Source organism: Pseudomonas putida (assembly GCF_001636055.1).
Classification (GTDB): Bacteria; Pseudomonadota; Gammaproteobacteria; order Pseudomonadales; family Pseudomonadaceae; genus Aquipseudomonas; species Aquipseudomonas machongensis.
Genome location: NZ_CP011789.1, coordinates 1,822,246 through 2,051,780, shown reverse-complemented (window position 1 = coordinate 2,051,780; position 229,535 = coordinate 1,822,246). Strand labels below are relative to the sequence as shown.

At 63.4% G+C, this 229,535-nt stretch carries 202 protein-coding genes, 2 tRNA genes, 3 rRNA genes and 3 pseudogenes (1 of these 210 running past the window's edge); 105 read left to right on the top strand and 105 right to left on the bottom strand.

The genetic code is table 11. From position 1 onward, the window contains the following. Positions 1-618: 618 nt before the first annotated feature. Positions 619-3,471: a winged helix-turn-helix domain-containing protein gene (locus AB688_RS09405; RefSeq protein ID WP_063543633.1), complete on the top strand. Its 2,853-nt coding sequence runs from the start codon at positions 619-621 to the stop codon at positions 3,469-3,471. A gap of 165 nt (positions 3,472-3,636) precedes the next feature. Then, positions 3,637-7,194: a hypothetical protein gene (locus AB688_RS09400; RefSeq protein ID WP_063543631.1), complete on the top strand. Its 3,558-nt coding sequence runs from the start codon at positions 3,637-3,639 to the stop codon at positions 7,192-7,194. A 206-nt stretch (positions 7,195-7,400) separates the two neighbouring features. Here AB688_RS09400 and AB688_RS09395 read toward each other — a convergent pair whose 3' ends face one another. The 13 genes from AB688_RS09395 to AB688_RS09335 are packed head-to-tail and all read right to left on the bottom strand — an operon-like array spanning position 7,401 to position 16,250. Next, entirely contained in the window at positions 7,401-8,447 is a 1,047-nt protein-coding gene (locus AB688_RS09395; protein ID WP_063543628.1) for an EscU/YscU/HrcU family type III secretion system export apparatus switch protein, read from the bottom strand. Next, positions 8,440-9,258, bottom strand: a complete 819-nt coding sequence (gene sctT, locus AB688_RS09390; RefSeq protein WP_063543626.1) for a type III secretion system export apparatus subunit SctT — start codon at positions 9,256-9,258, stop codon at positions 8,440-8,442. Before sctT ends, AB688_RS09395 begins: the two co-directional genes overlap by 8 nt. Positions 9,259-9,264: 6 nt before the next feature. Beyond that, positions 9,265-9,534, bottom strand: a complete 270-nt coding sequence (locus AB688_RS09385) for an EscS/YscS/HrcS family type III secretion system export apparatus protein (protein WP_054892864.1) — start codon at positions 9,532-9,534, stop codon at positions 9,265-9,267. Positions 9,535-9,538: 4 nt separating this feature from the next. Next, positions 9,539-10,195, bottom strand: coding sequence for a type III secretion system export apparatus subunit SctR (gene sctR / locus AB688_RS09380; RefSeq protein WP_063543624.1), 657 nt, complete (start codon positions 10,193-10,195; stop codon positions 9,539-9,541). Further along, positions 10,192-11,220: a FliM/FliN family flagellar motor switch protein gene (locus AB688_RS09375; RefSeq protein WP_155738194.1), complete on the bottom strand. Its 1,029-nt coding sequence runs from the start codon at positions 11,218-11,220 to the stop codon at positions 10,192-10,194. Before AB688_RS09375 ends, sctR begins: the two co-directional genes overlap by 4 nt. Then, a complete protein-coding gene (locus tag AB688_RS09370) occupies positions 11,217-11,690 on the bottom strand; it encodes a YscO family type III secretion system apparatus protein (RefSeq protein ID WP_063543622.1) in 474 nt (157 codons plus the stop codon). The genes AB688_RS09375 and AB688_RS09370 overlap by 4 nt, the downstream gene beginning before the upstream one ends. Positions 11,691-11,703: 13 nt before the next feature. Further along, positions 11,704-12,963: a FliI/YscN family ATPase gene (locus AB688_RS09365; protein WP_232233606.1), complete on the bottom strand. Its 1,260-nt coding sequence runs from the start codon at positions 12,961-12,963 to the stop codon at positions 11,704-11,706. A gap of 59 nt (positions 12,964-13,022) precedes the next feature. Continuing rightward, positions 13,023-13,613 (bottom strand): FliH/SctL family protein, encoded by a 591-nt coding sequence (locus AB688_RS09360; RefSeq protein WP_063543618.1) that lies wholly within the window; start codon positions 13,611-13,613, stop codon positions 13,023-13,025. After that, positions 13,610-14,236, bottom strand: coding sequence for a hypothetical protein (locus tag AB688_RS09355; protein WP_063543616.1), 627 nt, complete (start codon positions 14,234-14,236; stop codon positions 13,610-13,612). Before AB688_RS09355 ends, AB688_RS09360 begins: the two co-directional genes overlap by 4 nt. Beyond that, positions 14,233-15,015, bottom strand: coding sequence for a type III secretion system inner membrane ring lipoprotein SctJ (gene sctJ / locus AB688_RS09350; RefSeq protein WP_054892871.1), 783 nt, complete (start codon positions 15,013-15,015; stop codon positions 14,233-14,235). Before sctJ ends, AB688_RS09355 begins: the two co-directional genes overlap by 4 nt. Positions 15,016-15,019: 4 nt before the next feature. Further along, positions 15,020-15,454 (bottom strand): hypothetical protein, encoded by a 435-nt coding sequence (locus AB688_RS09345; RefSeq protein ID WP_063543614.1) that lies wholly within the window; start codon positions 15,452-15,454, stop codon positions 15,020-15,022. Positions 15,455-15,460: 6 nt separating this feature from the next. Continuing rightward, positions 15,461-15,676, bottom strand: coding sequence for a hypothetical protein (locus tag AB688_RS09340; protein WP_054892873.1), 216 nt, complete (start codon positions 15,674-15,676; stop codon positions 15,461-15,463). A gap of 22 nt (positions 15,677-15,698) precedes the next feature. After that, on the bottom strand, positions 15,699-16,250 hold the full coding sequence (locus AB688_RS09335; protein ID WP_419555266.1) for a type III secretion protein: 552 nt from the start codon (positions 16,248-16,250) through the stop codon (positions 15,699-15,701). Between the two features lie 139 nt (positions 16,251-16,389). On the opposite strand from AB688_RS09335, the gene AB688_RS09330 reads away from it, so the two are divergent. Beyond that, positions 16,390-17,175: a tetratricopeptide repeat protein gene (locus AB688_RS09330; RefSeq protein ID WP_063543610.1), complete on the top strand. Its 786-nt coding sequence runs from the start codon at positions 16,390-16,392 to the stop codon at positions 17,173-17,175. A 20-nt stretch (positions 17,176-17,195) separates the two neighbouring features. Here AB688_RS09330 and AB688_RS09325 read toward each other — a convergent pair whose 3' ends face one another. From AB688_RS09325 to AB688_RS09295, 8 genes are all read right to left on the bottom strand, one after another. Further along, on the bottom strand, positions 17,196-17,612 hold the full coding sequence (locus AB688_RS09325; RefSeq protein WP_063546675.1) for a hypothetical protein: 417 nt from the start codon (positions 17,610-17,612) through the stop codon (positions 17,196-17,198). A gap of 30 nt (positions 17,613-17,642) precedes the next feature. Then, positions 17,643-18,902, bottom strand: a complete 1,260-nt coding sequence (locus AB688_RS09320; protein WP_370671064.1) for a type II and III secretion system protein family protein — start codon at positions 18,900-18,902, stop codon at positions 17,643-17,645. Between the two features lie 59 nt (positions 18,903-18,961). Beyond that, entirely contained in the window at positions 18,962-21,103 is a 2,142-nt protein-coding gene (gene sctV / locus AB688_RS09315; protein WP_054892877.1) for a type III secretion system export apparatus subunit SctV, read from the bottom strand. Beyond that, on the bottom strand, positions 21,100-21,435 hold the full coding sequence (locus AB688_RS09310; protein ID WP_371105658.1) for a tetratricopeptide repeat protein: 336 nt from the start codon (positions 21,433-21,435) through the stop codon (positions 21,100-21,102). Before AB688_RS09310 ends, sctV begins: the two co-directional genes overlap by 4 nt. Further along, the gene (locus tag AB688_RS09305) at positions 21,435-21,797 is read right to left on the bottom strand and encodes a hypothetical protein (protein ID WP_063543608.1); all 363 of its coding nucleotides are present in this window, start codon (positions 21,795-21,797) and stop codon (positions 21,435-21,437) included. The genes AB688_RS09310 and AB688_RS09305 overlap by 1 nt, the downstream gene beginning before the upstream one ends. An 8-nt stretch (positions 21,798-21,805) precedes the next feature. After that, positions 21,806-22,735, bottom strand: coding sequence for an FHA domain-containing protein (locus AB688_RS09300; RefSeq protein ID WP_063543606.1), 930 nt, complete (start codon positions 22,733-22,735; stop codon positions 21,806-21,808). A gap of 111 nt (positions 22,736-22,846) precedes the next feature. Then, the gene (locus tag AB688_RS26990) at positions 22,847-23,011 is read right to left on the bottom strand and encodes a hypothetical protein (RefSeq protein ID WP_172964786.1); all 165 of its coding nucleotides are present in this window, start codon (positions 23,009-23,011) and stop codon (positions 22,847-22,849) included. A 414-nt stretch (positions 23,012-23,425) separates the two neighbouring features. Continuing rightward, positions 23,426-24,211 (bottom strand): helix-turn-helix transcriptional regulator, encoded by a 786-nt coding sequence (locus AB688_RS09295; protein WP_054892881.1) that lies wholly within the window; start codon positions 24,209-24,211, stop codon positions 23,426-23,428. Between the two features lie 177 nt (positions 24,212-24,388). Between AB688_RS09295 and AB688_RS09290 the strand changes: the two genes are divergently transcribed. Next, on the top strand, positions 24,389-25,213 hold the full coding sequence (locus tag AB688_RS09290) for a carbon-nitrogen hydrolase family protein (RefSeq protein ID WP_063543604.1): 825 nt from the start codon (positions 24,389-24,391) through the stop codon (positions 25,211-25,213). Positions 25,214-25,351: 138 nt separating this feature from the next. Continuing rightward, complete coding sequence (locus tag AB688_RS09285; protein ID WP_063543602.1) at positions 25,352-26,674, top strand: APC family permease; 1,323 nt, start codon at positions 25,352-25,354, stop codon at positions 26,672-26,674. A gap of 44 nt (positions 26,675-26,718) precedes the next feature. Here the strand turns inward: AB688_RS09285 and AB688_RS09280 are convergent, their stop codons facing one another. The 3 genes from AB688_RS09280 to AB688_RS09270 are packed head-to-tail and all read right to left on the bottom strand — an operon-like array spanning position 26,719 to position 30,792. Then, a complete protein-coding gene (locus AB688_RS09280) occupies positions 26,719-28,941 on the bottom strand; it encodes a GMC family oxidoreductase (RefSeq protein ID WP_063543600.1) in 2,223 nt (740 codons plus the stop codon). Next, positions 28,938-29,435 carry a hypothetical protein gene (locus tag AB688_RS09275; protein WP_063543598.1) on the bottom strand — a complete coding sequence of 166 codons (498 nt, stop codon included), beginning with the start codon at positions 29,433-29,435 and terminating at the stop codon, positions 28,938-28,940. The genes AB688_RS09280 and AB688_RS09275 overlap by 4 nt, the downstream gene beginning before the upstream one ends. A gap of 4 nt (positions 29,436-29,439) precedes the next feature. After that, positions 29,440-30,792: a hypothetical protein gene (locus AB688_RS09270; RefSeq protein ID WP_063543596.1), complete on the bottom strand. Its 1,353-nt coding sequence runs from the start codon at positions 30,790-30,792 to the stop codon at positions 29,440-29,442. 330 nt (positions 30,793-31,122) lie between these two features. Between AB688_RS09270 and AB688_RS09265 the strand changes: the two genes are divergently transcribed. Next, entirely contained in the window at positions 31,123-34,548 is a 3,426-nt protein-coding gene (locus AB688_RS09265; protein ID WP_063543594.1) for a hypothetical protein, read from the top strand. 228 nt (positions 34,549-34,776) lie between these two features. Here the strand turns inward: AB688_RS09265 and mqo are convergent, their stop codons facing one another. The 3 genes from mqo to AB688_RS09250 all read right to left on the bottom strand — a co-directional run bounded on the left by mqo (position 34,777) and on the right by AB688_RS09250 (position 38,834). Next, positions 34,777-36,420, bottom strand: coding sequence for a malate dehydrogenase (quinone) (gene mqo / locus AB688_RS09260; protein WP_063543592.1), 1,644 nt, complete (start codon positions 36,418-36,420; stop codon positions 34,777-34,779). Between the two features lie 263 nt (positions 36,421-36,683). Then, a complete protein-coding gene (locus tag AB688_RS09255) occupies positions 36,684-37,757 on the bottom strand; it encodes an AI-2E family transporter (protein ID WP_054892889.1) in 1,074 nt (357 codons plus the stop codon). A gap of 12 nt (positions 37,758-37,769) precedes the next feature. Further along, positions 37,770-38,834, bottom strand: coding sequence for a DUF2066 domain-containing protein (locus AB688_RS09250; protein ID WP_063543590.1), 1,065 nt, complete (start codon positions 38,832-38,834; stop codon positions 37,770-37,772). A gap of 271 nt (positions 38,835-39,105) precedes the next feature. Here AB688_RS09250 and purM point away from each other — a divergent pair, with 271 nt between their 5' ends. The 4 genes from purM (at position 39,106) to AB688_RS09230 (ending at position 41,927) form a co-directional block, all read left to right on the top strand. Then, a complete protein-coding gene (gene purM / locus AB688_RS09245) occupies positions 39,106-40,164 on the top strand; it encodes a phosphoribosylformylglycinamidine cyclo-ligase (protein WP_063543587.1) in 1,059 nt (352 codons plus the stop codon). Beyond that, complete coding sequence (purN, locus tag AB688_RS09240) at positions 40,164-40,817, top strand: phosphoribosylglycinamide formyltransferase (RefSeq protein WP_054892892.1); 654 nt, start codon at positions 40,164-40,166, stop codon at positions 40,815-40,817. Before purM ends, purN begins: the two co-directional genes overlap by 1 nt. Positions 40,818-40,825: 8 nt before the next feature. Beyond that, positions 40,826-41,536, top strand: a complete 711-nt coding sequence (locus tag AB688_RS09235; protein ID WP_054892893.1) for a DUF3108 domain-containing protein — start codon at positions 40,826-40,828, stop codon at positions 41,534-41,536. Between the two features lie 208 nt (positions 41,537-41,744). Beyond that, on the top strand, positions 41,745-41,927 hold the full coding sequence (locus tag AB688_RS09230) for a hypothetical protein (protein ID WP_054892894.1): 183 nt from the start codon (positions 41,745-41,747) through the stop codon (positions 41,925-41,927). A gap of 44 nt (positions 41,928-41,971) precedes the next feature. On the opposite strand, the gene AB688_RS09225 is transcribed toward AB688_RS09230, so the two are convergent. From AB688_RS09225 to AB688_RS09195, 7 genes are all read right to left on the bottom strand, one after another. Then, complete coding sequence (locus AB688_RS09225) at positions 41,972-42,511, bottom strand: DUF2058 domain-containing protein (protein WP_054892895.1); 540 nt, start codon at positions 42,509-42,511, stop codon at positions 41,972-41,974. Between the two features lie 26 nt (positions 42,512-42,537). Beyond that, positions 42,538-43,371: a nucleoside triphosphate pyrophosphohydrolase gene (gene mazG, locus AB688_RS09220; RefSeq protein WP_063543585.1), complete on the bottom strand. Its 834-nt coding sequence runs from the start codon at positions 43,369-43,371 to the stop codon at positions 42,538-42,540. 103 nt (positions 43,372-43,474) lie between these two features. After that, positions 43,475-45,715, bottom strand: a complete 2,241-nt coding sequence (gene relA, locus AB688_RS09215) for a GTP diphosphokinase (RefSeq protein WP_054892897.1) — start codon at positions 45,713-45,715, stop codon at positions 43,475-43,477. Positions 45,716-45,811: 96 nt separating this feature from the next. Beyond that, on the bottom strand, positions 45,812-47,176 hold the full coding sequence (rlmD, locus tag AB688_RS09210; RefSeq protein WP_063543583.1) for a 23S rRNA (uracil(1939)-C(5))-methyltransferase RlmD: 1,365 nt from the start codon (positions 47,174-47,176) through the stop codon (positions 45,812-45,814). Continuing rightward, positions 47,176-48,075, bottom strand: a complete 900-nt coding sequence (gene cysM / locus AB688_RS09205; protein ID WP_063543581.1) for a cysteine synthase CysM — start codon at positions 48,073-48,075, stop codon at positions 47,176-47,178. Before cysM ends, rlmD begins: the two co-directional genes overlap by 1 nt. Positions 48,076-48,170: 95 nt before the next feature. After that, positions 48,171-49,604, bottom strand: a complete 1,434-nt coding sequence (locus AB688_RS09200; RefSeq protein WP_081255210.1) for a sensor histidine kinase — start codon at positions 49,602-49,604, stop codon at positions 48,171-48,173. A gap of 2 nt (positions 49,605-49,606) precedes the next feature. After that, positions 49,607-50,323 carry a response regulator transcription factor gene (locus AB688_RS09195; RefSeq protein ID WP_054892900.1) on the bottom strand — a complete coding sequence of 239 codons (717 nt, stop codon included), beginning with the start codon at positions 50,321-50,323 and terminating at the stop codon, positions 49,607-49,609. 203 nt (positions 50,324-50,526) lie between these two features. Between AB688_RS09195 and AB688_RS09190 the strand changes: the two are divergent. From AB688_RS09190 to AB688_RS09175, 4 genes and pseudogenes are all read left to right on the top strand, one after another. Continuing rightward, positions 50,527-53,281 (top strand): annotated as a pseudogene (locus tag AB688_RS09190) (response regulator). A 31-nt stretch (positions 53,282-53,312) separates the two neighbouring features. Next, complete coding sequence (locus AB688_RS09185) at positions 53,313-54,302, top strand: 2-hydroxyacid dehydrogenase (RefSeq protein WP_063543579.1); 990 nt, start codon at positions 53,313-53,315, stop codon at positions 54,300-54,302. A 25-nt stretch (positions 54,303-54,327) separates the two neighbouring features. Next, a complete protein-coding gene (locus tag AB688_RS09180) occupies positions 54,328-54,765 on the top strand; it encodes a hypothetical protein (RefSeq protein ID WP_063543577.1) in 438 nt (145 codons plus the stop codon). Then, on the top strand, positions 54,762-55,166 hold the full coding sequence (locus AB688_RS09175) for an META domain-containing protein (RefSeq protein ID WP_063543575.1): 405 nt from the start codon (positions 54,762-54,764) through the stop codon (positions 55,164-55,166). The genes AB688_RS09180 and AB688_RS09175 overlap by 4 nt, the downstream gene beginning before the upstream one ends. A gap of 140 nt (positions 55,167-55,306) precedes the next feature. On the opposite strand, the gene AB688_RS09170 is transcribed toward AB688_RS09175, so the two are convergent. Beyond that, complete coding sequence (locus AB688_RS09170; RefSeq protein ID WP_063543573.1) at positions 55,307-55,774, bottom strand: TlpA disulfide reductase family protein; 468 nt, start codon at positions 55,772-55,774, stop codon at positions 55,307-55,309. Between the two features lie 87 nt (positions 55,775-55,861). Between AB688_RS09170 and arsC the strand changes: the two genes are divergently transcribed. From arsC to AB688_RS09155, 3 genes are read left to right on the top strand one after another with little or no spacing between them, the layout of a single operon-like run. Continuing rightward, positions 55,862-56,215: an arsenate reductase (glutaredoxin) gene (gene arsC / locus AB688_RS09165; RefSeq protein ID WP_063543571.1), complete on the top strand. Its 354-nt coding sequence runs from the start codon at positions 55,862-55,864 to the stop codon at positions 56,213-56,215. After that, on the top strand, positions 56,212-56,817 hold the full coding sequence (gene wrbA / locus AB688_RS09160; protein WP_063543569.1) for an NAD(P)H:quinone oxidoreductase: 606 nt from the start codon (positions 56,212-56,214) through the stop codon (positions 56,815-56,817). Before arsC ends, wrbA begins: the two co-directional genes overlap by 4 nt. Further along, on the top strand, positions 56,810-57,223 hold the full coding sequence (locus AB688_RS09155; protein ID WP_063546673.1) for a DUF2069 domain-containing protein: 414 nt from the start codon (positions 56,810-56,812) through the stop codon (positions 57,221-57,223). Before wrbA ends, AB688_RS09155 begins: the two co-directional genes overlap by 8 nt. 52 nt (positions 57,224-57,275) lie before the next feature. On the opposite strand, the gene AB688_RS09150 is transcribed toward AB688_RS09155, so the two are convergent. Together AB688_RS09150 and ttcA are read right to left on the bottom strand one after the other, a co-directional pair. Next, positions 57,276-57,947: a DNA-3-methyladenine glycosylase I gene (locus AB688_RS09150; RefSeq protein ID WP_063543567.1), complete on the bottom strand. Its 672-nt coding sequence runs from the start codon at positions 57,945-57,947 to the stop codon at positions 57,276-57,278. Positions 57,948-57,951: 4 nt separating this feature from the next. Then, on the bottom strand, positions 57,952-58,776 hold the full coding sequence (gene ttcA, locus AB688_RS09145; protein WP_054892909.1) for a tRNA 2-thiocytidine(32) synthetase TtcA: 825 nt from the start codon (positions 58,774-58,776) through the stop codon (positions 57,952-57,954). A 251-nt stretch (positions 58,777-59,027) separates the two neighbouring features. On the opposite strand from ttcA, the gene AB688_RS09140 reads away from it, so the two are divergent. Together AB688_RS09140 and AB688_RS09135 are read left to right on the top strand one after the other, a co-directional pair. Next, a complete protein-coding gene (locus tag AB688_RS09140) occupies positions 59,028-59,627 on the top strand; it encodes a Yip1 family protein (RefSeq protein ID WP_054892910.1) in 600 nt (199 codons plus the stop codon). A 127-nt stretch (positions 59,628-59,754) separates the two neighbouring features. After that, positions 59,755-60,249: a SprT family zinc-dependent metalloprotease gene (locus tag AB688_RS09135; protein ID WP_054892911.1), complete on the top strand. Its 495-nt coding sequence runs from the start codon at positions 59,755-59,757 to the stop codon at positions 60,247-60,249. Positions 60,250-60,344: 95 nt separating this feature from the next. Here AB688_RS09135 and AB688_RS09130 read toward each other — a convergent pair whose 3' ends face one another. The 4 genes from AB688_RS09130 to AB688_RS09115 form a co-directional block, all read right to left on the bottom strand. Continuing rightward, a complete protein-coding gene (locus AB688_RS09130) occupies positions 60,345-61,670 on the bottom strand; it encodes a dicarboxylate/amino acid:cation symporter (RefSeq protein WP_054892912.1) in 1,326 nt (441 codons plus the stop codon). 383 nt (positions 61,671-62,053) lie between these two features. Then, entirely contained in the window at positions 62,054-63,400 is a 1,347-nt protein-coding gene (locus AB688_RS09125; protein WP_054892913.1) for an ATP-binding protein, read from the bottom strand. Next, entirely contained in the window at positions 63,397-64,074 is a 678-nt protein-coding gene (locus AB688_RS09120; RefSeq protein WP_054892914.1) for a response regulator, read from the bottom strand. Before AB688_RS09120 ends, AB688_RS09125 begins: the two co-directional genes overlap by 4 nt. Before the next feature lie 108 nt (positions 64,075-64,182). Further along, positions 64,183-64,788 carry an outer membrane protein gene (locus AB688_RS09115; protein ID WP_054892915.1) on the bottom strand — a complete coding sequence of 202 codons (606 nt, stop codon included), beginning with the start codon at positions 64,786-64,788 and terminating at the stop codon, positions 64,183-64,185. Between the two features lie 136 nt (positions 64,789-64,924). Here AB688_RS09115 and AB688_RS09110 point away from each other — a divergent pair, with 136 nt between their 5' ends. Together AB688_RS09110 and AB688_RS09105 are read left to right on the top strand one after the other, a co-directional pair. Continuing rightward, positions 64,925-65,716: a dienelactone hydrolase family protein gene (locus AB688_RS09110; RefSeq protein ID WP_054892916.1), complete on the top strand. Its 792-nt coding sequence runs from the start codon at positions 64,925-64,927 to the stop codon at positions 65,714-65,716. An 83-nt stretch (positions 65,717-65,799) separates the two neighbouring features. Continuing rightward, the gene (locus tag AB688_RS09105; RefSeq protein WP_063543565.1) at positions 65,800-66,501 is read left to right on the top strand and encodes a 4'-phosphopantetheinyl transferase family protein; all 702 of its coding nucleotides are present in this window, start codon (positions 65,800-65,802) and stop codon (positions 66,499-66,501) included. A gap of 3 nt (positions 66,502-66,504) precedes the next feature. Here AB688_RS09105 and AB688_RS09100 read toward each other — a convergent pair whose 3' ends face one another. Continuing rightward, positions 66,505-68,109 carry an ATP-binding protein gene (locus AB688_RS09100; RefSeq protein WP_063543563.1) on the bottom strand — a complete coding sequence of 535 codons (1,605 nt, stop codon included), beginning with the start codon at positions 68,107-68,109 and terminating at the stop codon, positions 66,505-66,507. Beyond that, positions 68,106-68,807: a response regulator transcription factor gene (locus AB688_RS09095; protein WP_054892919.1), complete on the bottom strand. Its 702-nt coding sequence runs from the start codon at positions 68,805-68,807 to the stop codon at positions 68,106-68,108. Before AB688_RS09095 ends, AB688_RS09100 begins: the two co-directional genes overlap by 4 nt. Before the next feature lie 704 nt (positions 68,808-69,511). Here AB688_RS09095 and AB688_RS09090 point away from each other — a divergent pair. Together AB688_RS09090 and AB688_RS09085 are read left to right on the top strand one after the other, a co-directional pair. Next, positions 69,512-72,391 carry a ribonucleoside-diphosphate reductase subunit alpha gene (locus AB688_RS09090; protein WP_054892920.1) on the top strand — a complete coding sequence of 960 codons (2,880 nt, stop codon included), beginning with the start codon at positions 69,512-69,514 and terminating at the stop codon, positions 72,389-72,391. Positions 72,392-72,627: 236 nt separating this feature from the next. Continuing rightward, positions 72,628-73,878 carry a ribonucleotide-diphosphate reductase subunit beta gene (locus AB688_RS09085; RefSeq protein WP_054892954.1) on the top strand — a complete coding sequence of 417 codons (1,251 nt, stop codon included), beginning with the start codon at positions 72,628-72,630 and terminating at the stop codon, positions 73,876-73,878. A gap of 193 nt (positions 73,879-74,071) precedes the next feature. Here the strand turns inward: AB688_RS09085 and AB688_RS09080 are convergent, their stop codons facing one another. Then, positions 74,072-74,953 carry a LysR substrate-binding domain-containing protein gene (locus AB688_RS09080; RefSeq protein WP_063543561.1) on the bottom strand — a complete coding sequence of 294 codons (882 nt, stop codon included), beginning with the start codon at positions 74,951-74,953 and terminating at the stop codon, positions 74,072-74,074. A 101-nt stretch (positions 74,954-75,054) separates the two neighbouring features. Between AB688_RS09080 and AB688_RS09075 the strand changes: the two genes are divergently transcribed. Next, complete coding sequence (locus AB688_RS09075) at positions 75,055-76,086, top strand: D-cysteine desulfhydrase family protein (protein ID WP_063543559.1); 1,032 nt, start codon at positions 75,055-75,057, stop codon at positions 76,084-76,086. A gap of 123 nt (positions 76,087-76,209) precedes the next feature. Here AB688_RS09075 and AB688_RS09070 read toward each other — a convergent pair whose 3' ends face one another. Further along, positions 76,210-77,100: a LysR substrate-binding domain-containing protein gene (locus AB688_RS09070; protein ID WP_063543557.1), complete on the bottom strand. Its 891-nt coding sequence runs from the start codon at positions 77,098-77,100 to the stop codon at positions 76,210-76,212. 413 nt (positions 77,101-77,513) lie between these two features. On the opposite strand from AB688_RS09070, the gene AB688_RS09065 reads away from it, so the two are divergent. Next, on the top strand, positions 77,514-78,425 hold the full coding sequence (locus tag AB688_RS09065) for a LysR family transcriptional regulator (RefSeq protein WP_063543555.1): 912 nt from the start codon (positions 77,514-77,516) through the stop codon (positions 78,423-78,425). Here the strand turns inward: AB688_RS09065 and AB688_RS09060 are convergent. The 3 genes from AB688_RS09060 to AB688_RS09050 all read right to left on the bottom strand — a co-directional run bounded on the left by AB688_RS09060 (position 78,395) and on the right by AB688_RS09050 (position 80,464). Beyond that, complete coding sequence (locus AB688_RS09060) at positions 78,395-79,159, bottom strand: molybdopterin-dependent oxidoreductase (RefSeq protein WP_063543553.1); 765 nt, start codon at positions 79,157-79,159, stop codon at positions 78,395-78,397. The two genes, AB688_RS09065 and AB688_RS09060, sit on opposite strands and share 31 nt — an antisense overlap. Beyond that, entirely contained in the window at positions 79,156-79,776 is a 621-nt protein-coding gene (locus AB688_RS09055) for a cytochrome b/b6 domain-containing protein (RefSeq protein WP_063543548.1), read from the bottom strand. Before AB688_RS09055 ends, AB688_RS09060 begins: the two co-directional genes overlap by 4 nt. Positions 79,777-79,852: 76 nt before the next feature. Beyond that, on the bottom strand, positions 79,853-80,464 hold the full coding sequence (locus AB688_RS09050; RefSeq protein WP_063543546.1) for a hypothetical protein: 612 nt from the start codon (positions 80,462-80,464) through the stop codon (positions 79,853-79,855). Positions 80,465-80,659: 195 nt separating this feature from the next. Between AB688_RS09050 and AB688_RS09045 the strand changes: the two genes are divergently transcribed. From AB688_RS09045 to AB688_RS09035, 3 genes are all read left to right on the top strand, one after another. Then, positions 80,660-81,355, top strand: a complete 696-nt coding sequence (locus tag AB688_RS09045) for a heavy metal response regulator transcription factor (RefSeq protein WP_054892930.1) — start codon at positions 80,660-80,662, stop codon at positions 81,353-81,355. Further along, positions 81,328-82,725 (top strand): heavy metal sensor histidine kinase, encoded by a 1,398-nt coding sequence (locus AB688_RS09040; protein WP_063543545.1) that lies wholly within the window; start codon positions 81,328-81,330, stop codon positions 82,723-82,725. The genes AB688_RS09045 and AB688_RS09040 overlap by 28 nt, the downstream gene beginning before the upstream one ends. A gap of 104 nt (positions 82,726-82,829) precedes the next feature. Continuing rightward, positions 82,830-83,486 (top strand): hypothetical protein, encoded by a 657-nt coding sequence (locus AB688_RS09035; protein ID WP_063543543.1) that lies wholly within the window; start codon positions 82,830-82,832, stop codon positions 83,484-83,486. Here AB688_RS09035 and AB688_RS09030 read toward each other — a convergent pair whose 3' ends face one another. Next, a complete protein-coding gene (locus tag AB688_RS09030) occupies positions 83,487-84,119 on the bottom strand; it encodes a TetR/AcrR family transcriptional regulator (RefSeq protein ID WP_063543541.1) in 633 nt (210 codons plus the stop codon). Positions 84,120-84,301: 182 nt separating this feature from the next. On the opposite strand from AB688_RS09030, the gene AB688_RS09025 reads away from it, so the two are divergent. The 10 genes from AB688_RS09025 (at position 84,302) to AB688_RS08980 (ending at position 94,986) form a co-directional block, all read left to right on the top strand. Further along, on the top strand, positions 84,302-85,522 hold the full coding sequence (locus tag AB688_RS09025) for an MFS transporter (protein ID WP_063543539.1): 1,221 nt from the start codon (positions 84,302-84,304) through the stop codon (positions 85,520-85,522). A gap of 42 nt (positions 85,523-85,564) precedes the next feature. After that, entirely contained in the window at positions 85,565-86,515 is a 951-nt protein-coding gene (locus AB688_RS09020) for an alpha/beta fold hydrolase (protein WP_054892935.1), read from the top strand. Positions 86,516-87,045: 530 nt separating this feature from the next. Then, positions 87,046-88,284 (top strand): OprD family porin, encoded by a 1,239-nt coding sequence (locus AB688_RS09015; protein ID WP_054892936.1) that lies wholly within the window; start codon positions 87,046-87,048, stop codon positions 88,282-88,284. A 97-nt stretch (positions 88,285-88,381) separates the two neighbouring features. Further along, positions 88,382-89,188 carry an NAD-dependent epimerase/dehydratase family protein gene (locus AB688_RS09010; protein WP_063543537.1) on the top strand — a complete coding sequence of 269 codons (807 nt, stop codon included), beginning with the start codon at positions 88,382-88,384 and terminating at the stop codon, positions 89,186-89,188. A gap of 27 nt (positions 89,189-89,215) precedes the next feature. Continuing rightward, positions 89,216-90,097 carry a glucurono-1,5-lactonase gene (locus AB688_RS09005; protein WP_063543535.1) on the top strand — a complete coding sequence of 294 codons (882 nt, stop codon included), beginning with the start codon at positions 89,216-89,218 and terminating at the stop codon, positions 90,095-90,097. A 62-nt stretch (positions 90,098-90,159) separates the two neighbouring features. Continuing rightward, positions 90,160-91,131 carry a TRAP transporter substrate-binding protein gene (locus AB688_RS09000; RefSeq protein ID WP_054892939.1) on the top strand — a complete coding sequence of 324 codons (972 nt, stop codon included), beginning with the start codon at positions 90,160-90,162 and terminating at the stop codon, positions 91,129-91,131. A 63-nt stretch (positions 91,132-91,194) separates the two neighbouring features. Continuing rightward, positions 91,195-91,722, top strand: a complete 528-nt coding sequence (locus AB688_RS08995; protein ID WP_054892940.1) for a TRAP transporter small permease — start codon at positions 91,195-91,197, stop codon at positions 91,720-91,722. Then, positions 91,723-93,003 (top strand): TRAP transporter large permease, encoded by a 1,281-nt coding sequence (locus tag AB688_RS08990; protein ID WP_063543533.1) that lies wholly within the window; start codon positions 91,723-91,725, stop codon positions 93,001-93,003. It begins immediately after the preceding gene. Between the two features lie 163 nt (positions 93,004-93,166). Beyond that, the gene (locus AB688_RS08985; RefSeq protein ID WP_063543531.1) at positions 93,167-94,096 is read left to right on the top strand and encodes an EamA family transporter; all 930 of its coding nucleotides are present in this window, start codon (positions 93,167-93,169) and stop codon (positions 94,094-94,096) included. 26 nt (positions 94,097-94,122) lie between these two features. After that, a complete protein-coding gene (locus AB688_RS08980; protein WP_231100309.1) occupies positions 94,123-94,986 on the top strand; it encodes an aldose 1-epimerase in 864 nt (287 codons plus the stop codon). A 7-nt stretch (positions 94,987-94,993) separates the two neighbouring features. On the opposite strand, the gene AB688_RS08975 is transcribed toward AB688_RS08980, so the two are convergent. The 14 genes from AB688_RS08975 to AB688_RS08915 form a co-directional block, all read right to left on the bottom strand. Beyond that, positions 94,994-95,890, bottom strand: a complete 897-nt coding sequence (locus AB688_RS08975) for a LysR family transcriptional regulator (RefSeq protein ID WP_063543527.1) — start codon at positions 95,888-95,890, stop codon at positions 94,994-94,996. Positions 95,891-95,927: 37 nt separating this feature from the next. Continuing rightward, positions 95,928-96,098: a hypothetical protein gene (locus AB688_RS26740; RefSeq protein ID WP_153774363.1), complete on the bottom strand. Its 171-nt coding sequence runs from the start codon at positions 96,096-96,098 to the stop codon at positions 95,928-95,930. A gap of 22 nt (positions 96,099-96,120) precedes the next feature. Beyond that, a complete protein-coding gene (locus tag AB688_RS08970) occupies positions 96,121-96,750 on the bottom strand; it encodes a glutathione S-transferase family protein (RefSeq protein ID WP_063543525.1) in 630 nt (209 codons plus the stop codon). Positions 96,751-97,023: 273 nt separating this feature from the next. After that, the gene (locus AB688_RS08965) at positions 97,024-97,578 is read right to left on the bottom strand and encodes a UPF0149 family protein (protein ID WP_054892946.1); all 555 of its coding nucleotides are present in this window, start codon (positions 97,576-97,578) and stop codon (positions 97,024-97,026) included. A 151-nt stretch (positions 97,579-97,729) separates the two neighbouring features. Further along, positions 97,730-99,373 (bottom strand): acetolactate synthase large subunit, encoded by a 1,644-nt coding sequence (locus AB688_RS08960; RefSeq protein WP_054892947.1) that lies wholly within the window; start codon positions 99,371-99,373, stop codon positions 97,730-97,732. A gap of 48 nt (positions 99,374-99,421) precedes the next feature. Further along, positions 99,422-100,150 (bottom strand): transporter substrate-binding domain-containing protein, encoded by a 729-nt coding sequence (locus tag AB688_RS08955; RefSeq protein WP_063543523.1) that lies wholly within the window; start codon positions 100,148-100,150, stop codon positions 99,422-99,424. A gap of 99 nt (positions 100,151-100,249) precedes the next feature. Next, on the bottom strand, positions 100,250-101,302 hold the full coding sequence (locus AB688_RS08950; RefSeq protein ID WP_063543522.1) for a lactonase family protein: 1,053 nt from the start codon (positions 101,300-101,302) through the stop codon (positions 100,250-100,252). A gap of 113 nt (positions 101,303-101,415) precedes the next feature. After that, positions 101,416-104,073, bottom strand: a complete 2,658-nt coding sequence (gene acnA / locus AB688_RS08945) for an aconitate hydratase AcnA (RefSeq protein WP_063543521.1) — start codon at positions 104,071-104,073, stop codon at positions 101,416-101,418. A 145-nt stretch (positions 104,074-104,218) separates the two neighbouring features. Further along, positions 104,219-105,112: a LysR family transcriptional regulator gene (locus AB688_RS08940; RefSeq protein ID WP_063543520.1), complete on the bottom strand. Its 894-nt coding sequence runs from the start codon at positions 105,110-105,112 to the stop codon at positions 104,219-104,221. 161 nt (positions 105,113-105,273) lie between these two features. Then, positions 105,274-105,389 (bottom strand): 5S ribosomal RNA (gene rrf / locus AB688_RS08935). Between the two features lie 133 nt (positions 105,390-105,522). After that, positions 105,523-108,415 (bottom strand): 23S ribosomal RNA (locus AB688_RS08930). Positions 108,416-108,637: 222 nt separating this feature from the next. Next, positions 108,638-108,713: transfer RNA gene (locus AB688_RS08925), tRNA-Ala, on the bottom strand. 6 nt (positions 108,714-108,719) lie between these two features. After that, positions 108,720-108,796 (bottom strand) — tRNA-Ile (locus AB688_RS08920). A gap of 76 nt (positions 108,797-108,872) precedes the next feature. Beyond that, positions 108,873-110,409, bottom strand: a 16S ribosomal RNA gene (locus AB688_RS08915). The 16S, 23S and 5S rRNA genes sit together here with 2 tRNA genes alongside, the layout of an rRNA operon. 454 nt (positions 110,410-110,863) lie before the next feature. On the opposite strand from AB688_RS08915, the gene AB688_RS08910 reads away from it, so the two are divergent. Then, the gene (locus AB688_RS08910; protein ID WP_063543518.1) at positions 110,864-111,757 is read left to right on the top strand and encodes a formate/nitrite transporter family protein; all 894 of its coding nucleotides are present in this window, start codon (positions 110,864-110,866) and stop codon (positions 111,755-111,757) included. A 3-nt stretch (positions 111,758-111,760) separates the two neighbouring features. On the opposite strand, the pseudogene AB688_RS08905 reads toward AB688_RS08910, so the two are convergent. Then, a pseudogene (locus AB688_RS08905) lies at positions 111,761-112,855 on the bottom strand (MBL fold metallo-hydrolase). A 128-nt stretch (positions 112,856-112,983) separates the two neighbouring features. Here AB688_RS08905 and AB688_RS08900 point away from each other — a divergent pair. Next, positions 112,984-114,060 carry a diguanylate cyclase gene (locus tag AB688_RS08900; RefSeq protein ID WP_196759884.1) on the top strand — a complete coding sequence of 359 codons (1,077 nt, stop codon included), beginning with the start codon at positions 112,984-112,986 and terminating at the stop codon, positions 114,058-114,060. 10 nt (positions 114,061-114,070) lie between these two features. Here AB688_RS08900 and AB688_RS08895 read toward each other — a convergent pair whose 3' ends face one another. Next, positions 114,071-114,391, bottom strand: a complete 321-nt coding sequence (locus AB688_RS08895; protein ID WP_054891734.1) for a DUF2025 family protein — start codon at positions 114,389-114,391, stop codon at positions 114,071-114,073. Positions 114,392-114,556: 165 nt separating this feature from the next. On the opposite strand from AB688_RS08895, the pseudogene AB688_RS26115 reads away from it, so the two are divergent. Continuing rightward, positions 114,557-114,700 (top strand): annotated as a pseudogene (locus AB688_RS26115) (SDR family oxidoreductase); the annotation flags it as partial. Here the strand turns inward: AB688_RS26115 and AB688_RS08890 are convergent. Beyond that, on the bottom strand, positions 114,697-115,485 hold the full coding sequence (locus AB688_RS08890) for a LysR family transcriptional regulator (protein ID WP_063543516.1): 789 nt from the start codon (positions 115,483-115,485) through the stop codon (positions 114,697-114,699). The pseudogene AB688_RS26115 and the gene AB688_RS08890 overlap by 4 nt on opposite strands. 101 nt (positions 115,486-115,586) lie before the next feature. On the opposite strand from AB688_RS08890, the gene AB688_RS08885 reads away from it, so the two are divergent. After that, entirely contained in the window at positions 115,587-116,315 is a 729-nt protein-coding gene (locus AB688_RS08885; RefSeq protein WP_063546669.1) for an SDR family oxidoreductase, read from the top strand. 48 nt (positions 116,316-116,363) lie between these two features. Here AB688_RS08885 and AB688_RS08880 read toward each other — a convergent pair whose 3' ends face one another. The 7 genes from AB688_RS08880 to AB688_RS08860 all read right to left on the bottom strand — a co-directional run bounded on the left by AB688_RS08880 (position 116,364) and on the right by AB688_RS08860 (position 121,211). Then, positions 116,364-117,233 (bottom strand): HlyD family secretion protein, encoded by an 870-nt coding sequence (locus AB688_RS08880; RefSeq protein ID WP_063543514.1) that lies wholly within the window; start codon positions 117,231-117,233, stop codon positions 116,364-116,366. An 11-nt stretch (positions 117,234-117,244) separates the two neighbouring features. Continuing rightward, entirely contained in the window at positions 117,245-117,451 is a 207-nt protein-coding gene (locus tag AB688_RS08875) for a DUF1656 domain-containing protein (RefSeq protein WP_054891739.1), read from the bottom strand. Then, positions 117,438-119,426 (bottom strand): FUSC family protein, encoded by a 1,989-nt coding sequence (locus AB688_RS08870; RefSeq protein ID WP_063543512.1) that lies wholly within the window; start codon positions 119,424-119,426, stop codon positions 117,438-117,440. The genes AB688_RS08875 and AB688_RS08870 overlap by 14 nt, the downstream gene beginning before the upstream one ends. 161 nt (positions 119,427-119,587) lie before the next feature. Next, the gene (ccoM, locus tag AB688_RS27380) at positions 119,588-119,704 is read right to left on the bottom strand and encodes a cytochrome c oxidase subunit CcoM (RefSeq protein ID WP_054891741.1); all 117 of its coding nucleotides are present in this window, start codon (positions 119,702-119,704) and stop codon (positions 119,588-119,590) included. A gap of 133 nt (positions 119,705-119,837) precedes the next feature. Further along, positions 119,838-119,999, bottom strand: coding sequence for a hypothetical protein (locus AB688_RS26985; protein WP_196759883.1), 162 nt, complete (start codon positions 119,997-119,999; stop codon positions 119,838-119,840). 67 nt (positions 120,000-120,066) lie between these two features. Next, positions 120,067-120,405, bottom strand: a complete 339-nt coding sequence (locus AB688_RS08865; protein WP_054891742.1) for a hypothetical protein — start codon at positions 120,403-120,405, stop codon at positions 120,067-120,069. Between the two features lie 110 nt (positions 120,406-120,515). After that, positions 120,516-121,211 (bottom strand): M949_RS01915 family surface polysaccharide biosynthesis protein, encoded by a 696-nt coding sequence (locus tag AB688_RS08860; RefSeq protein WP_063543510.1) that lies wholly within the window; start codon positions 121,209-121,211, stop codon positions 120,516-120,518. 118 nt (positions 121,212-121,329) lie between these two features. On the opposite strand from AB688_RS08860, the gene rapA reads away from it, so the two are divergent. After that, positions 121,330-124,176: an RNA polymerase-associated protein RapA gene (rapA, locus tag AB688_RS08855; RefSeq protein ID WP_063543508.1), complete on the top strand. Its 2,847-nt coding sequence runs from the start codon at positions 121,330-121,332 to the stop codon at positions 124,174-124,176. A gap of 232 nt (positions 124,177-124,408) precedes the next feature. Continuing rightward, positions 124,409-126,673, top strand: coding sequence for a putative bifunctional diguanylate cyclase/phosphodiesterase (locus AB688_RS08850; protein ID WP_063543506.1), 2,265 nt, complete (start codon positions 124,409-124,411; stop codon positions 126,671-126,673). On the opposite strand, the gene AB688_RS08845 is transcribed toward AB688_RS08850, so the two are convergent. Then, positions 126,573-127,460, bottom strand: a complete 888-nt coding sequence (locus AB688_RS08845; RefSeq protein WP_063543504.1) for an NAD(P)-dependent oxidoreductase — start codon at positions 127,458-127,460, stop codon at positions 126,573-126,575. The genes AB688_RS08850 and AB688_RS08845 overlap by 101 nt on opposite strands. Positions 127,461-127,654: 194 nt before the next feature. Here AB688_RS08845 and AB688_RS08840 point away from each other — a divergent pair, with 194 nt between their 5' ends. After that, positions 127,655-129,826, top strand: a complete 2,172-nt coding sequence (locus AB688_RS08840) for a hypothetical protein (protein ID WP_063543502.1) — start codon at positions 127,655-127,657, stop codon at positions 129,824-129,826. 244 nt (positions 129,827-130,070) lie between these two features. Here AB688_RS08840 and AB688_RS08835 read toward each other — a convergent pair whose 3' ends face one another. Next, complete coding sequence (locus AB688_RS08835; RefSeq protein ID WP_063543500.1) at positions 130,071-130,376, bottom strand: DUF2288 domain-containing protein; 306 nt, start codon at positions 130,374-130,376, stop codon at positions 130,071-130,073. A gap of 360 nt (positions 130,377-130,736) precedes the next feature. Here AB688_RS08835 and AB688_RS08825 point away from each other — a divergent pair, with 360 nt between their 5' ends. The 7 genes from AB688_RS08825 (at position 130,737) to AB688_RS08795 (ending at position 138,244) form a co-directional block, all read left to right on the top strand. Then, positions 130,737-131,852, top strand: coding sequence for a branched-chain amino acid ABC transporter substrate-binding protein (locus AB688_RS08825; protein ID WP_063543496.1), 1,116 nt, complete (start codon positions 130,737-130,739; stop codon positions 131,850-131,852). A gap of 226 nt (positions 131,853-132,078) precedes the next feature. Beyond that, the gene (livH, locus tag AB688_RS08820; RefSeq protein WP_054891750.1) at positions 132,079-133,002 is read left to right on the top strand and encodes a high-affinity branched-chain amino acid ABC transporter permease LivH; all 924 of its coding nucleotides are present in this window, start codon (positions 132,079-132,081) and stop codon (positions 133,000-133,002) included. Next, on the top strand, positions 132,999-134,255 hold the full coding sequence (locus tag AB688_RS08815; RefSeq protein WP_063543494.1) for a high-affinity branched-chain amino acid ABC transporter permease LivM: 1,257 nt from the start codon (positions 132,999-133,001) through the stop codon (positions 134,253-134,255). Before livH ends, AB688_RS08815 begins: the two co-directional genes overlap by 4 nt. Beyond that, a complete protein-coding gene (livG, locus tag AB688_RS08810) occupies positions 134,252-135,019 on the top strand; it encodes a high-affinity branched-chain amino acid ABC transporter ATP-binding protein LivG (RefSeq protein WP_054891752.1) in 768 nt (255 codons plus the stop codon). The genes AB688_RS08815 and livG overlap by 4 nt, the downstream gene beginning before the upstream one ends. After that, complete coding sequence (locus tag AB688_RS08805; protein WP_054891753.1) at positions 135,020-135,721, top strand: ABC transporter ATP-binding protein; 702 nt, start codon at positions 135,020-135,022, stop codon at positions 135,719-135,721. A 131-nt stretch (positions 135,722-135,852) separates the two neighbouring features. Continuing rightward, positions 135,853-136,527, top strand: a complete 675-nt coding sequence (locus AB688_RS08800; protein ID WP_054891754.1) for a COG3650 family protein — start codon at positions 135,853-135,855, stop codon at positions 136,525-136,527. Between the two features lie 103 nt (positions 136,528-136,630). Further along, positions 136,631-138,244, top strand: coding sequence for an NAD(P)/FAD-dependent oxidoreductase (locus AB688_RS08795; RefSeq protein ID WP_063543492.1), 1,614 nt, complete (start codon positions 136,631-136,633; stop codon positions 138,242-138,244). A 27-nt stretch (positions 138,245-138,271) separates the two neighbouring features. Here AB688_RS08795 and AB688_RS08790 read toward each other — a convergent pair whose 3' ends face one another. Continuing rightward, on the bottom strand, positions 138,272-139,195 hold the full coding sequence (locus tag AB688_RS08790; RefSeq protein WP_063543490.1) for a ParB/Srx family N-terminal domain-containing protein: 924 nt from the start codon (positions 139,193-139,195) through the stop codon (positions 138,272-138,274). A gap of 62 nt (positions 139,196-139,257) precedes the next feature. Next, positions 139,258-140,529 (bottom strand): porin, encoded by a 1,272-nt coding sequence (locus AB688_RS08785; protein WP_081255209.1) that lies wholly within the window; start codon positions 140,527-140,529, stop codon positions 139,258-139,260. A gap of 475 nt (positions 140,530-141,004) precedes the next feature. Here AB688_RS08785 and nhaA point away from each other — a divergent pair, with 475 nt between their 5' ends. Further along, positions 141,005-142,195: a Na+/H+ antiporter NhaA gene (nhaA, locus tag AB688_RS08780; protein WP_063543485.1), complete on the top strand. Its 1,191-nt coding sequence runs from the start codon at positions 141,005-141,007 to the stop codon at positions 142,193-142,195. A 65-nt stretch (positions 142,196-142,260) separates the two neighbouring features. On the opposite strand, the gene AB688_RS08775 is transcribed toward nhaA, so the two are convergent. From AB688_RS08775 to dinG, 6 genes are all read right to left on the bottom strand, one after another. After that, entirely contained in the window at positions 142,261-142,725 is a 465-nt protein-coding gene (locus AB688_RS08775) for a glycine zipper 2TM domain-containing protein (RefSeq protein ID WP_054891758.1), read from the bottom strand. A gap of 265 nt (positions 142,726-142,990) precedes the next feature. Next, the gene (gene pdxH, locus AB688_RS08770; protein ID WP_063543483.1) at positions 142,991-143,638 is read right to left on the bottom strand and encodes a pyridoxamine 5'-phosphate oxidase; all 648 of its coding nucleotides are present in this window, start codon (positions 143,636-143,638) and stop codon (positions 142,991-142,993) included. Between the two features lie 20 nt (positions 143,639-143,658). Continuing rightward, positions 143,659-144,651, bottom strand: coding sequence for an OmpA family protein (locus tag AB688_RS08765; protein WP_063543481.1), 993 nt, complete (start codon positions 144,649-144,651; stop codon positions 143,659-143,661). A 99-nt stretch (positions 144,652-144,750) separates the two neighbouring features. After that, on the bottom strand, positions 144,751-145,896 hold the full coding sequence (locus AB688_RS08760) for a serine hydrolase domain-containing protein (RefSeq protein ID WP_063543479.1): 1,146 nt from the start codon (positions 145,894-145,896) through the stop codon (positions 144,751-144,753). Between the two features lie 145 nt (positions 145,897-146,041). Further along, positions 146,042-148,279, bottom strand: coding sequence for a beta-galactosidase (locus tag AB688_RS08755; protein ID WP_063543476.1), 2,238 nt, complete (start codon positions 148,277-148,279; stop codon positions 146,042-146,044). Between the two features lie 78 nt (positions 148,280-148,357). Further along, a complete protein-coding gene (gene dinG, locus AB688_RS08750; protein WP_063543474.1) occupies positions 148,358-150,502 on the bottom strand; it encodes an ATP-dependent DNA helicase DinG in 2,145 nt (714 codons plus the stop codon). Positions 150,503-150,600: 98 nt separating this feature from the next. On the opposite strand from dinG, the gene AB688_RS08745 reads away from it, so the two are divergent. Further along, positions 150,601-151,065, top strand: coding sequence for a CopD family protein (locus tag AB688_RS08745; RefSeq protein ID WP_054891764.1), 465 nt, complete (start codon positions 150,601-150,603; stop codon positions 151,063-151,065). 69 nt (positions 151,066-151,134) lie between these two features. Here the strand turns inward: AB688_RS08745 and AB688_RS08740 are convergent, their stop codons facing one another. The 4 genes from AB688_RS08740 to AB688_RS08725 form a co-directional block, all read right to left on the bottom strand. Further along, positions 151,135-151,893 carry a hypothetical protein gene (locus AB688_RS08740; RefSeq protein ID WP_054891765.1) on the bottom strand — a complete coding sequence of 253 codons (759 nt, stop codon included), beginning with the start codon at positions 151,891-151,893 and terminating at the stop codon, positions 151,135-151,137. After that, complete coding sequence (locus tag AB688_RS08735) at positions 151,886-152,161, bottom strand: DUF1145 domain-containing protein (protein WP_063543472.1); 276 nt, start codon at positions 152,159-152,161, stop codon at positions 151,886-151,888. Before AB688_RS08735 ends, AB688_RS08740 begins: the two co-directional genes overlap by 8 nt. 109 nt (positions 152,162-152,270) lie before the next feature. Beyond that, the gene (locus AB688_RS08730) at positions 152,271-152,993 is read right to left on the bottom strand and encodes an OmpA family protein (protein ID WP_054891767.1); all 723 of its coding nucleotides are present in this window, start codon (positions 152,991-152,993) and stop codon (positions 152,271-152,273) included. 57 nt (positions 152,994-153,050) lie between these two features. Beyond that, complete coding sequence (locus AB688_RS08725; RefSeq protein WP_054891768.1) at positions 153,051-153,746, bottom strand: OmpA family protein; 696 nt, start codon at positions 153,744-153,746, stop codon at positions 153,051-153,053. 160 nt (positions 153,747-153,906) lie between these two features. On the opposite strand from AB688_RS08725, the gene AB688_RS08720 reads away from it, so the two are divergent. From AB688_RS08720 to pdeM, 10 genes are all read left to right on the top strand, one after another. After that, on the top strand, positions 153,907-154,401 hold the full coding sequence (locus AB688_RS08720; protein ID WP_054891769.1) for a DUF6231 family protein: 495 nt from the start codon (positions 153,907-153,909) through the stop codon (positions 154,399-154,401). Between the two features lie 4 nt (positions 154,402-154,405). Next, positions 154,406-154,885 carry a YchJ family protein gene (locus AB688_RS08715; RefSeq protein ID WP_063543470.1) on the top strand — a complete coding sequence of 160 codons (480 nt, stop codon included), beginning with the start codon at positions 154,406-154,408 and terminating at the stop codon, positions 154,883-154,885. Beyond that, a complete protein-coding gene (locus AB688_RS08710; RefSeq protein WP_054891771.1) occupies positions 154,885-155,361 on the top strand; it encodes an LEA type 2 family protein in 477 nt (158 codons plus the stop codon). Before AB688_RS08715 ends, AB688_RS08710 begins: the two co-directional genes overlap by 1 nt. Before the next feature lie 6 nt (positions 155,362-155,367). Beyond that, a complete protein-coding gene (locus AB688_RS08705) occupies positions 155,368-155,571 on the top strand; it encodes an SEC-C metal-binding domain-containing protein (protein WP_063543468.1) in 204 nt (67 codons plus the stop codon). A 102-nt stretch (positions 155,572-155,673) separates the two neighbouring features. Next, positions 155,674-158,112, top strand: a complete 2,439-nt coding sequence (locus tag AB688_RS08700; RefSeq protein ID WP_063543466.1) for a penicillin acylase family protein — start codon at positions 155,674-155,676, stop codon at positions 158,110-158,112. 107 nt (positions 158,113-158,219) lie between these two features. Continuing rightward, a complete protein-coding gene (locus tag AB688_RS08695) occupies positions 158,220-159,236 on the top strand; it encodes a ligase-associated DNA damage response exonuclease (RefSeq protein ID WP_054891773.1) in 1,017 nt (338 codons plus the stop codon). Then, positions 159,233-160,897: an ATP-dependent DNA ligase gene (locus AB688_RS08690; protein WP_063543464.1), complete on the top strand. Its 1,665-nt coding sequence runs from the start codon at positions 159,233-159,235 to the stop codon at positions 160,895-160,897. Before AB688_RS08695 ends, AB688_RS08690 begins: the two co-directional genes overlap by 4 nt. Before the next feature lie 93 nt (positions 160,898-160,990). Beyond that, positions 160,991-162,106, top strand: coding sequence for a succinylglutamate desuccinylase/aspartoacylase family protein (locus AB688_RS08685; protein ID WP_063543462.1), 1,116 nt, complete (start codon positions 160,991-160,993; stop codon positions 162,104-162,106). Positions 162,107-162,174: 68 nt separating this feature from the next. Then, a complete protein-coding gene (locus AB688_RS08680) occupies positions 162,175-164,661 on the top strand; it encodes a ligase-associated DNA damage response DEXH box helicase (protein ID WP_063543460.1) in 2,487 nt (828 codons plus the stop codon). Between the two features lie 2 nt (positions 164,662-164,663). Then, positions 164,664-165,320 (top strand): ligase-associated DNA damage response endonuclease PdeM, encoded by a 657-nt coding sequence (pdeM, locus tag AB688_RS08675; RefSeq protein WP_063543458.1) that lies wholly within the window; start codon positions 164,664-164,666, stop codon positions 165,318-165,320. On the opposite strand, the gene AB688_RS08670 is transcribed toward pdeM, so the two are convergent. Further along, positions 165,321-165,557 carry a hypothetical protein gene (locus AB688_RS08670; protein WP_054891778.1) on the bottom strand — a complete coding sequence of 79 codons (237 nt, stop codon included), beginning with the start codon at positions 165,555-165,557 and terminating at the stop codon, positions 165,321-165,323. It lies immediately after the preceding gene. A gap of 96 nt (positions 165,558-165,653) precedes the next feature. After that, positions 165,654-166,220 carry a dCTP deaminase gene (gene dcd / locus AB688_RS08665; protein WP_003258001.1) on the bottom strand — a complete coding sequence of 189 codons (567 nt, stop codon included), beginning with the start codon at positions 166,218-166,220 and terminating at the stop codon, positions 165,654-165,656. Between the two features lie 325 nt (positions 166,221-166,545). Here dcd and AB688_RS08660 point away from each other — a divergent pair, with 325 nt between their 5' ends. Further along, the gene (locus AB688_RS08660) at positions 166,546-166,755 is read left to right on the top strand and encodes a cold-shock protein (RefSeq protein ID WP_003254922.1); all 210 of its coding nucleotides are present in this window, start codon (positions 166,546-166,548) and stop codon (positions 166,753-166,755) included. Between the two features lie 129 nt (positions 166,756-166,884). On the opposite strand, the gene apbC is transcribed toward AB688_RS08660, so the two are convergent. Next, the gene (gene apbC, locus AB688_RS08655) at positions 166,885-167,979 is read right to left on the bottom strand and encodes an iron-sulfur cluster carrier protein ApbC (RefSeq protein ID WP_063543456.1); all 1,095 of its coding nucleotides are present in this window, start codon (positions 167,977-167,979) and stop codon (positions 166,885-166,887) included. A gap of 160 nt (positions 167,980-168,139) precedes the next feature. Between apbC and metG the strand changes: the two genes are divergently transcribed. From metG to AB688_RS26980, 8 genes are all read left to right on the top strand, one after another. Continuing rightward, the gene (gene metG, locus AB688_RS08650; RefSeq protein WP_063543454.1) at positions 168,140-170,179 is read left to right on the top strand and encodes a methionine--tRNA ligase; all 2,040 of its coding nucleotides are present in this window, start codon (positions 168,140-168,142) and stop codon (positions 170,177-170,179) included. A gap of 114 nt (positions 170,180-170,293) precedes the next feature. Continuing rightward, entirely contained in the window at positions 170,294-170,827 is a 534-nt protein-coding gene (locus AB688_RS08645; RefSeq protein WP_063543452.1) for an Rnf-Nqr domain containing protein, read from the top strand. Then, positions 170,824-171,603 carry an RnfABCDGE type electron transport complex subunit B gene (locus AB688_RS08640; protein ID WP_063543450.1) on the top strand — a complete coding sequence of 260 codons (780 nt, stop codon included), beginning with the start codon at positions 170,824-170,826 and terminating at the stop codon, positions 171,601-171,603. Before AB688_RS08645 ends, AB688_RS08640 begins: the two co-directional genes overlap by 4 nt. Continuing rightward, positions 171,590-172,561 (top strand): RnfABCDGE type electron transport complex subunit D, encoded by a 972-nt coding sequence (locus tag AB688_RS08635; protein ID WP_063546667.1) that lies wholly within the window; start codon positions 171,590-171,592, stop codon positions 172,559-172,561. Before AB688_RS08640 ends, AB688_RS08635 begins: the two co-directional genes overlap by 14 nt. Further along, the gene (locus tag AB688_RS08630; RefSeq protein WP_063543448.1) at positions 172,558-173,160 is read left to right on the top strand and encodes an RnfABCDGE type electron transport complex subunit G; all 603 of its coding nucleotides are present in this window, start codon (positions 172,558-172,560) and stop codon (positions 173,158-173,160) included. Before AB688_RS08635 ends, AB688_RS08630 begins: the two co-directional genes overlap by 4 nt. Continuing rightward, on the top strand, positions 173,153-173,674 hold the full coding sequence (locus AB688_RS08625) for an Rnf-Nqr domain containing protein (protein ID WP_063543446.1): 522 nt from the start codon (positions 173,153-173,155) through the stop codon (positions 173,672-173,674). The genes AB688_RS08630 and AB688_RS08625 overlap by 8 nt, the downstream gene beginning before the upstream one ends. Positions 173,675-173,678: 4 nt before the next feature. Further along, positions 173,679-174,317, top strand: coding sequence for an endonuclease III (nth, locus tag AB688_RS08620; RefSeq protein WP_063543444.1), 639 nt, complete (start codon positions 173,679-173,681; stop codon positions 174,315-174,317). 104 nt (positions 174,318-174,421) lie between these two features. After that, entirely contained in the window at positions 174,422-174,592 is a 171-nt protein-coding gene (locus tag AB688_RS26980; RefSeq protein ID WP_196759882.1) for a PA3496 family putative envelope integrity protein, read from the top strand. A gap of 39 nt (positions 174,593-174,631) precedes the next feature. Here AB688_RS26980 and AB688_RS08615 read toward each other — a convergent pair whose 3' ends face one another. After that, positions 174,632-175,258, bottom strand: a complete 627-nt coding sequence (locus AB688_RS08615) for a response regulator transcription factor (RefSeq protein ID WP_063543442.1) — start codon at positions 175,256-175,258, stop codon at positions 174,632-174,634. A gap of 375 nt (positions 175,259-175,633) precedes the next feature. Between AB688_RS08615 and AB688_RS08610 the strand changes: the two genes are divergently transcribed. Next, positions 175,634-176,065 carry a hypothetical protein gene (locus AB688_RS08610; RefSeq protein ID WP_063543440.1) on the top strand — a complete coding sequence of 144 codons (432 nt, stop codon included), beginning with the start codon at positions 175,634-175,636 and terminating at the stop codon, positions 176,063-176,065. Positions 176,066-176,127: 62 nt separating this feature from the next. Here AB688_RS08610 and AB688_RS08605 read toward each other — a convergent pair whose 3' ends face one another. Then, on the bottom strand, positions 176,128-177,345 hold the full coding sequence (locus AB688_RS08605; RefSeq protein ID WP_054891789.1) for an argininosuccinate synthase: 1,218 nt from the start codon (positions 177,343-177,345) through the stop codon (positions 176,128-176,130). A 128-nt stretch (positions 177,346-177,473) separates the two neighbouring features. Next, on the bottom strand, positions 177,474-178,445 hold the full coding sequence (locus AB688_RS08600; protein WP_063543438.1) for a flagellar protein MotY: 972 nt from the start codon (positions 178,443-178,445) through the stop codon (positions 177,474-177,476). 130 nt (positions 178,446-178,575) lie between these two features. Between AB688_RS08600 and pyrC the strand changes: the two genes are divergently transcribed. Together pyrC and rnt are read left to right on the top strand one after the other, a co-directional pair. Then, positions 178,576-179,622: a dihydroorotase gene (gene pyrC / locus AB688_RS08595; protein WP_063543436.1), complete on the top strand. Its 1,047-nt coding sequence runs from the start codon at positions 178,576-178,578 to the stop codon at positions 179,620-179,622. Next, positions 179,619-180,293: a ribonuclease T gene (gene rnt, locus AB688_RS08590; protein WP_054891792.1), complete on the top strand. Its 675-nt coding sequence runs from the start codon at positions 179,619-179,621 to the stop codon at positions 180,291-180,293. Before pyrC ends, rnt begins: the two co-directional genes overlap by 4 nt. 84 nt (positions 180,294-180,377) lie before the next feature. Here rnt and AB688_RS08585 read toward each other — a convergent pair whose 3' ends face one another. Further along, positions 180,378-180,980, bottom strand: coding sequence for a peroxiredoxin (locus tag AB688_RS08585; RefSeq protein ID WP_063543434.1), 603 nt, complete (start codon positions 180,978-180,980; stop codon positions 180,378-180,380). Positions 180,981-181,194: 214 nt separating this feature from the next. Between AB688_RS08585 and AB688_RS08580 the strand changes: the two genes are divergently transcribed. Together AB688_RS08580 and bfr are read left to right on the top strand one after the other, a co-directional pair. Beyond that, complete coding sequence (locus tag AB688_RS08580) at positions 181,195-181,416, top strand: bacterioferritin-associated ferredoxin (RefSeq protein ID WP_063543432.1); 222 nt, start codon at positions 181,195-181,197, stop codon at positions 181,414-181,416. Between the two features lie 201 nt (positions 181,417-181,617). Further along, positions 181,618-182,091, top strand: a complete 474-nt coding sequence (gene bfr, locus AB688_RS08575; protein ID WP_054891795.1) for a bacterioferritin — start codon at positions 181,618-181,620, stop codon at positions 182,089-182,091. A 71-nt stretch (positions 182,092-182,162) separates the two neighbouring features. Here bfr and grxD read toward each other — a convergent pair whose 3' ends face one another. Beyond that, positions 182,163-182,498: a Grx4 family monothiol glutaredoxin gene (gene grxD / locus AB688_RS08570; protein ID WP_039575941.1), complete on the bottom strand. Its 336-nt coding sequence runs from the start codon at positions 182,496-182,498 to the stop codon at positions 182,163-182,165. A gap of 116 nt (positions 182,499-182,614) precedes the next feature. Beyond that, positions 182,615-184,723: a molybdopterin oxidoreductase family protein gene (locus AB688_RS08565; RefSeq protein ID WP_063543430.1), complete on the bottom strand. Its 2,109-nt coding sequence runs from the start codon at positions 184,721-184,723 to the stop codon at positions 182,615-182,617. Between the two features lie 366 nt (positions 184,724-185,089). Here AB688_RS08565 and argF point away from each other — a divergent pair, with 366 nt between their 5' ends. Both argF and AB688_RS08555 read left to right on the top strand, forming a co-directional pair. Further along, positions 185,090-186,010: an ornithine carbamoyltransferase gene (gene argF / locus AB688_RS08560; RefSeq protein ID WP_054891797.1), complete on the top strand. Its 921-nt coding sequence runs from the start codon at positions 185,090-185,092 to the stop codon at positions 186,008-186,010. Then, positions 186,007-187,116, top strand: coding sequence for an ABC transporter ATP-binding protein (locus AB688_RS08555; RefSeq protein WP_054891798.1), 1,110 nt, complete (start codon positions 186,007-186,009; stop codon positions 187,114-187,116). The genes argF and AB688_RS08555 overlap by 4 nt, the downstream gene beginning before the upstream one ends. Positions 187,117-187,136: 20 nt before the next feature. Here the strand turns inward: AB688_RS08555 and ybaK are convergent, their stop codons facing one another. Continuing rightward, complete coding sequence (ybaK, locus tag AB688_RS08550) at positions 187,137-187,607, bottom strand: Cys-tRNA(Pro) deacylase (protein ID WP_063543428.1); 471 nt, start codon at positions 187,605-187,607, stop codon at positions 187,137-187,139. A 305-nt stretch (positions 187,608-187,912) separates the two neighbouring features. On the opposite strand from ybaK, the gene AB688_RS08545 reads away from it, so the two are divergent. From AB688_RS08545 to AB688_RS08500, 10 genes are all read left to right on the top strand, one after another. Further along, entirely contained in the window at positions 187,913-188,764 is an 852-nt protein-coding gene (locus AB688_RS08545) for an MIP/aquaporin family protein (RefSeq protein ID WP_054891800.1), read from the top strand. 65 nt (positions 188,765-188,829) lie between these two features. Next, positions 188,830-190,329 (top strand): glycerol kinase GlpK, encoded by a 1,500-nt coding sequence (glpK, locus tag AB688_RS08540; protein WP_063543426.1) that lies wholly within the window; start codon positions 188,830-188,832, stop codon positions 190,327-190,329. 171 nt (positions 190,330-190,500) lie between these two features. Then, positions 190,501-191,256 carry a DNA-binding transcriptional repressor GlpR gene (gene glpR, locus AB688_RS08535; RefSeq protein ID WP_063543424.1) on the top strand — a complete coding sequence of 252 codons (756 nt, stop codon included), beginning with the start codon at positions 190,501-190,503 and terminating at the stop codon, positions 191,254-191,256. Between the two features lie 201 nt (positions 191,257-191,457). Then, the gene (glpD, locus tag AB688_RS08530; RefSeq protein WP_063546665.1) at positions 191,458-192,996 is read left to right on the top strand and encodes a glycerol-3-phosphate dehydrogenase; all 1,539 of its coding nucleotides are present in this window, start codon (positions 191,458-191,460) and stop codon (positions 192,994-192,996) included. Between the two features lie 501 nt (positions 192,997-193,497). After that, positions 193,498-194,415 carry a glutamate/aspartate ABC transporter substrate-binding protein gene (locus AB688_RS08525; protein WP_054891803.1) on the top strand — a complete coding sequence of 306 codons (918 nt, stop codon included), beginning with the start codon at positions 193,498-193,500 and terminating at the stop codon, positions 194,413-194,415. 148 nt (positions 194,416-194,563) lie between these two features. Continuing rightward, positions 194,564-195,310 carry an amino acid ABC transporter permease gene (locus AB688_RS08520; protein WP_054891804.1) on the top strand — a complete coding sequence of 249 codons (747 nt, stop codon included), beginning with the start codon at positions 194,564-194,566 and terminating at the stop codon, positions 195,308-195,310. Continuing rightward, on the top strand, positions 195,310-195,981 hold the full coding sequence (locus tag AB688_RS08515; protein WP_054891805.1) for an amino acid ABC transporter permease: 672 nt from the start codon (positions 195,310-195,312) through the stop codon (positions 195,979-195,981). The genes AB688_RS08520 and AB688_RS08515 overlap by 1 nt, the downstream gene beginning before the upstream one ends. After that, positions 195,978-196,712, top strand: coding sequence for an amino acid ABC transporter ATP-binding protein (locus AB688_RS08510; protein WP_054891806.1), 735 nt, complete (start codon positions 195,978-195,980; stop codon positions 196,710-196,712). The genes AB688_RS08515 and AB688_RS08510 overlap by 4 nt, the downstream gene beginning before the upstream one ends. A gap of 60 nt (positions 196,713-196,772) precedes the next feature. Continuing rightward, entirely contained in the window at positions 196,773-198,677 is a 1,905-nt protein-coding gene (locus tag AB688_RS08505) for a sensor histidine kinase (RefSeq protein ID WP_063543422.1), read from the top strand. A gap of 64 nt (positions 198,678-198,741) precedes the next feature. After that, on the top strand, positions 198,742-200,016 hold the full coding sequence (locus tag AB688_RS08500; RefSeq protein WP_231100321.1) for a sigma-54-dependent transcriptional regulator: 1,275 nt from the start codon (positions 198,742-198,744) through the stop codon (positions 200,014-200,016). Between the two features lie 21 nt (positions 200,017-200,037). Here AB688_RS08500 and AB688_RS08495 read toward each other — a convergent pair whose 3' ends face one another. Then, on the bottom strand, positions 200,038-201,033 hold the full coding sequence (locus AB688_RS08495) for an alpha/beta fold hydrolase (protein WP_054891809.1): 996 nt from the start codon (positions 201,031-201,033) through the stop codon (positions 200,038-200,040). Positions 201,034-201,230: 197 nt separating this feature from the next. On the opposite strand from AB688_RS08495, the gene metR reads away from it, so the two are divergent. After that, positions 201,231-202,148 carry a transcriptional regulator MetR gene (gene metR / locus AB688_RS08490; RefSeq protein ID WP_054891810.1) on the top strand — a complete coding sequence of 306 codons (918 nt, stop codon included), beginning with the start codon at positions 201,231-201,233 and terminating at the stop codon, positions 202,146-202,148. Here the strand turns inward: metR and AB688_RS08485 are convergent. Next, positions 202,132-202,545 carry an NUDIX hydrolase gene (locus AB688_RS08485; protein ID WP_063543420.1) on the bottom strand — a complete coding sequence of 138 codons (414 nt, stop codon included), beginning with the start codon at positions 202,543-202,545 and terminating at the stop codon, positions 202,132-202,134. The two genes, metR and AB688_RS08485, sit on opposite strands and share 17 nt — an antisense overlap. A 140-nt stretch (positions 202,546-202,685) precedes the next feature. Between AB688_RS08485 and AB688_RS08480 the strand changes: the two genes are divergently transcribed. Next, a complete protein-coding gene (locus AB688_RS08480; protein WP_063543418.1) occupies positions 202,686-206,969 on the top strand; it encodes a DEAD/DEAH box helicase in 4,284 nt (1,427 codons plus the stop codon). 6 nt (positions 206,970-206,975) lie between these two features. On the opposite strand, the gene AB688_RS08475 is transcribed toward AB688_RS08480, so the two are convergent. Continuing rightward, entirely contained in the window at positions 206,976-207,233 is a 258-nt protein-coding gene (locus AB688_RS08475; protein WP_063546663.1) for a type B 50S ribosomal protein L31, read from the bottom strand. A 184-nt stretch (positions 207,234-207,417) separates the two neighbouring features. On the opposite strand from AB688_RS08475, the gene AB688_RS08470 reads away from it, so the two are divergent. The 4 genes from AB688_RS08470 (at position 207,418) to AB688_RS08455 (ending at position 213,673) form a co-directional block, all read left to right on the top strand. After that, positions 207,418-209,037 carry an FMN-binding glutamate synthase family protein gene (locus AB688_RS08470; protein ID WP_063543416.1) on the top strand — a complete coding sequence of 540 codons (1,620 nt, stop codon included), beginning with the start codon at positions 207,418-207,420 and terminating at the stop codon, positions 209,035-209,037. Between the two features lie 102 nt (positions 209,038-209,139). Next, positions 209,140-212,256 (top strand): transglycosylase domain-containing protein, encoded by a 3,117-nt coding sequence (locus AB688_RS08465; RefSeq protein ID WP_063543414.1) that lies wholly within the window; start codon positions 209,140-209,142, stop codon positions 212,254-212,256. Positions 212,257-212,372: 116 nt separating this feature from the next. Then, the gene (locus AB688_RS08460; RefSeq protein WP_063543412.1) at positions 212,373-212,915 is read left to right on the top strand and encodes a PadR family transcriptional regulator; all 543 of its coding nucleotides are present in this window, start codon (positions 212,373-212,375) and stop codon (positions 212,913-212,915) included. Continuing rightward, a complete protein-coding gene (locus tag AB688_RS08455; protein ID WP_063543410.1) occupies positions 212,912-213,673 on the top strand; it encodes a siderophore-interacting protein in 762 nt (253 codons plus the stop codon). Before AB688_RS08460 ends, AB688_RS08455 begins: the two co-directional genes overlap by 4 nt. Positions 213,674-213,728: 55 nt before the next feature. Here AB688_RS08455 and AB688_RS08450 read toward each other — a convergent pair whose 3' ends face one another. Both AB688_RS08450 and AB688_RS08445 read right to left on the bottom strand, forming a co-directional pair. Next, the gene (locus AB688_RS08450) at positions 213,729-214,358 is read right to left on the bottom strand and encodes a Pr6Pr family membrane protein (RefSeq protein WP_063543408.1); all 630 of its coding nucleotides are present in this window, start codon (positions 214,356-214,358) and stop codon (positions 213,729-213,731) included. A gap of 2 nt (positions 214,359-214,360) precedes the next feature. Then, a complete protein-coding gene (locus tag AB688_RS08445; RefSeq protein ID WP_063543406.1) occupies positions 214,361-214,582 on the bottom strand; it encodes a VF530 family DNA-binding protein in 222 nt (73 codons plus the stop codon). 212 nt (positions 214,583-214,794) lie between these two features. Here AB688_RS08445 and AB688_RS08440 point away from each other — a divergent pair, with 212 nt between their 5' ends. From AB688_RS08440 to AB688_RS08420, 5 genes are all read left to right on the top strand, one after another. Beyond that, positions 214,795-216,840 carry a TonB-dependent receptor gene (locus AB688_RS08440; protein ID WP_063543404.1) on the top strand — a complete coding sequence of 682 codons (2,046 nt, stop codon included), beginning with the start codon at positions 214,795-214,797 and terminating at the stop codon, positions 216,838-216,840. Positions 216,841-217,172: 332 nt separating this feature from the next. Then, complete coding sequence (locus AB688_RS08435; protein ID WP_063543402.1) at positions 217,173-218,519, top strand: carbohydrate porin; 1,347 nt, start codon at positions 217,173-217,175, stop codon at positions 218,517-218,519. A gap of 30 nt (positions 218,520-218,549) precedes the next feature. Further along, on the top strand, positions 218,550-220,961 hold the full coding sequence (locus tag AB688_RS08430; protein ID WP_063543400.1) for a glucose/quinate/shikimate family membrane-bound PQQ-dependent dehydrogenase: 2,412 nt from the start codon (positions 218,550-218,552) through the stop codon (positions 220,959-220,961). A gap of 167 nt (positions 220,962-221,128) precedes the next feature. After that, positions 221,129-223,549 carry an endopeptidase La gene (gene lon / locus AB688_RS08425; protein ID WP_063543398.1) on the top strand — a complete coding sequence of 807 codons (2,421 nt, stop codon included), beginning with the start codon at positions 221,129-221,131 and terminating at the stop codon, positions 223,547-223,549. Between the two features lie 113 nt (positions 223,550-223,662). Continuing rightward, on the top strand, positions 223,663-224,055 hold the full coding sequence (locus tag AB688_RS08420; protein ID WP_054891823.1) for a protease inhibitor I42 family protein: 393 nt from the start codon (positions 223,663-223,665) through the stop codon (positions 224,053-224,055). A 21-nt stretch (positions 224,056-224,076) separates the two neighbouring features. Here AB688_RS08420 and AB688_RS08415 read toward each other — a convergent pair whose 3' ends face one another. Together AB688_RS08415 and AB688_RS08410 are read right to left on the bottom strand one after the other, a co-directional pair. After that, entirely contained in the window at positions 224,077-225,054 is a 978-nt protein-coding gene (locus AB688_RS08415; protein ID WP_063543396.1) for an alpha-xenorhabdolysin family binary toxin subunit B, read from the bottom strand. Position 225,055: 1 nt separating this feature from the next. Further along, on the bottom strand, positions 225,056-226,237 hold the full coding sequence (locus AB688_RS08410) for an alpha-xenorhabdolysin family binary toxin subunit A (RefSeq protein WP_063543394.1): 1,182 nt from the start codon (positions 226,235-226,237) through the stop codon (positions 225,056-225,058). 254 nt (positions 226,238-226,491) lie between these two features. Here AB688_RS08410 and cmoA point away from each other — a divergent pair, with 254 nt between their 5' ends. Together cmoA and cmoB are read left to right on the top strand one after the other, a co-directional pair. Continuing rightward, the gene (gene cmoA / locus AB688_RS08405; RefSeq protein ID WP_063543392.1) at positions 226,492-227,235 is read left to right on the top strand and encodes a carboxy-S-adenosyl-L-methionine synthase CmoA; all 744 of its coding nucleotides are present in this window, start codon (positions 226,492-226,494) and stop codon (positions 227,233-227,235) included. Further along, positions 227,232-228,188, top strand: a complete 957-nt coding sequence (gene cmoB, locus AB688_RS08400) for a tRNA 5-methoxyuridine(34)/uridine 5-oxyacetic acid(34) synthase CmoB (RefSeq protein ID WP_063543390.1) — start codon at positions 227,232-227,234, stop codon at positions 228,186-228,188. The genes cmoA and cmoB overlap by 4 nt, the downstream gene beginning before the upstream one ends. Positions 228,189-228,260: 72 nt before the next feature. On the opposite strand, the gene AB688_RS08395 is transcribed toward cmoB, so the two are convergent. Further along, positions 228,261-228,464: a hypothetical protein gene (locus AB688_RS08395; RefSeq protein WP_063543388.1), complete on the bottom strand. Its 204-nt coding sequence runs from the start codon at positions 228,462-228,464 to the stop codon at positions 228,261-228,263. Positions 228,465-228,733: 269 nt separating this feature from the next. Here AB688_RS08395 and AB688_RS08390 point away from each other — a divergent pair, with 269 nt between their 5' ends. Further along, complete coding sequence (locus AB688_RS08390; protein WP_054891829.1) at positions 228,734-229,408, top strand: heavy metal response regulator transcription factor; 675 nt, start codon at positions 228,734-228,736, stop codon at positions 229,406-229,408. Further along, a protein-coding gene (locus AB688_RS08385) for a heavy metal sensor histidine kinase (RefSeq protein WP_063543386.1) crosses the window boundary here: on the top strand, positions 229,405-229,535 show its start. The gene runs 1,255 nt beyond the window's last position; only the first 131 of its 1,386 coding nucleotides appear in the window; its start codon is at positions 229,405-229,407; its stop codon lies beyond the right edge, outside the window. Before AB688_RS08390 ends, AB688_RS08385 begins: the two co-directional genes overlap by 4 nt.

Below are 229,535 nucleotides of genomic sequence, written 5' to 3'. Positions count from 1 at the left end.
TGGCGGATTACCGCCAACTAATAAACGACACAAAAGGATGTTCTAAATAGTCTCCACAGGAGGGTCAGTTTATCCCCACCCAACAATGAATCGCGCCGCGGCCGTGCCTAGAGCACACACTTAATGTCCCTTGCCAGGTATGGCGGGGAACCGCCAGGCGCTGTTCGTTTTTTCTCAGCACACACCGTCATGAACCGTACAGCCCGCGATTTACAAAGCCTCCATGCGCCGTTTTCGTCCTGCAAAGCACGTCCACGGCCTCGCTCATTCGGCAACCCGAACGTCATACGAATGAAACATTCGGAATCCCGAATAAAACAACGACCGACCCCAGCAGTGCGCATCGTTTCGCGAAAGTTCAAGGACGCCCGTTACCTGATGATCATTGGATCCATGGCACGGTACTTGCCAGAATTTGATCCGCTGCGGAGTCCTTCCGCGACGTGCCTTGCGAAAGATGAGCGAACAATGACAAGCGAATGGCCATTGGCTGTCGAAGTTCGCCCGTGCCACCGAGACAGACCTTACGTCGGATCGTGCTGTTTATCCTGAACATGTGAAACAACAAAGGCGCCCTTCAAGACCGCCAATAACTAACTCATTCATAAAGGTTTAATCATGCCCCTGACCAAGACCAAGCCCGGAAAGATTGTCGCCCTGGACGCTCTGGATACCCCTGATCCGGAAAACGCCCTGTGCTTTGGGTCCTTCGTGCTCTACCCCCAGCAGCATCTGCTGTTCAAGGACGGGGAACTGGTGCAGTTGGGCAGCCGTGCGCTGCAACTGCTGGTCACGCTGGCGAGCCGAACCGGCGAGCTGTTGGAGAAGAACGAGCTGCTGGCGCTGGTCTGGCCCAAGGTCATCGTCGAGGAATGCAACCTGCGCGCGCAAATGACCACCCTGCGCCGAGTGCTTGGCGAAGAAGGAGACTTCACCTACATCGTCACCGTACCGGGCCGCGGGTACCGCTTCGTGGCTCCGGTGACCATCCGTGAAATGGCGCCGCAACCCCTGCTTGCGACCAAACCCGGCAACGACCTGCCGAGCCTTGGCAGCAGCGTCATCGGCCGCGACGACATTTGCCAGACCCTGGCCGAAACCCTGCGCAGCCGCCGCCTGCTCACCCTCACCGGCACCGGCGGCATCGGCAAGACCACCCTGGCGCTGACACTCGCCCACGCCATGGCCGAAGACTTCAGCGAGGGGCGCACCTTCGTCGACCTCACGGAGGCTGACCAGCCTGCCTGCGTCGCCGACCTGGTGGCGGCGGCGCTGGGCATCGACAGCACCGCACAAGACGCCGTGGCGCTGATCGCCGCCCTGTTCGACGAAGCCCGCCACCTGCTGATCCTGGACAACTGCGACCACGTGCTCGAAGCCACCGCGACCCTGGTCGAAGCCCTGCTGCAACAGGCGCCGGGCTGCCACATCCTGGTCACCAGCCGCGAAGCGCTGCACGCCGAAGGCGAATGCGTGCACGAGGTCGCGCCGCTGCCCTGCCCCGCAAACGATCACGTACTGTGCGCCGCCCAGGCCCTGCTCAGCCCGGCCGTCCAGTTGTTCGCCGAGCGCGCCGCTGCGCACGACACGGACTTTGCCTTCAGCGATACCGACGTGCCGGCGGCGCTCGCACTGTGCCGTACCCTCGACGGCAATCCCCTGGCCATCGAGATCGCCGCCAGCCACGTACGCGCCTTTGGCCTGGCCTACCTGGTCGAGCTGCTCGATGGCGACTTCCGCCTGCAGATGGCTGGCCGGCGTACCGCCCTGCCTCGCCACCGCACCCTGCAAGCCTCGCTGGAGTGGAGCCACGCGCTGCTGTGCCCCCAGGAGCAGGCGATGTTCCGTCAGTTGTCGGTGTTCACCGGCAGCTTCACCCTCGCCGCCGCCAAGGCGGTGGTCGAGGTCCAGCCAGGCCCTTTCCAGGACGCTGCCTGGCTGGTGGAAAGCCTGATGGACAAGTCGCTGCTGGTGGCCGCCGGGGCGCAACCGATCAAGCGCTACCGCCTGCACCACACGGCCCGCGTGTATGCGGCGCAGCAGCTGGCCCTGCATGACGAGACCGCCGCTATCGCCCAGCGCCACGCGCAGTACACCCTCCAGGAACAACGCCGCGCGGTGCAAGACCTTGAGCGCCTGGACAGCGACAGCTGGCTGGCCCTGCACAGCCCCGGCAGCGACAGCGTACGCAGCGCCTTGAGCTGGTGTTTCAGCGAACAGGGCGATGCCTGTCTCGGCGTCGAACTCACGCTGATGAGCGTGCCGCTGTGGCTGCGCCTGTCGCGGGTCGACGAATGCCACGCCTGGGTCGACCGCGGCCTGCGCTTCGAGGCCATCACACCCCGCCAGCGCATGCTCTTGCTGACCCTCTCGGCCAGCGTCATGGCCCTGACCCGCGGTGCCGGGCAGTCGATCCGTGACGCCTGGCAGCAGGTGATCGAAGACGCCCGCACCCTCGGCGACACCGAGCATGAACTGCGCGGCCTGTGGGGCCTCTGGCACGACCACTGCTGCAGCAACCAGCACGCCGAGGCGCTGGACCTGGCCAACCAGTACATCCAGCTCAGCGAACGCACCGGCATCCTCGAGCGGCGCATGCTCGGCCGGCGCATGCGGGCAACGCCGCTGTTCCAGATGGCCGACTTCGATGGCGCCCGCCAGGCGATCAGCGAAGCCCTGAGTTTCCCGATGATGCCCCGCGCCCACGTCATCGACAGCCACTTCGACCAAGGTATCGCCGCGCGCTCGCTCAAGGCCCAGGTGCAGTTGCTGCAAGGCCAGGTCGGGCAGGCCCTGTTGACCATCGAGGCCAACGTCGAAGCGGCGTTGACCCAGCACCACCCGGCCAGCCTCTGGTACACCCTGAGCCTGAGCGCCATCCCCATCACCCTGCTGGTCGGCCACGAAAAGCGCAGCCGCGAGTTTCTTGCCCGTCTCAAAGAGAGCCTGGGGGGCCACGAGATGCCGGTATGGCGCCTGTTCGTCCGGTGCTTCGAGCACATTCTGCTGATCCGCCAGGGCAGTGCTGAAGACGGCGTGCGCGGCCTGGGCGAAGCGCTCGACCAGCTCCATGCGATCGGCGACAGCCCGCTGTACAACCTGGTGCGCAGCGAGTACGCCCAAGGTCTGGCGCAGTTGGGGTTGGAACAGTTGGCCATCGAGATCCTCGACCAGACCCTGGCCGTGACCGCCGCTCGCCAGGAACGCTGGTTCCGCCCCGAGCTGTTGCGCATCAAGGCCCAACTGCTGGCCAGGCCCGATTCGCCCGAACGCCAGGCGCAAGCCCAGGAGCTGCTCAACCAGGCCATGCAGGAGGCCCAGGAACAGGGCGCGCGCTTCTGGGCCGGACGCATCACCGCCACCCTTTCGCAGTTGAACAGCCAACCGGAGGAAGCCCCCAGGCGCACCAGTCAGGCCTGGGATCAGCGTCGTCAGGAGCGCCAGCTCAACACCCAGTTTTCACACACGTGAAACCTTGCTGTAACTTGCCAAGGTTGTGCGTTTCAAAGGTCGAGGTCGCCTAGGATCAGACTTCCATGAACCTTTGATGTCGGTCGCGCAACCTGGTCGCCCAGCAACGGAATCGTCTCGGGCTGCGGGGCTGCGCTTGCCGCCGTCCTCGCCCCGGACCGTGCAATGATCAACAGACCCGAAGCCCCCTCCAGCAGCAGCCCTTCCTCCCCCTCCGACACCGCCGGCCTATTCGACAGCGTCCTCGACAAGGCCCGCCTGCTGCTCAGCGATCCGGGCGCGGACAAGACCTTCAAGCCCAAGGTCCTGGCGGCCAACGACGGCGGCGGCAGCGTGTCGCACGACAAGCCCGCCGATGCCGACAGCTACAAGGACATCACCGAGCTGCCGGAAACCCTCGATATCGGCAAGCTGAAGATCGTCGCGCAGGACAAGGACAACGGCGTCATCTACTTCGAGCACGGCGCCAACAAGTACCAGATCAGCGAGAAGGCCGCGCAGGACAGCCAGCCAGGCTACGAGACCTTCGAGAACCTGCGCTTCGGCCATGCCGTGCCGACCCGTGAAGACCGCGGCCCCGACCACGGCACCCAGCTCTACAACCTGCTCGACACCTTGGCCGACACCCAGGGCACACCAGCCCACGACCTGATCGTCGCCGGCCTCACCGACCCGAGCCAGTCGCTGCTGCGCAAGGACGACGGCGGCTTCCTGCTGGACAACATCCAGTCGGTGGAGCAAGCCACCGACGGCGTGCTCAAGGTCAAGCTCACCAACGGCCGCGAGGTCATCATCGCCGAGGGCATCACGCCGGAGGCCTATGCCGCCTACAGCGGCGCCGGCAAGACCCGTGTCGCACTGGACGACGCCAAGGCCGCCGGCTACGAGCAGGTCACCGGCCTGCCCGGCGGCCTGGACGTGGACAAGCTCAAGGTGGTTTCCGAAGACAAGGACGCCCACGTCATCCTGTTCGAGCACGACGGCCACAAGTACGCGATCAGCCGCGACGACGCCAAGGCCCACGACCGCGGCTACGACTCGCTCGACAGCGTCCCCTCCGCCGCCGCCAACCAGCCCGCCCCGGAGAACCGCGGCAGCCAGCTGTACGACTTCCTGCACGCGCTGGACACGACCAAGGGCACGCCCGCCTTCGACTACATCAAGAACGCCCACAAGCTGCCCGACCAGCACCTGCAGACCCGTGCCGAGGGCACCCTGGGGATGAACGACATCAGCAAGGTCGATGCGCCCACCGACGGCATCCTGGTGGTCACCAAGGCCGACGGCAAGCTGGTGGTGGTATCGCGCGACGTCTCCCCCGAAGCCTTCCTCGACTACAGCACCAAGGGCCAGACCCTCGCCGGTCTGGAAAAGGCCAAGGGCGACGGCTACACCAAGGCTGGCCCGGACGACTACCTGGCCTCGACCGAGGACATCATGAGCGTCGGCGGCATCGGCGACTACGGCCCGGGCCTGATCGCCTTCACCCAGCGCAAGCCCGGCGGCGAAGAGCAGAAGATCATCGTCTCGCAGTTCGACAACCCGCAGATGTTCGAACAGATCGCCGACTACCGCAGCAGCATTGCCGAGCAGGTCACCGACGTCGACAAGCTGCGCGCCGACCATGGCCTGCCGCCGCTCAAGGAGGTCTCGGTGGATGAGCTCGCCACCACCGAGAAGGACGATGACGGCCAGCCGTTGTCGGTACGCGACCTGGCCATCCGCGACCTGGTCGATGGCTACCGCGCCGGGATCAAGGACGGCAGCATTGCCAAGGACGACCCACGGGCCAAGCTGGTTCGGGCGCTGGAAGCCAAGAGCATGGCCGACCATGGCATGTCGATCATCCCTGAGCATGGCTTTGGCAACCATGGCAACGCCAGCGACCCGATCACCGTGACCTCGCGCGATGTGCGCGACGAGATCTTCGATGCCAAGGCCATCGATGCCCAGCTCGGCGAACTGCTCGGCGACCCGACCATCGTCGCCGACCTCAAGAGCAAGCACGACGCCGCCCTGGGCAAGGTCGAAGGCGGCTCGGCGAAAGTCGACGAAACCCGCCAGAAGCTGCTCGACAGCACCTCCTCGGAGAACTTCGTCAAGTACATCAACGACCTGCAGGCCAACGGCCAGACCGAGCTTGCCACCCGTGAAATCCGCAGCGCCTACGCAGGGCTCGCCGACATCGATCCGGCCAAGGCCGACCAGTTCCTGCAGAACCTGCAGATCGACGGCTACACTATGGAGCTGGACAAGCTGATCGCCGACCCCAGCAAGATCTCCGACGACAACACCGCGCTGGCCACCACCGACCAGACCCTGCTCATGCTCCAGGCCCTCAAGGCCGGCGGCGACGGCATCCCGCGCAGGTCGCTGGCGACCTACGAGAAGTTCGTCGAGATGCTGCTCAAGGACAAGGACATGGCCACCGATTTCGGCAAGGTCATGAGCAACCTGGGCGACACCTGGCAGGCCAACGGCAAGATCACCCTCGACGACATCAACAAGGCGGTCAGCACCGAGCTGATGCCGAACCTGAGCGCGGAAAACCGCGGCGCCTTCGTCAAGACCTTGTCCTTCCTCAGCGACAATGGCGTGCTCGGCTCGATGGGCGGTGCAATCTCTCTGGGGCGGGCGATCTACCAGCTGGCCGGCAAGGGCGGCACGCTGGCCGACACCCCACGCGAGCGGGCCGGCATCGCCAACGACTTCATCGGTTTCCTCAGCACCGGTTCGCACTTCGCCACCCTCGGCACCAAGGCCTTCGACAAGGCGTTCGGCACCAACGCCTACAAGCTGATGGGCCTGGACCGCTCGGTGCCGACCATCTGGAGCAAGCCAGGCACTGCGGGGCCCGAGATCCCGCGCAGCGTGCAGGATGTGCAGAATCAGTACTACAACATCATCGACGATGCCATGGCCGACGGTAAGGATGTCGGCAAGGCGCTCAACGGCCAGCCGTTCGACGAAGCCACGATGAACAAGCTGCACCAGGGCATCGAGAGTGGTATCGAAAAGCGTGGCGGCGTGGTCGGCGCAGGCAAGATCGCACGCTTCGCCGGCAGTGCGATCAAGGTCATCGGCGCTGGTGCCGACGTGGTCGGTGGGGTGATCGGCGTGGTCATGGGTGGCCTGACCATCCGCGACGGCGTGCGCGAGAAAGACCCGATCAAGATCGCTTCCGGTTCCTTGTCGGTCGCAGGTGGCGTCAGCAGCCTGTTCGGTGCAGCCGGCAGTGTCGCCGGGGTGTTCGGTGTCACCGGGCGCCTGGTGCCCTTGCTCGGGCCGGTGGGGTTCCTGTTCTCCGGGGTGTTCTCCTTCGTCGGTGCGATCCTCAACGACGTCAAGTCGCACAAGCTGCACAAGATCTCGCTGCAGAACTGGGATCAGATCCAGGACTTCAAGCAGGACGGCCTGCTCAAGCCCAACGGCGACGAGGCTTATGTGTGGCTGCAGACCTACCTTTCCGATTGGGGCCAGCGCGACGCGCCGGGCGATCGCAGCATCTTCGACTTCCGCAAGGAAGAGTGGGATGCACGCTCGAGCATCCGCGGCGACCATCGCGTCGATCATCCGGATTACATCGGCGACGGCAACAACCGCCGTTCGGAAGACTACAAGTACTCGCTCAAGCCCTCGGACTGGATCGACGACAACGGCAACATCATCTCGATGGTCGGTGATGGTTATGGCGGGCCGTACAAGCCGGTGGACAACGGCTGACAAACCCTTGCCTTGTGGAGCGGCGGTTCGCCGCTCCACAAGGGCCACACTGCCTCTGTAGGAGCGGGCTTGCCCGCGAACACCGGCATAGCCGGTGCCATGCATCGCGGTGTTCCTTTCGCGGGCAAGCCCGCTCCCACAGGGTGGCATGGCATCGGCGGCTCCGGTGTTCGCGGTGACAAGAGCCGAGCTATCTCTGCCGGGGCTTAGATCAACCGCGCAGCCACCAGCAGATCCGCTACCGCCTGGAAGGTGCTGTCCGGCACCGGATCCCCCGCCACGGTGCGCCGGGCAAGCTCGGCCGCCAGGCGGGCATCCATGGCATGGGCGATCCCCAGTTGCGCAGCTTCGCCAAGCATCCGCGCGCTCTCCTCAGGCTCGGCCTGGCACACCACCACCGGCACCGGCGTCTCCCCGCGCACATAGCGCAAACCCACCACCCAGCCACCGGCCACGCCCACCATCAACGACGCCCGGCCCAGTCCCAGCTTGGTCGCCATGGCCTGCATCTCCTGGCGCTGGCGGCGCAGCTCGCGCTTGATCAACGGATCGCCATCGATATCCTTGCGCTCGCGCTTCTGCTCGCTGCGGGTCATGCGCATGTCGCGGCCGAACAGCCAGCGCTGCATCAGCACATCCGCCGCCCCCAGCACCAGAAACGCCGCCAGCACAGTGAACACCAGCGGCTTGAGCACCAGCAGGAAGGTCGACTGCAGGCACTCGGGCCCACACCGCGACGACTCCATCAGCGCCTGCAGCGCATGGCGCCCGACCACGTAGAACGCCAGCCCCAGCAAGTGCACCTTGACCAGGCCCTTGAGGAACTCCACGACGTTGCGCATGGCGAAGATGCGCTTGAAACCCTCGGCCAGGTTGATGCGCTTGAAATCCGGCTTGAGCGGTTCGACCGAGAACACCAACCCGCGCATGGTCACCAGGTTGGTCAGCACCACGGCCGTCACCGTCACCGCCATCACCGGCAGGGTGATGCCGATCAGCAGTTGCTCGGCGGTATCGAGCAGGCGCGGCCACACCGTGGCGAAGGGTTCGATGTAGATCTGCGCAGTCAGGTCCACCAGCGCCGTGACCTGGGCCTTGGCTCGTGGCGCCAGGATGGCGATGCACAGGGTGCAGAGCAGGATCACCACCCCCGATACCAGGTCCTGGCTCTTGGCGACCTGCCCCTTCTTGCGTGCGTCCTTGAGTTTCTTGTCCGTTGCCGGCTGCGACTTCTCTTCGCTGGTGTCAGCCATTCCCCCCCTCCACCAGGCTCTGCAGCACCCCGACCGTGCCGCGGAACTCCGCAAGCTGATCAAGCATCAGCGGCACCAGGAAGCCGATGTAGATCACCATCAGAATGGTGAAGAACAGGTTCTTCACCGGCAGCGACAGGTCGAAGATGTGCAGGCTCGGCGCCATGCGCGAAAGGTAGGCGAGCATCAGGTCGGTGATCAGCAACGAAATCAGCAACGGCGACACCATCAGCACCCCGATGCGCATCACCTGGTCGAGTATCGACAGCACCGCCGTCAGCGCAGAACCGGCGAACAACGGCGTGAACTGGGTCACCGGCCATAACTGGTAACTGTGCAGGTAGCCATCGACCATGAGGATGAAGCCACCCGACATGAAGTACAGCGCGATCAGCATCACCGTGAGCAAGGTCGCCATCACCCCGGATTCACCCGACGACAGCGGATCCACCAGTTGCGCCATGGTCGAGCCACGCTGCAGGTCGATCAGTTCCCCCGCCACTTCCGCGGCCCAGAACGGGATGCCGAACAACAAACCGACCACCAATCCGACCAGGAACTCCTTGATCAACAAGCCCGCCAGCCAGAACCCGCCAAGCTCGGGGGTAGCGGTGAAGGCCGAGAACACCGGCAGGAACATCGGCACCGAGATCGCCACGGCGGCGCAGGTGCGGATCATCCCGGTCAGGCCCAGACGGTTGAAGGCCGGGGTGATCACCACTACGCCCATGGCGCGGGCCGTGGAGAGCGCGGCCGAACTGATCACCGGGTAGGCGATCTCCAGGAAGGCATTGACGAAACCTGCGTCCATGCCCGGTCAGCGCGTCCACAGCGCGAAGTTGTCCAGCACCTGGTTGCCCAGCCCCATCACCTGCCCGGCGAGCAGCGGGCCGACGAAGACGATCAGCAGCAGCACCGCCACCAGCTTGACCACCTGCGGCAAGGTCTGGTCCTGGATCTGCGTCAGCGCCTGCAACAGACCCACGCTCAGGCCGACGATGATCGCCACCCCCAGCGCTGGCGCCGACAGCAGCAACACCGTCATCAGCGCCTGCTTCATCAACGAAAGGAACACGTCCTGGCCCATCGGCTCAGCTCCCGTAGCTCAGAATCAGACCATGCATCAAGCGCGACCAGCCGCTCAGCGCAACGAAGAGGAACAGCTTCAGCGGTATCGATATCAAGGTCGGCGACACCATCGACATGCCCATCGCCATCAGCACGTTGGACACCAGCAGGTCGACCACCAAGAAGGGGATGTACAGCAGGAATCCGATCTCGAACGCCCGCGTCAGCTCGGAGCTGACGAACGCCGGGATCAGCACCACCAGGTCGTCGTCACGCAGCTCGGCGCGGGCCTCTTCGGACCACACGTTCTGCGTGGCCTGGACGAAGAAACCGCGCTCGCTCTCGTTGGCGAAGCGCGACAGGTGCGCCTGCAAGGGCGGCCTGATCGCCTCGCCCAGCTCTTTCAACTGCTCGGCATTCTCCAGTTGCAGGCCATGACTCTGCGCCGCGCGGTACATGTCGCCGATCACCGGCGTGGTGACGTACACCGACAGGATCAGCGCGATGCCATAGAGCACCAGGTTCGGCGGGGTCTGCTGCACACCCAGGGCGTTGCGGATCAGGAACAGCACCACGGAGATCTTCAGGAACCCGGTCAGAGTCACCACCGCCAGCGGAATCAAGCCGATGGAGGCGACGACCAGGATGATCTCGATCAGGTTTGGCTGGTAGCCACTCATGATGCAGCAAAGCTCAGCAGGCGCACGCCCAGGCCGTCGCCGATCTTCACCAGTTGACCCTGGCCGACGCGGCGGCCGTTGATCATCAGGTCGACGCCTTCGTGCATGCGCGGCGCCAGCTCCAGCACGCTGCCCACGCCCAGCTCGCGCAGTTGCGCGAGGCTCAACTCGACGCTGCCGAACTGGCAGACCAATTTCAGTTGCAGCTCGTCAAGGCTGCTGTCCAGGCTCGGCCCGGTGCCCTGTTCGCTCATGTGTCGCTCCTTCAAGGCAAGCGCGGTGATAGGGGGTTCGATTAGCTGCAGGCGTTGTCCGTCGCGCTGCACACGGGCTTGCCACTGGTCGTCCAGGTGCAGGCGCAGATGATCGTCCGGCCAGGGATCGAGCATGACCACATCGCCCGGCAGCAGGCTGCGCAACTCGACCAGGCTGAGCCAGGCCTCGCCGCCGTCGACGCCCAGCGTCAGCGCCAGGCCACCGAGGTCGTGGGGCATGGGCGCGGCATGCTGCTCCAGCAACACGGCAATCTCGGCCCAGGTCGCGGCATCGCAGCGCAATTGCATCGCCAGCGCGCTGTCACCCAGGCGTACCTCCAGGCCAAGGCTCAGTGGCGCCAATTCGACGCACTGCGTGAGCGCGCGATCGAGCACGTGGATCGGCTGCGCGAACAGGTGCTCCAGCGGCGCGATCAGCGTCAGCAGCGCCTGCTCCAGCAACAGCGCCGCGGGCAGGCTCGGCAATAACAGCCCCTCGGGCAAGCCGAGCAGGTCGAGGGCACGGGCTGGCACGCGCAGTTGCACGGGCGAGTCGCCCAGCGACAGCCACAACTCAAGCTGGGGTTCATCCATCGCCGCACCACTCGACGCCCAGGCGACACTCAGCGGCGCCCCGCCCAACTGTCCCTGCCAGGGCTGGCGCGGCCGATGCAGGCGCTGGTGCAGGGCCTGCCACTGCGGATCAAGGCGCTCCAGGCTGTGCTCGAAGGCCAGCGCGTCGGCGGGCACCTCGGTGGTCTGGAGGGTCAAGGCGTGAGATCCAGCAAGGGGGCAAACAGGTCTTCGCCCTCATCCTGCGCTTCCCCGATGCGGCGCTCACCCAGGGCGTGGTCTTCGACCAGGGAGTCCCAGGCATCGGCCTGGCGCTGACGAGCGACATGGGCCTGACGCAGGCTCTCCTGGGTCTGCTCCTGTTGCTGGTGGTAGTCGTGGGCCTCGTCCAGGTTGCCCAGCAGCGTCTCCTGTTCGTCCTCCAGCTCCGACAGGTGCACCTGCGCAGCGAGCCAGGCCTTGACCGACAGCCCCTCGCTGAAGCGACCGTAGAGTTTTTCTGCCTCAAGCGCGGAGGTTTCCCGCGCCAGGCACAGCCGCTGGCGGGCATCGTCGAGGGCAGCATGGGTTTCGCGGCAGAGCTGGCGCTGCGCGGCCAGTTGTGCGGACGCCCGTTGTTCACGCAATTGGCGCAGGGTCTGCAGGCTTTTCAATTCATGACTTTTCATGGGCGCTCCTCTCTCATGCCAGCACCTTGCGCATGTGTTCCAGGGTTTGTCGGGCGCCGCTCGGCTCCGCCGCCGACTGGCGCAGGAAAGCTTCGATAGCGGCGTGGCGGGCGATCGCTTCGTCCGCGAGTGGGTCGCTGCCGGCGGCGTATTCACCGATGCGGATCAGCATCTCGATATCGTTGCGCCGCGCCATCAGCTCACGCATGCGCATGGCCAGCTGGCGTTGCTCAGGGCTGGCGACCTGCTCCATCAGGCGGCTGCGGCTGCGCAGCACATCGATGGCGGGAAAATGGTTGCGCTGGGCCAGCTCGGCGCTGAGCACCACATGGCCGTCGAGAATCGAGCGCGCCTCCTCGGCCACCGGATCGGTCGCGGCGTCACCTTCGGTGAGCACCGTGTACAGCGCCGTGATGCTGCCCCGGGCAGCGGGGCCGGCACGCTCCAGCAGGCGCGGCAGGGCCGAGAAGAACGACGGCGGGTAACCGCGGCGGGTCGGCGGCTCGCCCACCGCCAGGCCGATCTCGCGCTGGGCGCGGGCAAAGCGGGTCAGGCTGTCCATCAGCAGCAGTACGTTGCGGCCCTGGTCGCGGTGATACTCGGCCAGCACCGTTGCCACGTAGGCAGCCCGGGCACGCTCGGCGGCTGGGCGATCGGAAGTGGCGACCACCGCCACGGTGCGCGCGCGGGCCTGGGCGTCGAGCTGCACATCGAGCAACTCGCGCACCTCGCGGCCACGCTCGCCGATCAGGCCGATCACCACCACGTCGGCATCGGTGTTGCGCACCATGCTGGCGAGCAGCGACGACTTGCCCACCCCCGGCTCGCCGAACAGGCCCATGCGCTGGCCGCGGCCCAGGGTCAGCAGCCCGTCAATGGCGCGAACCCCCACCGACAGCGGATCGACGATCACTTGTCGGGCGAAGGGTTCGGGGGGCTCGGCCTGCAGCGGATAGCGGCGCATCGGCCCCAGCGGCGGCTGGCGATCACCATCGAGGTAATCGCCCATGGGGCTGATGACCCGCCCCAACTGGCCATCGCCCACACTCACCCCCAGCGCCTCGCCAGTGGCGGTGATCTCGGTGCGCGTCGACAAGCCTTCGAGCGAGCCGATCGGCGAGAGAATCGCCTCGTCGCCATCGAAACCGATGACCTCTGCCGCCAGGGCGCGACCACTGGACGGGTCGTGCAGGCGGCACAGCTCGCCGATGCGCACCCCGGCGACGCTGGCGCGCAACAGCACACCACGAATGCTGCGAATGGTGCCCTTCATCGGCCGTGGCCGGGCATCGCCCAGGCGCGCGTGCAGGCGCGGCAACAACGCTTGCAGGCTCACGGCGTCACCTCGGCGAACGGCAACAGGCTGCGGCGCAGCGCCTGCAACTGGGCGTCCAGCCCCAGTTCCACCGAACCGACCGGGCTGCTCAGGCGAGCCTGACCGGGCTGCAATTGATCATCGGACTCCACGGCAATCGCCGCCAGGCCATCCGTTTCGCCGTGCATGCGGCGGCGCACGGCCTCCACTTCCAGGCGCGGCACGAACAGTGTCAGCGCCTGGTCCTGGCGAAACGCAACCAGCGCCTTGCGCGTGCACAGCACGGTACGCTCGGCGTCACCTAAGCTCTCCAGCACTTCTCGGGCGATGCCCAGGGCCAGGTCAGCCAGGCTGTTTTCCAACCCTGCCAGATAGGCCTCGACCTTGGCGGCAGTGTCGGCCAGCAACTCGCTGACCGCCTCGGCGCCCTTGGCACGGCCGAGCTCGAAACCGTCGGCACGGGCCTGCTCCAGCCAGCGTGCGCTGTCTTCTCGGATACGTTCGGCCTCATCGCGGGCGGCCTGCAGGTAATCGCGTCCATCGGTCCAGGCCTGGACCTCGGCGGCACGCAGGATGCGCGATGCCGGACGGCTGGGCAGCTGACTCATTGCACGCTCTCCCGGTTCTCGGACAACGGCATCAGCAAGGCGGCGACCCGACGCACGATGCCAGGGTCGGCCAACGATGCCGAACCTTCCGCCACAGGCAGCGGCAGGCGCAGTTGCAGCCAATCGCGCAGGTCGGCGGGCTGCTCGTCGAACCAGGCCTGCACGCAGCGCGCACCGTCGTGGTCGATGGCGGCCAGCAGATCGTCAGGCTGGCGCAACAGGTCCATTGCCCCGCCCCACTGGCGGTGAGCAATGGCCAGGCCGAAGACCTCATGCCCAAGCCCCTGGCGCAGGTGCTCGACCACCTCGCGACGGATTTCCCGGCCCAAGGTCGCACCGTGCCAGATGGCCCCACACAGCCGCGGCAAACGGGCGAAATCCTGCGGAGCCAGCAGCAACACCGGCAGGTCCTGTTCGGTCGGTTGCGACACCTGATCCAACGGCTGCAACTGGAAATGCGCCAGCATCAACGCCTGCAGGCGCGCCTGGAAACGCGGCGACTCGATCAATGCCTGGATCTGCGCACCGGCGACGTTCTCGGCGAAACAGCGGCGCAGGTGGCGCCGGTCGACAAAGGCCAGAGGCTGCCCCAGCAGGGCCTGCCATTGGGGCATCAGGCTCATGGCGCCTCCGACAGGCTGTACAGCGCACGACCACGACGCTGCTGCCAGTGCCGCCAGCCCAACAGCCCGGCCAGGGCCAGCACCACCAGCAGGCTGCCACCGAGCAGCAGACGCGCGCGGGACGCATCTTGTTCGAGCATCCAGATACCCATCACGCTGACCAGGCGCGGCTGCCCCTCGTCTTCGCTCCTGGGGGCAGCGGCCTTGATCGCGGTCACCGACACACCGTCATAGCTGAGCCCGGAAATGCCGTTGGCGACCAGGGTCTTGATCTGCGGGATCAGCGGATTGATGTCGGTGTTGGCGTCATAGCGCACCAGCACCGAGGCCGACGACGGGGAGATCACCCGCTTGAGCAAGTCGTTGTCCGGCAGCACCACATGCACCCGCGCCGACACGATGCCGTCGATCTGCGAGACGCTGTGCGACAGCTCTTCGCTCAGGGCGTAGACCATCTGCGCACGTTCCTGCACCGGCGAGGACACCAGGCCGTTGCTCTTGAACACTTCGCCCAGGTTGGAGAACGACTGCCCCGGCAGCCCGGCCTCGTCGAGACGGGCCATGGCGTCGGCAAAGCGACGCTCGTCCACCACGATCTTCATCTGGCCGTTGTCCTGGACCTTGCGCGAGGCCGGGATGCCGTCGCGCAGCAACACCGCGAGCATGGCATTGGCCTCGCGCTCGCTGAGGTTGCTGTACAAGTCCATGTCACAGGCCTGCAACAGGCTGGCCAGGGCGACGACGATCAGCACACGCAGGGCTCGCCAACGACGGGTCATCGATTCATTGTCCTTTGAGCAGGGTGTTGGCGGAGCCGGAAACCTGGGTCGCGCCACGTACCACCATCTGGGTTTCGATGGAGTAATCGAACATCCGCCCAAGCGACTGGACGATGTTCGCGACCTGGGTATCACCGACCTTGGGCGCGCCCTCGGCGCCGGTGGGCACGAACGGCGACGGGCCTGCGGCCGGGGTCGACGATGGCATCGCCGGGCTGCCGTGACTGAGTGACTCGGCCCGAGCGCTGAAGGTGCGCGAGCGGTCGATGAAGCCGTCCAGGCGCTGCATCAGGCTTTCACCGATCTGGTGAGGGCTGGCACCTTCAGGCATGCCCTTGGCACTGTTGGCCATGTTTTCGAAGAGGTTCTGGGAGGCACCGAGCCCCCCTTGTCCTCCTGACGGCGGCAGTGCCGCCGTGGTCGCGAGACTGGCTGTCATGGCCGTTTACTCGTCGTCGTCCGAAGACTGGGCTTCGTTCAGCATTTCCTGGGCCTTGGGCATGATGATGAACTGCCCGCCGATCAGCACGGCCTGGTTCACCAGCGCCTCCTGGAAGCTTGGATCGTCGGAGGCGTCCTGGGACTTGTCGAGCGCCGCATCGAAGCGCGCTTCGGCGCTGCTCGGGGTGCTGCCGGGGGTATCGATCGGGGTAACGGCCATGGGGCTTCTCCTGGGTGGTTTTTCAGTGATCGCTGACGCTGGCGCCGCGGAACACCCGGATACTCCGGGAGGCTGCGGACGTCGCGACGGGCTGGGGTCGGTTGTCGAGGTGCTGCTGGATCATGTTCAGGTAGGCGGGCGGTCCGGAAACCAGCAGTTCGTCGCGCTCGGCGCCAGGGCGCAGCGACAACTGGCGGCCGTACACATCGAGGCTTTGCAGGTAGTCGCGCAACTGCTCCAGGTCCAACCCGGGCTGGCGACGGAACAGGCGCGTGGCCACTTCATCGTTGCTATTGATGTAGAGCACGTTGCCGTCGTAGTACCAACCCAGCGCGTTGCTGTCGCACAGCTGGGTGAGGAAGTCGCCGGCAGTGCTGCTGCGCAACGGGCTGCGGGCCTTGCCGCGGACCTTGTCGGAGACCACCACGACCAGCTCCAGGTTCTGCCCGAACTCGCTCAGGGCGCCGCGCAGGTCCTGGTCGACCAGGGCATAGGCGTAGGGTTGGGCGAACCAGTCGGGCTCGCCCTTGCCCTCGTCGCTGCGCACCGGCAACGACAGCAGAACCAGCAGCATGCTGGTGAGCCAGAGCAGGCTACGCATGGGCGATTACCTCCCTGGCGCGGCTCACAGCTGTGAAATCGTATGAAGCGCAGTCGAAATCACACATCAAGTCGCTAGAATGGCCACTCAGTCGTCCGCTCGAGTCCTGTCCATGCCCAAGCGTTTGCCGTCCACCCTGCTTCTGATCGCCAGCACCTTGCTCGGCGCCTGCACCAGCCAGCCACACACTGCCGACGAGGGCTACGACCGCCTCATGCACCTGGCGGGCGATCTGCAGCAGCGCGGCGATGCCGCCTCGGCTGCGGCGCTCTACCAGAATGCCGCGCAGCAACCTGGGCGCCATCCCGAAGCCTGGCAGAAGCTGGGCGATACCACGCTGGCCGCAGGCGACGCGCGCGCTGCCGAGCGGGCCTACCAGCAGGCACTTGAACTGCAGCCGGACAACCTCGACGCCCTGCTGGGGCTGGGCAGCGCCCAACTGCGCCAGGGCAAGCTGGAGCGTGCGGTCACGTCCCTGACCCAGGCGGCCGAGCGTGGCAACAGCGCCGATGCCTGGAACCGCCTGGGCATTGCGCAGATCCTGCGCGGCCAGGCAGCGGCCGCTCAAGGGGCCTTCAGCAAGGGGTTGGCGCTGGCACCGGACAACCTCGATACCCGCTGCAACCTGGCCCTGGCCTACGCCCTCGGCGGTCAGGCGCAACGGGCCCTGGACACCGTGCGCGTGGTCGGCCAGTCGCCGCGTGCCCTGCCCCGGCACCAGCGCAACGAACTGCTGGTCACCGTACTGGCCGGCCGCGAGCAGGATGTCGCCGGCCTGCCCCTGGACGATCTCTCCGCCAGCGAACGCCAGACGCTGCTGAACGAAGCCCGGCGCATCAAGGCGATCCCGGATGCCCAGGCCCAGGCCCGCGAGCTGGGACTGGTGGACGGTCGCTAGCACCTGGACATGGGCGCGTTTCATTGCTTCTCCTGGCGATCGGCGCGTGCTTGCTGCTCATCCTGGCGTCGACGCAGCTCGGCGCGATCGTAACCCTCGATGTAGACCTGTGCGGCGCGCCCCACGGGCGCCGCCATGGTCGGGCCCGTCGGCCGCCCCTGGGCCAGGTCGTCCGGCTGCTCGACCATGCGCATCAGCGTGAGGTTGTTGGCGCAGCCCGGCGGCAGCAGTGGCACGAAGTCCTCGTCCAGCCCGAAGTCATCCTTGCTCGCCGGTTTCAGGCATTCCACCGGCAGGATCTCGGTGCTGCCGTTGGCCAGTGTCTTGTGCTGGAAATCAGGGGAGTAGGAGACCGGCTCCAGGTGTGTCTGGCAGCCAGCCAGCAGTGCCAATGGCAACAGCCAGCAGCGCCCTGCGGGGGCGCTGATCATCGACATGGAAAAGATCGATTTCATGGTCGCTCCCGGTCAGTTCATGTAGAAGCCGAACTTGCCGCCACTGCGTGGCCCCGCCGAAGCGGTCGCAGGGCCCGGCAGGGCATCGAGGGGCGTGGCCAGGTCGCGCTCGCGCGTCGGCTGCACCAGGTACGGGGTGATCAGGATCACCAGTTCAGTCTCGTTGCGCTGGAAACGCTTGGAGCGGAACAGGTTGCCCAGGATCGGCATGTCGCCGAGCATCGGCACCTTGTCCATGTCCTGGCTGCTTTCGCGCTGGAACAGGCCGGCAATGGCGAAGGTCTGGCCGCTGCCGACCTCGACCCGGGTATCGGCGCGTCGCACGCGGAACGACGGCACCCGGTAACCGTTGACGTCGGTGGTGTCCGAGCCCATCAGGCTGCTGACCTCGGGGCGCACCTGCAAGGCGATATGGCCGTTGGGCAGCAGCGTCGGGCTGAACAGCAGCGAGACACCGAAAGGCTTGTACTCGATGCCCACCAGATCACGGTTGACCGGCACCGGCACGGGGATCTCACCGCCCGCCAGGAAGCTTGCGGTCTGCCCGGTCATGGCGGTGATGTTCGGCTCGGCGAGGATCTGCAGCACGCCATTGCTCTGCAGGGCTTCAAGCATCGAGTCGATGTTGACGTTGCCCGAGCTGAGGCCGGCGCTGATGACATTCGATGCACCGCTGGCGGCGTCGGCGGCGAGGCGACCACCGGTGATCAAGCCAAAGGAAAAGGTGCCGTTGTTGAACAGTGCGTTCCAGCTCACCCCGTAGCGCAGCAGCTCGGAACGCGAGACTTCGGCAAAGCGCACACGGATGTTGACCTGGGCAGAACCGGCATAGGTCGCGGCGTTGACCGCTGGTACCGGGCTCTGGTTGTCGAGCAATGCATTGAGGTCACTGGCTTCGCCGACATCCCTGACCAAGCCCTTGGCCACCAGCTGGTTACCCACGGCGCTGACCTGGGCGCCGCTGGCCGGATGCAGGTCTTGCAGCGGACGGCTGACGCTCTGGGTCGCGTTGTTCACCGACAGGTTCAAGGCCGCCAGTTGCTTGCCCGCATCGTCCAGGGCGATCAGGCTGGTCTGCCCCGGCGCCTTGCCGAACACGTAAATCACCCCGTCGGACACCACTTGCAGGTCGGCGATGCCCGGCTCGGCAACCAGCACCGAGGCCACCGGCGCCTTGAAATGCAGCACCCTGCCCTCGCCCGATGCCAGGTCCAGGCGACCGTGGCTGCCCACTGCGATCTCGTCGGCGCAGGCCAGCAACGACAGCAGCATGCCGGCCAGACCCAGCCACAAACGGTAATGAAACACAGCGCCGATGCGTGATGAACCGATCATGAAGCACTCGCCAGAGAAGTGACCGAAGCGCCGCTGGTGGAGCGGCGTTGAGAGGTGTCGCCAAGTTCGAGGGTGCCCACGGCCTGCAGGTTGTATTCACCGGCCAGCTCGCGGAACGACAGCACGGCCAGCTCCATGTCGCCACGCAGCACCAAGCGGCGCAGGTGGCGGCGCAGTTCCGGGTGCACCAGCAGTACGCTGGTGCGGTCTTCGGGCAGGCGCTCGCAGGCCTGGCGCAGTTGCAGCATCAAGGCGCGGCTGACCTGCTCGGGAATCGCCTCGCGGCCACCGTCCTGACGGCGCATGCCCGTGCGCAACTGCTGCTCCAAAGCCGGCGCCAGCACCAGGGCGCTGATCACCCGGTTGCGGTCGGCATATTGGTGGCTGATCTGTCGGGCCAGGGCGGCGCGCAGGTGCTCGGCCAGGTGCGCGGCGTCGGCATCGCGTCCACCCCAGTCGACCATGGCCTCAAGCAAGGCGCGCTGGTTGCGGATCGACACCCCCTCTGCAACCAGGTAGCGCAGGGCTTCGGCCATGCGCTGCAACGACAGGTTGCGCAGCACTTCCTTGATCAGTTCGCCATAGCTGCCCTCGATGCTTTCCAGCAGCGCACGGGTCTCCTGGATGCCGAGAAAATCGGCCGCGTAGCGGCGCAGGGTGCGCTCGACCGTCGCCCGTAGCACTTCCTCGGGGAGCATGAAGCCGATGCCCGCCTGTTCCAGACGCTCCTGGTACTCACGAGCGATCCAGTGGGCGCTGCGCGCAGCCAGGGGCGAGTCGGCTTCGATCATCGGGATGTCGAGCAACTGCACATTGACCGGGTCGTCCCTGAGCAGCAGGCAATCGGCAGGCAGTTCACCTTCGCTCACCGGCACGCCTTCAAGTTCGATGACGAAGCGCTGGGCGGCGCTCTTCGCGTCCACATGCACGGCGGCCAAGGGCACATCGATGCCGAGCTCGCCACGGATCTCGTGGCACAGCGCCTCGAAGCGCTGGCGCAGCGGCTGCTCCGGCGCACTGGCCGCAAGGCCCGGCCCCATGACCAGGAGGATGCGGCAGTTGAGCGGCTTGCTCGCCGACACGCTGGGCTCCACCGCTGGCACCTGGGGTTCATCCTCGGCCTCCGGCGCTTGCACCGGCTCAGCCTGCTCGGCCGCCTGGCGACGCTTGAGGTAGAACGCCGAGCCAGCCAGCACTGCGGCAAGCACGAAGAACACCGCCGCCGGGAAGCCCGGCAGCAGGCCGATGCCCAGCAGGATCAATGCCGTGAGGAACAAGGCACGATGGCTGGCGCCCAACTGGCGAATGATCTCCGTCCCCAGGTCACCGCTGGCGCCGTCGCTGTTGACGCGGGTGACCACGGTGCCGGCCGCCACCGAAATCAGCAGCGCCGGAATCTGTGCGATCAGGCCATCACCGACGGTCAGCAGCGAATAGGTGTGCACTGCGGTGCCGAACGGCATGTCGCGCTCGACCATGCCGATCAGCATGCCGCCCAGCAGGTTCACCGCGAGGATCACCAGGCCGGCGATGGCGTCGCCCTTGACGAACTTCATCGCACCGTCCATGGCGCCGAACATCTGGCTTTCACGCTCCAGGCGCGAACGACGGCGACGGGCTTCGGCCTGGTCGATGTCGCCATTGCGCAGGTCGTTGTCGATGCTCATCTGCTTGCCGGGCATGGCATCAAGGGTGAAGCGCGCGGCCACCTCGGCAACCCGCTCGGCACCTTTGGTGATGACCACGAACTGCGCCACGGTGATGATCAGGAACACCACCAGGCCAACCACCACCTGGCCTGCGATGACGAAGTCACCGAACGCCTGGACGATATGGCCGGCATCGCCGTGCAGCAGGATCAACCGCGTGGTGGTGATCGACAGCGACAGGCGGAACAGGGTGCTCAGCAGGATCAGCGGCGGCAGCGCCGAGAACTCCACCGAGTGGTTGATATAGAAGGCGACGATCAGGATCAGCATGCTCAGGGCGATGTTCAGGCCGATCAGGCCGTCGACCAGGTAGGTCGGCAGCGGGATGATCATCATCGCGATGGCCATCAGCATGAACGACACGATGATCACGTCGGTGCGCTGGGACGCCGCCCGCGCCAGGCCGTTGAGGCGATCGAGCGGGCTCATCGGGCGGCCCTGCGTGCACTGAGGTAGCGCTTGAAGCACTGACGCGCCTCGTCCTTGCGCCCACCGCGCCACAGCGCATGGCTGCGCAGCAGCAACAGGCCGGGTGACTCGCCTTCCTGCTCGGTGAGGCGGTCGAGTGCGTTCAGGGCGCGGCTGGCGTTGCCGCTGTCGGTGAAGGCCATGGCCAGGTAGCGCAGCAGCGTGCCGTCCTGGGGGGCCATCTGCGCGGCGATCAACAGCATCACCAGCGCGCGCTGGGGCTGACCGCTGCGGCGGTAGAGGTCGCCCAGGCCCTTGAGCAGTTCGATGCTGTCGTGTCGTTCGCGGGACATCATGGTTCCTGCACCTCGGCGCGTTGCTGCTCCAGGGACTGGCGCAGGTGGATCTCTTCACGAAGCAGGTCTTCGGCCAGCTCGCGGATCTCCGGTTCGGCATCCAGCGACGGCATGACTTCGTCCAGCAGGTACTGCAACAGGTCCAGCGCGCGGGTGCCGCTGAACAGGTCCGGGTTGATCTCCTCGCCGGCACAGGCTTGCTCGAGCTCTGCGCGCAGCGAACGGCGGCCAGCCACTTCACGCTTGCCCAGCAGCGCATCGAAGCGGGCGTTGGGGCGTGCCTGTAGCGGGCGTACGGCCTCGACGGAGGGGGTCTTTTCGGTGGAAGACGGCAACAATGGCCGCGGTTCGATCCTCATGCTCGGTCCTATAAGGTCAGGGTGAAGCGTTCTTCACCCCTGGCCAGGATCACCTGGTCGCTGTCGATACGTTCCAGCATCCAGCCGTCGGCCAAGGCCGCGCCGGGATAGAGGCGCTTGCCGCTTTCGCTGATCACATAGGGGTTGTTGCCGAACCACACCGCCTGGAAGCGCACCCGTGGACGGGCGACATCGGCCTGGGCGGTGACCGTGCTGTGCAGCATCACCTGCTGGCCGTAGCGTTGGTCGTAGTCCTGGCGTACGGCGAGCCAGCGCGCCTTCTGCGTCAGGTCCAGGCGCCCCTCGGCCACCAGTTGCCCGCCTGCTTCGCTGAGCCGTACGCCTTCCAGGCCGTTGGCCAGCAACTGCTGCCCCAGCCATTGATGGGCCTGCGCCAGCGAAGGCAGCTGCGGCGCGCGCGGTACGGGGGTCACACTGGCGGCCAGGGGTTTGGGTGGCTCGCCACGCATGGCGTAGGCGAAGGCGCAGATCAGCATCAGGCCCAGCGCCAGCGCAACGTGGGTGCGGGTGAGTGCCGAGGCGTGCTGGGGCTGTGCGATTGCGGCAGCGGCGCGCGCGGGCTGTTCGTGCTCCAGGCTCAACTGCGCCTCGCCCAAGGCGATACGCAGCGGCAACTGAGCGCGATAACCGCTGCCGAGCGGAACGATGATCGCCCGCCCCTGCGGGTCTTCGACCCGCACTTCGCCGCCCACGGCCTCGACTGCGACCTTGCCGTCTGCCAGGCGCAATACCAGATGGCGGGGCTCGACGCCCGGGTCATTGAGAATGAAGTCGGCATCAGGTGTGCTGCCGAAGGTGTACTGGGTGCCGTCCAGACTGATCCGGCCACCCTGGTGCAGACCCTGGGTGACGCTGAGTACCGGCTTGGAGGCTGTCGCGCCACCGGTGACGGCGGCCAGAGCGGTAAGGGCTGTCATGGGCGGGGCACCACCGTGAATACCACGGGCAACGGCCATTCAGGCCCTTGCCGAAAAATGCATCGTTGCAAGACATGCGGGCGGAGCAACCCCCGCCCGCAAGGCACAACGTCAGTTCTGCGGACGCTGTTTGGTGGCGTCGAGCTCAGCCTTCTTGGCAGTGGTCAGCTCGGTGATCTGGGCCGACTTCTCGATAGCCATGTTGAAAGTGGCTTCCATCTTGGCGATTGCTGCGTCTGCGCCGCCACCGCTGCTTGCTGGAGGTACGTTGCTCATGGTGATACTCCTTCAGGATAGGGATTCGTAAGAAGCCGCTTTGAGGCGGGTAGAAGTCCGTGCAAGACAGCGACCGAAGGGGATGTAGGCAGTCGCTCTCTAACACGGGACCCATGTTAGGCAATGAATATTCGCCACTGCTGTGAAACGTTGTGAAAGGTTGGGAAAACTCTTGATACAAATCACCATGCAGCGTCTTTACACAGGCTACAAGCCAGGCACAGCAAGGCCTTCAGCTGGAGGACCGAATACCTTGGAATGTCTCGGATTGGGTAATACGCGCTGTTTTCCTGGTCGAAACAGCCGGCAGTGAAGTTCAGTTATCGAACAAACGTAGTCACCCAGGAGGCACTACAGGGCAAATATTACAAGGCGGCAGGATGAACGGATAAATAATGACTTCTGTGAACTCAATCAACTTTGCGCCTGCAGAAACAGCGAGAACAACTCGGACTGTGACTTGATGCCCAATTTGCTGTACATGTGCTTGCGGTGCACTTTCACGGTCTCGGCGGATATCGCCAGCTTGCGCGCTATTTCCTTGCTCGAACAACCACTGAGCATCAAGCGCCCCACTTCCAGTTCCCGTGCCGTCAGGGGTGTCTGCAGCGCCTCGACGGTTTCCTCCAGGCGACTCTGCCAGCGTGGCGCCGGTGGCGTTGCCTGCTCCAGTAATTCACGCTCGAACGTCATGCGCTGGCGCATCAGCCCGGCCACCCAGGGGCGCAGCAGGTCGAGCAGGGTGATCTGCTCGGCGCTGAAACGCCCCTTGGTCCCCAGCGACAGGCACAAGGTGCGCTCCTTCTCGAGCTGGACATTGAACTGCACCTCGTCGGCGACCACGTTCAGGCGAAAGTAGCGCTGGTAGTAGTCGGTCTGCTCGAAGCACTCCGGCGCCACGTCCGCCAGCTGGAACAGGCCGCTGCCCGGCGCCTCGCGGCTGGCGATGTAGAACGGGTCGAGCAGGTACAGGCCCTTGAGGTAGTCCTGGAACAGCGGGTCGGGCCCGCCATCCTCGCCTGGACACTCGGCGAACACTTGCGGTCTACCATTGCTGAAGAGCAAGGCCACCCAGCTGTCGAACGGCACATACTGATCGAGCAGGCGCACCAGGGCGAGCCAGAAGCCGGGCTTGTCGAGCGTCTCGACCAGGTGACCGACCGAGCGGTGCCAGGCCAAGTCCTGCAGCGTAAGGTTCATGCCTCTACCCCTGTTGGGTTACCACGTGGGCGTAATTACCCCTGATACGGTGCCCGACGCATACTCGGGCAAGCCTTGCCTCGGTCCGATGCGCATTCTGACCGTTTTTCACCGGGCGGTCATGTCACCGCCATGGCTCCGGCATTTCAATAAAAGATTGGGTCTATGAGAACAGCAATGAAGGTCGAACTCGTGCAACTGGTGGGCCGCGACGGTGACACCGCCTACAACCTGAGCCGCACCCTGGAGGCGATCCACGCCTGCCCTGCCGGCACCGACCTGGTGGTCTTCCCTGAAACCCAGCTGATGGGGTTCCCCAGCGAAGACAACATCGCAACCCTCGCCGAACCCCTTGACGGCCCAAGCGTACGCGCCGTGCAACAGGCAGCGCGCGAACGTGACGTCGGCGTGGTGGTCGGCATGGCCGAAGCGGGTGAAGACGGCCGCTTCTACAACACCACCCTGCTGATCACCGCTGAAGGCATCGCCCTGAAATACCGCAAGACCCACCTGTGGGCGTCGGACCGCGGCATCTTCACTCCGGGCGACCGCTACGCCACCACGCTGTTCAAGGGGGTGCGGGTCGGCTTGCTGATCTGTTTCGACATCGAGTTCCCTGAAAGCGCCCGCGCCCTCGGCCAACTGGGCGTCGAGCTGATCCTGGTGACCAACGGCAACATGGACCCCTACGGGCCGACCCACCGCACCGCGATCAGTGGCCGCGCCATGGAAAACCAGGCATTCGCGGTGATGGTCAACCGCGTCGGCGAGGGTGATGGCGCCCTGGTGTTCGCCGGCGGCAGCGCGGTGGTCGACCCGTACGGGCAGTTGCTCTGCGAAGCCGGGCGCGAGGAGTGCCGCATCGGGCTGGAACTGGACCTGGCGCAACTGGATGTTGCCCGTCGCGACTACAGCTACCTGGCCGAGCGCCGCTTCGTCCTGCCGGGCGAAGTGCGCGAGCACGATAACGGCCTGCGCGAGCTGATCATCGATAACCGCTGACACCACCGCATCTATAGGGAACTCAACAATCCTGAGGGTCACGCAGACTGCAAAGCGCTGACCCGCGACGGGCAAGGGATGCCATTTTTTGCGTCGATTTCGACTCTGCATAACAAACATAATCTGGAGTAAGCAGTAATGGCCCGACTCAAGCGAACCCTTTCGCTCAGTGCGGTGGTGCTGTTCGGCATCGCCTACATGACCCCGATCATCGTCCTCGGCACCTTCGGCATCCTCGCCGACACCACTGGCGGCGTGGTCCCCTCTGCGTACCTCGCTGCCTCCGTCGCCATGCTGTTCACCGCCCTGAGCTACGGGCGCATGGCCGCCGCTTTCCCGGTGGCGGGCTCGGCCTACACCTATGTGCGCAAGTCGATCAGCCCGAAACTGGGCTTCCTGGCCGGCTGGGGCGTGCTGCTCGACTACCTGTTCCTGCCCATGGCCATCTGGCTGATCGGCGCTGCCTACCTGCACTCGGCCTTCCCCGCCGTGCCACAGGCGCTGTGGGTGCTGGCGTTCATCGGCGTGACCACAGCGATCAACGTGGTCGGCCTGCGCCTGGCGAAGAACATCAACGGCGCGCTGATGCTGGTGCAATTCCTGGTGCTGGCGGCCTTCGTGGTGTTGGCGATCCACTATGTGCTGGGGGACGCGAGCAAACCGCTGTGGTCGCTCGAGCCGTTCTTCAAGGAAGGCGTGCAACTGCCGCTGATCATGAGCGGTGCAGCGATTGCCTGCTATTCGTTCCTGGGCTTCGATGCCGTGAGTACCCTGACCGAGGAAACCCACGAGCCGCGCAAGAACATCCCGCGGGCAATCCTGCTGATTACCCTGATCGGTGGCTTCCTGTTCATCGCCGCCAGCTACTTCGTGCAGCTTGCCCACCCCTCCACCCAGTTCGAAAACGCCGACTCGGCGGCCTACGAGATCGCCCGCAACATCGGTGGCGACCTGTTCGTCAGCCTGTTCCTGGTCGGCTTGATCGTCGGCCAGTTCACCTCGGGGCTGTCCGCCCAGGCCAGCGCCTCGCGCTTGCTGTTCGCCATGGGGCGTGACGGTGTACTGCCCAAGGCATTCTTCGGGCGCCTGAGCGAGCGCTTCGGCACCCCGGTCGGCAGCATCGTGCTGTGCGGCGTGGTGGCGCTGCTGGCGTTGCACATGGATGTCACCACTTCCACCTCGTTCATCAACTTCGGCGCCTTCCTGGCCTTCAGCCTGGTCAACCTGTCGGTGGTGTTCCACTACTGGATCGGCCGTGGCGAACCCGGGCCACGCGCGGTGCTGCTGTTCCTGGTGTTCCCGCTGATCGGTCTGGGGGCAGACCTGTGGCTGATGGTGAGCCTGGATCACCTGGCGATCTACCTGGGCCTGGCCTGGCTGGCGGCGGGCATCCTGTATCTGGCCGTGCTGACGGGTGGGTTCAGCAAGCAGCCGCCAGAGATGCATTTCGAAGAAGCGTGATCGGAGAGCACCGGCCACGCCGGTGCCCATCCTGCCATCGCGGACTACAAGGATCCGAAGCTCAGCTCGACGCTCAAGCTGCCCAGGTTGTCGCGCAGACCAACCCCGTAGCGCCCCTGCAGATCGTCATTGATGCACAACTGCAGCTCGCCCTTCTGACCGCGGGGCAACTGCACCTTGTCCCCCACCAGGAACGGCGTTCCGTTGCTGCCGATACGGCCGATCAGCGCACCTTCGTTCTGCCCGGGCAAGGTATAGCCGGACTTGGCGATCAAACCGGCATTACCCCTGGCGCCCACGAACCCGGTCGCCGGGTTGGCCGTCCACTGCCCGCCCTTGCACACCGCCAACTGCCAACTGTGGCCATTGACCTGCACCCCGGTCCCCTGCCAGGCCTGGTTGGCCTGGACCTCGACGGTGCGCGCAAGCAGGTCGCTGGCCACCACATCGGCAGCCTGGAAGGTCAGCGCGGTGATGGTCAGGGTCGGGTTGGCGGTGCCGGTGGTGGGGAACACGCCGTCGCCGACCAGGAACAGGTTCTTGTGGTCCCAACTGCGCTGCTGCTTGTCGACCACCGACTTGCCCGGGTCGCTACCCATGCGGTAGGTGCCCATCAGGTGCCCCGCGCCATAGAACGCATAGCGTTCGTTGCCATAATCGAACACCGTTTGCGGTCCGCCGTTCTTGTCTGGATGGAAGTTGGTCAGCTCGCTGGCGCCCATCAGCTCGGTGATGATGTGCGTTGCGGCCAAACGCGCCTGCCTGAACCCTTCCTTGGTGTAGTCGGAAAAATCATATTCGATCTCCGGTCGAGCCAGTCCGAGGCCATCGGTGAGGGTATCGCTGACCTTCACTCGACACAGCGCCTTGTCCGGGTCTTTTTCCAACTGCTCGACCAGAAAGCCCAGGCGGAACTGGCGAGTCAGCACGCTGTTGAGCTGCTGCACCAGCTCCTTGCCAGACAGCGCCGACGTCTTGGGGTTGGTCCCGCCTTCGTTGGTCCCGTCGATGTAGTCGCAAACGGCCTTGTACGGGTCCTCCTGCGACCAGTTCCAGCCCTCGTTGCCGATCTCGATACGCCAGGCCGCATGTTTCCTGCGAAAGTCGCCGTCACGCATTTCCTCGATGCCTGAAGTCGACAGCGGGCCACGGAACGGGAACAGCGGTTTACCCTCGGGCATCAGGCCCCAGGCCAGGTACACCGGGTGGTCCGACAAGCCACAGCCAAGCTGCTTGCTGCTGTTGGCAACCCCATCCGGCCAATCCTTGCTCTTGGAGTTGAGCAGCAGTTTCGGCGTCTCGATGGCATGGGCGGCGATGACGTAACGCTGGCCTTGGGCTACGCCATCATTGCGCTTGCCATCGGCCTGGTACTGGATGAACTCGATGCCACTGACTTGCTTGTCGGTCACCAGCACCTTGCTGGCCACGGTCTGGTAGAGGATGCGCACGTTGCCGGTGTCCAGCGCCTTGGCCATGGTCACGGTGGCATCGTACTTGGCCTGGATCGGGCAGATCGGCGTACAGCTGGTATTACCGGCACAGACCCGCCGCCCGTTGTCGTTCTGCGAGTTGCGTCCGGCCGGGGTCGGGCGCACCTTCAGCGTGATGCCGTTATAGCGCTTGCCGTCGATTGCCTTGGCCACGCCCTGGTCGACCAGCGAAGGCGGGATGCCGTGCATGCGGTACTGGTAGCCCTCGGGGAAGGTCACGCCGAGGTAGGACTGGGCCGCCACGTCGGCAGACACGCCCATCTCCTCCTCGGCGCGGCAGTACGCGGTCTGCAGGTCGGCATAGCTGATCGGCCAATCGACCCCGACGTTGTAGGCCGACTTCATGCGAAAGTCATTGGGCAACAGGCGCAGTGCGGTGCCCATCCAGTGCCACATGGTGCCGCCACCGACCCGCTCGTAGGTGCTGGCGAACAGCAGTGGCCCCTTTTGTACCAGGTAGCTTTTCTGCTCCTTGTGCGGGTCGCTGCCGCCGGCGGTGATCAGGTCCTGGATGGTGGCCCGGGGGGCGAACTGCTTGTCCGGGGTCTGCTCGCTCTGCTCAGGCGGATAGGGCGATTCAGGCGATTTGAGCACCGCGGTGTAGAAACGCTCCAGGTACTCGCTGCGGTTCGGCGGAATCGCCGGCCCCGACTCCAGCACCAGTACCTTGAGCCCGGCCAGGCCCAACTGGTAGGCCATCACGCTGCCGGCCATGCCGGCGCCCACGACGATCACATCGGCTTGCTCGATGTTCTTGGCTTGTACGAGGCTCATGGCTGCTGCCCTTCCTTGGCTTTGACACCGGTGAATTGCTCGAGGGTTGGTGGCTGCTCGGCCCAGTAGCCGAAGTGATACTGGCTGTAGCCCATGGGATGGGCCTGGGCGATCTTCCACGCCCAGCTTTCCTTGTAGGCCTGGTCGGAAACCACGTGGATATCACCTTGGGTTTTCTGCGCGTCCTTCAGGTCGTAGGGCTGGTACCAACTGCCCAGCAGCCAGAGCTTCATGATCGAACGCGCGCCTTGGGCGATCGGTGAATCCTTGCGGTCCAGAATGGCGGCGGCGATCTCTTTCTCGGGCCGACCCTTGAGGCTGACAAACAGCTCCAGCAGATGGCTGAAGGCTGCCGCGCCCATGCCGCTTTGCGCTGTGGCGAAAAACACCGGTGGCAGGTTGACCGGGTCGTCGGACGGAGCAAGGTGGTCGCTGGACAGGCCCGTCAGCAGTGCCGAAAGCTCGATGAAGTTCTGCAGGTTCTGGTCGTTCATGGCATCACTCCTTGGCGCCAGTGGATTGGGCACGTTCAAGCAGGAAGGTGAAGTCGGCGAAACTGGTGCGCGGCGACTCGGTCACCCGGGTGGTCGCGTTGTTGTGGCACTCCATGCAGCTCGAAGACGCCTGCGGCACGGTGCCCTGGTTGTAGGTTTCCAGCGTCGCGTTGGCCAGGAAGCTTGGCGCCGGAGAGCCCAAGGGATTGACCGGGTCCGGTACCTGGCACTTCGGATCCTTGGCGGGCTTGGTCGGCCATTGCGTACTGACCAGTTGGTAGTTGGCCCAGACCGTGCCGGCCAGCGCGCCTCGCCACTGCTGGTTGAGCGCCTGGGCGGCGGCAGTGATCGGAATCTCGCGCACGATCTGCGATGGCTCGGCCTTTTTCGACGGATCCCACGGCTGCGCCGGCGGCTCGTTGATCGGCCGATCGGCCTTGGCGTCATAGAACAGGTACGGCCCCTTGCGCTCACTCACCGGCGTGGTCTTTTCCGGCACGTTGCGCACGTGCTCGAACGTCGACCACACCCACTGCTGCGCGTCCTGGGTCTTGTGCACGATGTGCAGCCCGACCAGGCCGACCTTCTGCGCACTGCACGACTCGGGGATGAGCGCCCCTTTGTCCGGATCGTCATTGCCCGGGGTGTAGACCAGCGCATCGACGGCATGGAACTCATCGGCCTTGTCGCTTGCGTCGAGGACCTTCCAGGCCGACTTGACCATGATCGCGCCGACCCGCTTATCCTCGTTCGAACCGCAGGCAAAGGCGATGCGGTTGTCGCTCTTGCCGAGGAACGCCTGTTGCCCCTCCTTGCTGTAGAGGCCGTTGTTGACGATATCGTCGAACATCGGCTGGTTGACCATGATCGCGTTGCGCGTGTACTGCCCGCTCTGGTCGACCAGTGGCCCGGTCTTGAACGGCTGGATGAACTCATCGAGCACTCCGGCGACCTTGCCCATCTGCTGCAGCACAGGCAGGTTGCCCTTGCCCTCACAGGCCGCGGGAAGCGGGGCTTTCTCGTGCCAACCTACAGGTTTCTGCCCCTTGGGCAGGAAGATCTCGTAACTCTCCTTCCACGACTCCCACACCGTCGTTGTGTTCGGCTTGCCGATCGGTGCATCGGTGTCGGCACTGCCATCGGGCTTGGCCGGCCAGTTCAGGGCGACGAAGGTCTTCCACGACAACAGGTCGAAATCGTGCTGCAGGCTTTCAAGGGTAGGTGTGGGCGGTGCCACGACGGTGACATCGAAGGGAATCTGCGGCGACAGCACGGGGCTGTCTGCCACAGCGGCCATGGCCAGTACGCTGGTGAAGCCTGCGCCCAGGCAGGCCAGGTGTTTCGGTCGTTTTCTCATTATCGTCTCCTCAGCAGATAAAGCGTCGGGACGACACAAGAGGCGGGCCCTTCATGGTCCCAGTATTCAGCGTTATCCCTGACGCTGATTTGCAGGCTAGCTGGCCATTTGCCATAGGTAAAATAATCGGATTAACGGTAGGGTTATTGCCTCTGCCGTACCGATCAGGACCGCTGTTTCACAGACGTAAAACGTTGTGAATTCCCGCGCACTGAAATCTTTGCTTACATCTTGTTCTGCTACCGTCGAGCCGCCTCGAGGGTCGCCGAGCGTCCAGCAACACTGACACGCCTTGCGCCCTTTCTGCCCCGACGAAAGGAGTTTCACGGCATGTCGACCAGCCCCCTCACCCGCAGCGCCGACATCAAACTGTCAGAGCCACGCGACCACAAGCCCGCCGCCACCTTCCGCGTGCTGCTCGCCAACAGCGAGCGCAACGCCGACAGCTACCGCAGTGCCAAGCCCGACGAGCAGATGCCCGCATTGGGCGAGCTGGCCTCGATCGAAGCCCCTGGCGCCCAGGGGGCCGACACCGTGCGCTACGTGACGACCGCAGGCGATGCCGTGCTGGTCAGCAAGGCCACCAACCCCAAGCTCTACCAACAGATCGTCGAGGCCCGCCCGGCACTGGAGGCCATCGCCAAGAGCAAGCAGGACGGCTACGAACTGCTCGGCAAGGACGCCCAGGCCCCCGCTACCCTCGCTGACTACAAGGCCATCGGTGCCGCTGACGAAGTCGGCCCCGGCCTGATCCGCTACCAGACCGCCGACGGCAAGGCCTACATCGTCGCCGAGCAGGACAACCCTGACCTGTTCAAACAGGTCTCGCAGGACTACAAGGCACTCTCGGGCATCAACAGCAGCATCGCCGATGGCTACCAATGGGCCGGCGCCGACCAGCAGGTACCCGGCGCGCTTGGCGACTTCCGCGCCGTGGGCCCGGCCGAGGAAGTCGGCCCGGGCGTGATCCGCTATGAGACCCAGGATGGCAGCAAGTACGTGGTGTCCGAGCGCGACAATCCCGAGCTGTACAAGGCCGCCGCCAGTGCCTATGACAGCCTCTCGGGCCTGCAGGCCAGCGAAGCCGACGGCTACCGGCGTGCCACTGACAATGAAGTCTGGCCGCCCTTCGACGGCACGGCCATCGGTGCCCGCGACGAGGTCGGCCCGGACCTTATCCGCTACGAACACAATGGCGAGAAAGTGGTGGTCGCCCGCGACGACAACCCCAAGCTGTTCGATTACCTGGCCGGCCTGCACGAGGTCTACAGCGACCCGGCCAAGGCTGGCGACATCCGCACCGCACTGGACAACGGTGCCGTGCTGGCCGATGCCAACACCCAGGCCCCGGGCCTGAACGACTACAAGGGCTTCGGCTGGACCACCGGCCAGGAAGACAATGTCCTCACCTACGAAACCCACGACGGCACCAAGGTCGTGGTCTCGCGCGACATCTCGCCGGAGCTGTTCAAGCAGGTGGCGACCGCCAACGACACCTGGGGCAAGATCCACGACAGCGAGAAGGAGGGCTACAAGCTCGCCGGCCCCAACGATTTTCTCAAGAACAAGGACATGTCCTTCGGCTCGCCGGACGAGCTGGGCGATGGCCTGATCCGCTTCGAGACCGACGAGGGCAAGTTCATCGTCTCCAAGGAGCTGAGCCCACAGCTGTACGACGAAGTGGTCGGCAAGTGGGAAGGCTGGACCAAGGGCGAGGTCGATGAGACCCGCAGCAAGTACAACCTGCCACCGCGCGAGGAACTCGATGCGCTCAATCTCAAGACCGGGGTCAAGGCCGATGAGAAGGATGCGTCCTCGCCCGAACTGACCGTGGGCGAGTTGGCCACCAAAGAGTTGCTCGACAGCTACCGCAAGGGCGTGCAGGACGGCTCGATCGCCAAGGACGACCCGCGCGCCAAGCTGGTCCGCGCCCTCGAAGCGCAGGCTGCCTACCAGAACGGCCGCGGCATCACCGGCTACGAGGAAGAGCCCGGCGCCTTCGGCGGCACATGGCGGGTGTTCGACAAGGAGCAGACCGAGCTCACCTCCGCCGACATGCACGACATCATCGACGGCGGCAAGCTCAAGGAGCAGATCAGCACCCTGTTCGCCGACGAGACCATCCAGAAGGACTACAAGTCGAAGATGGACGATGCGCTCAACCGCATCCCCAACAAGGACGAGGTCAAGCAGAAGCTGCTCGACCTGACCAACAACCCCGACTACATCGCCTACCTCAAGGACCTGCAGAAGCAGGGCAAGGACCACGAGGCCAAGGAAGACCTCAACAATACGCTCTCGGCCTTGTCGTTGTTCGATCCGGAGGCGGCGACCAAGGCGGCCCAGTCGATCCAGGCCGACGGCCTGACCAGCGACCTCAATGACCTGGTCGGCGACCCGAGCAAGATTTCCGACGAGAACAAGGAGCTGGCCACCAAGGACCTGTTCGGCCTGCTCAAGAGTGTGCTCAAGGGCTCGCTGCTGGACATGCCGCGGCGCACCCAGGAGGTCATCGAGAAGTTTCTCGAAGAGGGGCTGCAGGGCAAGCAGAAGTCCTCGGTGGTCACCAAGGTGCTCGAAGAGCTGTCGCAGATCGACATGGCCAAGGGCAGCATCAGCGAGGCCGACCTGAAGACCGTGCTGTCCAAGCCCTATGTGCCGATTGCCGACCGCGGCACCCTCGGCGAGGTGTTCAGCGCCCTCAACAGCAAGGGCATCCTCGGCACGCTGGGTGCCGGGGTGAACCTGTTCTCGGGCATCTATCAACTGGTCGGCCAGGGCGGCAAGCTGGGCGAGACCTGGCAGCAACGCCTGTCGATCGCCAAGGACTTCGTCAGTTTTGCCGGCGCTGGCAGCCACTTCGCCAAGGTCGGCGATGCCATCGGCGGGCTGGTCGGCAAGAGCGGGTTGGTTGATTTCCTCGGCCTGGACAAGACCCTGCCGGAGATCTGGGGCAAGGGCGGGATCCAGGAGCCGAAGTTCGAATTCAAGCTCAGCGAGCTGCCGGCGAGCACCAAGGCCAAGATCGCCGAAGCGCTCGATACCCTGCCCGGCAGCAAGCTCGGGGACTTTTCCGACGTGCTCGGTGACGGCGCAGGCAACGCCAACGCCGCCAAGAACGCCTATGGCGGCATTACCCAGCGCCTGGAGGACGCCGTATCAGCCTCCGGCACGGTCAAGCTGCCACCGGGCAAGGCGGCGAAGATTGCGGGGTCGGTGATCAAGGTACTGGGTCCGGCCACCGACCTTGCCGGTGGTTTCGCCGACATCGTCCTGGGGGCCTTCACCATCAAGAACGCAATCAAGGATGGCGATCCGCTGGCCAAGGCCTCCGGTGGGCTGCAGATCGCCGGCGGTGCCTTCGGTGCCTCGGCCGGTGTACTCGGTGCTGCCAGCCTGTTCGGTGCAGGCACGGCCGCAGCGCTGACCGGGCCTTTCTTCCTGGTGGGCGTGGTGCTGGGGGTGATCGGCGGGATCATCGGTTACTTCGTCGATCACAACAAACGGCAGAAGGCCAGCGAGAAGGAAAACGACTGGTACCGGGACCTGGCGGCCGATGGATTGTTGCAGGGCGACTGGGCGGACAAGGTCGAGTATGCCCACTACTCGATCCACCATTACGGCGACCGCGAGGCGCCGGAGGATGACAGCCTGTTCCGCTTCCAGGAGGCCGAATGGAAGCATTTCGACGAGACGCCGCAGAAGAATGGCTCGTCGAGCAACCGCCTGGACGACAAGTTGCACGTGGATCATTGAACCACTGATTGCAATCCATCCCTGTGGGAGCGGGCTTGCCCGCGAAAAGAACGCCGCGGTGGATGGCACCGGCTTCGCCGGTGTTCGCGGGCAAGCCCCGCTCCCACAGGGACTCGCTGCCACAAAACACTGTAACCAGGCACAAAAAAGCCACGAGCCCGCCTGCGGCGATCCTCGTGGCTTTTCAGGCAACGGCCTGTCGGACGACAGGCCATCTCCTCAGGCAGCTTACAGCGCCATGTCGTTGGCAGCCTTGCTCTCGGCAGGTGCGGTCGACTCGACACCGGTGCTGGTCCCGACGCTCTGGTCGATGACCGGCGGCTTCTCCAGTTGCAGCACTTCAGCGGTGTAGTTCCACTCTTTCTGCACGGCAGCAGCGGAATCGTTCAGCTTGGTACCGTAGCTCGGCACGATTTCGCGGATGCGGGCCTGCCACTCAGGCGTGGCGACCTTCTCCTTGAACACGGTTTCCAGTACGTTGAGCATGATCGGCGCAGCGGTCGAGGCGCCTGGCGAAGCACCCAGCAGACCGGCGATGGTGCGGTCTTCGGACGCCACGACTTCGGTGCCCAGCTTCAGCACACCGCCCTTCTCTTCGTCACGCTTGATGATCTGCACGCGCTGACCGGCCTGCCACAGGCGCCAGTCTTCTTTCTTGGCGTTCGGGAAGTAGGTGCGCAGGGCTTCGAAGCGGTCGTCATCCGACAGCATCACCTGGCCAGCGAGGTACTCGACCAGCGGGTACTGCTCGATGCCCACTTTGGTCATCGGCCAGACGTTGTGCAGGGTGGTGCTGCTCAGCAGGTCCAGGTACGAGCCGTTCTTCAGGAACTTGGTCGAGAAGGTGGCGAATGGCCCGAACAGGATCACGCGCTTGCCGTCCAGCACGCGGGTGTCCAGGTGCGGAACCGACATGGGTGGCGCGCCGGTCGAGGCGATGCCGTAGGCCTTGGCCATGTGCTGCATGGCAACGGTCGGGTTCTCGGTCACCAGGAACGAGCCGCCAACCGGGAAGCCTGCGTATTCCTTGGCTTCAGGAATGCCCGACTTCTGCAGCAGCTTCAGGGCGCCGCCGCCGGCACCGATGAACAGGAACTTGGCGTCGGTGGCAGAGGTGCTGCCATCCTTCAGGTTCTTGTACTCGACGTGCCAGGAGCCGTCCTTGTTGCGGGTGATGTCCTGCACTTCGCTGGACAGCTTCAGCTTGAAGTTGTCGCGGGTCTGCAGGTGGCCGACGAACTGGCGGGTGATCTCGCCGAAGTTGACGTCGGTGCCGATCGGCGTCCAGGTCACGGCCAGCTTCTGGTTCGGGTCACGCCCTTCCATCATCAGCGGGACCCACTTGGCGATCTGCGCGTGGTCTTCGGAGAACTGCATCGGGCGGAACAGCGGGCTCGCCTGCAGTGCTTCGTAACGCTTCTTCAGGAAGGCGATGTTGTCGTCGCCCCAGACGAAGCTCATGTGCGGGGTGGTGTTGATGAACGATTTCGGGTTCTTCAGCACGCCCTGGCGAACCTGCCAGGACCAGAACTGGCGCGACACCTGGAAGGCTTCGTTGATCTCGATCGCCTTGGAGATGTTGACCTTGCCGTCCTTGTCCATCGGGGTGTAGTTCAGCTCAGCCAGCGCGGAGTGGCCGGTACCGGCGTTGTTCCAGCCGTTGGAGCTTTCCTCGGCGACGCCATCCAGGCGCTCGACCATTTCCATCGACCAGCTCGGCTCCAGTTCGCTGAGCCATACGCCCAGGGTCGAACTCATGATGCCGCCGCCAATCAGGAGCACATCGACTTTCTTGGCTTCGTCGGCGTGCGCTTGCATGAAGCTCGCCGCGACAGCCAGACCCAGCAAGGTCTTGCCAGCTTTTTTGAACATTGATCACTTCCAGTCAGTAGAACGGAGGGGGCCTGTGGCTGGCCCAGGTGTTTCTTGTTCTTCAGCGCAGGCTTTTTGTGATCATTGTTCAGCAGCCAGAGAACCCTTACACGCTTCAGCCATTGGTCTGATTGACCTGGGTCGGCTGAAACGATTGCGGATTGTAACCGAAACGCCAGCACAAACAAATTGGCGGCGGGAACGTCAAGGTGGCGGGTTGTCCCAGGGGCTCGCCCGGCACATGGGCCGGGCGATTGGGAGGTTCAAAGCTCGGGATCGATATCCCCGGCGTACATATCCGACTCTTTATACAGGTCGTGCACATGGCGCAGCAGCACCATGATCACCGCCGCCACCGGCAGCGCCAGGAGCACGCCGGTGAAGCCGAACAGCTCGCCGCCGGCCAGGATGGCGAAGATCACCGCCACCGGATGCAGGCCAATGCGGTCGCCCACCAGCAGCGGGGTCAGCACCATGCCCTCAAGGGCCTGGCCGACCATGAACACCGCGACGATGCCCAGCATCGGGTACAGGTCGCCGCCGAACTGGAACAACCCGGCGATCAGCGCTGCACCGATGCCGACGATGAAGCCCATGTACGGCACGATGGCCGCCAACCCCGCCAGCAGGCCGATCAGCAGCCCCAGCTCGAGGCCGATCAGCGACAGCCCGACCGCGTAGATCACGCCCAGCGCCAGCATGACCAGCAGTTGGCCGCGGACGAACGCCCCCAGCACCTCATGGCACTCACCCGCCAGCCCCACCACCTGGTCTTCACGCTGGCGTGGCAGCAGGCTGCGCAACTTGGCCATCATCAGGTCCCAGTCACGCAGCAGATAGAAGCCCACCACCGGGATCAGCACCAGGTTGGCCAGCCAGGCGATCAGCGCCAGGCTCGAGGCGGTGGCCTGGGACAGGACGATGCCGACGATGTCGGTGGTCTGGCCCATGTGCGCGCCGATGGCAGCCTTGATCTTGTCGAACTTCCAGAAGCCATCGGCCAGGCCCAGCCGGCTCTGCACCCACGGCAGGGCCACATGCTGCAGCCAGTCGAGCATCTGCGGCGCCAGCTCGTACAGGCGCAGCAACTGCTTGGCCAGCATCGGCACCAGTACCAGCAGCAAGGCGAGGAACACCAGCGTGAACAGGCTGAACACCACCACCACGCCCCAGGTGCGCGACAGGCCCAGGCGCTCCAGGCGATCGACCAGCGGGTCGGCCAGGTACGCCAGCAGGATGCCCACCAGGAACGGCGAGAGGATGTTGTGCAGCAGGTACAGCAGGACGGCGATCAGCAGGGCTATGCCCAACCATACCCAACGGCGTACATCAGTCATGTTCGCGGCTCCTTACCAGCGAAAACGCAGGCCATCGAACGGCTTTGGCGCAGCCGCCTGCGGGGCGACCGCCTGGCCGGGCGCTGCCTCTGCTACGGGAGCGGGAGCGGCGGCTGGCGCCGGTTCGACGGGCACCTCCTGCAGATGCGCCAGCCCCAGTTGCGCGCGCAGTTGTTCACGATTGCCGGTGACCGTATAGGTCAGCGTGTCGCCGTCGGCCATCTGCAGCCGCGGGCCATAGGGCTCGAGCACACGCAGCAGTTCGGCGTAGCGCTGCAGGTTCATGCCCTGCACCTGGACCTGCAGGTCGCTGCTCGCGCCCGGGCGGGTGACGTAACGGGGTGCCAGGCGCGTGCTGATCGCCAGCATCACCGCATCGGCCAGCGCGGCCTGGTCGGCCCCCTCTGCCGTGCCCTGCTCGCGCTGCTCGCCCAGCCACAGTTGCCATTTGCCTTGCCACTTGCCGTCGGCTTCGTGGGCGTGCACAGCCAGCAGGGCATCGGCGCCATAGCGCTCGGACGCCTCACGCAGCGGCGCCGGGTCGTTGCCTTCGAGCTGCTTGGCATTGGCCACCAGTTGTTCCTGCAGGTCGGCCAGCGGCAGGCGCAGCGGCAGGCCACGGTGCTGGGCTGCGCGACGCAGCGGCTCGGCGCTGCTCTGGCCATCTCCGACCAGGCTGCTGCCCTCGACACTGTCGTACAGCCACCAGCCAAGAATCGACGGCCGATTGCTGCCCCACAGGGCCAGGCCGCCCTGGCGCAGGGCGCGCTCGGTGCTGCCGGGGTCGAACTCCACCACCACCGCTTCAGGTGGGCCGGCGTCGCTGCCAACCTGATTGATGATCTGTTGCGGATCCTTGCGCAGGGCGACCACCGCCGGGTTCTGCGTCGCCTTGGCATCGCCGGTCAGGCGCAGCACCAGGGTGTCGAGTGCCTTGGCGGTGGCCTGGGTCCGCGCCTCGCTGCCCTGCCCATCGACAGGCTCGCGGACCTGGTAAAGGCCCGATACGGTCTCGGCCTGTGCCGTTGCACCGATCAGCCCTACCCAAACCACTGCCAGGTAATTGAGAAAACGCATGAAGGATTCCTGTCCAGATGACTTTCAGGGCAGAAGCTACAAGCTGCACGCTGTCAGCGGCAAGCAAAAGCGCGCGCCGGTGCTGTCTGTCTACTCTTATAGCCTACCGCTCGCCACTTGCCGTTCAATGGAGGATGGCCGCTGCCGGGCAACCCTGATAAAATCGCGCGCCTTCGCAGACCAGTCACGTACAGGCAGCCGCCGCTTCCCGAGCCGGCCTTGGCCGCGCTGGTCGTTTTCCTGAATCCCTCCCCCTTAAAGGCCTGGATCAATGAGCAAGCAACCCTCCCTGAGCTACAAAGACGCCGGTGTAGACATCGACGCCGGCGAAGCACTGGTCGAACGCATCAAGGGCGTCGCCAAGCGCACCGCACGCCCTGAAGTCATGGGTGGCCTGGGCGGCTTCGGCGCCCTCTGCGAGATCCCGGCCGGCTACAAGCAGCCGGTGCTGGTCTCCGGCACCGACGGCGTCGGCACCAAGCTGCGCCTGGCGCTGAACCTGAACAAGCACGACAGCATCGGCCAGGACCTGGTCGCCATGTGCGTCAACGACCTGGTGGTCTGCGGCGCCGAGCCACTGTTCTTCCTCGACTACTACGCCACCGGCAAGCTGAATGTCGACGTGGCCGCCACCGTGGTCACCGGCATCGGCGCCGGTTGCGAACTGGCCGGTTGCTCGCTGGTCGGTGGTGAAACCGCCGAGATGCCAGGCATGTACGAGGGCGAAGACTACGACCTGGCCGGTTTCTGCGTCGGCGTGGTGGAGAAGTCGGAAATCATCGACGGCTCGAAAGTGGTCACCGGCGACGCCCTGATCGCCCTGCCTTCCTCCGGCCCGCACTCCAACGGCTACTCGCTGATCCGCAAGATCCTCGAAGTGTCCGGCACCGACATCGAGAACACCCAGCTCGACGGCCAGCCGCTGACCGACCTGCTGATGGCGCCGACCCGCATCTACGTCAAGCCGCTGCTGGAGCTGATCAAGAAGACCGGCGCGGTCAAGGCCATGGCCCACATCACCGGTGGCGGCCTGCTGGACAACATCCCGCGCGTCCTGCCAAAAGGCGCCCAGGCCGTGGTCGACGTGGCCAGCTGGCAGCGTCCGGCGGTGTTCGACTTCCTGCAACAGAAAGGCAACGTCGACGAGCACGAGATGCACCGCGTACTGAACTGCGGCGTAGGCATGGTCATCTGCGTGGCCCAGGACCAGGTCGACAACGCCCTGAACGTCCTGCGCCAGGCCGGTGAGAAGCCTTGGGTGATCGGCCGCATCGACGTGGCCGCCGAAGGCGCTGCCCAGGTCGAGCTGCAGAACCTCAAGGCACACTGATGCCGAGCAAGACCTGCAATGTCGTCGTACTGCTGTCGGGCTCCGGCAGCAACCTGCAAGCCCTGATCGACAGCATCCACGCCGAACACGGTAGCGCGCGGATCCGCGCGGTGATTTCCAACCGCCCCGACGCCTTTGGCCTGCAACGGGCCAAAGCTGCCGGGATCGACACCGCCGTGCTCGAGCACGGTGGTTTCGACGGGCGCGAAGCATTCGACGCGGCGCTGATGCAACTGATCGATGGCTTCGCCCCCGACCTGGTGGTGCTGGCCGGCTTCATGCGCATCCTCAGTGGCGCCTTCGTGCGCCACTACCAGGGGCGCCTGCTCAACATCCACCCGTCGCTGTTGCCCAAGTACAAAGGGTTGCACACTCACCAGCGGGCTCTGGATGCCGGTGACGCCGAGCACGGCTGCAGTGTTCATTTCGTCACCGAGGAACTCGACGGCGGGCCCTTGGTCGTACAGGCTGTGGTAGCGGTCGCGCCAGGCGACGATGCGCAGAGCCTGGCACAACGGGTCCACCAACAGGAACACCAGATCTACCCGCTGGCGGTGCGCTGGTTCGCCGAAGGACGCTTGCGCCTGGGCGAACAAGGTGCATTACTGGATGGCCAGCCGCTGGCGGCCAGCGGTCACTTGATTCGACCCTAGGAGAATATATGCGTCGCGCCCTGCTATTGGCTCTCGCCGTGCTCGCCCTGCCCCTTCAGGCAGCTGATCTGAAGCCTTTCTCGGCCAGCTACACCGCCGACTGGAAACAGCTGCCCATGAGCGGCACCGCCGAACGCAGCCTGGTCAAGAACGCCAACGGTACCTGGGACCTCAACTTCAAAGCCTCCATGATGATCGCCAGCCTGACCGAACAGAGCACGGTGCGCATGGACAACGACACCCTGCTGCCGCAGAAGTATCACTTCGAGCGTGGCGGCCTGGGCAAGGCGAAGAAGGTCGACCTGGACTTCGACTGGAACAGCAAGAAAGTCACCGGTAGCGACCGTGGCGATGCGATCAGCCTGCCGCTCAACCGTGGGGTGCTGGACAAGTCGTCCTATCAACTGGCCCTGCAACATGACGTGGCAGCGGGCAAGAAGAGCATGACGTACCAGGTGGTCGACGGTGACGAGATCGACACCTACGACTTCCGCGTGCTGGGCACCGAGAAGGTTGCCACCAAGACCGGCCAGGTCGATGCGGTCAAGGTCGAGCGCGTGCGCGACCCAAGCCAGAGCAAGCGCATCACCGAGCTGTGGTTCGCCAAGGACTGGGACTACCTGCTGGTGCAACTGCGCCAGGTCGAGACCGATGGCAAGGAATACGTGATCGTGCTGCAGGATGGTACGGTCGATGGCAGGACGGTGAAGGGCAACTGATCCGTTCCCTGCGCTGTAACCTGCTGTAGCCCGAGCCCCGCCTGGTGCGGGGCTTTGTTTTGGCTTGCAGGAGCGCCGCGATGGGATCAAGCGCAGCGCGTTTCATGAACATAGTTTCATCGTCGTTTTATTTACTTAGCCTGCTAACAAACTCTATAAAGAAGGTGTGCGACACAGTGTCGCAGACCAACAGAAGTGGAGTTTACCGATGACTGTCCAAGTAACCGAACGCGACGAATCGAGAATGTCCCACGAAGGCCTGGCCGCTGGCGTGCGGATCTGGGACGTACACCAGCAGGGCCAACTGGTCGGCATGTTCCACAACGAGCATGAAGCCCACCAGTACCGCCAGGAGCTCGAGACCCTCGAGAGCCAACGCGGCACACAATAAGATCTCCCCCACGAAAAACCCCGCCTGAGCGGGGTTTTCGTCATTTACCACATCAGATCGTCAGGGATCTTGTAGGCCGCATATGGATCATCTTCATCGGCCTCCTCGACATGGGTGTTGAGCAGCAGGATGCGCTTGGGATCGCGTTCCTGGATCTTCACCGCCGCCTCGCGCGGGATCACTTCGTAGCCGCCGCCATGGGCGACGATCGCCAGCGAGCCGTTGCTCAGCTTGCTGCGCATCAGGGCGTTGACGGCAATGCGCTTGACCTTCTTGTCGTCGACGAAGTTGTAGTAGTCCTCGGTGGTCAGCTTGGGCAGGCGGGTCGCCTCGATCAATTGCTTGACCTGTGCGGCACGGGCCTTCTGCTCGGCCTTCTCCTGCACCTGGCGGTTCAGTTCCTGGTCCTTTTTGGCCTTGTCGGCCATGGCTTCCTTGGCCAGGCGCTGCTGGCTGTCGTCCACCTCGACCTGGCCCTTGTGTTCCAGGCGTTTCTGTTTCTTCTCGGCCTTGTTGGTCTGGGAGACCTGCTTCTGGTTGACCAGACCGGCCTTGAGCAATTGATCGCGAAGGGAAAGGCTCATCGGTGTTCACTCACTTATGCATCGGCTCAGCCGCAGCTGGGCAGGTTCTTTTCCTGACGTTTGGCTTCGCCCCAGAGGGCATCCAACTCGTCAAGGTTACAATCTTCGATCGGTCGGCCAGTGTCGCGCAATGCCTGCTCGATGAAGCGGAAACGTCGTTCGAACTTACGGTTGGCGCGGCGCAGGGCGTTTTCCGGATCCTGCTTGAGGTGACGGGCCAGGTTCACGGCGGCGAACAGCAGGTCGCCGACTTCGTCTTCCAGTGCCTGGTCATCGCCATCGGCCATGGCCTGCAATACCTCGTCGAGCTCCTCGCGGACCTTGTCCAGCACCGGCAACGCCTCGGGCCAGTCGAAACCGACGGTGGCCGCGCGCTTCTGCAGTTTGGTCGCACGCGACAGCGCCGGCAAGGCGCCGGGAACATCGTCGAGCAGCGAGAGCTGTTCGGGGGTGCTCTTCTCGGCGCGCTCCTCGGCCTTGATCTCTTCCCAGCGCGACTTGACCTGCGCCTCGCTCAAGCGCGGGATGTCGGGTGCGGCGTAGAGGTCACCGGTGGGGAACACGTGCGGATGGCGGCGGATCAGCTTGCGGGTGATTGAATCAACCACGCCGGCAAACTCGAAACGTCCCTCCTCCCGCGCCAGCTGGCTGTAGTAGACCACCTGGAACAGCAGGTCGCCGAGTTCGCCCTGCAACTGCGCGAAATCGCCTTGCTCGATGGCGTCGGCCACCTCGTAGGCTTCCTCGATGGTGTGCTTGACGATGCTGGTGTAGTCCTGCTCGAGATCCCAGGGGCAGCCGTATTGCGGATCGCGCAGGCGGGCCATGAGGTGGAGCAGGTCGTCTAGGGTGTAGGTCATTACAGGTCCTTCGGCAGTGCCTTCATCGCGGGCAAGCCCGCTCCTACAGGAATCACGCTGCACCTGCAGGAGCGGGCTTGCCCGCGATGGGGGCGACGCAGTCTCAAGGCGTACGATTACGCCGCGTCTCGATGATGTTCGGCAACTGCGAGATCCGTCCGAGCAAGCGCCCCAGCGCATCCAGGCCTGGAATCTCGATGGTCAGCGACATCAGCGCGGTGTTGTCTTCCTTGTTCGAGCGGGTATTGACCGCCAGCACGTTGATCTTCTCGTTGAGCAGCACCTGCGAAACGTCGCGCAGCAGGCCCGGGCGGTCGTAGGCGCGGATGACGATGTCGACCGGGTAGGTCTGCACCGGAATCGGCCCCCAACTCACCTGAATCATGCGCTCCGGCTCCTTGCCCGCCAACTGCAGCACCGAGGCGCAGTCCTGGCGGTGAATGCTCACGCCGCGGCCCTGGGTGATGTAGCCGACGATGGCGTCGCCCGGCAGCGGCTGGCAGCAACCGGCCATCTGCGTGAGCAGGTTGCCTACGCCCTGGATCTGGATGTCGTTGCGCTTGCCCGATCGGGTCCCGCGCGCCGGGCGCGGCACCAGCTCGACCGGCTCGATGCGCTCCGGCTCGAGCAACTGCTGGGCGGCGTTGACCATGTGCGCCAGGCGCAGATCACCGGCCCCCAGCGCAGCGAACATGTCCTCGGCGGTCTTGACGTTGGCCTTTTCCGCCAGGCGCTCGAAGTCCACCTGCGGCAGGCCCAGGCGGCTGAGTTCGCGCTCGATGAGGGTCTTGCCGGCAGCGACGTTCTGGTCGCGCGCCTGCAGCTTGAACCAATGGACGATCTTTGCCCGCGCACGCGAGGTGGTGACGTAGCCAAGGTTGGAGTTCAGCCAGTCGCGGCTCGGGTTGCCCTGCTTGCTGGTGATGATCTCCACCTGCTCGCCGGTCTGCAGGCTGTAGTTCAGCGGTACGATGCGACCGTTGATCTTGGCGCCACGGCAGTTGTGGCCGATCTCGGTGTGCACGCGGTAGGCGAAGTCCAGCGGCGTGGCGCCCTTGGGCAGGTCGATGGCGTGACCATCAGGGGTGAACACGTAGACCCGGTCCGGCTCGATGTCGACCCGCAGTTGTTCGGCCAGGCCGCCGATGTCGCCCAGTTCCTCGTGCCACTCCAGCACCTGGCGCAGCCAGGAAATCTTCTCTTCGTAGTGGTTGGAGCTGGACTTGACGTCGGTGCCCTTGTACTTCCAGTGCGCGCAGACACCAAGCTCGGCCTCCTCGTGCATGCCGTGGGTACGGATCTGCACCTCGAGCACCTTGCCCTCGGGGCCGATCACCGCGGTGTGCAGCGAGCGGTAGCCGTTTTCCTTGGGGTTGGCGACGTAGTCGTCGAACTCCTTGGGGATGTGGCGCCACAAGGTGTGGACGATACCCAGCGCGGTATAGCAGTCGCGGATTTCCGGCACCAGCACGCGCACCGCACGCACGTCGTAGATCTGGCTGAACTCCAGGCCCTTGCGCTGCATCTTGCGCCAGATCGAATAGATGTGTTTCGCCCGACCGCTGATGTCGGCCTTGACTCCGGTGGCCAGCAGCTCGTTCTGCAACTGGTTCATCACATCGCTGATGAAGCGCTCGCGGTCCAGCCGCCGCTCGTGCAAAAGCTTGGCGATCTGCTTGTACTGGTCGGGCTCCAGGTAGCGGAAGGACAGGTCTTCCAGCTCCCACTTGATATGGCCGATGCCCAGGCGGTGAGCGAGCGGTGCGTAGATGTCGAACACCTCGCGCGCCACGCGCAGGCGTTTTTCGTCATCGGCGGCCTTCACCGCGCGGATGGCGCAGGTCCGCTCGGCCAGCTTGATCAGGGCGACGCGTACGTCGTCGACCATGGCCACGAGCATCTTGCGCAGGTTCTCGACCTGCGCCTGCGAGCCCAGCACCAGCGACTGGCGCGGGCTGAGGCTGGCGCTGATGGCGGCCATGCGCAGCACGCCGTCGATCAGCTTGGAGACCACCGGGCCGAAACGCTGGCCGACCTCGGCCAGGGTGACCTTGCCTTCGCGGACCGAGCGATAGATCACGGCAGCGACCAGCGAGTCCTGGTCGAGCTTGAGGTCTGCGAGAATTTCAGCGATCTCGAGCCCCGCCTGGAAGCTCGACGTCCCGTCGGCCCAGGAATGCTTGGCCGGGTTGCCCTTCTTCTCGACTTCCTGGGCGAAATCGCAGGCCTCCTTGAGCGCCGTGCGATCCAGCGCCGAATCGACGCTCACCACATGATCCAGCCATGCTTCGAGATTGATACTGCCGTCGGTGTTGACCGGCTGGTGCACTCTCACCTGTACCATGTTTCGTTTACCTTTCCATACAGCGCACCTCGCGGGTGCACTGGCAATCAACCGTGCCGCTTCCCGTCCGTGGAAGCCGCACCAAGGGGCCAGCCGTTACTGGCCCACTTCGAATAACGCCATGGCCTCGACATGCGCCGTCTGAGGAAACATGTCGAGAATCCCGGCCCTTTTTAACCGGTACCCCTGGCCGACCAGCACCTGCGCGTCTCGCGCCAGCGTGGCGGGGTTGCACGATACATAGACCAGCCGCCTGGCCTTCAGGCGTGCGATGCTTTGCACCACCTCGTAGGCACCGTCGCGCGGTGGGTCCAAGAGTACCGCAGAAAAGCCCTCGGCGGCCCATTCGGCACCTGCCAAAGACTGCGATAAATCGGCCTGAAAAAACCGTGCGTTATGCACATTGTTGCTCGCGGCGTTGGCGGCGGCCCGATCGACCATCGCCTGCACACCTTCCACCGCCACCACTTCACGGGCCTGGCGAGCCAGCGGCAGGGCAAAATTGCCCAGGCCACAGAACAGGTCCAGTACCCGTTCGTCCGGTTGCGGCGCAAGCCACGCCAGCGCCTGTTGGATCATCAAGGTGTTGACCTGGGCATTGACCTGCACGAAGTCGCCCGGTCGCCACGCCAGCTCCAGCCCCCAAGGGGCAAGGTCAAACCCAAGTCTCGCGGCGCCATCATGTGGCGCCGGCTCACCCTCGCCCTGCAGCCACAGTTGCGCACCCGCCTGCTCGCAGAACGCCTGCAGGCGCGCCAGGTCGTCATCGGCCAGCGGCGCTACATGGCGTACCAGCACTGCCTCGGCGGTGCCGCTGAACAATTCCACATGCCCCAGCGCCTGAGGCCTGCTCAAGCTGCGCAGCACGGTCGGCAAATGTCGCAGGATGGTTTGCAAGGGTTGTACCAGCACCGGGCAATCGTCGATGGCGATGATGTCCTGGCTGGCTTCGGCGCGAAAACCGACCTGCAGCTCGCGCGCCTTCACATCCCAACGCACGGCGATGCGCGCGCGACGGCGGTAGCCGAATTCCGGCCCGGCCAGCGGTGCGGCCCACTCATCAGGCTGCACACCGGCTACGCGCTGCAACTGCTCGGCGAGCAGGCGCTGCTTGAGCGCCAGCTGGCCCTCGTGGGGCAGGTGCTGAAGGTTGCAACCGCCGCAGCGGGCGTAATGCCGGCACGGCGCCTCGCGCCGCTCGGGGCTGGCCTGCAGCACGCGCTCAAGGCGTGCTTCGACGATCTTGCCGCGGGCATTGAGCACCCGCGCCTCGACCGCCTCGCCCGCCAGGGCACCACTGACGAACCAGGTGCGCCCCTCGACAAAGGCGATGCCGCGTCCGTCACCGGCCAGGCGTTCGATGTCCAGGCGTTGTTTCTTGCCCACCGGCACCTGTGGGGTGCGGTCGCCGCCGGCTGGCTGGAAGCGCAGGCCGCTGCTGTTGCTTTTCTTTCTGGACATCAGGTCGCGTCGAACAGGCCGGTGGAGAGATAACGGTCGCCGCGGTCGCAGATGATCGCGACCATCACGGCATTTTCCACTTCACGGGACAGACGCAGCATCGCCGCGACCGCACCGCCGGAGGACACACCGCAGAAAATGCCCTCTTCGCGTGCAAGGCGACGGGTGGTGTCTTCGGCTTCCTGCTGGGACATGTCCACCACGCGATCGACGCGGGTGGCGTCGAAGATCTTCGGCAGGTATTCCTCCGGCCAGCGGCGAATACCGGGAATGGCCGAGCCTTCCATCGGTTGCAGGCCGACGATCTGCACCGCCGGGTTCTGTTCCTTGAGGTACTGCGAGCAGCCCATGATGGTGCCGGTGGTGCCCATGGAACTGACGAAGTGGGTGATGTTGCCCTGGGTCTGCTGCCAGATCTCGGGACCTGTGCTGGTGTAGTGGGCAATCGGGTTGTCGCCGTTGGCGAACTGGTCGAGCACCAGGCCGCGACCTTCGGCCTGCAGCTTTTCGGCCAGATCGCGCGCCCCTTCCATGCCTTCTTCCTTGGTCACCAGGATCAGCTCGGCGCCATAGGCGGTCATCGCCGCCTTGCGCTCGGCCGTGGAGTTGTCGGGCATGATCAGGATCATCTTGTAACCCTTGATCGCCGCCGCCATGGCCAGGGCGATGCCGGTGTTGCCGGAGGTTGCCTCGATCAGGGTGTCGCCAGGCTTGATCTGGTTGCGCAGTTCGGCGCGGGTGATCATCGACAACGCCGGACGGTCCTTGACCGAGCCGGCCGGGTTGTTGCCTTCGAGCTTGAGCAGGAGAGTATTGCTGGTCTGCCCGGCGATACGCTGCAGGCGGACCAGAGGGGTGTTGCCGACGCAATCGGCGATGGTTGGGTACTGCAAGGTCATGGGCGTGTTTCGCAATCAGGACGGCAGGGGCGCCTATCATACCGGCAAAGGACGCGCCGCCATATCACGCAATCGCTGGGAGATATAGCAGGTAGTTATATGGGTGCCGAACCCTGCGCGGGCAAACTCGCGCTCGCAAGAACAGTGAAAGCCTTTTCAGCAGCAGGCTTACCTGCCAAGCCCTCGGTGTCGACACAAGGCAGGCGCATGCACAGTCGCAACCCCCGTTGCCCATTCTCGGCCCACAGCCTGCCGCCCTGACGCTGGATCGCACTGCGGGCGATACTCAGCCCCAGCCCAAAGCCTCCATCCCCGGGGCGCGAGCCGTCGAGCCGGGAAAACGGCGCGAAGATCCTTTCCAGATCGTCGTCATCCACCCCGCCGCCTTCATCTTCCAGGAACAACTGCCAGTGATTGCCCTCGCGCTGGCCACTCAGGCGCACCACCCCGTCATGCGGTGAGTGGCGGATGGCATTGCGCAGCATGTTCTCCAGCGCCTGGGCCAGGTGGTTGAGATTACCCTCCACCCAACAGCTGGCCGGCAACGTGCACTGCAACCGCTGCGCTGCCCAACCGCTTTCGTAGCAGGCATTCTCCACCAGCAGGTCCCACAGGGCCTGAAGCTGGATGGGCTCAAGGTTCATCGGCGCACGCTCGGCATCCTGCCAGGCCAGTTGCAGGGTGTCCTCGACCAGTTGCTGCATGCAATCGAGTTCCCGTTCGAGGCGTTCGCGCAGGCGCGCGACGTCGGTCTCGCCCTCGCAGGCCACACGCAGGCGGCTCAGTGGCGTGCGCATCTCGTGGGACAAGTCGCGCAACAGTTGCTGCTGCAGGGCCACGGTGCCCTGCAGGCGCTCGGCCATCTGGTCGAAGGCACGCGCCAGCTCGCCCAACTCGTCGTCACGACCGATCGTGCGCGAATCGAGCCGCGCCGAAAGCTGGTCGGCACGCCAGGCATTGGCCTGCTCGCGCAACTGGTTCAGCGGCACGATCAGCATCCGGTAGAGGCCCACGCACAGCAGCAGGGTGAAAAGACCCGGCATCACACCGTTGGTGATGATCCGCCAGAGCAACCGGTACTGGCCGGGGGTCAGGCGCTGGGGCAACTCGATCACCAGCATGCCCTGCTCGGGAGCCTGGGGGAACGGCAAGCGCAACCAGGGCTGGTCGACGCTGCGCCTGCTCATCGGCCAGTCGACGCCGCGCAGGCGGGTCAGGCGCTGGATTTCCTCCGTGGACAAGCGAGCCCCGGCGAGCGGACGCAAGTTGCCATCGAGCACCGCGATCCAGCCCGACTCACGCTGGCGCATGTCCAGCAACCAGCGCTCGAGGCCTTCGCGGCCACCCTGGTTCCAGGCCTGCTCGGCCTCGGCGGCATAACCGCGCAACAGCTGCCGGGCAGGCTCGGACAAGAAGGCGTTCTGGGTTTCCATATGCCGGCCCCAGGTGTAGCTCAGGCCGATCATCAGCAGGCAGAAGCCCACCAGCAGCACCGCCAGCTTCCAGAACAGCGATCGACGATCGAGCATGCTCAGTCTGCCTCGCCGGCACAGAACACGTAGCCCTTGCCCCATACCGTGCGCACCTGGCGCTCGTGATAACCGATACCCTTGAGCTTGCGACGGATCTGGCTGACATGCATGTCCAGGCTGCGGTCATGGCGTGAATAGCCACGTTGCAGGACCTGCTGGTAAAGGAAGGGCTTGCTCAACACCTCCTCCTGGCTGCGATTGAGGGTGTCGAGCAGGCGATATTCACTGGGCGTGAGCCCCGCAGCCTGCCCGTCGAGCGTCACGTCGCAGGCCTGGTCGTCGAAATGCAGTTGCCCCGGCAAGACGTCACGCGGCGCTTGATGCCGGCGCTCCAGGGCGACCCGGCGCAGGATCGCCTCGATGCGCACGCGCAGCTCGGCCATGCTGAAGGGCTTGGGCAGGTAGTCGTCGGCACCGCGCTGGAAACCGCTGATACGGTCCGCCTCGGCCCCCAGCGCCGACATCAGGATGACCGGCGTGGCGCTGCGCCGGCGCAGTTGCGCCAGGGCGTCCAGACCGTTGAGCCCTGGCAGCAGGATGTCCAGCAACACCACATCGAAGGCCTCGCGGCCAGCAGTTTCCAAGCCTTCCAGGCCATTACGGCACCAGGTCACGCGGAAACCGCCGCGCTGCAGCTCCTCGTGCAGGTAGGCGCCGAGCACCGGATCGTCCTCGATGGCGAGGATGCTTGAGTCGTGAATGGATACGGTATGCATTGGCATCTGCCATGAATTCTCAGTTGCGCGATTATTGGCGAGGGACGCCGTTCTGGCAACCGAGTGTCGACCAATGCCCTTGCCAGCGCCGCGCGCCATAAAAAACCCGCACAAACAAAGTGCATTACCGGTGCGTGCGGAGTAACGTTCTGCGGGATCCCGTCCACTCGCGACGGCCCGCACGCACATGACAGGAGACAGGTGTGCTCGATCGTTTGGGAATCAGAAGCCGCGTCCTGCTGCTGGCCCTACTGCCCGCCGGGCTGATGGCGCTGGTGCTGGGCATTTATTTCACCTGGTTGCAGCAGAACGAACTGCGCACCCAACTGTTGCAACGCGGCAAGATGATCGCCGAGCAACTGGCACCGCTCGCAGCCCCCGCCCTGGCCCAGGAAGCGCCAGCGCAGCTCGAGCGCATCGCCGCCGAGGCTTTGGAGCAGACCGATGTGCGTGCCGTGGCTTTCCTGGCCCCGGACCGTTCGCGCCTGGCCCATGCCGGCCCCAGCATGCTCAACCAGCCGCCCAGTGGCGGCACCGGTACGCAACTGCTGCAACGCACCGGCAACGACGCCACGCGCTACCTGATGCCGGTTTTCGGCCATCACCGCGACCTGGCCACCGAAGCCGTGCCCAACGAATCCGAGCGCTTGCTTGGCTGGGTCGAGATCGAACTGTCCCACGACGGCACGCTCCTGCGCGGCTATCGCAACCTGTTCACCAGCCTGCTGCTGATCTTTGCCTGCCTGAGCCTCACGGTGCTGCTGGCATTGCGCATGAGCCGGGCGATCAACGGCCCGATCGGGCGCATCAAGCACGCGGTCACCCAGCTCAAGGAGGGCAATCTCGAAGAACGCCTGCCGCCCATGGGCAGCGTCGAGCTGGACGAGCTGGCGGCCGGCATCAACCGCATGGCCGAAACCCTGCACAACGCCCACGAAGAGCTGCAGCACAGCATCGACCAGGCCACCGAGGACGTGCGCCAGAACCTGGAGACCATCGAGATCCAGAACATCGAGCTGGACATGGCGCGCAAGGAGGCCCTGGAGGCCAGTCGGATCAAATCCGAATTCCTCGCCAACATGAGCCACGAGATCCGCACCCCGCTCAATGGCATCCTCGGCTTCACCCACCTGCTGCAAAAGAGCGAGCTCACGCCTCGCCAGCTCGACTATCTGGGCACCATCGAAAAGTCCGCCGACAACCTGCTGGGGATCATCAACGAGATTCTCGACTTCTCCAAGATCGAAGCCGGCAAGCTTGTGCTTGACAGCATCCCCTTCAACCTGCGCGACCTGATCCAGGACACCCTGACCATCCTCGCGCCGGCGGCCCACGCCAAGCAGCTGGAGCTGGTCAGCCTGGTGTACCGCGACACGCCCCTGTCGCTGGTTGGCGATCCGCTGCGGCTCAAGCAGATCCTCACCAACCTGGTGAGCAACGCCATCAAGTTCACCCGCGAAGGCACGATCGTCGTGCGCGCCATGGTCGAAGACGAGCACGAAGACACCGCGCAACTGCGCATCAGCGTGCAGGACACCGGCATCGGCCTGTCACCGGCGGACGTGCGCACCCTGTTCCAGGCCTTCAGCCAGGCCGACAACTCGCTGTCGCGCCAACCTGGCGGCACCGGCCTTGGGCTGGTGATCTCCAAGCGCCTGATCGAACAGATGGGCGGCGAGATCGGCGTCGACAGCACGCCGGGCGAAGGCTCGCAGTTCTGGATCAACCTGAGCCTGCCCAAGGCCCACGACGACGCCGAGGAAATGCCCCTGCAAGCGTTGCTGGGCCGCCGCGCAGCGATCGTCGACGGCCACGATGGCCCGTCAGGCCCTGGAACACCAGCTTGAAGACTGTGGCCTGAGCGTCAGCCTGTTCTCGTCGTTCGAGCAGTTGCTGCAAGGCGTACAGGCCGCCAGCCAGGCCGGCCACCCCTTCGAATTCGCCGTGCTTGGCGCCAACCTGGGCAACCTCTCGCCCGACCAGCTCGGCCAGTACCACCAACAACTCGAACGCCTGGGCTGCCAGTGCGTGGTGCTGTGCCCGACCACCGAGCAGGCGCTGTATCACCCGTTCCTGCCCAATGCCAATGGCCAATTGCTGTCCAAGCCCACCTGCACCCGCAAGTTGCGCCGCCTGCTGCTGGAACTGGTGCAACCGACCCGCCCCAGCAGCGAACCGCGGCACACTGCCGGCTCGCGGGTGCCAAGGATCCTCTGTGTCGACGACAACCCGGCCAACCTGCTGCTGGTGCAGACCCTGCTCGAAGGCATGGGCGCCGCAGTCGTGGCAGTAGACAGCGGCTTCGCGGCAGTCCAGGCCGTGCAGGACGAACCCTTCGACCTGGTGCTGATGGATGTGCAGATGCCCGGCATGGACGGCTGCGCCTGCACCGAGCAGATCCGTCGCTGGGAAGCCAGCCAGAGTGGCCCGCCCCTGCCTATCGTCGCCCTGACAGCCCACGCCATGGCCAACGAAAAGCGCGCCCTGCTGCACAGTGGCATGGATGACTACCTGACCAAGCCGATCAGCGAGCGCCAGCTGGCCCAAGTGGTGATGAAATGGACCGGCCTGAGCCTCGGTACGCCCTCACTGGACCGCGCCACTGAACGCTTGCCCGATAGCAACGAGCTCAAGGTGCTCGACCACGAAGAGGGTTTGCGCCTGGCGGCCGGCAAAGCGGACCTGGCCGCCGACATGCTGGCGATGCTGCTGGCCTCGTTGGAAGGTGATCGCCAGGCCATCCGCAGCGCGCGCGAACAAGGCGATCGTTCGGCGATGATCGAACGCGTTCACCGCCTCAACGGCGCTTCGCGCTATTGCGGCGTCCCACAGTTGCGGGCCGCCTGTCAGCGCAGCGAGACGCTGCTCAAGCAGGACAGCCCGCAGGCATTGCAGGCGCTGGATGACCTGGAGCGCGCCATCCACCGGCTGGCGGAGCAGGCGCACCTGCGTGCCTGATCGTCGACGACACACCGAAGGAATCTCCACCATGCGCGTCCTGTTGTTCAGCAGCCAGCACTACGACCAGGAAAGCTTCACCCAGGCCGCCGCCAGCCGCGCCCTGGAGCTGCATTTCCAATCCGCTCGCCTCACCCCGGACACCGCCCCACTGGCCCAGGGCTTCGAGGTGGTCTGCGCCTTCATCAACGATGATCTGGGCGCCGAAGTCCTGCAACGCCTGGCCAGCGGTGGTACACGGCTGATCGCCCTGCGTTCGGCGGGCTACAACCATGTCGACCTGGCGGCTGCTGCACACCTTGGGCTGACGGTGGTGCGCGTCCCAGCTTATTCGCCGCACGCCGTGGCCGAGCACGCGGTAGCGCTGATCCTGGCCCTCAACCGCCGCCTGCACCGCGCCTACAACCGCACCCGCGAAGGCGATTTCACCTTGCATGGCCTGACCGGCTTCGACCTGCACGGCAAGACCGTGGGCGTGGTCGGCACCGGGCAGATCGGTGCTGCGTTCGCCCGCATCATGGCCGGCTTCGGCTGCCAGTTGCTGGCCTACGACCCCTACCCCAACCCCGAGCTGCTGGCCCTCGGTGCCCGCTATCTGGAACTGCCCGAACTGCTTGGCCAGGCACGGATCATCAGCCTGCATTGCCCGCTGACCGAGCACACCCGTCATCTGATCAACGCCGAGAGCCTCGCGCGCCTGCAGCCCGGTGCCATGCTGATCAACACCGGGCGCGGTGCGCTGGTCGATACCCCGGCGCTGATCGACGCGCTCAAGAGCGGCCAGCTCGGCTACCTGGGCCTGGATGTCTATGAAGAAGAGGCGCAACTGTTCTTCGAGGACCGCTCCGACCTGCCGCTACAGGACGACGTGCTGGCCCGGCTGCTGACCTTCCCCAACGTGATCGTCACCGCGCACCAGGCGTTTCTGACCCGCGAAGCGCTGGAAGCGATTGCCGCGACCACCCAGGACAACATCGCCCGCTGGGCAGCAGGCGATGCGCAAAACACGGTCACAGGGTAGGATACGCGGCATTTCTGGAGGACCCATGGTCGAGCACGATTTCCGCTACACCCTTTTCAACCCGCAACACACCCTGATCGAATGCCGCGCGCTGGTGCCAGGCCGCTACCAGGTAACCGGCAACGGCGGATCGATGCACAAAGGCGACGTCCTGCTGGTGACGCTCAAAGGCAGCAAGGACCTGTCCATGCGCCTGACCGTCGAGAGCGTCCGTCACCTGATCAACCCGCGCGGCCAGTGGGTTGCCGTGGCCAGCGGCCCGGTGTTCAACGAACTGGAAATCCTCACCTGGCAGGTCAAGTGCGACAGCTGCGAGGCCGTGCTCGACTTCGAATTCGCCGTCGATGCAAAGCTCGGCAAGAAGGCCCGCCAGCCCGCCGCCAATGCACGCATCGCGGAGCTGGGCTGGAGCAGCCAGGGCGAGCGTCACCTGTGCCGCAACTGCCAGGGAAGCGCCCAGTGAAACACCTGTTGATCTGCGCCGCGCTGCTCGGCGGCCTGTTCGGCTGCGCGGCGCAGCCTTCCAAACTGCAGCAGGAGCGCAGCTATGTGCTGGAGTGGATCGGCGAACGCCCGCTGATCGACTACAGCCACCTGACCCTCACCCTGGCCGATGATGGCCGCGCCTATGGCAATGCGGGCTGCAACCATTGGTTCGCCAGCTATACCCTGGACGGCGATAAATTGAGCTTCGGTAAGGTCGGCAAGACCCGCAAGCTGTGTGCACCGGCATTGATGGAGCAGGAGCAGCGCTTCCTCCAGGCCCTGGAAACGGTGCAGCGCTGGGATGTGTCAGCGATCGAGCAGATCCGCTTCTGGCCGGCCGAAGGCAAGCCGCTGCGCTTCTGGCCTGAGGAAGGCTGAAGTGCATCGGGGCCGCTGCGCGGCCCATTCGCGGCGCGAGGCCGCTCCCACAAGTAACACCGCAGTATTCAGAAGTTGCGGAGCTCTTGTAGGAGCGGCCTCGCGCCGCGAATGGGCTGCGAAGCAGCCCCGACAACAGGTCAGGCGCCGCCCTTGAGCGCCTTGATCTTCGCCTGCAGCCCTTCGAGCGTCTGCTCACCGAGCAACTGCTCACGCACCTTGCCCTTGTCGTCGATGATGTAGGTCACCGGCAGTGCTTCGCTGCGAGGCAGCTCGTAACGTTCGGCCGGGTCCTGGGCCAGCACGGTGAAGTCGATGCCCAGCGCCTGCACGGCCTGCTTGAGGTCGTCGCCCTGCAGCCCGTCGAAGTTCACCCCTACCACCTTGATGCCCTGGGCAGACCATTGCTTGGCCGCCGTGTTCAGTTCGGGGATCTCGGTGCGGCAAGGTCCGCACCACTCGGCCCAGTAGTTGAGCACCAGCCAGTGCCCGTCGATCTGCTCGGCCTTCACCATATTGCCGTGCTGGTCCACGCCGTAGTCCGCACCGCAGCCGCCGAGCAAAAGGCTCGCGGTGATGGCCAGTGCAGCTGCCAAACGCCTTGCCATGGGTCAATCCTTCTCGAAGTTTTAAGGCATGAAATGTCGGTCGCTGCGGTTAGAATAGCCGCCACACCCAGCTGGATGCGACCCGTCATGACCGATCTGACCCTCTATCATAACCCGCGCTGCTCCAAATCCCGCGGCGCCCTTGAACTGCTGGAAGAACGCGGCCTGGCCCCGACCGTGGTGCGCTACCTCGATACCCCGCCCGACGCCGCCACGCTCAAGGCGCTGCTTGGCAAGCTCGGCATCGGCGCGCGCCAGTTGTTGCGCAGCGGCGAAGACGAATACAAGGCCCTGGACCTGGCCAACCCCGCGCTCACCGATGCGCAACTGATCGACGCCATGGTCCAGCATCCGAAACTGATCGAACGCCCGATCCTGGTCGCCGGCGACAAGGCCGTGATCGGTCGGCCCCCCGAGAAAGTCCTGGAGATCCTGCCGTGAACGATCCATTCATCCTGGTCCTGTACTACAGCCGCCACGGCTCCACCAGCGAGATGGCCCGGCACATCGCCCGCGGTGTCGAGATGGCGGGCCTGGAAGCGCGCCTGCGCACGGTGCCGGCGATTTCCACCGAGTGCGAAGCCGTGGCGCCGGACATCCCCGCCAGCGGCGCGCTCTACGCCACGCTCGACGACCTGCGCCACTGCGCGGGGCTTGCCTTGGGCAGCCCGACCCGCTTCGGCAACATGGCCGCGCCGCTCAAGTACTTCCTCGACGGCACCAGCAGCCTGTGGCTGGGCGGTGAACTGGTCGGCAAGCCTGCGGCGGTGTTCACCTCCACTGCCAGCCTGCACGGCGGCCAGGAAACCACCCTGCTGTCGATGCTGCTGCCGCTGATGCACCACGGCATGCTGGTCACCGGCCTGCCCTACAGCGAATCGGCCCTGCTCGAAACCCGTGGCGGCGGCACGCCCTACGGCGCAAGCCATCATGCCGGTGCCGATGGCAAGCGCGAGCTGGACCCACACGAGATCGCCCTGTGCAGGGCGCTCGGCCAACGCCTGGCCAACACGGCCAAGGCCCTGGGTGGCGAGCGTGGCTAGAAAGCTCAAGGTCCTGCCTGCACTCGACTGGCTGGCCCCGCGCCTGCGCCTGACCCGGGCGCTGAGCCTGGCCTGCTTCTTCGGCCTGATCGCCTTGCTGGTGGTGAACAACCTGTGGTTCGCCGACCTGCATGGGGCGCGGGTCGAAGTGATCCTGGCCATCGAGCTGATTCCGCTACTGCTGTTACTGCCAGGCATGCTCAGCGGCAGCGCCCGGGCGCATGCCTGGACCTGCTTTGTGGTGAACATCTATTTCATCAAGGGCGTGCTGGCAGCGTTCGACCCGGCCCGGGCGCTGTTTGGCTGGATCGAGGTACTGGTGAGCCTGGGGTTGTTCGTCAGCGGGTTGCTGTACGTGCGCTGGAAGTTTCAGTTCCAGCGGCGGATGGCCGGGGAAGGTAGCTGAGCTTGGCGTTTAAGCCATCGCGGGGCAAGCCCGCGATGGCTTAAACGAGGACTCAATGATTGACGGTATGCGCCAGCATCACCGACAACTGGCACAGCGGCCGGCCACTCTCTTCATGCCACTGGTTGAACGCCTGCTGCACCAGCGCCAGGTCGCGCTGGCTGGTGGGCTGCTTGTCGATCACCTTCTGTGCGATCAAGGCTGCTGCCATGTCCTCGGTGGGGATGAAGGTATCCTTGCCGACCATGCGCAGGAAGCGCGGCGCCGACAACCCACCCAACTGGTTGCCATGCCTGGCCAGGTACTTCCACAAGCCGACGATATCGGTCTCGGGCCAGTCGGCGATAAAGGCACCGACACTGCCCTTCTCCTTCGTCACGTCGAGGATCATCTGCGCATTGCGCGGCACGCTCTTGAGCTTGCCCAGGTGGCGGATGATGCGCTCGTCCTGCATCAGGCGCTCCAGATGCTCGGCGCCCATCAGTACAACCTTCTCCGGGTCGAAACCGAAGAACACCTGCTCGAACGCCGGCCACTTGGCGTCCACCAGGCTGTGCTTGAGCCCGGCGCGGAACACGCGCAGGGCCAGGGTCGACAGGTAGCGGTCGTCAGTGATGTCGCGCAACTGCGCCGGCGTGCGCGGTTGCGGCAGGAACGCTTCGAGCGCCTTGGCCGAGCCGAAGCGATTGATGCAGTACTCGTGCAGCCACTGATAGTCGCGCATGAGGTCAGATGTTCAGCACGTCGAGGAAACGCGGGGTGGCGCTCTCGTCGATCTTCAGGCTGGTGAAGTCGAACAGGTCGCGGTCGGCCAGTTGGGAAGGCGCGACGTTCTGCAGGGCGCGGAAGATGCTCTCGGTACGCCCCGGGTGCTTGCGCTCCCACTCCACCAGCATGTCCTTGACCACCTGGCGCTGCAGGTTCTCCTGCGAACCGCACAGGTTGCACGGGATGATCGGGAATTCCTTCATGTCCGAGTAAGCCTGGATATCCTTCTCGCTGCAGTAGGCCAGCGGACGGATCACCACGTTGCGACCATCGTCGGCGCGCAGCTTGGGCGGCATGCCCTTGAGCGCGCCGTTGAAGAACATGTTGAGGAAGAAGGTCTCGACGATGTCGTCGCGGTGGTGGCCCAGCGCCATCTTGGTCGCACCGATCTCGTCGGCGAAGGTGTACAGCGTGCCACGGCGCAGGCGAGAACACAGCGAGCAGGTGGTCTTGCCTTCGGGGATCAGTTCCTTGACCACCGAGTAAGTGTCCTTCTCGACGATGTGGTACTCGACGCCGAGGGTCTTGAGGTAGGCCGGCAGCACATGCTCGGGGAAGCCTGGCTGCTTCTGGTCCATGTTCACCGCGACGATCTGGAACGAAATCGGCGCCACCTTCTGCAGGTGCAGCAGAACATCGAGCATGGTGTAGCTGTCCTTGCCGCCGGACAGGCAGACCATGACCTTGTCGCCATCCTCGATCATGTTGTAGTCGGTGATGGCTTCGCCGGCGAGACGACGCAGGCGTTTTTGCAGTTTGTTCTGGTTGACCGAGAGGGTGCCCATAGCGCTTGGATCCGCGAGGTGTGACAAAAGCCGGCTATTTTACGCACAAACCGAGCACAGGCGTAGGCCATTCCGATAAAGAATCAACAGCGCCGCCGACAGCGCGATTTGCTCTAAAAAGCCGGGTTTGTGCCGGGTTCTGCTTCCTATACTGCGACATAAGGCCATATTACCGCTTGATCGGTTGCCTGGCCTCGGCCACAGGCGCTCCGCTTGGGGGGCGTTTGGCGACGACGATAGGAGTGACCGGCATGATCCATCACGTTCTGGGGCTGTTTACCCATCCCGACCAGGAATGGCGGGAGATTCGCGGTGAAGAAGAAAGCATCAGCCACATGTACCTGACCCACACCCTGATCCTGGCAGCGATTCCGGCGGTGTCCGCCTTTATCGGCACCACCCAGGTCGGCTGGGTGATCGGTGATCGACCACCGGTGATGCTGACCATGGAAAGCGCGCTGTGGATGAGCGTCATGTCCTACCTGGCGATGCTTGCCGGGGTGGCGGTGATGGGGGCCTTCATCCACTGGATGGCGCGCACCTACGATGCCAACCCCTCGATGGCACAGTGCATCGCCTTTGCAACCTACACCGCCACGCCACTGTTCCTCGGCGGCTTGGCGGCGCTCTACCCTCACCTGTGGCTGGGCATGCTGCTGGGCACAGCGGCCATCTGCTACACGGTCTACCTGCTGTATGTCGGGCTGCCGACCTTCATGAACATCCCCACCGACGAAGGCTTCCTGTTCTCCAGCTCCGTGCTGGCGGTGGGCCTGGTGGTGCTGGTGGCGATCATGGCCGCCACCGTGATCATCTGGGGGCTTGGCGTGGGGCCGGTCTACACCAATTAGAAACACCAACACTGGGGCGTCGGGCCAGAGGCCGCCGTTTTGGCGGCCTCTGGCTTCGTGCTGACCGGCGGCTCGGCAAGCGTGCAGGGCTTGCGGCATAATGGCGCGTCAGGAGAATCATCCCGCCATGCCCGAGCTACTCAAGCAACGCGTCGAAACCTGTTACCAGCAAGCCGAAACCTTCTTCAAACGCCCCTTCCCGCGCCCGGAAGTCAGCTTCAAGCTGCGCGGCCAGAAGGCCGGTGTCGCTCATCTGCACGAGAACCTGCTGCGCTTCAACCTGCAGCTGTACCGCGAGAACCAGGATGACTTCCTGCGCCAGACCGTGGCCCATGAAGTCGCCCACCTGATCGCCCATCAACTGTTCGGTGACCGCATCCAGGCCCATGGCGAGGAGTGGCAACTGATCATGCGCGGGGTCTACGAACTGCCGCCCAACCGCTGCCACAACTATGAGGTGCAGCGCCGCGTGGCGACCCGCTACATCTACCGCTGCCCCTGTGCAGACAGCGACTTTGCGTTCAGCGCCCAGCGGCACAAGCTGGTGCGCCAGGGACGTCGCTATCTGTGCCGGCGCTGCCGGGAGATCCTGGTGTACAGCGGCGAGACACGCGTCGAATGACCCAATGCATTCGCGGGCCTGTCTGATCACCGCAAAAACCGAGCATAAAAAAAGGCGACCCGAAGGTCGCCTTTCTCATATCGCTCCAACCGCTATCAGCGAGTAGCCGGGCCTTCAGCAACGCCCAGGTCGTCGGTCGGACGGGTTTCAACCAGCGGTGCACCGCCGGAAGCCAGTTCCGATTGCAGCTTGTCGGTGTCCAGCTCCTTCACCCACTTGGCCACGACCACGGTGGCAACGGCGTTGCCGATCAGGTTGGTCAGGGCACGGGCTTCGGACATGAAGCGGTCGATACCCAGGATCAGCGCCAGGCCGGCAACCGGCAGGTGGCCAACGGCGGACAGGGTGGCGGCCAGGACGATGAAGCCCGAACCGGTAACGCCAGCAGCACCCTTGGACGCAACCAGCAGCACCAGCAGCAGGGTGATCTGGTGAGTGATGTCCATGGTGGTGTCGGTGGCCTGGGCGATGAACACCGCAGCCATGGTCAGGTAGATCGAGGTGCCGTCCAGATTGAACGAGTAGCCGGTCGGGATCACCAGGCCAACGACGGATTTCTTCGCGCCCAGGCGCTCCATCTTGGTCAGCATGCGTGGCAGGGCCGATTCCGAGGAGGAAGTACCCAGTACGATCAGCAGTTCTTCACGGATGTAGCGGATCAGCTTGAGGACGCTGAAGCCGTGGGCGCGGCAGATACCGCCAAGGACGATCAGGATGAACGCCAGGCAGGTGATGTAGAAGCAGGCCATCAGGTAGCCCAGCTGCACCAGCGAACCCACGCCGTACTGGCCGATGGTGAAGGCCATGGCACCGAAGGCACCGACCGGAGCCAGCTTCATGATCATGTTGATGATGTTGAACATGACATGGGCGAAGCGGTCGATCAGCTCGAGCACTGGCTTGCCGTAGCTGCCCAGGCGGTGCAGGGCGAAGCCGAACAGCACCGAGAACATCAGCACCTGGAGGATGTCGCCGTTGGCGAAGGCGCCGACCACGGTGTTAGGGATGACGTTGAGCAGGAAGCCGACGGTGGTCTGCTGTGCACCGGCGGCGGCGTAGGCTGCGACGCTGCTGGCGTTCAGGGTGCTGACGTCGACGTGCATGCCAGCGCCAGGCTGAACCACGTTGACGACGACCAGACCGATGATCAGGGCGATGGTGGAGACGATCTCGAAGTACAGGAGTGCATAGCCGCCGGTCTTGCCGACCGACTTCATGCTCTGCATGCCGGCGATGCCGCTGACCACAGTACAGAAGATGATCGGGGCGATGACCATCTTGATCAGTTTGACGAAGCCGTCACCCAGGGGTTTGAGGGCGACACCGGTTTCGGGGTAGTAGTGGCCGAGCAGAATGCCGATGGTGATTGCAACGATCACCTGGACATACAGGGACTTGTACAGCGGCTGACGTTTCGTCATGGCTTAATTATCCTCAAGTGTGCCGTTTCACCCTTCCCAGGGCGAGGCACCTAAAGCGCGAACCCTCCTGCACCTGGAGGGATTTGTCGTTGTGTTCGAGCTGCCTGAGCAGGCCTCTGCCAGATCTTTAGCAAGGGTGATGCCAAAATGCCCGAATCAGGTGCAAGGCCCGTGTTTTCGGGAAATTTCTGCCCAAGGACAGGGCGGATCGACAGGGATGGATTGGCGGATTTCCGCCCGGTGGCGAGATTCGTACAAGGACGATGGCGGGAATCCGCCCGATACGAGCAAATGCTTGGGGCTTCGCGGGCAAGCCCCCAGGGGTTGGATTCATCGGCTATCCAGGAGCGGGCTTGCCCGCGATGAGGCCCCCGCCCGCAAGATCACTCCAGGTTGAACACGATCCTGAATGCCGCCCCGCCCAGGGGCGAATCATCCAGCGTAAGCCGGGCATCGAAGCTGTCGATGATGTCCTTGACCACCGCGAGCCCGATCCCCTGCCCCGGATGCTGCCTGTCCAGGCGCTCGCCGCGCTGCAGAATGCGCATGCGCTGGCCGGGCGGCACACCGGGGCCGTCATCTTCGACACACAAGACCTGCTGCCCAGGCAACTGCTCCAGGCTTACCCGCACCTGCCCCAGGCACAAGCGATAGGCGTTCTCCAGCAAGTTGCCGAGCAATTCGAGCAGGGCGCCCTCCTCGATCGGCACCCATGCCTGTTCGGGAATGCTCAAGGTCACGGTGACACGCTTGTCGCGATAGACCTTGTCCAGCGTGTTGCACAGGCTTTCGAGCACCGGCGCAAGGCGCACCTTGTGCCGCACCAGGCCACTCTTGCGCAGGCTGGCACGTTGCAGTTGGTAGTCGATCTGCTGGCTCATGCGCTCGATCTGGCTTTGCAGCACCCGCGCCTGCTCGCGCTCGTCGCTGCGCTGGCCCATGCTTTCGCCAACCCCCTGCAGTACCGCCAGCGGAGTCTTGAGGCTGTGCGCCAGGTCATCCAGCGAGTCGCGATAACGCTGACGTTGCTCGCGCTCGCTGTGCAGCAGGCGGTTCAACGAGCCGGTCAGGCGCAGCAGCTCGCGTGGGTGCTCACGGCTCAGCCCTTCACGGGCGCCACTTTCCACCTCGTCCAGCTCTCGGCTCAGGCGACGCAACGATCGCAGCCCCCAGGTCAGGCCGGCCCAGAGCAGCACCATCAACGCCAGCAAGGCCGCACCAAAGCCCAGGTAGAGCTTCTCGCGCAGGCCATCGAGGGTGTGCTGGTACTCGCGCACAGGTTGCAACGCGACGATGCTGAACGCCGCACTCTTGCCGCCGAGCAGCTTGACCTCGACGTCATAGACGAAGAACTCGTCGCCGTCGTCCTGGCGGATCCGCGCGAATTCGTTGCCGCGACCGTCATAGCGGGGTTGATAGTTGATGTGCTTGTCGGCGGTGGCGCGTGAACGCCAGACCAGCCGGCCCTCGCGGTCGAAGATGTAGCCAAGCAGGCCCATGTTGGGCAGGTTGTAGCGCTCGTCGGGCAGCAGCTCGGGCATCTGCAGATGCCCATGCTCGATGCGCGCCGCCGAGATCATGGTGGTGACATCCGAGGCCAGGCGCTGCTCGATCGACTCCTGCAGGGCCAGGCTGAAGGCCTTCTGCAGCGCCGGCAACAGCGCCAGCATGAACAGCAGGGCCAGCAGCGCTGCGGCCAGCATCAGGCGCAGGCGCAGCGAGCGGATCATCGGCAGCGCTCGGTGAACAGGTAGCCCAGGCCGCGCACGGTGTCGATGGGTTTGAAGCCGTTGTCGCCCTCGAGCTTGCGGCGCAGGCGGCCGACCAATACTTCGATGACGTTGGGGTCGCGCTCCTCGTCGTCTGGGTAGAGCTGCTCCATCAGACGGTCCTTGGCCACCACCTGCTGGTGATGGCGCATGAGGTATTCGAGAATCCGGTATTCATAGGCGGTGAGCGCCAGCGGCTGCTCGTCCAGCGTTGCCTGCTTGCGATTGAGGTCAAGCACCAGCGGGCCTGCAGCGATAGTGGACTGGGTAAAGCCGCTGGAACGACGCAGCAACGCGTTCAGGCGCGCCTCCAGCTCTTCGAACTGGAAAGGCTTGACCACATAGTCGTCGGCACCGGCGGCCAGGCCTTCGACCTTGTCCTGCCAGTTGCCGCGGGCGGTGAGAATCAGGATGGGAAAGGTCTTGTCCTGGCTACGCAACTGGCGGATCAGGTCCAGCCCGCTCATGCCTGGCAAGCCCAGGTCGATCACGGCGAGGTCATGGTTGTACTGCTCGGCCTGGTAAAGCGCCTCTTCGGCATCGCCCACCGCCTGCACCACATGCCCGGTCTCGCCAAGACGCGTATACAGGTGATGGCGCAGTAGCGCCTCGTCCTCGACCACCAGCAATTTCATGCCGCATCTCCTTTGTCTAAATCTCCCGAATCGCCGAGCGATCAGGGCCGGCACAGCATAACAGCGAACCGGCACGGGAAACCCCTGCCGGTTCGATGAGCCTCGACCTTAGAACTTGTAGCTGGCGGCGAGGTAGGTCTGGGCGCTGCTCTTCAGGCGCAGGGTGCCATCCTTCGGGCCACCGTGCGAAGACAGTTCGGTGGCGGCATTGCTGGTCAGGTAACGGTAGCCCAGTTCCACCGAGGTATTGTCGGTGACCTGTTGCAGAACACCGGCCTGCAGGCCGACTGCGTAGCCATAGTCGGTGTCGCGGCTATAACCGGAGGAAGTCTGGGTCAGCTTGGTGACGCCCACGCTGCCACCGCCGAACAGCTTGGTGGTGTCGGTGATCGGCAGGAACACATCGTAGCTGCCAAGCAGGTTTTCCTGACGCAGCTTGACGCCGCTGTGATCGCCGGAAACGTTGTCGTAGGTCAGGTAGTAACGGCCTTGATCGTTGATCTGGCCGACACGCAGGCCCCAGGTGCTGTCCTTGCCGATGATGCCGTCAGCGTTGAAGTTGTCGGTGTTGCGTTGCAGCAGGCCGGACTTGCGGACCTTGTCGCTGGTCTGGCCGTAGGTCAGGCTGGCGAAGGTGTCGTCGGCCTGGGCGGTGGCGGTAACGCCAGCTGCGCAAACAGCCATGGCAACCATCAGGGTGTTGAGTGCTTTCATGCTTTGTTACTCCAGTAGGTGCGCTGTTTCGGTCTGGGGGCTAGAGTAAGCAGGGCGCCCTGAACCGCTCCTGAACCCCGGCTGAACCTTGGCTGAACGAACCCGATACGGCTGCATCTTTCCTGGAGACCCCCTCATGCGTTCACTGCTTGCCCTGGCCCTGATGTGCAGCGCCGCCTTCGCCCAGGCGGCGGTACAGACCCGCGAGATCCGCTACCAGGACGCCGACGGCACTGCGCTGATCGGCTACTACGCCTATGACGACGCCATCGAGGGCAAGCGCCCCGGTGTGGTCGTGGTGCATGAATGGTGGGGGCTGAACGACTACGCCAAACGCCGCGCCCGCGACCTCGCGGCGCTGGGCTACAACGCGCTGGCCATCGACATGTATGGCGACGGCAAGCACACCGAGCACCCGCAGGACGCCCAGGCGTTCATGGCGGCAGCGCTCAAGGATCCAGCAGCAGCGGCGCGACGCTTCGACGCCGGGCTCGAACTGCTCAAGCTGCAACCCAACACCAACAAGCACCAGCTGGGCGCCGTCGGCTACTGCTTCGGCGGCAAGGTAGTGCTCGACGCTGCACGCCGGGGCGAGAAGCTCGATGGTGTGGTGAGTTTCCACGGCGCGCTGGTCACCCAGACACCGGCCAAACCGGGCGTGGTCAGGGCGAAGATCCTGGTCGAGCATGGCGAGGCCGACAGCATGGTCACGGCCGAGCAGGTCGAAGCCTTCAAGAAAGAAATGAAGGATGCCGGAGCAGACATGCAGTTCGTTGGCATTCCCGGGGCCAAGCATGGCTTTACCAACCCGGATGCGGACCGCTTGAGTCATGGCGCGCATGGCGGGCCGGACATCGGCTATGACAAGGCGGCAGATGAAAGCTCCTGGAAGGACATGCAGGCGTTCTTCAAGCAGGCGTTCAAGTAGGGGCCCAAGCCCCTACGAGTTCTTTGCGCACCTGCAGGAGCGGGCTTGCCCGCGAAAGGGCCGGAACTGGCACAATACCGCCCATGGACAGACTCCCCACCTGCTGCACCCCACTCCAGCACCACTGGCCCCTGCCCCAGCCCCTCCCCGGCGCGGTGCTGGTCAGTTGCGCCTTCGATCCCAAGCGCCTGGCCGCGGACGACTTCCAGCGCGCGGGCATTGCACAGAGCCCCAGCCTGCAGCGCTCGGTAGCCAAGCGCCAGGCCGAGTACCTGGCCGGCCGGGTCTGTGCCCGCGCGGCGCTGCAACGTCTGGATGGCCGCGACTATGTTCCGGGCAGCCACGAAGACCGCTCACCGATCTGGCCCGCCGGCATCCGAGGTTCGATCACCCATGGCCAGGGCTGGGCCGCTGCCGTGGTCGCCCATGAAGGCGCCTGCCAGGGCATCGGCCTGGACCAGGAAAACCTGCTCGACGACGAGCGCGCCGAGCGCCTGGCGGGCGAGATCCTCACCGCCGACGAGTTGCAGCGCCTGGACCGTTCAAGGATTGGCCTCGGTGTGACCCTGACCTTCTCGCTCAAGGAAAGCCTGTTCAAGGCCCTCTACCCCCTGACCCTCAAGCGCTTCTACTTCGAACACGCCGAAGTGCTGGAGTGGGACGCCGCGGGCCACGCACGCCTGCGCCTGCTCACCGACCTGTCGAGCGAGTGGCACCACGGCCGCGAACTGGATGGCCAGTTCTGCCTGCAGGACGGCCACCTGCTCAGCCTGATCAGCGCCTGAGCCTCACCCCGGCGCCTGCTGTCGTGGCCAGTTCAGACTGAAGCAGGCGCCACCCAGCGCCTCGCTGCGCCCCACCTGCGCCCGTCCACCGTGCCAATAGATGATCCGCCGCACGATCGACAGGCCCAGGCCATGCCCTCCCGAGGCACGGGTACGGCTGTCATCCAGGCGCGTGAAGGGCGTGAAGATGCGGTCCCAGACGCCTTCGGGAATCCCCGGACCGTCGTCCTCGACCTCGATGCGGCAACGTTGCTGGCCGAGCTGAAAGCTCAGGCGCACCTCGGACTCGGCGTGGCGCATGGCATTGCTCACCAGGTTCTGCAGCGCCCGATGCAGGTAGCGCGGTTCGGCCTCGACCCAGGCCAACTGGTCTTCGCCCAGCTCACACGCCCCGCGAGTCACCCGCACATCCGCGCGTAGCGGCGCCAGTTCATCGATCACCCGATCGAGCAGGCTGTCCAGGTCGATGCGCTGGAACTTCAGGGCCGGCGCGCCCTGCTCCAGGCGCGCGTAGGTGAGCATCTCGTCGACCAGCCGGTCCAGGTCCTGGATATCGCTGTCCATGCCCGCCAGGTGTTTGCTCCGCGCCTGCTCGGTGCTGGCGCTCTCGATCATCTCCAGGCCGAAGCGCAGGCGCGCCACCGGCGTGCGCAATTCGTGGGACACCGCCCGCACCAGCTCACGCTGCATGCTCAGCGAACGCTGCAAATGCTCGGCCATGCCATTGAACGCCGCCGCCAGACGCCCGACCGAGTCCGCATCGCCCGCCGGCACGCGGGTTTCGAGGCTGCCCTGGGCGATGCGCGAGGCCGCCATCTCCAACCCCGAGACACGGCGCTCGAGCTGGCGCACCAGCAGGTACACCACCAACCCGATCAGGCACAGGCCGAGAAAGGCGATCAGGATCAACAATTGCGGAGGATAAGGGTTGAGCTGGTACAGCGGGCCGATTTCCAGCACCCATGGCGAGCCGGACAAACCGGCGAATACGCGGATCGAGTCACCATCGCGCCCCAGCGCCATCACCGTGTCGCCTTCCTCTACCCGACGCCGCTGATCGTCGTCCAGCCCTACCCGCTCGATCCGCTGCAGGGCGATGTCGAAGCCGAACCCCTTGCTCTGCCTGATCTGCGCCAACCGCTGCTGCTGCTCGGTCACCGGGTAGCGCACCAGTTCGTCAGCCAGCAGATAAAGCGTGGCACGGGCCAACTGCTCGCTGACCTGCTTGACCTGCGCGACCAGCACAACGTCCTCGTGCGCCACCTGGCGCAAGACCTTGGCCGCATGCGGGCCGGTCTTCTCCACCACCACCAGGCCACGCGCCAGGCGGCTGCGCTGCCCGGCATCGAGGGTCTGCATCGACAGCGGCGCCAGGTCCAGCGGCACCCCGAGCAAGCGTTCCCAGATCACCAGCGACCGCTTGCGCTCCACTTCGTTCTGCATCGCCAGGTTGTCTGCCATCAGGCTGAAGGTGCCTTGCGCCAGGCCCTCGCGGTGCTGGCCTGCGCGCACCTCGTTGACCAGGTGCAGGCTCAGCACGCCAAGCACCGCGACCAGCACCAGCACCGCGAGCATGCCGCCATAGATGCGCAGGAAGATCGAATTCATGGGGTGGCATCGCCGACGAACAGGTAACCCTTACTGCGCAGGGTCTTGATCAGGCGCGGGTGGATGGGATCGTCACCGATCTTGGGGCGAATCTTGGAGATGCGCACATCGATGGAGCGATCCTGGCCGTCATAGCCCACCCCGCGCAGCGAGGTGGAGATCTGCTCGCGCGACAGCACCCGCCCGGCGTTGCTGGCCAGCAGCCAGAGCAGGTCGAACTCGGCACCGGTCAGATCGATCGGCTGCTCGCCCAGCCAGGCCTCGCGCAGGCGGTTGTCGATGCGCAGCCCTCCAAAGCTCAGATCATGCCCTTTGCCCTGCGGCGCATCGCTGCGACGCAACAGCGCATTGATGCGTGCCAGCAGCAGGCGCGGGCGCACCGGTTTGCAGATATAGTCGTCAGCCCCCAGGTCCAGCCCCTGGATCTGGTCGAGTTCATCGCTGCGCGCGGTGAGCATGAGGATGGGGTTGGGGAACTGCCCGCGCACCCGCCGGCAGATGCTCAGGCCATCCTCTCCGGGGAGCATCAGGTCGAGGATCACCAGATCAGGCTGGCTGTCGATGATGCGCCGCACCGCCCGCCCGCCATCGCCCTCCACCGCCACCTCGAAGCCATTGGCCTGCAGGTATTCGGCTGTGAGTTCGGCCAGGCGCTGGTCATCCTCGACGATCAGGATGCGGTTGTTGGGCTGGTCCATCGCCGGTCACCTCTGTTCAAGATTTTTGTTGTTGGTGCGCTACGGTGGGTGCAGGCTTGCCCCACGATGGGGCTGCTGCCGCCCTTCACCAAAGGGCAACATAGCCCCCGGATACTACGTCCCGCCCCAGGCACTGCCAACCACGCGAAAAATTCTGTCACAGGCCTGAAACGGGCAAAAACCTCTTGCGACAAGGCCTACAGCGAATACCCACCTTTCACACACAAAGTACTCACAAGTTATCCACAGCGGCTCGCCTTGCAAAGCCCCCAATACCGCATTATCTTGTATCCCCATTGCAGCGAACCACTACATGTTGTGGCTTCGCCCCAAATCACAAACACAAGTCCAGGCAGAAACTCAAGCGTTTTTTCAGCCGGAACTTACGGTGATTTCAGCAGCCAAACCGCTCCTGCGGAGGCGCGACCGAGGCAAGCCCGCCAGGGCCTTGTTCGGGTATGGGTGTTGCAGGCATCGCCTGGCACCCGACAGCAACAGTTTTTGGGCGTGACCCAGAATCTTTGACTTCGGCCAGGGAGCGGCAAGTGATTGCCCCTTATTCCTGAGTCTGTCCCGAAGTCGGTAAGCCCGAGCGGGCGGATGCACGTGCGCGTGGCATCCCCCGCCCGGGCCGGTCGAACTGATGGATGGAACGGTGGGCGCCCACAAGGCGCCTGAACAATATAGAAACTGTGGAGACACCCATGCAAACCGACACAACTCGCGAGAACCCGCAGGCCAAGGCGCCGCAGGCCGCTGATTCGAACCAGGATCTGGCTGCGACCGCTCCGGGCCAACTGCGTGTGATCAAGCGCAACGGCACTGTCGTCCCCTACACCGACGACAAGATCACCGTTGCCATCACCAAGGCGTTCCTTGCAGTTGAAGGTGGCACCGCCGCCGCCTCGTCGCGCATCCACGACACCGTCGCGCGCCTGACCGAGCAGGTCACTGCCACGTTCAAGCGCCGCATGCCATCGGGTGGCACCATCCACATCGAAGAAATTCAGGACCAGGTCGAACTGGCCCTGATGCGCGCCGGCGAGCAGAAAGTCGCCCGTGACTACGTGATCTACCGCGACCAGCGCGCAAAAGAGCGCGCCACCCGCGCCCACACCGACGCCGTGGTCGAGCCGCACCCAAGCATCCGCATCACCCTGGCCGACGGCAGCCTGGCGCCGCTGGACATGGCGCGCCTGAACACCATCATCAGCGAAGCCTGCGAAGGCCTGGCCGAAGTCGATGGCGACCTGATCCAGCGCGACACCCTGAAGAACCTCTACGACGGCGTGGCCATCAAGGACGTCAACACCGCCCTGGTGATGACCGCCCGTACCCTGGTCGAGCGCGAGCCGAACTACTCGTTCGTCACCGCCCGCCTGCTGATGGACACCCTGCGCGCCGAAGGCCTGGGCTTCCTGGGCGTGGCCGACAGCGCCACCCACCACGAAATGGCCGAGCTGTACGCCAAGGCCCTGCCGGCCTACGTCGAGAAAGGCGTCGAGTTCGAGCTGCTCGACCCCGCACTGAAGGGCTACGACCTGGAGCGCCTGGGAAAGGCCATCAATCACGAGCGTGACCAGCAGTTCACCTACCTGGGCCTGCAGACCCTCTACGACCGCTACTTCATCCACAAGGATGGCGTGCGCTTCGAGCTGCCGCAGGTGTTCTTCATGCGCGTCGCCATGGGCCTGGCGCTGCAGGAGAAAGACCGCGAAGCCCGTGCGATCGAGTTCTACAACCTGTTGTCGTCGTTCGACTACATGGCCTCGACCCCGACCCTGTTCAACGCCGGCACCCTGCGTCCGCAGCTGTCCAGCTGCTACCTGACCACCGTTCCGGACGACCTGTCGGGCATCTACAAGGCCATCCACGACAACGCCATGCTGTCCAAATTCGCTGGCGGCCTGGGCAACGACTGGACCCCGGTACGCGCCCTGGGCTCGTACATCAAGGGCACCAACGGCAAGTCGCAAGGCGTCGTGCCGTTCCTGAAAGTGGTCAACGACACCGCCGTTGCGGTCAACCAGGGCGGCAAGCGCAAGGGCGCGGTCTGTGCCTACCTGGAAACCTGGCACCTGGACATCGAGGAATTCCTCGAGCTGCGCAAGAACACCGGTGACGACCGTCGCCGTACCCACGACATGAACACCGCCAACTGGATCCCGGACCTGTTCATGAAGCGCGTCTTCGACGACGGCAAGTGGACCCTGTTCTCGCCAAGCGAAGTTCCTGATCTGCACGACCTGACCGGCAAGGCCTTCGAAGAGCGCTACGAGTACTACGAAGCCCTGACCGAGTACAACAAGATCAAGGTGTTCAAGACCATCCAGGCCAAAGACCTGTGGCGCAAGATGCTGTCGATGCTGTTCGAGACCGGCCACCCATGGCTGACCTTCAAGGACCCGTGCAACCTGCGTTCGCCGCAGCAGCACGTGGGCGTGGTCCACAGCTCGAACCTGTGCACCGAGATCACCTTGAACACCAACGCCGATGAAATCGCCGTGTGCAACCTGGGTTCGATCAACCTGCCGAACCACATCGTCGATGGCAAGCTGGACACCGCGAAACTGGCGCGTACCGTCAAGACCGCCGTGCGCATGCTCGACAACGTGATCGACATCAACTACTACTCGGTGCCGCAAGCACAGAACTCGAACTTCAAGCACCGCCCGGTCGGCCTGGGGATCATGGGCTTCCAGGACGCGCTGTACCTGCAGCACATCCCGTACGGCTCGGACGCTGCCGTCGAGTTCGCCGACAAGTCGATGGAAGCGGTCAGCTACTACGCCATCCAGGCCTCGTGCGACCTGGCCGATGAGCGCGGCTCCTACGAGACCTTCCAGGGTTCGCTGTGGTCCAAGGGCATCCTGCCGCTGGACTCGCAACAGATCCTGATCGAGGCCCGTGGCGCCAAGTACATCGACGTCAACCTGGAAGAGTCGCTGGACTGGGCTCCGGTCCGCGAGCGCGTACAGAAAGGCATCCGCAACTCGAACATCATGGCCATCGCGCCGACCGCAACCATCGCCAACATCACCGGCGTGTCGCAGTCGATCGAGCCGACGTACCAGAACCTGTACGTCAAATCGAACCTGTCGGGCGAGTTCACCGTGATCAACCCGTACCTGGTCCGCGACCTGAAGGCCCGTGGCCTGTGGGACTCGGTCATGATCAACGACCTGAAGTACTACGACGGTTCGGTGCAGCAGATCGAGCGTATCCCACAAGAGCTGAAGGACCTGTACGCCACTGCGTTCGAAGTCGACACCAAGTGGATCGTCGATGCCGCCTCGCGTCGCCAGAAGTGGATCGACCAGGCCCAGTCGCTGAACCTGTACATCGCCGGCGCTTCGGGCAAGAAGCTGGACGTCACCTACCGCATGGCCTGGTACCGTGGTCTGAAGACCACCTACTACCTCCGTGCCCTGGCCGCGACCAGCACCGAGAAGTCGACCATCAACACCGGCAAGCTCAACGCCGTTTCCAGCGGCGGCGACAGCGCCCCGGTCCAGGCCGCGGGCCCAGCCCCGGTACCGAAGGCCTGCGCCATCGACGAGCCGGATTGCGAAGCCTGCCAGTAAGGCTTGGCTGAGGCTTCCCCCGGGAAGCCTCAACTTTCTGTGCCACAGCACAGCACCCTGTAGGAGCGGGCTTGCCCGCGAAGAGGCCACCACCTCTCCTGCAGACAGACATAAAAAGCCGCTGCCCATTGCAGCGGCCAGCCCTCAAAGGGCGCTTCCGATTTGCGTGCACCGCACCGCAACCAAGATCCACCGGCCATACTCCATAGATGGCCCTCAAGCAGGAGAACCTCACCATGCTGAGCTGGGACGAATTCGATAAGGAAGACGGCGAAGTCGCCGCCAAAGGCAACACCCCTGCGCAGGCCAATGCCAGCGCCACCCTCGACAAGCTCGACAGCGCCGGCGGTGCCGCCGCCCTGGAAGCCCGCGCCGCCACCGCGACCGACTCCGACGCGGTCAAGCGCGCCAAGGCTGCCCTCGACGCCCTCGACGTCGCCGAAGGCCTGGCCGAGCTCGAAGGCTCCTCGGCCCGCGTCGCGGTCGACGAGAAGCGCATGATCAACTGCCGCGCCGACCTCAACCAGCTCGTGCCTTTCAAGTACGACTGGGCCTGGCAGAAGTACCTCGACGGCTGCGCCAACCACTGGATGCCGCAAGAGGTCAACATGACCGCCGACATCGCCCTGTGGAAGAGCATGGACGGCCTGACCGAAGACGAGCGCCGCATCGTGATGCGCAACCTCGGCTTCTTCTCCACCGCCGACTCGCTGGTTGCCAACAACCTGGCCCTGGCCGTGTACCGCCTGATCACCAACCCCGAGTGCCGCCAGTACATCCTGCGCCAGGCCTTCGAAGAGGCGATCCACACCCACGCCTACCAGTACTGCATCGAGTCGCTGGGCATGGATGAAGGCGAGATCTTCAACATGTACCACGAGATCCCATCGGTCGCGAAGAAAGCCGCCTGGGGCCTGAAGTACACCCGCGCCATCTCGGATCCGGAGTTCAACACCGGCACCGTCGAAACCGACAAAGAGCTGCTGCGTAACCTGATCGCCTACTACTGCGTACTGGAAGGCATCTTCTTCTACTGCGGCTTCACCCAGATCCTGTCGATGGGCCGCCGCAACAAGATGACCGGCGTTGCCGAGCAGTTCCAGTACATCCTGCGCGACGAGTCGATGCACCTGAACTTCGGTATCGACGTGATCAATCAGATCAAGATCGAGAACCCGCACCTGTGGGATGCGGCGATGAAGGAAGAAGCGACCCAGATGATCCTGCAAGGGACCCAGCTGGAGATCGAATACGCTCGCGACACCATGCCTCGCGGCGTGCTGGGGATGAACGCGGCGATGATGGAGGATTACCTCAAGTTCATCGCTAACCGTCGCCTGACCCAGATTGGTCTGAAGGAAGAGTATCCAGGGACGACCAACCCGTTCCCTTGGATGAGCGAGATCATGGACTTGAAGAAAGAGAAGAACTTCTTCGAGACGCGCGTGATCGAGTATCAGACTGGTGGGGCGTTGAGCTGGGATTGATCGCTTGGCGATTCGAAAAGGCTGCCTTTGGGCAGCCTTTTTTATTGCCCGAACTTCAGATCAGGACATCTCCTACACGCATCTCGCTAATTGCCCAACGGCAATCCAAGTAGTTTGTCTGCGATCTTGGCATAGTCGCGGCAGAAGCTAACTACCACAGCCCCGACAATGGAACGTTCAAAGCCAACTACAGCTAGCCAGCGCGCTGCATCACAAACCGCACGAAGGCGTCGAGTTTGGACAACGCGCTGCGCTGGCGCAGGTAGACCAGATTGACCGGGCGAGTCGCCGGCAGGAAGGGTTCGAGCAACGAGACCAACCGCCCCTCGCGCAGGTCATCGGCGACCAGGAATTCCGGCTGCATGAGGATGCCGTTGCCACTGATCGCAGCCAGGCGCAGCGCCTGGCCGTCGTTGCTCTTGAGCGTCCAGTGTTCCGGCCAGGAGTATTCACGCCCGGCGTCCTGCAGCGGCCAGCTAAAGCGATGGGTCCAACTGGAATGGACAAGCAAGCGGTGCTTGCCGAGATCGGCCGGCACCGTGGGCCAACCCTGTTCGTCCAGATAGGCCGGGGCCGCACAGATCACCATGCGATAGGGGCGCAGCGGCTTGGCGACCAGATCGACATCTCCCAGCTCGCCGATACGAAACGCCAGGTCGAAACCCTCGGCCATGAGGTCGACTACACTGTTGCTCAGGACCAGATCGACGCGCATCTGCGGATGCTCACGCAGAAACTGCGCCACGATCGGCGCCACCAGCGCCGAGCCCAAGGTCATCGGTGCACTGATTCGCAGCAGGCCGCTGGGTGCCTTCTGCAAGCTCTCGACTTGCTCGTAGGCCCGGCGCACCTGCTCCAGCGCTTGGCGAGACTCTTCATGGAACACCCTTCCCGCCTCGGTAACGCGCATGCGCCGGGTACTGCGCTGAATCAACTCCACCTGCAGCGCTTCTTCCAACCCCCGGATGTATTTGCTGACCATCACGGTCGACAGCCGCAGGTGCTCGGCAGCCGCGCTGAAGCTGCCTTGCTCCACCACGGTGACGAAGACTTCCATTGCGCGCAGACGATCCATATTTAACTCTCAGTTAAAATTAATTGAACAAAACCTTTATTTATTAACAAATAATTTTCCAATAACGTGTCGTCGTCAACTCACAACCACGGTGCTTCATCATGAGGACGCTCATCTCACAGCTCGAACAGTTCCCACGCACGTGCTTGATTGAACAGGCCACGCCCATTCAACGCCTCGTCGCGCTGGAACAGGTCTTGGGGCTCGAGGTGCGTGGTATCCGTCTGTTCGCCAAGCGGGACGACTTCATGGCGCTCGGTGGCGGTGGCAACAAGCTGAGGAAACTCGAGTTTCTGCTGGGCGCAGCACTGCATGACGGCATCGAGCATGTCATCACCGTCGGAGGCCTGCAGTCCAACCACGCGAGGTTGACCGCGGCGGCCTGCGCGTCACTGGGCCTGCCCTGCGAACTGGTGTTGTCGCGGGCAGTCGCCAAGGAGGGTGAAGAATACGAGCACAGCGGCAATGTGCTGCTGGACGAGCTCTTTGGCGCCAGGGTGCATATCAGCCCCGACGGAATCAGCGCGCTGCATTCGGCCGAACTGCGGGCAGCGCAGTTGGAGAAGGCGGGCCACAAGGTCAAGGTGATCCCTACCGGCGGCTCTACCGCCCTGGGCTGCCTGGGGTATGTCAGGGCCGCACAGGAAATCGCCGAGCAGGAGCAGGCCCTGGCCCTGCAGTTCACGCGGGTGTTCACGGCCAACGGAAGCTCCGGCACCCATGCCGGCCTTAGTGCAGGATTCGCCGCTCTCGGACGTGGCGCCAACCTGGTGAAGTCCTACGCGGTACTGGCAGACGCGAGCACTGCACAACGCCAGACCTTGGATTTGTCACACCATGTCCAAACCCTGCTCGGCCTGCCAGCCGACATCGAAGCGCACGACATCGAGGTGGATGGCAATTACCTTGGCAAAGGCTATGGGCTACCGACTCCCGAGATGCTCGATGCCCTGCGCCTGATGGCCCGCCATCAAGGCCTGCTGCTGGACCCGGTGTATTCCGGCAAGGCATTCGCCGGCTTGATCGCCGACCTGCAGAGCGACCGCTATGTGCGCGGCGACAACCTGCTGTTCGTCATGACCGGCGGAACACCTGGGTTGTTCGCCTATCGCGATGCCCTGCAAGACGCCTGATCGACTCGCTGACTACCTACCCGCACGTCCCCCATTCCAATAAGACATCTCACGCCCCGGCATCGCCGGGGGCGTGCTGATACCTCCCTCTGCACGCAACACGACGCCGGGCGATGATACGCGTCAGTCGCTGGCAAAGCGGCGCCTGCGCCCCACCTCGCGCACGGCATCGACCAGCGCGCGGGTCATCGGCGTGGGCTTGCCGGTGAAGGCGTGGAAACGTGCCGTCGCCAGTGGCGGCAAGCCTTCGCTTTCGTCCACCGCGCGCAGCCCGTGGCGCAACTGGCTCTGCGCCACAGGGCTGACGGCGAAGCCAGCCTGCGCCGCAGCCAGGCAACCGGCCATGCTGCGGCTCTCGAACGCCAAGCGCCAGTCGATATCCGCCGCCGCCAGAGCATTGATCGCCGACTCGCGATACACGCATGGCTCGGGAAACACCGACAGCGGCACAGGCTCATCGGACGGCAAGGCGGTGTGTTCGGCGAAGGCCCACACCAGAGGCTCTTCCCACAGCAGTTCACTGTCGTCTTCGATGCGTGCGCAGCGCTTGCCGAACACCACATCCAGTTCACCCTCCGCCTGTTGGCGCAGCAGTTCGGTAGTGATGCCCACCCGCAGCTCGATGGCGATGCCCGGATGCCCCCGGCGAAACACCTGCAGCACCTGCGCAAGCCAGGTGCCGGCGAAGTCTTCGGAAGCACCGATCACCAAACGCCCGGCGGACGACTCACCGCGCAGGCGCGCCCGCACCTCCTGCTCCAGGTCGAGGATATTGCGGGCGTAGGTGTAGAGCGTCTCTCCGGCTGGCGTCATGTCCAGCTGGCGGGTGGTGCGCTGCAACAGGCGCGTCCCCAGGCTCTCCTCCAGGCGCTTGATGTGGCCGCTGACCGCTGACGGCGTCAGCGCCAGACGATCGGCCGCAGCGGCGAAACCGCGCAGGTCGACCACCGCAAGGAAGGTACGCAACAGCACGATATCCAGCGCAAGTGCCGACGACGAAGGATGCGAAGACATGGGGATCTCAACTCATCACGAAAAATGATCAGTAAACATCAATTACTCACGAATCACAACGATCGCCAGCCGTAGCATTGAACGGTCATCAATACACTGGCCAGGACACATCATGAACACCCCATCCAGATCTTTGATAAAGACCACGGTATCGGCTGTCCGTCGACTGGCGGTGACACTGTCGCTGGTGTGCATCGGGATGCTTCGAAGCGGCACAGGCGCGGGGTTGACGCAGAGTATGCGCACAACGAGTACCCGAGGCTGAGCCGTTCGAAGTGATTGGGCCGCGCCCTGTGCGGCCACGGCGTGAAAAGCGAATTTCACGCCGTTTTTTTACCTAGGCACTTGGCACCCGGACCAACGGCCTTGTAGCGTGGCAGCACCCTTACGCGTCCCGGAGCCGACAAGCACCCATGGAGATCCGCCATTTCCGCTACTTCCTGAGCGTTGCCCAGCACGGTCACTTCACCCGTGCCGCTGAGCAGTTGGGCATCGCTCCGCCAACGCTGAGCCGGCAGATCCAGGACATGGAGAACGAACTGGGTGTGCGCCTGTTCCAGCGCAACCAGCGGGCCGTGCGTCTCACCGCCGCGGGTGAAGCGCTGCGGGTCGAGGCGTTGCAGGCGGTGCGCCAGTTCGATGCTGCGCAACTTGGCGCGCAGCGGGCCGGGCGGGGTGATGTGGGGCGTATCGAGCTGGGTTATGTGGCTTCTGCGGCGTACTCGGGGCTTTTGCAGCAGCAGGTGACGCACTTCAGTCAATCCTGCCCCGGCGTCCAGCTCAATATTCGCGAGGTCGGCATGATGGCCTCGCCCGAGCTGGTTCGTGACGGGCTGCTTGACCTCGCCTATGTACGAATGCCCATGGAGCTGCCAGAAGAACTGAACGCCATCACGCTGCTGGAAGAAGGCTTCGTCCTCGCCCTGCCCTCCAGCTCCCGCCTCAACGAACTGCCGCAGATCAACGCCGCACGGCTGGCCGGGGAAACCTTCATCCTGCCCGAGCAGATCTCCGGCACCTTGGCGGTCGCCGCACAGGGCGGCTTCACCCCCCACCTGGGGCCGCAGCCCGGCAGCCTGGTGGCAGTGGTGGCCCTGGTGTCGCTGGGCCAGGGCATCGCGGTGGTGCCGGAGTCGATGGTGCGCCGGGTCAGCCTGCCGCAGGTCAACTACCGGCCGATCGAAGATTGCCAACCGCGCTCGTGCCTGGCCCTGCTGCATCGCCGCTTCGAAAAGGCGCCGGCGGTGCAGCGCTACATCGAGATGCTGCGGGCGGACCAGCATCGAGGCCTGGATCAGATCCCGCTGAACCAGTTGTACCCCTGATCTTCCCAATACCCGCCAGGATTATCGTTGCTGACGTAGATCTCGACGATGTGCTTGGGGTTCTTGAACCCCAGCTTGGTCGGCACCCGCAGCCGCAGCGGATAGCCATACTCCGGCGGCAGTGCGACCTCACCATAATCCAGCGCCAGCAGGGTCTGGGGATGCAGCGCGGTGGCCATGTCCAGGCTGGAGTAATAGCGATCGGCACATTTGAAGCCGACGTACTTGGCCGTGGTGTCTGCCCCGATATGTTCGAGGAAGATGCGCAGCGGCACGCCGCCCCACTGCCCGATCGCGCTCCAGCCCTCCACGCAGACCAGCCGGGTGATGTCGGTGCGCTGGGGCAGCTTGCGCAGGCCGTCGAGGGTCCAGGGCGACTTGTCGCGCACGCGGCCCGAGACGCTCAGGGCGTAGTCGGACAGGTCCACTTCGGGAATGTCGTCCTGGCCGTAATAGGCGTTGAAAGGGAAAGGCTGGGTCATCTGTGCCTTGCTGAACGTCGGGGCGAGCCGCTGGCCGCTGAACAGCCAGGCCTGGACCCGATCGTTCCAGCGCGACATGGCCCACAGCACACGGTCGACCTGATCGCCATCCTGCAGATTGCAGCCACTGAGCATCGCCATCGCGCCGACCGTGAGCCCACCACGCAGGAAGTTGCGACGCTGGATGTTCTCCAGTTGCAGGCGTTGGGCAGGCTCGAGCTGGATGCGCGGGCCTTTTTTCGAAGCGCTCATACCTGGCGGTCTCCTATTCGAATCGGCCGCGTGCCGCCAGTGATCATCGGCAACAGGGTCTTGGGCACCAGCAACACCAGCACCAGATGCACCACGACGAAGGCACCGATGGCCGCCATCGCGGCGAAGTGAACGTAGCGCGCGGCATCGTAGCCGCCGAACAAGGCGGTCAATTGCTGGAGCTGAATCGGCTTCCAGATCGCCAGCCCCGACAGCACGATCAGCACACCGGCGGCCAGCACCAACCAGTACATCAGGCGCTGCACCGCGTTGTAGACGCCCTTTTCGTGTACCAGCTTCAGGCGCAACGCAGCGCTCATGTCACGCGCCACGGCACGGGGCGAAACCGGTAGCAGGTCGCGCTGGAAGTGCCGGCTGAGCAGGCCATGGAGCACATAGGCCAGGCCGTTGATCGCCAGCAGCCACATGAATGCGAAATGCCAGGCAAGCGAGCCGCCGAGCCAGCCGCCGACGGTCAGTTCGGCGGGAAACCTGAAACCGAACAGCGGCGAGGCGTTGTAGATCGCCCAGCCGCTCATGAACATGCACACCATGCACAGGGCATTGAGCCAGTGCATCAGGCGGATCGGCCAGGAATGAATACGGGTGTTCTTCATACTGCCCCCTTCGCGAAGGCCACGACAGCCGCCCAGCGACAGCGGTCGTGGCGCTGCCTCTGGGCGGCTGAGGTGGTTACATCGGCGGCTGGAAGCCGTCCTTGCCGATGGCGATGCCGCGTGCGTTCTTGCCGTCTTCAGCCGGGAACACCACGACCTTGGCGCCCTTGACCAGCTCGGCAGCGCTGCCTGGCTCGACGAAGGCGATCGGCACGTCATCCGGCACCACCAACTGTTTCTCGCCGCCCTTGTAATTGACGGTCAGCGTGCGGCCATTGGCGCTGGAGAGCTTGCCCACGGTGCCGTTGGTCATGGTGCCGGTGCTGCCGTCGGCGTTCTCCCAGCCGTAATGGCCTTCGCCGCTGCCCTTGAGCCTGGCGTCGAACACGGTCACTTCCAGGGCCTTGAGGGTGCCGTTGGCCTGGGGAATGGCGGCAGAACCGACAAAGCTGTCGGTCTTGATCGAGGCGAGGTCGGCCTTGGAGGCGCGGACTACGCCGGTCTTGTCGGTCAAGCCGATGGTCTGCTGCGCGCCGGTGCGGGTCTTGAAGGTCAGGGTGTTGCTGCTGACATCTTCGATCACGCCACGCAGTGGCTTGATCACAGGCATGTCGGCGGCGCTGGCAAGCACGGTGGCGCCGGCCATCAACAGGCCGAACGCGGTGGACAGGGCAGTCTTGGTCTTCATTGCGACACATCCTCAGCGGTTTGAAGTGCCGCTATCTTTGGTGTCGCCTCGGGACCTCAGAATGACCGGCCGATTACATTTCTGTCATTCGTCCTCGGCACCGCCAAATGACAGAAATGTAACCGACAGCAGCTTGCCGTGCTGGTTACACTGCCTCTTCGCCTGCCCGCCACCCGAGGCCCGAGCCCTGCCCCCATGCATATCCTGTTGATCGAAGACGACACCAAGACCGGCGAGTACCTGAAAAAGGGCCTCGGCGAATCCGGCTTCAACGTCGACTGGACCCAGCACGGGGCCGATGGCCTGCACCAGGCGCTGGAGACGCCCTACGACCTGATCGTGCTGGATGTGATGCTGCCAGGCATCGACGGCTTCCAGATCATCGAGCTGCTGCGCGCAAGGCAGGACGTGCCGGTGCTGTTTCTCACTGCGCGCGACCAGTTGCAGGACCGCATCCGTGGCCTGGAGCTGGGCGCCGACGACTATCTGGTCAAGCCGTTCTCCTTCACCGAACTGCTTCTGCGCATCCGCACCATCCTGCGCCGGGGCGTGGTGCGCGAGGCCGATCATTTCCACCTCGCCGACCTGGAACTGGACCTGATCCGCCGACGGGTCACGCGCCAGCAGCAGGTGATCGCGCTGACCAACAAGGAATTCGCCCTGCTGCACCTGTTCCTGCGCCGCGAAGGCGATGTGCTGTCGCGGGCGCAGATCGCCTCGGAGGTCTGGGACATGAATTTCGACAGCGACACCAATGTGGTCGACGTGGCGGTGAAGCGGCTGCGCAACAAGATCGACCTGCCCTATCCGCTGAAGCTGATCCATACCGTGCGCGGCATCGGCTATGTCTGCGAGGTACGGCCATGCGCCGACGACGCGCCCCGTCCCTGACCCTGCGCTCGACCCTGGCGTTTTCGCTGGTGGCAATGCTGGTAGTGGCCGGGGCCGGCCTGTACCTGTACGACTCGATGCGCGTCTCGGTGATGAAGAACACCGACTACTCGGTGCTCGGGCGCCTGGATCATTTTCGCAAGCTGCTGCGCTATGACCTGGAGCTGGACCGGTTGCGGGTCAACCCGCAGATCCTGGAGAACATGCTCAATAATGAAGAGGACATCTTCATCATCGAAGAGCCCGGGCAGGCACCGCTGATCAAGGTCAATCCGCTGAAGGCCGTGCTGCCGCAACTGGACGAGGTCGGCCCCGACACGCCGTTGAAGGTGAACGACCTGCGCGACGGCACCACCGCCGCTGGCGTGCCGTTGCGTGCAGCCAGCGTGATGACGATCTCCGGCGGTCGTGAGGTAAGGCTTACGGCGGCACATATCATGACCAAGGAAATGGCCATGCTAGAAGCCTTCCGCCAGCGCATCTACCTGGCCGCAGGCCTGGCGTTCCTGTTGACGGCACTGCTGGGGTACCTGTCGCTGTACCGTGGCCTGCGCCCGTTGCGCAAGATGGCCGCGCACGCGGCGAGGATCACCCCACAGCGGCTGGACAGCCGCATGGACAGCGACGACACGCCGGTCGAACTGCTGCGCCTGAGCCACGCGTACAACGCCATGCTCGACCGCCTCGCCGCCGGTTACCAGCGCCTGAATCAGTTCTCCGCCGACCTTGCCCACGAGATTCGCACCCCCGTGGGCTCGCTGATGGGCCATTGCCAGGTCGCCTTGCGCCAATCACGCAGTGAAGATGAATACCAGGCCCTGCTGGCATCCAACCTCGAGGAGCTGGAGCGTATCTCGCGGATGGTCGAGAGCATCCTGTTCCTCGCCCGCGCCGACGAAGCGCAGGCCGTGCTGGAGCGCCAGCAGCTGTCGCTGCACGATGAACTGCAGCGCGTGGCGGGATATTTCGAAGGGCTCGCCGAAGAGCGGCAACTGTCGATGCAGACCTCGGGCAACGGTACGGTGCTGGCCGACCCTCTGCTGCTGCGCCGGGCGTTGAGCAACCTGGTGGCCAACGCGATCCGCTATGCCGATGAGGGCAGCACCGTCCTGATGCAGGTGCGTGCCGTCGAGAACGGTATGCGCATCGAGGTGCAGAACCAGGGCCCGACGCTGGGCGAAGCCACCTTGGGCAAGCTGTTCGACCGTTTCTACCGCGGCGATGCCTCGCGCCATGAGCGTTCGGACTCCAATGGGCTGGGGCTGGCGATCGTCACCGCAATCATGCAGTTGCACGGAGGAACGGCTAGCGTGGAGCAGCCCCAGCCGGGCACCGTCTGCTTCATATTGTTTTTCCCGACCCGAGGCTGAGCGCACCTGTGCGTTAGCCTCGCTATGGATTGACCAGCCTACCATCTGGAAGGTAGGCTTTTTTTGCGCTGTCGCAATCTCTCTGTCCAAGACAAGGTGAACACATGCAAGAAAGGATCTGGCCAGACCTGCACGAGCTGCCCGAGAACACTGTCACCCCGGCGCAATACAGCTACCGTCAATTGGCGCGCAGCGATGTCGAGCGGCTGAGCCAATTGGTCAGGCGCTGGCACCCGGATGTGGGCGTGGGGATCGGTCGGGTCTTCAGCGACCCGCAGTACTACTTGCAGAACGTGTCGCTCGCCGGCGAAGCCGACAAGGACACCATCGTCTACGTCGGGGTCTACGAGGGCGAGATGATCTGCGTCATGTGCCTGGAGATCAATCTGGTCAACCGCACCCTGTTCAACAAGTTCGGTGCGTGTGCACCGCAACACAGGGGCACCGGCGCCACGCTCTTCGCAGGCTACGCCATCGATGCGCTGGCAGCGAAGCTGGACATCGCGATGGCCTGGGGTTACGTCACCACGAAGACCCGCGGCATGCAGCAGATGGTCGAGCGGGCCGGATTCAATCCGGTTGGCGTGGTGAAATTCTCGGATATCGAGCTCAACGCCGAGGGTGAGCAGAGGCCTGTGACTGAAGCCATCTACGCCAAGTACTACAAACAGCACGACGCTCTCGAGCCGATCCGGGAAGGCAACCTGACCCCAAAGTTACGTGCCCTGTGCCAGGCACTGGATGTTCAAGTGCTCGAATGATCACGACGCGGTGTTTTGCACACCCGTCGTGGAAAGGTCCCACAGCCGCATCACCTGGGTGATCGCACGCTCCATCGCTTCGATGCCGATGTTGTCCCGCGCCAGGGTCGAAAGCCCGACCAGAAAGCTGTCGAACATCACGCTGAGCCCCTGGGCATCAACGTCCTGGCGCAGCTCACCCGTTTCGAGCGCACGGCTGACGCAGCCGGCGATACCGGCGCGGGTGCGTGCCCGGGAGCGGTTCAAGGGTGCGGTGACCTGCGCCAGTTCCGCAGAGGGTGCGCTCATCACTGCCAGGCCGACCATGCAGCCCTTCGGGTGTCCGTCCTCGCACTGCATGCGGGCGGATTGGCGCAGTGCCTGCTCCAGCGCCTGACGCGGTGGCAGGTCCAGGTTCCACAAGCACTCGGTGACCTGCGCATAGGTCGCCAGGTAGCGCTGGGCACATTCCTGGAACAGCGCCTCTTTCGAACCAAAGGCTGCGTAGAAGCTGGGCGCGGAAATGCCTGGGCCAATCGCCGCCTTCAATTGCGCCAGCGATGTGGATTCGTAGCCGTGCTCCCAGAACAGGTGCATGGCCTGGTCGATCGCGTTATCGCGGTCGAAGGTTCTGGGTCTGCCCATCCGCGCCATCAACTGCTCCTCCAAATGACATAGATACTATTCGATACATAAGTCATTGACAACGACACGCGAGCACTCCTAACTTATATACCGATCGATATGTAAATCCGGGACGGCTCGATGCCGTCGGGTTGGTGCTGCCTCACTTATGTATCGATCGATATATTTAACCAGCGATCACAGGAGCTCTCGTGACCTCTTCTACCGCCACCACGCTCGACACGGCCGAGCCCTTGCCGGTCTCCGCCTTGCTGGCCCTGGCGATGACAGGCTTCATCTGCATCGTCACCGAAACCCTGCCCGCAGGCCTGCTGCCACAGATCAGCGACGGCCTGTCGATCACCTCGGCAATGGCCGGGCAGACCGTCACCGCCTATGCAGTGGGCTCGCTGGTCGCCGCCATCCCGCTGACCATCCTGACCCGAAGCTGGAAGCGTCGCAGCGTACTGCTGTCCACGATCATCGGCTTCCTGGTGTTCAATTCGCTCACCGCCCTTTCACCCGACATCTGGTTGACGCTGATCGCCCGATTCTTTGCCGGAGCTTCGGCGGGGTTGGCCTGGAGCCTGCTGGCGGGCTATGCCCGGCGGATGGTTCTGCCGCACCAGCAGGGCAAGGCCATGGCGATTGCCATGGTCGGCACGCCGATTGCGCTCTCGCTGGGCGTGCCGCTGGGCACCTGGCTCGGCAGTGCAGTGGGTTGGCGCAGCGCCTTTGCCATCATGTCGGCCCTCACCCTGGTGCTGATCGTCTGGGTGCTGGCGAAAGTGCCGGACTACCCAGGCCAGACCGACCGCCAGGCCATGCCGCTGCGTCGCGTGCTGAGCACGCCGGGCGTACGACCGGTCCTGGCCACGGTAATCACCTGGATGCTGGCGCACAACATCCTCTACACCTACGTCGCGCCATTTGCCGCCCAGGCCGGCCTGCTCGAGCGCGTCGACCTGGTGCTGCTGGTGTTCGGGGTTGCGGCGCTTGTCGGCATCGCCATCACCGGGCGCCTGGTCGATCGGCACCTGCGCAGCGCCGTGCTGGGCAGCCTTGGCGCATTTGCGCTGGTCGCACTGATGTTCGTCTGGCTGTCGAGCGCGCCCCTCGCCGTGCTCGTCGGCATTGCGGTGTGGGGCGTGTCGTTCGGCGGCGCCGCGACGCTGCTGCAGACCGCCCTTGCCGATAGCGCAGGCGACGGCGCGGATGTGGCGCTGTCGATGAATGTCGTCGCCTGGAATGGCGCCATCGCCGGCGCCGGGCTGCTGGGCGGCGCGCTGCTCGACGGCTGGGGCGCACGCGCCTTCGCACCTGCCGTACTCATCCTGCTGCTGATCGCCTTCGCCATTGCCTGGACTGCCCGCTCACACGGATTTCGCCCCGGCGCGCGCGCTGCCGGCGCCAGCGTGGCCAGCGGCCACTGAACGATCAAGCCACGATTTCCAACCACCCAGAGGTTCATCACCATGCTTCGCCAATTACTGCGCTCCCTGGCCTTGACTGCCGCCACCACGCTTGCCGTCGGCGCCCACGCCGCCGACGAGTTCCCCGTCCCCAAAGGCTTCACCAGCCACTACCAGACCGTCGATGGCGTGAAGCTGCACTACGTCAAGGGCGGCTCGGGGCCCCTGGTGTACCTGGTCCACGGCTTCGGCCAGACCTGGTACGAATGGCACCAACTGATGCCGGAACTCGCCAGGCACTTCACCGTTGTCGCGCCAGACCTGCCTGGCCTTGGCCAGTCGCAGACACCGCCGTCGTATCGCGCAACCGACGTGGCGCCGCTGCTGTACAAGCTCGCCGCACAGATGAGCAATGGCCAGAAGTTCGACCTGGTGGCCCACGACATCGGTATCTGGAACACCTTCCCGATGCTGGTACAAAACCAGGCGAACATCCGTCGGGTGATCTACATGGAAGCGCCAATTCCCGACGACAGTCTCTACCAGTTCCCCGCCTTCACGCCGCAGGGTGAGTCGCTGGTCTGGCATTTCAGCTTCTTCGCCGCCGAGCCCAACCTGGCCGAGACGCTGATCGCTGGCAAGGAGCGGGTGTTCTTCGAGCATTTCATCAAGCAGCACGCAACCAATACTTCGGTGTTCACACCGCAGTTGCTCGATCTCTATGCCAAGTCGTACGCCAAGCCGCATAGCCTCAACGCAGCGTTCGAGTACTACCGCGTGCTCAACCAGAATGCCCGCGACAACAAGCAACTGAGCAAGACCCGCATCAGCATTCCGGCGTTGGCCATCGGTGGTGGCGGCAACGGTGGCCTGGGTGAGTTCCAGGCCGAGCAGATGCGCCGCTACGGCACCGATGTGACCGGCAAAGTGCTGGAAGGCTGTGGGCACTGGCTGCCGGAGGAATGCAGCGGCGCCCTCAATGCCGAGGTGACAGGCTTCTTGCTGGCGCCATGACAGGGATTGATCAGCAGTAGGGCAATTGTGCTTTTCGCGGGTAAACCCGCCCCATAGGGATGGGGCCAGCTTGTACCGGGGGCAGGTGTTTACCCGCGAAAAAAGCAATGGGACTTCGGAAGACAAATCATAGTTATAGGATCTCTTTGCCGTAACCGATCTAGAGCCCTTCCTTTGCAATTTGGCAAAAAAAACCTCTGAAACACTCGGTATAGCCCATCAATTCCTTTGCGCAAAAGCGTTGACAGCATTTTCATCGGTTGTTAATAATCGCCACAGTTGTACGACAACACACAACAAAAACAACAACCAGTGAAGCCCATCATGTCGACATCCTACCCACGCTATTCGCCTCCCCCTCTTTCCAACATTCGCCGCCGCGCCACATCGCTGGCAGCGACGGGCACCTGAGCGCCCGATCCGCGCGCTGCACCTTGGCCCACGACCGGCCATCAACCCCACCGCCCCTGTCATCGGTCGCTTGCGCGCGCCTGGCAGGCGGCTGCCTCACTGCTGGGAGCACAACAATAATGAAAATCCGCCAGACCCTGCCCTTCGCCCTGTTCGGCGCCACCGCCCTGGGGACACTGCCCGACGCAGCACTGGCCGCCGGCTTCATCGAAGATTCCAAGGCGACCCTGAACCTGCGCAACTTCTACATCAACCGCAACTTCGTCGACCCGAGCAACCCGCAAAGCAAGGCCGAGGAATGGACCCAAAGCTTCATCCTCGACGCCCGCTCGGGATTCACCGAGGGGCCGATCGGCTTCGGTGTGGATGTGCTGGGGTTGTGGTCGGTCAAGCTCGACGGTGGTGGCGGCACTTATGGCACGGCCCTGCTGCCACGCCATGACGACGGCCGCCCGGCAGACGATTTCGGACGCCTGGCCGTGGCAGGTAAAGCGCGCATCTCCAAGACCGAGCTGAAGATCGGCGAGTGGATGCCGGTACTGCCGATCCTGCGCTCCGACGATGGCCGCTCGCTGCCGCAGACCTTCCGTGGGGGTCAGGTGACGTCCAGCGAGATCGCCGGTCTGACGCTCTACGGCGGGCAGTTCCGCGGCAACAGCCCGCGCAACGATGCGAGCATGGAGGACATGAGTTTCGGCCGTGGGGTGTCCGACCGCTTCAACTTCGTCGGCGGCGAGTACAGCTTCAACGACAAGCGCACCCTGGTCGGGCTCTGGAATGCCCAACTCAAGGATGTCTACCAGCAGCAGTACCTGCAACTGAGCCACAGCCAGCCACTGGGCGACTGGACCCTGGGCGCCAACCTCGGCTACTTCCAGGGCGAGGACGACGGCGCCGAACGCGCCGGCAAGCTGGACAACAAGACCTACTCGGGCATGTTCTCGGCGCGCTATGCCGGCCATACCTTCTGGGTCGGCCTGCAGAAGGTCAGCGGCGATACCTGGATGCGGGTCAACGGTACCAGCGGCGGCACCCTGGCCAACGACAGCTACAACGCCAGCTTCGACAACGCCAACGAACGCTCCTGGCAGGTGCGCCACGACTTCAACTTCGTCACCGTCGGCATCCCCGGCCTGAGCATGATGAACCGCTACATCAGCGGCCGCGATGTGCACAGCGGCGCGGTGAGCGATGGCAAGGAATGGGTGCGTGAATCGGAACTGGCCTACGTGATCCAGAGCGGCCCGTTCAAGGATCTCAGCGTGAAGTGGCGCAACTCCAATATCCGCCGCAGCTTCAGCAATAACGAGTTCGACGAGAACCGGCTGATCTTCAACTATCCGCTGTCGATCCTGTAAAGCGATGCCATCCATGCATTGACAAGCCGCGAATTCGCTGTCGATAATCGACCCATGTCGTACGACAACCTACAACAATCAACGACAAGAGCTGGCCATGACCACTACTCCCTTCAAACGCCTGCTGCTCACCGGAGCGGCAGGCGGCCTGGGCAAGGTGCTTCGCGAACGCCTCAAAGGCAGCGCCGAAGTCCTGCGCCTTTCCGATATCGCTCCAATGGCACCTGCTGCCGGTCCGTATGAAGAAGTGATCACCTGCGACCTGGCCGACAAGGCTGCGGTACACGCGCTGGTCGAAGGCGTCGATGCCATCCTGCATTTTGGCGGGGTGTCCACCGAGCACAGTTTCGAGGATATCCTCGGCCCCAATATCTGCGGGGTGTTCCACATCTACGAAGCGGCGCGCAAGCACGGGGTAAAACGCGTGGTCTTCGCCAGTTCCAACCACGTGATCGGTTTCTACCGTCAGGACGAGCGGCTCGATGCCCACTCCCCTCGCCGCCCCGATGGCTACTACGGCTTGTCCAAGAGCTACGGCGAGGACCTGGCCAGCTTCTACTTCGACCGCTACGGCATCGAGACCGTCAGCATCCGTATCGGCTCGTCCTTCCCGCAACCGCAGAACCCGCGAATGCTCTGCACCTGGCTGAGCTACGACGACCTGCTGCAACTCATCGAACGCAGCCTGCGCACCCCTGACGTCGGCCACACCGTGGTCTATGGCGCCTCCGACAACCGCACCGTCTGGTGGGACAACCGCCACGCCGAACACCTGGGCTACCAGCCCAAGGACAGTTCGGAGGTGTTCCGCGCCGACGTCGAATCAAGGCCCGCGCCTCCCGCCGACGATCCAAGCATGGTCTACCAGGGCGGCGCCTTCGTCGCTGCCGGCCCCTTCGACTGACCGCCACTGCGTGCAAGGAGCAGCACCATGCAGCACTGTGAACTGATCGTCGACGCGCGCAACGCCACCGGGGAAAGCCCGGTGTGGCATGCCGGCGAGCAGGCCCTGTACTGGGTCGATATTCCCGCCCGCCAACTGCACCGCTGGCGCCTGGCCGATGGCAACCACGACGTCTGGCAGGGCGATGAAATGCTGGCCTGCATCGCCCATGGCGCACAGGGCTGGGTCGGGGCGATGGAGAGCGGCCTGTTCACCCTCGACCCGACCGAGGATGGGCGCCTGCTCGGCACCCGCCTGGCCAGCGTCGAGCACGCCCGCGAAGGGATGCGCTTCAACGACGGGCGCTGCGACCGCCAGGGCCGTTTCTGGGCCGGCACCATGCTGATGGACATGCAGCAGGGCGCCCAGGTCGGCGCGCTGTACCGATACGACGGCCAGCGTCTGCACCGCCAACTCGAGGGCATGATCGTGCCCAACGGCCTGGCCTTCAGCCCGGACGGCACGCGCATGTACCTGTCCGACTCGCACCCGACGGTGCAGGCGATCTGGTCGTTCGACTACGACATCGACAGTGGCACGCCCCATAACCGGCAGCTGTTCGTCGACATGCGCGAGCATCCCGGCCGCCCCGATGGCGCGGCTGTCGATCAGGACGGCTGCTACTGGATCTGCGGCAACGACGAAGGCGTGATCCACCGCTTCACCCCGCACGGCCGCCTGGACCGCTCGCTGCGCGTGCCGGTGAAGAAGCCGGCAATGTGCGCCTTCGGTGGCACCCACCTCGATACCTTGTTCGTCACCTCGATCCGCCCCGGCGGCATCGACCTCGCCGACCAGCCCCTGGCCGGCGGCGTGTTCGCCCTGAACCCCGGCGTCACGGGCCTGGAGGAAACACCCTGGCAGGGCTGAGCGCCCACCTCACCAACACCTGCACGACCGAAACCAGATAATAAAAACCACGGAGTTTCATCATGACCTTCAAACGCACGTTGCTTCTTGCCGCCCTCCCCTTGGCCCTCGGTCTGTCCAGTGCCGCCAGCGCATTGGACATCAAGTTCGCCGAGATCCACCCAGCCGGCTACCCGACCGTGGTCGCCGAGCAGAACATGGGCAAGAAACTCGAACAGGCCAGCAATGGCGATATCACCTTCAAGATGTTCGCCGGCGGGGTGCTCGGCTCGGAAAAGGAAGTCATCGAGCAGGCGCAGATCGGCGCGGTGCAGATGACCCGCGTGAGCCTGGGCATCGTCGGCCCGGTGGTGCCGGATGTGAACGTGTTCAACATGCCATTCGTGTTCCGCGACCAGGCGCACATGCGCAAGATCATCGATGGCGAGATCGGCCAGGAGATTCTCGACAAGATCACCAACTCCGAATTCAACCTGGTGGCCCTGGCCTGGATGGATGGCGGCTCGCGCAGCATCTACACCAAGAAGCCGGTGCGCAGCATCGATGACCTCAAGGGCATGAAGATCCGCGTGCAGGGCAACCCGCTGTTCATCGACATGATCAACGCCATGGGTGGCAACGGCATCGCCATGGACACCGGCGAGATCTTCAGCGCCCTGCAGACCGGGGTGATCGACGGCGCCGAGAACAACCCGCCGACCTTGCTCGAGCACAACCACTACCAGAGCGCCAAGTACTTCACCCTGACCAACCACCTGATCCTGCCGGAGCCGGTGGTGATGTCCAAGACCACCTGGAACAAGCTCACGGCCGACCAGCAGGCGCTGGTGAAGAAGGTCGCACGTGAAGCACAGATGGAAGAGCGCGAACTGTGGGACGCCAAGTCTGCCGCCAGCGAACAGAAGCTCAAGGCCGCGGGTGTCGAGTTCATCGCCGTGGACACCAAGCCGTTCTATGACGCCACCGCCCCGGTGCGCGAAAAATACGGTGCGCAGTACGCCGACCTGATGAAGCGTATCGACGCGGTCGAGTAAGCCATTTCTTCCAGACGACCCCGGCAGCACGGTGCCCGCCGTGCCGCCGCCTTGGTGATGCCCATGAAAACGTTTTTCCTGCGCCTGAACGACAGGCTCTACAGCAGCTGCATCTGGATCGCTGGCCTGTCGATCCTGACCATGTCGCTGATCATTCCCTGGGGCATCTTCGCCCGTTACGTACTCGGCACCGGCTCCAGTTGGCCGGAGCCGGTCGCGATCCTGCTGATGGTGGTGTTCACCTTCGTCGGCGCCGCCGCCAGCTACCGCGCCGGCGCGCACATGGCGGTGGCGATGCTCACCGATCGCATGCCCGCGCCACTGCGCCAGCTGGTTGGCGTGCTGGTGCAGGTGCTGATGATCGTGGTGTGCCTGTTCATGACCTGGTACGGCACCAAGCTGTGCATCACGACGTGGAACCAGTTTCTGGCCTCGCTGCCGGGTGTGCGGGTGGGCATGACCTATGCGCCGATCCCGGTGGGCGGCGTGCTGACCTTGATCTTCGTGCTGGAAAAACTCGTGCTGGGCGATCAGAGCAACCGCAAGGTGGTGCGCTTCGACCTGGTGGAAGAAAGCGAAGGAGCGGCATAAATGGATGCGTTCATTCTGTTGGGCAGTTTCATCGCGCTCATCCTGCTGGGCATGCCGGTGGCTTATGCCCTGGGGCTCTCTGCACTGATCGGTGCCTGGTGGATCGACATTCCGCTGCAGGCGATGATGATCCAGGTGGCGAGCGGGGTTAACAAGTTCTCGCTGCTGGCCATTCCGTTCTTCGTGCTGGCCGGTGCGATCATGGCCGAGGGCGGCATGTCGCGGCGCCTGGTGGCCTTCGCCGGGGTGCTGGTGGGCTTCGTGCGTGGCGGGCTGTCGCTGGTCAACATCATGGCCTCGACCTTCTTCGGCGCGATTTCCGGCTCCTCGGTGGCCGACACGGCCTCGGTCGGCTCGGTGCTGATCCCGGAGATGGAGCGCAAGGGCTATCCGCGTGAATTCTCCACGGCGGTGACCGTCAGCGGCTCGGTGCAGGCACTGCTCACCCCACCAAGCCACAACTCGGTGCTCTATTCGCTGGCCGCAGGCGGCACGGTATCGATCGCCTCGCTGTTCATGGCCGGAGTGATGCCTGGCCTGCTGCTCAGCGCGGTGATGATGGGCCTGTGCCTGTTGTTCGCCAAGAAGCGCAACTACCCCAAGGGCGAAGTGATCCCGATGCGCCAGGCGCTGAAGATCGCCGGTGAAGCGCTTTGGGGTCTGATGGCCATGGTGATCATCCTCGGCGGGATTCTCTCGGGCGTGTTCACCGCCACCGAGTCGGCGGCCGTGGCGGTGGTATGGTCGTTCTTCGTGACCATGTTCATCTACCGCGACTACAAATGGCGCGACCTGCCCAAGCTGATGCATCGCACGGTGCGGACCATCTCCATCGTGATGATCCTGATCGGCTTCGCAGCCAGCTTCGGCTATGTGATGACGCTGATGCAGATCCCGTCGAAGATCACCACGGCATTCCTGACCCTGTCGGACAACCGCTACGTGATCCTGATGTGCATCAACTTCATGCTCCTGATGCTAGGCACGGTGATGGACATGGCGCCGCTGATCCTGATCCTCACCCCGATCCTGCTGCCGGTGATCACCGGCATCGGCGTGGACCCGGTGCACTTCGGCATGATCATGCTGGTCAACCTCGGTATCGGCCTGATCACCCCGCCGGTGGGGGCGGTACTGTTCGTCGGCTCGGCGATCGGCAAGGTCAGTATCGAGTCGACGGTCAAGGCGCTGCTGCCGTTCTACCTGGCGCTGTTCCTGGTGCTGATGGCGGTGACCTACATCCCTGCCATCTCGCTGTGGTTGCCAAGCGTGGTGCTGTAAGTTCGCGGACAGCCGCTCTATCCCGGTGTGAGCGGCGGTTCGGCGCCCCGACTTGTCCCGCGATCACCGGCAGAGCGGGTGCCATGCAGTGCGGTGTCCTTGGCGTAGGCCCCCGCTTCTGCAAGCCCCCACTGTCGACCTCTTTTGCAAATGGACCCTGCACATGGCTGTTCCCGCGTCACCTTCCCTCTTCCCACGCAAGCTGGCCATCGCCCTCCTGGCGCTGCTGGCCTGCTCGTTCGCCGGCAACCATATCGCCGCACGCATCGCCTTCGATGACGGCACCGGCGTGCTGCTGGCGATCCTCTGCCGCTCGGGCATCACCTTCCTGGCCCTGGCCAGCCTCGTGCTCTGGCAACGCCAGGCCCTGGGGCTGCCCAGCGGCACCCGGCGCTGGCAATTGCTGCTGGGGCTGCTGATCGCCACCCAGAGCCTGTGCCTGTACTCGGCGGTGGCGCGCATCCCGGTGGCGTTGGCACTGCTGGTGGGCAACACCTTCCCGATCCTGCTGGCACTGCTCAACTGGGCGCTCAACGGCGTACGTCCAACCGGGCGCACAGTGATGTTCATGGCCCTGATCCTCTGCGGCCTGGTGCTGGCCCTGGATGTGCCGGGACGCCTGGCCGACAGTGGCACGAGCAATCCGCACTGGACCCTCGGGGTCAGCCTCGCCTTCTGCGCCGCCTGCGTATTCGCCTGTGCGTTGTGGATCACCGACAACAAGCTGGCCGCTGTGCATGGCCCGGTCCGCAGCCTGCTGACCTTGCTGATCGTGTTCACCAGCATGCTGGTGGCAGGCGCTGGTGGTTGGGTGCCGGCGGGGCTGTCGTTGCCGGGCAGCGCAGGAGGATGGATGGCCCTGGCCAGCCTGGTGGTGCTGTACGGGGTGGCATTCACCCTGCTGTTCGTTTGCGTGCCACGGCTGAACATGGCGCAGAACGCGCCAGTGATGAACATCGAACCGATCGCCACCCTGCTGCTGGGATGGGCCCTGCTCGACCAACAGTTGAGCGGCCTGCAACTGCTCGGGGGGGCGGTGGTGGTCAGTGGCATCGTGCTGCTGACGTACCGCCGTCAGCCCGCGGCGAAATGATCACGGCCCTGCCGGAGAACAGCGCAATGACCGAACTGCACCTGCAAGACCGCCTGACCCGCCTCACCCTGGCCCCCGCGCTGGGCGCCAGCCTGGTCAACTGGCAGGTCAAGGCCACCGGCCAGGCGTTGTTGCGCCACAGCGACGCCGCAGCACGCGCCAGCGGCTCACCCCGGCGCCTGGCCTGCTATCCGCTGGTGCCCTGGTCCAATCGCATCGCCGCTGGCGGCTTCGCCCGCCCGGACGGCTGGCAGACCCTGACCGCGAACACCGACCACGATCCCTACCCGATCCACGGCAGCGCCTGGCAGCAACCGTGGCGCGTGGAGCACCACAGCCAGCGGCGAGCACGTCTGATCCTCGACAGTCAGCAGCCCTTCGCCTACCAGGCAATGCTGGATGTGCACTTGCACGAGGGGCGTCTTGACCTGGAGCTGCACGTCACTCACCTTGCCGCTCAGGCGACCTGGCACGGGCTGGGCCTGCATCCGTACTTTCCGCGGTATCCGGACACCCGCCTGCAGGCGTCCGCCAGCCAGGTGTGGCTTGGCGAGACCGGTGAGCTGCCATCACGGCTGGCGCCCATTCCGCAGGCCTGGCGCTTCGACAGCGCCAGCCACCTGCCACCGACTCAGATCGATCACGCCTTCGCAGGCTGGACAGGCACGTGCACCATCGAACAACCCGACGCGGGTTATCGCCTGGAATGCCAGGCCACCGGCGCCGAGCACTTTCTGTTGTTCTGTCCGCAGGATCGCGACTTCTTCTGCTTCGAGCCGGTCAGCCACCCGATCAACGCCCATCACCTGCCCGGGCGCCCGGGGCTGCGCTTGCTGCAACAGGGCGAGCAGACCAGCCTGGGGTTGCGCCTGCGTTATCTGCCAGGCTGACGGACAGTCAGTCCAGGCCCTTGGCGCGCACGTCGGCGGCGAGCATGTCGATGAACGCGCGCACCTTGGCCGAGCCGTACTTGCTCTCGCGGTGCAGGATATGGATGGGCCAGGGCGCCTCCTCGAAATCGGCGAGCACCACCTGCAGGCGACCGCTGGCGACCTCCTCGACCACTTGGTAAGACAGCAGCCGGGCGATACCCAGGCCTGCGCATGCTGCGGCAATGGCACCGTCGTTACTGGTCACGGTCAGGCGCGGCTTCATGCGCACCATGGTCGGCTCGTCGGTCAGCCCGAAGCGCCAGCCTGCACGTGGCGACAGGTTGGTGGTGGCGATCACCACATGCTCGTGCAGTTCGGAGGGGTGAGTCGGTACGCCGTGCCTGGCAAGGTAATCGGGCGAGGCGCAGAGCATGCGCCTGACCTTGCCCACACGCAGGGCCTTGAGCCCGGAGTCGGGCAACTGGCCGATGCGCACTGCCACATCCATGCCCTCCTCGACCATGTTCACCACCCGATCGAGGAAGTAGGCCGACACGTCAACCTCAGGGTACTGCTGCAGGTAACGCACGATGCTGGGCATGACGAACTTCTTGCCGAACAGGATCGGCGCGGTCACCGCCAGTTCGCCCTTGGGCGTGGCGTTGACACCGGCAGCCGCCTCGTTGGCCTCGGCGATACTGGCGAGGATGCTGCGGCAGTCTTCCAGATAACGGCCACCGGCCTCGGTAAGGCGCACGCTGCGGGTGGTGCGCAGCAGCAGCTTGACCCCCAGGCGCTCTTCGAGGGCGCTGACCGCACGGGTCACCGCAGCGGGCGACATGTCCAGCCGCCGTGCCGCGCCAGCGAAGCTTTCCAGCTCGCCGACGGCGACGAATACCTTCATCAGGTGGATGTGGTCCATGCCCTGCCCTTCTGCCTGGAAACGATGTGCGATTATTTCAGCAGCCGGGGCGAATGAGTAGGTCGGGATGAGTGATGACCTGCGGCAGCAGGTAACTGGCCTCACACTCTGCAGCACAGGGCAGCGCCGGGACATCGAGCGTGTCGATATCAGGGCAGCTGTCCCCAGGCCACGCGGCATACGGCTCGAGCGGTTCGACGACGTTCATCACTCATCTCCTGTCGCGTGGATCAGGCCTCGGCCTGCAGCCCTACCGCAGTGCGCGGCATCGCCACGAAACCGTCCAGTGCCTCGATCCGTGCCAGCCACGCTCGCACATTCGGGTAGGCCTCCAGCGACACGTTGCCTTCCGGCGCATGGGCGATATAGGAGTAGTTGGCGACGTCGGCGATGCTCGGCTCGCTGCCGGTGAGGAACGGCGTCTTGCCGAGCTCAGCGTCCAGCACCTTGAGCAGGTTGTGGGCACGACCGATGACTTCGTCGGCATTGAAGCCTGCACCGAACACGGTGATCAGCCGGGCAGCGGCAGGTCCGAAGGCGACGGGGCCGGCGGCGATGGACAGCCAGCGTTGTACACGGGCTTCACCGGCAGCGTCCTGGGGCAACCAGCGGCCCTGCCCATAGGTTTTGGCCAGGTAGACGAGGATGGCGTTGGAGTCGCCGATGACGGTGCCGTTGTCGTCGATCACAGGCACCTGCCCGAACGGGTTGAGGGCCAGGAACTCAGGCTTTTTCTGCTCGCCCTTGGCCAGGTCGACGAAGATGACTTCCGGCTGCACCTTGAGCAGCGACAGCATCAGCAGGGCGCGATGAGCGTGGCCGGACTTGGGGAAGTGATAGAGCTTGATAGGGTTGGACATGGTCTGGACTCCGGTTCAAAGGGTTGAGGTCTGAGCGCCGGTATCCAAGAGTGGCGCTGCTGGAGTGAATCCTGCACCTGTTCGCCGTTCAACAGAATCCGCGTGGCCAGCAATCCATAATTTCGCTGATCGGAATAATACAAGCTCTGCGCTGCCTAAAACCCGGTGGGAGCGGGCTTGCCCGCGAAGCAGCCGCGGCAATACATGTCAGCGGTAGCAGGTCGATGGCCACCGGTTGCGCTGAGTCTCGACTTCGCCATGAAGCGCCAGTGATCAGTTGCGTATCAGCTTCTGATAGCGATACAGACCGCGGGCCGCCTCGATCACGCCTGGCACGCAGGCCTGATGTTCGTCGAAGCTCATCGCATCGAGCAGCTCGAAATTGTCTTCCAGGCCATGCAGGGAAATGGCCTTGAGCAGGGCGTCCTGCTGCGCTGGCAACTCGCTCCACTCGGCAACCTGGGTGCCGCGCATGTAGCCGAAACACCACTCTTCGAGAATGATCGCTGGCCCTTCCTCGCCCTCGCTTTCCTCGAACAGCGGCTCGAAGCCGTCGAGGTTCTCGGCCAACTGCTCGGCGACCTGGTCGGCGTAGCGCAGCATCAGCGCAGTGTAGGCTTCCTCGTGGGCGGGCTTCTTGAACTTGGGCACCTTTCCGCCGGCAACGGCTGGCAGCCATTGCTCGGGATTTACGCTGACAGGGGAGCTGGCCAGCGCAGTAAAGAAACCGTTGAGCTCGGCGAGGTTGAGTACCGAGTAATCGTTGCCGTAGGTGATCAGGAGGTCTTCGAGGCGGTGGAGTTCTTTTTCGCTGAGCGGCGGGAGCATGGTGCGGGTGTCCTGTAAAGCGGATGTGCGTGCACCCTAGCACAGGGAAAAATAAGGTGAAGCGTTTGTTGCCCACCACAATGCAATCGCGGGCAAGCCCGCTTCCCCAACCTGCTGGGAAGCCGACTTGCCCGCGAAGACACCTCAGGCCTTACACCGCCAGCGCGCGCTCACGCAGCTCGCTGTTGAGGATGCGGTCGTTCTCGCTGTAGTCGACCGGGCAGTCGATCACATGCACGCCTGGGGTCTTGATGCAGTGCTCGAGCAGCGGCAGCAGGCCTTCGGCGCTTTCCACGCGGTGGCCATTGGCGCCGTAGGCTTCGGCGTACTTGACGAAGTCCGGGTTGCCGTAGTCCAGGCCGAAGTCGGTGAAGCCCATGTTGGCCTGCTTCCAGCGGATCATGCCGTAGCCGTCGTCACGCAGGATTACCACGGTGATGTGCATGCCCAGACGTACCGCGGTTTCCAGCTCCTGGCTGTTCATCATGAAGCCACCGTCGCCGCACACCGAGATCACCGGGCGTTCCGGGTACACCAGGTGCGAAGCCATGGCCGACGGCAGACCGGCGCCCATGGTCGCCAGGGCGTTGTCCAGCAGCACGGTGTTGGGCTTGTGCGCCTTGTAGTTGCGGGCGAACCAGATCTTGTAGATGCCGTTGTCCAGCGCGACGATGCCTTCGGAGGGCAGCACGCGACGGATGTCGGCAACCAGGCGCTGCGGGTAGACCGGGAAGCGGTCGTCGTCGGCACCTTCGGCGATCTGCGCCTCGTTGGCTTCACGGATCGCCATCAGGCGAGTGAAGTCCCAGTGCGAGGTGTCGGTCAGCGCTTCACTGATCTGCCACACGGCGTTGGCGATGTCGCCGATCACTTCGACCTGTGGGAAGTACACGGCATCGACTTCGGCGGAGCGGAAGCTGATGTGAATGACCTCGGTGCCGCCACGGACCATGAAGAACGGCGGCTTCTCGATCACGTCGTGGCCGATGTTGATGATCAGGTCAGCGGCTTCGACAGCGCGGTGTACGAAGTCACCGGACGACAGCGCCGCGTTGCCCAGGAAGCGCGGGTGGCGCTCGTCGACCACGCCTTTACCCATCTGCGTGGTGATGAACGGGATGCCGGTCTTGTCGATCAGTTGCTTGAGGACCTTGGCGGTCATCTTACGGTTGGCACCGGCACCGATTACCAGAATCGGGTTGCGGGCGTTCTGCAGTTTCTGCACGGCGGCTTCGATGGCCACGTGCTCGGCCAACGGGCGGCGGTGCAGGCTGCGCGGGATCGGCAGCGCGTCGGTCTGCTCGGCAGCGATGTCTTCAGGCAGTTCCAGGTGCACGGCACCGGGCTTTTCTTCCTCGGCCAGGCGGAAGGCTTCACGCATGCGCGCCGGGATGTTGTCGGCCGAGGCGAACTGGTGGGTGTACTTGGTGATGGGGTCCATCATGCCGCACACGTCGATGATCTGGAAGCGGCCCTGCTTGGACTTCTTGATCGGCTTCTGGCCGGTAATCATCATCATCGGCATGCCGCCCAGGTAGGCGTAGGCACTGGCGGTCACCAGGTTGGTCGCACCAGGGCCCAGGGTCGACAGGCTGACGCCGGTCTTGCCGGTCAGGCGACCATAGGTGGCGGCCATGAAGCCTGCGGATTGCTCGTGGCGGGTCAGTACCAGCTTGATCTTCGACTTGCGCAGGGATTCGAGCAGGTCGAGGTTCTCCTCGCCGGGAATGCCGAATACATACTCGACACCTTCGTTTTCCAGGCATTGCACAACGACATCGGCGGCCTTGGCCATCTTGCTTGTTACCTCAATTGATTGGACGTGGGTGGAGTCCAGGGACGGTCAGCGCGGTGCGCTGACATCGGTCTGTCCGGTGGCCAGCAAAGCCCCCCGAACAAAGCCTTGACGCAGGCAACGCTCGACAAAGTCACGTACGAATGCAGCCGAATTGTCGCAGCCCCTCGGAACAGCCATGGCCTGACGGATCGCGGTGAACGCACCGTCGAGCACACGGTAGCGTGAATCAGTGTCGGCGACCTTCTGCAAAGGCTGGCGCACACCCGCGGCGGCGTCGAGGTTTTCTTCGACAAACAGATCGACGGCTGCGGCGGAGGTGTCGGCGCGGCACAGTTCGGCATGCTGCAAGGTGCGGCTGAGGTAGAGGTCGTAGGCCGCGCCTTTGCCGACGGCCAGGCGCAAGCCGGTTTGGTCGAGTTCGTCGACGTGCTGGAAGGGGGCGTCTTTCCTGACCAGGTAGGTGCCCTCGATCAGCACGTAGGGCTCGCTGAAGGCGATCTGCGCCTCGCGCACCGGTTCGATGGCGAGGAAAGCCAAGGTCCAGGCGCCCTCCTCCAGCGCGGCGAATACCTTGCCCGCAGCGTCGAAGGTGCGCATCTCAAGGCACACGCCCAGTTCTTCAGCCAACTGCCTGGCCAGGGCGACCGAGACGCCCTGGGGCTCGCCATCAGGGCCGCGTTGGGCGAGGACCGGGTTGCCGTAGTTGATGGCAGCACGCAGGACGCCATCGGGGGCGAGTTCTTCGAGGACGGCCTTGGGGATAGTGAGAGTCATTGGAACTCCGCTGGGCTATGAATGGGACTGATGATTACAGCGACTGGCTGTGGGACCGGGCTTGCCCGCGAAAAGGCCCTCACCGATCCAGGAATCAGCTCAGGCAGAAAAGACCATGCACACCGGGCTGCCGGTGGACACCGAGAAACCGGTCTGGCGCAACCTCCCCTGCTCGGGATCGACGGCGAAAGCCACGATGCTGTCACTGTCTTCGTTGAGCGCGAAGAGGAACCGCTGATTGGGAGTGAGGGCGAAGAAGCGTGGGGTCTTGCCGCCACTGGGCTGCACTTCGATCAGGCTCAGCAGGCCGCTGGCGACATCGACCGCATACACGGCAAGGCTGTCATAGCCGCGGTTGGAGGCGTAGACGAAGCGACCGCTGCAATCGATCTCGATCTCCGAGGCACGGCTGTTGCCGGTGTAGCTCGACGGAAGCGACGGGAGTATCTGCAACGGCTGCAGTGCCCCGTTGTGGGGGTCGAAGCGGTAGGTGGTGACGGTCGAATCCAATTCATTGATCACATAGGCGAACGGCGCCTTCGGGTGCAGCGCGACATGACGCGGTCCGGCACCTTCGCGGGTAGTGACGAAAGGCTGCTCGGCGGGATGCAGCCGGCCGTTGTCGAAGCGAAAACTGAATATCCGATCCAGCCCCTTGTCCGGCACCAGGACGAACTGGCCCGAGGCATCGAAGAGGTTGAAGTGCGGCTTGGCAAAGGGCTGCTCGATACGATGCGGGCCGATCGGGCCCTCGAGCTCGAGCAACTGGTTGAGGGTGCCGAGGCGGCCGTCCTGTTCGACATTGAGCACGGCAAGCGTGCCCGTGATGTGGTTAGAGACCACCAGGAAGCGCTCGCTCGGGTCCAGTGCCAGGTGCACCGGATTCTTGCCTTCGCAGCGCTGCCGGTTGAGGAACGTGAGTCGACCAGTGGCCTTGTCGACGGTGAAGGCGCTGACCTCGTCGAGGTCGCCATGCACCGTATAGAGCCGGTCCCCAGCTCGATTCAGCGCCAGGAAGGACGGGTTGACCAGGTCGCCGACGACCTGGACCTGCTCCAGGCTGCCGTTGCCCTGATCGAGGCGGTACACGGTGATGCCATCGCCGCGGGCGTTGCGCTCCCGGGTGGTGCGCGAACCGACATAGGCGTACATAGGGGTCATTCTCCCAGTTGCGGATAGGTGGATCACCTGGCTGGCTGCCCATGGTCAGTGACGCGGAGCTGCCAGGCAAGTCCGCGCCCTGTTCAACCGTTCGTGCCGGGGCCTCAGCCGCGGGTGCGTTGCACCACCTTGCGGATGACGTAGGGCAGCACACCGCCATTGCTGAGGTAGCGGATCTCCTGCTGCGAGTCGAACCGTGCGATGAGCTCGGCCTCATCGACACCGCCATCGACGCGGCGCACCTGCAGGCGGATACGGTTGTCACCGACCCTCAGTTCGTCGAGGCCGATGAAGTCGAACTGCTCGCTGCCGTCGAGCTGCAGGTCTTCGACACCCCGCCCTGCCGGGAACAGCAACGGCAGCACACCCATGCCGATCAAGTTGCTGCGGTGGATACGCTCGATGCTGCGCGCCACCACGGCTCGCACGCCGAGCAATGCCTGGGCCTTGGCCGCCCAATCGCGACTGGAGCCCGCGCCGTAGTTGATACCGGCGAACACCACCATGGGGGTACCGGCATAGCTCTGCGCGGCTTCGTAAAGCGGCAGGCACTGACTGTGGTCGGCATTCCAGGCCCAGGCGCCGACGCCTGGGTGGGTGTCACCGAGCAGACGGTTTTTCACCGACGTGTTGGTGAAGGCACCGCGCAGCATGACTTCGTGGTTGCTGCGCCGGGTCGAATACTGATTGAGGTCCTGTGGTTGTTCGCCGCGAGCCAGCAGCCACTGGCCAGCCAGGCTACTGGCGGGAATGGCGCCGGCCGGAGAGATATGGTCGGTGGTGACGTTGTCCCCCAGCACTATCAACGTGCGGGCGTTCTCGATTGCCAGGCTCGCCTTGGGTTCGGCCTGGATATCGGCCAGGTACTGCGGGCGGCGCAGGTAGGTCGAGCGCGCATCCCAGGGGAACTGCACGCTGCCCTCGGCCGAAAGGGCCTGCCAATGATGGGTGCCGTCCCACACCGTGGCCAGGCGCTGCTGGAAGAACTCGGGCTTGACCACCTGGGCCACCAGCGCCTGCACTTCGTCATCGGGGGGCATCAGGTCGTGCAGGTGAACCGGGTTACCGGCGCTATCCTGACCGAGCGGTTCGCGGGTCAGGTCGATATCGATGCGCCCGGCAATGGCGAAGGCGATGCACAGTGCAGGCGACGCCAGGTAGCCTGCAGGTACCTTGGGGTTTACCCGACCTTCGAAGTTGCGGTTGCCCGAAAGCACCACCACCCCCTTCAGGCCTTGATCGGCAAAGGCCTCGACATGCGTCTCGAGCTTGCCGGAGTTGCCGATGCAGGTCATGCAGCCGAACCCGGCCAGGTCGAAGCCCAGGGCGGAGAAGTCCAGCAGCAAGTCGGCTTCGCTCAGGTAGTCAGCCACCACCTGCGAACCGGGCGACAGCGAGGTCTTCACCCAAGGCTTGCGCTTGAGCCCCAAGTGCCGCGCGCGACGGGCCAGCAGACCGGCCTGGATCATCTGCGCGGGGTTGGCGGTGTTGGTGCAACTGGTGATAGCCGAAAGCACCACCGCGCCATGGTCGATGGCCTCGCCGAAGCTGGGCTCGAGGTAGCGATTACCGATCAGCTCGCTTGCGCCCAGCACCTGTTCACGGAACGACTCACCGGCGCGCGACAGCGGCTGACGCTGGTGCGGCTGGTAGGGGCCTGCGACGCTGGGCTCGATGCTGGCAAGGTCGAGCTCGATCAGTTCGTCGAACTCAGGCTCCGGCAGGTCGTCGTGGCGATAGAGCCCCTGAACCTGCAGGTAGGTGGCGGCCTGCAGGCACAGCTCGGCGGAGCGACCGCTGAGCTTGAGGTAATCGAGGGTCTGGTCATCGAAGGGGAAGAACACCACGGTGGCACCATACTCGGGCGCCATGTTCGATACCGTGCCACGCGCAGCCCAGCCGAGGTTCGATAACCCCGGGCCAGTGAACTCGACGAACTTGCCCACCACCGAGCGCTGGCGCAGGATCTCGGCGACGTGCAGCGACAGGTCGGTGGCGGTCACCCCAGGGCGCAGGGCGTTGCTGACGCGAATACCGATAACCTGGGGGAAGTTGATCGGCACCGGCTCCCCCACCATCGCCGCCTGCCCTTCCAGGCCGCCGACACCCCAGCCGAGCACGCCGATGGCGTTGATCATCGGCGTGTGGCTGTCGGTGGCGACCATGTCGTCAGGGTGCAGCAAACGCTGCCCCTCGGCGGTGCGGGTTTCCCACACCACCTTGGCCAGGGCCTCCATGTTCATCTGGTGGATGATGCCTGTACCCGGTGGAATGACAGCGAAATTGTCCAGGCTCTTCTGCGCCCATTTGATGAAGCGATAGCGCTCGCTGTTGCGACGAAAATCGATCTCGAGGTTCTGCTCCACCGCATCGGCTTCTGCGTAGTGTTCGACGATCACCGAATGGTCGATGGTCAGCACCGCAGGAATCAGCGGGTTCATCGCCGCCGGGTCACCGCCGAGCTCGGCGACCACATCACGCATTCCAGCAAAATCGGCCAAGGCCGGCAGGCACGTGGTGTCGTGAAACATCAGGCGGTTGGGCTGAAATGGCACCTCGCAGTCAGGGCCATCGCCGATGGCGCGGGCAAGCACGGCGTCCAGCGCCTCGGGAGCGCAGCGCGCCACGTTCTCAAGAAGGATGCGGATGGCGTAGGGCAGGCGTTGCAATTGGGTGGGAGCCAGCAGTTTCTTGAGATCGAGGTAGGTGAAGTGATCCTGGTCGATCTGCAGGGGGCTCATCAGGTGGGCATTGTCGATCATGCGTGTCGCTCGGCTTCTTGTCGTTGTCATGTCGTCGTCCAGGCGACGACGCTGCAGGTCGGCCAATGCTAGGCGCTGGAGCGCGGAGTGAAAATTGATCGATTGCCACGTCAGCGTTCTCCATCGGAGAACGCTCGAAGGGATGTTATGGCTGGGTGGGTGCGCGCAGGTGATCGATGAAGGTCTTGAGCGTCGGCGAGGCGACCTCGTACTTCTTGAATACCAGCAGCAATGAACGATGGGCCCAGGGCTCCGACAAGGTCACACGCTTGAGGCGATGGCTGCGCACGTAGGGCTCAACCGCGCTACGCGGCAGAACGGTAATACCTAGGCCATTGGCGACCATGCGACACATGCAGTCGAAGCTGCTGATACGGATGCGTAGCTTGAGCGGTTGCCCCATTGTTTTGGCCTGTTCGGTGAGCAGGCCGTGCAGGGTACTGTCCAGGTGCGGGCCGACGAACTCATACGCCAGCACCTCGCTGAAGTGCACGGTGCGGCGCTTGGCCAGATCGTGTTCTGCCGGCACCACCAACACCAATTCATCGTGCCGGTAAGGCAGGGTTTCAAGCCCCAGAGGGGCGGTGTGCGAGGAGATGATACCGAGGTCGGCGTGATCGTCGGCGACAGCCCGGACGACCGCCGAGCCAATACCTTCCTCGATATCGAACTTGATCTGTGGGTAACGCTGGGCGAAGCCAGCCATGTCCTGGGGCAGGAACTGCGACAGCGCCGAAGTGATGGCGTGGATGCGGATATGACCCTTGACCCCTGCGGCGAACTCGCTGAGTTCGTTGTCCAGCTGTGCCATGGTCTGCTTGAGCTGACGGGCGTAATAGAGCAGGGACTGGCCGGCAGGCGTCAACTCGACACCGCGCGCGTTGCGAATCAGAAGCGGCGACCCGATCTGAGCCTCAAGTTCGCTGATGCGCTTGCTGATCGCCGAGACTGCCAGGTGCTTGATACCGGCAGCGCGCGTCAGATTACGCTCCTGGGCGACAGTGATGAACAGGTCCAGGCTGGTGAGGTCGTAGCGCATGCGGGCCGGGTCAGGGAGGAATAGAGGTGCACCATACCCTGTAGAGGCAGGCTTGTCCCGTGGCGTGCGCGGTGTCGGCGCGGGGGAGCGATGAGATCTGGCGAACGCCAGAAAGACAAAACCCCTACCTGCTCGCGCAGATAGGGGTTTTGCGAAATGAATCTTGACGATGACCTACTCTCACATGGGGAAACCCCACACTACCATCGGCGATGCATCGTTTCACTGCTGAGTTCGGGATGGGATCAGGTGGTTCCAATGCTCTATGGTCGTCAAGAAATTCGGTTGCCAGTGCGTCTTTGCAGACACGCCAGCCAATTCGGATATGTGATCTTTGTGGGTTGCTTCGAACTTTCGGTTCGTTTCGTCTTCACCACCACAATCTGCAAAGCAAATTGCTTGGGTGTTATATGGTCAAGCCTCACGGGCAATTAGTATTGGTTAGCTCAACGCCTCACAGCGCTTACACACCCAACCTATCAACGTCGTAGTCTTCGACGGCCCTTCAGGGGATTCAAGATCCCAGTGAGATCTCATCTTGAGGCAAGTTTCCCGCTTAGATGCTTTCAGCGGTTATCTCTTCCGAACATAGCTACCCGGCAATGCCACTGGCGTGACAACCGGAACACCAGAGGTTCGTCCACTCCGGTCCTCTCGTACTAGGAGCAGCCCCTCTCAAATCTCAAACGTCCACGGCAGATAGGGACCGAACTGTCTCACGACGTTCTAAACCCAGCTCGCGTACCACTTTAAATGGCGAACAGCCATACCCTTGGGACCGGCTTCAGCCCCAGGATGTGATGAGCCGACATCGAGGTGCCAAACACCGCCGTCGATATGAACTCTTGGGCGGTATCAGCCTGTTATCCCCGGAGTACCTTTTATCCGTTGAGCGATGGCCCTTCCATACAGAACCACCGGATCACTAAGACCTACTTTCGTACCTGCTCGACGTGTGTGTCTCGCAGTCAAGCGCGCTTTTGCCTTTATACTCTACGACCGATTTCCGACCGGTCTGAGCGCACCTTCGTACTCCTCCGTTACTCTTTGGGAGGAGACCGCCCCAGTCAAACTACCCACCATACACTGTCCTCGATCCGGATCACGGACCTGAGTTAGAACCTCAAGGTTGCCAGGGTGGTATTTCAAGGATGGCTCCATGAGAACTGGCGTCCCCACTTCAAAGCCTCCCACCTATCCTACACAAGCAAGCTCAAAGTCCAGTGCAAAGCTATAGTAAAGGTTCACGGGGTCTTTCCGTCTAGCCGCGGATACACTGCATCTTCACAGCGATTTCAATTTCACTGAGTCTCGGGTGGAGACAGCGCCGCCATCGTTACGCCATTCGTGCAGGTCGGAACTTACCCGACAAGGAATTTCGCTACCTTAGGACCGTTATAGTTACGGCCGCCGTTTACCGGGGCTTCGATCAAGAGCTTCGCTTGCGCTAACCCCATCAATTAACCTTCCGGCACCGGGCAGGCGTCACACCCTATACGTCCACTTTCGTGTTTGCAGAGTGCTGTGTTTTTAATAAACAGTCGCAGCGGCCTGGTATCTTCGACCGGCATGGGCTTACGGAGCAAGTCCTTCACCCTCGCCGGCGCACCTTCTCCCGAAGTTACGGTGCCATTTTGCCTAGTTCCTTCACCCGAGTTCTCTCAAGCGCCTTGGTATTCTCTACCTAACCACCTGTGTCGGTTTGGGGTACGGTTCCCAGTTATCTGAAGCTTAGGAGCTTTTCTTGGAAGCATGGTATCAACCACTTCGCACTCTAAAGAGCGCTCGTCATCAGCTCTCGGCCTTGAAATCCCGGATTTGCCTAAGATTTCAGCCTACCACCTTAAACCTGGACAACCAACGCCAGGCTGGCCTAACCTTCTCCGTCCCTCCATCGCAATAACTGGAAGTACAGGAATATTAACCTGTTTTCCATCGACTACGCTTTTCAGCCTCGCCTTAGGGACCGACTAACCCTGCGTCGATTAACGTTGCGCAGGAAACCTTGGTCTTTCGGCGTGCGAGTTTTTCACTCGCATTGTCGTTACTCATGTCAGCATTCGCACTTCTGATACCTCCAGCAAGCTTCTCAACTCACCTTCACAGGCTTACAGAACGCTCCTCTACCGCATCACCAGAGGTGATACCCGTAGCTTCGGTGCATGGTTTGAGCCCCGTTACATCTTCCGCGCAGGCCGACTCGACTAGTGAGCTATTACGCTTTCTTTAAAGGGTGGCTGCTTCTAAGCCAACCTCCTAGCTGTCTAAGCCTTCCCACATCGTTTCCCACTTAACCATGACTTTGGGACCTTAGCTGACGGTCTGGGTTGTTTCCCTTTTCACGACGGACGTTAGCACCCGCCGTGTGTCTCCCATGCTCGGCACTTGCTGGTATTCGGAGTTTGCATCGGTTTGGTAAGTCGGGATGACCCCCTAGCCGAAACAGTGCTCTACCCCCAGCAGTGATACATGAGGCGCTACCTAAATAGCTTTCGAGGAGAACCAGCTATCTCCGAGCTTGATTAGCCTTTCACTCCGATCCACAGGTCATCCGCTAACTTTTCAACGGTAGTCGGTTCGGTCCTCCAGTCAGTGTTACCTAACCTTCAACCTGCCCATGGATAGATCGCCCGGTTTCGGGTCTATACCCAGCGACTAAAGCGCCCTATTAAGACTCGCTTTCGCTACGCCTCCCCTATTCGGTTAAGCTCGCCACTGAATATAAGTCGCTGACCCATTATACAAAAGGTACGCAGTCACCTAACAAAGTAGGCTCCCACTGCTTGTACGCATACGGTTTCAGGTTCTATTTCACTCCCCTCTCCGGGGTTCTTTTCGCCTTTCCCTCACGGTACTGGTTCACTATCGGTCAGTCAGTAGTATTTAGCCTTGGAGGATGGTCCCCCCATGTTCAGACAAAGTTTCTCGTGCTCCGTCCTACTCGATTTCATTGAAAAGAGACTTTCGTGTACGGGGCTATCACCCACTATGGCCGCACTTTCCAGAGCGTTCCACTAATCTCAAATCAACTTAAGGGCTGGTCCCCGTTCGCTCGCCACTACTAAGGGAATCTCGGTTGATTTCTTTTCCTCAGGGTACTTAGATGTTTCAGTTCCCCTGGTTCGCCTCTTGCACCTATGTATTCAGTACAAGATACTCAGCTTATGCTGAGTGGGTTCCCCCATTCAGAGATCTCTGGATCACAGTCTGTTTGCCGACTCCCCAAAGCTTATCGCAGGCTACCACGTCTTTCATCGCCTCTGACTGCCAAGGCATCCACCGTATGCGCTTCTTCACTTGACCATATAACCCCAAGCAATCTGGTTATACTGTGAAGACGACATTCGCCGAAAATTCGTGAGAACTCACAAATTTTACCTTAGCCTGAACTACCAGCAGTGAAACTGGCATTCAGTCTATTTCTATCACATATCCGAATTTTTAAAGAACGATCTGACAAAAGCCAGAAATCAACATTCATCGACGAATGTTCATTTCTAGGTTCTGATCAAGGTACAGCGTAAGTGGTGGAGCCAAGCGGGATCGAACCGCTGACCTCCTGCGTGCAAGGCAGGCGCTCTCCCAGCTGAGCTATGGCCCCGCATATTGGTAGGTCTGGGCAGATTTGAACTGCCGACCTCACCCTTATCAGGGGTGCGCTCTAACCAACTGAGCTACAGACCTATATAGGGTCTTGATCGTCTTCACAATGAATCAAGCAATTCGTGTGGGAGCTCATCAGCAGGCTGATGTCTTCGATTAAGGAGGTGATCCAGCCGCAGGTTCCCCTACGGCTACCTTGTTACGACTTCACCCCAGTCATGAATCACACCGTGGTAACCGTCCTCCCGAAGGTTAGACTAGCTACTTCTGGTGCAACCCACTCCCATGGTGTGACGGGCGGTGTGTACAAGGCCCGGGAACGTATTCACCGCGACATTCTGATTCGCGATTACTAGCGATTCCGACTTCACGCAGTCGAGTTGCAGACTGCGATCCGGACTACGATCGGTTTTGTGAGATTAGCTCCACCTCGCGGCTTGGCAACCCTCTGTACCGACCATTGTAGCACGTGTGTAGCCCAGGCCGTAAGGGCCATGATGACTTGACGTCATCCCCACCTTCCTCCGGTTTGTCACCGGCAGTCTCCTTAGAGTGCCCACCATAACGTGCTGGTAACTAAGGACAAGGGTTGCGCTCGTTACGGGACTTAACCCAACATCTCACGACACGAGCTGACGACAGCCATGCAGCACCTGTGTCAGAGTTCCCGAAGGCACCAATCCATCTCTGGAAAGTTCTCTGCATGTCAAGGCCTGGTAAGGTTCTTCGCGTTGCTTCGAATTAAACCACATGCTCCACCGCTTGTGCGGGCCCCCGTCAATTCATTTGAGTTTTAACCTTGCGGCCGTACTCCCCAGGCGGTCAACTTAATGCGTTAGCTGCGCCACTAAAATCTCAAGGATTCCAACGGCTAGTTGACATCGTTTACGGCGTGGACTACCAGGGTATCTAATCCTGTTTGCTCCCCACGCTTTCGCACCTCAGTGTCAGTATCAGTCCAGGTGGTCGCCTTCGCCACTGGTGTTCCTTCCTATATCTACGCATTTCACCGCTACACAGGAAATTCCACCACCCTCTACCATACTCTAGCTCGCCAGTTTTGGATGCAGTTCCCAGGTTGAGCCCGGGGCTTTCACATCCAACTTAACGAACCACCTACGCGCGCTTTACGCCCAGTAATTCCGATTAACGCTTGCACCCTCTGTATTACCGCGGCTGCTGGCACAGAGTTAGCCGGTGCTTATTCTGTCGGTAACGTCAAAACAGCAAGGTATTAGCTTACTGCCCTTCCTCCCAACTTAAAGTGCTTTACAATCCGAAGACCTTCTTCACACACGCGGCATGGCTGGATCAGGCTTTCGCCCATTGTCCAATATTCCCCACTGCTGCCTCCCGTAGGAGTCTGGACCGTGTCTCAGTTCCAGTGTGACTGATCATCCTCTCAGACCAGTTACGGATCGTCGCCTTGGTGAGCCATTACCTCACCAACTAGCTAATCCGACCTAGGCTCATCTGATAGCGCAAGGCCCGAAGGTCCCCTGCTTTCTCCCGTAGGACGTATGCGGTATTAGCGTTCCTTTCGAAACGTTGTCCCCCACTACCAGGCAGATTCCTAGGCATTACTCACCCGTCCGCCGCTGAATCAAGGAGCAAGCTCCCGTCATCCGCTCGACTTGCATGTGTTAGGCCTGCCGCCAGCGTTCAATCTGAGCCATGATCAAACTCTTCAGTTCAATACTGCTTGGGTTTTTAAGAAACCCTAAACTTGGCTCAGCAATCTCAAATGACTATGTGATTTCTCGCATGGCCACTTGTGATGCTGATAATCTTGGCGACTATCAGTCCGTACTCACAAGCACCCACACGAATTGCTTGATTCGATTTGTTAAAGAGCGTTTGGTTAAGAGCCTTTCGTCTCAACCGAGGCGCGCATTCTACGCTTTCCTCATTTGCTGTCAAGCGTTTATTTTGAAGTTTTTTCAAACCGCTTTCTTTCAAAAGCCTTCAACGTCAACGACTTACCGACTGCCTCGCTGCGTTCATCGCTGCGAGGAGGCGAATAATACGTGGTTTGAAATCAGAGTCAACACTTTGATCCAAAAAAACTTTTATCCGCCTCCATGAGCTCACCGGCAACTAATCCGAGCGCAATCGATCTGTAGAGAAACATCCCAGGAGCGCGACACGATGAGCAAAGCGCAGAACGAGAAAACCCCAGGCCTGTCGGCAGATGAAGAGCAGGAAGTCAGCCATAACCAGCCACCCCGCGCAGCAGTACTGCACGAGATCATCCGCGCCCAGGGCGATCAGGAACTGGAACGCACCCTGGCAGCCCTGTGGTGGTCGGCACTGGCCGCCGGCCTGACCATGGGCCTGTCGCTGATGGCGATGGGACTGTTCTATGCACGCCTGCCAGACAACGACAGCAGCCAGGTGATTGCCAGCCTCGGCTACGCTGCCGGTTTTCTTGCCGTGATCCTCGCTCGCCAACAGTTGTTCACCGAAAACACCCTGACTGCCGTGTTGCCGGTAATGACCGCCCCTACCCTCGCCAACCTCGGCCGCCTGATACGCCTGTGGACAGTGGTGCTGATGGGCAATCTCGCCGGCACCTTGCTGGTGGCCTGGGTGATGCTCGAGCTGCCGATCTTCGACAGCAAGACCGATGTGGCCTTCCTCGAAATCGGGCGCAAGGTGATGCACAACGATCCGAGCCAGATGTTCGCCAAGGGCATCATCTCGGGCTGGATGATCGCGACCATGGTCTGGATGATCCCATCCATGGAGAACGCCAAGATCTGGATCATCCTGATGATCACCTACCTGATGGCTCTGGGCGACTTCACCCATATCGTCGTCGGCTCGGTAGAAGTGTCCTATCTGGTCTGGGCCGGAGAGCAGACCTGGCCCAGCTTCTGGCTGGAGTTCGCCCTGCCGACCCTGGCCGGCAACATCATCGGTGGCAGCTTCATCTTCGCCCTCATCAGCCACGCCCAGGTACGCAGCGACAGCGGCAAGCCGCCGTCGAAGCTGCTGGATGATGAACAGGAGTCGCCAATAAAGAAGGGCCGTGAAAGCTGATACTCAGCGCACCGCCACTGCACGCTCGGTGCTGTCGCCTCGCTGACGCAAAGGCCTGGGCTGCCACCAGTTCTGCCCTGCATGGGGCGAATCCAGACTGACGCGCTCGCCCATCTGTGGCGTGCTCAACGGTACCTGGGCCTGCGCCGCGAGCGCGACGATGCGCTCGAAAGGCTCCTGCCAGCTGTGCAGGGAGAGATCGAACGTTCCATTGTGGATCGGCAGCATCCAGCGTCCGCGCAGATCCAGGTGCGCTTGCAGGCTCTGCTCAGGCTGCATATGCACATTGGGCCAGGCCAGGTTGTAGGCACCGGTCTCCATCAATGTCAGATCGAAGGGTCCGAAGCGCTCGCCGATTTCGCGAAAGCCTTCGAAATATCCGGTATCACCACTGAAGAACAGGCGCAGCCCTTCATCGATCACCACCCACGACGCCCACAAGGTGCTGTTACTGTCGAACAGGCCGCGCCCAGAAAAGTGCTGCGCCGGTGTGGCGACGAAACGCACGCCTGCGACTTCGGTTTCCTGCCACCAGTCCAGCTGACGCACCTTGTCGCTCGGCACGCCCCACTCGACCAAACGATCGCCCACGCCCAGCGGTGCAAGAAACTGGCCGGTGCTTGGCGCCAGCTGGCGTATGGCCGACTCATCGAGATGATCGAAATGGTCGTGGGACAGAATCACCGCTGCCAGCGGCGGAAGCTGGTCGACTGCCAGCGGCGAAGCGTGGAAGCGCAGCGGGCCGGCCCATTACACGGGCGAGGCGCGTTCGGCAAATACCGGGTCTGTAATGAAGAAGTGCCCACGCAGTTTTAGCAGTACCGTGGAATGGCCCAGACGCCAGAGGCTGTGGTCCGGGGCATCGAGTACCTGCTGGCGGGTCATTGGCTGCAGGCTCGGGGGAATGGCAGGACGTGTTTCGGGAGGTTTGCGCAGCAGCAGATACTTGAGGCCGATGCGCAACTTCTTGAGCACGCCATCCTTGGGCAGCTCGGCCTGGTTGTGAAAACGCCCATCCCTGTAAGGTGCCGGCTCGCCGGCGGGGGAAGCCATGGGGGCCATGAGCAGGAGCACTCCGAGGAGGAACAAAGGCTTCATGCTACCTCACAATGATCGGATCAACCGTGAATTGGCTTGTAAGGTCATTTTTCCGCCGTGAATCATTGTTCAACAATATTCATGCAACTTATGCGATAAACGGCTTCTGCAGAAAAAGAACGATAGACATGATCGACAACAGAAGCGGCAAGGGGCTCTCCTTCGTCAGGCGCATCTATCTGCCGCGGACCATCGGCATGGGCATCGGCCTGTTCAGCGTCATGGCGGCACTTGCCCCGCTGCAACCACCCACCTGGGTGTGGCTGCTGATGCTATTCAACGGCCTGGCCTGGCCGCACCTGGCTTATCAATGGGCGATCCGCTCCCCTGCCCCCTACCGCGCCGAACAGCGCAACCTGTTGCTCGATTCGCTGAGCGGCGGTTTCTGGGCCGCGGCCATTCATTTCAATCCGTTGCCGACCGTGACCATCCTGTCGATGATGACCATGAACAACGTCGCTGCAGGCGGCAAGCGCATGGTACTGCGCGGGTTGCTCGCGCAGCTGACAGGCATGCTGCTGGCCATGGCGCTGTTCGGCCCCGGGCTGCAATTGCAAGCCTCGGCATTGCAGGTCTATGCCTGCCTGCCAATGTTGACGCTCTACCCGCTGGCGCTCGGTTGGGTCTGCTATCAATTGGCAATCAAACTGGCCGACCACAAGCGTCGACTGAGCGCCCTGAGCCGCACCGACAGCCTCACCGGGCTGCTCAACCATGGCTCATGGAAAGACTTGCTGCTGCTGAGGTTCCAGATCTGCCACCAGCAGCAGGCCCCGGCCGTGATCGCCCTGATCGACATCGACCATTTCAAGACCATCAATGACACCTTCGGCCACGTGGTCGGCGATTGCGTGCTCCGCCAGCTGAGCCACGAGCTCAAGCGCGTCCTGCGCGACGATGACCTGGCCGGGCGCTACGGCGGTGACGAGTTCTGTCTGATCCTGCCTGCCACCGATCAAGACCAGGCGGGCGTTGCGATGGAGCGCCTGCGTGAGCAGGTCAGCGCCTATCGCAACCCGCAACTGCCGGAATTGCGCATCAGCCTGAGCATAGGCCTCTCGGCCTATCACCCTGGGCTGAAAACGCCCGAGCAGTGGCTTGAAGACGCCGACAAGGCCCTCTACACCGCCAAGCATCAAGGCCGCAACCAGGTCAACGTCGCCCGCAGCGAGGCTGGCCCTCTCAAGCTGGCCTACCCCGACTGAACCTGCTGGCTCAGCGCAGGCTACGCTCGGCGACGATCTCCGGCAGGTCGGTGCGGCGCAGATAGATCCGCAGCGGCTCGCCAATGTTCAGGCGATCGTCCACATGCTGTCGCAGCAACAGTGCCAGACGCTCACGGCAGAGCGCCATGCGCCGCCCCGACTCGGGACGCCAGACGAACTCGCTGCAGGGCGTGATGCTCGCATCCGCGACATCCATACCGAATGCGTCCTCGGAAAAGCGCACGATATGCGTGCCACGCTTGCCGTGAAAACCGACGAAGCCGTTGAGCTGCTCGGCAGCTGTGCAGATATCCTGGGATGTAATGGCCATGACGTTACCTCGCAAAGAAATCGGAAGGAACGCACGCCAGGCGGGAACGGTTGCCTCTATCGGGCAACGCGCAGATCGTTTGTTGCGCAGCCTAACGCAACCTGCGCCGCCTTCGCCAAGGTTTTTCAGCGAGCGCCGGATAACGCCGGATCGAGCTGATCGGCCAACGCCTTCGTGGCCAGCAATACTGCCCTGGGCCGCGCCGGCCTGCCCGACGATATCGGCGCAGCCATCGCCCTGTTGCTTGAGGACAGTAATGGCTGGATTACCGGGCAGCGTCTGGAAGTCTCCGGCGGCATGTTCCTCTAACCCAGGCTGCTGCCGCTCAGCGCCTGCTGCAAGCTCGCCAGGGCAGGAATGTCCAGCGCCTGGGCGGCGTAGCACAACCCGACCCGACGCCTCAGCGCCGGGCCGGGCCCTGGTTGCCAGTAGACCCCTGGGTGGCGCTCGGCCAGCGACTGCGGCAACCAGGCCGCGCCCAGCCCGGCGGCGACCAACGCCAACGCCAGTTGCAATGATCCGGCCTGTGCCACCTGCTCACCCTCGCCATATAGCCCCATCAGGCGCTGGTGCGAAGGATGCTGCGGGCAGGTGATCCAGCGACCGTCGGGCTGGCTGCCGGTGGCCATGACCAGGACAAACGATTCTTCCCACAGCGCAAGGAAGAGCTCATCCTCACAGCGCTCGGCTTCATCGGCCAGCCGCGCATCGCCCTCGCAACCGTCCAGCAACGTCAATTGCAGCCCAGGCACGGCCTGAGCCGCAAGACGCACGCATGCTTCGACCTGGGCCGGGGCGATATCGGCCTCGATACCCAGCGCGAGCGGGACACGCTCCTGTTCCTGGCGAAAGCGCAGGCGCAGCGCCTCGGCTTCGGCAACCATGCGGCACGCCTGCGGATACAGCGCCCGCGCGTGCTCGCTGACGTCCACACCGCGGGCCTGGCGCAGGAACAGGCTGACGCCGAGGTCCTCCTCGAGTTGCCGGATGGTCACTGACAATGTCGGCTGAGCCACGCACAGGCGCTGCGCGGCCAAAGTGATGTTGCGCTCTTCGAACACAGCGATGAACGCCTTGAGATGACGAATATCCATAGATAAAACCGATGCCAGCCAGAGGAATAAGCCGTTTTTCATGGTCTGGATCGATGCTTACAATCCTGGCCATCGAAAACGATTATGCCTTGGAGGCGCTCATGAACAAACCTCTGATCATCATCACCGGCGCCAGCTCCGGTATCGGGGCCGCCACGGCCCAGCAATTCTCGGCCGCAGGTCACCCGCTGCTGCTGATCGCTCGTCGCCTGGAACGTCTCGAAGCATTGGCCCTGCCCAACTGCCTGTGTCGCGCCGTGGACATTCGCGACCGTGCCGCGCTGGTGGCGGCGGTGAACGAAGCCGAAGCCTTGTACGGCCCGGCCGACGCGCTGGTGAACAATGCCGGCGTGATGCTGCTGGGCCAGGTGCACGAGCAGGATCCTGAGCAGTGGGACCGGATGATCGACATCAACGTCAAAGGCCTGCTCAACGGCGTGCATGCACTGGCCAGCGGCATGGTCGCGCGTCGAGCCGGCACCCTGATCAACGTCAGCTCCGTCGCCGGGCGCAAGACCTTCCCCAACCATGTCGCCTACGTCGGCACCAAGTTCGCCGTGCATGGCCTGTCGGAAAACCTGCGCGAAGAGCTGGCGCCACACAACGTGCGTGTCGTCACCATCGCGCCGGGCGCAGTTGAGACCGAGCTGCTCGGCCACACCACCGACGAGGGCATCAAGCGCGACTACGAGTCGTGGAAAGCCAATGACATGGGCGGTGTAGTGCTCAAGGCCGAGGATGTGGCTGGGGCGATCGTCTGGGCGTACCAGCAGCCGCAACATGTGTGCATCCGCGAGATCGTCCTGGCAGCCACTGCCCAGCAACCCTGATCGGCAAGCGCCCCCACAGGCACGCTAGGTGCCTGTGGGGGCGCTTGCTCAGCGCTGTACTTCATCCTCCCGAACCTGCACGCTTGCGGTCATCCCGGCGCTGAGATTCACCCCTGCGGGGATCTCGTCCAGCCTGATCCTCACCGGTATCCGCTGCGCCAACCTGACCCAGTTGAAGGTCGGTTCCACCTCCGGCAACAACTGTCCGTCCGGGGTCGAGTTGCGGTCAGTGATGCCCCGGCTGATGCTCTCCACATGCCCATGCATGGCCTCCCCCGCCCCCATCAGCCAGACCTTCACCGGATCCCCGACACGAATGCGCGGCAGCTTGGTTTCCTCGAAATAGGCCTGGATATAGAAAGTCGAGTCGTCCACCAGCGCCATCATCGATTGCCCGGTATTGACGTAGTTGCCTTGGGCCAGTCGCAGGTTGGTGATGTGACCGTCGCGCGGTGCGCGCACTTCGCTACGGGCCAGGTTGATCTTGGCCACCTGCAGTTGCGCTTGCGCCTCGTGCAGTTCACCACGGGCGATGGCAGCATTGATCTGGGCGTTCTCGCGCAGCTCGGCGCTGATCGCCTCCGGCCCAAGGGCCGTGCGCCGAGCCGCTTCGCGCTCACGCAGGCGCAACTGCTGGGTGCGGGTTTCAGCCACGGCACTGGCCTGGTCGAAAGCCGCCTGGAAGCGCTCGTGATCGATGATCATCAAGACATCGCCGGCCTTCACCGGCTGGTTGTCGTGTACCCGCAGTTCGCGCACCCAGCCGGACACGTCCGGGGCGATCACCACCACATCGGCCCGCACCCGCGCATCGCGCGTCCAGGGGGTAAGCATGTAGTACTGCCAGAGGTGATATCCGGCAAACCCGGCAATGGCCACCACGCACAGGGTGACCAGGGTACGTACCGCTGTACGCATGGACTGACTCCTTACAAAGGTCCCAACAGATGTACCACCAACGACAGCACACAGACGAACAACGCCGCATCGAACAGCGCTTCATGCCAGATCCAGCGACCTAGTGGCGTCGCCTGCACCACCCAGCGCAACAGCCCAGTAAGCACCAACGCCATCAACACGTAGATCAGAAACGGGCTGAGCAATACGCCGCCCAGCGCCCACTCACGCAACCCCATGGACTTCCTCCTGCCAACGGCACCACTTGCCCCAGCTCTTCTGCAATTGCAGGACCGCGCCGATAGCCAGGCGCAGCGGGTCGCTCGACGGCTGGCGGCGCAGGGCCTCGATGAACTGCTCGCTGGCGGCATCCAGACGCTGGCCGCGCCCAGGCGCAGGGCCACTGGCCAGAACCGCCTCCAGTTGCTGCAGGTACTGGCGCTCGGCACCGGCCAACGGTACCTGGGCCACCGCCAGGCACATGCGCAGGTGCACCAGTTCGTCACCGATGTCCAAGCCATGCAGGCCATCGTCCCAACGCTTGCGCTCGGCCTCGGGCAACTCGCTGGCATGACGGGCCAACTGCATCAGGCGATCGGCCATGCGTCCACCGAACCAACTGTCGGCGCCCCGCAGGTCGCGATGGGTCAGGCGAACCAGGTCGCTCTGGGTGGCGGCCCTCAGGCGCCGACCCAGCCACTTCGGATGACGCAGCACGACCAACCGAAACGCCAGTACCGCCGCCCCCACACCGATGAGCATGGCCTGGGCGCTGTTGAGCATGCTGGCCACGTCGAAGTGCATGGCGTTCAGAGGCGCCACCAGCACGATGAAATGCAGGCAGTACGAGGTCGCCGTCGGCCCCGTGCGCGGATGGGCCATGCCCAGCGCACCGAAGAACAGCGGTACGCCCATGCCAAGACACAGCAAGGCGAAACTGCTCCATTGTGGCAACAGGATCTGCCCGACGAAAAACGCCACCGGAATCGCCAGCAAGATGCCACGCAGAAAGCTCAAGCCGATCTGCGCGCCGTTCTCGCGGCTGGCGAACAGGCTGCAGACCACGCAGGTCAGCACCAGGCCTCCGGGGGCCGAGGGCCAGGCCGTGGCCAGCCAGAAACTGCTCATGACCAGAAACGCCAACGCACTGCGCGAACCGAACAGCAGCGCCAGCGGCAGGTCGCGATGCGCCGCCAGGCCCAGCGATACGTCCTTGGGCGTTCGCCCTTCCTCCACATCGAGCAGCGCCTGGGTGGCGGCCATGGCGAAGTCCAGCAGCAGGGCCAGGCGCGCCAGGCAGAAATGCTCGGCGGGGCTGATCTGTTCGTCGTGGGCTGCGTCCCAGATACGTTGGCGCAATAACAGAAGGCTGGGCTGATCGGGGTTGGCCAACTGGGTCCGAACCTCCTCCAGCCAGGGCGCCAGGTGCGCCGCTTGCTGTTCGTCGAGCTGACGCCACTGACGACGCACCGAACGCGAAATGCGCAGCAGCACCATCAGCTTCTGGCTCAGGCCACGGATTGCGCGGGCCCGCTGGCGGCCACGACTGCCTTCGAACCAGGCATGTTCACGCTGAACGTCGATGGCGACGATGCGCCCAAGGATGTCCAGCAGCCCCTGGCGCGCCTCGTCTTCACCGCCGAGCATGGCACTGGCGGTCTGCATGCCGTTCTGCCAGGCCTGCCGCGCCTGGCCGCCGAGTTGCTGCTCGACGCGCATCGGCCAGATCAGCGCGCTGGTGGCTGTGGCGCAGACGATGCCCAGGCAGATTTCGGTGCAGCGCGCCACCGCCTGGTCGAACACCTGCAAAGGGTGGTCGATCGCCGGCAACGCGATGATCGCTGCGGTATAGCCCGCCAACACGAAGGCGTACGCCCAGGCACTGCGTAGCTGGGTTGATGCGGCGGTACAGAGCGCCAGCCACAAGGCGAGGGTCAGCAGGAACAACCACGGGGTCTGGGCGAACAGGCCGATGAACACCACCGACATGAACGTACCGACCAGGGTGCCGGCCAGTCGCGCCAGCCCCTTCTGCACTACCATGCCCGACAGCGGCTGTGCCACGATGAACGCAGTCATCAAGGCCCAGGCGGGTTGTTCCAACCCCCAGCGCAGCGCCAGCCACAGCGCCAGTCCACCGCCCAGCAGGGTCTTGATGGCGAACTTCAGAGCAGGGCTAGTGGGTGCGAACAGGGCCTGGAGGGTGATGGGCACGAAGCGGACCTTGCGGGGGGATATTGAATAGAACGATAGACAACGAACGGAAGAATAAAATGCCATCAACTAATTAGCTAGCTAATCATCTTTTAAAACGGCAAAAAAATAGGCGACCGAAGTCGCCCTAAATGCCTTGCGTGCTCGTATACCCGGAAGGATCAGCGCGATTTGCGCTTGTTCGCATCCTTCCAGATGAAAAGTCCCAGACCGGCAAAGAACGTCAACATCAACCCGACTGTCACCACACCGGCGATCACCACGTTGTCGAAGAACATGTCGGCCTCCCGATTCGTTGCCGTTGTCCGATGTGTGCAAGGTAACGAATGTGCGGGGAGGAGAAATTGACCAGGGTCAATAGGGCCCGGGACCGGGCACAAGAGGGGGCGCAGGTTTGACCTGCATCAGTTTTCAGCGCTTCTTGGGCTTGCTTTTGCCTTTCTTTTTATTGCTTTTGCTCAACGGCATGGCCTGTTCGAAGGCCTGGCGCATTTCATCCAGGCGCTTGTCCTTGATGTCGTGGATGCGTTTGGCGCGCTCGGCGCCGAAGTCGATCAGGTTGTCTTGGCTCATGGGCGGGCTCGACTGACAGCGGATGCGCTCATGATGAAGCCTGATGGCGACGCTGAACAGCCCCGCCTCAGACTTCGATGTCCACCAGCAACCCCTGGCGTGGCCGCTCACCCAGTGGCGCCACCGGCACGGTATTGTCGGCATTGAGTTCATCGCCGGGCATGGCGCTGTAGAGTTCTTCCTGCTCGTCCTGGCGGCGTTGCTGACGGCGCTGCTGCTGGCGGCGTTGTTCCTCACGCAGCCGATAGGCTTCATCCTGCGGGTCGCGCTGCTGCTTGAGGTCGATAGTGCCATCGCTGGAGGCAGGCTGGGCCGGAACCACCGGAGGAATATTGGGGCTCTGCTTGACGGGGTCTTGTTGCGAGGTCACGGGGACGGCACTGAGCGGAATGATCGGCGGCAGCATGAGTCGGTTCTCCTGTAGCCACTGTGTCGGCCAGCCAAGGTGCGCCTTGAGCACATGGGCAAGGGTTTGTGCGGCCGGTCACAATACCGTCTGCAAAGTATAGACCGCGATCATTCGCCTTCGTCGTCGGGATCGTCGTCAGCGGGCTGGCTGGTTTCGCTCCAGGGCCGCTTGTAGACCTGCTGCCAGACCGCGTCCATGTGTTCGCGCAACACCTGCGGCGCGTTCTTCAATGACGCACTGTCCTCGCGCTCGCCGCCGATGGGCTCCTCGCCCGCCGGGCTGATCTGCGACTGACCACTGATGCTGTAGATCGCCTCGCCTTCGCGCATTTCGATGCTGATGTCATGCGGGTCGATGCCGCCGCCACAGAAGGCGTGGCTGGCCACGGTGACTTCGGCGACACCATCCTTGTTCAGGTCGGTGACGTCGCTGACATCGGTGTAGAAGTCGACATCCAGGTCTAGCCCCGGGCACGTTGTCTCCTGATCGACCTGCCAGCGTGGCTTGAACGCCTCGCTTTCGCTCGCACGCCCATAGAGCGTGGCCTTGAGCACGACCTTGTCGACTTCCTGTTCGCTGTCGGCATCGGTCGCCTGACCGTCTACACGGCTGAGCACCAGCAGGCCTTCGCCTTCGCGGTCGTGGAAATGCACGCTCTTGAGCGGCGTCTGAACGCCCAGGACTTCCAGTTGCTCGGCCGGAATCGGCGCGAGGATCTCGAACTTCTTCTGGTCACAGGCTGCGAGCAGCGCCAGGCTGCCCACGGCCAGGGAGAGGTTCAACCAGCGGTGCGTGACAGGCATGTTGGCGCGAGGCCCTCGTTGACTAAAGGGTATTCGTCGATGAAGTGGCTGAACGCTTTGGTCCGCCGGGCCTATCCGTTAAGATAGTGCGCTTTTTCATCGCGGGAGTTCAGGCAGTATGGCGCAGCAGTATCAACCGGGGCAACGCTGGATCAGCGACAGCGAAGCCGAGCTCGGCCTGGGAACCATCCTGGCGCAGGATGGCCGCCTGCTGACCGTGCTCTATCCGGCCACTGGCGATACCCGCCAGTACTCGCTACGCAACGCGCCGCTGACCCGCGTGCGCTTCTCGCCGGGTGACCAGATCACTCACTTCGATGGCTGGAAGCTGACCGTGCGCGAGGTCGAGGATGTCGATGGCCTGCTGGTCTACCATGGCCTGGACGGGCAGAACCAGGCGCGTACCCTGCCTGAGACGCAACTGTCGAACTTCATCCAGTTCCGCCTGGCCAGCGACCGTCTGTTCGCCGGACAGATCGACCCGCTGTCGTGGTTCTCGCTGCGCTACAACACCCTGCAGCACAGCAGCAAGCAGATGCTCTCCTCGCTCTGGGGCCTGGGCGGCTGCCGCGCCCAGCCGATCGCCCACCAGTTGCACATTGCCCGTGAAGTCGCCGACCGTATCGCCCCGCGGGTATTGCTGGCCGACGAAGTAGGCTTGGGCAAGACCATCGAGGCGGGCCTGGTCATCCACCGCCAATTGCTGACGGGCCGTGCCAGTCGCGTGCTGATCCTGGTTCCGGAAAACCTTCAGCACCAGTGGCTGGTGGAAATGCGCCGGCGCTTCAACCTGCAGGTGGCATTGTTCGACGCCGAGCGTTTCATCGAGAGCGATGCCAGCAACCCGTTCGAAGATGCCCAACTGGCGCTGGTGGCGCTGGAGTGGCTGGTCGACGATGAAAAGGCCCAGGACGCCCTGTTCGCCGCCGGCTGGGACCTGATGGTGGTCGACGAAGCCCACCACCTGGTATGGCACGAGGAGCAGGCCAGTGCCGAATACGCGCTGGTCGAGCAGTTGGCCCAGGTCATTGCTGGCGTGCTGCTGCTCACTGCAACCCCCGAACAGCTTGGCCAGGACAGTCATTTCGCCCGCCTGCGCCTGCTGGACCCCAACCGTTTCCACGACCTGGCCGCCTTCCGCGCCGAGAGCGAGCACTATCGCCCAGTAGCCGAAGCCGTCCAGGAGTTGCTCGACGAAGGCCGCCTGTCGCCAAAGGCCCACGCCACCATTCACAGTTTCCTTGGCGCCGAAGGCGAGGCCCTGCTGGCCGCAGTCAGCGATGGCGACAGCCAGGCCAGCGCACGCCTGATTCGCGAATTGCTCGACCGCCATGGCACCGGCCGCGTGCTGTTCCGCAACACCCGCGCCGCGATCCAGGGCTTCCCCGAGCGTCAACTGCACCCCTACCCGCTCGCCAACCCCGAACCGTACAGCGCGCTGCCCGCCAGTGAGCGTGCCGAGCTGTATCCGGAAGTGGCCTTCCAGGCCCAAGGCGAAGGCAGCGACGACGAACGCTGGTGGCGCTTCGACCCACGGGTCGATTGGCTGATCGACACCCTGAAGATGCTCAAGCGCACCAAGGTTCTGGTGATCTGCGCCCATGCCGAGACCGCCATGGACCTGGAAGACGCCCTGCGTGTGCGCTCCGGCATCCCCGCGACGGTATTCCATGAAGGCATGAGCATCCTCGAGCGTGACCGCGCCGCCGCGTACTTTGCCGACGAAGAATTTGGCGCGCAGGTGCTGATCTGCTCGGAAATCGGCAGTGAAGGCCGCAACTTCCAGTTCGCCCACCACCTGGTGATGTTCGACCTGCCGGCGCACCCGGACCTGCTCGAGCAACGCATCGGTCGCCTCGACCGGATCGGTCAGAAACACACCATCCAGCTACACATCCCGTACCTGCAGGACAGCCCGCAAGAGCGCCTGTTCCAGTGGTACCACGAAGGCCTGAATGCCTTCCTCAACACCTGCCCGACCGGCAGCGCCCTGCAGCACCAGTTCGGCACGCGCCTGCTGGCGCAACTGGTCGGCGGCGACAATGCCGCCTGGAGCGCCTTGGTCGCTGAAGCCCGCGGCGAGCGCGAGCGCCTGGAGGCCGAGCTGCACAGCGGCCGCGACCGCCTGCTGGAGCTCAACTCCGGCGGCGCTGGCGAAGGTGAGGCACTGGTCGAGGCGATTCTCGAGCAAGATGACCAGTTCGCCCTGCCTATCTATATGGAAACCCTGTTCGACGCTTTTGGCATCGACAGCGAAGACCATTCGGAAAACGCGCTGGTGCTCAAACCCAGCGAGAAGATGCTCGACGCGAGCTTCCCGCTGGGCGACGACGAAGGCGTGACCATCACCTACGACCGTGGCCAGGCCCTGTCGCGCGAGGACATGCAGTTCCTGACCTGGGAACACCCGATGGTGCAGGGCGGCATGGACCTGGTGCTGTCCGGCTCGATGGGCAACACCGCCGTGGCGCTGATCAAGAACAAGGCGCTCAAGCCTGGCACCGTGCTGCTCGAACTGCTCTATGTCAGCGAGGTGGTGGCACCGCGTAGCCTGCAACTGGGTCGCTACCTGCCCTCGGCCGCCTTGCGCTGCCTGCTCGATACCAATGGCAACGACCTGGCGCCGCGGGTTGCCTTCGAAACCCTCAACGACCAGCTCGAAAGCGTCCCCAAGGCCAGCGCCAACAAGTTCATCCAGGCCCAGCGCGATGTCTTGGCCAAGCGCATCGCCGCTGGCGAGGCGAAGGTACTGCCGGTGCATGACGAGCGTGTCGCCGAGGCGCAGCGTCGCCTGGCCGCTGAAGCCGACGAGGAGCTGGCTCGCCTGACGGCGCTCAAGGCAGTCAATCCGAGCGTGCGTGACAGCGAGATCGATGCCCTGCGCAAGCAGCGCGAACAGGGCCTGGCGATGCTCGAAAAGGCCGCGCTGCGCCTGGAAGCGATTCGCGTGCTGGTGGCCGGCTGACAAAACGGCGAGCCCGCTCCCGCAGCGTTGTACATGCAGGAGCGGGCTTACCCGCGAAGCACGCGCCGCCTCATCTGTTTTTATAACCTTCCGCTATTGACCTCATGTCCAAATGGTAGAGATCAAACTGCCATTAATCAGGAAGGCCTAGCGCCCCTTTCCTATACTCCGGTTTCAACGGTCTCCACCACGCTGTTTGGGGACGAGTGCAAACTCGACGAAGAGACAGGCAATGGAGTGGCTGGGACTTCAATTGTTCGCCGAGCTTCCGGCGAGCGGACAAATCATCCTCGACTGCCGTCATAACCCTTTCCTGGTCATGCTCGCCTACCTGGTGGCCTGCGCTGCATGCTTCGCCACCCTGGACATGGCCGAACGGCAAAGTCACAGCGAGGCGCTCAACGCCCGCCGCCAATGGCGGATCCTCGGTGCCTGCTGCCTGGCCAGCGGTATCTGGGCCATGCACTTCATCAGCCTGCTGGCGTTCCAGGCGCCACTTGAAGTGCATTACGACATGCCGCTGACCGCCCTCTCGCTGATCATCGCCCTGCTCGCCGCGTGGCTGGCGATGAACAGCCTCGATCGCACTGTGATGCAGTGGCGTCATTACCTGCAGGCTGCGCTGGCGATCGGCCTCGGCATCATCGTGATGCATTACGTCGGCATGGCCGCCCTGCAGACCAGCGCCCTGCAGTACTACCAGACCCCACTGGTGCTCGCTTCGCTGGGCATCGCCGTAGTCACCAGCCTGGTGGCACTGCTGATGGCCCGGCACTTTCGCAGTGGCAGCGGCACCCAGCATCTGGTGATGAAGTACGGCGCCAGCCTGATGATGGCGGCGGGCATCGTCCTCACCCACTTCACGGGCATGGCGGCACTGTCGCTGGTCATTCCAGACAACATGCCTCTGCAACTGCCCTCGGCCAACAACAGCCTGCAGTTGGGGCTGACCATCGCGTTCATCACCCTGCTGATCAGTGGCAGCAGCATCAGCGCTGCACTGGCCGACAAGAAACTGCAAAGCAAGGAACATGACCTGCGGCGGGTCAATGTGCTGCTCAGCCAGCTCGACCAGGCCCGTGCCTCGCTGCAACAGGCCGCCCACTACGATGCCTTGACCAACCTGATCAATCGCCGCGGCTTCAACCAGGTCTTTGCCGAACGCCTGGCCGAGCAGACCGCAAGCGAAGGCATGCTGGCCGTGATGTTCCTCGACATCGACCATTTCAAGCGCATCAACGACAGCCTCGGGCATGCTGCTGGCGACGAACTGCTCAAGGTGATCGCCGGACACATCAAGGCGGCGACCCGCTCCCAGGACGTGGTGGCGCGCTTTGGCGGCGATGAGTTCTGCATCGTCACCAGCCTGCACAACCGCGACGAAGCCCGGCACCTGGCGCAACGCATCATGCAGCGCATGAAGGAGCCCATCAATCTCGGTGGGCGACGCATGGTCATGACCACCAGTATCGGTATCAGCATCTTTCCCGACGATGGACGCAGCGCCGAGGAGCTGCTGAAGAATGCCGACCTGGCGCTGTACCAGTCCAAGGGTGGCGGGCGCAACAACCTGAATTTCTTCAACAGCAGCCTGAAGACCCGCGCCACGCTCGAATTGCAACTGGAAGAGGAACTGCGCGTGGCACTGCTCGAAGAGCGCGGATTGTGCGTGCATTACCAGCCGATCTTCGACCTGCACAGCGCACGGGTCGCCAAGCTGGAAGCCCTGGTACGCTGGCAGCACCCGCAGCATGGCCTGCTCGGCCCCGACCGCTTCATCGGTATTGCCGAAGCCAATGGCATGATCGCCGAACTCGATCTCTGGGTACTGCGCCGCGCCTGCGAAGACGTGGCTGAGCTCAACCGCCTGGGCTACGGACACCTCAAGGTCACGGTCAATTGCTCCGCCGTGACACTGGGGCGCGAGGAACTGGCCAGCGAAGTGGAGATGGCCTTGTTCCAGGCCGGTGTGGCTGCTCGCCAACTGGAGCTGGAAGTCACCGAAAACGCCCTGATGGGCGATATCCACCGCACCATCAACCTGCTCAAACGCATCCGCGCCCAGGGCGTGGCCCTGTCGATCGACGACTTCGGCACCGGCTATTCATCGCTGGCCTACCTCAAGCGCCTTCCCCTGGACGTGCTGAAGATCGACCGCTCGTTCATCCAGGATGTGCCAGGCAGCCAGCAAGACCGAGAGATCGTCCAGGCCATCATCATCATGGCCCACACCCTGCACCTGCAGGTCGTCACCGAGGGCGTGGAAACCGACGAGCAACGCGCATTTCTCGCCGCCCAGGGCTGCGATTTCCTTCAAGGCTACCTGCTCAGCCGTCCGGTACCGTTGACCGACCTGCCGCCGGTGCTGGAGCGGCTCGACAATCTGGACAGCGACTTCAGTCCCGAGCGCGGAACAGCTCTACCAGGGTCGCCGGATCGTTTTGCAGATGCCCCTGGCTGCCGTGCAGGCGCATCAGTTGCGCGGCGAGGCCACTGATGGGTGTTGCCGAACCTTGCTCGCGGGAAAACTTCACTGCAGTGTCGAGGTCCTTGAGCAAGGTGCGCACATGCCATTTGACCGGGGTGTAGCGACTTTGCGCCATCTGTGGCGCGAGGATCTGCAGCGGCCGGGAGTCGGCGAATCCACCGCAAAGCGCTTCGGCGATCAGGCTGGCATCCACCCCTGAGCGTTCGGCCAGGGCCACAACCTCGGCAATCACCAGGGCATTGCAGGCAACGATCATCTGGTTGCAGGCCTTGGTCACCTGGCCGGCACCAACCGCCCCCATGTGCGTCACGCGCTGGCCGAGGGTCAGCAACACCGGGCGCACGCGCGCCAGGTCCGCAGCGTCACCGCCCACCATGATCGCCAGGGTACCCGCCTCGGCGCCTGGCGTACCGCCGGACACTGGCGCATCCAGCCAGGCCATGCCGCACAGGGCCGCAAGCTCCGCGGCCATGTCACGGGTAGCGGTTGGCTCGAGGCTGGAGAAATCCACCAGCAACTGGCCGCTGCGCCCGCCCTGGGCGATGCCTTGCTCGCCGAACACCACCTCGCGGACCACGCCCGTGTCGGCCAGGCACAGCAGCACGATGTCAGTGTCACGGCACAACGCCGCCGGGCTCTCGGCCAGGCGTGCGCCAGCGGCGACCAGCTCGGCGCACTTCTGCGGGCTGCGGTTCCACACGGTCAGCGGGTAGCCGGCAGCCAACAGACGACGGCACATCGGCAGGCCCATCAGGCCGATCCCGGCGAATCCCAGGGAAGGCAATGCAGTACTCATGAACGACTCCAGGCAAGGATTAAAGAAGCGCGACCTTCGGACGATGCAGTGCAGATGCCAGCGCAAACCCCTAACGACCATAGGGTAAACCCCTATCGCATAGGCAAAAGGCGCACTGCTACAGTCGCCGGATTTACGTAATGGCCAGATGACATATCTTCCGACCGTCCACCACTCCAGGCAAATGGCGCACTATGACCTCCAATAATACTTCTGCCAATGCAGTGCCCGAGCCCTCCACCAGCAGCACCTCGTTGACCCTCGGTGGCGGCCAGGCCACCCGCAACGTCCCCGCGCAATACCTGTACTTCACCGAGAGCGATATCCAGCGCATCCTCGACAACCTCGACGGCCTGCGTGACCTGGTATTCCCGCAGGGCCTGCACGCGGAAGACGAAAGCCAATTGCGTCTGGACCAGCAGTTCCCCTCGGTATGCCTGATCGGCCTGGGGCGCTGTGGTTCGAACATTGCCCTGGACGTGGCGGAACTGGTGTACAACGCGCGCACCTTCTTCCTCAACGAGTTCAACAACGAAGACCGTAACAGGAACGAAGGCGGCTACAGCCCTGCACGCTGGATCCGACAGAACCTGCGCCTGGTACAGAACAAGGGCGCCAAACCGGTATTTCTGGTCGAGCCACTGGTGATGCTCGGCGACCTGGACAAGGACATCGCCGGGCGCATCCGCTTCTCGCGCAAGGGTGAGCGCGGCGGGTTCCTGCGCGACTACAGCAAGATGAAGATCATGGACCTGTCCGAGGTGCACGCCGGCGGCGCCGGCAATGCGCCGATCCTCGGCCAGTACCTGGCCAAGATCATCCTGAACAAGGATACCCAGCGCTTCTCGAGCGCCGACTGGAAACTGATCCACTCCTACCTGATCGATTCCTGCGGCATCAAGGCCAACCAATCGCGCCTGTACTTCTACATCTTCAGCGCTGGCGGTGGCACCGGCTCAGGGATGGCATCGGAGTTCGGCCTGGCCCAGCAGTACTCGTACATGAACAAGACCTTCGACACCAAGCCGGCTGACGAGAACGACGGCAAGGGCGGGCATTCTTTCGTTTTCGAGCCGATCTTCACCAGCGGCATCTGTGTGCTGCCCAATGCCTCCGACCACCGCAGTGAAATGTCCGAGGCCTTGCACATCAATGCCGGGCGCCTGTTGTGCAAGTACTTGTCCGAAGAATGGGATTTCTCGTACAACTTCGATAACGAAGACAGCAGCGAAGCCAGCGTCATGGGGCGCATCCGCCCGTGGAACGCCATGATGCTGATCTCCAACGACATCATGCGCTACGCCGAAGAGAGCGATGACGGAACGATCCAGAACATCGACGTCAATGCCATGGAGAAGCACGCCAACCAGTACATCTCCCAGCAGATCTTCAACATCCTCACCGCTCAGGCCGTGACCACCGACTACGACCAGAACTACTTCCGCCGCGCCGGCATCGACATTGGCGAAACCATCCGTCTGGACGCCAACGACCTGTTCATGAGCCTCGCGGGCCCGGTAGCCATCGCCTATGCCGAATCGGTTGTGCCGGAGGCACCCGCGCAGGGCTCGGACAAGTTCAAGGTGTTCGAACGCGAATCGCCGCGCCTGGACATCGACGACCTGTTCTTGCGCTCCATCGACCTTCCCCATTTCAACAAACAGACCCAGGCCATCGAGGGCATCAGCCTGCTGCCCATCGAGTCGCGCCGCTATCGCGCGGCACTGGAGCAGTACCAGGCCTCGGGCTTCGACGCGGCGGCACTGCACGACCTGCATTTCTTCAAGAACTGCTCGTCGGTGGTATCGATCGTGTCGCTGCCCAAGGACTACAAGCTGTCGTACATGGACCTGAACCGGCTCAAGACCCACCTCAACAGCCTGTTCCCCAACACCACGCTCAAGCGCTACGCGTTGGTGATCGGCGCCTCGGCCAACCTGTCGCTGACCACCCTGATCGCCAAGAGCCCATGCCTGTCGGACGACTTCCTGACGCTGATCGTGGCCTTCATCAAGCGCTGCTTCGCGCGCACGCCCTACCGTTTCGACGACACGCTGGACAACGCGATCCTGGAATTCATCACCAGCGAGCATTTCGACGAAGACCGTATCGATGACCTGCTCAACGAGTTCGAGAACCCGGCGAAAATCCTCGATACCAACTGGTATGCGATCAAACCGATGTACGAGAAGAAGTACCGCGAGCTGATCAACGACAAGAGCCGCTTCGTCTCGATCAACGACATCCGCCTGTCGCGCGAATGCGTGAAGAAAGCGGTGAAGTACCTGCGCGAGATCTTCAGGCATCGGATCGGCAAGACCCGGGTGATTTCGCTCAACAGCCATACCGGGCGGGTGGATTACTGAGGGCTGGCATCTGACTCCTGTAGGAGTGGCGGTTCGCCGCTGCGACTTGCCCGCGAATGCGATAGTGACGGTACGGACGCATTCGCGGGCAAGCCCGCTCCTACAGAGATATTACGCATCCCGTAAACTGTTACCGCACTGGCGAACGCCCCGGCGACCTGTTACTTACTTCCACCTTACGTCAGCGTCAACACGCACCAACAAGGTGCGATCAACTGCTTTTTCGCACTAAAAAAGCCCGCGATTATTCCGCTTTCTTCGCCTGGATCACGATGAACGGCGAAACCACCACCGCCCAGATCTCAGGATCACGGGTTTGCAGGTCTAGCGCCTGCTCTGCAGTGAGCGGTCCGACAACGCCATCATTGCGCCACTTGGCGAAGATTTCGCTGCGATTCTCGGCCATCGCCTCGGCAACGGCGATCAGGTCAAGGCTGGGGTCGACCCAAATCAGGTCACCCTTGGCCCAGAAACGCTCCAAGGCTTTCCACTCGATAATCGCGGTCTCGCCAAGCAATTTGGCATAGAGGGTGCTTGTGTGATCAGTCATGGGGGTTCCTGCCGACAGAATGGCCATTTGAAAAGGCCGGCATTTTTGCAGAAAAACCCGGTTTCAAATACGTAATTTGATCGACGGGCCCCGGTTGTATGGGGTTGGGCCCGGGATAGAGGCAAAGTGATGGCGCTTTTCTGTATCTTTATGTCGATCATGCGACACCCCGGGAAACAGGCGCTTTTTGCCCGCTTTTCAAGCGCTCGGACAGCGCTCTACACTGTACCGGTACAGTTCCGGGACATGTTCCGGGGGAAGGTGGGCTTGCGACATGGCACGAGCGTGCCGCAAATCCCGCCCGGTCTGTAGCCCTGGCCGCCAGGACTATAAGAATTACAACAGAATGAGTGGAGCACTATGATCAAGATTTCCAAGCTGTTCGCCGCAATGGTCCTGGCCGGGGTAGCCAGCCATTCGTTTGCCGCCGATACCATCAAGATCGGCATCGCCGGTCCCAAGACCGGTCCGGTAACCCAGTACGGCGACATGCAGTTCATCGGCGCCAAACAGGCCATCAAAGACATCAACGCCAAGGGTGGCGTCGACGGCAAGATGCTTGAGGCCAAGGAATATGACGACGCGTGCGACCCGAAACAGGCCGTTGCAGTCGCCAACAAAGTGGTCAACGACGGCGTCAAGTTCGTCATCGGCCACCTGTGCTCCAGCTCCACCCAGCCTGCGTCCGACATCTACGAAGACGAAGGCGTGATCATGATCACCCCCGCCGCCACCTCCCCGGAAATCACCGCCCGTGGCTACAAGCTGATCTTCCGCACCATCGGTCTGGACAGCGCCCAGGGCCCGGCAGCCGGCAACTACATTGCCGACCACGTCAAGCCCAAGGTCGTTGCCGTCCTGCACGACAAGCAGCAGTACGGTGAAGGCATCGCCACCGCGGTCAAGCAGACCCTTGAGAAGAAAGGCACCAAGGTCGCCGTCTTCGAAGGCCTGAACGCCGGTGACAAGGACTTCTCCTCGATCATCCAGAAGCTCAAGCAGAACAACGTCGACTTCGTCTACTACGGTGGCTACCACCCAGAGCTGGGCCTGATCCTGCGCCAGGCGCAAGAGAAGGGCCTGAAAGCCAGGTTCATGGGTCCGGAAGGTGTCGGCAACGACTCCATCTCGCAGATCGCCCAGGGCGCTTCGGAAGGCCTGCTGGTCACCCTGCCGAAGTCGTTCGACGCTGACCCTGAGAACAAGGCCATCGTCGACGCCATCAAGGCTGACGGCAAGGATCCTAGCGGTCCGTTCGTGTTCCCGGCCTACTCCGCTGTCGAGCTGATCGCCAAGGGTATCGAAGCCGCCAAGTCCGAAGACACCGACAAGGTGGCAGCCGCCATCCACGCCGGCAAGTTCAAGACCCCGACCGGCGAGCTGTCCTACGACGAGAAAGGCGACCTGAAAGACTTCAAGTTCGTGGTCTACGAATGGCACTTCGGCAAGCCGAAGACCGAAGTCTCCCCTCAGTAACTGCGTGACTAATAGCTGACCGAGAAGCCCACTGTGCGAGCAGTGGGCTTTGTTTTACGAGGTTCATGGACCTGATTCCCGCGATCCGGGAGCCGGTTCACCTGAAAATCTTAAAACCGTCACCCGCGGTTTCCTGGCTGTGCCCACTGACTTGGCGAAGACCACGAAACGGGCCGGGCCCATCGCCCGCCAGCGAAATGCAAATCAGGTTTTTAGGAGCGCTGTAATGCCTGAGATCTACCATTTCTTCCAACAACTGGTTAATGGATTGACCATCGGCAGCACCTATGCCTTGATCGCCATCGGTTACACGATGGTGTACGGCATCATCGGGATGATCAACTTCGCCCATGGCGAGGTGTACATGATCGGATCCTATGTGGCCTTCATCGCCCTCGCGGGCCTGGCCATGATGGGTATCCACTCGCTGCCGATCCTCATGACCGTGGCCTTCGTCGCCACCATCTGCGTGACCAGTGCCTATGGCTACAGCATCGAACGGGTCGCCTACCGGCCGCTGCGTAACAGCAACCGCCTGATCCCGCTGATTTCCGCCATCGGCATGTCGATCTTCCTGCAGAACACTGTGCTCCTGTCGCAGGATTCCAAGGACAAATCCATCCCCAACCTGATTCCGGGCGCCTTCTCGTTCGGCCCGGGCGGTGCGGAGGAAGTGCTGGTGTCCTACATGCAGGTCCTGGTATTCGTCGTCACGCTGGTGGCCATGACCTGCCTGACCCTGTTCATCTCCCGTTCCCGTCTGGGCCGCGCCTGCCGCGCCTGCGCCGAGGACATCAAGATGGCCAACCTGCTGGGCATCAACACCAACAACATCATTGCCCTGACCTTCGTCATCGGCGCCGCCCTGGCAGCCGTGGCGGCCGTGCTGCTGAGCATGCAGTACGGGGTAATCAACCCCAACGCCGGCTTCCTGGTAGGCCTTAAAGCCTTCACCGCAGCGGTTCTGGGCGGCATCGGCAGCATCCCGGGCGCCATGCTCGGCGGGCTGGTGCTGGGTGTGGCCGAAGCCTTCGGCGCCGACATCTTCGGCGACCAGTACAAGGATGTGGTGGCGTTTGGCTTGTTGGTTCTCGTCTTGCTGTTCCGGCCGACCGGCATCCTGGGCCGTCCGGAGGTTGAAAAAGTATGAACAGAAATCTCAAACAGGCGTTCTTCAGCGCCTTGCTGGTCTGGGCCGTCGCCTTCCCGGTGCTGGGCCTGAAGCTGAGCATCGATGGCATCAGCCTGATCGTGCACAGCCAGGGCAGCTTCACCATCAGCATCATTGCCGTGTGTTCGATACTGATGTTCCTGCGTGTGCTGTTCGACAAGCAGTGGAGCTCAGTGATGGGCGGGCGTTCCGATCGCAAACTGATCCCGCCTTCGGTAAGCAACTTCCTGACCCTGCCCAAGACCCAGCGCTGGATCATCCTGGGCCTGATCGTGGCCGCCCTGATCTGGCCGTTCTTCGGCTCGCGCGGCGCGGTCGACATCGCCACCCTGATCCTGATCTACGTGTTGCTGGGCCTGGGCCTGAACATCGTGGTCGGCCTGGCCGGCCTGCTCGACCTGGGTTACGTCGGTTTCTACGCCGTCGGTGCCTACAGCTACGCCATGCTCTCGCACTACCTGGGCTGGAGCTTCTGGGTCTGCCTGCCGATCGCGGGCCTCATGGCCGCAACCTTCGGTTTCCTGCTCGGCTTCCCGGTACTGCGCCTGCGCGGCGACTACCTGGCGATCGTCACGCTCGGCTTCGGCGAAATCATTCGCCTGTTCCTGCGTAACCTCACCGACTGGACCGGCGGCCCCAACGGCATCAGCAACATCCCCAAACCCGAGTTCTTCGGGCTCACCTTCGAACGCCGTGCGACAGAGGGCATGCAGACCTTCCATGAGTTCTTTGGGCTGGAATACAACTCGATCAACAAGGTCATCTTCCTCTACCTGGTCGCCCTGCTGCTGGCATTGCTCGCGCTGTTCGTGATCAACCGCCTGCTGCGCATGCCGATCGGGCGTGCCTGGGAAGCGCTGCGCGAAGACGAGATCGCCTGCCGCGCGCTGGGCCTGAACCCTACCGTGATCAAGCTCTCGGCCTTCACCCTGGGCGCCTGCTTCGCAGGTTTCGCCGGCAGCTTCTTCGCCGCGCGCCAGGGCCTGGTGACGCCGGAGTCGTTCACCTTCATCGAGTCGGCGATCATCCTCGCCATCGTCGTGCTTGGCGGCATGGGCTCTCAGTTGGGCGTGATTCTCGCGGCCATCGTGATGATCCTGCTGCCTGAGCTGATGCGTGAGTTCAGCGAATACCGGATGCTGATGTTCGGTGCGCTGATGGTGTTGATGATGATCTGGCGTCCGCAAGGCCTGCTGCCTATGCAACGTCCACACATGGAGCTGCGTCGATGAGCCGCGAAATTCTGCAAGTCAGCGGCCTGAGCATGCGCTTCGGCGGCTTGTTGGCGGTCAACGGCGTGGGCCTGACCGTCAAGGAAAAACAGGTGGTAGCCCTGATCGGCCCGAACGGTGCCGGCAAGACCACGGTGTTCAACTGCCTGACCGGCTTCTACAAGCCAAGTGGCGGCACCATCCTGCTCGACGGCCAGCCGATCCAGGGCCTGGCCGGCCACCAGATCGCCCGCAAGGGCGTGGTGCGGACCTTCCAGAACGTACGCCTGTTCAAGGAAATGACCGCGCTAGAAAACCTGCTGATTGCCCAGCACCGCCACCTGAACACCAACTTCTTCGCAGGCCTGTTCAAGACCCCGGCGTTCCGCCGCAGCGAGAAGGAAGCCATGGAGCGGGCCCAGTACTGGCTGGAGAAGGTCAACCTGACCGAGTTCGCCAACCGTACCGCCGGCACCCTCGCCTACGGCCAGCAACGCCGGCTGGAAATCGCTCGCTGCATGATGACCCAGCCACGGATCATCATGCTCGACGAACCGGCAGCAGGCCTGAACCCCAAGGAAACCGAAGACCTCAAGGCCCTCATCGGCTACCTGCGCGAATCCCACAACGTGACCGTGCTGCTGATCGAGCACGACATGAAACTGGTGATGAGCATTTCCGACCACATCGTGGTGATCAACCAGGGCACGCCCCTGGCCGATGGCACGCCGGAGGAAATCCGCGGCAACCCTGATGTGATCAAGGCCTACCTGGGGGAAGCGTAAATGCTGAAGTTCGAGAACGTTTCCACTTTCTACGGCAAGATCCAGGCGCTGCACAGCGTCAACGTGGAAATCAACCAGGGCGAGATCGTCACGCTCATCGGCGCCAACGGCGCCGGCAAGTCGACCCTGCTGATGACCCTGTGCGGTTCGCCACAGGCACACAGCGGCAGCATCAAGTACCTGGGCGAAGAGCTGGTCGGCCAGCCCTCCTCGCACATCATGCGCAAGAGCATCGCGGTGGTGCCGGAAGGCCGCCGCGTGTTCGCCCGCCTGACCGTCGAGGAAAACCTGGCCATGGGCGGTTTCTTCACCGACAAGGGCGATTACCAGGAGCAGATGGACAAGGTCCTGCAACTGTTCCCGCGCCTGAAGGAGCGCTTCACCCAGCGCGGCGGCACCATGTCCGGCGGCGAGCAGCAGATGCTGGCCATCGGCCGGGCGCTGATGAGCAAACCCAAGCTGCTGCTGCTCGACGAGCCGTCGCTGGGCCTGGCGCCGATCATCATCCAGCAGATCTTCGACATCATCGAACAGCTGCGCCGTGATGGCGTGACGGTGTTCCTGGTAGAGCAGAACGCCAACCAGGCGCTGAAGATCGCCGACCGCGCCTATGTGCTGGAGAACGGCAAGGTGGTGATGCAAGGGACTGGTGAGGCATTGCTGACCGATCCGAAGGTGCGTGACGCGTACCTGGGTGGTTGAATGATCAAAGGGCCTGCGGGCCCTTTTTTCATGATCCCGCGAAATACGACACTGGGTGATGACCCTTGTGAAGCCAACGCTCGCTGGGTAACGTGACTCCCCTCGATACCCGCGACCCCGGAGTCTGCACGATGCGTCTCACCCCTCCCCTGCTGCTCGCCGCCCTGCTGCCCCTGTTCGCCGGCTGCCAGATGCTCGCCGAACAACCAAGCGACCCGAACGTCGGCACTACCCGCATGCAAGGCGAACTCAGTGCAGCCAATGGCCAGTTGCTGTTCAAGCCCTGCAGCGAGGCACGTCGCTTCGTGGTCAAGGATGCCGCTGGAACCGGCATCCTGCAGGAAGCCGCCAACCTCGCCAGTGGCCCCAAGACCACGCTGTTCGCCGATATCCGCGGGCGCCTGGCCGGCAGTCGCGAGGCCAACAGTGACGGCCAGCTGGACGTTACCCGGCTGTACCGAGTCGAAGCCTCCGCCAGTGCCTGCGAAGACCCCAACTTCAAGCAACTGACCCTGCGTGCTGGCGGGCACGCACCCGACTGGGACATCAAGGCCAGCGGCAAGGGCATGGTGATCAACCGTGAAGGCAAGGATCCGCTGCCGCTGCCCTTCCTCGAAGAGCAGATGCCCGGCGGCGGCCTGAGCCTGTCCAGCGAAGCCAACGGCCAGCGCGTCGAGCTGTGGGTCGCGCCGCAGCGTTGTGTCGAGCCTGGCACCGGTGCCGTGCGTCACTTGCGCGCCGAACTGCGCATCGATGGCCAGGCCCTGCAAGGCTGTGCCTACTACGGCGGTGCGCGCGACAACTGATCATCGGGTACTTTTATCCTGCCAGTCGGGGCGGCGAACAGCTTATACTTGGCGGTTTGAGTAAAGCCGCCGGCCGCCCATGGCCGGGATACTGGACCCTGCCATGCTACGAATCACCGAACTGAAGCTGCCCCTGGACCATCCCGACGAAGCCTTGCGCGAGGCTATCGTCCAGCGCCTGGGGATCCGCGACGAGCAACTGCTCGGCTTCAACCTGTTCAAGCGCAGCTACGACGCACGCAAGAAGAACAGCGAACTGCTGTTTATCTACACCATCGACCTTGAAGCCAGCAACGAAGCCGAGCTTCTGCACAGGTTCGCCGATGATCGCAATATCAGCGTGGCGCCGGACGTCAGCTACAAGTTCGTCGGGCATGCCCCGGCCGATCTTCAGCAACGTCCGATCGTGGTCGGCTTCGGCCCGTGCGGCATCTTTGCAGGCCTGCTGCTGGCGCAGATGGGCTTCAAGCCGATCGTGCTCGAGCGCGGCAAGGAAGTACGCCAGCGCACCAAGGATACCTGGGGCCTGTGGCGCAAGAGCGTGCTCAACCCCGAATCCAACGTGCAGTTCGGCGAAGGCGGCGCCGGCACCTTCTCCGACGGCAAGCTGTACAGCCAGATCAAGGACCCGCAGCACCATGGCCGCAAGGTGCTCGAAGAATTCGTCAAGGCAGGCGCACCGGAGGAAATCCTCTACATCAACAAGCCGCACATCGGTACCTTCCGCCTGACCAGCATGGTCGAGAAGATGCGCGAGGAGATCATTGCCCTGGGCGGTGAAATCCGCTTCCAGGAGAAGGTCACCGACCTGCTGCTCAATGGCGAACAGCTCACCGGCGTCGTTCTGGAAAGCGGCGAACAGCTGCACTCGCGCCATGTGGTGCTGGCCCTGGGGCACAGTGCCCGCGACACCTTCCGTATGCTCCACGCCAGGGGCGTGTTCATGGAGGCCAAGCCCTTCTCGGTGGGTTTCCGTATCGAGCATCCGCAATCGCTGATCGACAAGGCGCGCCTGGGCAAGTACGCCGGGCACCCCAAACTCGGCGCCGCCGACTACAAACTGGTCTACCACGCCAAGAACGGCCGCTCGGTCTACAGCTTCTGCATGTGCCCGGGCGGTACCGTGGTCGCCGCCACCAGCGAGCCGGGGCGGGTAGTCACCAACGGCATGAGCCAGTATTCGCGCAATGAGCGCAATGCCAACTCGGGCATCGTCGTGGGCATCGACCCTGAGCGTGACTACCCGGGCGGCCCGCTGGCCGGCATCGAGTTGCAGGAACGCCTGGAAGCCCACGCCTATGTCATGGGCGGCAGCAACTACCAGGCGCCGGCGCAACTGGTCGGCGATTTCGTCGCAGGTCGTGCGTCCACGGCGCTGGGCAGCGTCGAACCTTCCTACAAACCAGGCGTCACTCTCGGTGACCTGGCTCCCAGCCTGCCAGACTTCGCCATCGAGGCGATTCGCGAAGCGCTACCGGCCTTCGATCGCCAGATCAAGGGCTACAACCTGCACGATGCAGTGCTGACCGGCATCGAGACACGTACCTCGTCGCCACTGCGCATTACCCGTGGCGAGGACTACCAGAGCCTGAACCTCAAAGGGCTGTTCCCGGCCGGTGAAGGGGCAGGCTATGCCGGCGGCATCCTGTCGGCGGGCGTCGATGGCATTCGGATCGCCGAAGCGGTCGCGCGCGACATGCTGGGAATCGAGGCCTGACGCCCCGAGCCAGGCCAGTTGCACGGGCTATTGCCGAGTACTGCGGTTCTTGCGGTACTCGGCCACATAGCCCAGCTTGCGGCTCGCAGTCTTGTCCAGTTCCTTGCGGTCAACGCTGTGATAACCACCCAGTTGGCGCGCAGTGAAGCCGCTGTCGCCAACAACCTCGTCTGGGGCCAGCGTCACCATCAACCTGGCGGCTGCGGCAACCGCCTGCCGATAACCGCTGCGCTCATCAAGATCGAAAGCTGCCAGCGGCAACGTTCCCCGCAGCCAGTTGCCCCAGTAAAACTCGAGAAACTCAGGCGCCACGTCACCGGAGCGCGGTTTGTCGTAGCCAACCTTGCGGGCGAAGTACACCAGGGACCGATACGGGTCATCGGCCATATCACTCAAGCCAACATGGGCGGGTAGCTGGGCAGGTGTGATCGGCTTGCCGTCAGCATCGCGCAGCCAGGTCTTGCGGGCCTGCTGCATGCGCTGCCAGAACTGCGCAAGGTCGGTGCTGTCGCTGAAATCGTCGGTAACTCTCACCCAGACCTTCAAGCCACGACCGGCCCACTCGGCGAGGCTGGTGAAACCATGGTGACCATCGGTGAGATAAAGGCGCCCGCCCGGGCCGACGACGACCGTCTTCATGTCGGCCTTGCGAGTGCCTATGGGGGCCTCACAGGCAAAGCTGTCGGGATTGCTCAACTCGGCGCCTTTGCCCACCGCACGAGCCTCGCCCTGCCCGTTGACTTCACAATAGTCATCGAAGGCCCTTTTCGGCTCGGCGGCATAACGACCCAGCTTGTAATAGATCTGGTCGAATCCGATGACAGCCTGGGTTGGGTGCAACTGCTCGATGCTGACCTCCAGCAGCTGTCCGATGCGGGCAGGCTCGCCATCGGCTCGGACTTGGGCACAGAGCAGAAACAGCGCCAAAACGGTAGTGCAGAAGCGGATCATGGTATTCCTCGCGGTCAGGCAAGCCCCGGAGCACCGGGGCTGCTACATGTCTGGTGCAGGGCTCAGAAAACATACTGCAGGCGCATCGCCACGGCGTCGCCAGAGTCATCACCGACCTGGTTACTGATGCCATCGACGTTTGTTTTCACATAATTGGCCGAAACCTTGACCTGATCATTTACATACCAGTTGACGCCCAAGGTGTGCAGCTTCGCCCGGTTATCCAGGTAACCGCGCTCTTCGACTCGCGCGGCATCGAAGCGGTAGAAGACCTCCCAGGCCCCCAGTTGCTTGTCGGACGGCTTGACCTTGTCGAACTTGCCACCGTTGAGTTTGTAACCCCGAGGCTCGCCAGTGAGGGTGTAGGCCAACTGGCCGTAGTACCCCTCAGCTTTTCGATCATTGCGCCTGGTATCCGTTACTGCATCGAGATCCCGGCGCAGGTACTCGGCCTGCACCGAAAAAGCCCCCTGCGCCCAGGCGGCTTCCAGGCCCCAGACCGCATCACCGTCGTAGGCTCCGGCAACGCCAGGAGCGAGGTCCACGCGGTTACCGTTGACGGCGTCCTCGGAGGTTGCGCGCGCGCCCAGGCGTGAACGGATACGGCCGTTGCTGGCAACGTTGTCGATATCACTCATGGCGTAATTGACACCAAAGTGCAGCACATTGCCAGGCTCGGCCCAGGGAGCGACGACGGCGCGGAGGTTATAGGTGTTGGTGTTCTTGCCGTTCTTGTCTTCCTGCCCCTTGGGGCGATTGACACTGGCGACGCCATAGAACAGATCGGTGCTGGCGCTCAATTGCACGCCCATGCCGTCTGCATGGTCGGCTATCCACGGGGCCAGATCGCCGAGCAGGCTACGCTCCATGGCGGTTGTCCATTTGGAACTGGTAGCTTGCTCCAGCCCGAAGTCGGGATCAAAACGCCCCACCTTGATCGTCACCGGCTCCAGCGCCAGGTAGCTGACAGAGGCTTCCTTCCATGACGTCGCACCGTCGTCGGCGAAATCGATGGAGAACTCATAGGACCAATCACCATAGGCCTTGCCATTGAGCTCCAACCTGGCACGACGCAGGAAAGCCTCGTTCGCGCGCTTGCCGTTCTTGCTATAGAGACCGTCGAACTCACTGTAGTCAGCCTGCAACAGGCCACCTATCTGGAAAGCGAATTGCTTGTCGGTCGTGGCAACTTCAAGCCCCCCCTTGGTCTTGATGACGATATCAGCCCCATCGGTCGTGACGGTACCGGCTGCTGCCTGGGTGCTGATCATCAATCCCAGAACGCCCGCAGCACATCCGAAACGACAGCTTGCCAGGCGGTGAATAGCGTTCATGCAACTTCTCCCAAAGTAATGGTTTTCTACCGCCGGACCACAGCCGATCGGTGGCAGCAGAGCCTGTTGGGAGCGCATTACAATTAGGTTTCCTGGAAATAATTAGCTAATAAAATCAAACAATTAGTGGGATTTTTTGAAATTTCACCAGCCATATTCTTAAGAGGCAGACACCCAATTCTGTAGAGAGCGGGTGAACGATCCGAGCAGGATGTAGGCCAATGCGCATTCCCCAAGTCCCCCTCCGTGACGCTTGTTTGGAAGAAAAGCGTTCCAGCGCAGATTTCAACGGTGAAACGGCTCGGCAGTCGGCTGAATATTCGTAGAATCCAGAGGGATACCTCCGCCCAGGAGTCAGATAGCCAAAGCGCAATTATTTATAACAAAAAAGAATATAGTTTTTGTTTTAAAGAATATCGCCGCACGTTAGGGTGTACGCCCGTTCCGTTCAAATACGTACTGGAGACGCTCGCCCGTGCGCAGCCTTATCAATCGTTTCCTGCAGCTGGAGTCTGCCAGCGGCCTGCTGCTCATCATCGCGGCGGTCATTGCCCTGATCGTCAACAACTCACCCCTGTCGCACCTGTACATGGGCTTTCTCGACGTTCCTGTCGCGGTGCAGATCGGTGCCCTGCAGATCGCCAAACCGCTGCTGTTGTGGATCAACGATGGCCTGATGGCGCTGTTCTTCCTGCTGATCGGCCTGGAGGTCAAGCGCGAGGTACTTGAAGGCCAGCTGTCAAAGCCCTCGCAGATCATTCTTCCTGCCACTGCGGCGGTCGGCGGCATGCTGGTACCGGCGCTGATCTACTGGTTCATCAACCGTGACAACCCCGCCACACTGGCTGGCTGGGCCATCCCTACCGCCACCGACATCGCGTTCGCCCTTGGCGTGCTGGCGCTGCTCGGCAAGCGTGTGCCGGTATCGCTCAAATTGTTCCTGATGACCCTGGCGATCATCGACGACCTCGGCGCGATCATCATCATCGCCCTGTTCTATTCCGGCGAGCTTTCGAACATGGCATTGATGCTTGCCGGAGCTTGTCTGCTGGCACTGTTGGGCATGAACCGCCTCGGGGTGAAGAAGCTTGCACCCTACCTGATCGTCGGGCTGGTGCTTTGGGTCTGCGTGCTGAAGAGCGGCGTCCATGCCACCCTCGCCGGCGTGGCGCTGGCAATGTTCATTCCCCTGGGCACTGGCGACAAGAAAAATGCCTCTCCACTGCTCACCCTGGAGCACGCGCTACACCCCTGGGTGGCCTACGCGATCCTGCCGCTGTTCGCGTTCGCCAATGCTGGAGTATCGCTGACCAATGCCAGCGCGGAGAGCTTCACGCATTCGGTGCCCATGGGCATCGCCATCGGATTGCTGCTGGGTAAGACGGTTGGTGTGTTCGGCCTGACCTGGATGGCCATCAAGCTGCGCCTGGCCGCCCTGCCCGCGGGCGCCAACTGGGGCCAGGTGTTTGGCGTCGCGATTCTGTGCGGTATCGGTTTCACCATGAGCCTCTTCGTTGGCTCCCTGGCCTTCCCATCCGGTGTCAGCGAGTATGCCGGGGAGGACCGCATGGGTATCCTCACCGGCTCGCTCTTCGCGGCGTTGATCGGCTATGCCGTGACTGCGGCGGCCAGCCGCAAGCGACAAGTATCGGTTGCAACCAGCTGATAGCATCAGGCACAAAAAAACCCCGACCGGCCTCGCCGGATCGGGGTTTTCTTTGCGCTGCGAAATCAGTGAGTGACGCGGCTGGTGCCATCGACGGTCATGATGCGCACACGTTCACCAACGCGGAAGATCTCGTTCTGCTGCACTTGCTGCACATAGGCGCGCATGCTGCCGTCGTCTTCACGCACGGTAATTTCAACGCCTTGGGTGCGGGTCAGGCCTTCTTCAGCGGCCGAGCCTGCCAGGCCGCCGGCCACGGCACCGATCACCGCAGCAACGATACTGCCGCGACCACCCCCTACGGCGCTGCCCGCGACGCCACCGACAATGGCACCGGCACCACCACCGATCGGAGTCTTGGTACCCTCGATCTTGACCGGGCGCAGGGATTCGATCGTGCCCATGCGCACAGTCTGCACGCGACGGGCTTCATCTCGAGAGTAGCTGTCACCGGTCAGGCTGGACTGGCAGCCACCGAGCAACAGCGCCATGGTGGTGAAGCTTGCCACCATCAAAACGGATTTACGCATGGGGAATCTCCATAAGTCAGGTGTCCATTAGACTCCCCGTGTTGATGGGTGTCACGACACAAACGTTATTAAATTGTTTTCATTCAGCTCGAGTACAGGCGCCAAGCACCTTGCCGCCCACTTCACCAATGAGACCAAGAATAGTCGTGGATTACTTCATCGTCGCAATGACAGGGGGCGTTGGACTGTGTTTTCGCCGCTGAAGGCGGGATGAAGATCAAGCCTTACCGGGTAATGGCGAGGGCCGCAAGCGGCCCCCTGGCAATCACGGAGCCAACCGCTCGCGCTGCCACTGACCATCGATCAGCCGGTAATTGAGGCGATCGTGCAAGCGGCTGGAGCGCCCCTGCCAGAACTCGATCCGCTCAGGTAGCAAGCGGTAACCACCCCAATGGTCCGGGCAATGCGGCTGAGTGTCGGAGAACCGCGCCTCGGTAGCCTTGACCAAACCTTCGAGCGCTGCGCGATCGGCGATCACTCGGCTCTGTGGCGAGGCCCAGGCCCCCAGCCGACTGCCCAGAGGACGTACCTGGTAGTAGTCGTCCGACTCTTTTGCGCTGACTTTTTCCACTCGCCCTTCGATGCGCACCTGGCGCTCGAGCGCCGGCCAGAAGAACGTCATCGCAGCGAACGGATTGACCAGCAATTGCTGGCCCTTGGCGCTTTCATAGTTGGTGAAGAACGTGAATCCGCGCTCATCGAGCCCCTTGAGCAGCAGCACCCGACAATGCGGACGCCCTTCGCCGTCAACCGTGGCAAGGGTCATGGCATTGGCCTCGACGGGCGGCTGTTCAGTCTTCACCGCGTCGCCGAACCAATGGTGAAACAGCGCGAACGGCTCACCCGGTGCCTGGGCCTCGGCCAGGCCATCACGGGTGTAGTCGCGCCGCATGTCGGCCAGGGATTGAGTCATGGCTGCGTTTCCTTAGACGATCAATTGGTCTTCGCAGGGCTGTTGGCGGCGACTTTCTTGTCGGCAGCAGGCGCCGCTTTCTTGGCTGCGGGCTTGGTTGCCGGCTTTTTCGCGGCCGGCTTGGCTGCAGCCTTGGCGACAGGCTTTTTCGCGGCGGGCTTGGCTGCGGCCTTGGCGACAGTCTTCTTCGCGGCGGGCTTGGCATCAGCGGCCTTGGCGGGTGCCTTGGCATCCTGGGTGGCAACCATCGCCGCAGGCACCGGCGCCGGAGCTGCCTGCTGGTACTTGGCCAGCAAGGCGACCATGGTGTTCTGCGGGGTCAGCAGCATTTCCACACGGCGGTTCAGGGCTCGACCCTCGACGCTGTCATTGGCCGCGCGTGGCATCACGCCACCCATGCCCTTGAGAGTCAGGCGGTCACGCTGCAAGCCGCTCAAGCGGAAGATCGCCGAGACCGACGCGGCACGCTCGAGGCTGAGCTTCTGGTTGGCGACGGCGACACCGCTGGTATCGGCATGGCCAAGTACGAGCACGGCAGTCTTCGGGTCGCCTTCGACGATCTTGGCCACACGGGTGATCGGGCCCAGAGAAGACGGCAGCAGCATGTTCGGGCGGTCCGGGTTGTAGGAGCCGTCGACCGGCAGGGTCACCGCAAGCACGTTGTCACGACGTTCGATTTCAAGCTTGCTGTCTTTGGCGGCCTCGCGCAGCTTCGGTTCGTACTCGTCCAGCCAGGCCTGGGTGGCCTTCTGGTCGATCTTGGGCACTGCCGGCGCCTCGGCCTGCTTGTCGCTCGAGCCGAACGGCCACCACCAGCGGCTGCTGCTTTCAGACTTGGCATCGGCCTGGACGACCTTCTCGGTCACCGCGTCCTTCACGTCCTGTTCGGCAACCTTGTCCGAACCGAAGGGCCACCAGTTGAGGCCGCCGTCCTTCGAAGCGTCCTGGGAGTGGCTGGCGCAGCCGGTCATGGCCAGGCACAGGGCAAGTGCTAAGGTTTTTTGTGAAGACATCAGCGATACACCATGAATTAGAAAGAAATTTTGCCCACACACACGAGGCGTTGGCATTGAGGATAGTCAAAGGAATCGGGCATTACCCGCATTACCCGATCAAAGGCAATTACCCAGTACCCGCACCAGTTTCTGCGCACGGGGGTCCATCAATACGTAGGGGCCCAGGGTATTGGTGACGAAACCGAAGGCCACGTCGTGCTCGGGGTCGGCGAAACCGACCGATCCACCTGCCCCCGGATGACCGAAAGCCCGAGCACCCAGGCCGAAGGTGGCGTTGGCGACATCCGGCTGGTCGAGCATGCAGCCCAGGCCAAAACGGGTCTGGGTCAACAGGGTGCGATCCTGCCCAAGGCTATGCTCGCGGGTCAGTTCATCGAGCAGTTCGGACTCCAGCAGGCTGCCATCGAGCAGGCCGGCATAGAAGCCCGCCAGGCTGCGGGCATTGCCGTGGCCATTGGCAGCCGGTTGCTGCATGCGTCGCCACTCGGGTTTGTTGGTGCTGGTGAGGATCGCTGGCGGATTGGTGAAGGCGCGGGTCGACAACGCCTCGGGCTCGCGCATGGTGACCTGCAGCAAACGCTGGGCTGCGGCATCACCAGGATTACCCTTGCCACGGGCGATATGCGCCACGCGGTGGAACTCCTCATCGGCCAGCCCCACATGAAAATCCAGGCCCAACGGGCGTGCAGTGCGGGCGACGATCGAGTCACCCGGGCCACGGCCATCGGCGCGGCGGATCAGTTCGCCGATCAGCCAGCCATAGGTGATGGCGGCATAGCCATGCTCGCTGCCAGGGGTCCACCACGGCGTTTCGGCCGCTAGGGCGTCGACCATGACCTGCCAGTCGTAGAGGGCCTCGGCCGGCAACAACTCACGGATTGCCGGCAGGCCGGCGCGATGGCTCAGCAACTGGCGCAGGGTAATGCCGTCCTTGCCCGCCTGGCCAAACTCCGGCCAATAACGGGTCACCGGCACGTCCAGGGCCAGCTTGCCCTCGCCCACCAATTGCAGCGCAGTCACAGCAGTGAAGGTCTTGGTGCAGGAAAACAGGTTGGCGATGGTATCGCTGTGCCAGGCCTGCTGGCCGTCCTTGTCGGCGCTGCCCGCCCAAAGATCGATGACGGTTTCGCCACCAACCTGGATGCACAGCGCCGCGCCACGCTCCTGGGGATCATCGAACAATGCGGCAAACGCGTCGCGCACCGCTTCGAACTTCAGCTCATAGTGACCCTGGATCTGCACCCGCCTACTCTCCGTACGACCTGTCTCACAAAGTCGTGCATTGTTTCAGTAGTTGGCGGGTTTGCCTACTGAATGTGGCTGGAAGGTTGTAAGCAAAACCCCAGAGGTTAGGCGGCCAGTACTGGCCGGAACCCAACTGCTGTGCTCAGGGCGCCTTGACCTCGAGCCCCCTGCGCAATTGCTCCAATGCCTGCTGGTTGCTCCGCCTTACCGCCTCGACAAACCCCGGATAGGCCACGTCGGTGATACCGACCAGGCCCAGATGCCCATTCTCCCCGTCGAGCAAACGCCCGCTGGCTGGCTGGTCGAGGTATTGGAACCAGTGAGCACCCACGATCATCGGTTGAGCCAGGGCTGCCTTGAGGAAATTGCCGTAGGCAGGCCCACGGTCCTCTTCACGCGCGACCTCGAGCGGCCCTGGCCAGAACGGGCCACGGTCACGGGAGCCGAACTGGAACTCCGAGACCAGCACCGGCTTGTCCAGCTCGGCCAACCGGGCGAAGTCGTAGCCGTCCTCGGGCTTGAGGGTATAGAAGTTGAAGCTGAGCACATCGCAGAACTCGGCACAGGCCTTCACTGCCTCAGGTGTACTGATGGCGTAGCGTCCACCCAGCAACAAATGGTTGGGCGCATGCCATTTCAGCGCATCGGAGATGGTCTTGAAGTAGGTCTGTGCGAACACCTGCTGGAAGTACTGATAGTCACGCTCGATTTCCGGGTGCTCAGGGTTGGGCAGTGGCGCCTCGAAACCGGGGTCCTCCATGAGCTCCCAGGCTTTCAGTTCGATACCCCAAGCCTTCGACAGCCCCTCCTGGTTTCGGTACTTGTCACGCAACTGCTTGAGGAAGGCGCGCTTGGCCGGCACATCGGTGGTCAGGCGCAAGGTGCCATAAGCCAGGCCATACCGCGCCTTGGGATCATCGCCCGGCGCCGCCCAGGCCAGTTCGTTGTCAGCGAAATAACCGATCAGCCACGGGTCGTCGCGATGATCCCGCGCGGCAATGGCCACCGCACGTTCTGTAGCCATGGCAAATCGCGGGTCGAACGGGTCGGGCATGCGCCCCCACCAGTCCATGCCGGTGCTGATACTGGCATAGTCACCGACGATCGACAGCGGCAGGGTGTACGGCATGCGCCTGGCCTGGCTCAGGGCCGGATCGCTCCAGTTACCCAGGGTGTTGAACCCCCAGGCCTGCAAACGATCGAGGCTGTGCACCTGCCAGCGCTCGGCATCGACACCGGCGGCCGGGCAGTCCACCAGAGGCTGCCCCTCGGGCGCGGGGGCGCAGGGCTTGGCATAGGTGCGCTGCAGGTTCGCAGCATAGAAGTCATACCAACGCCCTTGCTTGAAGCCACGCCCTAGGGAAGACGCATTACCGTCGTTATTGTTGCCTTGGCCATAGAACGCCGCGAGCGGGTCGCCCTCCCCAGGCAACCCTTTGAACATCGATTCTCGGCCCGCGACGTAAGTGCGCCCGCCATCGGCGGCCACCGCGTTGACGCCCAGCGAGTAGAACGGGTGCCCCTGCGGGGTCACCAGGAACCAGCGGCCGTCGCGCTTTTCAGTGCGGAAGAAGCCGGTGGCTTCGAAGGTTGGTCCGGCCACCAGGCCGCCGTACGTGTCCAGTTTCTGCTTGTCGCGCTCGGCCAGCCAGGCCTTGAGCTGCTGGCGCTCACGGGCATCGGCGGCCTTGAGTTGCTCATCGTTGACGATTTTTTCCGGCCAGCGGCCTCGGGTGGACTGGCCATAGGCATCGATCAAATCGCCGTAGGCCGCCCGGTATGCCTGGTCATCATCCTGTATCCCGACCTTTTCGATCAGCAGGTTCTGCGCGACCTTGGGTCGGGGAATGCTCAGGCTGATCGAAACCACCTGTTTGAGATCTATCTCGCCCGCGCTGCTGGTCAACAGCACGCGTTGCCCTTCGTACGTCCAAGGCATCGGCGGACCGGCACGCATGCCCTGACTCAACGGAGAACTGGCCTTGAGCGGCACCATCACCGTCTGCGCCGGGCCCGCTGGCAGGTCGATGCGGCTGGTGAGCGTACGCCCATCGCTGCCCAGCAGCGTGACATCCACGGTCAAGGCCCAGTCCATCGCACTTTGCAGGCGTAGCGTCAGAAACTGCCCTGTCGACCAGTCCCAGGTCCCTGCCTGCGGGCTGAGGCGCAAGGTCGGACGCTCCACCGGGTTGAATACCACGCGCCGCAGCACTTCGCCTTCGGCTGTTTGCTCCGCGTTGTACTGCGGCATCCCCGTGTCTTCGGTGGTCACGGTGACGACCGAACTCGGGCGTACGAAGCTGAACAACGTCTGCTGGGCTGCCAGCAACGGGGTACTGAACAACAAGGTGAAAACGACGGGCAAGGTACGGCGGATCATGTGGACGTGGCTCTCCTTCAAGGCCCTCGTGGACCTGGTCGAGTCATGGACAACGGGCCAGGCATCATGCTCCGGCCGTTACTGGATCTCCCGCCGGAAGGGCGGCAGCGCATTGAGAATAGCCTTGCCGTAGCGTTGGGTGACCAGCCGTCGATCGAGCAAGGTGATGACACCCCGGTCCTGCTCGGTACGCAGCAGACGACCGCAGGCCTGGATCAGGCGCAGGGAGGCGTCGGGCACGGCGATTTCCATGAACGGGTTACCGCCACGCGCCTCGATCCACTCCGCCAGGGCCGCCTCGACAGGGTCGTCTGGCACGGCGAACGGAATCTTGGCGATGACCACGTGCTCGCAATAAGCACCTGGCAGGTCGACACCCTCGGCGAAACTGGCCAGGCCAAACAACACGCTGTGCTGACCGTCATCGACCCGGGCCTTGTGCTTGTTCAGCGTCTCCTGCTTGGACAGGTTGCCCTGGATCAGCACCAGCTTGCGCCAGTCGCGGTCCAGGCCATCGAACACGTCCTGCATCTGCTTGCGCGAAGAGAACAGCACCAGCGCGCCACGGGCGTCTTCGACGATGTTCGGCAATTCGCGGATGATCGCCGCAGTATGGCCCGCCGCATCGCGCGGGTCGGCACCCAGGTCGGGCACCCGCAGCAAGCCGGCATCGCCATGCACGAATGGGCTGGGCACGACGCAGGTCACCGCATCACGCGGCAGCCCGGAGCGCATGCGGAAGCGGTCGAACTTGCCCAGCGCAGTCAGGGTCGCCGAAGTGACCAGCGCACCATGGGCAACGCTCCACAGGCTGCGGCGCAGCATTTCGGCGGCGAGAATCGGGCTGGCGTTGACCTCGATGTCGAACAGCGCCCCACTTTCGGCCAGTGTCAGCCAACGCGCCATGGGCGGGCTGTCTTCAGGGTCTTCGGCGGTGAAGGCGGTCCACAGCTCCCAGTTGCCCTGGGCACGGGTGACCAGGCTGCCAAACAGCGGGTACCACTCTTCAGCCTGGTGGCTGGCGATGCCGATATTGACCTCACCGTCCATGCCTTCCTTTAACAGGTCGGCAAGCCGGGTGAACAGATCGTTGAGGCGGGCGAAGCCCTTTTTCAGCTCGATGCCGACCTCGCGGATCTGCTCCGGCACGACGCCCCCCTCGAAGCGGTAGCGCGGACGATCACGCCCTTCCATGTCTTCACCGGGCCGGAAATCGGCAACCTGTTCGCACAGGGTGAACATGAACTGCTGCTGGGTGCGGATTTCCCGCGCCAGCTCCGGCACCTGCTCGATCAGCTTGCCCAGGTCGCCTGGCAACGGGTGCTGGGCCAACAGCTTGGTGAGGTTCTTGGCCGTCTGCTCCAGCCAGTCGGCCGTGGAGCGCAGCCGCGAATAATGGGCGAAATGGCCGATGGCCTTGTCTGGCAGGTGATGGCCTTCGTCGAACACGTACATCGTGTCGCGCGGGTCGGGCAGTACCGCGCCACCGCCCAGGGCCAGGTCGGCCAGGACCATGTCGTGGTTGGTGACGATCACATCGACCTTGCCCATGCCTTCGCGCGCCTTGTAGAACACGCACTGCTGGAAGTTCGGGCAATGTCGGCCGGTGCACTGGCTGTGGTCGGTGGTCAGGCGCGCCCAGTCCTGGTCCTCGAGGGTTTCCGACCAACTGTCGCGGTCGCCGTCCCAGCGATTGCCGGCAAGTTTCTCGATCATGCTGTTGAACAGCTTCTGGCTGCGCTCGTCGACTTCGATGTGGAAGCCTTCTTCTTCGAACAGCTGGGCGGTCGCCGACTGGGCGTGGCCCTCCTGCAGCAGCACGTCGAGCTTGGACAGGCACAGGTAGCGCCCACGCCCTTTGGCCAGAGCGAAGCTGAAGTTCAGGCCGCTGTTGCGCATCAGGTCGGGCAGGTCCTTGAAGACGATCTGCTCCTGCAGGGCGACGGTGGCGGTGGCGATCACCAGGCGCTTGCCGGCGGCCTTGGCGGCGGGAATCGCGGCGAGGCTGTAGGCGACCGTCTTGCCGGTACCGGTGCCGGCCTCGACCGCAACCACGGCAGGTTCGCCGGCCCGGCGACCTTCATCATCGCAGGCGATGTCGCCGAGTACCTTGGCCACTTCGGCGATCATCAGGCGCTGGCCGTAACGCGGCTTGAGGCTCTTGGCTTCGAGAAACCGCGAATAGGCGCCCTGGATGGTGGCTTTGAGTTCGTTGCTGATCATGGTCTGCGGGCGCCCGAAGGGCTGGATATATTTTCAGTGTTTCGCATGGGGCGGCTATCATACCCCGCTATTGCCCTTTGTGCCGCATGGAGATCCGGATGCTTGCCTTTGCCCTGCCCTACACACTGCATGTCCTGGCCGCCCTTGTCTGGGTTGGCGGGATGTTCTTCGCCTGGCTGGTACTGCGCCCGGCAACGGTCGCAGCGCTGGAAGGGCCCGCGCGGCTGCGGCTGTGGGTGGAAGTATTCCGACGCTTCTTCGGATGGGTCTGGCTGGCGATAGCGGTGCTGGCGATAAGTGGTATCGGCATGTTGCACATGCGATTTTCCGGCTTCGAGACCGCGCCCCGCTATGTACAACTGATGATGGGCGGCGGGATCGTGATGTTTGCCTTGTTCCTGCGCGTGCAGGCGCTGCTGCTGCCGGAACTGCGCGCTGCGGTGCAGGCCGAGGACTGGCCGGCGGGTGCCGGGGTGCTGGGCAGGATCCGACGGATGGTGGGGATCAACCTGCTGCTGGGCATTGCCGTGGTGGCAGTGGCCAGCGCTCGCGTCATGTTCTGAAGTCATTGACTCGGGGCCGCAACGCGGCCCCTGGGATCGCAAACGCTTGAGAGCGCAACGCGCTCCCCGTCAAAGCCGCTGCAGAATCAACTCCCCCGCGGTACCGGCAAGCCCCGGTTGCCCTGGCAGGCCCGGACGACCGTTGGCACCGGCCTCGGTGCGATACACCAGGCACCCCTTGCTCGCACCACCCTGCCCGGCCTTGCCGGCAGCGCCCGGCTTGCCCGGTGCACCACCATCGAGGCGTACCTGGATACGCTCCTGCGGGAAGTCTGCCGGCAGGGCCAGGCGAATCCGGCCTCCGGCTGCGCCGTCATGCCCATTGCCCCCGTTGTCACCGTTCGCGCCACGGCTGGCGGTGCCCCAGGTACACCCTCCGGCCGTGCCATTGCCGCCATCGAGGCCGGCATAGCCCGGTGCCCCGGCGCCGCCACGGGCGTCGATCGACAGCTGCTCGGCCTCCAGCGTTTGCAGGCGCAAGTCGAGGTCACGACCGGGACGCGCCGCACGCTCGTAGCTGCCCGGTGCCCCAGGCGCGCTGATTTCACTGCCGACACCCAGCACGGCACTGCTCGCTTCAATGCTCAAGGCGCTTTGCGCCGGGGCGATGGCGATGCGCGCGTCACGGCCCAGTTCGAGGTGGTCGATCTTCAATGTGGTGAGCGTGGCGGGCAGCAGCAAGGTCGCCGAATCGGCCACCTGCACGCGCTCCAGGTGCACGCTGGACGCCTTGTTCGGCAGGCGCAGCATCGAATGGGCAGCGACTTCGAGACTCTCGGCCTGGGCCAGCGGGGTGGCCAGCGCGGCCAGCAACATCAACTTACGCATGGCGCGAAGCCTCCTGCGGACGGGGAATGGACATGACATGGAAGATGCCGGTCAGCAGGATCTGCAAGCGATCGAACCAGCGATGGCTGCGCCCGCGCAGGCTGGCGTTGAAGAACAACACCTCCAGCACATGCAAGCCCAGCAGCATGATGCCTGCCGCATTGATCAGCAGATTGAACGGCAGGGGTTGCGGCATCAACAGATTGACCAGCACCACCCACCAGAAAACCACCGTCAGGGCCTTGCCCAGGCCCAGGATGAACTTCATACCCCGCCCCCCGACTGTCTTGTACTGTCTTTGTTATGCGCGCGCGGCCCGTTCGAGCGGGCCGTGCGCACAACAGTACCGCCGCGCCAGGGCGCGCGCCAGAGGCGATTCAGTTCAGGTGCAGTTCCACCCGTCGGTTCTGCGCTCGCCCTTCGTCGGTGTCGTTGTCGGCCACCGGCTCGCTTTCACCGCGACCTTGACTGGTCACCTTGGCCGGCGATAGCCCTTGCCCGATCAAGTACTGCGCAACACTGGCCGCGCGGCGTTCGGACAGGCCCTGGTTGTAGTGGTCGGCGCCTACGCTATCGGTATGTCCGATCACCCTGATGGCCGTCACGCTGGGGTCGCCAAGTTTCGGCAACAGCGCTTGCAGGCGCTGTTGGGCTGGGGCCGACAGCTGTGCGGAGTCGAACGCAAACAGCACCTGGCCTTGATCGTCGAGGGTGATCACCTCAGGCGCAGGTGCTGGGGCCTCGGGTTTGGGCGTCGAAGGCGGATACTGCGGGAGCGGGCAGCCCATGTGGTCGACTGCCGTACCTTTGGGGGTGTCCGGGCAGCGATCACGACGGTCGAACACACCATCGCCATCTTCGTCACCATCCTGGGCGTAACAGATCAGGCCACCGGCGATGGCTCCGGCAACACCGGCACCGGTCGCCCAGCTGGAGCTTTCGATCGCGCCCAGACCGCCACCGACCAGCCCGCCGAGCAGGCTGCAGACCGGCCAGGTCCGTTGATTGAGGGGGGCGCTGCCATCACTGTGGGTGGCGCACCCGTTCAGCAGGCTGGAGGCCAGCAGCAGCGACACAGCCGTCTTCGACAAGGTATTCATGGGTCATATCCCCGGTGAATGCGCCCACGCCACGGCTAAAGACGTGGGCGCGGGCGGTCAGCGCTGGATCTTGATCTCGGTGCGGCGGTTCATGGCGCGGCCATCGGCCGTGGCGTTGTCAGCCACAGGCTGGGTCTCGCCCGCTCCCACTACCGAAACGAAGCTGCTGCGCGGTACGCCGCTGGTCACCAGATAGTCGGTCACCGAATGGGCACGACGCTCGGAGAGCTTCTGGTTGTAGCTGTCGGAGCCGACGCTGTCGGTATGGCCGGTCACGCTCAGGCGAGCGCTGGGTGCCTCCTGCTTAAGGCGCGTGGCGATGGTGTTCAGGCGTTCCTTGTCGGTTGCGGTCAGGCGCGCGGAATCGAACTCGAAGTGCACGTCACGGATGACGATGACTTCTTCCTTCTCGACCACGACGACTTCCTCGACCACAGCGACCGGTTCGGGCGGGCAGCCGTTGGCATCGACCTGCACGCCACGCGGGGTGCCTGGGCACTTGTCGCGGCTGTCGGGCACGCCATCGCCATCTTCGTCGCCATCGCCATGGGCCCAGCAGTAGCCCGCCGCCAGGCCACCGCCGAGCAACGCGCCCCAGCCGGCCCAGCTGGAGCTTTCGATGGCGCCCAGGGCTGCGCCACCCACGCCCCCGACGGCAGCACACTTCGGCCAGTCGGTTTTTTGCAAACCTGCACAACCAGTCAACACACTGGTGAGCAGAACCAGGGGTATCGCTGTGCGTACTATGCTCATTTTCGTTGCTTCTCCTAGGGGGATCGGTGCAGAACCGATGCTCTGGGAGTAAAGACCGCCTATTCCCTCTCTGCCAGCAATTAGCCACGACGCGATGCTGCGCCTCTTTGCCGTCAGGGCTGGGACCGCTAGTCTTGAGCGACCTGAACGAGGATTGGCAATGACCGACGGTTTTTCCCAGCGTACCCCCCAACAGGCCCTGGCGGCCCTTCTCGAGCGCTTCGCACCCGCGCGCCTGCTATTGGTCGGCACACGTTTCCCGGCCCTGGAGGCCTTCGCCGCAGCCCACCCGACAGCGCAACTGTCGGTGGCTGCGCCCGGTCCGTTGCCTGCCGACCTGGCGGCGCAACGCTTCGACCTCGCGGTGCTGGTCGATTGCCTCGAGCACTTGCCCAAGCGCAGCGGGCTGGAACTGCTCGGCGGCATTCGCAATCTGAATGCCAGCAAGGTCGCGGTTCTGGCCGACCTGGCCGCCTGTGGCTGGCAGGACACCGATTTCTTCGCCCTGGCGCTGTCGGCCAGCGAGAAATTCCGTCGCGACGAGCAGGTACTGAGCCTGTTCACCTATGATCTACATGACTACAAGCAAGTCCCGGACTGGCTCAATGCCAAGTTCTGGGCGAATCCGCAAAACTTTGGCAAGTACTGGTGGTGATTTCATGAGTGTCTCGGTCTGCCCCTGTGGCAGCGGCAATCTTCTCGACGCATGCTGCGGGCATTACCATGCCGGCACCCCGGCACCGGATGCCCAGACGCTGATGCGCTCGCGCTACAGCGCCTATGTGCTGGGGCTGGTGGATTACCTGGTAGCCACCACGCTTCCCGCCCAGCAGGCCGGGCTGGACCGCGCCGGCATTGCCGCCTGGAGTGCACAGAGCACCTGGCTGGGGTTGGAGGTGGAAAGTGCGCAGGTCCTGGGTGGGCAACCGGAACATGCGTTCGTCACCTTCACGGCACGCTGGCACGACCAGCAGGGCGACCACCAGCACCGCGAGCGCTCGGCTTTCGTGCAGAACGCCGGGCGCTGGTACTTCATCGATCCGACCGTCGAGCTCAAGGCGGGGCGCAACGACCCCTGCCCCTGCGCCAGCGGGCAGAAGTTCAAGAAATGCTGCGCCAGCTACCTCGGTAACCGATGATGAGCGCCCTGGCCCGACTGCTCCTGCTTGGCCTCACCCTGGCCTTGCTGGGTGGCTGTGCGGGATGGGGCGGCAACCACTGGCGCGAGCCTGAGGTGCACCTGGTCAGGGTGGAAACCGTCAAGGCGCGCCTGCATCAGCAGGAGTTCATCCTGCACCTGCGCATCGACAACCCCAACGACAGCCGCCTGTTCATCCGCAACCTGTCGTACGCAATCCGGCTCAACGACCTGCTGCTGGTGCAGGACGAGACCAGTGTCTGGCGCAGTGTCGGCGGACATGCCCGGCGTACCTTCAAGATCACCGCGCGCACCAACCTGTGGCAGCACCTCAAGCCCCTCGCCAAACTGCTGAAAAGCGGCGATCCGCTGCACTACACCCTGCAAGGCGAACTCAATACCGGCCTGATCAGTCGACGGGACCTGCACTTGTCGCGCAGTGGTGAGATAATCCCCGGCGATCTTCAACCGGAGTAACCCGCAATGACCCAGCAACCCCATGTCCATGGCCCCGACTGCAACCACGGTCACGATCATCACCATGGTCATGACCACGGCCATGTGCACGGCCCGCACTGCAACCACGGCCACCAGGAACCGGTGCGCAACGCCCTGAAGGACGTCGGACGCAACGATCCATGCCCGTGCGGCAGCGAGAAGAAATTCAAGAAGTGCCACGGCGCGTAACGCCGCTCCGGGTGGCGCTGCGTTTGCCGCTTGCAGCCCGGCGCGCGCCGCCCTACCTTTAGCGCCTTTCCGACCCCGCCACGCCCCCCAGGAGCCTTCGTCATGGCCGCCCCCGTGTTTCCTCCCTTCCGCCCTCGGTTCGGCACCAGCGCAGTGCTGCTCGGCATGCTCGGGCTCGCCGGCTGCCAGATGGGCGGCTACCAGGACAGCGTGCCACCGACCACCGGCGTCCAGCCACTCAAAGGCCTGGCGCAGAACGTCTCGGTACGACGCAACGCCATGGGCGCACCGTTGATCGAGAGCAGCAGTTTCCACGATGCGCTGTTCAGCCTCGGCTACGTCCATGCGGGCGACCGCATCGAACAGATGGTCGCCATGCGCCTGCTCGCCCAGGGGCGACTGGCCGAGATCGCTGGCTCCGAAGCCCTGGACATCGACCGCCTGATGCGCGCCGCCAACCTCAAGCAGAGCGCCGGCCAGCTGTATGCCGACGCCTCGCCGCGCCTGAAGCGCTTCTTCGAGGTCTATGCCCGCGGGGTCAACGCCTATCTGTTCCGCTACCGCGACAAGCTGCCGGCCGAACTCGCCCGCAGCGGCTATCGCCCCGAATACTGGAAGCCCGAAGACTCGGCGCTGATCTTCAGCCTCTACGCCTTCAGCCAATCGGTGAACCTGCAGGAGGAACTCTCGGCCCTGACCCTGGCGCAGAAGGTCGGCAGCGACAAGCTCGCCTGGCTGCTGCCAGGTGCACCCGACGAGCCTCTGGCCGAGGGCGAGACCGACAAGCTCAAGGGCATCAACCTGGCCAGCCAGATCCCCGGCCTGAACGACGTCGCCGCCGCCAGCCAGAAGCTCGCCGACCTCGACTTGCTGGGCAGCCCCGGTTCCTCGAACCTGGCCCTGGGCCCTCTGCGCAGCCGCAGCGGCAAGAGCCTGCTGGCCAGCGACAGCCGCGCCGCCTGGGCGCTGAGCCCGGTACAGATTCACACAGGCAAGTACCAGGTCGCCGGCCTGTCGCTGCCCGGCCTGCCGATCGTGCTGGCCGGCTACAACGGCAAGCTGGCCTGGAGCAGCAGCGCGGTGATGGCCGACAACCAGGACCTGTTCCTTGAGCAACTGCGCCGCCAGGGCAGCCAACTCACCTACCTGGCCGACGGCAAGTGGCAGCCGGCCCGCGCGCGTAACGAAACCTTCTTCGTGCGCGGCCAGCGCCCGGTGCGCGAAGTGCTGTACGACACCCGCCACGGCACCCTGCTCGGCCAACCCGGCAACGGCTATGGCCTGGCCCTGCACCTGCCGCAGCTCAAGGACGACAAGAGCCTCGATGCGCTGTTCGACCTGACCCGCGCCAGCAACCTCGAACGCGCCTTCGACAGCACCCGCGAAATCGGCGCCGCTGCGCTGAACTTCGTCTTCGCCGAGCCCGAGCACATTGGCTGGCAGGTCAGTGGCCGTTACCCCAATCGCCGCGAAGGCCAGGGCCTGCTGCCTTCGCCGGGCTGGGACGGACGCTTCGACTGGGACGGTTTCGCCGATGCGATGCTCCACCCCTACGACCAGGACCCGCCCAGCGGCTGGATCGGCCATGCCAACCAGCGCAGCCTGCCCAAGGGCTACGGCATGCAGCTGTCCAGCACCTGGTACTACCCCGAACGCGCGGAGCGCCTGGGCCAGTTGGCCGGTAACGGGCGTCATGACAGCCGTAGCCTGATGGCCCTGCAGAACGACCAGGTCACCCTGCTGGCCGACAAGCTCAAGCGCATGTTCGACGCCCCGGGCATGGCCCAGCCGCTCAAGCAGGCCATCGATGCCCTGCCCGCCGAGCAGCGCGACAAGGCTCGTGAAGCCCTGACCCGGCTCAAGGCTTTCGATGGCCGCCTGAGCCCAGTCTCGGCCGATGCGGCGCTGTACGAACTGTTCCTCCAGGCCGTCACCCGCCAGACCTTCCTCGACGAGCTTGGCCCCGAGTCCAGCCCGGCCTGGCAAGCGTTTGTCAGCAACGCCCGGCTGTCGTACTCGGCCCAGGCCGACCACCTGCTTGGTCGCGAAGACAGTCCGTTCTGGGATGACCGCAGCACGCCGCAGAAAGAAGACAAACCGACCATCCTCGCCCGCAGCCTGGCCGCCGCGGTGGATGCCGGTGTCGCACAGATGGGCGCCGACCGGCGTGCCTGGCAATGGGGCAAGCTGCACCAGTACCGCTGGCCAGCACCGAACTACCACGGGCTCGGCGACACCGTCAGCCGCGCGCCGATGGCCACCGGCGGTGACTTCAGCACCCTGGCCCTGACCCCTTACCCCTGGGGCAACGGTTTCGAAACCAGCCTGCCAGCCTCCGCACGCATGGTCGTCGACTTCGGCCAGGCCGAACCGCTGCAGATCCTGACCAGCAGCGGCCAGTCCGGCAACCCCGCCAGCCCTCACTACAGTGACGGCCTGGACGCCTGGTTCAAGGGGCGCTTCATGAGCCTGCCCGTGCAACCGCAGAACTTTGCCCGCGCCTATGGCAGCCAACGCCTGACGCTGGTGCCGGGCAAGTAGGCGGCTACCCCGAGCGGCTCGTCCGGGCCGCTCGTCAGCACCATGTCATCCGAACTTCCGGGCCAGCGCTGCGCTCCTAACTTGTAACCTCAGCCAGCGCGAACGCCATGGACCTCGTCATCGCCCGCCCCGAAGGCCTGTACTGCCCGCCCGGGGACTTCTACATCGACCCCTGGCGCCCGGTTGACCGTGCGGTGATCACCCATGGGCACGGCGACCATGCGCGCACCGGCAACGGCCATTACCTGTGTGCCGAACCCGGCGCCGGTATCCTGCGCAGCCGTCTTGGCCAGGACATCGACCTGCAAACCCTGCCTTATGGAGAACGCCTCCAGCATCACGGCATCACCTTGAGCTTCCACCCTGCCGGCCACGTGCTCGGCTCGGCCCAGGTGCGCCTTGAACACCAGGGCCAGGTGTGGGTCGCCTCGGGCGACTACAAAGTTGAGCCAGACGGCACCTGCGCGCCGTTCGAGCCGGTGCGCTGCCACACCTTCATCACCGAATCCACCTTCGGCCTGCCGATCTATCGCTGGCCCTCGCAGGCCGAGGTGTTCGAAGGCATCAACGCCTGGTGGCGTGCCAATCGGGACCAGGGCAAGGCCAGCGTGCTGTTCTGCTACGCCTTCGGCAAAGCCCAGCGCATTCTCCACGGGCTGGACGCAGGCATAGGGCCGATCGTGGTGCACGGCGCGGTCGAGCCGCTCAACCGCGTCTACCGCGAAGCCGGGATCGCCCTGCCCGAGACCCTGTACGCTGGCGATCTGCCACGCAACGATCCACGCCTGCGCCAAGCCCTGGTGCTGGCACCACCCTCTGCAGGCGGCAGTAGCTGGATGCGCCGTTTCGGCGACTACAGCGATGCCTTCGCCAGTGGCTGGATGCTGCTGCGTGGCACCCGACGCCGGCGTGGTGTCGATCGCGGCTTCGTACTCTCCGACCATGCCGACTGGCCTGGGCTGCTGTGGGCAATCGGCGAAACCGGTGCTGAACGGGTAATGGTCACCCATGGCTCGGTCAACGTGCTGGTGCGCTACCTGTGCGAACAGGGCCTGGACGCCCGCGCCTTCGCCACCGAGTACGGCGAGGAAGACGACACGCCCGCGCCGGAGAGCGCCACATGAAGGCCTTTGCCGAACTCTACCTGCGCCTGGACGCCACCACTTCGAGCAACGCCAAGCTGCAGGCCCTGCGCGACTATTTCGCCGAGGCTCCCGCCGCCGATGCGGCCTGGGCGGTGTACTTCCTGGCCGGAGGCCGCCCGCGCCAACTGGTGCCGACCCGTCTGCTACGCGAGCTGGCCACGCAGTTGGCAGACCTGCCCGACTGGCTGTTCGAAGAGAGCTACCAGGCTGTCGGCGACCTGGCCGAGACCATTTCCCTGCTGTTGCCCCAGCACCGACACGATACCGACGAGGGTCTGGCCGTGTGGGTCGAGCAGCACCTGCTGCCCTTGCGCGGGCAACCGGCGGATGAGGTGCGCCAGCGCTTGCCGACACTCTGGGAAAGGCTGGACCGCCCCAGCCTGATGCTCTGCCTGAAGTTGATCACCGGCAGCTTCCGTGTCGGCGTCTCCAAGCTGCTGGTCACCCGTGCGCTGGCGCAGTTGTCGGGGCTGGATGCCAAGCGTGTGGCCCAGCGCCTGGTCGGCTATACCGACCTGGCTCATCGCCCCGTTGCTGAAAGCTACCTGAAGCTGATCGCCCCCGAGTCCGACGACGAACACGCCCAGCGCGGCGGCCAGCCCTATCCGTTCTTTCTCGCCCACGCCCTGCAGGCGCCACTGGAACAGTTCGAGACACTGCTCGGCCCGGTCGATGACTGGCAGGCAGAATGGAAGTGGGATGGCATCCGCGCCCAGGTGGTCAAGCGCGAGGGCCAGCTGTGGATCTGGTCACGGGGCGAGGAACTGGTCACCGAGCGTTTTCCCGAGTTGCACAGCCTGATAGAGACATTGCCTGATGGCACCGTGCTCGATGGCGAGATTCTGGTATGGAAGCCCGGCGCCGGCGACGACAGTCTGGCAGTGCAGCCCTTTGCTCTGCTCCAGCAGCGGCTGGGCCGCAAGACCCTGGGCCGCAAACTGCTGGCCGATGCGCCGGTGGTGCTGCAAGCCTACGACCTGCTGGAATGGCACGGCGAGGACTGGCGCAGTCGCCCACAGCACGAGCGCCGGGGGCAACTGGAACGCGTGCTGGTCGAGTACCCCTTGGCCCCCGTGCTGCTTTCACCCCTGGTGCAGGCACCGAACTGGATAGCCCTGGCCGAGCAACGTGAGCAGTCGCGCAACCTGGGGGTGGAAGGGCTCATGCTGAAGCGGCGCGATGCCCTGTACGGCGTCGGCCGCACCAAGGACCTGGGCCTGTGGTGGAAATGGAAGGTCGACCCGTTCAGCGTGGACGCCGTGCTGATCTACGCCCAGCGCGGCCATGGCCGACGCGCCAGCCTCTATAGTGACTACACCTTCGCCGTCTGGGATGCCCCTGCAGGAACAGCGCAACGCAACCTGGTGCCATTCGCCAAAGCCTATTCAGGCTTGAGCGACGAAGAGATGCGCAAGGTCGATGCGATCATCCGCAAGACCACGGTGGAAACCTTCGGCCCGGTACGCAGCGTCACCCCGACGCTGGTCTTCGAGTTGGGTTTCGAAGGCATCGCCCTGTCCAAGCGACACAAGAGCGGCATCGCCGTACGCTTCCCGCGCATGCTGCGCTGGAGGCTCGACAAACCGGTCGAGGAGGCCGACGACCTGGCAACCCTGCAGAGCTTGCTGGGCCCTGCATAGCTGCTTGTACGCACACCAGCATGCACAAAGCCCCGGTTTGTGCTTCTATTTCCAGTCGCCCATGTTCACAGCCCAGCGCAGACCAGGACCCCCATGCATCACTCGACCCACGAACTGCTGTCCCCCGTCCCCGGCATCTGCCGTCAGTTGCACAGCTTTCACTTCGGCCCACGCGGTGGCGGCAAGGTGTACATCCAGGCCTCGCTGCACGCCGACGAATTGCCCGGCATGCTGGTGGCCTGGCACCTCAAGCAGCGCCTGAACGAACTGCACCAGCAAGATCTGCTGCGCCGCGAGGTGGTGCTGGTGCCGGTGGCCAACCCGGTGGGTCTAGAACAGGTGCTGCTGGACGCACCGCTGGGGCGCTTCGAACTGCAGAGCGGGGAAAACTTCAATCGCAACTTCGTCGACCTGTCCGACAGCATCGGCGACCAGATCGAAAGCCACCTCACGCAAGACACGGCACACAACCTCTCGCTGATCCGGGAATACCTGCGCCGCGGGCTCGACAGCCACCCCGCCGTCACCCCCCTGCAATCCCAGCGCCTGGCCTTGCAGCGCCTGGCCTGCGACGCCGACATGGTGCTGGACCTGCACTGCGACTTCGAAGCCGTCGAACACCTCTACACCACGCCCGAAGCCTGGCCCCAGGTCGAGCCGCTGGCGCGCTATCTCGGCGCCCAGGCCAGCCTGCTGGCCACCGACTCCGGCGGGCAGTCGTTCGACGAGTGCTTCAGCCTGGTGTGGTGGCAACTGCAGCAGCGTTTTGCCAAGCGTTTCCCGATCCCCATGGGCAGCTTCTCGGTGACCATCGAGCTGCGCGGCCAGGCCGATGTCAACCACGAGCTGGCAAGCCAGGACTGCCAGGCAATCCTCGACTTCCTCACCCACAGCGGGGTGATCGAAGGTCAGCCCGCGGCATTGCCGCCGCTGCGCCAGCCCGCCACCCCGCTGGCTGCCGTGGAGCCATTGATCGCGCCGCTGGGCGGCCTGCTGGTGTTCCACGCAAAACCGGGGCAGTACCTGGAGCCTGGGCAACTGATCGCCGAGGTCATCGATCCGCTCAGCGACCGGGTGACGCCGATCCGCAACGTCCAGGGCGGGCTGCTCTACGCTCGCAGCGTCCGGCGCATGGCCACCACCGGCATGGTGATCGCCCATGTCGCAGGGGAAAAGGTCTGCCGCAGCGGCTATCTGCTGGCCAACTGATCCCGATCAAACCAAAGCACCTTGCGGCCGGTCTGTAGAAGCACAGCCTTCGACGAGACCGGCCGCCGATGCCATCCCCTTCCGACCTCGCCAACACCTGGTTCGCCTCCCGCAACTGGAAGCCTTTCGCCTTCCAGCGCAGCGTCTGGGCGGCGATCCAGCGCGGCGAGTCGGGCCTGCTGCATGCCAGCACCGGCAGCGGCAAGACCTACGCCGTCTGGCTCGGCGCCCTGCGCGCTTTCGCACAGTTGCACGACGCACGCCGACCGGCGCCACTCCAAGTGCTGTGGGTCACACCGATGCGCGCCCTGGCCAGCGATACCGCGCGCGCGCTGCAAGCACCGCTGGACGAATTGGAGCTGAACTGGACCATCGGGGTACGCAGCGGTGACACTACCAGTGCCGAACGTGCACGCCAGGCCCGGCGCCTGCCCAGCACGCTGGTCACCACTCCCGAAAGCCTCACCCTGCTGCTGACCCGCGAACAGGCTGCCGCCGACTTCGCCAGCCTGCGCCTGGTGGTGGTCGATGAATGGCACGAACTGCTCGGCAACAAGCGCGGCGTGCAGTTGCAACTGGCCCTGGCCCGGCTGCGGCGCTGGCAGCCGCAACTGGTGGTGTGGGGGCTTTCGGCCACCCTCGGCAACCTGCCGCACGCCCTTGAGGTCTTGCTGCCTGCCGGCGGGCGACTGGTTCAGGGCCGTCAGGACAAGCGCATCCTGGTCGACACCCTGGTGCCGAGCGCGATCGAACGCTTCCCCTGGGCCGGGCACATGGGGCTGAAGATGCTCCCTCAGGTCAGCGCCGAGATCGAGGCCAGCGCCAGCAGCCTGGTGTTCACCAACACCCGCGCCCAGGCCGAGCTCTGGTACCAGGCCCTGCTCGAGGCGCATCCCGAGTGGGCGGGACTGATCGCCCTGCACCACGCATCGCTTGCCCGGCACGCCCGTGACTGGGTCGAGCGCAGCCTCAAGCAGGGCACGCTGAAGGCGGTGGTCTGCACCTCGAGCCTCGACCTGGGAGTGGATTTCCTGCCCGTCGAACGCGTCCTGCAGATCGGCTCGGCCAAAGGCATCGCCCGCCTGCTGCAACGTGCAGGCCGCTCTGGGCACGCACCTGGGCGTACCTCACGGGTGACCCTGGTACCAACCCACAGCCTTGAACTGGTGGAAGCGGCCGCGGCACGCCAGGCGCTGGCTGCCGGGCATATCGAGGCACGCTATTCGCCGCGCCTGAGCATGGACGTGCTGGTCCAGCATCTGGTCAGCATGGCGCTGGGCAGTGGTTTCCGACCGGCCGAACTGTTCGAGGAGGTTCGCAGCACCTGGGCCTTTCGCGATCTCGAAGAGAGCCAGTGGCAATGGGCACTGTCATTTGTGCGCAATGGCGGCAGCTCGCTCACCGCCTACCCGGACTACCAGCGCGTCGCAGCGTACCCCGACGGCATCTGGCGCGTGGCCAGCGAGCGCCTCGCCCGGCGTCATCGTCTGGGTATCGGCACCATCGTCAGCGACGCCAGCCTGCAGTTGAAGTACTGGAGCAAAGGGGGCGGCGGCAAGTCGCTGGGCAGTGTGGAGGAATCTTTCATTGCCCGTCTCAAGCCCGGTGACGCGCTGTTGTTCGGCGGACGTATCCTGGAGCTGGTAAGGGTCGAGAACATGACCGCCTACGTGCGCCGCAGCACCGCGCGCAAGGCGGCGGTAGCACGCTGGAATGGCGGACGCATGCCGCTGTCGAGCGAGCTGGCGCAGGCGCTGGTCGAGCGTCTGGATGCAGCAGCCCACGGCCGCTACGAAGGCGCGGAAATGCATGCCGTTCGCCCCCTGCTGACACTTCAGGCGAGCTGGTCGGCCCTGCCCACACAGCGCACATTGCTGGCCGAAACCCTGCACTCGCGCCAGGGCTGGCACCTGTTTCTCTATCCCTTTGCCGGGCGCATGGCCAATCTGGGCCTTGCCAACCTGATCGCCTGGCGGGTCAGCCGCGTGCAGCCGCTGTCGGTATCGATCGCGGTCAATGACTACGGCTTCGAACTGCTCGCAGCAAGCCCTGTGGACTGGGCCGCGCACTTGCCCGATGCACTGGCTGCGGACAATTTGCTGGAAGATGTGCTGGCCAGTCTGAATGCTGGCGAGATGGCGCTGCGGCGCTTTCGTGAAATTGCCCAGATCGCCGGGCTGGTATTCGGCGGCTATCCCGCCGCGCAGAAAAGCACGCGCCAGCTCCAGGCCTCCAGTGGTCTGTTCTACGAGGTGTTTCGCAAGCATGACGCTGGCAATCTGCTGCTGGGCCAGGCGCGTGACGAGGTGCTGCGTGAGGAGCTGGAGATCGAGCGCCTGCATCAGCAGTTGCAGAAAATGTCAGGATTGCGCCTCGATCTGCACGCCTTGCGCCGGCCCGGGCCGCTGGCCTTCGCCCTATTGGTCGAGGGCATGCGCGAAACCCTGAGCACGGAAAAACTGGCAGACCGCATCGCCCGGATGGTGGCGGATCTCGAAAAGGCGGCGAGCCGAACCATGAGCGACCTTGCGGGAACTGAACGGAGGAAATCCTGAACGTGCACCACCTGGCGATCGAACATTGCGGCGAAACGCTGTGGCTGTTACCTGAAAAAGCGCTCTACTGGCCAGCCCGGCGCGCCCTTCTGGTTGCCGACCTGCACATTGGCAAGGCCGCCAGCTACCGCGCCCTGCACCAACCGGTGCCACGCGGTACTACCCAGGCGACCCTGGATCGCCTGGACACGCTCTTGCAGCATTACGATTGCCAGCAGTTGATCGTGCTCGGCGACTTTCTCCACGCACGTAGTGCGCGAGCACCTGCCACCCTGGCCCGTGTAGCTGCATGGCGCGAACGGCACCCAGGGTTACGGGTGGTCCTGGTGCGAGGCAATCACGACCGTCATGCTGGCGATCCGCCGCAGGAGCTCGCCATTGACGTTGTCGACGAGCCTTTGCTACTGCCGCCATTCGCGCTACAGCACGAGACCGGCGCTCACCCCGAGCATCCGGTGATCGCAGGCCATGTCCATCCGGCGTGCGTCCTGCGTGGTCGTGGCCGCCAACGCCTGCGCCTGGCGTGCTTCATGTTCCACGCAAAGGTCAGCCTGCTGCCGGCGTTCGGCGAGTTCACCGGCGGTTGGACGGTGCAACCAGAGCCCGGCGCCCGCCTGTTCGTCGTGGGCGATCAACGGGTCTGGGCAGTGCCGGCCTGATCAGGCGACTGGCGCCGGAGGCGGCTCGTCGGGCAAGGTCGGCTCGCCCGGCTCCATCGGCGGGTGCTCGCCAGGCTCGGGGGGTTGCGGGGTATCGGGATCAGGCTGGTGCGGGACGCCACCGGCGTGCAGATCCGTCGGCGGATGCGGGTGCGCGAGCAGAGTCCAGGCCATCATGCCGATCTGGTTCGGCTGCAGGACGGCCAGCTTCGCGCTGATTGCAGGATCGAGTTTCATGGGCTGCTCCTGACGAGGGCCGGCGTACGTCATGCACGCCGGGGACTTACCTCGTTGGAGTGGCAAAAGGGGAACTAATTCCCCCAGCTCGTCGGCTCAGGTACGTGGCAGCGTGACGCCGCGCTGGCCCTGGTATTTGCCGCCGCGATCCTTGTACGACACCTCGCACTCTTCATCGGATTGCAGGAACAACATCTGGGCCACGCCTTCGTTGGCGTAGATCTTGGCCGGCAGTGTGGTGGTGTTGGAGAACTCGAGGGTGACGTGCCCCTCCCACTCCGGCTCCAGGGGGGTGACATTTACGATGATGCCGCAGCGGGCATAAGTGCTCTTGCCCAGGCAGATGGTCAGGACATCGCGCGGAATGCGGAAGTACTCGACAGTACGGGCCAGGGCGAAGGAGTTCGGCGGGATGATGCAGACGTCGCTCTTGATGTCGACGAAGCTGCCGGCATCGAAGTTCTTCGGATCGACGGTGGCCGAATTGATGTTGGTGAACACCTTGAATTCATCGGCGCAACGTACGTCGTAGCCGTAGCTGGAGACACCGAAGGAGATCACCCGGCTGTCCTGTTCGCCCCGCACCTGGCGCTCGACGAACGGCTCGATCATGCCGTGTTCCTGCGCCATGCGGCGAATCCACTTGTCCGATTTGATGCTCATGGCGGGATGTCCTGAAAGTACGAGGTGAAAAAACGAGATGCGCATCTTACCGGTCCTGGCGCGCGCGTTAAAGTTCCCTGCCCCTATCCCGCGCCGGACGGGGGCTGGCCGCCCGCCGATCCGAATTTCATCAAAGCCGCTGTTGGCCATTGGCAGCTTGCGGAAAGTGGGGTAAGGTGGCGCCACTGTGCTGCACGTGACACCGAGAATCTGTTTGATGCACGATCCTGATCGGCCCATCGCTGAATTTTCCGCTCTCTTTGCACTCAGTCCCGGCCAGGGCAATTCCTGAGCCGAAATCTACTTTGTCCAAGGAGACAGACACATGTCCAATCGCCAATCCGGTGTTGTTAAGTGGTTCAACGATGAGAAGGGCTACGGCTTCATCACTCCTCAGTCGGGTGACGACCTGTTCGTACACTTCAAAGCCATCCAGGCTGACGGCTTCAAAACCCTGAAAGAAGGCCAGGCTGTTACTTTCGTCGCTACCCGCGGCCAGAAAGGCATGCAGGCTGAAGAAGTTCAAATCGCCTAAGTCGATTTAGCTTCCTCGCTTTCAAAAAAAACCCGCCTTCCGGCGGGTTTTTTTGTGCCTGCGCAAAACGACGCAAGCCCAGCAGGAACGGCTTGTGCCGCTCCTGCTGAGCTTGCGTAAGCCGGCGGATCAATCTTCGCTGATGGTAATGCTCGGCATTGCCGGCGCCGCCGCTTCCTGTAGCACGATCCGAGCCCCCACCTGACGGGCCAGCTCTTGGTAGACCATGGCAATCTGGCTTTCCGGCTCGGCGATCGCTGTCGGCTTGCCGCTGTCTGCCTGCTCGCGAATCAGCATCGACAGCGGCAACGACGCCAGCAACTCGACGCCATACTGCGCCGCCAGCTTCTCACCGCCACCTTCACCGAACAGGTGCTCGGCATGACCGCAGTTCGAGCAGATGTGCACCGCCATGTTCTCCACCACACCGAGGACCGGGATGTTGACCTTGCGGAACATCTCGACACCCTTCTTCGCATCCAGCAGCGCCAGGTCCTGCGGGGTGGTGACGATCACGGAACCGGCTACCGGCACTTTCTGCGCCAGGGTCAGTTGAATGTCGCCAGTGCCCGGCGGCATGTCGATCACCAGGTAGTCGAGGTCGTCCCAGGCGGTCTGGGTCACCAGTTGCAGCAAGGCGCCGGAAACCATCGGGCCACGCCAGACCATCGGTGTGTTGTCGTCGGTCAGGAACGCCATCGACATCACCTCGACGCCATGGGCCTTGATCGGCACGAACCACTTCTGCTCGCGAATCTGCGGGCGGGTGCCTTCGGGGATCCCGAACATCACACCCTGGCTTGGGCCGTAGATGTCCGCATCGAGAATACCGACCCTCGCGCCCTCGCGAGCCAGGGCCAAGGCCAGGTTGGCGGCAGTGGTCGACTTGCCGACGCCGCCCTTGCCCGAAGCCACGGCGATGACATTCTTCACATTGGCCAGCGCAGGCACCTGGGCCTGGGCCTTGTGCGTGGCGATCAGCGTATCGATGCTCACCTGCGCAGACGTCACGCCTTCGAGGTTCTCGATCGCCGTTTGCAATACCTGAGCCCAGCCGTTGCGAAACAGTGCAGCGGCATAGCCCAGCTGCAACTGCACACTGACCTGCCCACCTTGAATGTCGATCGCCCGCACGCAACCGGCGCTGACCGGGTCCTGGTTCAGGTAGGGGTCGGTGTACTGGCGAAGCACGCCTTCAATGGCGGCACGTGTGACGGCACTCATGGAGACTCCCGTGGCATTCCGAAAAAAGTGAATCAGGCGCCTATGCTAACCCGTCAACCGTCAGCAGATGCGTGTGCGGGGTGAAATATATTTCCCAGCCCTTTATAGTGGCCGATCATCCTCAATTTTTACCCGTCGCCAGATAAGTAGCCGAGCCACCATGTCCGAGCCACGCCAGATTCTCGTCACCAGCGCCCTGCCCTATGCCAATGGATCCATCCATCTTGGCCATATGCTTGAGTACATCCAGACGGACATGTGGGTACGCTTCCAGAAACTGCGTGGCAACCAGTGCATCTATGTCTGCGCCGACGACGCCCACGGTTCGGCGATCATGCTGCGCGCAGAGAAAGAAGGCATCACGCCCGAGCAGTTGATCGCCAACGTCCAGGCCGAGCACAGCAGTGACTTCGCCGACTTCCTGGTCGAGTTCGATAACTTCCACTCCACCCACAGCGAAGAGAACCGCGAGCTGTCGAGCCTGATCTACACGCGCCTGCGTGAAGCCGGGCACATCGCCAATCGCTCCGTGACCCAGTACTACGACCCCGAGAAGGGCATGTTCCTGGCCGACCGCTTCATCAAGGGCACCTGCCCCAAGTGCGGGACCGAGGACCAGTATGGCGACAACTGCGAGAAGTGCGGTGCCACCTATGCCCCCACCGAGCTGAAGAACCCCAAGTCGGCGATTTCCGGTGCCACGCCAGTACTGCGCGACTCCCAGCACTTCTTCTTCAAGCTGCCCGATTTCCAGGCCATGCTGCAGCAGTGGACACGCAGTGGCACCTTGCAGGACGCGGTCGCCAACAAACTCGCCGAGTGGCTGGATTCCGGTCTGCAGGAGTGGGACATTTCCCGTGACGCACCGTACTTCGGCTTCGAGATTCCGGGCGAGCCGGGCAAGTACTTCTATGTCTGGCTGGATGCGCCGATCGGCTACATGGCGAGCTTCAAGAACCTCTGTGACCGCCGCCCGGAGCTGGACTTCGACGCGTTCTGGAACGCAGACTCCAAAGCCGAGCTGTATCACTTCATCGGCAAGGACATCGTCAACTTCCACGCGCTCTTCTGGCCCGCCATGCTCGAAGGTGCAGGTTTCCGCAAGCCGTCTGCCGTCAACGTGCACGGCTACCTGACGGTCAACGGCGCGAAGATGTCCAAGTCTCGCGGCACCTTCATCAAGGCCCGCACCTACCTCGACCACCTGCAGCCCGAGTACCTGCGTTACTACTACGCAGCCAAGCTGGGCCGTGGGGTCGACGATCTCGACTTGAACCTCGAGGACTTCGTGCAGAAGGTCAACTCCGACCTGGTGGGCAAGGTGGTCAACATTGCCAGCCGCTGCGCAGGCTTCATCCACAAGGGCAATGAAGGCGTAATGGTTGCTGGCGACGCCGCACCGGAGCTGACCGAAGCCTTCCTGACCGCCGCACCCTCGATCGCCGAAGCCTACGAGGCCCGTGACTTTGGCCGTGCCATGCGCGAAATCATGGCCCTGGCCGACCGCGCCAACGCCTGGATCGCCGACAAGGCACCGTGGTCGCTGGCCAAGCAGGAAGGCAAGCAGGATGAAGTCCAGGCCATCTGCGCCCAGGGCATCAACCTGTTCCGCCAGCTGGTGATCTTCCTCAAGCCGGTACTTCCAGTGCTGGCCGCCGACGCCGAGGCCTTCCTCAACGTCGCACCGCTTGAGTGGAACGACCTGCAGTCGCGCCTGGAAAACCACAAGCTGAACCCGTTCAAGGCCCTGATGAGCCGCATCGAGCCAGCCAAAGTCGAAGCCATGGTCGCCGCCAGCAAGGAAGACCTGCTGGCCGCCGAAGGCAAGGCGCCGGCCGGCAACGGCGAGCTGGAGAAGGACCCGCTGTCGGCCGAGATCGAGTTCGACACCTTCGCCGCCGTCGACCTGCGGGTGGCGCTGATCGTCAAGGCCGAGGCCGTTGCCGGTGCTGACAAGCTGCTGCAACTCACCCTCGACATCGGCGACGAGCGTCGCAACGTGTTCTCCGGCATCAAGTCGGCCTACCCGGACCCATCGAAGCTCGAAGGCCGACTGACCATGATGGTGGCCAACCTCAAACCCCGGAAAATGCGCTTTGGTGTGTCCGAAGGCATGGTCATGGCTGCCGGCCCTGGCGGTGAAGAGATCTACCTGCTGAGCCCGGACAGCGGCGCCAAGCCAGGTCAGCGTATCAAGTAAGACCTTCTTGCCCAGGGGATCGTCCTGCGATCCCCTGGCTTGCCTCCTCTTTGGGCATTTCCAATGCCTGCTCCCTGCCGGATAATCGTTCCATCCCCGGCCCTCGGCACCTCCATGAGCGATTTCGTCCTGGTTCTGGTCAGCGCCGCGCTGGTCAATCACCTGATCCTGCACAGCGGCACGCCCGACCGTGCACGCCTGCACCTGCTCGGCCTGTGCAGCGCACTGTCGATGCTGTTGATGGTGCCCGCAGCCCTGTTGCTTCGCCAGCCGCAGCTGGCAGGGCTGCAACTGTTGCTGGCGTTGCCATTGCTGGCGCTGCTGGCGTGGGGCATCCCGACGGCACTGGCGCGCCTGCGCCCTCATTGGCCGTTAGAGAACCTGGCCCCGCTGCTGCTGGGTAATGTCGCGGTGCTAGGCTTGCTGTTGCACTTGGCCACAGCGCAATCCAGCCCAGCCGCTACTGGCGCCTGGGCCCTGGCCCTGGGAATGGGGTTCTGGCTGGCACTGGCATTGTTCGACGACCTGCGCCAACGTCTCGATCATCCTGATGTGCCCCGCGCTTTTCGCGGCCTGCCGATCGAGCTGATAAGCGCCGGAGTCATGGCCATGGCCTTTTCTGGCTTCAACGGACTGTTCACACAATGAACCTGATTCACCGCATCGACGCCCTGCTACCGCAGACCCAGTGTGGCAAATGCGATCACGCAGGCTGTCGACCTTACGCAGAAGGCCTGGCGGCGGGCGAAGCGATCAACAAATGCCCGCCTGGCGGCAGCGAAACCATCGCCGCCCTGGCCCAGCTGCTGCAGGTGCCAGTGATCGCCCCGGACCCCGAGCGCCGTGCGGCGCCAGCGCAGGTCGCCTTCATCCGCGAAGCCGAGTGCATCGGCTGCACCAAGTGCATCCAGGCCTGCCCGGTAGATGCCATCGTTGGTGCCAGCAAGCTGATGCATACCGTGATCGCCAGCGAGTGCACCGGCTGCGACCTGTGCCTGGCGCCCTGCCCGGTCGACTGCATCGAGCTGCTGCCACTGCCGGACAACCTGGTGCCGATCGTCGGTGGACTGGCGCAGACCGCCGAGCATCTGGTCGCTCGCAGCCATCGTCGCAATCAGGCGCGACTGCGCCACGAACAACGAACTGTACGCCTGCAGCGCGAAGAAACGCGCCGCCAGGCCGAGCGCCAAGCCCGAGTTCAGCGCATCACCGGCACGCAAGGGGCTGATCAGGAGAGCGCGCTGAAACGGGCCAAGATCGCTGCGGCCATGAGCCGTGCCCAGTTGAACGCCGCGCGTGGCGCCCTGGGCGCGACAGCGGACCAGGCACAGCATGCACAGGTCCAGCGACTGGAGGCGGCAGCGCAGAAGGCGCAGCAACAGCTCGATGCGCTACTGGTCGGACCGGGCCATGCAGGCGCCTGACAGCCGCCAGCGCAATGCCATGGGCCAGGTGCTGCTGGCCTGTGTCCCTGGCCTGCTATGCCTGCTCTGGTTGCAGGGTTGGGGCGTGCTGTTCAACCTGCTGTTGTGCAGCGCAACGGCACTGACCTGCGAGGCGGTATCGCTGTATCTGCGTGGCCAGCCAATACGCCCTTTCCTCAGCGACGGCAGCGCGCTGGTCAGCGCCGTGCTGCTGGCGATCGCCCTGCCCACCCTGGCGCCCTGGTGGCTGCCGATGACCGCGGTGCTGGTGGCGATCCCCCTGGGCAAGCACGCATTCGGCGGCGTCGGCCGCAATCCGTTCAACCCGGCCATGCTGGGATACGCCTTCGTGCTGCTGAGCTTCCCGCTGCAAATGACCCACTGGCCGACGGGCAACCTCCAACTGGCAGACAGCCTGGGCCTGGTATTCGGCGACGGCACGCAGATCGATGCCTGGGCCGGCCCCACGGTACTCGACGTGCTGCGCCACAACCGCAGCCTGACCCTCGACGAGCTGTTCGCCAGCAACCCCGGCTTCGGTAACCTCGGTGGGCGCACCAGCGAATGGCTGAACCTGGCATTCCTGCTGGGCGGCATCTTTCTCCTGCAGCGCCGCGTGTTCAGCTGGCATGCCCCAGCGGGGCTACTGGGTGCGCTACTGGTCGTCAGCCTGCTGTTCTGGAACGGCTCGGGGTCGGACTCTCACGGCTCACCGTTGCTTCACCTGTTCAGCGGATCGACCATGCTGGCGGCGTTCTTCATAGCCACCGAACCGGTGTCCGGCCCTCGCCTGCCGCTAGCCCGCCTGTTGTTCGGCATCGGCTGCGGGCTGCTGATCTACTTGATACGCACCTGGGGCAGTTACCCCGACGGCACGGCTTTCGCGGTACTGCTGATGAACCTGGGAGTACCGGCGCTCGATCGCCTTGCAGCCCGGCGCCAGGCCCTCACATCATGAACGCGAGGCTGCGCGACCTGCTCTACCTTGCCTTGGTCGCCGTCCTGGCCGTCGCCGCCACCCTGGTCTGGCGGCAGTGGACGTCTGCGCCCATTGCCGATGCCGCACGAGAGCTGCAAGAACAACAATGGCTGGCGGTGCTGCCCCCACAGCGGTACGACAACGATCCACTGCAAGCGCCTCTACCTATCACCAACACCGAACTGCAGCACAGTCGGCTACTGGGCGGCTACCGCGCAACCCTGGCCAGCACTACCAGTGCCATCGTGCTACGCAGCCAGACCCAGGGATATGCTGGCCCCATCATGCTGTCGATCGCCATCGATCCCCATGGCCGCCTGATCGCGACACGGGTGCTGGCACAGGAAGAAAGCCCGGGGCTCGGCGGGCAACTAGGCGACCGTGCGAGCCACTGGATTGAGCAATTCGACCGGCAAGGCGCAGAGGCCAACTGGGCGGTGAAACGCGATCAAGGCGACTTCGACCAGTTGGCCGGCGCCACCGTCACCTCACGCGCAGTGATGGCGGCCTTGCAGGATGCCCTGCGCTACTTCGATGCACATCGCAGCAGTCTGTTGGAGCACACCACCGATGAATAGGTTCTGGCTGCTGGGCAGTGCCCTGGCCCCTTTGCTCGGCGCCACCCAGACCCTGGCGAACGCGCTGGTAATCGGATTGTCGACCCTGTTGCTGGTAGTCGGCCACCAAGCGCTGACGCGACCTCTGCGCCGCATGATCGGTGCCCCGCGGATCATCGCCAGCCTGATACTCGCCGCCGCCCTGGCGAGCTGCCTGCAATTGGGCCTGAACGCCTGGGCGCTCCCGCTGGCGCTGAGCCTGGGCCATTATCCTGCCCTGCTGAGCCTGCACTGCGTCGCTGTGGATGCCCTGGCATCGCACACTGGGCGCTGGCCGGCGCTCATCCGGCATCTGCTGGGCCTGATGGGCCTGTACCTGATATTGGGTGCCTGCCGCCAATGGCTGGGACAGAGTGCCGGCATCCACCTGGCGGTCCTGACACCCGGCGCATTGATACTGCTCGGCCTGCTCCTGGCCTTGTACAATCGCCTGCGTCCGGCCCCTGCCACCTCAAGCCGTCAAGGAACGCTTTGACCTCATGAATGCCGCCAAACGCCTGGAGATCTTCCGCAGGCTGCACGAAGACAATCCTGAACCAAAAACCGAATTGGCCTATACCACGCCCTTCGAACTGCTGATTGCCGTCATCCTTTCCGCGCAGGCGACGGATGTCGGCGTCAACAAGTCGACCGCGCGGCTCTACCCTATCGCCAATACGCCCGAGGCTATTTATGCCCTGGGGGTCGAGGGTTTGAGCGAATACATCAAGACCATCGGCCTTTACAACAGCAAGGCGAAGAACGTCATCGAGACCTGCCGCTTGCTGATAGAGCAACACGGCAGCGAAGTCCCGCAAACGCGCGAAGCACTAGAGGCATTGCCCGGCGTCGGTCGCAAGACTGCGAACGTGGTGCTCAATACCGCCTTTGGCCAACTGGCCATGGCGGTCGATACGCACATCTTCCGCGTCAGCAATCGCACCGGCATCGCGCCGGGCAAGACGGTACTGGACGTCGAGAAGAAGCTGATGAAATTCGTACCAAGGGATTACCTGCTCGACGCCCACCACTGGCTCATTCTCCACGGGCGCTACGTCTGCCAGGCACGCAAGCCACGCTGTGGCAGCTGCAGGATCGAAGACTTGTGCGAGTACAGGGACAAGACCTCTGACGATTGAGGCAATAGCGAAAAACCAACCAATTCGATTGAAAAAATCTTTTTTACCGACTCCGTGATTCTCGCTATAAGGACGGCCAATGGCCCTTTGGCTTGGAGTGACACATGAGCACCGATAAAGACGAGCTGATCGAAGATGATTTCGTTGCGCAGGACGAAGACGAACCCCAGGTAGAAACCGCGAAGACCAACCTCAGCAAACGCCGCACCATCGACAATCTGTTGGAAGAACGGCGCCTGCAAAGGCAGCTGGCTGATTTCGATTACGATCTGTAGCGCTGCGAAAAAGCCTCCCGCAAAGGAGGCTTTTCTGTTTCAGGCCAAGCCATGACGCTGGGCCAGCTCGATCAGATCGACCAAAGACCGGGCATTGAGCTTGAGTAGCAGTCGGGTCTTGTAGGTGCTGACAGTTTTGTTGCTGAGAAACATGCTGTCAGCGATTTCCTTGTTCGTGCGCCCCCTTGCCAACTGTTGCAATACCATCATTTCACGCCCTGAGAGGCGTTCGACCATCTCCGTCTCACTGCCGCCAGTGACACCGCTACGGGTCTTGTGCAACGCCTGGTTGGGAAAGTAGCTGTAACCCGACAGCACGGCCTTGATTGCACTGAGCAGCTCGGTCAATTCCTGCTGTTTGCACACATAACCTGCAGACCCGGCCTGCATGCAACGCATGGAGAAATGCCCCGGTGCCTGCGATGTCAGTACCAATACCTTGCTGCCCGGACTTGCAGCGGTCATCCGTGCGATCACTTCCAGACCGTCGAGTTTGGGTATACCGATATCGAGCACGACGATATCCGGCAGACACTCTCGGGTCAGTTGCAGCGCATCCACCCCATTGTCCGTTTCCGCCACCACTTCATATCCATGCCGCTCCATCAACATACGTACGGCCAAGCGAATGACCGGATGATCATCCACGATAAGTACTTTATTCATGGGATATCCATTGATCCATTATTCTAGTTTTGACACGCCAAGATAACCGAGCCAATAGCGTAATGGCGCAGCCATTCCCTGATAGAGAGCACTCAAAGATGAAACTTACATCGTTAATAGAAACTTCCTACACCCATTGCGCCGCACTAATCGATGTCTATCCATTCGGCAACATGCTCGTGAAAACTAGCATGAACAGGAAAAGCGACAGGTGGGGATAACGCCTCAAAGCGGTGGGACATTTCGATCTTCTGATAAAGAAAGATTTATTGCCCTGCCAGCAAAGCGGTGTTCTTTCCTGATGAGGAAAGAACAGACGTTTTCACAGGGAGCCAGAAGCGATACAGATGCGCTGACACCAGGAGATCGAATGCCATGAATAATCCCGCAAAGATCACCCCCTTGGGAATTATCGCCATCTTCGCCAGCGTCATCGAAGCATCGGCGATCGCCTCGCTACCGTTTCTGAACCCAGAGAGCCAGGTGATGTACACCTGGTTTCTAATAGGGTTTCCGTTCTTTCTGACAGTACTGTTCTTCCTGACCCTCAACTTCAACTACGAATCGCTCTACACGCCGGAACACAGAGCTGTACATCGGTCAGCCGACGATTATGGCGAGGGTGAAGCAGCCTCGGCCACGCTGTTCGGGTCGGATGTGCGCCAGACCATCGAAACCGAGATCCTGCCCGAACTGATTAAACCCCCACAGCACGAACGGCGCTGGACGCTCTATAACCTGAGCGCACACTCCTGCATCCAACTGTCGGTGCGTGCCATCAAGAAAGGAGAAAAGATTGCGCTGTAGGTACAGAAGGGCAAAAAAAAACCCGGCCAACAAGGGCCGGGTTTTTCACAACCTGCCAAAACTCAGAGCAACGAACGGCCCTTGTTGGCGGCAATGCGCATGCGCAGTGCGTTGAGCTTGATGAAGCCGGCAGCATCGGCCTGGTTGTAGGCGCCCCCATCTTCCTCGAAGGTCGCGATGTTGGCGTCGAACAGCGAGTCATCCGACTTGCGACCCACCACGGTGACATTGCCCTTGTACAGCTTCAGGCGCACGACACCGTTCACATTGGTCTGCGAAGCATCGATCATCTGCTGCAGCATCAGACGCTCGGGGCTCCACCAGTAGCCGGTGTAGATCAGGCTGGCGTACTTGGGCATCAGCTCATCTTTGAGGTGAGCGACTTCGCGGTCCAGGGTGATCGACTCGATGGCACGGTGAGCACGCAGCATGATGGTGCCGCCAGGCGTCTCGTAGCAGCCGCGCGACTTCATGCCGACGTAGCGGTTCTCGACGATGTCCAGACGACCGATGCCGTTGGCGCCGCCGATGCGGTTGAGGTCTGCGAGCACGGTGGCCGGGGTCTTCTCGACGCCGTCGATGGCGACGATGTCGCCATTGCGGTAGGTCAGCTCGATGTAGGTGGCCTGGTCAGGGGCGTTCTCCGGAGAGACGCTCCAACGCCACATGTCTTCCTCGTGCTCGGTCCAGGTATCTTCCAGGACACCGCCTTCGTAGGAGATGTGCAGCAGGTTGGCGTCCATCGAGTACGGCGACTTCTTCTTGCCGTGACGCTCGATCGGAATGCCGTGCTTCTCGGCATAGTCCATGAGTTTTTCGCGGGACAGCAGGTCCCACTCACGCCATGGTGCGATGACCTTGACACCTGGCTTGAGCGCGTAGGCCCCCAGCTCGAAACGCACTTGGTCGTTACCCTTGCCGGTGGCGCCGTGGGAAATGGCGTCAGCGCCGGTTTCGTTGGCGATTTCGATCAGGCGCTTGGCGATCAGCGGACGGGCGATGGAGGTACCCAGCAGGTACTCGCCTTCATACACGGTGTTGGCGCGGAACATCGGGAAGACGAAATCTCGCACGAACTCTTCGCGCAGGTCGTCGATGTAGATTTCCTTGACGCCCATTGCCTGTGCCTTGGCACGGGCCGGCTCGACCTCTTCACCCTGGCCAAGATCTGCGGTGAAGGTCACCACTTCACAGTTGTAGGTGTCTTGCAGCCACTTGAGAATCACCGAAGTATCAAGGCCGCCGGAATACGCCAGTACGACCTTTTTTACGTCCGCCATGCCATCACTCCACGGGGTTGTACGGAAAGCCGTCGATTCTACCGATCTCGCGGGGGAATTTACAGTGGCGCGACAGCTTGTGATGACAAAGCGACAGGAAATGTCGTGAGCGCGACCCGTGGTCGCAGTCAGACTTTCTTCGCACCCGCCGGCAATGCCGCAGGCACGCTGGCCGGCGTAGCGGCCGCCGGCTGCGCCGGGGCGACAGGTGTTGCATCGCGAGGCTTTTCAGTAGGTTTCTCGATCGGCGTGACACGGTCGAGCTGGATGTTGACCCGGCGATTGCGGGCGCGGTTGGCGGCTGTATTGTTCTTGGCCAGCGGGTAGCGCTCGCCATGGAAACGTACGGTGATCTGCTCTTCCGGCACACCGTGGGCCTTGAGGTATTCAGCCACCGCCAGCGCGCGACGGCGCGAAGCGTCGCGATTGGTCAGGCGGTTACCGCTGTTGTCGGAGTGCCCATCAAGCTCGATGTGATTGACCGATGGGTCGGCCTTCAGATAATCGAGTATCACGTCCAGGCGCGCGCGCGCTGCACTGTCCAGATCGAAGCCGGTGCCGGGGAACGGCACCTGCGTCTGGCGAATCTGGTCATAGTTCATCGGCAGGAGTTTGGCGGCACACAATTGGTAGTCGCTATAGGCCTTGGCGAAACTCACCGGAAGCACATGCACCTCCATCGGCCGGCCGCCCTCGCCGGCGTAGTTGCGCACCACGGTGCTGCGACCGTCCAGCAGACCATTGATCAAGCGGCTGGCCTGGCCCTGCGAAGTGCTGAACAGCACGCCATTGCGGCCCATGCGCACCGCCCCCAAGTTGATGTCGCCACGCCCGGGCTGCCAAGGGGCAGCGGCGGCCAGCAGCGTTGCCGAACCTGCGCCCAGTGCATTGCTGTCCGACCGCAGCTGGAAGACCGGCTGCTCACCTGCACGACGCACGAACTCACCGCTGCCGAAACCGTCGATCGGCTGGATCAGCCGGCACTCGAACTGGTCGCCCTCGACCTTCCAGGCAATGTTCTCCATGCGAGTCTGGAAGGTAAGTGCTCCGGCCGGCAGGCTGGCACACAGGCTGAACAGGAGTAGGTAACGCTGGCGCACGGGCGGCTCCACAGATTCTGACGGCTTACCTGCAGGCTATCGGACGCTCGTCGGAAAACTTGATAGCCGTGCTGCCCACTGGGTTTTCCGGTAGCATTGACGCCTGAGTTCGAACCGCCTGGAAACCCCAATGTCCGATCGCCTGACCCTCCTGCGTCCCGACGACTGGCACATCCATCTGCGCGATGGTGCTGTGCTGCAACATACCGTCGGCGACGTGGCGCGCACCTTTGCCCGCGCCATCATCATGCCCAACCTGGTTCCGCCGGTACGCAACGCCACCGAAGCCGACGCCTACCGCCAGCGCATCCTCGCCGCCCGTCCGACGGGCAGCCGCTTCGAGCCGCTGATGGTGCTGTACCTGACCGACCGTACCAGCCCCGAGGACATTCGTGCAGCCAAGGCCAGCGGCATCGTCTACGCCGCCAAGCTCTACCCGGCCGGTGCCACGACCAACTCCGACTCGGGCGTGACCAGCATCGACAATATTTTCCCGGCGATCGAAGCAATGGCCGAGGTCGGCCTGCCGCTGCTGGTCCACGGTGAAGTGACGCGCTCGGAGATCGACGTGTTCGATCGCGAAAAGCGCTTCATCGACGAGCACATGCGTCGCCTGGTCGAACGTTTCCCGACGCTCAAGGTAGTGTTCGAGCACATCACCACCAGCGATGCCGCGCAGTTCGTCACCGAGGCGCCCGCCAGCGTCGGCGCCACCATCACTGCCCAGCATTTGCTGTACAACCGCAACCACATGCTGGTCGGCGGTATCCGCCCACACTTCTATTGCCTGCCGATCCTCAAGCGCAACACCCACCAGGTGGCATTGCTTGACGCGGCCACCAGCGGCAACCCAAAATTTTTCCTCGGCACCGATTCGGCGCCACACGCCAAGCACGCCAAAGAAGCTGCCTGCGGCTGCGCCGGCTGCTACACCGCCTACGCGGCCATCGAGCTGTACGCCGAAGCCTTCGAGCAGCGTAATGCCCTGGACAAACTGGAAGGTTTCGCCAGCCTGCACGGCCCGGCGTTCTATGGCCTGCCGGCAAACACCGACACCATCACCCTGGTACGCGAGGACTGGACCGCCCCGGCGAGCCTGCCGTTCGGCGACACCACCGTGGTTCCGCTGCGCGCTGGCGAAACGCTGCGCTGGCGCCTGCTGGAGGACAACGCGTGAGCGAAGACCTTTACGATGACGACCAGGACGGTCAGGTAAGCAGCAGCTCGCGCCACCCGATGGCCGAGCGTTTCCGCGGCTACCTGCCCGTGGTAGTGGACGTCGAGACCGGCGGTTTCAACAGTGCCACCGACGCGCTGCTGGAAATCGCCGCCGTCACCATCGGTATGGACGAGAAGGGCTTCCTGTTCCCGGAACACACCTACTTCTACCGTGTCGAGCCTTTCGAAGGCGCGAATATCGAAGCGGCGGCGCTGGAGTTCACCGGCATCAAGCTGGACCACCCTCTACGCATGGCCGTGAGCGAAGAAAGCGCGCTCACCGATATCTTCCGCGGCGTGCGCAAAGCGTTGAAGGCCAATGGTTGCAAGCGGGCGATCCTGGTTGGCCACAACAGCAGCTTCGACCTGGGCTTCCTCAACGCAGCGGTGGCGCGCAACGATCTCAAGCGCAACCCCTTCCACCCGTTCTCCAGCTTCGACACCGCGACGCTGGCCGGCCTAGCCTATGGTCAGACCGTACTGGCTCGGGCCTGCCAGAGTGCCGACATCGACTTCGATGGGCGCGAGGCGCATTCGGCACGTTACGACACCGAGAAGACCGCCGAGCTGTTCTGCGGGATCGTCAACCGCTGGAAAGAGATGGGCGGCTGGCGCGACTTCAACGACTGAGTCGAAATCCGGGAGCGCTCAGCGCTCCTTGGATACCAGACACAAAAAAACCGGCCACATGGGCCGGTTTTTTACGCGTGGCGATTACAGCTTGCCAGCGTTCTCGCTCAGGTACGCCGCAACACCTTCTGGCGAAGCGTTCATGCCCTTGTCGCCTTTCTTCCAGTTGGCCGGGCAGACTTCGCCGTGCTCTTCGTGGAATTGCAGGGCGTCGACCAGACGCAGCAGCTCGTCCATGTTGCGGCCCAGTGGCAGGTCGTTGACGATCTGCGAACGGACAACACCGTTCTTGTCGATCAGGAAGGCGCCACGGAAAGCTACGCCGCCTTCGGACTCGACGTCGTAGGCCTTGCAGATTTCGTGGGTGATGTCGGCAGCCAGGGTGTACTTGACCTGACCGATACCGCCGTTGCTGACCGGGGTGTTACGCCAGGCGTTGTGGGTGAAGTGCGAGTCGATCGAAACGCCGATCACTTCCACGCCACGGGCTGCGAAGTCAGGAATGCGGTTGTCCAGGGCGATCAGCTCGGACGGGCAGACGAAGGTGAAGTCCAGCGGGTAGAAGAACACCAGGCCGTACTTGCCCTTGATGGCCGAAGCCAGGTTGAAGCTATCGACGATCTCGCCGTTGCCCAGCACGGCTGGAACGGTGAAGTCCGGGGCTTGTTTACCAACGAGCACGCTCATTCGTTATCTCCTGATGATGGTGAAAAACCGTTGCCCGGGCGAGGCTGGCACGCCCGGCATCCAACAAAGGCCGACCATCATACACGGCTTATCGTGACAGACCGAATCGAACCATCGGTCGCGGGAAGATGAAGCTTTCTTCAAGTGCTTTGACAAGCATTCTCATTACCATTAAGCTCCACTCCATCGACTCAACCAGCGATGGCCTGACCTTATGTATGTATGTCTCTGCGTCGGCGTGACCGATGGACAGATCCGTGATGCGATCTACGAAGGATGCTGCAGCTACAAGGAAGTCCGTGCCGCCACCAACGTCGCCAGCCAGTGCGGCAAGTGTGCGTGTCTCGCCAAGCAGGTGGTCCGCGAAACATTGACCGATCTCCAGCTCAGCCAACAGGCCGCCCTGCCTTACCCGGTAGAATTCAACGCCGCCTGAAACACCCGATTTCGAAGAACCGGACCTCGCGTCCGGTTTTTTTATGCCTGTAATTCAATAAGTTAGCCTTCGAACGCGGTTCACAAACATTCTTATTCCTATTAATTTTCACTTATTATTCAAGAACTTAGGTTTGACACGCGAAGTTGTCGGGCTCAAACTTCCTGCATTGGCACACTTCTACAGGGCAGGAACCCGATCATGAAAGGCGACGTAAGCGTCATCCAGCATCTCAACAAGATCCTCGGAAACGAGCTGGTCGCGATCAACCAGTACTTCCTGCACGCACGCATGTACGAAGATTGGGGCCTGAACAAGCTCGGCAAGCACGAGTACAAGGAATCCATCGACGAGATGAAACACGCTGACAAGCTGATCAAGCGTATTCTCTTCCTCGAAGGGATCCCCAACGTCCAGGACCTGGGCAAGCTGCTGATCGGCGAGCACACCAAGGAAATGCTCGAGTGCGACCTGAAGATCGAGCAGAAAGGCCTGGTTGACCTGAAAGCCGCCATCGCGCACTGCGAAACGGTCGGCGACTTCGGCTCGCGCGAATTGCTCGAAGACATCCTGGAGTCCGAGGAAGAGCACATCGACTGGCTGGAAACCCAGTTGGGCCTGATCGACAAGATCGGCATCGAGAACTACCTGCAGTCGCAGATGGGCGAAGAATAAGCCTCCCTGGATAGCACCCATGAAAAAGCCCCGCCTAGGCGGGGCTTTTTCATGCCGGCGAAAAACCTGGATCAGGCCTCGGATGCCTTGGCCTTGGCGGCTGCGTCCTTGATCAGGGTCTGCAGCTCACCCTTCTCGAACATCTCCAGCACGATGTCGCTGCCACCAACCAGCTCACCACCCACCCACAGCTGAGGGAAGGTTGGCCAGTTGGCATACTTGGGCAGGTTGGCGCGAATTTCCGGGTTCTGCAGGATGTCGACGTAGGCGAATTTCTCGCCACAACCCATCACAGCCTGCGAAGCACGGGCCGAGAAGCCGCACTGCGGGGCATTCGGCGAGCCTTTCATGTAAAGCAGAATGGTGTTGTTGGCAATCTGCTCTTTGATTGTTTCGATGATATCCATGGAGCACCTCGGCTGAACTTTCCGACACGGTCGTCGGCACGGTGAGGCATTGTATCGGAAAGCCGAGTGTCGTGCTTGGTAATGGACCTGGGGCGTTGAGCAGGTCCATTTCGCAATCAAGCCGCCTCCACCTGCACCGGCACACCATTGAGCGCGGCATTGCCCGACAACGCATCACGCAGCAATTCATCGGTCAGGTCATTGGCGCTCACTCCCGGTTGGGCGTGGGCGATCTGCAAACGTACCCCCTGGCGACCGTGCCCGTAGCCATGTGGCAGGCTGACCACTCCCGGCATTACCTCCTCACTGGCAAGCACCTGCACCTCCAGACTACCGGTACGCGAGCGAACCCTCACCCACTGCCCGTCCTCCAGCTGGCGCTGCTGCAAGTCCTGCGGATGCATCAGCAACTGGTGGCGGGGCTTGCCTTTGACCAGGCGATGGTAGTTGTGCATCCAGGAATTGTTGCTGCGCACATGCCGGCGCCCGATCAGCAGCAACTGGTCGGACTCCATCGGCACCTGCCGGGCCAGGCGCTGCAGATCGTCGAGCAGCACCTGCGGTGCGGCCTCCACCGCCTGGGCCGGAGTGCGCAAGCGGGTTGCGAGGTTTGGCTGCAACGGCCCCAGATCAAGACCATGGGGATGCTGTTCCAACACCTGCAGTGACAGCCCCCAGGACGACGCCTCACCACGTGGCCCCTTGCGCAGCGCCAGATCGATCATCTGCGCTGGAGGCAGGGTCGGCTTGAGCTCGAGCGCCGCACGCTCGGCGAACGCCCGGGCCAGCCCGACAAAGATCTCCCAATCATGCAGCGCCCCCTCAGGCTTGGCCAGGATAGCCCGATTGAAGCGGGTGACGTTACGCACTGCCAGCAGGTTGAAGGTGCTGTCGTAGTGATCGTTTTCCAGTGCCGACGTGGAGGGCAGGATCAGGTCCGCGTGGCGAGTGGTTTCATTGATGTACAGGTCGATGCTGAGCATGAACTCAAGGCCCGCAAGAGCCCCATCGAGCTGGCGACCATTGGGAGTGGACAACACCGGGTTGCCGGCGACGGTCACCAGCGCCCTCACCTGCCCTTCGCCGGGTGTCAGCACTTCCTCGGCCAACGCTGCAACCGGCAGCTCCCCGCCGTACTCCGGGAGGCCCGAAACCCGACTCTGCCACTGGTTGAAATGACCGCCCGAGGTGCTGGCGACCAGGTCAACCGCAGGCTCGGTGCACAGTGCACCACCTTGGCGGTCGAGGTTGCCGGTGACCAGGTTGATCAGTTGCACCAACCAATGGCAAAGCGTGCCGAAGGTCTGGGTGGAGACGCCCATGCGCCCGTAGCACACGGCACTGCCGGCCGCGGCGAAATCTCGCGCCAACTGGCGAATCTGCCCAGCTTCGATGCCGCAAAGCGGACTCATGGCCTGCGCCGTGAAGGGCGCGATCGCCTCGCGCACCTGCTCAAGCCCATTGACCGGCAGGTGCGAGCCACGCGCCAGGTTTTCGCTGAACAAGGTATTGAGCAGACCACACAGCAGCGCGGCATCACCGCCAGGACGGATGAACAGGTGCTGGTCGGCCATCGCCGCCGTTTCACTGCGTCGGGGGTCGATCACCACGAGTCGCCCGCCGCGCGCGCGCAGCGCCTTCAAGCGCTTTTCCACGTCCGGCACGGTCATGATGCTGCCGTTGGACGCCAATGGATTGCCGCCAAGGATGAGCATGAAATCGGTGTGGTCGATATCCGGGATCGGCAGCAGCAGGCCATGACCATACATCAGGTGGCTGGTCAGGTGCTGGGGCAACTGGTCGACGGAGGTGGCGGAAAACCGGTTGCGCGTCTTGAGCAGCCCCAAAAAGTAGTTGCTGTGAGTCATCAGGCCGTAATTGTGCACGCTGGGATTGCCCTGGTAGACCGCCACGGCATTGCGCCCGTGCGCCTGCTGGATGCTCCACAAGCGTTCCGCAGCCAGCGCGAAGGCCTCTTCCCAGGTGATCGGCTCCCAGCGCTCCCCCACGCGCCGATGAGGCTGGCGCAAGCGGTCAGGGTCTTCCTGGATGTCCTGCAGCGCCACCGCCTTCGGACAGATGTGCCCACGGCTGAACGGGTCCTGCGGATCGCCCTTGATCGCGCTGATCGAGGCCCGCCCGTCAGGCGCATGGCTGACTTCGATATTGAGCCCGCAGATTGCCTCGCACAGGTGACAAGCACGGTGATGCAGGGTCTTGGTCATGGCCGCCTCTGCCTTGTTGTTCTGGAAGCGCTGACTATGCCCCCGACCGCCCACCGATGCCACGCCGCTTAGTCACGTGAATCGGGCGTCATCAGGCACACGATTCGCGACACGGCGTTTGCCAAAGCCCCGCCAAGCCGTGTACAAACCCCTGTAGAAAATAAAAAACAGACCTTCCACAAGGGTTTACGACACCCTTTGAAACAGCCCCGCTGTTTCCCCTCTTGGTTTCAGGCGACATTTAATTATAGTATTGCGCCTTTCCCTATTCCGTCCGCCCCGTGCGGCTTACGCCGCAGGTCACTCCCGTTGTCAAAAAAAACCATACGGTCGACCTGCAAACCGTTGCAGATAAGGTAGTCAATCATGAGCACCAGGCACTTTCTCTCCCTGCTGGATTTCACCGCTGACGAATTGCTCGGCGTGATCCGTCGAGGCATCGAGCTGAAGGACCTGCGCAAGCGAGGCGTGCTCTTCGAACCCCTGAAGAACCGCGTGCTGGGGATGATCTTCGAGAAGTCCTCGACCCGCACCCGCGTATCGTTCGAAGCGGGCATGATCCAGCTCGGCGGCCAGGCGATCTTCCTGTCCCCGCGCGACACCCAGCTGGGTCGCGGCGAGCCGATCAGCGACAGCGCCATCGTGCTCTCGAGCATGGTCGACGCGGTAATGATCCGCACCCATGCCCACAGCACGCTGACCGAATTCGCTGCGCACTCGAAGGTGCCGTTGATCAACGGTCTGTCCGACGAATCGCACCCCTGCCAACTGCTGGCGGACATGCAGACCTTCGTCGAACACCGCGGCTCGATCCAGGGCAAGACCGTGGCCTGGATCGGTGATGGCTTCAATATGTGCAACTCCTACATCGAGGCTGCCCGCCAGTTCGATTTCCAGCTGCACATCGCTTGCCCGGAGGGCTACGAGCCCGATCCACGCTTCCTCGAGCTCGGTGGCGAGCACGTACGGATCATCCGTGATCCGAAGGAAGCGGTACGCGGCGCGCACCTGGTGACCACGGATGTCTGGACTTCCATGGGCCAGGAAGAGGAAACTGCACGGCGCCTGGCGCATTTCGCGCCTTACCAGGTCACCCGCGAGCTGCTCGACCTGGCGGCACCCGACGCCCTGTTCATGCACTGCCTGCCCGCTCACCGCGGTGAGGAGATCAGCCAGGACCTGCTAGACGACCCACGTTCGGTCGCCTGGGACCAGGCCGAGAACCGCCTGCATGCACAGAAGGCTCTTCTTGAATTCCTTGTAGAACCGGCTTACCACCACGCATGAGTCAACCCCTGCTGCTCAACCTGCGCAACCTCGCCTGCGGCTATGGCGAGCAGCGCATCGTCCAGAACCTCAATCTGCACCTGAACGCAGGCGACATCGGTTGCCTGCTGGGTTCATCGGGTTGCGGCAAAACCACCACCCTGCGCGCCATCGCCGGCTTCGAGCCGGTGCATGACGGCGAGATCCAGCTGGCCGGAGACGTCATCTCCCGTGCAGGCTTCACCCTCGCCCCGGAAAAACGCCGGATCGGCATGGTGTTCCAGGACTACGCGCTGTTCCCGCACCTGACCGTGGCACAGAACATCGCTTTCGGGATTGGCAAGCATCCACGCCAAGGCGAAGTGGTCAATGAAATGCTCGAGCTGGTCAAGCTCGGCGGCCTGGGCGCACGCTACCCCCATGAACTTTCCGGCGGCCAGCAGCAGCGTGTCGCCCTGGCCCGCGCGCTGGCGCCAGAGCCGCAGTTGCTGCTGCTCGACGAGCCGTTCTCCAACCTCGACGTGGAGCTGCGCCGACGCCTGAGCCACGAGGTCCGCGACATTCTCAAGAGCCGTGGCACCAGCGCAATCCTGGTCACCCACGACCAGGAAGAAGCCTTCGCCGTCAGCGATCATGTCGGCGTATTCAAGGAAGGTCGCCTGGAACAATGGGATACGCCCTACAACCTCTATCACGAGCCCCAGACGCCGTTCGTGGCCAGTTTCATCGGCCAGGGCTACTTCATCCGCGGCCAGATGAGCAGTCCGGAAGCAGTGAACACCGAGCTCGGGGAACTGCGCGGCAATCGCGCCTACTTGATGCCAGTAGGCAGTTCAGTGGACGTCCTCCTGCGCCCGGACGACATCGTGCACGCACCGGACAGCACGCTGCGCGCGCGCATCAATGGCAAGAGTTTCCTGGGCGCCTCGACGCTCTATCGTCTGGAACTGCCCACCGGTAGCCAACTGGAGGCGATTTTCCCCAGTCATGTCGATCACCAGATCGGCCAGGACGTAGGCATCGCCGTCGCGGCTGACCATCTGGTGCTGTTCGCCGTACCGGGCAGTGTCGCGGCGCAATTGCAGGCCCAGGAGAACGGCGTACGCCGCTACAGTTCGGCGACCTGAAGGCGCTCTGCTGCGCGCCCTCAGCCTCTGCCGATCCCGGCAAACCTGCCCTGGGTATGCTCGGCCAGCACTGCTGCTGCCAGCTCCACTTCCAGCCCGCGCCGTCCGGCGCTGACATGAATGCTGTCGAACTGCTGCGCCGACTCATCGATGAAGGTGCGCAGGCGTTTCTTCTGCCCCAGAGGGCTGATACCACCGACCAGATATCCCGTGGCCCGCTGGGCTGCGGCAGGGTCGGCCATCTCGCACTTCTTGACCCCGGCAGCCTGGGCGAGCGCCTTGAGGTCCAGCGTGCCGATCACCGGCACCACCGCCACCAGCAACTCACCTTTCTCGCTGCTGGCCAGCAGTGTCTTGAATACCCGCTGCGGATCGAGCCCGAGCTTCTCGGCGGCTTCCAGGCCATAGGAGGCGGATTTGGGATCGTGTTCGTAGCTGAGCACGCGATGTTCGGCGCGCGCCTTCTTCAGCAGGTCGAGTGCGGGGGTCATGTACAGCTCCAGTCGATGACGGCGTGCCGGCTACTTTAGGGGAAATCCCGGAGGCCAGCCAGCGCACGTCGGGGCGTGCACCGGACCTGTGCAGGCAGGATCCTGTTCGCGGGTCAGAATGTGGCCGATGGTTCACTTTCGACCTTTGACATCAGCGTTTCTTGTCTATATTTTTTCGTTTCTGAAGAAAACACGCACATAAACAGTGCACATTCGTACACTCGCCGGTCGTTCATGGGGATGGACAACCGGCGTCGACAGCCGGGCGTCCTGCGCCTCAGAACAACAAGAACCGAAGGTCCTACATGACGACAGCTCTACGACAACCAACACTTTCCGGCCAGTGCATGGCCGAGTTCCTGGGTACTGCGTTGCTCATCTTCTTCGGTACCGGTTGCGTGGCCGCGCTCAAGGTCGCGGGTGCCAGCTTCGGACTCTGGGAAATCAGCATCATCTGGGGCGTCGGCGTCAGCATGGCGATCTACCTCAGCGCCGGCGTTTCCGGCGCGCACCTGAACCCGGCAGTCAGCATCGCACTCACCCTGTTCGCCGGTTTCGACAGGCGCAAACTGCCTTTCTATATGCTCGCCCAGATCTGTGGCGCCTTCTGCGGTGCGGCACTGGTCTACACCCTGTACAGCACGCTTTTCTTCGATTTCGAACAGGCGCACGGCATGGTCAGGGGCAGCCAGGCCAGCCTCGAGCTGGCGTCGGTGTTCTCCACCTATGCGCATCCATCGCTATCCATCGGCCAGGCATTTCTGGTCGAAGTGGTGATCACAGCAATCCTCATGGCCGTGATCATGGCCCTCACCGATGACAATAACGGCCTGCCGCGTGGCGCCACCGCACCGCTGCTGATCGGCCTGCTGATTGCGGTGATCGGTAGCGCCATGGGGCCGCTCACCGGCTTTGCGATGAACCCGGCCCGGGATTTCGGGCCCAAACTCATGACATTCCTGGCGGGTTGGGGCGAAATTGCCTTCACTGGTGGACGGGACATTCCCTACTTCCTGGTTCCGGTGTTCGCACCGATCCTTGGCGCGTGCCTGGGGGCCGCGGGCTATCGCGTCCTGATCGCCCGCAACCTGCCGACGGCCGACGCCGCAAACCCGAAGACAGATGCTGCTACCCAGGGCGATACTCAAACTTCCTGAGACTGGCGCTGCGGGATCTCGCCCGCGCGCGCTGACTCACTCCCTTTTCGTGCAAGGCAACGACCATGACAGACACCCAGGATAAGAACTACATCATCGCCCTGGACCAGGGCACCACCAGTTCGCGGGCGATCATCTTCGACCGCGACGCCAATGTGGTCGGCACCTCCCAGCGCGAGTTCGCCCAACACTATCCGCAGGCCGGCTGGGTCGAACACGATCCGATGGAGATCTTCGCCACGCAGAGCGCGACCATGGTCGAGGCCCTGGCGCAGGCAGGTCTGAGCCACGCCCAGGTCGCGGCGATCGGTATCACCAACCAGCGTGAAACCACTGTGGTGTGGGACAAGGAAACCGGTCGCCCGGTATACAACGCCATCGTCTGGCAGTGCCGTCGCAGCACCGAGATCTGCGCCCAGCTCAAGCGTGACGGCCACGAACAGTACATCCGCGAAACCACCGGCCTGGTCACCGACCCGTACTTCTCCGGCACCAAGCTCAAGTGGATCCTCGACAACGTCGAAGGTGCCCGCGAGCGCGCCGAACGTGGCGAACTGTTGTTCGGCACCGTCGACAGCTGGCTGATCTGGAAATTCTCTGGCGGCAAGGTGCACGTCACTGACTACACCAACGCCTCACGCACGCTGATGTTCAACATTCACACCCTGCAATGGGATGACAAGCTGCTGGACATTCTCGGCATCCCGCGGCAGATGCTGCCCCAGGTGCGCCCGTCCTCGGAGGTCTACGGCCACACCAAGAGCGGTATCGCCATCGCCGGTATCGCCGGCGACCAGCAGTCGGCGCTGTTCGGCCAGATGTGCGTGGAGCCGGGCCAGGCCAAGAATACCTATGGCACCGGCTGCTTCCTGCTGATGAACACCGGCGACAAGGCCGTCACCTCGTCTCACGGCCTGCTCACCACCATCGCCTGCGGCCCTCGCGGCGAAGTGGCCTACGCCCTCGAAGGCGCAGTGTTCAACGGTGGTTCAACGGTCCAGTGGCTGCGCGACGAGCTGAAGATCGTCAACGACGCGCTCGACACCGAGTACTTCGCCAGCAAGGTGAAGGACAGCAATGGCGTCTACCTGGTACCGGCCTTCACCGGCCTCGGCGCACCCTACTGGGATCCGTACGCACGCGGCGCCCTGTTCGGCCTGACCCGTGGCGTCAAGGTCGACCACATCATCCGTGCCGCCCTGGAATCGATCGCCTACCAGACCCGCGATGTGCTCGACGCCATGCAGCACGACTGCGGCCAGCGACTCTCGGAGCTGCGGGTTGATGGCGGTGCGGTGGCCAACAACTTCCTCATGCAGTTCCAGGCCGACATTCTCGGCACCTGCGTGGAGCGTCCGAAAATGCGCGAAACCACCGCCCTCGGCGCCGCCTACCTGGCAGGCCTGGCCTGTGGTTTCTGGAGCAGCCTCGACGAGTTGCGTGACAAGGCGATCATCGAACGCGAGTTCAGCCCGCAACTGGATGACACGCAGAAAGAAAAGCTGTACGCGGGCTGGAAGAAAGCCATCGAGCGCACCCGCGATTGGGAAGATCACGAAGGCTGACATCATCAGCCCACCCAATCCCGTTCAGCAACGGCCTTGCGCGCCCGATCACGGCGCAAGGCCGCTTCCACAGAAGCACCGGTCTCAGGCTAGCGACGACAGTCTACTGGTCGTCATCCCCTTCCTACGGCATCATTGCAGCATTTGTCCGGCAGCCCCAAAGGACCGCCCATGAATCTGCCCCCTCGCCAACAACAAATCCTCGAACTGGTGCGCGAACGCGGCTACGTCAGTATCGAGGAAATGGCGCAGTTGTTCGTCGTCACGCCCCAGACCATCCGTCGTGACATCAACCAGCTCGCCGAGGTCAACCTGTTGCGCCGCTATCATGGTGGTGCCGCCTATGACTCGAGCGTCGAGAACACCGCCTACGCCATGCGCGCCGACCAGATGCGCGACGAGAAACAGCGCATCGCCGAGGCCGTCGCACGGCAGATCCCCGATCACGCCTCGCTGTTCATCAATATCGGTACCACCACCGAATCCATCGCCCGGGCCCTGCTCAACCACAGCCACCTGAAGGTCATCACCAACAACCTGCACGTGGCGTCGATCCTCAGTGCCAAGGATGACTTCGAAGTCCTGGTGGCAGGCGGTACGGTTCGCCGTGACGGCGGTGTCGTGGGGCAGGCCAGCGTCGACTTCATCAGCCAGTTCAAGGTCGATTTCGCCCTGGTCGGCATCAGTGGCATCGATGAAGACGGCAGCCTGTTGGACTTCGACTACCAGGAAGTACGGGTATCCCAGGCCATCATCGCCAATGCCCGACAGGTCATCCTCGCCGCAGACTCCAGCAAGTTCGGGCGCAACGCCATGGTGCGCCTGGGCTCGATCAACCTGATCGACTGTCTGGTGACCGACCAGCATCCCACCCCCACGCTCACGCAGCTGCTGAACCAGTACAAGATCCGCCTGGAAGTGGTCTGAGCGCGCAACGCTGATCATCACCGGTGGCGAGCCGCCGGTGAGACAGCGCCATAAAATGTTCAATAATGTTCACTTTATTGCCATCTGATCAGTATTTTCTATGATCAGCGACTGGCGATGGCCTTTTTGTTGCGCTACTATTTTCGGAAACGAACATAGATGTTCACATTCGCTGTGAACCGCCCTCAGGAGGCCTTGCCCGTGTCCCAGCCCATCCAGCCCCAGCCGCCCCTCGCCGACTGCTATGACCTCGCCGTGATCGGCGGTGGCATCAATGGCGTCGGTATCGCCGCCGATGCTGCCGGGCGTGGCCTGAAGGTCTTCCTGTGCGAGAAGGACGACCTTGCCCAGCACACCTCCTCGGCGAGCAGCAAACTGATCCATGGTGGCCTGCGCTACCTGGAACACTACGAATTCCGCCTGGTACGTGAAGCCCTGGCCGAGCGCGAAGTGCTGCTGGCCAAGGCGCCGCACATCGTCAAGCCCATGCGCTTCGTGTTGCCACATCGTCCCCACCTGCGTCCGGCCTGGATGATTCGCGCTGGCCTGTTCCTCTACAATCATCTGGGCAAGCGCAAGCGCCTGGGCGGCTCGCGCAGCCTGCGTTTCGGTGCGGGCTATCCGCTCAAGCCGACGATCACACGCGGCTTCGAATACGCCGATTGCGCAGTCGATGACGCTCGCCTGGTGGTGCTCAACGCCATGGCCGCACGTGAAAAAGGCGCCCACCTGCACACCCGTACCCGCTGCCTGCGCGCCGAGCGCGTCGATGGCCTGTGGCAGGTCGAACTGCAGCATGCCGACGGCAGCCTGCAGACCATTCGCGCCCGCGCCCTGGTCAATGCCGCCGGTCCTTGGGTGGCAAGCTTCATCAAGGACGACCTCAAGCTCGATGCGCCCTACGGCATTCGCCTGATCCAAGGCAGCCATCTCATCGTGCCGCGGCTGTACGAAGGCGAACACGCCTACATCCTGCAGAACGAAGACCAGCGCATCGTCTTCTGCATCCCTTATCTGGACCGCTTCACCCTGATCGGCACCACCGACCGTGAATACAGCGGCGACCCGGCCAAGGTGGCGATCACCGACGCGGAAACCGACTACCTGCTCAAGGTGGTCAACGAACATTTCAATCATCAATTGTCACGCGCCGACATCCAGCACACCTACTCCGGCGTACGCCCGCTGTGCAACGACGAGTCGGACAACCCTTCTGCCGTCACCCGCGACTACACCCTGGCGTTGTCCGCCAGCGAGGGGCAGGCGCCCCTGCTTTCGGTGTTCGGCGGCAAGCTGACCACCTACCGCAAGCTGGCAGAATCAGCGATGACCGAACTCAAGCCTTTCTTCTCCCAGATGCGCGGCAGCTGGACTGCCAGCGCGCCATTGCCAGGGGGCGAAGGCATGACCAGCGTGCAGGCCCTGGTCGATGCCGTTCTGGCGCGCCACGGCTGGCTGCCGGTGGACATCGCCAAGCGCTGGGTGCTGACTTACGGCAGTCGTGTCTGGCGCCTGCTTGAGGGTGTACAAGGGCCGGATGACCTTGGTCAGTCGATCGGTGGTGGTTTGTTCAGCCGCGAGGTGGATTACCTGTGCGCTGCAGAATGGGCCGTCAGCGTGGACGATATTCTCTGGCGCCGCACCAAACTGGGCCTGTTCACCAATGCTGCCGAGCAACAGGCCCTGGCCGACTACCTGCAGCAGGCCGCCTCGAACCGGGCCCGGGTCCGCGCGGCCTGAGCCATTGGACGGGCTGGCGCAACACCAGCCCGTCCCCTGCAAAACGCCTTTCAGGCCAGTCTGCAGCGCCGTTTACGTCCTTCAGGGCCCTGCTGCGCAGGTCGAGCGTCCACTCGTCGATCACCCCACGCCCTCTTCAATTCAACCTTCAGGTCGGCCAAGCGCGTATGAAAGCGCTCTTTTACCTCGCTGAACCTGTCGTTGTAATGGTGACGTGCACTTTCAGCATGACCACTATGGTCATGACACCCGGCGCCCACCCATTCGGATTTCCGAACGCCGCCAGACCAGTCATTCGGAAACCCGCACGCCCACCCTTGGAAATAATTCGTCAGAAAAGATTAATTCCCAGGAAATTCGCGGCGTTATGATGAATGTCGGAGCTTGGCACGAGTCATGCTCTACACTTGGTAGCCGAACGCACACCGCTTCTTGTTGTGTTCGTTGAACGAAGAGTCCGCCAACGGCTCCATAAAAAAAACAAACGTCGAGGAAAATTTGATGCGTATCGTTCGTCAATTGCTGGGCGCTGCAATCGCCGCCGCCGTCATCGCTTCGCCGGTAATGGCCGAAGAGCTGACCGGCACCCTGAAGAAGATCAAGGATTCCGGCACCATCACCCTGGGCCACCGTGACTCCTCCATTCCGTTTTCCTACCTGGCAGGCAGCACTACACCCGTGGGCTACTCCCACGACGTCCAGCTGGCTGTGGTCGAAGCCCTGAAGAAGCAACTGGGCACCGACATCAAGGTCAAGTACAACCTCGTCACCTCCCAGACCCGCATCCCGCTGGTGCAGAACGGCACCGTCGACCTGGAGTGCGGCTCCACCACCAACAACGTCGAGCGCCAGCAGCAAGTCGGCTTCTCGGTCGGCATCTTCGAAGTCGGCACCCGTCTGCTGACCAAGGTCAAGGACGGTCAGCCCTCCTACAAAGACTTCCCGGACCTGGCCGGCAAGAACGTCGTGACCACCGCCGGCACCACCTCCGAGCGCCTGCTCAAGGCGATGAACGCCGACAAGCAGATGAAGATGAACGTGATTTCCGCCAAGGACCACGGTGAAGCCTTCAACATGCTCGAAAGCGGCCGCGCCGTAGCCTTCATGATGGATGACGCCCTGCTGGCCGGCGAAATGGCCAAGGCCAAGAAGCCGACCGACTGGGTCATCACCGGCACCCCGCAATCGTACGAAATCTACGGCTGCATGGTGCGCAAGGACGATGCGCAGTTCAAGAAAGCGGTCGATGACGCCATCGTCGCCTACTACAAGTCGGGCGCCGTGCAGAAGAGCTACGACAAGTGGTTCCAGCAGCCAATCCCACCGAAAGGCCTGAACCTGCAGTTCCCGATGAGCGAAGAGCTGAAGAAGCTGATCGCAGAGCCTACCGACAAGGCTGCGGACGAAACCAAGTCCTGATCCCCTGCTGAAATGGCCCGTGTGCTCCACCAAGCACGAATCCAACCGACGGGCCACGCATAAGTGTCTAACCTTTACTTCCGAGGGCGCCCAGCGCTCTTGGAAGTTCAAAGGTGCCCGTGAAACAACCGTCTGAGGGGAAATCCCGATGAATTACAACTGGGACTGGGGCGTGTTCTTCAAGTCCACTGGCGTGGGCAGCGAAATCTATCTGGACTGGTACGTCACCGGTCTGGGCTGGACCATCGCCATCGCCATCTGCGCCTGGATCATCGCCTTGCTGCTGGGATCGCTGCTTGGCGTGATGCGCACCGTGCCGAACCGTCTGGTATCAGGCATCGCCACCGCCTACGTGGAACTGTTCCGCAACGTACCGCTGCTGGTGCAGCTGTTCATCTGGTACTTCCTGGTACCGGACCTGCTTCCGGAGGGCCTGCAGGAGTGGTTCAAGCAGGACCTCAACCCAACCACCTCGGCACTGATCAGCGTGATCATCTGCCTTGGCCTGTTCACCGCCGCGCGTGTCTGCGAACAAGTGCGCACCGGTATCCAGGCCCTGCCCCGCGGACAGGAGTCTGCCGGGCGCGCGATGGGCTTCAGCCTGCCGCAGATCTACATGAACGTGCTGCTGCCACAGGCCTACCGGATCATCATTCCGCCGCTCACCTCCGAATTCCTGAACGTGTTCAAGAACTCCTCGGTGGCGTCGCTGATCGGCTTGATGGAGCTGCTGGCCCAGACCAAGCAGACCGCCGAGTTCTCCGCCAACCTGTTCGAGGCCTTCACCCTGGCCACGCTGATCTACTTCACCCTGAACATGGGCCTGATGCTGCTGATGCGCATGGTCGAGAAGAAAGTTGCCGTACCTGGCCTGATTTCCGTGGGAGGTAAGTAATGGACATGGATTTCAGCGAAATCATCCCTGCCCTGCCCGCCCTGTGGGACGGCATGGTCATGACCTTGCAACTGATGGTCATGGGTGTGGTCGGTGGTATCGCGCTGGGGACCGTCCTGGCGCTGATGCGGTTGTCGTCGAGCAAGCTGCTGGCCAATATCGCCGGCGCCTACGTCAACTACTTCCGCTCCATCCCGCTGCTGCTGGTGATCACCTGGTTCTACCTGGCCGTGCCCTTCGTGCTGCGCTGGATTACCGGCGAAGACACCCCGATCGGCGCGTTCACCTCCTGCGTCGTGGCCTTCATGATGTTCGAGGCGGCCTACTTCTGCGAAATCGTGCGTGCCGGCGTGCAGTCGATCTCCAAGGGCCAGATGGGCGCCGCGCAGGCACTGGGCATGACCTACGGCCAGTGCATGCGCCTGATCATCCTGCCCCAGGCGTTCCGCAAGATGACCCCGCTGCTGCTGCAGCAGAGCATCATCCTGTTCCAGGACACCTCGCTGGTCTACACCGTGGGCCTGGTGGACTTCCTCAACTCGGCACGCTCCAACGGCGACATCATCGGGCGCTCCCACGAGTTCCTGATCTTTGCCGGCGTCGTGTACTTCCTCATCAGTTTCTCCGCTTCCTGGTTGGTCAAGCGTCTGCAAAAAAGGATCGCCGTATGATTTCCATCAAGAACGTCAACAAGTGGTACGGGGACTTCCAGGTGCTGACCGATTGCACCACCGAGGTCAAGAAAGGTGAAGTGGTGGTGGTCTGCGGCCCATCCGGCTCGGGCAAGTCCACCCTGATCAAGTGCGTCAACGCGCTGGAGCCATTCCAGAAGGGCGACATCGTGGTCGACGGCACTTCGATCGCCGATCCGAAGACCAACCTGCCCAAACTGCGTTCGCGGGTGGGCATGGTATTCCAGCACTTCGAGCTGTTCCCGCACCTGTCGATCACCGAAAACCTGACCATCGCCCAGCGCAAGGTGCTCGGCCGCAGCGAGGCGGAAGCCACCAAGAAAGGCCTGGCCTTGCTCGACCGCGTAGGCCTCGGCGCCCATGCCAAGAAGCACCCCGGCCAGCTCTCCGGCGGCCAGCAGCAGCGCGTGGCGATCGCCCGCGCCCTGTCGATGGACCCGATCGTCATGCTGTTCGACGAACCGACCTCGGCACTGGACCCGGAAATGGTCAACGAAGTACTGGACGTGATGGTAGAGCTCGCCCATGAGGGCATGACCATGATGTGCGTGACCCACGAAATGGGCTTCGCCCGCAAGGTCGCCAACCGGGTGATCTTCATGGACAAGGGCAACATCATCGAGGACTGCCAGAAGGAAGACTTCTTCGGCAAACCCGAAGGTCGCCACGAACGCACCCAGCACTTCCTCAGCAAGATCCTGCAGCACTGATGATCCCGGTGTCCGCTGCCTGCCAGGGCAGCGGACGCTGGTCGTGACAAGGCCACTGTGATGAAATGCGATCCTTCGCTACTTCGCCCTGCCAAGCCTGCCGTGAAATCCCGCCTGATCCGCCAACTGTTCCTCCCACCACTGATCGTCCTGCTGATGGTCGGTCTGGGCCTGGTCGGCTACATGATCAGCGAAAACAACGGCATCCGCGCCCTGAGCGAGAACGGCGAGCGCCAGCTCGAGCTGCACGCGCGCACGGTCGAAAGCGAAATCAGCAAGTACACCTACCTGCCGAGTCTGCTGGAGCTCGAAGACAGCGTCTCGCAACTGCTCGCCGAACCTGACGGCGGCTCGCGGCAGGTCGTCAACGAATACCTCGAAGGCCTGAACCGCCGCAGCCGAAGCCGGGCGATCTACGTCCTGGACACCAGCGGCCGGGTGCAGGCCACCAGCAACTGGCGCGACGCCGACTCCTTCCTGGGGGAAGACCTGGCCTTCCGCGCCTATTTCCAGGACGCCGTGCGCGGACAGCCTGGGCGTTTCTACGGCATCGGCAGCACCACCGGGGAAGCCGGCTACTATCTGGCCCATGGCCTGGAAGAGCACGGCAAGATCATCGGCGTCGCGGTGATCAAGGTCCGCCTGGACACCCTGGAAGAGCGCTGGCAACGCGCCCGCCTCGAAGCATTCGTCAGCGACGAGAACGGCATCATCATCCTTTCCAGCGATCCCGCCCGGCGGCTGAAGTCGGTGCGCCCGCTGACCCCGCAGATCAAGGAAGAGCTGGCGCGCAGCCTGCAGTACTACTGGTGGCCACTCAACGAACTGCAACCGCTGGCCCGCGAGACGCTGGGCGATGGTGTAGAAAAACTGACCTTCCCGGCCAACAGCGAAACCGCCCAGGGCAAAGTGCGTGAAGTCGCCTACCTGGCCCAGACCCGGCGCCTGGCTGACACCCCCTGGCACTTCACCCTGCTCACCCCGCTGCAGGATCTGCATCGCGAGTCGATGGTCCAGGGCATCCTGGTCGGCGTTGCCTTCGCCCTGCTGGCAATCCTCGGCATCGCCTGGAACGAGCGGCGCAAGGTGATCGCCACGCGCCTGGCTGCCCGCGAAGCCCTGGAAGAAGCCAATAGCCTGCTGGAGCGGCGGATCACCGAACGTACCGCCGACCTGCGTGCCAGCAACGAACGACTCAAGGGGCAGATCCGCGAACGACGTCACGCCGAGCAGACCCTGCGCCATGCCCAGGACGAGTTGGTCCAGGCCGGCAAGCTGGCGGCCATCGGGCAGATGTCGACCAGCATCGCCCATGAGCTGAACCAGCCGCTGGCGGCACTGCGTACCCTGTCGGGCAATACCGTGCGCTTCCTCGAACGCGGAGCCTTCGAGACCGCCAGCACCAACCTGCGCACCATGAACGACCTGATCGACCGCATGGGGCGCATCACCGCCAGCCTGCGCTCCTTCGCCCGGCGTGGCGAGGACAGCGGCCGCGCCTCGCTGGGCAAGGCGGTGGAGGCGTCCCTGCAGGTGCTCGGCAACCGCATCGGCGCGTGCAACCTGCAATTGCATCGCCAATTCGATGACCAGCCGCTGGCGATCGACCAGACGCGCCTGGAACAGATCCTGGTCAACCTGCTTGGCAACGCCCTCGACGCCATGACCGCCCAACCCCAACCACAGCTGTGGCTGGAGGGCGAACTGGCAGGCGACAGATACCGCCTGCGGGTTCGCGACAACGGCCACGGCATTGACATCGAGGCCCGCAAGCACCTGTTCGAACCGTTCTTCACCACCAAACCGGGCGAGCATGGCCTGGGCCTGGGCCTGACCTTGTCGGCCAGCCTCGCCACAGCCGCCAAGGGCACCTTGAGCGTCGAGCACCCCGCTGGCGGCGGTACAGCCTTCATCCTCACCCTGCCCCTGGTCACCTCCCCCACAGACTCGGCCGATGCCCCATGAACGAAGGGTCCCCATGAACCAAGCACCCTTGACTGTCCTGATCGTCGAAGACGACCCCCACGTGCTGCTCGGTTGCCAGCAGGCGCTGGCGCTCGAGGATATCGCTTGCGAAGGCGTCGGCAGCGCCGAACAGGCCCTGGAGCGGATCGGTGACGATTTCGCCGGGATCGTCGTCAGCGACATTCGCCTGCCGGGCATCGACGGCCTGGAGCTGCTCAATCGCCTCAAGGCCCGCGACCGCAGCCTGCCGGTGGTGCTGATCACCGGCCACGGCGACATCGACATGGCCGTCGGCGCCATGCGCAACGGCGCCTACGACTTCATGGAGAAGCCGTTCTCGCCAGAGCGACTGGTGGATGTGGTACGCCGGGCGCTGGAGCAACGCGGCCTGTCGCGTGAAGTGGTCGCCCTGCGCCGGCAACTGGCCGGTCACAGCTCGCTGGAAGGGCGGATCATCGGCCGCTCGCCTGCCATGCAGAACCTGCGCGAACTGATCGCCAACGTCGCCGACACCTCGGCCAACGTCCTGATCGAAGGCGAGACCGGCACGGGCAAGGAACTGGTCGCCCGTTGCCTGCACGATTTCAGCCGGCGCCAGACAGCCCCCTTCGTGGCCTTGAACTGCGGCGGCCTGCCGGAAAATCTGTTCGAGAGCGAAATCTTCGGCCATGAAGCCAACGCGTTCACCGGCGCGGGCAAACGGCGGATCGGCAAGATCGAGCATGCCAATGGCGGGACACTGTTCCTCGATGAAGTCGAGAGCATGCCGATCAACCTGCAGATCAAGCTGCTGCGCGTCTTGCAGGAGCGCACTCTCGAGCGCCTGGGCTCGAACCAGAGCATCCCGGTGGACTGCCGGGTGATCGCTGCCACCAAGTCGGACCTGGACGCCATGGGCCAGGCCGGGCAGTTCCGCAGCGACCTGTACTATCGCCTCAACGTGGTTACCCTCGAGTTGCCGCCGTTGCGCGAACGCCGCGAGGACGTACTGCAGTTGTTCGAGCATTTCCTGCAGCAATCGGCGCTGCGCTTCGACCGCGAAGTTCCCGAGCTGGACAGCCAGACATTGTCGCGGCTCATGGCTCATGACTGGCCGGGCAATGTGCGCGAGCTGCGCAACGTCGCCGAGCGCTATGCGCTGGGCTTGCCGGCCTTCAAGAAGGCCGGTGGCAGTGCGAGCCAGGGGCTGGGCTTTGCCGAGGCGGTGGAAGCGTTCGAACGCAACCTGCTCAGTGATGCCTTGCAGCGCACTGGCGGCAACCTCAGCCAGGCCAGCCAGGAGCTGGGCATGGCCAAGACGACGTTGTTCGACAAGGTGAAGAAGTACGGGTTGGGCTGACAGGGCTCAGCGCCACCCGACTCAAAGCCCTGCCAGGTGCGTCGCATCCTGACGATGCGCCTTCAGGTAGGGCAGCACCGCCGCCAGCAACGGCGCCTTGAAAGGCTCCTGGAAGCGGTGCGCCAACCCTGGAATCAAGCGTAACTGGCTGCCCTGGATGTGCGCCGCCAAGTGCACCCCATGCATCACCGGGAGCAGCGGGTCGGCCGTGCCATGCACGACCAGCGTAGGCACACGCAACTGGTTGAGCAGCGCCACCCGGCTCGGTTCCGCCAGGATCGCCATGATCTGGCGCTTGACCCCCTCCGGATTGAACGCCCGGTCATAGGCCAACGCCGCCTGCTGCAACAGCACCGCGCGATCATCGTGCACCGTCGGGCTGCCCAGAGCCGCCAGCAGGTCGGCCTGCTGCTCCAGCGCCACTTCACGGCTTGGTGCACTGCGCCGCGCCAGCAACTGCACCAACGCAGGATTCGGCGCCGGCAAGCCTTCGGCACCGGAGCTGGACATGACCAGCGTCAGGCTGCGCACACGCTGCGGCGCCATGGCTGCCAGGTGCTGGGCGATCATCCCGCCCATGCTGACCCCCAATACATGGAACTGCTCGATCCCGAGCTCATCCATCAGGTGCAGACCGTCACCGGCCATGTCAGTCAGGCTGTAGGGCGCCGCCACTGGCAGGCCAAGCTTGTAGCGCAGCAACTCGACGGTGAGGTTGGCCGAAGCCGGCGCCTGGTTCCAGCGCGACAGGCCAACATCGCGGTTGTCATACCGGATGACCCGAAAACCCTGGCGACACAAGGCCTCGACCACATCATCCGGCCAGTGGATCAATTGCCCGCCCAGGCCCATGACCAGCAGCAGTGCCGGATCCCCCGGCGCACCGACGCTCTGGTAGACCAGGCTCAACTCACCCAGCTCGGCTCGCTGCACCGGCACATGGGCATCGCACCGGCCGGCGGCGAAACCTGTCGGCGCCCCGCACAACAAAAGAAAGAAGATCAGAAAAACCCGCATGGAAGGAAACACCAGAATGCAAATCCCCAGTAGAGCGCGAGTCTGATGAAATCCCTTCGGTGGCGCTGCCACAGTTGCGTGACAGTTTGATTAATGTCGCCGAACGGTCATCTGCAGGGTGCTGTCGACAGACACACCAACATGAGAGAAACTCAACCCAATCGATCTTTTCCCAAGTGTTTCTCCCGGAGTTGCAAGTGCTGGAAATCCGTCACCTGAAAACCCTTCATGCCCTGCGCGAAGCCGACAGCCTAGTGGAGGCCGCCGAGCGCCTGCACCTGACCCAGTCGGCGCTGTCGCACCAGTTCAAGGAGCTGGAAGAGCGCCTGGGGATGCAACTGTTCGTGCGCAAGACCAAGCCGATCCGCTTCACCAGTGCCGGCCTGCGCCTGCTGCAACTGGCCGACGCCACCCTGCCGCTGCTGCGTGGCGCCGAACGCGACATCGCCCGCCTCGCCGGCGGCACCGCGGGCCGCCTGCACATGGCCATCGAGTGCCACAGCTGCTTCCAGTGGCTGATGCCAACCATCGACCAGTTCCGCGATGCCTGGCCAGAGGTCGAGCTGGACCTGGCCTCGGGCTTTGCCTTCGCTCCCTTGCCTGCGCTGGCCCGGGGCGATCTCGACCTGGTGGTGACCTCCGACCCGCTGGACCTGGCTGGCATCACCTACGTGCCGCTGTTCACCTACGAAGCCATGCTTGCGGTGGCCAACCAGCACGCGCTGGCGAGCAAGCCCTACATCGTTCCGGACGACCTGGCCGACCAGACCCTCATCACCTACCCGGTGGAGCGTGATCGCCTGGATATCTTCACCCGCTTCCTCGAGCCGGCCGATATCGAACCGGCTGCGGTGCGCACCTCGGAGCTGACAGTGATGATGATGCAGCTGGTCGCCAGCGGTCGCGGGGTGTGCGGCATGCCGCACTGGGCATTGCACGAGTACAGCTCGCGTGGCTACGTGAAGGGCAAGCGCCTGGGCGAGAAAGGCCTGTTCGCCACGCTCTATGCCGCAGTGCGCACCGACATGCTCGATGCGCCGTACATGCGTGATTTCCTGCTGACCGCCAAGGATACCTCGTTCGCCACCCTCGACGGTGTCAGCGCGGTGCGCTGATGCCTTCACGCCACAGCGGCAGGATCATGTCGCGGGTCAAGGGTGCCAGTGCCAGGGTTGGCGCCTGATCGGCCGCCAGCCAGTGCACTTCCTCGATTTCCGCGGCGGGGATCACCGCCTCGGCGCACTCGACGCGAAACAGCTCGGCCTGTACTTCAAAACCTGGCTCGTTGGCCGCCGGCGCGCTGAAACGGCCAAGGTGCACGGCCTGCTCGGGGTCGATGCGCACGCCCAGCTCTTCGTGCAGCTCGCGCACCAGCGCCTGGACCGGCGTTTCACCGGCATCGATCTTGCCACCCGGTTGCATGAAGGCCTGGGTCCCGCGCTTGCGTACCAGCAGGGTACGGCCCGCCGGGTCGATGAGCAGGGCGGCGGCGATGTGGATAGTCTTGGTCATGGGGTATTCCTGGACAGAGGCTGGCGAGGATACCTGATGCAGCGCACTCTGAGCGGGTTTACCGGGGTAAACGCCGACTCTGCCCGAAGCCGGACGAACGGCCCCTTGCCAACCCCCTCGCCAAACGCCATAAACACTGCATGAACCTGCCCGCACAGCAGCACCCGGTGCTCGACCTGTTCCACCCCGCCGTCGGCACCTGGTTCCGGCAACGCTTCGCCACCGTCACCGACGCCCAGGCCCGCGCCTGGCCGCTGATCCACGCCGGCCAGTCGATGCTGCTGGCCGCTCCGACCGGCTCGGGCAAGACCCTCAGCGCCTTTCTCGCAGTGCTCGACGAACTGTTTCGCCAAGGTCTGGAGCACGACGGCGAGCTGCCCGCGCAAACCCAGGTGATCTACGTTTCACCGCTCAAGGCGTTGTCCAACGACATTCGCCTCAATCTCCAGGCGCCTCTCGAAGGCATCGCCCAGGCACTTGCCGAGCAAGGCCTGAAAGCACCACACATCACCACCGCCGTGCGCACCGGCGATACACCGCAAAAAGACCGCGCAGCCATGCGCAAACGCGCACCGCACATCCTGGTGACAACGCCTGAATCGCTGTACGTACTGCTGGGTTCGGCCTCGGGTCGTGCCGGGCTGAACCAAGTGCACACGGTGATCGTCGACGAGATTCACGCCCTGGCCGGCAACAAGCGCGGCTGCCACCTGGCACTGACTCTGGAGCGCCTGCAAGCGCTGTGCGGCCGATCGTTGCGCCGCATCGGCCTGTCGGCCACGCAGCGCCCGGTCGAGCGCGTGGCGCAGTTCCTGGTCGGGCATCAGCGGCCCTGCGCCATCGTCGATGTCGGCCACAGCCGCGAGCGCGACCTGGCCATCGAGGTGCCGCCCGTGCCGCTGGGCGCGGTGATGGCCACGGATGTCTGGGAACTGCTCTACCACCGACTCGCCGCCCTGGCCCGCGAACACCGCACCACGCTGGTGTTCGTCAACACCCGGCGCCTGGCCGAACGCCTGACCCGGCACCTGAGCGAGCGCCTGGGCCAGGACGCTGTCGCCGCCCACCATGGCAGCCTGGCCAAGGAGCATCGCCTGTCAGCCGAACAGCGCCTGAAGGCTGGTGGTCTGCGGATGCTGGTAGCTACCGCGTCGTTGGAGCTGGGCATCGATATCGGCGACGTCGACCTGGTGTGCCAGATCGCCTCGCCCGGCTCCATTGCTGCCTTCCTGCAACGCGTCGGCCGCTCGGGGCACCAGGTCGATGGCATTCCCAAGGGCCGACTGTTCCCTACCTCGCGTGACGACCTGATCGAATGCGTGGCCTTGCTCGACTGCGTGCGCCGGGGCGAGCTGGACCTGCTGCACATCCCCAACGCGCCACTGGATGTACTGGCCCAGCAGATCATCGCCGAAGTCAGCAACCAACCTTGGCCAGAGCAGGCGTTGTTCGACTGCCTGCGCGCCGCGATGCCCTATGCAGGGCTTGACCAGGCGCATTACCAGGCCCTGCTGCAGATGCTCGCCGAGGGTTACAACGGCCGCCAGGGTGTACGCAGCGCCTACCTGCATCGCGACGCAGTGAATGCCACCCTGCGTGGACGCCGCGGCAGCCAGCTCACTGCCCTCACCAGCGGCGGTACCATCCCCGAGACTGCCGACTACAGCGTGCTGCTCGAACCCCAGGCATTGAACATCGGCAGCGTCAATGAAGACTTCGCGGTGGAAAGCATCGCCGGCGATATCTTCCAGCTGGGCAATGCTTCCTATCGCATCCTGCGGGTGGAGCCCGGGCGGGTACGGGTCGAGGATGCCCATGGCCTGCCGCCGACCATCCCCTTCTGGCTCGGTGAAGCGCCGGGGCGCAGTGACGAATTGTCCACCGCAGTCGCGCGCCTGCAGGCACGTCTCGATGAGCAATTGCAGCAGCATGCAGGCGACCAGTCCCGCGTGCTGCAGTGGCTGAAAGCCGACTATGTGCTGGACGACGACAGCGCCAGCCAGTTGCTCGACTACCTGGGTCGTACCCAGCAAGTGCTGGGCGCCCTGCCGTCGCAGCAGACACTGGTGATGGAGCGCTTTTTCGACGAGTCCGGCGGCACCCAACTGATCATCCACTCCCCCTACGGCAGCCGCATCAACCGCGCCTGGGGCCTGGCCCTGCGCAAACGCTTCTGTCGCACCTTCAATTTCGAATTGCAGGCGGCGGCCAGCGAAGATGCGATCGTGCTGTCGCTGTCCACCAGCCACAGCTTCGACCTCGATGAAGTGTGGCGCTACCTGTCGAGCCGCACCGCCGAGCAGGTGCTGGTCCAGGCACTGCTCGACGCCCCGCTGTTTGGCGTGCGTTGGCGCTGGAACGCGGCCGTGGCGATGGCTCTGCCGCGCTTCATCGGGGGGCGCAAGGTAGCGCCGCAGATCCAGCGGATGAAGAGCGAAGACCTGGTCGCCACAGTGTTCCCCGACCAGATCGCCTGCCTTGAAAACATCGTCGGCGAGCGCCAGATTCCCGACCATCCGCTGGTGCAACAGACCCTCGACGATTGTCTGCACGACGCCATGGACAGCGAGGGCTGGCTGGCACTGCTGCGGCGCATGGAAAGCGGCGAGGTGCGCCTGCTCAGCCGCGACCTGCCCGCCCCCTCACCGCTGGCCGCGGCCATCCTCAATGCTCGTCCCTATGCATTTCTCGACGATGCACCGCTGGAGGAGCGCCGTACCCAAGCGGTGCTCAACCGGCGCTGGAACGAGGTAAGCAGCGGCGACGACCTCGGCGCGCTGGATGCCGATGCGATCAGTGCGGTAGCGGATGAAGCCTGGCCAAGACCGCTCAACCTCGACGAAATGCACGAGGCGCTGATGAGCCTGGGCACGATCACGCAAGCCGAGGTGCAAGCCAACGATGGCTGGGCAGCCCTGCTCGGGCAGTTGGCAGACGCTGGCCGTGCCTGCCGTCTGGACACCTGCGGCCAGCCGCTGTGGCTGGCTCGCGAGCGCCTGAGGTCGATGACCACGCTGTACCCCGACGCTTCGCTCGCCCCTGCCCTGCAGCCCTTGCCCGGCTTCGACCAGGTCGTCGATGCGGATAGCGCCCTGAGCGATCTGCTGCGTGGCCGCCTGAGCGCCTTCGGCCCACTCACCCTGGCGCAGATCGCCACGCCATTGAGCCGCAGCGAGAGCGACGTCGAACAAGCGTTGGCGCGGCTGGAGCGCGAAGGCTATGTCTTGCGCGGACACTTCAGCCCAGGCCAGCCGCCGCTGCAATGGTGCGAGCGTCACCTGCTGGCACGCATTCACCGCTATACCGTCAAGCGCCTGCGCCGGGAGATCGAACCGGTCAGCCTGCAGGATTTCATGCGTTTTCAGTTCGACTGGCAGCACCTGAGCCAGGAGGAACGCCTGCGCGGGCCGCAGGCGGTAGCGCAGGTGCTCGGACAGCTCGAGGGCTTCCCCTGCGCCGCCGGGGCCTGGGAAGCGGAGCTGTTGCCTGCGCGGATCAAGGACTACAGCCCGCACTGGCTTGACGACGTCTGTCGCAGTGGTCAGTGGGCCTGGACGCGGCTGGCCGCCACGGTGTCGAGCAGTACCCTGTCGAGCACGCCGCTGGTGCTTCTGCCGCGCGAACACCTCGCCCTGTGGCGCAGCCTGGCCAGCATCCCGTCGCCCGAGGCGCTCGGCGCACGGGCACAGCGCGTGCACCAGGCTTTGCAGGCCCATGGCGCGCTGTTCTTCGACGAGCTGGCCGAGCAAGCCCGCCTGCTGCCCAGCGAGCTGGAAAACGCCCTGCAGGAACTGGTCGGCTCGGGGCTGGCGGGCGCCGACAGCTTCAGTGGTCTGCGCAGCCTGATAACGCCGGCGGCCAAACGTTCGTCACGCAATAGCCGCCGCGGTCATCCACCGCTGTCCAGCAGCATGGTGCAGGCCGGTCGCTGGGCGCTGCTGCGGCGCAGCACTGGCGAACAGGACAGCGACCAGCGCCTGGAACATATAGCCCGCAGCCTGTTGCGTCGTTATGGGGTGATCTGCTGGCGCCTGCTGGAGCGCGAAAGCGCAGCACTACCGCCATGGCGCGAACTCCTGCGCTGCTATCACCGGCTGGAGGCACGTGGGGAAATCCGTGGCGGGCGGTTCATTGCCGGGCTGGCCGGCGAACAGTTCGCCCTGCCCGAAGCCGTGGGGTTATTGCGCCAGGTGCGGCGGCGGGAAGTGGACGGGGCGCTGGTAGTGGTCAGCGCCAGCGATCCATTGAACCTGGTCGGCACCCTGCTGCCAGGTAGCAAGCTACCGGCTGTGGGGGGCAACCGCCTGCTGTATCGCGACGGCGTGCCGGTGGCCGTGCGGATCGCGGGCAGCTACCGGTTTCTGATCGAGGGACCGGCCGAGGAACAGCAAACCTGGCGCCAGCGCCTATTGCGCGACAACTGAGCGCACCTAAGCCTTCGCGGCAAACCCTGCAAAACGCTTGTTGAACCCGGCCACTCGCCCTTCGACAGTCGTTTTGCGCTGCTGCCCGGTGTAGACCGGGTGCGATGCACTGGACACATCCAGCGCCACGTAGGGATAGGTCTGGCCGTCGCTGTGAACCTGGGTGCGATCAGTTTCCACGGTCGATCCGATCAGAAAGAACACATCCGCCGCCGTGTCGTGGAACAGCACGGGACGATATTCGGGATGGATACCTGCTTTCATGAAAATCACCTCGGTCATAAATTGATACTTTATAACATACTACATTGAGAATGATTTTCGATACCCGAAATTTCATTTTCCCTCGCCTTTCGTCCGCTGGCCATTTGTCACCCGACCGGGCTATGGTCGGGGTTTGCCCAGGCCCCTGAGCCTGATTGACCGAAGCATTCGCAAGGATTTTCGCATGAGTCTGTCACTCCTCAGCCGTTACGCCGTGTTCGCCGCCTGCGTGCTGTTCACCTTGGCCAGCCTTCCCTTCCTGCACCACGAATGGCTGTGGCCCTTCACCCTGACCACCGCCGTGCTCAGCCTGATCGGCCTGTTCGACCTGCTGCAGAAACGCCATGCGGTACGCCGCAACTACCCGATTCTGGGCAATATTCGCTACCTGGTCGAAGGCATTCGCCCGGAGATCCGCCAGTACCTGCTCGAATCCGACAGCGATGCCCTGCCCTTCTCCCGCGCCCAGCGCTCGCTGGTGTACGCCCGCGCCAAGAACGAAGCCTCCGACAAACCCTTCGGCACCCTGATCGATGTGTATCAGTCGGGTTTCGAGTTCATCGGCCACTCCATGCGCCCCGCACCACTGGCCGACCCGACAGGTTTCCGCATCACCGTCGGCGGCCCGCAGTGCAGCCAGCCTTACTCGGCATCGATCTTCAACATCTCGGCCATGAGCTTCGGTTCGCTCAGTGCCAACGCCATCCGCGCCCTCAACGAAGGTGCCCGGCTCGGCAACTTCGCCCATGACACCGGCGAAGGCAGCATCAGCCCCTACCATCGCGAGCACGGTGGCGACCTGGTCTGGGAACTGGGCAGCGGCTACTTCGGCTGCCGTACCGCGGACGGACGCTTCGACCCCGCGCGCTTCGCCGAGCAGGCCGCCAACCCACAGGTGCGGATGATCGAAATCAAGATGAGCCAGGGCGCCAAGCCCGGCCACGGCGGCATCCTGCCCAAGCACAAGGTGACCCAGGAAATCGCCGACACCCGCGGCATCGTCATGGGCGAGGACTGCATCTCGCCGTCTCGCCACAGCGCGTTCTCCACGCCCATCGAGATGATGCAGTTCATCGCCCAGTTGCGTGAGCTGTCCGGCGGCAAGCCGGTGGGCTTCAAGTTCTGCCTGGGCCATCCGTGGGAATTCATGGGCATCGCCAAGGCCATGCTGGAAACCGGCATCCTGCCCGACTTCATCGTCGTCGACGGCAAGGAGGGCGGTACCGGCGCCGCGCCCGTGGAGTTCACCGACCACATCGGCGTACCCCTGCGCGAGGGCTTGCTGTTCGTGCACAACACCCTGGTTGGCCTGAACCTGCGCGACAAGATCAAGCTCGGCGCCAGTGGCAAGATCGTCAGTGCCTTCGACATCGCCAGCGTGCTGGCTATCGGCGCCGACTGGGCCAACTCTGCACGCGGCTTCATGTTCGCCATCGGTTGCATCCAGTCGCAGAGCTGCCACACCAATAAGTGCCCGACCGGCGTTGCCACCCAGGACGCCCTGCGCCAGCGCGCACTGGTGGTGCCCGACAAGGCCCAGCGGGTGCTCAACTTCCACCACAACACCCTGCGCGCCCTGGCCGAAATGCTGGCCGCTGCAGGCCTCGAGCATCCCGCGCAACTGGAGGCCAAGCACCTGGTGCGGCGTATTTCCGCCACCGAGATCAAGCTGTTCTCGCAGATGCACGTGTTCCTCAAGCCCGGCGAACTACTGACCGGCGAGGTGGACGGGCAGTTCTACTCGCGGATGTGGCAGTTGGCGCGCGCCGACAGTTTCGAGCCGCACAGCGAAGCCGCAGCCTGATCCGAATACACCGATCATCGCCCTCACAATTTTTTCACCAAGTCCGGCCAGCGTCTAAGCTTCAGACAAGCAAGACGAAAATACTTGGCCGGACTGAACTCTATGGGCGCACTGTGGCAATCGGAACAGACCAGAACGGAAGCACCCGAAGCACCTCTGGCCGAGCCACCACAGCCGAAGCCACCTCGTCAGCGTCGGTTGTGGTGGCGACTGATCATCCTGATCGTGCTGGTGGCCATGGTGGCGGTGGGCTTTGCCGTCTATGACGAGGTGCAGAGCTCGGACCTGCAATCGCGTGAATTCAGCCGCCTGGCCAGTACCCTCACCTACTCGCTGGAGCGCGGACCGAGCGACGCGATCGTCTACCCAGGCGACGGCCCCTTCGACAAACGCCTGGGCTACAGCGCCCTGGGCCAGTTCCTGCCGCGTCTGCTCAAGCGCGACTACCTGATCAGCGAGCAGGTGCGTTTCTCCCCGGCACTGATGCGCTATGTCGACCACGGCCTGTTCGTGCCCTACGTCGAGAAGATCCAGGCCGGCCTGTCGATCACCGACTGCCGCGGCGACACCCTCTACCAGTATCACTACCCCCAGCACCTGTACGACGACTTCGCCTCGATCCCACCGGTGATCGTCAACAGCCTGCTGTTCATCGAGAACCGCGACCTGCTCGACAGCAAGGACCCGCAGAACAACCCGGCGGTAGACTGGCCACGCTTCGCCAAGGCTGCCTACAGCCAGGTCGCCAAGTACCTGGCCCTGCCCGGCCAGTCGGCGGGCGGCAGCACCCTGGCCACACAACTGGAAAAATACCGGCACTCGCCGGACGGCCTGACGGTCAATGGCGCCGAGAAGATCCGCCAGATGATTTCTGCCAGCGTGCGCGCCTACCAGGGCGGGCCTGACACCACCGAGGCGCGCCAGCGCATCGTGCGCGACTATCTGAACAGCGTGCCGCTCTCGGCGGTACCCGGGCACGGTGAAGTGCACGGCATGGCCGAAGGGCTGCGGGTCTGGTACGGCGCCGACTTCGCCGAGGTGAACAAGGCGCTCACCTCGACGGAAACCGACGCCCAGAGCATGGCCGCTCGTGGCCTGGCCCTGCGTGAAGTGCTGTCATTGATAATTGCCCAGCGCCGACCTTCGCACTACCTGTCCAAAGGCCGCGTCGAGCTGGCCGAGCTCACCGACTCGCATATCCGCGTGCTCGCCGCCAACGGCATCATCGATCGCCCGCTGGCCGACGCCGCGCTGGCCAGCAAGGCGGTGTACCGCGACTGGGTGGCTCAGCCGACCATCGTGCCGATCATCACCAACAAGGGCATCAGCCTGGCCCGTAACCGCCTGGCAGCCATGCTCAACCGCCCGCTGTACGACCTCGATCGCCTCGACCTCTCCGCCACCAGCACCCTGCAAGCCGACTTGCAGACCCAGGTCAGCCAGTATCTGAAGAACCTCGCCGACCCCGAGTTCGCCGCGCAGATGGGCCTGATCGGCGAGCGCCTGCTGACCAGCAAGACCACCGACCAGGTCAGCTACAGCTTCACCCTGTTCGAGCGCACCGCCGACGGCTCGCGGGTTCGGGTGCAGACCGACAGCACCAACCAACCGTTCGACATCAACGAGGGCAGCAAGCTGGAACTGGGTTCGACCGCCAAGCTGCGAGTGCTGACCACCTACCTTGAAATCGTCGCCGAGCTGCACGACAAGTACGCCGGCAAGCCGGTAGCCGAGCTCAAGAAAGTGGAGGTAGCCGACCTGGACCGCATCACCCAGTGGTCACTGGAATGGCTGATGCTGAACAGCAAGAACCAGAACCTCGACGCCATGCTCGACGCCGCGCTGGAGCGCAAGTACTCGGCCAATACCGGCGAGGCATTTTTCACCGGTGGTGGCATGCACGTGTTCAACAACTTCCGCAAGGAGGACAACGGCCGCAACCCGACCCTCAAGGACGCATTGCGCGAGTCGATCAACCTGCCGTTCATCCGCCTGATGCGCGACCTGGTGCGCTACGTCACCTACCAGCAACCCTACAACCGCGAACCACTGCTCAAGGATGACGCCGACCCGCGCCGCCAGGAGTACCTGGCGCGCTTCGCCGACCGCGAGGGCACCAATTACCTGATGCGCTTCTGGCGCAAGTACCAGCGCAAGACCTCCCAGCAACGCCTGGACACCTTCCTCGACAGCATGCGCGTCACCCCCCAGCGCCTGGCGGCGGTGCACCGCTACCTGTTCCCCGAGGCCGGCCAGGAAACCTTCAACGCCTTCGTCCGCGCGCACAGCGCCAAGGACAAGGCCGCCATGGCCAAGCTCAACGACGGCCGCCTTTCTGAAATGTACGCCGCCTACGGTCCAGGCAAGTACGACTTGCCCGATCAGGGTTTCATCGCCAAGGTCCACCCTCTGGACCTGTGGCTGCTCGGCTACCTGCTGAAAAACCCTGGCGCCACCCCCACCGAGATGGTCAACGCCAGTCGCTTCGAGCGTCAGGAGGTGTACAGCTGGTTGTTCAAGAGCCGTCACCAGGGCGCCCGTGACAGCCGCATCCGTACCATGGTCGAAATCGAGGCGTTTCTCGACATCCACCAGCGCTGGAAGCGCGTCGGCTACCCCTTCGATCACCTGGTACCGTCACTGGCCACGGCCATTGGCAGCTCGGGCGACCGCCCTGCGGCGCTGTCCGAACTGGTAGGCATCATCCAGAACGATGGCGTACGCCTGCCGACCCTGCGCATCGACACCTTGCACTTCGCGGCCGGCACCCCCTATGAAACCAAGCTGATCAGCGACCCCGACCGCGGCCAACGAATCCTCAAGGTGGAAGTGGCGCGGGCCCTGAAAGGCGCGATGTCGCAGGTGGTCGATGCCGGTACCGCGCGGCGTATTTCCGGCAGCTTCAAGCTGCACGACGGTACCTTGCTGGTGATGGGTGGCAAGACCGGGACGGGTGACAACCGCCTGCAGAGCTACGGCGCCGGCGGACGGCTGATCGGCTCACGCTCGCTGAACCGCACTGCCACCTTCGTGTTCTTCCTCGGCGACAACCACTTCGGCACGCTCACCGCCTTCGTGCCGGGACGCACGGCGGAGTCGTTCAAGTTCACCTCGGCCCTGCCCGTGCAGGTACTCAAGGGTATGGCGCCGATTCTCATGCCATACCTGGAGCCGGGAAACCCCAATGAATGCAAGGCGCCGCAACTGGCGATGCATTGACAGGCAAGGCACCCATCAAAAAACCAGATGATAATCATCTGCATTTGAAGCCTTGTGTTTAGATATATCTTGAGTAATATCTTGCGATATATCGAAACACAAGGAGCCTGCACCTCATGCGTGACCACGCCCCCCATGATCCTTTCGAGCGCCGCCCCGGTCGCGGTGAGCGCGGCCCGCGGGTCTTCGCCCCTGGCGATCTGAAACTGCTGATGCTGTCGATGCTCGCCGAGCAACCCGGCCACGGCTATGACCTGATTCGTCAGATCGAAGGGCTATTCGATGGCAGCTACAGCCCCAGCCCCGGGGTGATCTACCCGACCCTCAACTTTCTTGAGGAAGCCGAGCTGATCAGTGGCCAGATTCAGGGCAGCAAGCGCCTCTATGTCATCACCGAAGTCGGTCGCCAATCACTCGCCGAACAAGCCGTCGCCCTCGACGGCGTACGCATGCGCATCGAGTTGAGCAAGCGCGCCTTGCGCGGACATGACCGTCCACCAGAGATCAACGAGGCAGTCGGCAATCTGCGCCATGCCCTGCACATGCACAGCGGTCGCTGGACACCCGAGGAAATCGAGCGGGTGCGCGGCCTGCTCAACGACACGGCCAGGGCCATCGCAGGCGGGCCGACCGATTCCGTTCAGGAGAAAACCCCATGAGCGACACCATTCATCGCGTCAACCACGAGATCCGCCAACGCCGTCTGCAGGTGCTGCGGGTCACCGACCTGACCCCGCGCATGCGCCGTATCACCCTGGGCGGTGCGGAACTGGCAGGCTTCACCAGCTTGGGCACGGACGACCACGTCAAGGTGCTGTTCGGCTGCACGCCCGAGGAGCAACAAGCGATCGACGCCCGCAACCTGGGCCGCGACGGCGGCGTACGGCCGACCATGCGCGAGTACACGCCGCGGCGCATCGACCTGGACGCCCTGGAGCTGGACATCGACTTCGTCCTGCATGGCGACGGCCCTGCCTCGACCTGGGCTGCCCAGGCCGCGCCGGGCCAGCACCTCGATATCGCCGGCCCACGCGCGTCGATGGTGGTGCCGGACATCTTCGACAGCTACCTGCTGATCGGCGACGAAACCGCCATCCCCGCGATTGCCCGACGGCTCGAGGAGATGCCGGCCGGACGCCAGGTGCTGGCGGTCATCCAGATTGAGGATGAACAGGAGCGCCAGCCGCTGCCGAGCAAGGCGCAGGTGGAGGTCATCTGGGTACGTCGGCAGGCAGAGGACCTGCTCGGCCTGGTGAAAAACCTGACGTTGCCGCAGGGCCGGCTGTACGGCTGGGTAGCGCTGGAGAAGGGCCTGACCCGGCAGGCCAAGGCTTTGCTGCTGGAAAAGGGCGTGGCCGAGGATGCGCTCAAGGCAGCGGCTTACTGGCGCGCAGAGGGCAGTGCGGATGATGAGTAGCCAGTAAGACCGATGCGGCCCTGTCGCGGGACGAGTCGCAGCGACTCGTCCCGACTCATCCCTTCACCCGCCCCCACCACCGATCCACCCCGATCACCAGCAACCCGATCCCCCAGAACCCCGCCAACACCGCCAGTGCATTGATCAGCACCCGCCCATACCCCAGGCTCGCCACATCGACGAAGGGATAGGGGTAGACCCCGATCTCATGCCCCCGCCACAAGGTAAACAGGAAATACACCAGCGGGTACAGGCTCCAGGCGACCAGGTGCCATAGCCGCAAGCGCCCCTTGGGCACCGCCAGGCACCAGTACAGCACGAACACCAGCGGCATCACGTCGTGCAACAGTTCGTCGGCCAGCCACTGCCAACCCTCGGGTTGCCACAGGTGCCGAAGCAGCAGGCTGTAGGCCACTGCCACCAGCACGATACTGACCAGCACACCGGAGCTCACCGCCGGCGTCAGGAACCAGCGCCGCGCCGCCGTCTCACGGCCGAACGCCGCATGGCTCAGTACCGTGGCCACCAGGGTGTTGCTCAGCACGGTGAAATAGCCGAACAGATTGACCATGCCACCGATCAAGCTGGCCTGCTCCTGCCAGCGCGCCAGCAGCACCAGATACAACTGCACCGCCAACCCCGTCCAGCCGAGCAGGGCGGCCAGGGTCAGCCAGGGACGCGGCACCCTCAAGCCTTGCGTGACAGCTTGATGTACAGCTGCTCGACCTTTTCCCGCGCCCAGGGCGTCTTGCGCAGGAAGGTCAGGCTCGACTTGATGCTCGGGTCGCTCTTGAAGCAGCGGATGTCGATGCGCTCGGCCAGCCCCTGCCATTGGTAGTGGGCCACCAGCTCGGTGAGGATCTGCTCCAGCGTCTTGCCGTGCAGTGCGTTGTGTTGGGCCGTGCTCATGCAGTGCTCCCGCGTTGAAAGATGCGCACCTTACACGAGTGTAGTGGGCCGGTGTGCAAGGATGCGGACCGCCTGCGCTCCCAGCCCGGGCCAGAGCCTTCCATAGCACAAACCCCTGGCCAGACAGGAAACCTCTGTGATGAAATAGCAATGTTATATTGTATCTATTCGTATCTTCACTATAAATATCTGCCAAGGAACGTCACACGCTCATGTTGTCCAAGTCCCTGCGCCTCTCTCCCCTCGCTGTCGCCTTGTGGTTGGCGTCATCGCCCAGCCAGGCGGTGGAGCTCGAACCCCAGGTGATCACCGCCAACCCGCTCGGCAACCGCCAGCTCGCCGCCCCAAGCACCGTGCTCGAAGGCGATGACCTGCTGCAACAGCAGCACGGCAGCCTCGGTGAAACCCTCAACAAACAGCCCGGTGTCGCCTCCACCTGGTTCGGTCCAGGCGCCAGTCGCCCGGTGATCCGCGGCCTGGATGGCGACCGCATCCGCATCCTGCGCAATGGCGTCGGTGCCCTGGATGCCTCGTCATTGTCCTATGACCACGCCGTGCCGCTGGACCCGGTCACCGTCGAACGCGTCGAGATCGTCCGTGGCCCGGCTGCGCTGCTCTACGGCGGCAACGCCATCGGTGGTGTAGTCAACACCTTCGACAACCGCATTCCCGACTCGCCTATCGAAGGCATCCATGGCGCAGGCGAGCTGCGCTATGGCGGCGCCGACACCACGCGCAGCAGCGCCGGCAAGCTCGAAGCCGGTGACGGCAATTTCGCCCTGCACCTGGACGCCAACAGCCGTCAGTTCAACGACCTGCGCATCCCCGGCTATGCACGCAGCGCGAAGGTGCGCGACGCCGACGAACCCGGCAGCAAGCATCGCCTGGAAAACAGCGACGGCCGCCAGGACGGCGGCGCCATCGGTGGTTCCTACCATTGGGACCATGGCTATGCAGGCCTGTCCTATAGCCGCTACGACAGCAACTACGGCTCGGTGGCCGAGCCCGGCGTGCGCCTGGACATGCAACAGGACCACTACGCCTTCGCCTCGGAACTGCGCGACCTCGAAGGACCGTTCAGTTCGGTCAAGGTCGACGCCGGCTACACCGACTACCAACACCGCGAGATCGAAGAGGGCGAGGTCCACACCACCTTCAAGAACAAAGGCTATGAGGCGCGCATCGAAGCCCGCCACCAGCCCATCGGCCCCGTCGAAGGGGTGATCGGCGCCCAGGTCAGTCGCAACGAGTTCTCGGCGTTGGGTGAAGAAGCCTTCGTGCCGCACACCGACACCGACAGCCTGGCGCTGTTCATGCTCGAGCAATGGCAGGCCACCGAACGCCTGAACCTGAGCCTCGGCGCCCGCCTGGAGCACACCCGCATCGACCCGGATGCCAAGGGCAACGAGAACTTCGTCGGTGCCGACAAATCGACCAGCTTCAATGCCGCAAGCCTGTCATCGGGCGCGGTGTACCAGCTCGATCCGGTCTGGGCACTGGCGGCGAGCCTGGCCTACACCGAGCGCGCACCGACCTTCTACGAGCTGTATGCCAACGGCGCACACGTCGCCACCGGCGCCTATGAAGTCGGCGATCCGAACCTGAACAAGGAGAAGGCAATTTCCGGCGACCTGGCACTGCGCTTCGACAACGGCACGCACAAGGGCAGTGTCGGCGTGTTCTACAGCCACTTTCGCAACTACATCGGCCTGATCGGCAGCGGTAATCTGCGTGAAGGGCATGACCATGGTGACGACGACCATGACCATGATCATGACCACGACGACGGCGGGATTCCTGAGTACCTTTATCAGGGCGTGCGTGCGCGCTTCTATGGTATCGAGGCCCAGGATCGCTGGAAGCTGCTGGAGAACCGCTACGGCAGCTTCGCCCTGGAGCTGTCCGGCGACTATACCCGCGCCAAGAACCTCGACACCGGCGAGCCACTGCCACGCATCGCCCCGCTGCGGGTGGGCACCGGCCTGCTGTGGGAGCTGGATCGCTGGCAGGCGCGCGTGGACGTGCAACACGCCGCCTCGCAGCACCGCAAGCCGGACAACGAACACGGGACCGACGGCTACACCACCCTCGGCGCCAGCGTCGGCTATCGCTTCGACATTGGCCAGAGCCAGTGGCTGGCGTTCGTACGTGGCGAGAACCTGACCGACCAGACCGTGCGCTACGCCAGTTCCATCCTGCGCGATATCGCGCCGGCACCGGGACGTAGTGTCGAAGTCGGGCTGCGCACCAGCTTCTGACCTGCGTGCAGGGGCAACTGTCTTGTTCAAAATCTGAAGGCCAGCCCAATCCGTGTAGGAGCGGGCTTGCCCGCGAACACGGGCGTAGCCCGTGCCAGGCAGCGCGGTGTTTTTTCGCGGGCCAGCCCGCTCCTGCACGAACTGCACCCACTATTACGTCTGCGACAACAATCCCCTGCGACATTTTGTCTTTTTTTCTTACAATTTCCCCTATATCCTCCGCACCGCAAGCTGAAACGCTTCACTCATAAATCCCTCAGCCGTTTCCATCGAAGCGTTCGCTCCTCGATGCGCTTGCGTTTTTCTCAATAATCAAAAGACAGCGCTATCTCATGCTTCAACTGCCGAAGAATCCATACCCGGGCCTCGCCCTCACCGCCCTGCTCAGCGGCTTTTCGCCCAGCGCCAGCGCCGACGCGCCCTTCGCCAATGACTCACCCTGGATGTTCGGTGACTGGGGCGGTACCCGCACCGCACTCCAGGCGCAGGGCTACGACTTTACCTTCGGCTACACCGGCGAAATGGGCAGTAACCTGCACGGCGGTTTCGATCACGATCGCACCGCACGCTACAGCGACCAGTTCACCCTGGGCGCCCATCTGGACCTGCAAAAGATCCTCGGCTGGCACGACAGCGAATTCCAGCTGACGGTCACCGAACGCCACGGCCAGAACATCAGCAACGACCGGATCAACGACCCGCGCGTGGGAGGTTTCACCTCCGCCCAGGAAGTCTGGGGCCGCGGCGAAACCTGGCGCCTGACACAAATGTGGATCAAGCAGAAATACTTCGATGGCGCACTGGACGTGAAGGTCGGCCGCTTCGGTGAAGGCGAGGACTTCAACAGCTTCCCCTGCGACTTCCAGAACCTGGCGTTCTGTGGCTCGCAGGTGGGCAACTGGGTGGGTGGCATCTGGTACAACTGGCCGGTCAGCCAGTGGGCGCTGCGGGTGAAGTACAACCTCGCTGACGACCTATACGCGCAGGTCGGCGTCTTCGAACAGAATCCCTCCAACCTTGAATCCGGCAATGGCTTCAAGCTCAGTGGCAGCGGTACGCAAGGTGCGCTGATGCCGATCGAACTGGTGTGGACCCCAAGGGTCAATGGTCTGAAAGGGGAATATCGCGCCGGCTACTACTACAGTAATGCCAAGGCACAGGATGTTTACAAGGACGGCAACGGCCAACCGGCGACCTTGAGCGGCCAGGCTTACCGCAGCAGCGCCAGCAAGCATGGTCTCTGGCTCGGCGCCCAGCAGCAGGTGACCTCTCGCGCCTCGGACGCCTCGCGCGGGCTGAGCCTGTTCGCCAATGCAACGATGCATGACAAGAAGACCAATGCCATCGACAACTATGTTCAGGCAGGTGTGGTGTACAAGGGGCCCTTCGATGCCCGCGCCAAGGACGACATCGGTTTCGCCCTCGCCCGCGTGCACGTCAACCCCGCCTACCGCAAGAACGCGCGCCTGGCCAACCAGGCCAACGCTGTCGTCGACTACGACAATCCCGGCTTCCTGCCCGTCCAGGACACCGAATACAGCGCCGAACTCTACTACGGCATTCACCTGGCGGACTGGCTCACCGTGCGTCCTAACCTGCAGTACATCCGCCATCCGGGCGGGGTGTCGCAGGTCGATGACGCGCTGATCGGCGGCCTGAAGATCCAGAGCAGTTTCTGAACCCAACCTTGAACGAACGGAGAACATGCGATGAGCACTGACGGTGCCAAGAATGGAACCCGCTGGCTACCGCGCCTCGTAGGCGTGCTGCTGTTGCTGATGGGCCTGGCCCTGATCGCAGGCGGTATCAAGCTGAGCCAGCTGGGCGGATCCCTGTACTACCTGATCGGCGGGATCGGCTTTGCCCTTTCGGGCATCCTCCTGATCGCCCTGCGCCGCATCGGCCTTGGCCTGTATGGCCTGGTGCTGCTGGCCAGCACCGCCTGGGCGCTGTGGGAAGTGGGCCTGGACTGGTGGCAACTGGTGCCACGCCTGGCCATCTGGTTCGCCCTTGGCGTGGTCCTGCTGCTGCCCTGGGCGCGCAGCCCGCTGCTTGGGCCTGCCTCGAAGGTCAACGGCGCCCTTCTGGCCGCCGCCGTAGTCGCCTCCGGCGCAACCGCGGTCGGTAGCCAGTTCACCCATCCCGGGGAGATCTTCGGCGAATTGGGGCGTGACAGCAGCGAAATGGCCAGTGCAGCGCCTTCCATGCCGGACGGCGAATGGCAGGCCTACGGGCGCACCGAACACGGCGACCGCTACTCGCCCCTGCGCCAGATCACTCCGCAGAACGCTTATCGCCTGGAAGAAGCCTGGCGCATTCGCACCGGCGACCTGCCGACCGAAAACGACCCGGTCGAACTGACCAACGAGAACACCCCACTCAAGGCCAACGGCATGATCTATGCCTGCACCGCGCACAGCAAGGTGCTGGCCCTGGACCCGGACACCGGTGCCGAAATCTGGCGCTTCGACCCGCAGGTCAAGAGCCCGGTCAAGACCTTCAAGGGCTTCGCCCACATGACCTGCCGCGGCGTTTCGTACTATGACGAGAACCGCTACGTCAGCCGTGACGGCAGCCCTGCGCCGAAGATCTCCGATGCCGGCCAGGTCGTTGCCCAGACCTGCCCACGACGCCTCTACCTGCCCACTGCCGATGCCCGCCTGATCGCGATCAACGCCGACAACGGCAAGGTCTGCGAAGGCTTCGCCAACCAGGGTGCGATCGACCTGACCACCGGCATCGGCCCATTCACCGCCGGCGGCTACTACTCCACCTCGCCAGCGGCGATCACCCGTGACCTGGTGATCATCGGAGGGCATGTCACCGACAACGAGTCGACCAACGAACCGTCCGGCGTGATCCGCGCCTACGACGTGCACGACGGCCGCCTGGTGTGGAACTGGGACAGCAATAACCCCGACGACACCAAGCCGCTGGCGCCGGGCAAGACCTACAGCCGCAACTCGGCGAACATGTGGTCGCTGGCCAGCGTCGATGAAGACCTGGGCATGATCTACCTGCCGTTGGGCAACCAGACCCCTGACCAATGGGGCGCCGACCGCACCCCAGGCGCCGAGAAGTACAGCGCTGGCGTGGTCGCCCTGGACCTGGCCACCGGCAAGGCACGCTGGAACTACCAGTTCACCCACCACGATCTGTGGGACATGGACGTGGGCAGCCAGCCCACCCTGGTGCACCTGAAGACCGACGATGGCGTGAAGCCTGCGGTCATCGTGCCGACCAAGCAGGGCAGCCTGTACGTGCTCGACCGTCGTGACGGCACCCCGATCGTGCCGATCCGCGAGATCCCGGTACCGCAAGGCGCGGTCAAGGGCGATCACACGGCGCCGACCCAGGCCCGCTCCGACCTCAACCTGCTCGGCCCCGAGCTGACCGAACAGGCCATGTGGGGCGCCACGCCATTCGACCAGATGCTGTGCCGCATCCAGTTCCGCGAGCTGCGCTACGAAGGCCAGTACACCCCGCCGTCCGAGCAGGGCTCACTGGTGTATCCCGGCAACGTCGGCGTGTTCAACTGGGGCAGCGTGTCGGTCGACCCGGTGCGTCAGTTGCTGTTCACCTCGCCGAACTACATGGCGTTCGTGTCGAAGATGATCCCGCGCGAGCAGGTAGCCGAAGGCAGCAAGCGCGAAAGCGAGACCAGCGGCGTGCAGCCGAACACCGGCGCCCCGTATGCCGTGACCATGCACCCGTTCATGTCGCCATTGGGCGTGCCGTGCCAGGCACCGGCCTGGGGTTATGTGGCCGCTATCGACCTGTTCACCAACAAGGTGGTGTGGAAACGCAAGAACGGCACCACCCGTGACAGCACCCCTGTACCGATCGGCTTGCCGGTGGGTGTACCAAGCATGGGTGGCTCGATCGTCACCGCCGGTGGCGTGGGCTTCCTCAGCGGCACCCTGGACCAGTACCTGCGCGCCTATGACGTGCACAACGGCAAGGAACTGTGGAGCGCTCGCCTGCCAGCCGGTGGCCAGGCCACGCCAATGACCTACACGGGCAAGGACGGCAAGCAGTATGTGCTGATCGTGGCCGGAGGACATGGCTCGCTAGGCACCAAGATGGGCGACTACATCATCGCTTACAAACTGGCTGAGTAAGCCTCGACTGCGGCGGTGGCCACACCGCCGCCTTCGCGGGCAGGCCCGCGAGCGGCACGGCACCGGCCGGCAAAGATGAAAGCCTCCCCCCTCCTGCCTTCGTCTACCATTGAAACCCATCCCTCCCCGCCCCATCTAAGCACCATAGTCATTCACGCAGGTGCCCCATGAGCGACCAGCAGGATTTCCCCGAACACCCCGACGCACACAGCGAAATCGAACACCTCGAGGCCAAGGCCGAGACCAGCCGCGCCCTTGCCCTGCCCGGCCAGCAACTGCCGGACAAGGTCTATGTGATCCCGATCCACAACCGCCCGTTCTTCCCCGCGCAAGTGCTGCCGGTGATTGTCAACGAGGAACCCTGGGCCGAAACCCTCGACCTGGTCGCCAAGACCGATCATCATTCCCTGGCCCTGTTCTTCATGGACACGCCGCCCGAAGACCACCGCCACTTCGACACCAAGGCGTTGCCGGAGTACGGCACCCTGGTCAAGGTGCACCATGCCAGCCGCGAGAACGGCAAGCTGCAGTTCGTCGCCCAGGGCCTGACCCGCGTACGCATCCGCACCTGGCTCAAGCACCATCGACCACCCTATCTGGTCGAAGTCGAGTACCCGCACCAGCCCGCGCAGCCCACCGACGAGGTCAAGGCCTACGGCATGGCCCTGATCAATGCGATCAAGGAACTGTTGCCGCTCAATCCGCTGTACAGCGAAGAGCTGAAGAACTATCTCAACCGCTTCAGCCCCAACGACCCCTCGCCCCTCACCGACTTCGCCGCTGCCCTGACCTCTGCCACCGGCAACCAGTTGCAGGAAGTGCTCGACTGCGTCCCCATGCTCAAGCGCATGGAGAAGGTCCTGCCGATGCTGCGCAAGGAAGTGGAGGTTGCGCGGTTGCAGAACGAGATTTCCGCCGAAGTGAACCGGCAGATCGGCGAGCATCAGCGCGAGTTCTTCCTCAAGGAACAGCTCAAGGTCATCCAGCAGGAGCTGGGCCTGACCAAGGACGACCGCAGCGCCGACCTCGAACAGTTCGAACAGCGCCTGCAAGGCAAGACCCTGCCCGAGCAGGCTAAAAAGCGCATCGACGAGGAAATGGGCAAGCTGGCGATCCTCGAAACCGGCTCGCCGGAATACGCTGTGACCCGCAACTACCTCGAATGGGCCACCGCGCTGCCCTGGGGGGTATACGGCCAGGACAAGCTCGACCTCAAGCACGCACGCAAAGTGCTCGACCAGCACCACGCCGGGCTTGACGATATCAAGGAGCGCATCCTCGAGTTCCTCGCCGTCGGTGCCTGGAAAGGCGAGATCAGCGGCTCGATCGTACTGCTGGTCGGCCCGCCGGGTGTTGGCAAGACCAGCATCGGCAAATCCATCGCCGAATCCCTGGGGCGCCCCTTCTACCGCTTCAGTGTCGGCGGCATGCGCGACGAAGCCGAGATCAAGGGTCACCGTCGTACCTACATCGGCGCCCAACCCGGCAAACTGGTACAGGCGCTGAAGGATGTCGAGGTGATGAACCCGGTGATCATGCTCGACGAGATCGACAAGATGGGCCAGAGCTACCAGGGCGACCCCGCCTCGGCACTGCTCGAAACCCTGGATCCGGAGCAGAACGTCGACTTCCTCGACCACTACCTGGACCTGCGTCTGGACCTGTCGAAGGTGCTGTTCGTCTGCACTGCCAACACCTTGGATTCGATCCCCGGCCCGCTGCTCGACCGCATGGAAGTGATTCGCCTGTCGGGCTATATCACCGAAGAGAAGCTGGCCATTGCCAAACGCCACCTGTGGCCCAAGCAGCTGGACAAGGCTGGCGTTGCCAAGACCAGCCTGAGCATCAGCGACAGCGCCCTGCGCCTGGTGATCGAAGGCTACGCCCGCGAGGCTGGCGTGCGTCAACTGGAGAAACAGCTCGGCAAGCTGGTGCGCAAGGCAGTGGTCAAGCTACTGGAGAACCCGGATGCCAAGCTCAAGATCGGCACCAAGGACCTCGAGGCAGCACTGGGCATGCCGGTGTTCCGCAGCGAGCAAGTGCTGGCGGGCAAGGGCGTGATCACAGGCCTTGCCTGGACCAGTATGGGTGGCGCCACCCTACCGATCGAGGCAACACGCATTCATACGCTCAACCGCGGCTTCAAGCTCACCGGCAAGCTGGGGGACGTGATGAAGGAGTCCGCAGAGATCGCCTACAGCTACGTCAGCGCAAACCTCAAGCAGTACGGCGGCGACCCAGGCTTCTTCAACGAAGCGTTCATCCACCTGCACGTACCCGAAGGCGCCACGCCCAAGGACGGCCCCAGCGCTGGCGTGACCATGGCCAGCGCCCTGCTGTCACTGGCGCGCGACCAGGCACCGAAAAAAGGCGTGGCGATGACGGGTGAACTGACGCTGACCGGGCAGGTGCTACCGATTGGCGGGGTACGCGAGAAGGTGATCGCCGCCAAGCGGCAGAAGATCTTCGAGCTGATCCTGCCGGAGGCGAACCGTGGGGACTTCGAGGAACTGCCCGACTACCTGCGCGAAGGGCTGACGGTGCATTTCGCCAAGCGCTTTGCCGACGTGGCGAAAGTGTTGTTCTGATAAACACAGGGCTCCGAGGGGCCATCGCAGGGCAAGCCCGCGATGGCCCCTCAGAGCCCACATACACAAGCGCATCGGTTATCCTCAGGCCATCGTCCGCCTCAGGAGCCACCATGACCCTCTCCCGCCTGCTGCTCCCCTTGAGTCTCAGCTTGCTCGCTGCCTGCGCGCAGCAACCGCGGCAAACCGTCGAGCTGGATGCCGACAGCGAATGTCCGAAGCGCCTGCAAGTCGGTCAGACTCTATCGCTGTCGCTGGCCAGCAACCCTTCCACCGGCTATCGCTGGACGCTCAAGGACCCAGCCTCAAGCGTACTACGCAGCCTGGGGCCAGAGGTCTACAGCACTCCGGAAGAGGCCGGTATCGTCGGCAGTGCAGGCCTGTCAAACTGGCGCTTCCAGGCCAAGGCCGAGGGTACTGCCACGCTGGCCCTGATCTACCAACAACCCTGGGCCCCTGAAGTCGCGCCCGTACAAACCTTCGAATGCCAGATAACCGTACGTTGAAACCTGGAGCGATGCATGCGCTCAGACGGTCTCGAAGTTGCGGCGAACCTCCGCCAGGTAGACGGACAACGCCATGAGGGCATTGCCGAGCGAGCCCAATTCAGTCGCCTGTTCTGCAGCAGCCTGATGACTCTGCCAAGTCGTCGTCAGCTTTTGGGCTTCCAGTACCCAGCGATCACGCCAACTGTCGACATTGCCAGCAGTGACCAGTTCGTCATGTTCTTGAACAGCCTGTTGCAACAAACTCTGCAACGACGACAATGCCTGTCGCTGTTCGGCAATCTGCCCGACACACGTCGCCCGGGCTGACACAAGATCCGAGAACTTGCGTCCTTCGCCTATGACATCCAGATTGGCCTCGAACTTCTTGACGGCTGCCTTCACCAGTTCAGGGCTCACCGTGGGGTTCTTGATGCTGCTCAACAACAGGTCCACTTCCTCCTCTGTCGGAATCATGCCCTTGATAATACTGAACAGCGTTGGCACTTCGAACGTCTTGATGATCTGGTCCAGCTCGTTCTTTTGACGCTCCATGCCTGCAACCACTTCCAGCAGGTGGTCGACACTGGCTTGTATACGTTCCTTGGTCCCTGCCAGCTGTGAACGGCGCTCCTCCAATTCCGACAGGCGATAAACCTGTATTGCGCTGACTCGTTGGTTCAACACCTGCAACGACGCCTTCAAGCGACCCCGCAGACGCACCAGCTCGTCTTCGATATCTTTCTTGATGCCTTGGTTCTGGCCATTTTGCGAACTCACGGCTGCGGCATTTATCTCCGACCAATTCTGGTGCGCAAGATTGAGCGTGGCACTCAATACCTGGTCTTTCATTTGAGCGTCGCACTCCCTGAGCAGCCTCAGCAAATCCGAGACGTTCTCCCGGATGGACGAGCTCAGATGTTTTGCCTTCATATTTACAAACTTGGAAATTTCACCTTGCATCAATCGCATTGCAGACACATCGGGGTACTTCACAAGTATCGGGCTGCTAATATCCATATCAATCCTCCTGATTAAAACTTTTCATGACGTCGTTAAAAATCAATGCCAACTCGTGCGAAATATTGCCAATCTTGTGCCACGGGCGAACCACACGATCGATCCGACGCGCAAATCGTTCCACGCTGACATGGGTATCGAGCAGGTCAAGTTCCTCAGTCGAGACTTTTGTATGGTCACTCAAGGTGCGGATAACGTAGCGCAAGTTCCAGGCGGCCGTATTGACCTCTTTGAGTCGGCCCTTGATGTCATTGAGCAGACCCGACAGTGTGGCCAGGTTCGCCAACTGCGGGGTAAACGATTGCATCTCCATCACCAACTCTTCGCGACGTTGCTGCAGGTTCTGCTTATTTTGTTTCGCACGCTTTGCCAGATCACCGAACAGCGAGTAAGTTAGCCCAACCCCCAGGGGGGAAAATGTCAGCCCAAACAGGGTAAAGCCCGTGAAGCCGGAAATGACCGAAGAGTGATACTCGATTTCCTCGTCCAATACTCGCAAGCTGTCTGCAAGCGCTGCTGCCCTCTCGCCGGCACCGGCAATGTCAAGCGTCGAATCCAGCCCTGCCAACTTTGGCAGCAAAGTATCTTCGACATCCTTATAGAAGCGATCTGCACGCGTTTGAACCTGATCAATATCCTTCGATATCCTGTCGATCAGCTCTTTGATATCCTCGATCGCGCCGTGGATGGATTCAGCCTTAAGCGTACGTTCGTTTTCATCAAGCGGTACTGTCTCCAGTTGCTCCAACACCGCATCCTCGATATCGGAGAGACTATTGCCGTGCATACTGCGGATTTCACTCACGAGCAGCGCGCCTTCGGTGGCGAACGTCTGCGCGAAATTTTCCAGTTTCACGCTAAGGGCTTGAGTTTCGCGCTCTAATGGCTCCCACCCTTCGGCATGCTGGTTCAAGTCGGAGATAAAACTACTAACCCCCTCGCCATCCACGCCCAGCTTCACGAAGTCGATCCACTCGCTGATTGGCTCCGATGCGCCCGGAAACGAATCCACGGCCTTGACGTAGCGTTTGATCACCAGCAGGTTTTCGCGGCTGAAGATCAACCCAGGTTGCTGCTCTGTTTTTATCGGATCACTGATCGTCTCGATGTATTGCAGAGGTATCAGCTCTGCTTTCTGCTGCGGGTCGAGAGTTGCTAACGACTCATTCTCTAGCACTTCCATAATGATCGTCCTTTGAGGGTCGGATGAGGTGCTCCGCCAGTACAGCGCAGAGCAGGCCTCACCATACGTCGCGCCCACCTCGTCTTCCGTGGCTCTAGGCTTGGCCCGGTGACATCCAATTCGCTTCCACTTGGCAGAAATACAGCACTTTCGAGTCACCACTTTCTTCCCAGACCCGCCGATCACTGGCCGCCGGTATGCAGCACCGCATGGCTTGGCTAGAATGTCGCCTTTGTCTGTTCCCCGAGCCCACTGTGAGCCAAGACCCCGACCGCCTTTTCGCCCAACCCCTGGAGCAGGTGCCCGACTTCGTCTTCAACGAGGACGTGGTGCGTGTGTTCCCGGACATGATCAAGCGCTCGGTACCCGGCTACCCGACCATCGTCGAGAACCTCGGCGTGCTCGCCGCACGCTTCGCTCAACCACACACCGCGCTGTACGATCTTGGCGCCTCGCTGGGCGCAGTGACCCAGTCGCTGCGCCGCCATGTGCGCCACGACGGTTGCCGGGTGATTGCGGTAGACAACTCAGCAGCCATGGTCGAACGCTGCCGCCAGTACCTCACCGCACAGGACTCGATGTTCCAGGAACTGCAGCCAGTGCAGGTGATCGAAGCCGACATCCTTGCCCTGCCCTTCGAGCCCGCCTCCGTGGTGGCGATGAACTTCACCCTGCAGTTCATTGCCCCTGAGCAGCGCCTGGCCCTGCTCGCGCGCATTCACCAAGCGCTGCTGCCAGGTGGCGCGCTGATCCTGTCCGAGAAACTGCGCTTCGACGACGTACAGGAACAGGACCTGCTCAACGACCTGCACCTGGACTTCAAGCGTGCCAATGGCTACAGCGATCTGGAAATCGCCCAGAAGCGCAGCGCCATCGAGCACGTGATGAAGCCCGACACCCTGCAAGCCCACCAGGAGCGCCTCCACTCCGCCGGCTTCTCGAAAGTCATACCCTGGTTCCAATGCCTCAATTTCGCCTCGCTGATAGCCCTGCCATGATTGATCTGTCTCCCCTCGTCCGCCGTCTTGCGGGCACGCCACTGGCTTCCTGGTCCCTGGGGCTGCAAGCACAACTCGACACCAAGCTGGAGAAGGGCCATGGCGACCTCGAGCGCTGGCGCGGCGCCCTGGATGCGCTGCCAGACCTCACACCCGAGAGAATCGACCTGCTCGACGGGTTGCGCCTGGACAGCAACTGCGATGACGCCACCCGTGCTCAGGTACACAAGGCGCTGATGGGGCTTTCGCCGTGGCGCAAGGGGCCGTTCGACCTGTTCGGTGTGCACGTGGACACCGAATGGCGCTCGGACTGGAAGTGGTCGCGGGTCGGTCCGCACCTGAACCTCAAGGGCAAACGCGTGCTCGATGTCGGCTGCGGCAACGGCTACTACCAGTGGCGCATGCTCGGCGCTGGTGCCGACATGGTGGTCGGTGTCGACCCGAACTGGCTGTTCTTCTGCCAGTTCCAGGCGGTGCAAAAATACCTGCCAGACCTGCCCGCCTGGCACCTGCCCTTCGCCCTGGAAGAATTGCCCGCCAACCTCGAAGGCTTCGACACCGTGTTCTCGATGGGCGTGTTCTATCACCGTCGATCCCCCATCGAGCATTTGCTGGCGCTCAAGGACTGCCTGGTCAAAGGCGGGGAGCTGGTGCTGGAAACCTTGGTGGTCGAGGGCGATGAGCAGCACGTGCTGGTGCCCGAGGACCGCTACGCACAGATGCGCAACGTCTGGTTCCTGCCGTCGGTACCCGCGCTGGAGCGCTGGCTGCGCCGCGCCGGCTTCAGCGATGTACGCTGCGTGGATGTGAGCGTCACCAGCGTCGAGGAGCAGCGCAGCACCGACTGGATGCGTTATCAGTCGCTGGCCGATTTCCTCGACCCGAACGACCACAGCAAGACCATCGAAGGCCTCCCGGCCCCCCGCCGCGCCACGCTGCTGGCACGCAAATAAAAAAAGCGCCCCGAGGGGCGCCCAAGTTCACCAGCAGCGAGGAGCTGTCGCAGAGCCGGTGCCTCACTACCGCTAGTCCTTGGCTACCTCACGGGCCGTCTCCTGCGCCTGGCGCTCACGTTTGACCAGCACTTGCTGCCGGTCGCCGAACAGGCGCTCCTGCTCCTTGAGAAAGGTCTCCACGAACTGCTGTGAACGCTCCGCGCCACCTTCGGCGAAAACGCTGGTGCTGCCCATGGCAAGGGTCGCCAGCAGCAGATATTTGATCAGGTTCATCGTGCTTGCCTCATGATCACCGTTCAGACAGCGCCATCCTAGCCAGCGGCAGCTAACGCCAAGGTGAGCCTGGCATTACAGTCTTGCAATGTGGTCCTGCGGGCTGTGTTCCCAAGCGAAGGGACCCGAACAGGCAGCCAGATGACGCCCGCATTACAAATCGGTTATCTGCGCCGACAACGCATTCTCATGCCGTAACATCCTGCAGCTTGACCCTAAAGCCCCTACAGGCTTGAGAATCGCGCCCTTTCCACCTCACAGAGCCCGCCATGCGCCTATTGATCATCGAGGACGAACCCCGTACCGCCGACTACCTGCAGCAGGGCCTACGCGAAAACGGCTACGTTGTCGATTGCGCATACACGGGCACCGACGGCCTGCACCTCGCGCGCAATCACAGCTACGACCTGGTAATCCTCGACGTCAATCTGCCCGAGCTCGATGGCTGGGGCGTGCTGCAGCGCCTGCGCGCCGAATCGTCGACTCGGATCATGATGCTCACCGCCCACGGTCGCCTGGCCGACCGGGTCAAGGGCCTGGACCTGGGCGCCGACGACTATCTGCTCAAGCCTTTCGAGTTTCCGGAACTGCTGGCGCGAATCCGCAGCCTGCTGCGGCGCAACGACCAGCATCTGCAACCAGACACCCTGAAGGTCGCCGACCTCGAACTCGATCCCGGCCGTCATCGCGCCTGGCGCGGCGGCCAGCGCATCGACCTGACCGCCAAGGAGTTCACCCTGCTGCATCTGCTGATGCGCCAGAGCGGCGAGGTGCTCTCACGCACGCAAATCATCTCGCTGGTGTGGGACATGAACTTCGATTGCGACACCAATGTGGTCGAGGTGTCGATCCGCCGTCTGCGGGCCAAGATCGACGACCCTTTCGAGCACAAGCTCATACACACCTTGCGCGGCGTGGGGTACGTACTCGAGGCACGCGCGTGAAGGGCCGTACCCTGTCGCTGCGCCTCGGGCTTTCGGTCACCCTGATGGGCGCCGCGCTGGTACTGCTGCTGGCCTGCCTGGCAGTGTTTGCCCTCGACCACGAGCTGGACAGCCGCGCCCGTCGCGA

What these genes read in the sequence shown, in the direction of transcription:
- AB688_RS09405 (WP_063543633.1), top strand. Translation starts at nt 619, where the DNA reads ATGCCCCTGACCAAGACCAAGCCCGGAAAGATTGTCGCCCTGGACGCT.
- AB688_RS09400 (WP_063543631.1), top strand. Translation starts at nt 3,637, where the DNA reads ATGATCAACAGACCCGAAGCCCCCTCCAGCAGCAGCCCTTCCTCCCCC.
- AB688_RS09395 (WP_063543628.1), bottom strand. Translation starts at nt 8,447, where the DNA reads ATGGCTGACACCAGCGAAGAGAAGTCGCAGCCGGCAACGGACAAGAAA.
- sctT (WP_063543626.1), bottom strand. Translation starts at nt 9,258, where the DNA reads ATGGACGCAGGTTTCGTCAATGCCTTCCTGGAGATCGCCTACCCGGTG.
- AB688_RS09385 (WP_054892864.1), bottom strand. Translation starts at nt 9,534, where the DNA reads ATGGGCCAGGACGTGTTCCTTTCGTTGATGAAGCAGGCGCTGATGACG.
- sctR (WP_063543624.1), bottom strand. Translation starts at nt 10,195, where the DNA reads ATGAGTGGCTACCAGCCAAACCTGATCGAGATCATCCTGGTCGTCGCC.
- AB688_RS09370 (WP_063543622.1), bottom strand. Translation starts at nt 11,690, where the DNA reads ATGAAAAGTCATGAATTGAAAAGCCTGCAGACCCTGCGCCAATTGCGT.
- AB688_RS09365 (WP_232233606.1), bottom strand. Translation starts at nt 12,963, where the DNA reads ATGAAGGGCACCATTCGCAGCATTCGTGGTGTGCTGTTGCGCGCCAGC.
- AB688_RS09360 (WP_063543618.1), bottom strand. Translation starts at nt 13,613, where the DNA reads ATGAGTCAGCTGCCCAGCCGTCCGGCATCGCGCATCCTGCGTGCCGCC.
- AB688_RS09355 (WP_063543616.1), bottom strand. Translation starts at nt 14,236, where the DNA reads ATGAGCCTGATGCCCCAATGGCAGGCCCTGCTGGGGCAGCCTCTGGCC.
- sctJ (WP_054892871.1), bottom strand. Translation starts at nt 15,015, where the DNA reads ATGACCCGTCGTTGGCGAGCCCTGCGTGTGCTGATCGTCGTCGCCCTG.
- AB688_RS09345 (WP_063543614.1), bottom strand. Translation starts at nt 15,454, where the DNA reads ATGACAGCCAGTCTCGCGACCACGGCGGCACTGCCGCCGTCAGGAGGA.
- AB688_RS09340 (WP_054892873.1), bottom strand. Translation starts at nt 15,676, where the DNA reads ATGGCCGTTACCCCGATCGATACCCCCGGCAGCACCCCGAGCAGCGCC.
- AB688_RS09335 (WP_419555266.1), bottom strand. Translation starts at nt 16,250, where the DNA reads ATGCTGCTGGTTCTGCTGTCGTTGCCGGTGCGCAGCGACGAGGGCAAG.
- AB688_RS09330 (WP_063543610.1), top strand. Translation starts at nt 16,390, where the DNA reads ATGCCCAAGCGTTTGCCGTCCACCCTGCTTCTGATCGCCAGCACCTTG.
- AB688_RS09325 (WP_063546675.1), bottom strand. Translation starts at nt 17,612, where the DNA reads ATGTCGATGATCAGCGCCCCCGCAGGGCGCTGCTGGCTGTTGCCATTG.
- AB688_RS09320 (WP_370671064.1), bottom strand. Translation starts at nt 18,902, where the DNA reads ATGCTGCTGTCGTTGCTGGCCTGCGCCGACGAGATCGCAGTGGGCAGC.
- sctV (WP_054892877.1), bottom strand. Translation starts at nt 21,103, where the DNA reads ATGAGCCCGCTCGATCGCCTCAACGGCCTGGCGCGGGCGGCGTCCCAG.
- AB688_RS09310 (WP_371105658.1), bottom strand. Translation starts at nt 21,435, where the DNA reads ATGTCCCGCGAACGACACGACAGCATCGAACTGCTCAAGGGCCTGGGC.
- AB688_RS09305 (WP_063543608.1), bottom strand. Translation starts at nt 21,797, where the DNA reads ATGAGGATCGAACCGCGGCCATTGTTGCCGTCTTCCACCGAAAAGACC.
- AB688_RS09300 (WP_063543606.1), bottom strand. Translation starts at nt 22,735, where the DNA reads ATGACAGCCCTTACCGCTCTGGCCGCCGTCACCGGTGGCGCGACAGCC.
- AB688_RS26990 (WP_172964786.1), bottom strand. Translation starts at nt 23,011, where the DNA reads ATGAGCAACGTACCTCCAGCAAGCAGCGGTGGCGGCGCAGACGCAGCA.
- AB688_RS09295 (WP_054892881.1), bottom strand. Translation starts at nt 24,211, where the DNA reads ATGAACCTTACGCTGCAGGACTTGGCCTGGCACCGCTCGGTCGGTCAC.
- AB688_RS09290 (WP_063543604.1), top strand. Translation starts at nt 24,389, where the DNA reads ATGAAGGTCGAACTCGTGCAACTGGTGGGCCGCGACGGTGACACCGCC.
- AB688_RS09285 (WP_063543602.1), top strand. Translation starts at nt 25,352, where the DNA reads ATGGCCCGACTCAAGCGAACCCTTTCGCTCAGTGCGGTGGTGCTGTTC.
- AB688_RS09280 (WP_063543600.1), bottom strand. Translation starts at nt 28,941, where the DNA reads ATGAGCCTCGTACAAGCCAAGAACATCGAGCAAGCCGATGTGATCGTC.
- AB688_RS09275 (WP_063543598.1), bottom strand. Translation starts at nt 29,435, where the DNA reads ATGAACGACCAGAACCTGCAGAACTTCATCGAGCTTTCGGCACTGCTG.
- AB688_RS09270 (WP_063543596.1), bottom strand. Translation starts at nt 30,792, where the DNA reads ATGAGAAAACGACCGAAACACCTGGCCTGCCTGGGCGCAGGCTTCACC.
- AB688_RS09265 (WP_063543594.1), top strand. Translation starts at nt 31,123, where the DNA reads ATGTCGACCAGCCCCCTCACCCGCAGCGCCGACATCAAACTGTCAGAG.
- mqo (WP_063543592.1), bottom strand. Translation starts at nt 36,420, where the DNA reads ATGTTCAAAAAAGCTGGCAAGACCTTGCTGGGTCTGGCTGTCGCGGCG.
- AB688_RS09255 (WP_054892889.1), bottom strand. Translation starts at nt 37,757, where the DNA reads ATGACTGATGTACGCCGTTGGGTATGGTTGGGCATAGCCCTGCTGATC.
- AB688_RS09250 (WP_063543590.1), bottom strand. Translation starts at nt 38,834, where the DNA reads ATGCGTTTTCTCAATTACCTGGCAGTGGTTTGGGTAGGGCTGATCGGT.
- purM (WP_063543587.1), top strand. Translation starts at nt 39,106, where the DNA reads ATGAGCAAGCAACCCTCCCTGAGCTACAAAGACGCCGGTGTAGACATC.
- purN (WP_054892892.1), top strand. Translation starts at nt 40,164, where the DNA reads ATGCCGAGCAAGACCTGCAATGTCGTCGTACTGCTGTCGGGCTCCGGC.
- AB688_RS09235 (WP_054892893.1), top strand. Translation starts at nt 40,826, where the DNA reads ATGCGTCGCGCCCTGCTATTGGCTCTCGCCGTGCTCGCCCTGCCCCTT.
- AB688_RS09230 (WP_054892894.1), top strand. Translation starts at nt 41,745, where the DNA reads ATGACTGTCCAAGTAACCGAACGCGACGAATCGAGAATGTCCCACGAA.
- AB688_RS09225 (WP_054892895.1), bottom strand. Translation starts at nt 42,511, where the DNA reads ATGAGCCTTTCCCTTCGCGATCAATTGCTCAAGGCCGGTCTGGTCAAC.
- mazG (WP_063543585.1), bottom strand. Translation starts at nt 43,371, where the DNA reads ATGACCTACACCCTAGACGACCTGCTCCACCTCATGGCCCGCCTGCGC.
- relA (WP_054892897.1), bottom strand. Translation starts at nt 45,715, where the DNA reads ATGGTACAGGTGAGAGTGCACCAGCCGGTCAACACCGACGGCAGTATC.
- rlmD (WP_063543583.1), bottom strand. Translation starts at nt 47,176, where the DNA reads ATGTCCAGAAAGAAAAGCAACAGCAGCGGCCTGCGCTTCCAGCCAGCC.
- cysM (WP_063543581.1), bottom strand. Translation starts at nt 48,075, where the DNA reads ATGACCTTGCAGTACCCAACCATCGCCGATTGCGTCGGCAACACCCCT.
- AB688_RS09200 (WP_081255210.1), bottom strand. Translation starts at nt 49,604, where the DNA reads ATGCTCGATCGTCGATCGCTGTTCTGGAAGCTGGCGGTGCTGCTGGTG.
- AB688_RS09195 (WP_054892900.1), bottom strand. Translation starts at nt 50,323, where the DNA reads ATGCATACCGTATCCATTCACGACTCAAGCATCCTCGCCATCGAGGAC.
- AB688_RS09185 (WP_063543579.1), top strand. Translation starts at nt 53,313, where the DNA reads ATGCGCGTCCTGTTGTTCAGCAGCCAGCACTACGACCAGGAAAGCTTC.
- AB688_RS09180 (WP_063543577.1), top strand. Translation starts at nt 54,328, where the DNA reads ATGGTCGAGCACGATTTCCGCTACACCCTTTTCAACCCGCAACACACC.
- AB688_RS09170 (WP_063543573.1), bottom strand. Translation starts at nt 55,774, where the DNA reads ATGGCAAGGCGTTTGGCAGCTGCACTGGCCATCACCGCGAGCCTTTTG.
- arsC (WP_063543571.1), top strand. Translation starts at nt 55,862, where the DNA reads ATGACCGATCTGACCCTCTATCATAACCCGCGCTGCTCCAAATCCCGC.
- AB688_RS09150 (WP_063543567.1), bottom strand. Translation starts at nt 57,947, where the DNA reads ATGCGCGACTATCAGTGGCTGCACGAGTACTGCATCAATCGCTTCGGC.
- ttcA (WP_054892909.1), bottom strand. Translation starts at nt 58,776, where the DNA reads ATGGGCACCCTCTCGGTCAACCAGAACAAACTGCAAAAACGCCTGCGT.
- AB688_RS09140 (WP_054892910.1), top strand. Translation starts at nt 59,028, where the DNA reads ATGATCCATCACGTTCTGGGGCTGTTTACCCATCCCGACCAGGAATGG.
- AB688_RS09135 (WP_054892911.1), top strand. Translation starts at nt 59,755, where the DNA reads ATGCCCGAGCTACTCAAGCAACGCGTCGAAACCTGTTACCAGCAAGCC.
- AB688_RS09130 (WP_054892912.1), bottom strand. Translation starts at nt 61,670, where the DNA reads ATGACGAAACGTCAGCCGCTGTACAAGTCCCTGTATGTCCAGGTGATC.
- AB688_RS09125 (WP_054892913.1), bottom strand. Translation starts at nt 63,400, where the DNA reads ATGATCCGCTCGCTGCGCCTGCGCCTGATGCTGGCCGCAGCGCTGCTG.
- AB688_RS09120 (WP_054892914.1), bottom strand. Translation starts at nt 64,074, where the DNA reads ATGAAATTGCTGGTGGTCGAGGACGAGGCGCTACTGCGCCATCACCTG.
- AB688_RS09115 (WP_054892915.1), bottom strand. Translation starts at nt 64,788, where the DNA reads ATGAAAGCACTCAACACCCTGATGGTTGCCATGGCTGTTTGCGCAGCT.
- AB688_RS09110 (WP_054892916.1), top strand. Translation starts at nt 64,925, where the DNA reads ATGCGTTCACTGCTTGCCCTGGCCCTGATGTGCAGCGCCGCCTTCGCC.
- AB688_RS09105 (WP_063543565.1), top strand. Translation starts at nt 65,800, where the DNA reads ATGGACAGACTCCCCACCTGCTGCACCCCACTCCAGCACCACTGGCCC.
- AB688_RS09100 (WP_063543563.1), bottom strand. Translation starts at nt 68,109, where the DNA reads ATGAATTCGATCTTCCTGCGCATCTATGGCGGCATGCTCGCGGTGCTG.
- AB688_RS09095 (WP_054892919.1), bottom strand. Translation starts at nt 68,807, where the DNA reads ATGGACCAGCCCAACAACCGCATCCTGATCGTCGAGGATGACCAGCGC.
- AB688_RS09090 (WP_054892920.1), top strand. Translation starts at nt 69,512, where the DNA reads ATGCAAACCGACACAACTCGCGAGAACCCGCAGGCCAAGGCGCCGCAG.
- AB688_RS09085 (WP_054892954.1), top strand. Translation starts at nt 72,628, where the DNA reads ATGCTGAGCTGGGACGAATTCGATAAGGAAGACGGCGAAGTCGCCGCC.
- AB688_RS09080 (WP_063543561.1), bottom strand. Translation starts at nt 74,953, where the DNA reads ATGGATCGTCTGCGCGCAATGGAAGTCTTCGTCACCGTGGTGGAGCAA.
- AB688_RS09075 (WP_063543559.1), top strand. Translation starts at nt 75,055, where the DNA reads ATGAGGACGCTCATCTCACAGCTCGAACAGTTCCCACGCACGTGCTTG.
- AB688_RS09070 (WP_063543557.1), bottom strand. Translation starts at nt 77,100, where the DNA reads ATGTCTTCGCATCCTTCGTCGTCGGCACTTGCGCTGGATATCGTGCTG.
- AB688_RS09065 (WP_063543555.1), top strand. Translation starts at nt 77,514, where the DNA reads ATGGAGATCCGCCATTTCCGCTACTTCCTGAGCGTTGCCCAGCACGGT.
- AB688_RS09060 (WP_063543553.1), bottom strand. Translation starts at nt 79,159, where the DNA reads ATGAGCGCTTCGAAAAAAGGCCCGCGCATCCAGCTCGAGCCTGCCCAA.
- AB688_RS09055 (WP_063543548.1), bottom strand. Translation starts at nt 79,776, where the DNA reads ATGAAGAACACCCGTATTCATTCCTGGCCGATCCGCCTGATGCACTGG.
- AB688_RS09050 (WP_063543546.1), bottom strand. Translation starts at nt 80,464, where the DNA reads ATGAAGACCAAGACTGCCCTGTCCACCGCGTTCGGCCTGTTGATGGCC.
- AB688_RS09045 (WP_054892930.1), top strand. Translation starts at nt 80,660, where the DNA reads ATGCATATCCTGTTGATCGAAGACGACACCAAGACCGGCGAGTACCTG.
- AB688_RS09040 (WP_063543545.1), top strand. Translation starts at nt 81,328, where the DNA reads ATGCGCCGACGACGCGCCCCGTCCCTGACCCTGCGCTCGACCCTGGCG.
- AB688_RS09035 (WP_063543543.1), top strand. Translation starts at nt 82,830, where the DNA reads ATGCAAGAAAGGATCTGGCCAGACCTGCACGAGCTGCCCGAGAACACT.
- AB688_RS09030 (WP_063543541.1), bottom strand. Translation starts at nt 84,119, where the DNA reads ATGGCGCGGATGGGCAGACCCAGAACCTTCGACCGCGATAACGCGATC.
- AB688_RS09020 (WP_054892935.1), top strand. Translation starts at nt 85,565, where the DNA reads ATGCTTCGCCAATTACTGCGCTCCCTGGCCTTGACTGCCGCCACCACG.
- AB688_RS09015 (WP_054892936.1), top strand. Translation starts at nt 87,046, where the DNA reads ATGAAAATCCGCCAGACCCTGCCCTTCGCCCTGTTCGGCGCCACCGCC.
- AB688_RS09010 (WP_063543537.1), top strand. Translation starts at nt 88,382, where the DNA reads ATGACCACTACTCCCTTCAAACGCCTGCTGCTCACCGGAGCGGCAGGC.
- AB688_RS09005 (WP_063543535.1), top strand. Translation starts at nt 89,216, where the DNA reads ATGCAGCACTGTGAACTGATCGTCGACGCGCGCAACGCCACCGGGGAA.
- AB688_RS09000 (WP_054892939.1), top strand. Translation starts at nt 90,160, where the DNA reads ATGACCTTCAAACGCACGTTGCTTCTTGCCGCCCTCCCCTTGGCCCTC.
- AB688_RS08995 (WP_054892940.1), top strand. Translation starts at nt 91,195, where the DNA reads ATGAAAACGTTTTTCCTGCGCCTGAACGACAGGCTCTACAGCAGCTGC.
- AB688_RS08990 (WP_063543533.1), top strand. Translation starts at nt 91,723, where the DNA reads ATGGATGCGTTCATTCTGTTGGGCAGTTTCATCGCGCTCATCCTGCTG.
- AB688_RS08985 (WP_063543531.1), top strand. Translation starts at nt 93,167, where the DNA reads ATGGCTGTTCCCGCGTCACCTTCCCTCTTCCCACGCAAGCTGGCCATC.
- AB688_RS08980 (WP_231100309.1), top strand. Translation starts at nt 94,123, where the DNA reads ATGACCGAACTGCACCTGCAAGACCGCCTGACCCGCCTCACCCTGGCC.
- AB688_RS08975 (WP_063543527.1), bottom strand. Translation starts at nt 95,890, where the DNA reads ATGGACCACATCCACCTGATGAAGGTATTCGTCGCCGTCGGCGAGCTG.
- AB688_RS26740 (WP_153774363.1), bottom strand. Translation starts at nt 96,098, where the DNA reads ATGAACGTCGTCGAACCGCTCGAGCCGTATGCCGCGTGGCCTGGGGAC.
- AB688_RS08970 (WP_063543525.1), bottom strand. Translation starts at nt 96,750, where the DNA reads ATGTCCAACCCTATCAAGCTCTATCACTTCCCCAAGTCCGGCCACGCT.
- AB688_RS08965 (WP_054892946.1), bottom strand. Translation starts at nt 97,578, where the DNA reads ATGCTCCCGCCGCTCAGCGAAAAAGAACTCCACCGCCTCGAAGACCTC.
- AB688_RS08960 (WP_054892947.1), bottom strand. Translation starts at nt 99,373, where the DNA reads ATGGCCAAGGCCGCCGATGTCGTTGTGCAATGCCTGGAAAACGAAGGT.
- AB688_RS08955 (WP_063543523.1), bottom strand. Translation starts at nt 100,150, where the DNA reads ATGACTCTCACTATCCCCAAGGCCGTCCTCGAAGAACTCGCCCCCGAT.
- AB688_RS08950 (WP_063543522.1), bottom strand. Translation starts at nt 101,302, where the DNA reads ATGTACGCCTATGTCGGTTCGCGCACCACCCGGGAGCGCAACGCCCGC.
- acnA (WP_063543521.1), bottom strand. Translation starts at nt 104,073, where the DNA reads ATGATCGACAATGCCCACCTGATGAGCCCCCTGCAGATCGACCAGGAT.
- AB688_RS08940 (WP_063543520.1), bottom strand. Translation starts at nt 105,112, where the DNA reads ATGCGCTACGACCTCACCAGCCTGGACCTGTTCATCACTGTCGCCCAG.
- AB688_RS08910 (WP_063543518.1), top strand. Translation starts at nt 110,864, where the DNA reads ATGAGCAAAGCGCAGAACGAGAAAACCCCAGGCCTGTCGGCAGATGAA.
- AB688_RS08900 (WP_196759884.1), top strand. Translation starts at nt 112,984, where the DNA reads ATGATCGACAACAGAAGCGGCAAGGGGCTCTCCTTCGTCAGGCGCATC.
- AB688_RS08895 (WP_054891734.1), bottom strand. Translation starts at nt 114,391, where the DNA reads ATGGCCATTACATCCCAGGATATCTGCACAGCTGCCGAGCAGCTCAAC.
- AB688_RS08890 (WP_063543516.1), bottom strand. Translation starts at nt 115,485, where the DNA reads ATGGATATTCGTCATCTCAAGGCGTTCATCGCTGTGTTCGAAGAGCGC.
- AB688_RS08885 (WP_063546669.1), top strand. Translation starts at nt 115,587, where the DNA reads ATGAACAAACCTCTGATCATCATCACCGGCGCCAGCTCCGGTATCGGG.
- AB688_RS08880 (WP_063543514.1), bottom strand. Translation starts at nt 117,233, where the DNA reads ATGCGTACAGCGGTACGTACCCTGGTCACCCTGTGCGTGGTGGCCATT.
- AB688_RS08875 (WP_054891739.1), bottom strand. Translation starts at nt 117,451, where the DNA reads ATGGGGTTGCGTGAGTGGGCGCTGGGCGGCGTATTGCTCAGCCCGTTT.
- ccoM (WP_054891741.1), bottom strand. Translation starts at nt 119,704, where the DNA reads ATGTTCTTCGACAACGTGGTGATCGCCGGTGTGGTGACAGTCGGGTTG.
- AB688_RS26985 (WP_196759883.1), bottom strand. Translation starts at nt 119,999, where the DNA reads ATGAGCCAAGACAACCTGATCGACTTCGGCGCCGAGCGCGCCAAACGC.
- AB688_RS08865 (WP_054891742.1), bottom strand. Translation starts at nt 120,405, where the DNA reads ATGCTGCCGCCGATCATTCCGCTCAGTGCCGTCCCCGTGACCTCGCAA.
- AB688_RS08860 (WP_063543510.1), bottom strand. Translation starts at nt 121,211, where the DNA reads ATGCCTGTCACGCACCGCTGGTTGAACCTCTCCCTGGCCGTGGGCAGC.
- rapA (WP_063543508.1), top strand. Translation starts at nt 121,330, where the DNA reads ATGGCGCAGCAGTATCAACCGGGGCAACGCTGGATCAGCGACAGCGAA.
- AB688_RS08850 (WP_063543506.1), top strand. Translation starts at nt 124,409, where the DNA reads ATGGAGTGGCTGGGACTTCAATTGTTCGCCGAGCTTCCGGCGAGCGGA.
- AB688_RS08845 (WP_063543504.1), bottom strand. Translation starts at nt 127,460, where the DNA reads ATGAGTACTGCATTGCCTTCCCTGGGATTCGCCGGGATCGGCCTGATG.
- AB688_RS08840 (WP_063543502.1), top strand. Translation starts at nt 127,655, where the DNA reads ATGACCTCCAATAATACTTCTGCCAATGCAGTGCCCGAGCCCTCCACC.
- AB688_RS08835 (WP_063543500.1), bottom strand. Translation starts at nt 130,376, where the DNA reads ATGACTGATCACACAAGCACCCTCTATGCCAAATTGCTTGGCGAGACC.
- AB688_RS08825 (WP_063543496.1), top strand. Translation starts at nt 130,737, where the DNA reads ATGATCAAGATTTCCAAGCTGTTCGCCGCAATGGTCCTGGCCGGGGTA.
- livH (WP_054891750.1), top strand. Translation starts at nt 132,079, where the DNA reads ATGCCTGAGATCTACCATTTCTTCCAACAACTGGTTAATGGATTGACC.
- AB688_RS08815 (WP_063543494.1), top strand. Translation starts at nt 132,999, where the DNA reads ATGAACAGAAATCTCAAACAGGCGTTCTTCAGCGCCTTGCTGGTCTGG.
- livG (WP_054891752.1), top strand. Translation starts at nt 134,252, where the DNA reads ATGAGCCGCGAAATTCTGCAAGTCAGCGGCCTGAGCATGCGCTTCGGC.
- AB688_RS08805 (WP_054891753.1), top strand. Translation starts at nt 135,020, where the DNA reads ATGCTGAAGTTCGAGAACGTTTCCACTTTCTACGGCAAGATCCAGGCG.
- AB688_RS08800 (WP_054891754.1), top strand. Translation starts at nt 135,853, where the DNA reads ATGCGTCTCACCCCTCCCCTGCTGCTCGCCGCCCTGCTGCCCCTGTTC.
- AB688_RS08795 (WP_063543492.1), top strand. Translation starts at nt 136,631, where the DNA reads ATGCTACGAATCACCGAACTGAAGCTGCCCCTGGACCATCCCGACGAA.
- AB688_RS08790 (WP_063543490.1), bottom strand. Translation starts at nt 139,195, where the DNA reads ATGATCCGCTTCTGCACTACCGTTTTGGCGCTGTTTCTGCTCTGTGCC.
- AB688_RS08785 (WP_081255209.1), bottom strand. Translation starts at nt 140,529, where the DNA reads ATGAACGCTATTCACCGCCTGGCAAGCTGTCGTTTCGGATGTGCTGCG.
- AB688_RS08775 (WP_054891758.1), bottom strand. Translation starts at nt 142,725, where the DNA reads ATGCGTAAATCCGTTTTGATGGTGGCAAGCTTCACCACCATGGCGCTG.
- pdxH (WP_063543483.1), bottom strand. Translation starts at nt 143,638, where the DNA reads ATGACTCAATCCCTGGCCGACATGCGGCGCGACTACACCCGTGATGGC.
- AB688_RS08765 (WP_063543481.1), bottom strand. Translation starts at nt 144,651, where the DNA reads ATGTCTTCACAAAAAACCTTAGCACTTGCCCTGTGCCTGGCCATGACC.
- AB688_RS08755 (WP_063543476.1), bottom strand. Translation starts at nt 148,279, where the DNA reads ATGATCCGCCGTACCTTGCCCGTCGTTTTCACCTTGTTGTTCAGTACC.
- dinG (WP_063543474.1), bottom strand. Translation starts at nt 150,502, where the DNA reads ATGATCAGCAACGAACTCAAAGCCACCATCCAGGGCGCCTATTCGCGG.
- AB688_RS08745 (WP_054891764.1), top strand. Translation starts at nt 150,601, where the DNA reads ATGCTTGCCTTTGCCCTGCCCTACACACTGCATGTCCTGGCCGCCCTT.
- AB688_RS08740 (WP_054891765.1), bottom strand. Translation starts at nt 151,893, where the DNA reads ATGCGTAAGTTGATGTTGCTGGCCGCGCTGGCCACCCCGCTGGCCCAG.
- AB688_RS08735 (WP_063543472.1), bottom strand. Translation starts at nt 152,161, where the DNA reads ATGAAGTTCATCCTGGGCCTGGGCAAGGCCCTGACGGTGGTTTTCTGG.
- AB688_RS08730 (WP_054891767.1), bottom strand. Translation starts at nt 152,993, where the DNA reads ATGAATACCTTGTCGAAGACGGCTGTGTCGCTGCTGCTGGCCTCCAGC.
- AB688_RS08725 (WP_054891768.1), bottom strand. Translation starts at nt 153,746, where the DNA reads ATGAGCATAGTACGCACAGCGATACCCCTGGTTCTGCTCACCAGTGTG.
- AB688_RS08720 (WP_054891769.1), top strand. Translation starts at nt 153,907, where the DNA reads ATGACCGACGGTTTTTCCCAGCGTACCCCCCAACAGGCCCTGGCGGCC.
- AB688_RS08715 (WP_063543470.1), top strand. Translation starts at nt 154,406, where the DNA reads ATGAGTGTCTCGGTCTGCCCCTGTGGCAGCGGCAATCTTCTCGACGCA.
- AB688_RS08710 (WP_054891771.1), top strand. Translation starts at nt 154,885, where the DNA reads ATGAGCGCCCTGGCCCGACTGCTCCTGCTTGGCCTCACCCTGGCCTTG.
- AB688_RS08705 (WP_063543468.1), top strand. Translation starts at nt 155,368, where the DNA reads ATGACCCAGCAACCCCATGTCCATGGCCCCGACTGCAACCACGGTCAC.
- AB688_RS08700 (WP_063543466.1), top strand. Translation starts at nt 155,674, where the DNA reads ATGGCCGCCCCCGTGTTTCCTCCCTTCCGCCCTCGGTTCGGCACCAGC.
- AB688_RS08695 (WP_054891773.1), top strand. Translation starts at nt 158,220, where the DNA reads ATGGACCTCGTCATCGCCCGCCCCGAAGGCCTGTACTGCCCGCCCGGG.
- AB688_RS08690 (WP_063543464.1), top strand. Translation starts at nt 159,233, where the DNA reads ATGAAGGCCTTTGCCGAACTCTACCTGCGCCTGGACGCCACCACTTCG.
- AB688_RS08685 (WP_063543462.1), top strand. Translation starts at nt 160,991, where the DNA reads ATGCATCACTCGACCCACGAACTGCTGTCCCCCGTCCCCGGCATCTGC.
- AB688_RS08680 (WP_063543460.1), top strand. Translation starts at nt 162,175, where the DNA reads ATGCCATCCCCTTCCGACCTCGCCAACACCTGGTTCGCCTCCCGCAAC.
- AB688_RS08670 (WP_054891778.1), bottom strand. Translation starts at nt 165,557, where the DNA reads ATGAAACTCGATCCTGCAATCAGCGCGAAGCTGGCCGTCCTGCAGCCG.
- dcd (WP_003258001.1), bottom strand. Translation starts at nt 166,220, where the DNA reads ATGAGCATCAAATCGGACAAGTGGATTCGCCGCATGGCGCAGGAACAC.
- AB688_RS08660 (WP_003254922.1), top strand. Translation starts at nt 166,546, where the DNA reads ATGTCCAATCGCCAATCCGGTGTTGTTAAGTGGTTCAACGATGAGAAG.
- apbC (WP_063543456.1), bottom strand. Translation starts at nt 167,979, where the DNA reads ATGAGTGCCGTCACACGTGCCGCCATTGAAGGCGTGCTTCGCCAGTAC.
- metG (WP_063543454.1), top strand. Translation starts at nt 168,140, where the DNA reads ATGTCCGAGCCACGCCAGATTCTCGTCACCAGCGCCCTGCCCTATGCC.
- AB688_RS08645 (WP_063543452.1), top strand. Translation starts at nt 170,294, where the DNA reads ATGAGCGATTTCGTCCTGGTTCTGGTCAGCGCCGCGCTGGTCAATCAC.
- AB688_RS08640 (WP_063543450.1), top strand. Translation starts at nt 170,824, where the DNA reads ATGAACCTGATTCACCGCATCGACGCCCTGCTACCGCAGACCCAGTGT.
- AB688_RS08635 (WP_063546667.1), top strand. Translation starts at nt 171,590, where the DNA reads ATGCAGGCGCCTGACAGCCGCCAGCGCAATGCCATGGGCCAGGTGCTG.
- AB688_RS08630 (WP_063543448.1), top strand. Translation starts at nt 172,558, where the DNA reads ATGAACGCGAGGCTGCGCGACCTGCTCTACCTTGCCTTGGTCGCCGTC.
- AB688_RS08625 (WP_063543446.1), top strand. Translation starts at nt 173,153, where the DNA reads ATGAATAGGTTCTGGCTGCTGGGCAGTGCCCTGGCCCCTTTGCTCGGC.
- nth (WP_063543444.1), top strand. Translation starts at nt 173,679, where the DNA reads ATGAATGCCGCCAAACGCCTGGAGATCTTCCGCAGGCTGCACGAAGAC.
- AB688_RS26980 (WP_196759882.1), top strand. Translation starts at nt 174,422, where the DNA reads ATGAGCACCGATAAAGACGAGCTGATCGAAGATGATTTCGTTGCGCAG.
- AB688_RS08615 (WP_063543442.1), bottom strand. Translation starts at nt 175,258, where the DNA reads ATGAATAAAGTACTTATCGTGGATGATCATCCGGTCATTCGCTTGGCC.
- AB688_RS08610 (WP_063543440.1), top strand. Translation starts at nt 175,634, where the DNA reads ATGAATAATCCCGCAAAGATCACCCCCTTGGGAATTATCGCCATCTTC.
- AB688_RS08605 (WP_054891789.1), bottom strand. Translation starts at nt 177,345, where the DNA reads ATGGCGGACGTAAAAAAGGTCGTACTGGCGTATTCCGGCGGCCTTGAT.
- pyrC (WP_063543436.1), top strand. Translation starts at nt 178,576, where the DNA reads ATGTCCGATCGCCTGACCCTCCTGCGTCCCGACGACTGGCACATCCAT.
- AB688_RS08585 (WP_063543434.1), bottom strand. Translation starts at nt 180,980, where the DNA reads ATGAGCGTGCTCGTTGGTAAACAAGCCCCGGACTTCACCGTTCCAGCC.
- AB688_RS08580 (WP_063543432.1), top strand. Translation starts at nt 181,195, where the DNA reads ATGTATGTATGTCTCTGCGTCGGCGTGACCGATGGACAGATCCGTGAT.
- bfr (WP_054891795.1), top strand. Translation starts at nt 181,618, where the DNA reads ATGAAAGGCGACGTAAGCGTCATCCAGCATCTCAACAAGATCCTCGGA.
- grxD (WP_039575941.1), bottom strand. Translation starts at nt 182,498, where the DNA reads ATGGATATCATCGAAACAATCAAAGAGCAGATTGCCAACAACACCATT.
- AB688_RS08565 (WP_063543430.1), bottom strand. Translation starts at nt 184,723, where the DNA reads ATGACCAAGACCCTGCATCACCGTGCTTGTCACCTGTGCGAGGCAATC.
- argF (WP_054891797.1), top strand. Translation starts at nt 185,090, where the DNA reads ATGAGCACCAGGCACTTTCTCTCCCTGCTGGATTTCACCGCTGACGAA.
- AB688_RS08555 (WP_054891798.1), top strand. Translation starts at nt 186,007, where the DNA reads ATGAGTCAACCCCTGCTGCTCAACCTGCGCAACCTCGCCTGCGGCTAT.
- ybaK (WP_063543428.1), bottom strand. Translation starts at nt 187,607, where the DNA reads ATGACCCCCGCACTCGACCTGCTGAAGAAGGCGCGCGCCGAACATCGC.
- AB688_RS08545 (WP_054891800.1), top strand. Translation starts at nt 187,913, where the DNA reads ATGACGACAGCTCTACGACAACCAACACTTTCCGGCCAGTGCATGGCC.
- glpK (WP_063543426.1), top strand. Translation starts at nt 188,830, where the DNA reads ATGACAGACACCCAGGATAAGAACTACATCATCGCCCTGGACCAGGGC.
- glpR (WP_063543424.1), top strand. Translation starts at nt 190,501, where the DNA reads ATGAATCTGCCCCCTCGCCAACAACAAATCCTCGAACTGGTGCGCGAA.
- AB688_RS08525 (WP_054891803.1), top strand. Translation starts at nt 193,498, where the DNA reads ATGCGTATCGTTCGTCAATTGCTGGGCGCTGCAATCGCCGCCGCCGTC.
- AB688_RS08520 (WP_054891804.1), top strand. Translation starts at nt 194,564, where the DNA reads ATGAATTACAACTGGGACTGGGGCGTGTTCTTCAAGTCCACTGGCGTG.
- AB688_RS08515 (WP_054891805.1), top strand. Translation starts at nt 195,310, where the DNA reads ATGGACATGGATTTCAGCGAAATCATCCCTGCCCTGCCCGCCCTGTGG.
- AB688_RS08510 (WP_054891806.1), top strand. Translation starts at nt 195,978, where the DNA reads ATGATTTCCATCAAGAACGTCAACAAGTGGTACGGGGACTTCCAGGTG.
- AB688_RS08505 (WP_063543422.1), top strand. Translation starts at nt 196,773, where the DNA reads ATGAAATGCGATCCTTCGCTACTTCGCCCTGCCAAGCCTGCCGTGAAA.
- AB688_RS08495 (WP_054891809.1), bottom strand. Translation starts at nt 201,033, where the DNA reads ATGCGGGTTTTTCTGATCTTCTTTCTTTTGTTGTGCGGGGCGCCGACA.
- AB688_RS08485 (WP_063543420.1), bottom strand. Translation starts at nt 202,545, where the DNA reads ATGACCAAGACTATCCACATCGCCGCCGCCCTGCTCATCGACCCGGCG.
- AB688_RS08480 (WP_063543418.1), top strand. Translation starts at nt 202,686, where the DNA reads ATGAACCTGCCCGCACAGCAGCACCCGGTGCTCGACCTGTTCCACCCC.
- AB688_RS08475 (WP_063546663.1), bottom strand. Translation starts at nt 207,233, where the DNA reads ATGAAAGCAGGTATCCATCCCGAATATCGTCCCGTGCTGTTCCACGAC.
- AB688_RS08470 (WP_063543416.1), top strand. Translation starts at nt 207,418, where the DNA reads ATGAGTCTGTCACTCCTCAGCCGTTACGCCGTGTTCGCCGCCTGCGTG.
- AB688_RS08465 (WP_063543414.1), top strand. Translation starts at nt 209,140, where the DNA reads ATGGGCGCACTGTGGCAATCGGAACAGACCAGAACGGAAGCACCCGAA.
- AB688_RS08460 (WP_063543412.1), top strand. Translation starts at nt 212,373, where the DNA reads ATGCGTGACCACGCCCCCCATGATCCTTTCGAGCGCCGCCCCGGTCGC.
- AB688_RS08455 (WP_063543410.1), top strand. Translation starts at nt 212,912, where the DNA reads ATGAGCGACACCATTCATCGCGTCAACCACGAGATCCGCCAACGCCGT.
- AB688_RS08445 (WP_063543406.1), bottom strand. Translation starts at nt 214,582, where the DNA reads ATGAGCACGGCCCAACACAACGCACTGCACGGCAAGACGCTGGAGCAG.
- AB688_RS08440 (WP_063543404.1), top strand. Translation starts at nt 214,795, where the DNA reads ATGTTGTCCAAGTCCCTGCGCCTCTCTCCCCTCGCTGTCGCCTTGTGG.
- AB688_RS08435 (WP_063543402.1), top strand. Translation starts at nt 217,173, where the DNA reads ATGCTTCAACTGCCGAAGAATCCATACCCGGGCCTCGCCCTCACCGCC.
- AB688_RS08430 (WP_063543400.1), top strand. Translation starts at nt 218,550, where the DNA reads ATGAGCACTGACGGTGCCAAGAATGGAACCCGCTGGCTACCGCGCCTC.
- lon (WP_063543398.1), top strand. Translation starts at nt 221,129, where the DNA reads ATGAGCGACCAGCAGGATTTCCCCGAACACCCCGACGCACACAGCGAA.
- AB688_RS08420 (WP_054891823.1), top strand. Translation starts at nt 223,663, where the DNA reads ATGACCCTCTCCCGCCTGCTGCTCCCCTTGAGTCTCAGCTTGCTCGCT.
- AB688_RS08415 (WP_063543396.1), bottom strand. Translation starts at nt 225,054, where the DNA reads ATGGATATTAGCAGCCCGATACTTGTGAAGTACCCCGATGTGTCTGCA.
- AB688_RS08410 (WP_063543394.1), bottom strand. Translation starts at nt 226,237, where the DNA reads ATGGAAGTGCTAGAGAATGAGTCGTTAGCAACTCTCGACCCGCAGCAG.
- cmoB (WP_063543390.1), top strand. Translation starts at nt 227,232, where the DNA reads ATGATTGATCTGTCTCCCCTCGTCCGCCGTCTTGCGGGCACGCCACTG.
- AB688_RS08395 (WP_063543388.1), bottom strand. Translation starts at nt 228,464, where the DNA reads ATGAACCTGATCAAATATCTGCTGCTGGCGACCCTTGCCATGGGCAGC.
- AB688_RS08390 (WP_054891829.1), top strand. Translation starts at nt 228,734, where the DNA reads ATGCGCCTATTGATCATCGAGGACGAACCCCGTACCGCCGACTACCTG.